The 230,686-nt window shown below is 54.5% G+C and carries 198 protein-coding genes and 2 pseudogenes (2 of these 200 only partly in view); 78 read left to right on the top strand and 122 right to left on the bottom strand.

The genetic code is table 11. The features are described from left to right. Positions 1-182: the 3' portion of a PaaI family thioesterase gene (locus tag C1J03_RS06460; protein ID WP_114884820.1), read on the top strand. It extends 238 nt beyond the left edge of the window; the window shows 182 of its 420 coding nt (coding positions 239-420); its start codon lies off the left edge, out of view; it ends in the stop codon at positions 180-182. 3 nt (positions 183-185) lie between these two features. On the opposite strand, the gene folD is transcribed toward C1J03_RS06460, so the two are convergent. From folD to ruvC, 18 genes are all read right to left on the bottom strand, one after another. Further along, positions 186-1,088 carry a bifunctional methylenetetrahydrofolate dehydrogenase/methenyltetrahydrofolate cyclohydrolase FolD gene (gene folD, locus C1J03_RS06455; RefSeq protein WP_114884818.1) on the bottom strand — a complete coding sequence of 301 codons (903 nt, stop codon included), beginning with the start codon at positions 1,086-1,088 and terminating at the stop codon, positions 186-188. 13 nt (positions 1,089-1,101) lie between these two features. After that, a complete protein-coding gene (locus tag C1J03_RS06450) occupies positions 1,102-1,575 on the bottom strand; it encodes a hypothetical protein (protein ID WP_114884816.1) in 474 nt (157 codons plus the stop codon). A gap of 89 nt (positions 1,576-1,664) precedes the next feature. Further along, on the bottom strand, positions 1,665-3,341 hold the full coding sequence (locus C1J03_RS06445) for a formate--tetrahydrofolate ligase (protein WP_114888883.1): 1,677 nt from the start codon (positions 3,339-3,341) through the stop codon (positions 1,665-1,667). A gap of 184 nt (positions 3,342-3,525) precedes the next feature. After that, positions 3,526-4,245, bottom strand: coding sequence for a hypothetical protein (locus C1J03_RS06440; protein WP_162798464.1), 720 nt, complete (start codon positions 4,243-4,245; stop codon positions 3,526-3,528). Between the two features lie 21 nt (positions 4,246-4,266). Continuing rightward, positions 4,267-4,851, bottom strand: a complete 585-nt coding sequence (locus C1J03_RS06435; protein WP_114884812.1) for an MOSC domain-containing protein — start codon at positions 4,849-4,851, stop codon at positions 4,267-4,269. A 112-nt stretch (positions 4,852-4,963) separates the two neighbouring features. Then, positions 4,964-6,883, bottom strand: a complete 1,920-nt coding sequence (gene ftsH, locus C1J03_RS06430) for an ATP-dependent zinc metalloprotease FtsH (protein ID WP_114884809.1) — start codon at positions 6,881-6,883, stop codon at positions 4,964-4,966. 81 nt (positions 6,884-6,964) lie between these two features. Then, positions 6,965-8,173 carry a tRNA lysidine(34) synthetase TilS gene (tilS, locus tag C1J03_RS06425; RefSeq protein ID WP_254694199.1) on the bottom strand — a complete coding sequence of 403 codons (1,209 nt, stop codon included), beginning with the start codon at positions 8,171-8,173 and terminating at the stop codon, positions 6,965-6,967. Positions 8,174-8,226: 53 nt separating this feature from the next. Then, on the bottom strand, positions 8,227-9,048 hold the full coding sequence (gene ybgF, locus C1J03_RS06420) for a tol-pal system protein YbgF (protein WP_114884807.1): 822 nt from the start codon (positions 9,046-9,048) through the stop codon (positions 8,227-8,229). Positions 9,049-9,075: 27 nt separating this feature from the next. Beyond that, positions 9,076-9,600, bottom strand: a complete 525-nt coding sequence (gene pal, locus C1J03_RS06415; protein WP_114884805.1) for a peptidoglycan-associated lipoprotein Pal — start codon at positions 9,598-9,600, stop codon at positions 9,076-9,078. A 96-nt stretch (positions 9,601-9,696) separates the two neighbouring features. Beyond that, the gene (gene tolB / locus C1J03_RS06410) at positions 9,697-10,953 is read right to left on the bottom strand and encodes a Tol-Pal system beta propeller repeat protein TolB (protein WP_441351133.1); all 1,257 of its coding nucleotides are present in this window, start codon (positions 10,951-10,953) and stop codon (positions 9,697-9,699) included. A 62-nt stretch (positions 10,954-11,015) separates the two neighbouring features. Beyond that, positions 11,016-12,140, bottom strand: a complete 1,125-nt coding sequence (locus C1J03_RS06405; RefSeq protein WP_114884801.1) for an energy transducer TonB — start codon at positions 12,138-12,140, stop codon at positions 11,016-11,018. Between the two features lie 3 nt (positions 12,141-12,143). After that, complete coding sequence (gene tolR / locus C1J03_RS06400) at positions 12,144-12,614, bottom strand: protein TolR (protein ID WP_114884799.1); 471 nt, start codon at positions 12,612-12,614, stop codon at positions 12,144-12,146. Positions 12,615-12,617: 3 nt separating this feature from the next. Then, positions 12,618-13,313, bottom strand: coding sequence for a protein TolQ (gene tolQ, locus C1J03_RS06395; RefSeq protein WP_114884797.1), 696 nt, complete (start codon positions 13,311-13,313; stop codon positions 12,618-12,620). A gap of 111 nt (positions 13,314-13,424) precedes the next feature. After that, on the bottom strand, positions 13,425-13,811 hold the full coding sequence (gene ybgC / locus C1J03_RS06390; RefSeq protein ID WP_114884795.1) for a tol-pal system-associated acyl-CoA thioesterase: 387 nt from the start codon (positions 13,809-13,811) through the stop codon (positions 13,425-13,427). Continuing rightward, entirely contained in the window at positions 13,808-14,431 is a 624-nt protein-coding gene (locus tag C1J03_RS06385; RefSeq protein ID WP_114884793.1) for a hypothetical protein, read from the bottom strand. Before C1J03_RS06385 ends, ybgC begins: the two co-directional genes overlap by 4 nt. Positions 14,432-14,478: 47 nt before the next feature. Then, entirely contained in the window at positions 14,479-15,513 is a 1,035-nt protein-coding gene (gene ruvB, locus C1J03_RS06380; RefSeq protein WP_114888881.1) for a Holliday junction branch migration DNA helicase RuvB, read from the bottom strand. A 42-nt stretch (positions 15,514-15,555) separates the two neighbouring features. Further along, entirely contained in the window at positions 15,556-16,221 is a 666-nt protein-coding gene (gene ruvA / locus C1J03_RS06375; RefSeq protein WP_114884791.1) for a Holliday junction branch migration protein RuvA, read from the bottom strand. Next, positions 16,218-16,721 carry a crossover junction endodeoxyribonuclease RuvC gene (gene ruvC, locus C1J03_RS06370; protein ID WP_174234496.1) on the bottom strand — a complete coding sequence of 168 codons (504 nt, stop codon included), beginning with the start codon at positions 16,719-16,721 and terminating at the stop codon, positions 16,218-16,220. Before ruvC ends, ruvA begins: the two co-directional genes overlap by 4 nt. Positions 16,722-17,062: 341 nt before the next feature. Between ruvC and C1J03_RS06365 the strand changes: the two genes are divergently transcribed. Then, positions 17,063-17,281, top strand: coding sequence for a DUF1127 domain-containing protein (locus C1J03_RS06365; RefSeq protein WP_114884789.1), 219 nt, complete (start codon positions 17,063-17,065; stop codon positions 17,279-17,281). A gap of 143 nt (positions 17,282-17,424) precedes the next feature. On the opposite strand, the gene C1J03_RS06360 is transcribed toward C1J03_RS06365, so the two are convergent. The 5 genes from C1J03_RS06360 to C1J03_RS06340 form a co-directional block, all read right to left on the bottom strand. Beyond that, complete coding sequence (locus C1J03_RS06360) at positions 17,425-17,769, bottom strand: hypothetical protein (protein WP_114884786.1); 345 nt, start codon at positions 17,767-17,769, stop codon at positions 17,425-17,427. A gap of 138 nt (positions 17,770-17,907) precedes the next feature. Further along, complete coding sequence (locus C1J03_RS06355) at positions 17,908-18,774, bottom strand: 50S ribosomal protein L11 methyltransferase (protein WP_114884784.1); 867 nt, start codon at positions 18,772-18,774, stop codon at positions 17,908-17,910. A 1-nt stretch (position 18,775) separates the two neighbouring features. Beyond that, entirely contained in the window at positions 18,776-20,134 is a 1,359-nt protein-coding gene (locus C1J03_RS06350) for an MATE family efflux transporter (RefSeq protein WP_114884782.1), read from the bottom strand. Between the two features lie 37 nt (positions 20,135-20,171). Then, complete coding sequence (locus tag C1J03_RS06345; protein ID WP_114884780.1) at positions 20,172-21,401, bottom strand: MFS transporter; 1,230 nt, start codon at positions 21,399-21,401, stop codon at positions 20,172-20,174. 94 nt (positions 21,402-21,495) lie between these two features. After that, positions 21,496-23,718, bottom strand: coding sequence for a primosomal protein N' (locus tag C1J03_RS06340; RefSeq protein ID WP_174234446.1), 2,223 nt, complete (start codon positions 23,716-23,718; stop codon positions 21,496-21,498). 90 nt (positions 23,719-23,808) lie between these two features. On the opposite strand from C1J03_RS06340, the gene fsa reads away from it, so the two are divergent. The 5 genes from fsa to C1J03_RS06315 all read left to right on the top strand — a co-directional run bounded on the left by fsa (position 23,809) and on the right by C1J03_RS06315 (position 27,959). After that, positions 23,809-24,462 (top strand): fructose-6-phosphate aldolase, encoded by a 654-nt coding sequence (fsa, locus tag C1J03_RS06335; protein WP_114884778.1) that lies wholly within the window; start codon positions 23,809-23,811, stop codon positions 24,460-24,462. 287 nt (positions 24,463-24,749) lie between these two features. Beyond that, positions 24,750-25,499 carry a DUF484 family protein gene (locus C1J03_RS06330; RefSeq protein ID WP_174234445.1) on the top strand — a complete coding sequence of 250 codons (750 nt, stop codon included), beginning with the start codon at positions 24,750-24,752 and terminating at the stop codon, positions 25,497-25,499. 20 nt (positions 25,500-25,519) lie between these two features. After that, on the top strand, positions 25,520-26,437 hold the full coding sequence (locus C1J03_RS06325) for a tyrosine recombinase XerC (RefSeq protein WP_114884776.1): 918 nt from the start codon (positions 25,520-25,522) through the stop codon (positions 26,435-26,437). Positions 26,438-26,585: 148 nt separating this feature from the next. Then, positions 26,586-27,167, top strand: coding sequence for a cytochrome P460 family protein (locus C1J03_RS06320; protein WP_114884773.1), 582 nt, complete (start codon positions 26,586-26,588; stop codon positions 27,165-27,167). Positions 27,168-27,257: 90 nt separating this feature from the next. Beyond that, entirely contained in the window at positions 27,258-27,959 is a 702-nt protein-coding gene (locus tag C1J03_RS06315) for a CDP-alcohol phosphatidyltransferase family protein (protein ID WP_114888877.1), read from the top strand. A gap of 4 nt (positions 27,960-27,963) precedes the next feature. Here C1J03_RS06315 and C1J03_RS06310 read toward each other — a convergent pair whose 3' ends face one another. From C1J03_RS06310 to C1J03_RS06285, 6 genes are all read right to left on the bottom strand, one after another. Beyond that, positions 27,964-28,419: a methylated-DNA--[protein]-cysteine S-methyltransferase gene (locus tag C1J03_RS06310; RefSeq protein ID WP_114888876.1), complete on the bottom strand. Its 456-nt coding sequence runs from the start codon at positions 28,417-28,419 to the stop codon at positions 27,964-27,966. Positions 28,420-28,471: 52 nt separating this feature from the next. Then, the gene (ileS, locus tag C1J03_RS06305; RefSeq protein WP_114884771.1) at positions 28,472-31,390 is read right to left on the bottom strand and encodes an isoleucine--tRNA ligase; all 2,919 of its coding nucleotides are present in this window, start codon (positions 31,388-31,390) and stop codon (positions 28,472-28,474) included. 194 nt (positions 31,391-31,584) lie between these two features. Next, positions 31,585-34,389, bottom strand: coding sequence for a DUF2339 domain-containing protein (locus C1J03_RS06300; RefSeq protein ID WP_254694198.1), 2,805 nt, complete (start codon positions 34,387-34,389; stop codon positions 31,585-31,587). 230 nt (positions 34,390-34,619) lie between these two features. After that, positions 34,620-35,627, bottom strand: coding sequence for a YcjF family protein (locus tag C1J03_RS06295; protein WP_114884769.1), 1,008 nt, complete (start codon positions 35,625-35,627; stop codon positions 34,620-34,622). Beyond that, positions 35,627-36,076, bottom strand: coding sequence for a GNAT family N-acetyltransferase (locus C1J03_RS06290; RefSeq protein WP_254694197.1), 450 nt, complete (start codon positions 36,074-36,076; stop codon positions 35,627-35,629). The genes C1J03_RS06295 and C1J03_RS06290 overlap by 1 nt, the downstream gene beginning before the upstream one ends. Further along, entirely contained in the window at positions 36,073-37,488 is a 1,416-nt protein-coding gene (locus C1J03_RS06285; protein ID WP_114884767.1) for a YcjX family protein, read from the bottom strand. The genes C1J03_RS06290 and C1J03_RS06285 overlap by 4 nt, the downstream gene beginning before the upstream one ends. 90 nt (positions 37,489-37,578) lie before the next feature. On the opposite strand from C1J03_RS06285, the gene truA reads away from it, so the two are divergent. Further along, positions 37,579-38,346, top strand: coding sequence for a tRNA pseudouridine(38-40) synthase TruA (gene truA / locus C1J03_RS06280; RefSeq protein ID WP_114884765.1), 768 nt, complete (start codon positions 37,579-37,581; stop codon positions 38,344-38,346). Here truA and C1J03_RS06275 read toward each other — a convergent pair. From C1J03_RS06275 to C1J03_RS06260, 4 genes are all read right to left on the bottom strand, one after another. Then, a complete protein-coding gene (locus C1J03_RS06275; RefSeq protein WP_114884763.1) occupies positions 38,343-38,825 on the bottom strand; it encodes a hypothetical protein in 483 nt (160 codons plus the stop codon). The genes truA and C1J03_RS06275 overlap by 4 nt on opposite strands. Then, on the bottom strand, positions 38,822-40,468 hold the full coding sequence (locus C1J03_RS06270) for a hypothetical protein (protein ID WP_114884761.1): 1,647 nt from the start codon (positions 40,466-40,468) through the stop codon (positions 38,822-38,824). Before C1J03_RS06270 ends, C1J03_RS06275 begins: the two co-directional genes overlap by 4 nt. Continuing rightward, positions 40,465-41,448: a membrane dipeptidase gene (locus C1J03_RS06265; RefSeq protein WP_114884759.1), complete on the bottom strand. Its 984-nt coding sequence runs from the start codon at positions 41,446-41,448 to the stop codon at positions 40,465-40,467. Before C1J03_RS06265 ends, C1J03_RS06270 begins: the two co-directional genes overlap by 4 nt. A 590-nt stretch (positions 41,449-42,038) precedes the next feature. Continuing rightward, positions 42,039-43,274: an acyl-CoA dehydrogenase family protein gene (locus C1J03_RS06260; RefSeq protein ID WP_114884757.1), complete on the bottom strand. Its 1,236-nt coding sequence runs from the start codon at positions 43,272-43,274 to the stop codon at positions 42,039-42,041. Between the two features lie 95 nt (positions 43,275-43,369). Here C1J03_RS06260 and C1J03_RS06255 point away from each other — a divergent pair, with 95 nt between their 5' ends. The 4 genes from C1J03_RS06255 to C1J03_RS06240 all read left to right on the top strand — a co-directional run bounded on the left by C1J03_RS06255 (position 43,370) and on the right by C1J03_RS06240 (position 47,355). Continuing rightward, complete coding sequence (locus tag C1J03_RS06255) at positions 43,370-44,386, top strand: phosphotransferase family protein (protein ID WP_114884755.1); 1,017 nt, start codon at positions 43,370-43,372, stop codon at positions 44,384-44,386. 143 nt (positions 44,387-44,529) lie between these two features. Next, positions 44,530-45,726: an NAD(P)/FAD-dependent oxidoreductase gene (locus C1J03_RS06250; protein ID WP_114884753.1), complete on the top strand. Its 1,197-nt coding sequence runs from the start codon at positions 44,530-44,532 to the stop codon at positions 45,724-45,726. Further along, complete coding sequence (locus tag C1J03_RS06245; RefSeq protein ID WP_114884749.1) at positions 45,723-46,496, top strand: HpcH/HpaI aldolase family protein; 774 nt, start codon at positions 45,723-45,725, stop codon at positions 46,494-46,496. Before C1J03_RS06250 ends, C1J03_RS06245 begins: the two co-directional genes overlap by 4 nt. A 22-nt stretch (positions 46,497-46,518) precedes the next feature. Continuing rightward, on the top strand, positions 46,519-47,355 hold the full coding sequence (locus tag C1J03_RS06240; protein WP_114884747.1) for an NAD-dependent epimerase/dehydratase family protein: 837 nt from the start codon (positions 46,519-46,521) through the stop codon (positions 47,353-47,355). Between the two features lie 16 nt (positions 47,356-47,371). Here C1J03_RS06240 and C1J03_RS06235 read toward each other — a convergent pair whose 3' ends face one another. The 5 genes from C1J03_RS06235 to C1J03_RS06215 form a co-directional block, all read right to left on the bottom strand. Beyond that, positions 47,372-48,190, bottom strand: a complete 819-nt coding sequence (locus C1J03_RS06235; RefSeq protein ID WP_114884745.1) for a class I SAM-dependent methyltransferase — start codon at positions 48,188-48,190, stop codon at positions 47,372-47,374. A 204-nt stretch (positions 48,191-48,394) separates the two neighbouring features. After that, on the bottom strand, positions 48,395-49,738 hold the full coding sequence (locus C1J03_RS06230) for an HlyD family type I secretion periplasmic adaptor subunit (RefSeq protein WP_114884743.1): 1,344 nt from the start codon (positions 49,736-49,738) through the stop codon (positions 48,395-48,397). A 3-nt stretch (positions 49,739-49,741) separates the two neighbouring features. After that, positions 49,742-51,796 (bottom strand): type I secretion system permease/ATPase, encoded by a 2,055-nt coding sequence (locus tag C1J03_RS06225; RefSeq protein ID WP_254694196.1) that lies wholly within the window; start codon positions 51,794-51,796, stop codon positions 49,742-49,744. A gap of 30 nt (positions 51,797-51,826) precedes the next feature. Continuing rightward, positions 51,827-53,989, bottom strand: coding sequence for a hypothetical protein (locus C1J03_RS06220; protein ID WP_114884742.1), 2,163 nt, complete (start codon positions 53,987-53,989; stop codon positions 51,827-51,829). A gap of 144 nt (positions 53,990-54,133) precedes the next feature. Continuing rightward, entirely contained in the window at positions 54,134-55,720 is a 1,587-nt protein-coding gene (locus tag C1J03_RS06215) for a hypothetical protein (RefSeq protein WP_114884740.1), read from the bottom strand. Between the two features lie 756 nt (positions 55,721-56,476). On the opposite strand from C1J03_RS06215, the gene C1J03_RS25665 reads away from it, so the two are divergent. Then, positions 56,477-57,199 (top strand): helix-turn-helix transcriptional regulator, encoded by a 723-nt coding sequence (locus C1J03_RS25665; protein ID WP_114884738.1) that lies wholly within the window; start codon positions 56,477-56,479, stop codon positions 57,197-57,199. Next, complete coding sequence (locus C1J03_RS06205) at positions 57,192-57,689, top strand: hypothetical protein (RefSeq protein ID WP_114884735.1); 498 nt, start codon at positions 57,192-57,194, stop codon at positions 57,687-57,689. The genes C1J03_RS25665 and C1J03_RS06205 overlap by 8 nt, the downstream gene beginning before the upstream one ends. 26 nt (positions 57,690-57,715) lie before the next feature. On the opposite strand, the gene C1J03_RS06200 is transcribed toward C1J03_RS06205, so the two are convergent. Beyond that, complete coding sequence (locus tag C1J03_RS06200; protein WP_114884733.1) at positions 57,716-58,816, bottom strand: Gfo/Idh/MocA family protein; 1,101 nt, start codon at positions 58,814-58,816, stop codon at positions 57,716-57,718. A 9-nt stretch (positions 58,817-58,825) separates the two neighbouring features. After that, positions 58,826-59,557 (bottom strand): GntR family transcriptional regulator, encoded by a 732-nt coding sequence (locus C1J03_RS06195; RefSeq protein WP_114888872.1) that lies wholly within the window; start codon positions 59,555-59,557, stop codon positions 58,826-58,828. Between the two features lie 87 nt (positions 59,558-59,644). Between C1J03_RS06195 and C1J03_RS06190 the strand changes: the two genes are divergently transcribed. Genes C1J03_RS06190 through C1J03_RS06165 form a run of 6 tightly spaced genes read left to right on the top strand, consistent with a single transcriptional unit; the run spans position 59,645 to position 65,210 of the window. Beyond that, positions 59,645-60,799, top strand: coding sequence for an LLM class flavin-dependent oxidoreductase (locus C1J03_RS06190; protein WP_114884731.1), 1,155 nt, complete (start codon positions 59,645-59,647; stop codon positions 60,797-60,799). Continuing rightward, a complete protein-coding gene (locus C1J03_RS06185) occupies positions 60,799-61,689 on the top strand; it encodes an aldo/keto reductase (RefSeq protein WP_114884729.1) in 891 nt (296 codons plus the stop codon). The genes C1J03_RS06190 and C1J03_RS06185 overlap by 1 nt, the downstream gene beginning before the upstream one ends. 10 nt (positions 61,690-61,699) lie before the next feature. Continuing rightward, positions 61,700-62,194 carry a flavin reductase family protein gene (locus tag C1J03_RS06180; RefSeq protein ID WP_114884727.1) on the top strand — a complete coding sequence of 165 codons (495 nt, stop codon included), beginning with the start codon at positions 61,700-61,702 and terminating at the stop codon, positions 62,192-62,194. A gap of 49 nt (positions 62,195-62,243) precedes the next feature. Beyond that, positions 62,244-62,834: a TRAP transporter small permease gene (locus tag C1J03_RS06175; RefSeq protein WP_114888871.1), complete on the top strand. Its 591-nt coding sequence runs from the start codon at positions 62,244-62,246 to the stop codon at positions 62,832-62,834. Continuing rightward, on the top strand, positions 62,834-64,123 hold the full coding sequence (locus tag C1J03_RS06170) for a TRAP transporter large permease (RefSeq protein WP_114884725.1): 1,290 nt from the start codon (positions 62,834-62,836) through the stop codon (positions 64,121-64,123). The genes C1J03_RS06175 and C1J03_RS06170 overlap by 1 nt, the downstream gene beginning before the upstream one ends. A 28-nt stretch (positions 64,124-64,151) precedes the next feature. Beyond that, positions 64,152-65,210, top strand: coding sequence for a TRAP transporter substrate-binding protein (locus tag C1J03_RS06165; protein ID WP_114884723.1), 1,059 nt, complete (start codon positions 64,152-64,154; stop codon positions 65,208-65,210). Positions 65,211-65,255: 45 nt separating this feature from the next. On the opposite strand, the gene C1J03_RS06160 is transcribed toward C1J03_RS06165, so the two are convergent. After that, the gene (locus tag C1J03_RS06160; protein WP_174234495.1) at positions 65,256-65,714 is read right to left on the bottom strand and encodes a tetratricopeptide repeat protein; all 459 of its coding nucleotides are present in this window, start codon (positions 65,712-65,714) and stop codon (positions 65,256-65,258) included. Between the two features lie 12 nt (positions 65,715-65,726). Here C1J03_RS06160 and C1J03_RS06155 point away from each other — a divergent pair, with 12 nt between their 5' ends. Next, entirely contained in the window at positions 65,727-67,016 is a 1,290-nt protein-coding gene (locus C1J03_RS06155; RefSeq protein ID WP_216825901.1) for a cytochrome-c peroxidase, read from the top strand. 146 nt (positions 67,017-67,162) lie between these two features. Here C1J03_RS06155 and C1J03_RS06150 read toward each other — a convergent pair whose 3' ends face one another. The 4 genes from C1J03_RS06150 to C1J03_RS06135 are packed head-to-tail and all read right to left on the bottom strand — an operon-like array spanning position 67,163 to position 70,809. Beyond that, the gene (locus C1J03_RS06150; protein ID WP_114884719.1) at positions 67,163-68,326 is read right to left on the bottom strand and encodes a M24 family metallopeptidase; all 1,164 of its coding nucleotides are present in this window, start codon (positions 68,324-68,326) and stop codon (positions 67,163-67,165) included. A 7-nt stretch (positions 68,327-68,333) separates the two neighbouring features. Beyond that, on the bottom strand, positions 68,334-68,756 hold the full coding sequence (locus C1J03_RS06145) for a cupin domain-containing protein (protein ID WP_114884717.1): 423 nt from the start codon (positions 68,754-68,756) through the stop codon (positions 68,334-68,336). 2 nt (positions 68,757-68,758) lie between these two features. Then, positions 68,759-69,610, bottom strand: a complete 852-nt coding sequence (locus C1J03_RS06140) for a phosphoenolpyruvate hydrolase family protein (RefSeq protein ID WP_114884715.1) — start codon at positions 69,608-69,610, stop codon at positions 68,759-68,761. 8 nt (positions 69,611-69,618) lie between these two features. Beyond that, positions 69,619-70,809 (bottom strand): Tm-1-like ATP-binding domain-containing protein, encoded by a 1,191-nt coding sequence (locus C1J03_RS06135; protein WP_254694195.1) that lies wholly within the window; start codon positions 70,807-70,809, stop codon positions 69,619-69,621. Between the two features lie 336 nt (positions 70,810-71,145). On the opposite strand from C1J03_RS06135, the gene C1J03_RS06130 reads away from it, so the two are divergent. The 6 genes from C1J03_RS06130 to C1J03_RS06105 all read left to right on the top strand — a co-directional run bounded on the left by C1J03_RS06130 (position 71,146) and on the right by C1J03_RS06105 (position 76,802). Further along, on the top strand, positions 71,146-72,456 hold the full coding sequence (locus tag C1J03_RS06130) for an ABC transporter substrate-binding protein (RefSeq protein WP_114884711.1): 1,311 nt from the start codon (positions 71,146-71,148) through the stop codon (positions 72,454-72,456). Positions 72,457-72,538: 82 nt separating this feature from the next. Beyond that, complete coding sequence (locus C1J03_RS06125) at positions 72,539-73,444, top strand: carbohydrate ABC transporter permease (protein ID WP_114884709.1); 906 nt, start codon at positions 72,539-72,541, stop codon at positions 73,442-73,444. A 1-nt stretch (position 73,445) separates the two neighbouring features. After that, a complete protein-coding gene (locus C1J03_RS06120) occupies positions 73,446-74,408 on the top strand; it encodes a carbohydrate ABC transporter permease (protein ID WP_114884706.1) in 963 nt (320 codons plus the stop codon). Next, positions 74,405-74,644, top strand: coding sequence for a hypothetical protein (locus C1J03_RS06115; protein ID WP_114884704.1), 240 nt, complete (start codon positions 74,405-74,407; stop codon positions 74,642-74,644). Before C1J03_RS06120 ends, C1J03_RS06115 begins: the two co-directional genes overlap by 4 nt. Then, the gene (locus C1J03_RS06110; protein ID WP_114884701.1) at positions 74,644-75,732 is read left to right on the top strand and encodes an ABC transporter ATP-binding protein; all 1,089 of its coding nucleotides are present in this window, start codon (positions 74,644-74,646) and stop codon (positions 75,730-75,732) included. Before C1J03_RS06115 ends, C1J03_RS06110 begins: the two co-directional genes overlap by 1 nt. Next, complete coding sequence (locus C1J03_RS06105; RefSeq protein ID WP_114884700.1) at positions 75,732-76,802, top strand: ABC transporter ATP-binding protein; 1,071 nt, start codon at positions 75,732-75,734, stop codon at positions 76,800-76,802. Before C1J03_RS06110 ends, C1J03_RS06105 begins: the two co-directional genes overlap by 1 nt. 5 nt (positions 76,803-76,807) lie before the next feature. Here C1J03_RS06105 and C1J03_RS06100 read toward each other — a convergent pair whose 3' ends face one another. The 4 genes from C1J03_RS06100 to C1J03_RS06085 are packed head-to-tail and all read right to left on the bottom strand — an operon-like array spanning position 76,808 to position 80,614. Next, positions 76,808-77,788: an NAD(P)-dependent oxidoreductase gene (locus C1J03_RS06100; RefSeq protein WP_114884698.1), complete on the bottom strand. Its 981-nt coding sequence runs from the start codon at positions 77,786-77,788 to the stop codon at positions 76,808-76,810. A gap of 9 nt (positions 77,789-77,797) precedes the next feature. Further along, on the bottom strand, positions 77,798-78,496 hold the full coding sequence (locus C1J03_RS06095) for a FadR/GntR family transcriptional regulator (protein ID WP_114884696.1): 699 nt from the start codon (positions 78,494-78,496) through the stop codon (positions 77,798-77,800). A 1-nt stretch (position 78,497) separates the two neighbouring features. After that, on the bottom strand, positions 78,498-79,667 hold the full coding sequence (locus C1J03_RS06090) for a mandelate racemase/muconate lactonizing enzyme family protein (RefSeq protein ID WP_114884694.1): 1,170 nt from the start codon (positions 79,665-79,667) through the stop codon (positions 78,498-78,500). Between the two features lie 59 nt (positions 79,668-79,726). Then, positions 79,727-80,614 carry a sugar phosphate isomerase/epimerase family protein gene (locus C1J03_RS06085; RefSeq protein ID WP_114884692.1) on the bottom strand — a complete coding sequence of 296 codons (888 nt, stop codon included), beginning with the start codon at positions 80,612-80,614 and terminating at the stop codon, positions 79,727-79,729. A gap of 308 nt (positions 80,615-80,922) precedes the next feature. Between C1J03_RS06085 and C1J03_RS06080 the strand changes: the two genes are divergently transcribed. The 5 genes from C1J03_RS06080 (at position 80,923) to C1J03_RS06060 (ending at position 85,686) form a co-directional block, all read left to right on the top strand. Continuing rightward, positions 80,923-81,789, top strand: coding sequence for a sugar phosphate isomerase/epimerase family protein (locus tag C1J03_RS06080; protein WP_254694194.1), 867 nt, complete (start codon positions 80,923-80,925; stop codon positions 81,787-81,789). A 140-nt stretch (positions 81,790-81,929) separates the two neighbouring features. Continuing rightward, positions 81,930-82,985 carry a sugar phosphate isomerase/epimerase family protein gene (locus C1J03_RS06075; protein WP_114884688.1) on the top strand — a complete coding sequence of 352 codons (1,056 nt, stop codon included), beginning with the start codon at positions 81,930-81,932 and terminating at the stop codon, positions 82,983-82,985. Beyond that, positions 82,985-84,157, top strand: a complete 1,173-nt coding sequence (locus tag C1J03_RS06070) for a Gfo/Idh/MocA family protein (RefSeq protein WP_114884685.1) — start codon at positions 82,985-82,987, stop codon at positions 84,155-84,157. Before C1J03_RS06075 ends, C1J03_RS06070 begins: the two co-directional genes overlap by 1 nt. Then, positions 84,154-84,954, top strand: a complete 801-nt coding sequence (locus tag C1J03_RS06065; protein ID WP_114884683.1) for an SDR family NAD(P)-dependent oxidoreductase — start codon at positions 84,154-84,156, stop codon at positions 84,952-84,954. The genes C1J03_RS06070 and C1J03_RS06065 overlap by 4 nt, the downstream gene beginning before the upstream one ends. 165 nt (positions 84,955-85,119) lie before the next feature. Then, positions 85,120-85,686 carry a DUF2585 family protein gene (locus C1J03_RS06060; RefSeq protein WP_114884681.1) on the top strand — a complete coding sequence of 189 codons (567 nt, stop codon included), beginning with the start codon at positions 85,120-85,122 and terminating at the stop codon, positions 85,684-85,686. Positions 85,687-85,850: 164 nt separating this feature from the next. Here C1J03_RS06060 and C1J03_RS06055 read toward each other — a convergent pair whose 3' ends face one another. After that, positions 85,851-86,723, bottom strand: coding sequence for a MurR/RpiR family transcriptional regulator (locus tag C1J03_RS06055; protein ID WP_114884679.1), 873 nt, complete (start codon positions 86,721-86,723; stop codon positions 85,851-85,853). A gap of 103 nt (positions 86,724-86,826) precedes the next feature. Here C1J03_RS06055 and C1J03_RS06050 point away from each other — a divergent pair, with 103 nt between their 5' ends. From C1J03_RS06050 to C1J03_RS06020, 7 genes are read left to right on the top strand one after another with little or no spacing between them, the layout of a single operon-like run. After that, on the top strand, positions 86,827-87,606 hold the full coding sequence (locus tag C1J03_RS06050; protein ID WP_114884677.1) for an N-formylglutamate amidohydrolase: 780 nt from the start codon (positions 86,827-86,829) through the stop codon (positions 87,604-87,606). Then, positions 87,594-88,163: a TRAP transporter small permease subunit gene (locus tag C1J03_RS06045; protein WP_114884675.1), complete on the top strand. Its 570-nt coding sequence runs from the start codon at positions 87,594-87,596 to the stop codon at positions 88,161-88,163. Before C1J03_RS06050 ends, C1J03_RS06045 begins: the two co-directional genes overlap by 13 nt. Then, positions 88,163-89,491, top strand: coding sequence for a TRAP transporter large permease (locus C1J03_RS06040; protein WP_114884673.1), 1,329 nt, complete (start codon positions 88,163-88,165; stop codon positions 89,489-89,491). Before C1J03_RS06045 ends, C1J03_RS06040 begins: the two co-directional genes overlap by 1 nt. Positions 89,492-89,534: 43 nt before the next feature. Further along, positions 89,535-90,566: a TRAP transporter substrate-binding protein gene (locus tag C1J03_RS06035; protein WP_114884670.1), complete on the top strand. Its 1,032-nt coding sequence runs from the start codon at positions 89,535-89,537 to the stop codon at positions 90,564-90,566. A gap of 57 nt (positions 90,567-90,623) precedes the next feature. After that, complete coding sequence (locus C1J03_RS06030; protein ID WP_114884668.1) at positions 90,624-91,985, top strand: glutamine synthetase family protein; 1,362 nt, start codon at positions 90,624-90,626, stop codon at positions 91,983-91,985. Between the two features lie 5 nt (positions 91,986-91,990). Further along, a complete protein-coding gene (locus C1J03_RS06025; RefSeq protein WP_114884666.1) occupies positions 91,991-93,364 on the top strand; it encodes an aldehyde dehydrogenase family protein in 1,374 nt (457 codons plus the stop codon). A gap of 5 nt (positions 93,365-93,369) precedes the next feature. Next, positions 93,370-94,515, top strand: a complete 1,146-nt coding sequence (locus C1J03_RS06020; RefSeq protein ID WP_114884664.1) for an iron-containing alcohol dehydrogenase — start codon at positions 93,370-93,372, stop codon at positions 94,513-94,515. 151 nt (positions 94,516-94,666) lie between these two features. Here C1J03_RS06020 and C1J03_RS06015 read toward each other — a convergent pair whose 3' ends face one another. Further along, the gene (locus tag C1J03_RS06015; RefSeq protein ID WP_114884662.1) at positions 94,667-96,346 is read right to left on the bottom strand and encodes a Na/Pi cotransporter family protein; all 1,680 of its coding nucleotides are present in this window, start codon (positions 96,344-96,346) and stop codon (positions 94,667-94,669) included. An 18-nt stretch (positions 96,347-96,364) separates the two neighbouring features. After that, positions 96,365-97,165: a DeoR/GlpR family DNA-binding transcription regulator gene (locus C1J03_RS06010; RefSeq protein WP_114884660.1), complete on the bottom strand. Its 801-nt coding sequence runs from the start codon at positions 97,163-97,165 to the stop codon at positions 96,365-96,367. A gap of 761 nt (positions 97,166-97,926) precedes the next feature. Here C1J03_RS06010 and C1J03_RS06000 point away from each other — a divergent pair. Beyond that, positions 97,927-98,709, top strand: coding sequence for an inositol monophosphatase family protein (locus C1J03_RS06000; protein WP_114884656.1), 783 nt, complete (start codon positions 97,927-97,929; stop codon positions 98,707-98,709). Here C1J03_RS06000 and C1J03_RS05995 read toward each other — a convergent pair. From C1J03_RS05995 to C1J03_RS05970, 6 genes are all read right to left on the bottom strand, one after another. Then, complete coding sequence (locus C1J03_RS05995) at positions 98,706-99,770, bottom strand: ABC transporter ATP-binding protein (RefSeq protein ID WP_114884654.1); 1,065 nt, start codon at positions 99,768-99,770, stop codon at positions 98,706-98,708. The genes C1J03_RS06000 and C1J03_RS05995 overlap by 4 nt on opposite strands. Before the next feature lie 12 nt (positions 99,771-99,782). Beyond that, a complete protein-coding gene (locus tag C1J03_RS05990; protein WP_114884652.1) occupies positions 99,783-101,996 on the bottom strand; it encodes an ABC transporter permease in 2,214 nt (737 codons plus the stop codon). Positions 101,997-101,998: 2 nt separating this feature from the next. Then, entirely contained in the window at positions 101,999-103,024 is a 1,026-nt protein-coding gene (locus C1J03_RS05985; RefSeq protein ID WP_114884650.1) for an ABC transporter substrate-binding protein, read from the bottom strand. A 352-nt stretch (positions 103,025-103,376) separates the two neighbouring features. Continuing rightward, positions 103,377-105,641 (bottom strand): mechanosensitive ion channel family protein, encoded by a 2,265-nt coding sequence (locus tag C1J03_RS05980; RefSeq protein WP_114884648.1) that lies wholly within the window; start codon positions 105,639-105,641, stop codon positions 103,377-103,379. Between the two features lie 300 nt (positions 105,642-105,941). Beyond that, positions 105,942-106,655 carry a response regulator gene (locus C1J03_RS05975; protein ID WP_114884646.1) on the bottom strand — a complete coding sequence of 238 codons (714 nt, stop codon included), beginning with the start codon at positions 106,653-106,655 and terminating at the stop codon, positions 105,942-105,944. Then, positions 106,648-108,879 carry an ATP-binding protein gene (locus tag C1J03_RS05970; RefSeq protein WP_254694193.1) on the bottom strand — a complete coding sequence of 744 codons (2,232 nt, stop codon included), beginning with the start codon at positions 108,877-108,879 and terminating at the stop codon, positions 106,648-106,650. The genes C1J03_RS05975 and C1J03_RS05970 overlap by 8 nt, the downstream gene beginning before the upstream one ends. 259 nt (positions 108,880-109,138) lie before the next feature. Here C1J03_RS05970 and C1J03_RS05965 point away from each other — a divergent pair, with 259 nt between their 5' ends. The 4 genes from C1J03_RS05965 to C1J03_RS05950 all read left to right on the top strand — a co-directional run bounded on the left by C1J03_RS05965 (position 109,139) and on the right by C1J03_RS05950 (position 112,425). After that, positions 109,139-109,975: an alpha/beta fold hydrolase gene (locus C1J03_RS05965; protein WP_114884641.1), complete on the top strand. Its 837-nt coding sequence runs from the start codon at positions 109,139-109,141 to the stop codon at positions 109,973-109,975. Between the two features lie 77 nt (positions 109,976-110,052). Further along, on the top strand, positions 110,053-110,883 hold the full coding sequence (locus C1J03_RS05960) for a class I SAM-dependent methyltransferase (RefSeq protein ID WP_114884640.1): 831 nt from the start codon (positions 110,053-110,055) through the stop codon (positions 110,881-110,883). Between the two features lie 156 nt (positions 110,884-111,039). Then, the gene (locus C1J03_RS05955; protein ID WP_114884638.1) at positions 111,040-111,399 is read left to right on the top strand and encodes a group I truncated hemoglobin; all 360 of its coding nucleotides are present in this window, start codon (positions 111,040-111,042) and stop codon (positions 111,397-111,399) included. A 3-nt stretch (positions 111,400-111,402) separates the two neighbouring features. Further along, entirely contained in the window at positions 111,403-112,425 is a 1,023-nt protein-coding gene (locus tag C1J03_RS05950) for an adenylate/guanylate cyclase domain-containing protein (RefSeq protein ID WP_114884636.1), read from the top strand. A gap of 103 nt (positions 112,426-112,528) precedes the next feature. On the opposite strand, the gene C1J03_RS05945 is transcribed toward C1J03_RS05950, so the two are convergent. The 4 genes and pseudogenes from C1J03_RS05945 to C1J03_RS26185 all read right to left on the bottom strand — a co-directional run. Next, positions 112,529-113,464: a pirin family protein gene (locus tag C1J03_RS05945; RefSeq protein WP_114884634.1), complete on the bottom strand. Its 936-nt coding sequence runs from the start codon at positions 113,462-113,464 to the stop codon at positions 112,529-112,531. Next, complete coding sequence (locus C1J03_RS05940; RefSeq protein ID WP_174234444.1) at positions 113,461-114,066, bottom strand: NADPH-dependent FMN reductase; 606 nt, start codon at positions 114,064-114,066, stop codon at positions 113,461-113,463. The genes C1J03_RS05945 and C1J03_RS05940 overlap by 4 nt, the downstream gene beginning before the upstream one ends. A gap of 35 nt (positions 114,067-114,101) precedes the next feature. Continuing rightward, a complete protein-coding gene (locus C1J03_RS25660) occupies positions 114,102-114,248 on the bottom strand; it encodes a hypothetical protein (RefSeq protein WP_254694192.1) in 147 nt (48 codons plus the stop codon). A gap of 30 nt (positions 114,249-114,278) precedes the next feature. After that, a pseudogene (locus tag C1J03_RS26185) lies at positions 114,279-114,368 on the bottom strand (hypothetical protein); the annotation flags it as partial. A gap of 166 nt (positions 114,369-114,534) precedes the next feature. Here C1J03_RS26185 and C1J03_RS05930 point away from each other — a divergent pair. Then, positions 114,535-115,440: a LysR family transcriptional regulator gene (locus C1J03_RS05930; protein ID WP_162798462.1), complete on the top strand. Its 906-nt coding sequence runs from the start codon at positions 114,535-114,537 to the stop codon at positions 115,438-115,440. 182 nt (positions 115,441-115,622) lie between these two features. Further along, entirely contained in the window at positions 115,623-117,608 is a 1,986-nt protein-coding gene (locus C1J03_RS05925) for a sensor histidine kinase (RefSeq protein ID WP_114884625.1), read from the top strand. A gap of 6 nt (positions 117,609-117,614) precedes the next feature. Here C1J03_RS05925 and C1J03_RS05920 read toward each other — a convergent pair whose 3' ends face one another. The 9 genes from C1J03_RS05920 to C1J03_RS05885 all read right to left on the bottom strand — a co-directional run bounded on the left by C1J03_RS05920 (position 117,615) and on the right by C1J03_RS05885 (position 126,139). Next, positions 117,615-118,952 carry a sigma-54-dependent transcriptional regulator gene (locus C1J03_RS05920; protein WP_254694191.1) on the bottom strand — a complete coding sequence of 446 codons (1,338 nt, stop codon included), beginning with the start codon at positions 118,950-118,952 and terminating at the stop codon, positions 117,615-117,617. Between the two features lie 4 nt (positions 118,953-118,956). Further along, the gene (locus tag C1J03_RS25940) at positions 118,957-119,082 is read right to left on the bottom strand and encodes a hypothetical protein (RefSeq protein ID WP_302661616.1); all 126 of its coding nucleotides are present in this window, start codon (positions 119,080-119,082) and stop codon (positions 118,957-118,959) included. Between the two features lie 85 nt (positions 119,083-119,167). Beyond that, positions 119,168-120,376, bottom strand: a complete 1,209-nt coding sequence (locus C1J03_RS05915) for a formate dehydrogenase subunit gamma (protein ID WP_114888868.1) — start codon at positions 120,374-120,376, stop codon at positions 119,168-119,170. Between the two features lie 117 nt (positions 120,377-120,493). Then, complete coding sequence (fdh3B, locus tag C1J03_RS05910) at positions 120,494-121,087, bottom strand: formate dehydrogenase FDH3 subunit beta (protein WP_114884623.1); 594 nt, start codon at positions 121,085-121,087, stop codon at positions 120,494-120,496. A gap of 12 nt (positions 121,088-121,099) precedes the next feature. After that, positions 121,100-123,994, bottom strand: a complete 2,895-nt coding sequence (locus C1J03_RS05905; protein WP_114884621.1) for a formate dehydrogenase subunit alpha — start codon at positions 123,992-123,994, stop codon at positions 121,100-121,102. Between the two features lie 163 nt (positions 123,995-124,157). Beyond that, positions 124,158-124,346, bottom strand: coding sequence for a twin-arginine translocation pathway signal protein (locus C1J03_RS05900; protein WP_114888867.1), 189 nt, complete (start codon positions 124,344-124,346; stop codon positions 124,158-124,160). Positions 124,347-124,401: 55 nt separating this feature from the next. Then, positions 124,402-125,007 (bottom strand): TorD/DmsD family molecular chaperone, encoded by a 606-nt coding sequence (locus C1J03_RS05895; RefSeq protein ID WP_114884619.1) that lies wholly within the window; start codon positions 125,005-125,007, stop codon positions 124,402-124,404. After that, positions 125,004-125,603 carry a DUF3306 domain-containing protein gene (locus C1J03_RS05890; protein ID WP_114884617.1) on the bottom strand — a complete coding sequence of 200 codons (600 nt, stop codon included), beginning with the start codon at positions 125,601-125,603 and terminating at the stop codon, positions 125,004-125,006. Before C1J03_RS05890 ends, C1J03_RS05895 begins: the two co-directional genes overlap by 4 nt. Continuing rightward, positions 125,600-126,139 carry a DUF3305 domain-containing protein gene (locus C1J03_RS05885; RefSeq protein ID WP_114888866.1) on the bottom strand — a complete coding sequence of 180 codons (540 nt, stop codon included), beginning with the start codon at positions 126,137-126,139 and terminating at the stop codon, positions 125,600-125,602. The genes C1J03_RS05890 and C1J03_RS05885 overlap by 4 nt, the downstream gene beginning before the upstream one ends. A gap of 371 nt (positions 126,140-126,510) precedes the next feature. On the opposite strand from C1J03_RS05885, the gene C1J03_RS05880 reads away from it, so the two are divergent. Next, positions 126,511-128,460, top strand: coding sequence for a 4Fe-4S binding protein (locus tag C1J03_RS05880; protein WP_114888865.1), 1,950 nt, complete (start codon positions 126,511-126,513; stop codon positions 128,458-128,460). Here the strand turns inward: C1J03_RS05880 and C1J03_RS05875 are convergent. After that, positions 128,454-129,179: a cytochrome c gene (locus C1J03_RS05875; protein WP_162798461.1), complete on the bottom strand. Its 726-nt coding sequence runs from the start codon at positions 129,177-129,179 to the stop codon at positions 128,454-128,456. The genes C1J03_RS05880 and C1J03_RS05875 overlap by 7 nt on opposite strands. A 70-nt stretch (positions 129,180-129,249) precedes the next feature. Here C1J03_RS05875 and C1J03_RS05870 point away from each other — a divergent pair, with 70 nt between their 5' ends. Genes C1J03_RS05870 through C1J03_RS05855 form a run of 4 tightly spaced genes read left to right on the top strand, consistent with a single transcriptional unit; the run spans position 129,250 to position 131,704 of the window. Then, positions 129,250-129,441: a DUF6494 family protein gene (locus C1J03_RS05870; RefSeq protein ID WP_114884613.1), complete on the top strand. Its 192-nt coding sequence runs from the start codon at positions 129,250-129,252 to the stop codon at positions 129,439-129,441. 3 nt (positions 129,442-129,444) lie between these two features. Then, positions 129,445-130,512, top strand: a complete 1,068-nt coding sequence (locus tag C1J03_RS05865; protein ID WP_114884611.1) for an Mrp/NBP35 family ATP-binding protein — start codon at positions 129,445-129,447, stop codon at positions 130,510-130,512. Continuing rightward, complete coding sequence (locus C1J03_RS05860) at positions 130,509-131,219, top strand: biotin/lipoate--protein ligase family protein (RefSeq protein ID WP_114884609.1); 711 nt, start codon at positions 130,509-130,511, stop codon at positions 131,217-131,219. Before C1J03_RS05865 ends, C1J03_RS05860 begins: the two co-directional genes overlap by 4 nt. After that, complete coding sequence (locus C1J03_RS05855) at positions 131,216-131,704, top strand: DUF6505 family protein (protein ID WP_114884607.1); 489 nt, start codon at positions 131,216-131,218, stop codon at positions 131,702-131,704. Before C1J03_RS05860 ends, C1J03_RS05855 begins: the two co-directional genes overlap by 4 nt. 20 nt (positions 131,705-131,724) lie before the next feature. Here the strand turns inward: C1J03_RS05855 and C1J03_RS05850 are convergent, their stop codons facing one another. From C1J03_RS05850 to C1J03_RS05840, 3 genes are read right to left on the bottom strand one after another with little or no spacing between them, the layout of a single operon-like run. Further along, positions 131,725-132,531, bottom strand: a complete 807-nt coding sequence (locus C1J03_RS05850) for a substrate-binding domain-containing protein (RefSeq protein WP_114884605.1) — start codon at positions 132,529-132,531, stop codon at positions 131,725-131,727. Then, positions 132,528-133,241 carry an ATP-binding cassette domain-containing protein gene (locus C1J03_RS05845; protein WP_114884603.1) on the bottom strand — a complete coding sequence of 238 codons (714 nt, stop codon included), beginning with the start codon at positions 133,239-133,241 and terminating at the stop codon, positions 132,528-132,530. The genes C1J03_RS05850 and C1J03_RS05845 overlap by 4 nt, the downstream gene beginning before the upstream one ends. Beyond that, positions 133,238-133,942, bottom strand: coding sequence for an ABC transporter permease (locus tag C1J03_RS05840; RefSeq protein ID WP_114884601.1), 705 nt, complete (start codon positions 133,940-133,942; stop codon positions 133,238-133,240). Before C1J03_RS05840 ends, C1J03_RS05845 begins: the two co-directional genes overlap by 4 nt. Positions 133,943-134,613: 671 nt before the next feature. Between C1J03_RS05840 and C1J03_RS05830 the strand changes: the two genes are divergently transcribed. After that, a complete protein-coding gene (locus C1J03_RS05830) occupies positions 134,614-146,859 on the top strand; it encodes a hypothetical protein (RefSeq protein WP_162798460.1) in 12,246 nt (4,081 codons plus the stop codon). Positions 146,860-146,861: 2 nt separating this feature from the next. Here the strand turns inward: C1J03_RS05830 and C1J03_RS05825 are convergent, their stop codons facing one another. The 3 genes from C1J03_RS05825 to C1J03_RS05815 form a co-directional block, all read right to left on the bottom strand. Continuing rightward, complete coding sequence (locus tag C1J03_RS05825; RefSeq protein WP_254694190.1) at positions 146,862-148,181, bottom strand: HlyD family type I secretion periplasmic adaptor subunit; 1,320 nt, start codon at positions 148,179-148,181, stop codon at positions 146,862-146,864. Beyond that, on the bottom strand, positions 148,178-150,364 hold the full coding sequence (locus C1J03_RS05820) for a type I secretion system permease/ATPase (protein ID WP_114884595.1): 2,187 nt from the start codon (positions 150,362-150,364) through the stop codon (positions 148,178-148,180). Before C1J03_RS05820 ends, C1J03_RS05825 begins: the two co-directional genes overlap by 4 nt. Positions 150,365-150,443: 79 nt before the next feature. Next, positions 150,444-151,856, bottom strand: a complete 1,413-nt coding sequence (locus C1J03_RS05815) for a TolC family protein (RefSeq protein ID WP_114884593.1) — start codon at positions 151,854-151,856, stop codon at positions 150,444-150,446. A gap of 164 nt (positions 151,857-152,020) precedes the next feature. On the opposite strand from C1J03_RS05815, the gene C1J03_RS05810 reads away from it, so the two are divergent. From C1J03_RS05810 to C1J03_RS05785, 6 genes are all read left to right on the top strand, one after another. After that, entirely contained in the window at positions 152,021-152,710 is a 690-nt protein-coding gene (locus C1J03_RS05810) for an OmpA family protein (protein WP_114884591.1), read from the top strand. Positions 152,711-153,264: 554 nt separating this feature from the next. Then, positions 153,265-153,462, top strand: coding sequence for a DUF4345 family protein (locus C1J03_RS26035; RefSeq protein ID WP_368073921.1), 198 nt, complete (start codon positions 153,265-153,267; stop codon positions 153,460-153,462). A gap of 17 nt (positions 153,463-153,479) precedes the next feature. Next, a complete protein-coding gene (locus C1J03_RS05800; protein ID WP_114884586.1) occupies positions 153,480-154,340 on the top strand; it encodes a DUF302 domain-containing protein in 861 nt (286 codons plus the stop codon). A 658-nt stretch (positions 154,341-154,998) separates the two neighbouring features. Further along, the gene (locus tag C1J03_RS05795; RefSeq protein WP_114884584.1) at positions 154,999-155,796 is read left to right on the top strand and encodes a hypothetical protein; all 798 of its coding nucleotides are present in this window, start codon (positions 154,999-155,001) and stop codon (positions 155,794-155,796) included. Positions 155,797-155,846: 50 nt separating this feature from the next. Then, positions 155,847-157,190: a metal-dependent hydrolase family protein gene (locus C1J03_RS05790; protein ID WP_114884583.1), complete on the top strand. Its 1,344-nt coding sequence runs from the start codon at positions 155,847-155,849 to the stop codon at positions 157,188-157,190. Between the two features lie 647 nt (positions 157,191-157,837). Further along, on the top strand, positions 157,838-158,599 hold the full coding sequence (locus tag C1J03_RS05785; protein ID WP_174234443.1) for an SDR family oxidoreductase: 762 nt from the start codon (positions 157,838-157,840) through the stop codon (positions 158,597-158,599). Between the two features lie 70 nt (positions 158,600-158,669). On the opposite strand, the gene C1J03_RS05780 is transcribed toward C1J03_RS05785, so the two are convergent. The 3 genes from C1J03_RS05780 to C1J03_RS05770 all read right to left on the bottom strand — a co-directional run bounded on the left by C1J03_RS05780 (position 158,670) and on the right by C1J03_RS05770 (position 162,551). After that, positions 158,670-159,692, bottom strand: coding sequence for a HupE/UreJ family protein (locus C1J03_RS05780; protein ID WP_254694189.1), 1,023 nt, complete (start codon positions 159,690-159,692; stop codon positions 158,670-158,672). Then, a complete protein-coding gene (locus tag C1J03_RS05775; protein ID WP_114884575.1) occupies positions 159,689-160,522 on the bottom strand; it encodes a peptidyl-prolyl cis-trans isomerase in 834 nt (277 codons plus the stop codon). The genes C1J03_RS05780 and C1J03_RS05775 overlap by 4 nt, the downstream gene beginning before the upstream one ends. 178 nt (positions 160,523-160,700) lie before the next feature. Beyond that, positions 160,701-162,551: a DUF3604 domain-containing protein gene (locus tag C1J03_RS05770; protein ID WP_114884573.1), complete on the bottom strand. Its 1,851-nt coding sequence runs from the start codon at positions 162,549-162,551 to the stop codon at positions 160,701-160,703. A 647-nt stretch (positions 162,552-163,198) separates the two neighbouring features. On the opposite strand from C1J03_RS05770, the gene C1J03_RS05765 reads away from it, so the two are divergent. Then, positions 163,199-163,975 carry a potassium channel family protein gene (locus tag C1J03_RS05765; protein ID WP_114884571.1) on the top strand — a complete coding sequence of 259 codons (777 nt, stop codon included), beginning with the start codon at positions 163,199-163,201 and terminating at the stop codon, positions 163,973-163,975. Positions 163,976-164,081: 106 nt separating this feature from the next. Continuing rightward, complete coding sequence (locus C1J03_RS05760) at positions 164,082-164,630, top strand: YaeQ family protein (protein ID WP_114884569.1); 549 nt, start codon at positions 164,082-164,084, stop codon at positions 164,628-164,630. Between the two features lie 111 nt (positions 164,631-164,741). Here the strand turns inward: C1J03_RS05760 and C1J03_RS05755 are convergent, their stop codons facing one another. The 3 genes from C1J03_RS05755 to C1J03_RS05745 all read right to left on the bottom strand — a co-directional run bounded on the left by C1J03_RS05755 (position 164,742) and on the right by C1J03_RS05745 (position 167,437). Beyond that, entirely contained in the window at positions 164,742-164,978 is a 237-nt protein-coding gene (locus C1J03_RS05755; RefSeq protein ID WP_114884567.1) for a hypothetical protein, read from the bottom strand. Between the two features lie 186 nt (positions 164,979-165,164). Beyond that, positions 165,165-165,752 carry a hypothetical protein gene (locus C1J03_RS05750; protein ID WP_254694188.1) on the bottom strand — a complete coding sequence of 196 codons (588 nt, stop codon included), beginning with the start codon at positions 165,750-165,752 and terminating at the stop codon, positions 165,165-165,167. A 542-nt stretch (positions 165,753-166,294) separates the two neighbouring features. After that, entirely contained in the window at positions 166,295-167,437 is a 1,143-nt protein-coding gene (locus C1J03_RS05745; protein WP_114884563.1) for an iron-containing alcohol dehydrogenase, read from the bottom strand. 350 nt (positions 167,438-167,787) lie between these two features. Here C1J03_RS05745 and C1J03_RS05740 point away from each other — a divergent pair, with 350 nt between their 5' ends. Then, positions 167,788-168,396, top strand: coding sequence for an HD domain-containing protein (locus C1J03_RS05740; RefSeq protein ID WP_254694187.1), 609 nt, complete (start codon positions 167,788-167,790; stop codon positions 168,394-168,396). 299 nt (positions 168,397-168,695) lie between these two features. On the opposite strand, the gene C1J03_RS05735 is transcribed toward C1J03_RS05740, so the two are convergent. Continuing rightward, a complete protein-coding gene (locus tag C1J03_RS05735) occupies positions 168,696-170,063 on the bottom strand; it encodes a DUF1254 domain-containing protein (protein ID WP_162798458.1) in 1,368 nt (455 codons plus the stop codon). 258 nt (positions 170,064-170,321) lie between these two features. After that, complete coding sequence (locus C1J03_RS05730) at positions 170,322-170,750, bottom strand: RrF2 family transcriptional regulator (protein ID WP_114884559.1); 429 nt, start codon at positions 170,748-170,750, stop codon at positions 170,322-170,324. Positions 170,751-170,831: 81 nt separating this feature from the next. Here C1J03_RS05730 and C1J03_RS25540 point away from each other — a divergent pair, with 81 nt between their 5' ends. Beyond that, complete coding sequence (locus tag C1J03_RS25540) at positions 170,832-170,987, top strand: hypothetical protein (protein ID WP_174234442.1); 156 nt, start codon at positions 170,832-170,834, stop codon at positions 170,985-170,987. Further along, entirely contained in the window at positions 170,984-171,391 is a 408-nt protein-coding gene (locus C1J03_RS05725) for a group III truncated hemoglobin (RefSeq protein ID WP_114884557.1), read from the top strand. Before C1J03_RS25540 ends, C1J03_RS05725 begins: the two co-directional genes overlap by 4 nt. A gap of 22 nt (positions 171,392-171,413) precedes the next feature. Here C1J03_RS05725 and C1J03_RS05720 read toward each other — a convergent pair whose 3' ends face one another. Genes C1J03_RS05720 through C1J03_RS05710 form a run of 3 tightly spaced genes read right to left on the bottom strand, consistent with a single transcriptional unit; the run spans position 171,414 to position 173,869 of the window. Beyond that, a complete protein-coding gene (locus C1J03_RS05720; protein ID WP_174234441.1) occupies positions 171,414-172,142 on the bottom strand; it encodes a formylglycine-generating enzyme family protein in 729 nt (242 codons plus the stop codon). A gap of 21 nt (positions 172,143-172,163) precedes the next feature. After that, positions 172,164-173,381 carry a copper-containing nitrite reductase gene (nirK, locus tag C1J03_RS05715; protein ID WP_114884555.1) on the bottom strand — a complete coding sequence of 406 codons (1,218 nt, stop codon included), beginning with the start codon at positions 173,379-173,381 and terminating at the stop codon, positions 172,164-172,166. A 56-nt stretch (positions 173,382-173,437) separates the two neighbouring features. After that, a complete protein-coding gene (locus C1J03_RS05710; RefSeq protein WP_114884553.1) occupies positions 173,438-173,869 on the bottom strand; it encodes a pseudoazurin in 432 nt (143 codons plus the stop codon). Positions 173,870-174,038: 169 nt separating this feature from the next. Between C1J03_RS05710 and C1J03_RS05705 the strand changes: the two genes are divergently transcribed. Then, the gene (locus tag C1J03_RS05705) at positions 174,039-174,728 is read left to right on the top strand and encodes a Crp/Fnr family transcriptional regulator (protein ID WP_114884551.1); all 690 of its coding nucleotides are present in this window, start codon (positions 174,039-174,041) and stop codon (positions 174,726-174,728) included. Here C1J03_RS05705 and C1J03_RS05700 read toward each other — a convergent pair whose 3' ends face one another. The 5 genes from C1J03_RS05700 to C1J03_RS05680 form a co-directional block, all read right to left on the bottom strand. Beyond that, positions 174,729-174,938, bottom strand: coding sequence for a hypothetical protein (locus C1J03_RS05700; RefSeq protein ID WP_114884549.1), 210 nt, complete (start codon positions 174,936-174,938; stop codon positions 174,729-174,731). Positions 174,939-175,212: 274 nt separating this feature from the next. Continuing rightward, a complete protein-coding gene (locus C1J03_RS05695; protein WP_114884547.1) occupies positions 175,213-176,805 on the bottom strand; it encodes a trypsin-like peptidase domain-containing protein in 1,593 nt (530 codons plus the stop codon). 102 nt (positions 176,806-176,907) lie between these two features. Then, entirely contained in the window at positions 176,908-178,140 is a 1,233-nt protein-coding gene (locus C1J03_RS05690) for an APC family permease (RefSeq protein WP_114884545.1), read from the bottom strand. A gap of 454 nt (positions 178,141-178,594) precedes the next feature. After that, positions 178,595-181,729 (bottom strand): efflux RND transporter permease subunit, encoded by a 3,135-nt coding sequence (locus C1J03_RS05685; RefSeq protein ID WP_114884544.1) that lies wholly within the window; start codon positions 181,727-181,729, stop codon positions 178,595-178,597. A gap of 3 nt (positions 181,730-181,732) precedes the next feature. Beyond that, positions 181,733-182,899: an efflux RND transporter periplasmic adaptor subunit gene (locus C1J03_RS05680; protein ID WP_114884541.1), complete on the bottom strand. Its 1,167-nt coding sequence runs from the start codon at positions 182,897-182,899 to the stop codon at positions 181,733-181,735. A gap of 723 nt (positions 182,900-183,622) precedes the next feature. Here C1J03_RS05680 and C1J03_RS05670 point away from each other — a divergent pair. Both C1J03_RS05670 and C1J03_RS05665 read left to right on the top strand, forming a co-directional pair. Then, complete coding sequence (locus tag C1J03_RS05670) at positions 183,623-184,534, top strand: AraC family transcriptional regulator (protein WP_162798457.1); 912 nt, start codon at positions 183,623-183,625, stop codon at positions 184,532-184,534. Between the two features lie 224 nt (positions 184,535-184,758). Then, positions 184,759-186,687, top strand: a complete 1,929-nt coding sequence (locus C1J03_RS05665; RefSeq protein ID WP_114884534.1) for a DUF1214 domain-containing protein — start codon at positions 184,759-184,761, stop codon at positions 186,685-186,687. 416 nt (positions 186,688-187,103) lie between these two features. Here the strand turns inward: C1J03_RS05665 and C1J03_RS05660 are convergent, their stop codons facing one another. Together C1J03_RS05660 and C1J03_RS05655 are read right to left on the bottom strand one after the other, a co-directional pair. Further along, positions 187,104-187,340 carry a hypothetical protein gene (locus tag C1J03_RS05660; protein ID WP_114884532.1) on the bottom strand — a complete coding sequence of 79 codons (237 nt, stop codon included), beginning with the start codon at positions 187,338-187,340 and terminating at the stop codon, positions 187,104-187,106. 86 nt (positions 187,341-187,426) lie between these two features. After that, positions 187,427-188,062: a hypothetical protein gene (locus C1J03_RS05655; protein WP_114884530.1), complete on the bottom strand. Its 636-nt coding sequence runs from the start codon at positions 188,060-188,062 to the stop codon at positions 187,427-187,429. A 309-nt stretch (positions 188,063-188,371) separates the two neighbouring features. On the opposite strand from C1J03_RS05655, the gene C1J03_RS05650 reads away from it, so the two are divergent. Next, positions 188,372-189,532: an IS30 family transposase gene (locus C1J03_RS05650; RefSeq protein WP_114883801.1), complete on the top strand. Its 1,161-nt coding sequence runs from the start codon at positions 188,372-188,374 to the stop codon at positions 189,530-189,532. Positions 189,533-189,953: 421 nt separating this feature from the next. Here C1J03_RS05650 and C1J03_RS05640 read toward each other — a convergent pair whose 3' ends face one another. The 3 genes from C1J03_RS05640 to C1J03_RS05625 form a co-directional block, all read right to left on the bottom strand. Further along, positions 189,954-190,394, bottom strand: coding sequence for an adenylate/guanylate cyclase domain-containing protein (locus tag C1J03_RS05640; RefSeq protein ID WP_216825900.1), 441 nt, complete (start codon positions 190,392-190,394; stop codon positions 189,954-189,956). 551 nt (positions 190,395-190,945) lie between these two features. Then, on the bottom strand, positions 190,946-191,179 hold the full coding sequence (locus C1J03_RS05630) for a hypothetical protein (RefSeq protein WP_114884522.1): 234 nt from the start codon (positions 191,177-191,179) through the stop codon (positions 190,946-190,948). Between the two features lie 391 nt (positions 191,180-191,570). Continuing rightward, positions 191,571-191,912: a RidA family protein gene (locus C1J03_RS05625; RefSeq protein WP_114884520.1), complete on the bottom strand. Its 342-nt coding sequence runs from the start codon at positions 191,910-191,912 to the stop codon at positions 191,571-191,573. 122 nt (positions 191,913-192,034) lie between these two features. Here C1J03_RS05625 and C1J03_RS05620 point away from each other — a divergent pair, with 122 nt between their 5' ends. The 8 genes from C1J03_RS05620 (at position 192,035) to C1J03_RS05585 (ending at position 202,632) form a co-directional block, all read left to right on the top strand. Continuing rightward, entirely contained in the window at positions 192,035-192,943 is a 909-nt protein-coding gene (locus C1J03_RS05620) for a LysR family transcriptional regulator (RefSeq protein ID WP_114884517.1), read from the top strand. Between the two features lie 90 nt (positions 192,944-193,033). Next, on the top strand, positions 193,034-194,485 hold the full coding sequence (locus C1J03_RS05615) for an aldehyde dehydrogenase family protein (protein ID WP_114884515.1): 1,452 nt from the start codon (positions 193,034-193,036) through the stop codon (positions 194,483-194,485). Continuing rightward, a complete protein-coding gene (locus tag C1J03_RS05610; RefSeq protein WP_174234494.1) occupies positions 194,485-195,459 on the top strand; it encodes a membrane dipeptidase in 975 nt (324 codons plus the stop codon). The genes C1J03_RS05615 and C1J03_RS05610 overlap by 1 nt, the downstream gene beginning before the upstream one ends. A gap of 14 nt (positions 195,460-195,473) precedes the next feature. Further along, on the top strand, positions 195,474-197,177 hold the full coding sequence (locus C1J03_RS05605) for a hypothetical protein (protein WP_114884511.1): 1,704 nt from the start codon (positions 195,474-195,476) through the stop codon (positions 197,175-197,177). Next, positions 197,174-197,824, top strand: coding sequence for a DUF3726 domain-containing protein (locus C1J03_RS05600; protein ID WP_114884509.1), 651 nt, complete (start codon positions 197,174-197,176; stop codon positions 197,822-197,824). The genes C1J03_RS05605 and C1J03_RS05600 overlap by 4 nt, the downstream gene beginning before the upstream one ends. Positions 197,825-197,910: 86 nt before the next feature. Further along, positions 197,911-199,725 carry a BCCT family transporter gene (locus C1J03_RS05595; RefSeq protein ID WP_114884507.1) on the top strand — a complete coding sequence of 605 codons (1,815 nt, stop codon included), beginning with the start codon at positions 197,911-197,913 and terminating at the stop codon, positions 199,723-199,725. Between the two features lie 507 nt (positions 199,726-200,232). Next, a complete protein-coding gene (locus tag C1J03_RS05590; protein WP_114884504.1) occupies positions 200,233-200,481 on the top strand; it encodes a hypothetical protein in 249 nt (82 codons plus the stop codon). Positions 200,482-200,706: 225 nt separating this feature from the next. Continuing rightward, entirely contained in the window at positions 200,707-202,632 is a 1,926-nt protein-coding gene (locus C1J03_RS05585; protein ID WP_302661621.1) for a N,N-dimethylformamidase beta subunit family domain-containing protein, read from the top strand. A gap of 193 nt (positions 202,633-202,825) precedes the next feature. Here C1J03_RS05585 and C1J03_RS05580 read toward each other — a convergent pair whose 3' ends face one another. From C1J03_RS05580 to C1J03_RS05570, 3 genes are read right to left on the bottom strand one after another with little or no spacing between them, the layout of a single operon-like run. After that, a complete protein-coding gene (locus C1J03_RS05580) occupies positions 202,826-204,421 on the bottom strand; it encodes a gamma-glutamyltransferase family protein (protein WP_114884500.1) in 1,596 nt (531 codons plus the stop codon). Between the two features lie 24 nt (positions 204,422-204,445). Further along, entirely contained in the window at positions 204,446-205,387 is a 942-nt protein-coding gene (locus C1J03_RS05575; RefSeq protein ID WP_114884498.1) for an acetamidase/formamidase family protein, read from the bottom strand. 16 nt (positions 205,388-205,403) lie between these two features. Continuing rightward, positions 205,404-206,366 (bottom strand): Gfo/Idh/MocA family protein, encoded by a 963-nt coding sequence (locus tag C1J03_RS05570; protein ID WP_114884496.1) that lies wholly within the window; start codon positions 206,364-206,366, stop codon positions 205,404-205,406. Positions 206,367-207,031: 665 nt separating this feature from the next. On the opposite strand from C1J03_RS05570, the pseudogene C1J03_RS05565 reads away from it, so the two are divergent. Then, positions 207,032-207,358: pseudogene (locus C1J03_RS05565) on the top strand (c-type cytochrome); the annotation flags it as partial. Between the two features lie 66 nt (positions 207,359-207,424). On the opposite strand, the gene C1J03_RS05560 reads toward C1J03_RS05565, so the two are convergent. The 3 genes from C1J03_RS05560 to C1J03_RS05550 form a co-directional block, all read right to left on the bottom strand. Continuing rightward, positions 207,425-208,117, bottom strand: coding sequence for an IS6 family transposase (locus C1J03_RS05560; RefSeq protein ID WP_114884494.1), 693 nt, complete (start codon positions 208,115-208,117; stop codon positions 207,425-207,427). A 313-nt stretch (positions 208,118-208,430) separates the two neighbouring features. Next, the gene (locus tag C1J03_RS05555; protein ID WP_254694185.1) at positions 208,431-208,688 is read right to left on the bottom strand and encodes a DUF1127 domain-containing protein; all 258 of its coding nucleotides are present in this window, start codon (positions 208,686-208,688) and stop codon (positions 208,431-208,433) included. Next, a complete protein-coding gene (locus C1J03_RS05550; RefSeq protein WP_114884492.1) occupies positions 208,678-208,902 on the bottom strand; it encodes a DUF1127 domain-containing protein in 225 nt (74 codons plus the stop codon). The genes C1J03_RS05555 and C1J03_RS05550 overlap by 11 nt, the downstream gene beginning before the upstream one ends. Before the next feature lie 131 nt (positions 208,903-209,033). Between C1J03_RS05550 and C1J03_RS05545 the strand changes: the two genes are divergently transcribed. Then, positions 209,034-209,948 (top strand): LysR family transcriptional regulator, encoded by a 915-nt coding sequence (locus C1J03_RS05545; protein ID WP_114884489.1) that lies wholly within the window; start codon positions 209,034-209,036, stop codon positions 209,946-209,948. Between the two features lie 94 nt (positions 209,949-210,042). Then, on the top strand, positions 210,043-210,264 hold the full coding sequence (locus C1J03_RS05540) for a hypothetical protein (RefSeq protein ID WP_254694184.1): 222 nt from the start codon (positions 210,043-210,045) through the stop codon (positions 210,262-210,264). A gap of 98 nt (positions 210,265-210,362) precedes the next feature. On the opposite strand, the gene cysG is transcribed toward C1J03_RS05540, so the two are convergent. From cysG to C1J03_RS05450, 17 genes are all read right to left on the bottom strand, one after another. Continuing rightward, positions 210,363-211,811, bottom strand: coding sequence for a siroheme synthase CysG (gene cysG / locus C1J03_RS05535; RefSeq protein ID WP_114884487.1), 1,449 nt, complete (start codon positions 211,809-211,811; stop codon positions 210,363-210,365). Continuing rightward, a complete protein-coding gene (locus tag C1J03_RS05530) occupies positions 211,808-212,743 on the bottom strand; it encodes a glycosyl transferase family 3 (RefSeq protein WP_114884484.1) in 936 nt (311 codons plus the stop codon). The genes cysG and C1J03_RS05530 overlap by 4 nt, the downstream gene beginning before the upstream one ends. After that, on the bottom strand, positions 212,740-215,316 hold the full coding sequence (locus C1J03_RS05525; protein WP_114884482.1) for a nitrate reductase: 2,577 nt from the start codon (positions 215,314-215,316) through the stop codon (positions 212,740-212,742). Before C1J03_RS05525 ends, C1J03_RS05530 begins: the two co-directional genes overlap by 4 nt. Continuing rightward, on the bottom strand, positions 215,313-215,648 hold the full coding sequence (gene nirD / locus C1J03_RS05520; protein ID WP_114884479.1) for a nitrite reductase small subunit NirD: 336 nt from the start codon (positions 215,646-215,648) through the stop codon (positions 215,313-215,315). Before nirD ends, C1J03_RS05525 begins: the two co-directional genes overlap by 4 nt. Further along, on the bottom strand, positions 215,645-218,083 hold the full coding sequence (gene nirB, locus C1J03_RS05515) for a nitrite reductase large subunit NirB (RefSeq protein WP_114884477.1): 2,439 nt from the start codon (positions 218,081-218,083) through the stop codon (positions 215,645-215,647). The genes nirD and nirB overlap by 4 nt, the downstream gene beginning before the upstream one ends. Before the next feature lie 4 nt (positions 218,084-218,087). Continuing rightward, positions 218,088-219,776, bottom strand: a complete 1,689-nt coding sequence (locus tag C1J03_RS05510) for an ABC transporter ATP-binding protein (protein WP_114884474.1) — start codon at positions 219,774-219,776, stop codon at positions 218,088-218,090. Positions 219,777-219,781: 5 nt separating this feature from the next. Continuing rightward, positions 219,782-220,870: an ABC transporter permease gene (locus C1J03_RS05505; RefSeq protein ID WP_114884472.1), complete on the bottom strand. Its 1,089-nt coding sequence runs from the start codon at positions 220,868-220,870 to the stop codon at positions 219,782-219,784. 71 nt (positions 220,871-220,941) lie between these two features. Next, positions 220,942-222,312 (bottom strand): CmpA/NrtA family ABC transporter substrate-binding protein, encoded by a 1,371-nt coding sequence (locus C1J03_RS05500; protein ID WP_114884470.1) that lies wholly within the window; start codon positions 222,310-222,312, stop codon positions 220,942-220,944. A 246-nt stretch (positions 222,313-222,558) separates the two neighbouring features. Beyond that, on the bottom strand, positions 222,559-223,707 hold the full coding sequence (locus C1J03_RS05495; RefSeq protein ID WP_114884468.1) for a CmpA/NrtA family ABC transporter substrate-binding protein: 1,149 nt from the start codon (positions 223,705-223,707) through the stop codon (positions 222,559-222,561). Then, positions 223,704-224,288 (bottom strand): ANTAR domain-containing response regulator, encoded by a 585-nt coding sequence (locus tag C1J03_RS05490; protein WP_114884466.1) that lies wholly within the window; start codon positions 224,286-224,288, stop codon positions 223,704-223,706. Before C1J03_RS05490 ends, C1J03_RS05495 begins: the two co-directional genes overlap by 4 nt. A gap of 246 nt (positions 224,289-224,534) precedes the next feature. Continuing rightward, a complete protein-coding gene (locus tag C1J03_RS05485) occupies positions 224,535-225,242 on the bottom strand; it encodes an IS6 family transposase (protein WP_114884464.1) in 708 nt (235 codons plus the stop codon). A 326-nt stretch (positions 225,243-225,568) separates the two neighbouring features. After that, positions 225,569-227,188, bottom strand: coding sequence for a dihydroxyacetone kinase subunit DhaK (locus C1J03_RS05475; RefSeq protein ID WP_114884460.1), 1,620 nt, complete (start codon positions 227,186-227,188; stop codon positions 225,569-225,571). A gap of 10 nt (positions 227,189-227,198) precedes the next feature. Next, positions 227,199-228,194 carry an ABC transporter ATP-binding protein gene (locus tag C1J03_RS05470; RefSeq protein WP_114884458.1) on the bottom strand — a complete coding sequence of 332 codons (996 nt, stop codon included), beginning with the start codon at positions 228,192-228,194 and terminating at the stop codon, positions 227,199-227,201. Further along, the gene (locus C1J03_RS05465) at positions 228,187-229,284 is read right to left on the bottom strand and encodes an ABC transporter ATP-binding protein (RefSeq protein ID WP_114884456.1); all 1,098 of its coding nucleotides are present in this window, start codon (positions 229,282-229,284) and stop codon (positions 228,187-228,189) included. Before C1J03_RS05465 ends, C1J03_RS05470 begins: the two co-directional genes overlap by 8 nt. A gap of 2 nt (positions 229,285-229,286) precedes the next feature. Then, positions 229,287-229,475, bottom strand: coding sequence for a hypothetical protein (locus C1J03_RS05460; protein ID WP_114884454.1), 189 nt, complete (start codon positions 229,473-229,475; stop codon positions 229,287-229,289). Continuing rightward, on the bottom strand, positions 229,472-230,410 hold the full coding sequence (locus C1J03_RS05455; RefSeq protein ID WP_114884452.1) for a carbohydrate ABC transporter permease: 939 nt from the start codon (positions 230,408-230,410) through the stop codon (positions 229,472-229,474). The genes C1J03_RS05460 and C1J03_RS05455 overlap by 4 nt, the downstream gene beginning before the upstream one ends. Further along, positions 230,407-230,686: the 3' portion of a carbohydrate ABC transporter permease gene (locus C1J03_RS05450; RefSeq protein WP_114884449.1), read on the bottom strand. 668 nt of this gene lie beyond the right edge of the window; the window shows 280 of its 948 coding nt (coding positions 669-948); its start codon lies off the right edge, out of view — the gene reads right to left on this strand; it ends in the stop codon at positions 230,407-230,409. Before C1J03_RS05450 ends, C1J03_RS05455 begins: the two co-directional genes overlap by 4 nt.

The raw sequence follows: 230,686 nt of genomic DNA, 5'->3' as shown, positions 1-230,686 counted from the left end.
CATCTGAAATCAAGATCAACCTGTTGGCCCCGGCACGCGGAGACCTTTTGGTCGCCACAGGCCGCGTGATCAAACCCGGCAAGCGGCTGTGTGTTGTAACGGCCGAGGTACATGCGTTCGATCAGGGCGCAAAGACCCTGATCGCTATCTTGCAAGGCACAATGGTGCCTATTTCTGCCTAAAGTTTAGGCGGTCAGCCCTTCGGGCTCTTCCAGACCATTCGCACGGCAACAGGCCGTGACCGTGTTGGCCAAGAGACACGCGATGGTCATCGGCCCAACACCACCCGGAACCGGCGTGATCGCACCCGCAACCGCAGCACAGCTTGCGAAATCCACGTCGCCAACCAGCTTGGTTTTGCCTTCGCCCTTTTCAGGGGCATCAAGACGGTTGATGCCAACATCAATCACAGTTGCGCCGGGTTTGATCCAGTCGCCAGGCACCATTTCCGGTCGCCCTACAGCCGCCACAACGATATCAGCGCGGCGCACCACGTCAGCCAAATCTTTGGTCCGGCTATGTGCAATTGTAACAGTCGCACTATCACCCAACAACAGCTGCGCCATGGGTTTTCCGACGATATTGCTTCGTCCGATTACAACCGCATTCATGCCAGAGATGCTGCCGTGATGATCACGAAGCATCATCAAACATCCCAACGGCGTACAAGGCACCATGGATTTTTGGCCAGTACCCAGCAATCCAACGTTCGAGATATGAAAGCCGTCCACATCCTTGGCCGGGTTGATCGCGTTGATCACCAGATCCTCGTCCAAGTGCTTGGGCAGCGGCAGTTGTACCAAAATACCGTGGATTTCGGGATCATTGTTGAGCTTCTCAATCAACGCCAACAACACGTCCTGTGCTGTCTCTACGTCCAGCTTGTGCTCAACTGACTTCATGCCCACCTCAAGCGTCATCTTGCCTTTGGAACGCACGTAAACTTGGCTTGCGGGGTCTTCGCCGACCAAAACCACTGCCAGCCCCGGCGTGATGTTGTGATCAGCTTTCAGTCGGGTCACATGCTGACCCACTTGCGCGCGCACGCGGCTTGCAAATTCTTTGCCGTCGATGAGTTTTGCCGTCATTCTATAGCCCTCGTTATCTTTTAAAGTTGACCCGGTGGGTCCAAGTTTCGCCATCCGTGATCAGTAGTTCTTCGAAATGCATTAACTGCAGCAGGTCATAGAACGTGACAACATCTTGCAGTTCTTCTTGTTGGTAAAACCCGTTTTGCCGCACTGAAACCGTCAATTGTGCCATGATGGCGCGGGCGCGGTATAGCGTTGAGAGCACATCGTCATCCAATGCGGTCAAAATCAGCGTCGACGCATCATTGCCTTTTGCAAAAAAGACAAAGCGCGGGCTTTCAGGAGAATCCAGCTGTGCATTCGTAATTTGATTTACGAAATCAACACGAACAGATTTGCTGCTGTTGTCTTCATCTCGGATCAAACGATCAAAGTTCTCTTCGGACGTGATCTCAGGATAATAGTAGCCAACGAGGTCATCACTGGCCGTTACCAAAGTTGATGTGGCGAAAAAAGCAGCGATGGCGAGCGTAAACCTGATCATGAGACAGTCCTTTTGTTGTTCCGCGTCAAGCTGACCGGATTTCACGCAAAGGACAAGCGAACCTGCCCTTTGCGTGTTGTTTGTAGAGCTTAGAACAACCCTTCGACTTCGCCTTCTGCATTTAGCTTGATGTTTTCAGCTGATGGAACGCGTGGCAGACCGGGCATTGTCATGATCTCACCACAGATGACGACAATAAAGCCTGCACCCGCTGACAGACGCACTTCACGCACCGGAACGCTAAAGCCTGTAGGCGCGCCGCGACGGTCTGGGTCGGTGGTAAAGCTGTATTGCGTCTTGGCCATACAAACCGGCAGATTGCCGTATCCTTGATCTTCCCAATCCTTGAGTTGGTTGCGGATCTTCTGATCGGCAAGGACTTCGTCAGCGCGGTAGATACGCTTGGCCACAGTTTCGATCTTTTGGAACAGTGGCATTTCATCAGGATAAAGTGGAGCGAAGTTCGCGCTGTCACCATCAGCGATTTCAGCTACGCGGGTCGCCAGATCGGCGGACCCTTCGGAGCCCAACTCCCAATGGCGTGACAAGATCGCCTCTGAGCCTTGGCTTTTGACGTAATCCTTGACTGCTTGCACTTCGGCATCGGTGTCCGTGACAAAGTGGTTGATTGCCACAACAACAGGCACGCCAAAGGACTTCATATTCTCGATATGACGCCCAAGGTTTGCACAGCCATTGTTGACCGCATCAACGTTCTCATTGCCCAGATCAGCTTTGGCAACGCCGCCGTTCATCTTCATCGCACGCACAGTGGCCACCACGACCACGCAGGACGGGGCAAGACCCGCCTTGCGGCATTTGATGTTCATGAACTTTTCTGCACCCAAATCAGCACCAAAGCCTGCTTCGGTCACAACATAATCCGCCAGTTTCAGGGCAGTTGTCGTTGCAATCACCGAGTTACAGCCATGCGCGATATTCGCAAACGGACCGCCATGCACAAACGCAGGGTTATTCTCGAGCGTCTGAACAAGGTTTGGCTGCATCGCGTCTTTCAACAGTACAGTCATCGCACCATCAGCTTTGATGTCGCGAGCATAGACAGGCGTGCGGTCGCGGCGATAAGCCACAATCATATTACCCAGACGGGTTTGCAAATCAGTAAGGTTATTGGCCAGGCACAAAATCGCCATGACTTCGGACGCCACAGTAATGTCGAAACCCGTTTCACGCGGGAAGCCATTCGAGACGCCGCCAAGCGAGGCCGTGATCTGGCGCAATGCGCGGTCGTTCATGTCCACAACCCGGCGCCAAACAACGCGGCGCGTGTCGATCTCAAGCTCATTGCCCCAATAGATGTGGTTATCGACCATTGCCGACAAAAGGGAGTGCGCCGAGGTGATCGCATGGAAATCGCCTGTGAAGTGCAGGTTCATTTCTTCCATTGGCACGATCTGAGCATACCCGCCGCCTGCAGCGCCGCCCTTCATCCCAAAGTTCGGGCCCAAAGATGCCTCGCGGATACACACAGCGGCATTCTTGCCAATGCGGTTCAGACCGTCGCCCAGACCAACTGTGGTTGTGGTCTTACCCTCGCCCGCAGGTGTCGGATTGATCGCCGTGACCAAGATCAGCTTGCCATTCGGTTTGTCCTGAACGGAGTTGATGAACGACTGCGATACTTTCGCCTTGTCGTGGCCGTAGGGCAGCAGATCATCCGAGGAGATACCAAGCTTTTGACCGATCTCCTGGATCGGTTTCTTGGTCGCTTCGCGTGCAATTTGGATGTCAGTCTTGAAAGCCATGGTAAAGTTCCCCGTGTTACGCTTTGTGCTGCGCCATCCATACAGCGCCGGCGGCATAATAACGCGGTGCATTTCCGACATTTCCACCCCTTGATGCGGCGAGAGAGGCTATTGGGATTTCCTTTTGGAAACGACAAAGCTGATTTTAGCCGAAAAGCAGATCATCCGGTATCGGGCCAAATGCTCAGAAATCCGCAGCTCTTGTTGCCAGAACACGCAATGCGCCCACGTCCGTGAACCCAGCTTCCTGCGCGGCTTCAAGAGCGTCATCTGCGCCGTACCCCACAAGCGGCAGCCCCGGCTCAAGTGCCGACACTGCGGCACTGGCCTGAGCAAATATGTGCTCGGACGGTATGCACGAAAACACATTTGAAACGCCCATACAGTCGCGAGACCGGTTCGCGATGCAGCCCGCATCAAACACGCCATCTGCCTTGCGGCCCAGGAAAACCACATCCGGGTCTTTCAGTAACGTCTCGTGAAACATGCGGTCCGGCGTCGGCGATCCTGACGCTTTCCACGCCTGCTCCCAAAGCTCTAAGTCGGCCACGGTGTCAATTTGTCGCCAATCGCTCGTTGGTGGTGTGCTATCCGCACCTCGCCAAAACCACGAGGCCTCAAACAATGTCTTAAATCCGTTTGCGGTCAGATCGAGTTGGCAAAAACTGTCTTTGAGGCTGACGGTACCGCCAAAATCGACTGCAAACTCCTTGATCTGTAGGATCACCTCCGCTTCATGATCCGGCGACACCACTGTCAGGTTCCCGTAGTATGGCGGTGGCTGATCTTTGCCAACAAAGGCAAAATCAAATCGCTCAAACCGCAAACCATGGGACGTAAACATCGCGGCATAAAGATCTGCATTATTGCGTGCGGCCATAACCGCGCGGGGATCAATACTCATCTATTTGACGGGGGTCTGTGATCAAAGATGCGCCCACGCAGGCTGATCGGGAACATGCAGCCGCAGACGGTCTCCGATGGCAAAGCGCCCCTCGCGCTCGACCCAAGCGGTCACACCGCGGCGATGCTTTGCGGCGGCCTTGAACCTCGCGCCATGGCCCGGAGCCTCTGCCTCGATCTCTTTGCCCGGCAAAATGCAGGGTCGGTTTTCCATATCGACAGTGATGGTAGCACCCGACGGCCCCTGAAGCCGCGCATTGGGCGGGACATGGGTGAAGTTGGGTATCCCGCTTATGACCATCGACGCGCCCAACAACGCAGGATCCAGCGTATCTACGTCAATATCGCCTGCGATCAAGGCAAGCTCTTCGGCGGATATCACAGACAGTTGGCGCACATTTCGGATTTCGGTACCACGTGGATGTTGCGCGGTGACACGAACACAAGACGGACGTGTCTGGCCTGTATGCACGACTTCCCCTTCAAACCCAGCAAAGCGCGCCTCGACCATGTCCCGCGCGACGGCCTGAATGCCGTTGGGCTGCGCAGGCACAACACCCAGCCAAGTTATCGTTGCGTAATACTCTGTAGGTTTCAATGCGGGCATCTGACACTTCCTTATTGATCCGTGTGACTTTGCAAAGCAATTTCACAAAAGAAAAGGCCCCGCGTGCTGCGGGGCCCATGATCTTTTTTGATGTGCTGATCAGTTTTCGTGATCAAGCTGTCGGCTCAGGCTCCATGCCACCAGACGGAGGTGATTTTTTACCTTTGGCTTTCGGGATTGCCGTTACGGACGGTGCATTGCCCTCATCAGGTTTGTTATCCTCATCAGGATCAGTTGGCGGTTTGCCAGAAATCACGCGTTTGATCTCATCGCCGGTCAGAGTTTCGTATTCCAGCAAGCCTTGAGCAAGCAGTTCAAACTCTTCCTGCTTCTCCAACAGAATCTTGGCGGCCAAGTCATAGCCTTCATCGATGATCCGTTTCACTTCGCTCTCAATCAGTTCCTTGGTCGCCGCAGAGACACTAAAGCCACCTGCCCCACCATTGGCCTGATATCCAGCCGCCGCTTCTTGGTAGTCGATGTTACCGACCTTGTCGGACATACCGTAGCGCATCACCATCGCACGAGCCAAAGCAGAGGCCTGCATGATGTCACCTACCGGACCAGATGACACTTCATCAGGGCCGTATTTCAGGATTTCTGCCGCTTTGCCTGCCATGGTCATGGCAATGCGCTGCTCTGCTTCGTCCTTGAACATCTGCAGCTTGTCCATCTCAGGCAGGCTCATCACCATACCCAAAGCACCACCACGCGGGATGATCGTCGCCTTGTAGACCGGATCGCATTTGGGAAGAGAGATACCAACAATCGCGTGGCCCGCTTCGTGATAGGCGGTCTTTTCCTTTTGCTCCTGTGTCAGGACCATGGAGCGGCGCTCGGCCCCCATCATGATCTTATCCTTCGCAGATTCGAAATCCATCATTGCAACAAAACGACGCCCGATACGTGCCGCCGTAAGGGCAGCTTCGTTCACGAGGTTCGCCAAATCAGCACCCGAAAATCCGGGCGTTCCGCGCGCGATAATGCGCAGATCAACGTCGGGTCCAAGTGGCGTCTTGCGTGCGTGTACACCCAAGATCTTTTCGCGGCCTTTGATGTCGGGGTTACCAACGCTGACCTGACGGTCAAAACGACCTGGGCGCAGCAATGCGGGGTCCAATACGTCCTTACGGTTTGTCGCCGCGATGATGATCACACCCTCGTTGGCTTCAAAACCGTCCATTTCGACCAGCAACTGGTTCAGCGTCTGCTCACGTTCGTCGTTACCACCGCCATAGCCAGCACCGCGCGAGCGGCCCACAGCGTCAATTTCGTCGATGAACACGATGCAAGGTGCGTTTTTCTTGGCTTGCTCGAACATGTCACGAACACGCGAAGCACCCACACCAACAAACATCTCAACAAAATCAGAGCCAGAGATGGTGAAGAAAGGGACGCCAGCCTCGCCCGCAATTGCGCGCGCCAGCAGTGTTTTACCGGTACCCGGAGGGCCCTCAAGCAACGCACCTTTGGGGATCTTACCACCCAACCGCGAGAATTTCTGCGGGTTGCGCAAGAATTCAACGATCTCTTCGAGTTCTTCTTTGGCCTCATCAATACCGGCCACGTCATCAAACGTCACCCGGCCATGCTTTTCGGTCAACATCTTGGCCTTGGACTTACCAAAGCCCATGGCACCGCCTTTGCCCCCACCCTGCATCCGGTTCATGAAGAAAATCCAGACACCGATCAGCAGAAGGATCGGAAATATCGTCATCAAGAAGGCCTGAAGCCCTGATTCTTGCTGTTTCTCAGCGCGTAATGGCACACCATTCGCGATCAAAAGGTCAGTAATCTCGGCATCTGACGGTTTGATCGTAACATAGTCACCCCCGTCAGACTGACGGAAACGTACCTGTTCACCATCGAGCGTCACATTGCTGACGTTACCGCCCTCAACCATGCCTACAAAGTCAGAATAGCTGATTTCACGGTTCTGAAGACCGCCACTATTCCCGTTAAACAGGTTAAATAGCGCCAAAATCAGTAGCAGCAAAACTGCCCAGAAGGCGAGATTGCGAAAATTACCCAAGGAAACTCTCCTACGTATGTCCTTTTGCGGTCAGCTATAGCCCGCGACCTCACCCTAAAGATAGGGGCGAGTTGTGTTTGTTCAATGAGATAATAGTGTTGCGAAAAAGGCTTCTTCGCCGCCATCCAGCTCAGCACGCCATTTATTGTCCGGATTTGCCAGCGGAGCAGCAACCAAATGATCCCCTTCCCAAACTGACGGGGTCCCCAGCAACAACGCACGTGGCAGCCCCACCGCACGCCAATCGCCGCACTGCCCAAGGCCCTCTTCGCCCAATGCACGTAGTTCCAGATTACCTTTATCCACAACAGGTTCGGCGCTGCGGAATTGCCAGCGGTTGTCCCATGTATCAACGATCGAACAGCGCATATGACGCACGGCTTGGTATTCGCGAAAAATCCAAATCTGACCGCGATGCACGGTCACTTGGCAGCCATCCAAAGTCGCTCCGGTTCCACGCTCAAGTGCGGCCATAAGCCCCAGCACAGCATCCCGCCGCGCCGGATACACATTTCCCGTAATCCAGCCGATCGCTTGAACCAGCAGTCGACGCCTAATTTCGTCAGGCAAGGCCAGCAGCTTGCGGGCACACATGGAAACACCACCGCCACCCAAATGGCACAGATCATGTGCGGCCAAAGATGTCTGCAAAATTAAAGCCTTGCGAACACGTACCATATTTTCGGCAACGGCCTGAAACGCCTCTGCATCGATACCGAGGCCTGCAAGCTCAGTCAGCGCGCGGCGGGCCTTGATCCGGTCAAAAGCGGTGTCGTCATTGCTGGGGTCGTCCACCCAGCTGATATGGTTTTCTGTCAGATAGGTCCGCAGATTAGCCCGTTTTGCCTGCAATAACGGCCGAACCCAATCAATACCGTGACGTGATTGCCGCGCAGGAATACCACACAGCCCGTCAACACCAGAGCGGCGCGCGATGCGCATCAGCATGGTTTCCGCCTGATCGTCAGCGGTATGCCCCAAAGCGACCGTCCCGATATCATGCCGCGCGGCCCAATCACCCATCAGCTCATAGCGCGCCTCGCGGGCCGCGTTTTGCAAATTTCCATGGCCATCCCACATGCCCCAACGCAACACCTCATGCGGTACACCTAGCTCCTCGCAAAGCGTTGCAACAGTCTGCGCCTCGTCAGTGGATTCAGCGCGAAGCCCATGATCAACTGTTACCGCAAAAAGAGCGCTTCCTTGGGTCGCACACATCTCTCTGGCGAGGCAAAGCAATGCAACGGAATCCCCACCGCCAGACACAGCAACGCCCAACCGGGGGGGCAATTTCCCTCCAAAGGCCAGTCTCATTTGATTTGTTAGACTGTCGTGCAAGCGCACTACTGACAACCAAGCCGCTGCTTTTCCGTCTGGGCTTGGGCTGCAAATGCCGAATCCGGGAAGCGTGCTGGAACTTCGCCCAGCGTCACGCAGCCTTCTTCAATTTGGTCCAATGCACCCAAAGCAGCGCCTAAATTATAGAGCGCTTCAGGAGCCAACGGCCCAGTCGGTGCGGCTCCAAAACTGGCCAGATAAGCCCGAGCGGCTTCACGCACATCAGATAGACCATTGAGCGCGTCGCCACGCCGCAAATCGGCTTCTGCAGCTAGCGGCCCGCCTGGGTAGGTTTGATTGAAGGTCGCAAACTGGTCTGCGGCGCCGCGAAAGTCACCCGCTGCGAGCGCCTCCTGCGCCCGCGTGAAATCGGCCTCTTCGCTGACTGCCAGTTGTCCTTGGGTAGTTGGATCCACACCCGTGGGCGCAGGGCCGGTTACCGTGGGCTGGCCTTCGCCGCCCAAAGTCGAGGTTTCACCTAAGGTAGACACATCTCCGCCCTCAAGCTCCACAAGCCGGAACTCAAGATCGCCTATCTGGCGCGTGCCGTCTGTCACAACCCGGTTGATGCGGAATTCCAACTCTTCGGTCTTTGAAGTCAGACGCTGCAATTCGCTTTCCATTGCATTCACGCGGTCCAGCACTGATCCACCCGAAGTACTCAGACCACCGCCACCGGTGGTGGACAGCTCACGGTTAAGCTTTTTCACTTCAACGCTCAGGGCGGTTAGCTGCTGACGAACATCTGCAAGCGTTTCGCCATCTTGGGCCGCCACCTGCAAAGGCAGCAACCCAAAGCCTAGCGCTATGATCAGGGCAAATCGCATGAACTCGTTACCTCATAAAGTTGGAGTTTAGCTGGTCAAACCACCCGCAAGAACCGTCACAGCGCGCCGGTTCTTTGCATAGCAGTCTTCACTCGAACAAATCTCAATCGGGCGCTCCTTGCCGTAACTGACAACCCGCAAGCGCGCCGCTGGCACCCCGCGCGCTATCAAGTATTCGCGTGCGGCATTGGCCCGGCGCGCACCAAGGGCAAGGTTGTAGTCGCGCGTACCCTGTTCGTCTGCGTGGCCCTCAATTACCGCCTGATAATCGACGTTACTCAGCAGCCATGTCGCCTGACCGTCCAAGGTTGTTTGGCCCACGGCCGTCAATGTTGATTGGTCCACCTGAAAGAGCACGCGGTCGCCCACAGCCTGCTGGAAATAGGCGGTTGAAGCTGGGTCGTTAGCACTGCCCGGGATCACGTCGGTGTTGACGCCGGCACCAGCGCCTGTGCCATTCGACCCACCATCAGAGCCAAAACGATCAGGGTTCGTACAGGCCGAAAGCGCCAGAGCGCCGATCAGCAGGGTCGCGGAAAGTGTGAATTTCATCAGTCTCAGCCTCATGGAAAAAAGATTTGTTATTGATTGCGTCAAGCTTAACACAGCCCCGCCCGTTTGGGGAAGGCCGCCGTGATGCCCGCCCCCTTAGTTCTGCAAAGGAGACCAAGACGGGTCGGACCCCCCCTCAGAGGTGCGTACAGGGCGCAACACGCGGCCCGTTACGTCCACCGAATACAAAGAAGACACGCCGCCTTCGCCTTGGGTTTCGCGGGCAAACATGATCACCCGACCGTTGGGTGCCCATGTGGGCCCCTCATCCAAGAACGACGCCGTCAGCAGCCGTTCCTCGCTGCCATCCAACCGCATCACGCCAATATGAAACCGGCCCGCGTTTTGCTTGGTAAAGGCCACCAGATCGCCGCGTGGGGACCAAACAGGTGTACCATAGCGCCCTTCTCCAAAGGAAATACGCGTGGCCTCGCCGCCTGTGTTGGCCATGACATAGAGCTGCTGCGTGCCCGAGCGGTCGCTTTCAAACACAATCCTGCTGCCATCGGGGCTAAAGCTGGGAGCGGTTTCAATTGCGGGGGTATTGGTCAAGCGCACTTGTTGACCTGAATTGATATTCATCGTGTAGATGTCCGTGTTGCCACCTTGGGTCAATGAAAACACAACCGTCTCGCCTGAGGGCGAAAACCTCGGCGCGAAACTCATCGTACCCTCGGCGCTTTCCAGCACACGGCGCTGTACTGAGCCGATATCGAGCACGTAAATACGCGGAAAACCGCTCTCGTAACTGGTATAAAGCACCCGGTCGCCAGTGGGTGAAAACCGCGGGGCCAACACAATAGAAGAGCTGTCTGTCAGGAACTGCGTGTTCGCACCGTCATAGTCCATGATCGCCAGACGCTTTTGGCGTTGGTTCTTTGGCCCTGTCTCCGAGACATACACCACGCGGCTGTCGAAAAACCCGCCCTCGCCGGTGATGCGCGAATAAACCGCGTCAGATACTTTATGCGCCATACGCCGCCAGCCATCTGTCGTGCCGGAAAACTGAAGACCTCCGCCCAGCTCATCCCCTGAAAACACATCATAGAGGCGGAATTTTACGTTCACGTTGCTGCCCGTGACGGACACAGCGCCCGTGACAAGCGCCTGAACATTGATCGCCTTCCAATCCGCGTATTGGATTTGTGCGTTAAAATCACTCACCGTAGAGATGAACGCGCTCTCCGGGGTTTCTTTGAAAATCCCCGTGCCGGTTAAATCTTCGACAACCAATCTTGCGATTTCGCGGGCAAGTTGCCCTGCTTCGCCGGTTTCGGCCTGAAAGGATGGCACCGCAATCGGCAAGGGCTCGATTACCCCCTCTTCGATGGTGATCCGCAAGGGCTCTGCCATAGCAGGGCGCGCCACAAAGACCGCGCAGATCAGCGCCACAACGATATACAAAATCCGGTTACTCATCTGATCTGCATCCTTTCAGGGTTGAAGGTCATCTCGATGTCTTTCCATTGGCCGTATTTTTCAACAGGCATATCATAGCCGCTTTTCTGACAACGCAAAATCGCACGGCGCGCGGTTTGGAACGCTGCGTCAACTGCACCGCTGTCGCCGCCACTGTTTTCAATCATTCGCAGGCTGCCATCCACGACTTGGCCCTGTTGGCTAAGCGAAAAGGCAATTGTCAAAATGATCCGCGCAGATTGGGCACCTTGGTCGATGTTCCAACATTGCTGCACGGCGCGGCGCAAACTGTCTGTCTCACCCGACGTCAGCGGCGGCCCTTGGGGCACGTCATTTTCAACCGAGCTTAATGCCGCTTCAAGCGCGGCTTGCACGGCCGCATCATCTGTCTCACCTACGCCGCTCTCGGCTGCATCGTTGACCGGCACATCGACCACTGGCTCTGGTGCCTCAGTAACTTCCGGGCGCGGGGCATCCGGGCGACGGGCGGGCGGGCGCGGCGATGATGTTGGAGCCGATCGCGAGGCCAAATCGGCCTCTGTGACGGTGCGGTCTGTGGCCTCGGGAGGGGCAGTTTGCTCTTGCGGGTCCTGCACCGTTTCGCCGGTGTCCTCGGGAACAACAGCTGGCGTCTCAACGGTGTCTTCCACAACGTCGGGCTCAGTTGGGGCGACGGCTTCTGGGGCGACACGATCGGCGGGGCGCTCAACGGGGCGGTCGGCCTCTTCGGGCACGTCAACGCTCACATCTGCTGGAGGTTCGGGAGCTTCGGTCACATCCTCAGGCACAACGGGCGTAACAGGTGTTTCATCAACCACCGGAGGCGTCTCTTCGGCAGGCGCCTCCGGCACCGGAGGAGGCGCTTCTTCTACAGGCGTCTCGGGGGCTGCGCTTACTTCGGGCGCATCAGGGGTCGCCTCGGGGGCGGCTGGCACGGCGACATCCGTGATCACCTCCGGCGGCACCTCAGTCTTTGTCATCGCGTCAAATTCAGCGCCCGAAATCACAGCGACCTCGCGCACCTCAATTGGTTCCGGCCTAGAGCTGAACACACCACCAAACAGCACCCACCCGATCAAGGCGACATGTCCCACGCCCGAGATGACATGACCGGTATCCACGTCTTAGTTCCCCGTGCCGTCCAGCGTTGGGCCACCAATATCCGTCACGAGGCCAATGTTGGAAAACCCACCCGCATTGAGCGCGCCCATGATCTCCATCACCTCTGAATAAGGTACGCGGCCATCTGCGCGCAAGAACACGCGGTCACCTTCACGTTCAGCAGCCACCGCACGCAGTTTGACAATCAGCTCTTCGCGTGGGGTTTCAGTGGTCTGGATTTGCACCGACCCTTCGGCAGTAATCGTGACTGTTAGCGGCTCTTCTTGTTCCGCTGGCAATGCGGATGCTGCCGATTTGGGCAGCTCAACCGGCACGCCCACCGTCAACAGAGGTGCCGCGACCATAAAGATAATCAGCAGCACCAGCATCACATCGACAAATGGCGTGACGTTGATCTCTGCCATGGGTTGGCTGCGGCCCCGACGCCGTCCGCGTCCACCGCCACCTTGTTTTCTGATAACCCCTGCCCCCATGGCTCAGCTGTCCAACTGGCGGCTGAGGATAGTGGCAAACTCATCGGCGAATGCCTCATAGCCACCCAAGATACGGTCACTATCTGCACTGAGCTTGTTGTAGAATACGACCGCCGGGATCGCCGCCATCAACCCCATGCCGGTGGCCAAAAGCGCTTCGGCAATGCCCGGTGCCACAACGGCAAGGTTGGTGTTTTGCTGCTCTGCGATTTCGATAAAGGCGTTCATAATCCCGAAAACCGTTCCGAACAGACCGACAAACGGCGCGGTTGAGCCGACGGTCGCTAGAACCGGCAGTCCTTTTTGCAGCGCCTCGGCCTCTTTGGCGATTGCGACATCCATACTGCGGTCGATGCGCGCCGAGGCCCCAGGGATCAACCCGCCGTCTTCACGGTGTGATCTGCGCCATTCAACCATGCCGGCCGCGAATATTTTCTCGGAGGATCCTGATGGGTCAGCACCGATGCTGTCGAACAGGCCGTCCAAAGGCTCACCTGACCAAAACGCTTGATCGAACTTTGCAGCATCTGCTCGGGCTGTACGGCATTGGCGCAGTTTGCGCACAATGATCGCCCAAGACCAGAATGACGCCATTATCAGGCCAATCATTACTAGTTTCACAAGGAACGTCGCCTCGGCAAACATCGACCAAACGGTAATGTTGCCGCCAACTTGGGCTGCTATCAGTGCTGTCTGCATATGTCCTGCTCTTTATCTACTGCCGCACGGGCCTGATTTTTCAGGCTCCATTTGACACGAAACTAGCGCAGCGCAATCAGGAAAGCGAGCATTATGGCGGCGACGTGCCCATCACGTTTTCATTAAGCGGAGTTTTGCTGGCAACCGGGCGGGTCGGCCGGCCGCCCCGATGCACACAATTGTCACCTTTGCGGCAAACAGCAGCGTCTCGCCGCGCCACACTTCTTGGTCCATCACCATCCGTGCCGGTGTGATACTGGCAAGCATGGTGCGCACAACCAGCTCATCGTCGAACCGTGCAGGGGCAACATAATCGGCCTCAACCCGGCGCACAGCAAAGACCACGCCTTGCGCCTTCATCTCAAGCTGATCAATCCCGATCTCGCGCACCCAATCGCTGCGTGCTCGTTCAATATAACGCAGATAGTTGGCGTAATAGACGATCCCCGCCATGTCAGTGTCTTCATAGTACACCCGGATCGCAAGTTGGTGTGTCATTGCAGTACTCCAACCCGCGCCGCCAAACGCAACGCATGAACGGGATCGCTCGCCGCCACTGGCAGAACTGGATCATAGGCCGCCCGCACCAACGTAGCGACATCGGGGCGCAACACGGTCGTATCACCCGCAACGGCCAGCGGCGACGCATCGCGAAACGCGACATCAGACCACAACAGCATCGATTGCACGATTTGGCTGAGCGCGAGTGTCTGCGCCGGGACTGCGGTCAATTCTTCGTCCATTCGCAAGAATACGAAACACGCCTTAATCGCCCCAGCTTTGTCAAAGCGAAAAAACCGGTACTGATTGGCTCCGGCAGTCTCAAGCCGGGTAACTAATTCGTTCAGATCAGGCACCAAGCCGTCCATGCCCGACACCTCAGGCAACTCGGCCCAGTCTCGGAAAAAGAACATCATCAGGTTGCTACCCAACTCAGCGTCCATCTCGGTCATCTCGTGACCAGCAAGCTCGCAAGTCGCCGAGATCGCGCCTTTCACCACGCCCAAGGTCGCGTCATCAACGCCAAAAACGATCGGCGCGATCGCCCGCCCCCACCTTGCAAAAGCAAAACTCCCGTCAGCCCGGGTAAACAACGCTTCAATCTGCTCGACGTCCATTCTCAACTCTCAATAAACCGCACCACCTGCACTATACCGCGGGGATGCTAAGCTCCAAACAGGTCTGTTCGCGATTTGGGGGGTGCCATTCCCAAATGCGTCCAAGCCTTGGCCGCCAACATCCGACCACGCGGCGTGCGCTGGATCAGACCTTGCTGCAGCAAGAAGGGCTCAATCACCTCTTCTAGTGCATCACGGCTTTCCGATAGCGCTGCTGACAGTGTCTCAATGCCCACGGGCCCACCTTGGTAGTTCTCTGCAATCAATGTCAGATAACGCCGGTCTGCCCCGTCCAAACCCAGATGATCGACGCCAAGCCGGGTCAGCGCCATATCGGCCAGCTCTTGGCTCACACGCCCGTCGCCTTCGACAACCGCGAAATCCACAACCCGTCGCAAAAGCCGCCCGGCGATCCGCGGCGTGCCGCGTGCACGGCGGGCAATCTCGCGTGCACCGCCCTCATCTGCGGGTGCCCCCAATTTGCGCGCGTTGCGGTCCACAATGATAAAAAGCTCATCCTCTGTATAGAACTGCAACCGGGTTGGGATGCCAAAACGGTCGCGCAGAGGCGTCGTCAGCAAGCCCATTCGCGTTGTGGCCCCAACAAGCGTAAAGGGCTGAAGCTCAATCCGAACAGTGCGTGCGGCGGGTCCTTCGCCAATCACCAAATCCAACTCAAAATCTTCAAGAGCGGGATAGAGCACTTCTTCGACGGCCGGGTTCAGCCGGTGGATTTCGTCGATAAACAGGACATCGCGCGCTTCGAGGTTTGTCAGGATCGCCGCCAAATCCCCGGCCTTGGCCAAAACCGGCCCCGAGGTCATGCGGAACCCCACGCCCAGTTCGCGCGCCATGATCTGTGCCAGCGTCGTCTTGCCCAATCCGGGTGGGCCATGAAACAGCGTGTGATCCATCGCCTCACCGCGCTGGCGGGCAGATTGGATGAACACACTCAGATTCGAGCGCGCCTCGGCTTGGCCGACGAATTCCGACAGCATCTGCGGTCTGAGTGCACGGTCAAATTCCGGCGCGGCGTCTTCGGCCAACGGCTGTGGCCGCACGGTAGGGTCAATTTGGGTCATCATCATCCACGACAAGAGGCAACAGCCCCGATTTTGCGCAACCTACGCCTTTGGAGCCAGAAGTTTCAACGCCGCGCGGATCAACGTGGGCGTATCAGCATCAGGTATTTCGCCCGCAGCCTGTGCAACGGCACCTGCGGCATCACCCGGCCCGTAACCCAAATTGGCAAGCGCTGACAGCGCCTCAGCTTGGGCCGAGGCATTCGGGGCCCGCGCGCGCGGCTTAGTCGTCGGTGCGGCAACCTCAATCACTTCGGCGTCCGCGTCGCCATTCGCCTCGGCCAAAGTACCGCCCATGGCCATTACAGACGGGGCCTTGTCCTTGAGGTCCAGTACCACACGCTGCGCAATCTTTGGGCCAACGCCTTTTGCAACCTTCACCGCATTCCAATCGCCCAGCGCAATCGCCCGGCTGACCCCATCAGGGCCCAGCGCACCTAGGATGGCCAACGACGCCTTGGCGCCGACCCCTTGAACAGATGTGAGCAACCGATGCCATTCCTTTTCGGCAAGGGTTTGAAAGCCAAAAAGCTGCAGGACGTCTTCGCGCACCAGCACATCAGTGAAAAGCGCCGTGACCTCTCCAACACCGGGCAATCCTGCCAACGTCCTTTCAGAGCAATAAACCAGATAGCCGACGCCGCGTACGTCGATCAGCACATGATCAATAGCGCGGTAGTCAATGCGCCCCGTCAGCTTGCCAATCATGCGCCAGCCCTCGCCACAGCTTGCGCGAGACTTGAAGCGCCGCCGTGATGCGCATGGCAAATCGCAACCGCCAAGGCGTCCGCCGCATCTGGTCCGGCAATATCCACGCCCGGCAATTGCATCCGCACCATATGCGCGACCTGGCCCTTGTCTGCGTGACCAACGCCTACGACCGTCTTCTTGACGGAGTTGGGCGCGTATTCTCCAACAACCAGCCCGGCCTGCGCTGGAACGAGCATCGCAATGCCGCGCGCCTGACCGAGCTTTAGCGTCCCTGCCCCATCCTTGTTTACAAATGTTTTCTCGACCGCTGCGGCCTGAGGCCGATATGTCGCCATCACACGGGTCAATTGCCCATGCAGCGATAAAAGTCGCGAGGCCAAATCCACCCCTTCTGAGACACATACGCCGTTCGCGACGTGACTCAGTTTGCTGCCCGCCACATCTATCACGCCCCAACCAAGGTTGCGCAGCCCCGGATCAATGCCAATCACCCGTATCATCAGCCGAAATACCTCAATTTGTTGCTTTTTTGATGCAATAGCACGAAACGCGAACATCCGCCAAGCGTTTCGTCATTTGGGTCAATTGCGAAGCCAATAATGTCGCTTTTCGCACCTTGCCCCACAAAAGCGTCTGAAAGCGACCTAACGCAGCCTATATCGACGGAGCGGTGTCACGATTTTAACATATTTTACGGGGTGTTAAGCATGAAATGACCCATGCACTGGATGCATGTCCACTATGCAATTGTACACGTTGTCTCAGGTTCACAATCCTCCTATCTGACCACCATGACGCTGACGAGATCAGCATAACCAAACAAAAAAGGACGACTACAATGGCTTCATTTGACACCACTCGCCCCACATACGACTCAGCACCTGTTGCAGCTCGTTTCTTTGGCATTTTCGGCCGCGCATTCGGCTCCATGATCGAATGGAACGATGCACGCGTAACCCGCAATGCTCTGTCCGCGCTGACCGACCGTGAGCTCGAAGACATCGGCTTGTACCGCTCAGACATCGACCGGATTGCCGGGTTCACTCTGATTCACTAAGTCTTTCTGGGGCGGCTTTGATCGCCGCCTCGATCGACTACAACAACTAAGCCGCGCTCCTGATACAGGAGCGCGGCTTTTTCATGTGAAGTTCACTGGAGGGATGCCCCCGGGACTTTCCCCGGATCAGGCAATCGCTATTTCTAGCGCATAATTGGACCGATGATTTTCGCCATCATTTCCGTCGCTGGATCGATCATCATAAGTTTAGCACCGATCTGCTCGACTTTGGTTCCGCTTTGCAACCCCGAGAGGCGCTCGGCGTAGGACGTCGGACCGTTGGCCGCCAGCATAAAACCTTTGAAGGCGAAAAAGCAGAATACCAACATCAGAATTCCTCTGACAGGTATCTCGATACGTTGGCGCTTCGGCTGGGCAATCAAGAGGCCGTTGCGGTCCATCTTTGTGGCATAACCGCGGGTCATCTTGGCGTGTTTGCGTCCCAGAAAATTGAGGCGCTTTTCGAAATGATCATGTGACTCAATCATAACAATCTCTCTTAATAACAATTGGTCCCCACCGTTGTTATGTAGAAATTAGTCCTGAAATGTGTCTTTTTCTGGGCAATTGCGTTCGATTCAACACAAATGAGTGCAAAATCAGGTGTTTTCTGGAAGGCCCCAACGTCACTTTCGGAGCATTAGCGTCGTCCAGTCACCAATGCTCTCTTTATGCACTAGATTGATCTCAGACTGTGCATAAACGCGAATTACCTCATCCGCCTGTTCGTTCAGAATCCCCGAGAGAATCGCATAACCACCCGGCTGCAGTGCCGTCGCCATATCTGGGGCCAACGCCACCAGCGGCCCTTTGAGAATATTGGCAAAGATCAAATCAAACGGCGCTGCCGCCGCCAGTTCAGGATGATCGAAACCTGCCGCCTCAGCGCAAGACACGCGCCCATCTAACTGGTTCGCAGTCACATTGGCCCGCGCCACATCCACCGCGACTTCATCAATGTCGCTTGCTAGGACCGTATCCGGCCAAATCCGTGCAGCTGCCATCGCCAACACGGCCGTGCCACAGCCGATATCAACAACATTTTTCCCAACAAATCCATCCTGCGCCAAACGGTCTAGCGCACGCAAGCACCCCAGCGTTGTGCCGTGGTGGCCCGTACCAAACGCCATCGCGGCCTCAATCAGCAGAGGCTCGCAATCTTGTGGCACTTTATCGGCGTCGTGGCTGCCATAGACGAAAAACCGTCCCGCTTCGACAGGGGCCAATTCACGGCGAACATGGGCAACCCAATCGGTTTCTGGCAGCTCTGAGATGGTAAAAGGCTTAGCCCCCATCGCCGCAGCCAGAAGATCCAGCACGATGGCATCAGGGGCTTCTTCGAAATACCCGCCAACTTCCCAAAGGCCCGACCCATCCTCGACCTCAAAAACACCAACGCCGGTCGGTTCAGGCGTGAGTTCTTCCATTGCCTCGCCAAGCGCATATGCGGGGTCGCGGCCAGGAAGAGTAGTGAGGGCAGTGTAGGTGGTCATATCAACGGCTCCGATGTCTATCAGGGTTCGGGTAGGGCCGTGGCGCGGCCGGGTCAAGCGCTGCTGCGTTTTGCGCACTTAGGCCGCGGACGAAATACCAGCCCCAAATCGCAGAAAGCGTACCAACAACGATCCCTGCTGCGGCCTGCCCATAGATTACGCCTGGCGCGCCATAAATACCCGCAAACGCAGCCGCCGCAGGCCAGCTGAGGACGCCATCCTTGGTCCAGTTCACCAGCGTAGACCACGCCGGCCGGCCCAGATTGTTAAACGCAGCGTTGCTGACAAAAAGTGCACCAAAAAAGATAAAACCACCTACGCCGATCAGGGCGAAGGCCTGCAAAACCTCGGCCCCTTGTCCAACGAGGCCAAAAAGGTCGATCACATAGGGCATTGCCGCCAACAACAGCCCCCAAGCCACAAGTGTATAGATAAAGCAAAACACCAATGCATCGCGGTAAGCGCTGCGCAGCCGGTCATAATTTCCAGCGCCAAAGTTCTGCCCAAAAATGCCGCCAATCGCCCCCGAGAGCGCAAATATCCCACCAAAGACCACAACGGTCAGCCGCCCCACAACGGCCCAGGCCGCGACGGCGTCATCGCCAAACGGTGCCATTTCGATGGTCAGCAAATAATTGCCTGCAGGTGTGCTGAGTTGACTGGCGATCGCCGGCAGCGCGATCATAAGGTAAGGCCGCGTCAACACTTTCACATCCGCTAGGTTAGGAAAGCTGACCAACTGGTTTTGCACGCCAGCAAAATAAATACCCAAACCCAGCAGGCAACAGCGAAAGAGCGCAACGCCAATTCCCGCCCCATCAAGGCCCAATCCCATCCAGACGATCAGGACCGGATCAAGCACCATCAACACCATCCCCGAAAACATCGTGACGTACATCGCCTTGGCCCCTAACCCCTCGGCGCGCAGGGCACCCGAGCAGACCAACCCAACAGACATCAGCACCAACGACGGCATGGTTATCGCCAAGTACCGCGCAGCCAGCCGCGCTGTTTCGCCCGTGGCCCCCGCCATCTCGACCAGCGGATGACGCAATGCGATCACAACCAATGCCACCACTGCCTGAATGCAGGCCGCCACGACAATCGCTGCCCCTGCCTGACGCCGTGACAACGCGCGATCTCCGACGCCAATACTGCGCGAAATCATCGCTGTTGCCGCAATCATCAGCCCAACACCAAACGAGACCGAGAAATACTGGATCGCAAAAGCAAACCCTATGGCCGCCACCAGACGTGGGTCGCCCAATTGTGAAATCCACAGAAGTCCCGCGGCATCGACCAAGAAAACGAAGGTAATCCCAACCGCACCAGTAGCCGTCATCCGAACCACATGACCCATTGTTGAGCCGCTGAGGAACCGTCCTTCTTGCACCGCGCTAGGCCGCGCGGGTGCGGCGCGCGCTCAGCACGGTTTCGTTTCCCGGAGACGGATGGCGCGGGATCAGCATTGCTAAGGCAAACGAAACCCCCGCCATCGCTGCTGCCAGAAAAAACACTGCCGCCGGTGAAACCAACCACAACAGGCCCAAGCCCACAGGCAAGAACACCGCTGCGATGTGATTAATCGTGAAGGCAACCGCCGCCGTGGGCGCGATATCAGCCGGGTCCGCGATCTTTTGAAAATAGGTTTTGAGTGCCAATGCGAGGGCAAAGAACATGTGATCCAGGACATAAAGAATGGCCGCGATCAAAACACCCCAACCCAGATAGTAAACGCCACCATAAGCCAGAAATACGATCACCAGCCCCAGATATTCGAACCCCAGCGCGCGTCGCTCACCGAAATAGCCCACCGCCTTGCCCATCAGCGGGGCAAAGATAATGTTGGCGACCAAATTTATCAGGTAAAGCGTTGTGATTTCATGCACTTCGTAGCCAAATCGTTCGACCATCATGAAGCCGGCAAAGACCACGAATATCTGCCGCCGCGCGCCAGACATGAACTGCAAAGCATAGTAGAGCCAATAGCGTTTGCGCAGCACCATCTTCTTGATCTGCGGGGTCGGAGCCTCGAATTGTGGATAGGCAAGCAGCCCAAATACAGCGATCAGCACCGTCGCCATGCCGCCGATCATATAGACCGCGTTATAGCTTAGGCTCAGCGTCTCCCAGAGGGCGATGATTGCCAAATACGCGACCAGCGTCGCCGCAGATCCCGCGGCCATAAGCCAGCCGATCATGCGCGGCGCATCCTCGATCTTGAGCCACTGCAATTGCAGCGACTGATTGACCGTCTCATAATAATGAAACCCGATCGAGCTGAGCATGGTGATCGTCAAGATACCCGTCATCGATGGAAACCACGCCGTCACTGCCGTCGCCACGCCCAACAGGATTAGCGATACCAACCCCAAGACCTGCTCGCGCACAAATATGATGATCGCAATAACGCCAACAGCCAAAAATCCGGGGATTTCGCGGATCGTGTGCAACAGCCCAATATCCGACCCATCAAAGCCTGCCACCTCAATGACAAAGTTGTTGAGAAGCGCCGACCAGACGTTAAACGCCACTGGCATCGCCAGCGCCATAAGAAACAAAAGCGCAATCGGCCTACGCCAGAACGGCTGATGCTTGGCATCCTCAAGTGTAACATATTGGGTCATGCCACATGACATACGCCCAGCCTTTGCCCTTTACGAGAGGCAAACCCAGCCTGAACGTATCTTTCCAGATAGGCTGCCGGCACTCTGGCCTGGTTTAATAAAAGCTCTGCGGGTCAATATCGACTGCCACCCGCATATCGCCTTTCAGGCGCAACTGTCCGATCCAGCGTGCCAGAGCCTCTTGCAACGGCACCGATTTCTCTGCCTTGACCAGCAACCGAACTCGATGCCGTCCGCGCACCCGTGCAATTGGCGCAGGTGCGGGTCCAAAAACCTGCGCACCAATCTCGCGCAACGCCCTATCATTGCGTGCCAGCATATTGCCTGCATCAAACACCTGCGCCACGTCTGGCCCACTTAGGATGATTCCCGCCATCCGCCCATAAGGCGGCACACCGGCCTGCTGGCGTTCCTGAGCTTCGGCTTTCCAAAATTGCTCCTCGTTGCCCGCAAGAATGGCGCGAATTACGGGATGTTCAGGCTGGTAGGTCTGCAGCAGCGCAGCACCCGGCTTGTCCGCGCGCCCTGCCCGACCTGCCACTTGCCGCATCAACTGAAAGGTCCGCTCAGCCGCGCGCAAATCCGAACCCATCAGCCCAAGATCCGCATCAATCACGCCCACCAGCGTCAGATTGGGGAAATTGTGTCCCTTCGCAACCAGTTGCGTGCCAATGATGATATCAGCAGTCCCCTGCGCGATCCCTGCGATTTCGGCCTTTAGCGCCCGAGCAGACCCGTACATGTCTGAGCTCAGCGTGGCCACGCGCGCATCAGGCCAAAGCGCTGTCGCTTCTTCGCCTAGCCTTTCGACGCCAGGACCAACTGCCGCGAGCCGCCCTTCGGCATCACATGACGGGCACGCCTCCGGCATTGCTTTGCTCTCACCACATTGGTGGCAAACCAGACGCTTGAGGTAGCGGTGCTCAACCATGCGCGCATCGCAATGATCACACCCAATTTGATGGCCGCAGGCCCGGCACAGCGTCACCGGCGCATAGCCACGTCGGTTAATAAACAGCATCGCCTGCTCGCCGCGCTCCAGCCGAACGTCGACTTCGGCCTTTAGCTGCGGCGATATCCAACGGTCCGACGGTAATCCTTCTGTGCGCATATCGATCGCGCCCATCTGGGGCATAACGGCCGGACCATACCGCGACGACAGCTCCAGCCGGGTGTATTTGCCCGCTTCGGCATTCGCCCAACTTTCTAGCGACGGCGTGGCAGAGGCCAATACGACATGAGCCCCACAGATCGACGCGCGCAGCACTGCCATGTCGCGCGCGTTATAAAGCACGCCGTCTTCTTGTTTGTAGGATGTGTCGTGTTCCTCATCGACCACGATCAACCCAAGGTTCTGAAACGGTAAAAACAGCGCCGACCGCGCACCAATAACCAATTGCGCGTTTCCTTGGCCCACCATCCGCCATATCCGTCGGCGCTCGGTCATGGTGACACCCGAGTGCCACTCCGCGGGTTTCGCGCCAAAGCGCGCTTCGACACGGGTCAAGAACTCAGCCGTTAACGCGATCTCTGGCAGTAAAACCAACGCTTGCCGACCCGCTGACAATGCAGCCGCGACCGCTTCCAGATATACCTCTGTCTTGCCAGATCCCGTCACGCCCCGCAGTAAGGTCGTCCCGTATACTTCTGACTTTACTGCCTTTTCCAAAAGCACCGCCCCTGCAGCCTGATCCGCAGTCAGCTCCTTGCCGGGCAACGAAGGGTCAAGCGGCGGAAACGGTAGATCCCGCGGGCTGTCATGTTCATCCACGGCACCTTGCGCCACCAGCCCTTTGACAACCGAGGCCGTCACCCCCGCCATATCGGCGAGTTCCTTAAGCGTAAACGACAGGTCACCATACGCTTCCAACACTTCTAGCACCTGTGCACGGGCATCCGTCATACGCGTCGGCTCTTTGCCCCCACGCCGGTAAACTTTGCGCATCGAGGGTGGATCCCCCAACCCCGGCGCACGGGTCGCAAGCCGCAACATCGCAGGCATCGGGGTCAATGTATAATCGGCCGCCCGGCGCAAAAACACGCGCAGTTCGTCCCGCATGGGCGGCGCATCCAACACCCGTATGACCGAGCGCACCTTGGCATAATCATAATCACCAGCCCCCGGCCCCCAAACCACACCGAGCACCTTGCGCGGACCCAACGGCACTTCAACGAACGCGCCCGGACGGCAGCCGCCCTCAGGTGCTTTGTAATCCAGCGCACGGCCCAAAGGCTGCGTACTCAGCACAGCAACAAGGTCGCCCTGGTCAAAAAATTCCGGCAGCGTCAAAATGGAGCCCCAAGCAGTGAATTGCATTAGTGGGTTTCAGCATCGCAGATCATGCGGTAAAGCCAAGGTAATCAACATATCCGTTAGCGTTAACATTTCCAACAGGAGAGACCCGACATGAAATTCTTCGTAGATACAGCCGAGATCGACGCAATTGCCGAGCTGAACGATCTGGGCATGGTAGACGGCGTGACCACGAACCCTTCGCTGATCCTGAAATCAGGCCGCGACATTATCGAAGTCACCAAGGAAATCTGTGAACTGGTCGATGGTCCTGTCAGCGCCGAGGTTGTCTCGTTGCAGGCTGACGACATGATCGCTGAAGGCCGCAAGTTGGCCAAGATCGCTGAAAACATCACCGTTAAGCTGCCCCTGACATGGGATGGGCTCAAAGCTTGTAAGGTCCTGTCGGGCGAAGGCAAGATGGTTAACGTGACACTGTGCTTTTCATCTGCTCAAGCACTTTTGGCGGCCAAAGCGGGCGCGACGTTTATCAGCCCCTTCATTGGACGCCTTGATGACATCAACATCAACGGCATGGAGTTGATCGAAGATATCCGCACCATTTATGACAACTACGGCTTTGAGACGCAGATCCTTGCCGCGTCCATCCGCACGGTCAATCACGTACAGGAATGTGCGTTGGTTGGTGCCGATGTTATGACCGCCCCACCAGAAGTGATCAAGAAACTTGCCGGCCATGTGCTCACCGACAAGGGTCTCGACCAGTTCATGAAAGACTGGGCAAAGACTGGCCAAAAGATTCTATAGCGCCCACTTCCCGTTCCGCGTGAAAATACTGATTGTCAGTGCCGACATGCGGAACGACCCCCTCAACCATGCGCGGAAAACCGCCACCGGCGATCGGGTTTCAAATTTCCAATTTTGCGATTGGGAGTTGTAGAATCCGGTCATCTCAAGGGGAAAAAATGATGTCTTCTCCCCCCCTGCCAAAAGGGGGTGTAAATTTGGCACTCTTTGGACCCAAAAATTGAAAATGGGGCAGATTGAAAAATCTGCCCGTGTTATATCGACGCGGAAATAGACGCGAGAGCAGCATGAGCACAACGAGCAGCAATCCAACGACCGAAACGCCAAACGCGAACATCAGCACCAAGATTGATGACACGCTGCGCGAAGCAATTATATCGCAACCAGAAGTGATTTTGGACGATAGCGATGTGATGGAAGCGTTGATTGCAGCCAATGAACGCTCCATGGGCGGCAATATCGTTGACCTGCGCGGCATCGCGATGGAGCGTCTGGAATCCCGACTTGATCGGCTTGAAGACACCCACCGCAGCGTGATTGCCGCAGCCTATGAAAACCTTGCCAGCACCAATCAAATCCACCGCGCGATTCTACGCATGCTTGATCCGGTCGAATTTGAAGCCTTCCTGAGTGATTTGGGCGGTGACCTCGCCGATATCTTGCGTGTCGATTCTGTGCGGTTGGTATTGGAGTCTGTTCAAAACGAAGAAGACCCCGCCGTGAAAGAACTGGGTGATGTGCTGTGTGTCGCAAAGCCTGGCTTCATTGACGGCTACCTCACGCAGGAACGTGGCGGTGCACCGCGGCAGGTGACTTTGCGTCAGATACAGGACGCCTCAGAACAGGTGTATGGGGTCAACGCGGTCTGGATCCGGTCTGAGGCATGCCTCAAGCTTGATTTTGGCGCGGGCCGGCTGCCGGGAATGTTGGTTTTTGGCGCTGAAGATCCGCATATGTTCGGACCTCAGCAAGGCACTGACCTGCTGGCGTTTTTCACCGGTGTGTTTGAGCGCAGCATGCGCCGCTGGCTGTCTTGAGCGACACCGCACATACTTTAATGATCAGCGCCGCAGCACGCGATGCCCTCCAAACTTGGCTTGACCATCAGCGCGCTCTGAACGGTGCCGCTGAGAACACAATCACCGCTTACCAAGGCGATGTGACCGAGTTTCTGGCCTTCATGACCCTGCATCATAGCGCCCATCAGGGCCTCGGTGCGCTGTCAAAAATTACCATTAGCGACATGCGGGCATGGATGGCCCAGACCCGGGCCAGCGGCGACGTTGGACCACGCTCAATGGCGCGTAAACTTTCGGCGGTCAAAGCGTTCTACCGGTGGCTGGCTGAGCGCGAAGGGTTTGAGCCAACGGCCGTGTTGTCGACCCGTTCACCCAAATTCACCAAGAAACTGCCCCGTCCTTTGGCAATTGATGCCGCCCGCGATCTGATCGACTGCGTCGAGGTTCAATCCGCCACGCCGTGGGTTGCCGCCCGTGACGTCGCGGTGCTGACTTTGCTTTGGGGCTGCGGCTTGCGTATTTCCGAGGCGTTGGGCCTTAAGGGCGCAGATGTGCCCCTGCCCAATGCCCTTCGCATCATCGGCAAAGGCGGAAAAGAACGTGTTGTCCCTGTTCTGCCCGCCGCCCGCCAAGCTGTGGATGCCTATCTGCGCGCCTGCCCGCATGGCCAAGCCCCTGACGCGCCCCTATTTCGTGCGATCCGAGGTGGTGCGTTGTCACCCCGCGCGATCCAGCAGGTGATGGCCAATGCGCGGATGCAACTGGGCCTGCCCGCAACTGCAACACCCCACGCCATGCGACACAGCTTTGCCACGCATCTGCTGGACGCGGGCGGCGACCTACGTGCGATCCAAGAACTGCTGGGCCATGCGAGCCTTTCGACCACGCAAGCCTACACGGCAGTGGACACTGTGCGTTTGATGGAAGTCTACAACCGCGCACATCCCAAAGCCTGACGCCCGTCCTGCGCCAGAGACCCTTTCAAAACAGCGCTTCGTCACGGCAACGTGACTAAAGTTTATCCGGCTTACTGACCCGCCCGTGCGAGGGTGATGTGTGGCAGGTTGTCGCACCATCAATTGAAAAGCTGAAAGGCCGCATTTCATGTCACTTCGCACCGCCACCGCTGCATTCGCGTTCGTATTCACATCTTCGTCCGCGTGGGCAGAGGATTGCCCCGTCGACGTCACAAGCATTGGGGATTTGGAAAACCCGGCAATTGCAGCACTTTATGACTGCATCAAGGATAAGATGGCGGCGGGCTATGCGAAGGCAGGCGACGAAATCGGCACCGACTATCGAAGCTGGACGGTCACCTCGACGCAGCCCGCAGTCGCCGGTCCGCATGGCACACGCGCGCTACAAACTTTCGCCAATGATATTGCAGCGCCCCAATACCTGAAATTCGCCGAAGAAGGCGTGGTTATGCCAGTCGGATCGATCCTCGCTAAGGAAAGCTTCAGCGTACACAAAAAGAAAAAGATCGGCCGCGTCGGTCCACTTTTTATCATGACCAAAGTCGAAGCTGGCAGTGTGCCTGATACCGATGATTGGGTTTATGCCGGCCTTCAGCCCAACGGCAAACCAATGAAGTTCAAACAAGCCTTCTGTCACGATTGCCACGTCAGTTGGGAAGATCAGGACAATCTGGCGTATCCGCTGGAAGAGGTCCGCTTAGGCAACTAAGCACCACATTGCACTAAAACGGTAAGGCTTGACCCATTGGTTGAGCCTTTTCCTTTTGCATCCCACCACCTGATTTGCGACACATCAGATATGACTGCAGCGTATAAAGCCCTTTCTGTTCATTTATTGACCGCCACAGGAGCCGTCTTTGCCATGTTGGCGATGCTGGAAGCCGTGGATGAACACTATGATCTGATGTTCCTATGGCTGGTGGTTGCATTCTTTGTGGACGGCATCGATGGCCCCCTTGCCCGCAAATACAATGTTAAAACCAACGCACCTGAATTCGACGGCGTGCTGCTGGATCTAATCATCGACTACCTCACCTATGTGTTTATTCCGGCATTTGCCCTCTTCAAATCCGGCCTGATGGATGGTTGGAGTGGATGGGTCATGATCATCGTGATCACCTTTACTAGCGCTTTGTACTTCGCTGATAATAGGATGAAAACAAAAGACAATTCCTTTTCAGGCTTTCCCGGATGCTGGAACATGGTCGTGCTGGTGCTTTTCGCGATTGAACCGCCGTATTGGGTCAGCCTAATTCTTGTGACCTTCCTTGCGATCGCCATGTTTGTGCCGCTGAAATTCGTACACCCAGTGCGCACCGAAAGGTGGCGCAATGTGACTTTGCCCGTGGCTTTGGCGTGGACGTTCTTTGCAGGGTGGGCTGCGTGGGTCGATTTCGAACTGCCGAGCTTGGGGCATGCAGGGTTGGTCTCCACGTCAATTTATCTGCTTTTTGCTGGGATCGTGCAGCAGTATCGCTATCAGCGCGGCGAAAAACTCTAGGCGATCAAATCAACAGACTTGCGGCCCCTTCGTGGCGCAGCAAAGCGACCTTTGTCTCAATTCCCCCAGCTCCAGAAAACCCTGTCAGTCCTTTGGCCCCCATCACGCGGTGGCATGGAATGATCACGGGAATTGGGTTCGCGCCGCACGCTTGACCTATTGCTTGTGCAGGAACGCCAAGAGCCTTGGCGATATCTCCGTAGGTCACCGTATCGCCAAAGGGGATTGCAAACATCGCGTCGCAGACATCGCGCTGAAAGGCCGAACCTTGGAGGTGAAGCGGAATATCAAAGATTTGCCGTGTCCCTGCGGCATAGGCCGCCAGCTGTGCGGCCGCCTCATCCAAAAGCGCACTGCGATGCTGTTGCGGTACCCGCACCCAGCCTAGGGCTGTGATTGCGCCATCGACCTCGGTCAGAGTGAGATCGCCGAATTGGGTGGTGACTGTTTGTTGTTTCATGCCCCCATAGTGAAGCGGGGGCATGAGATGCTCAATCCGAAAGCTGCGGAAATTACCCGAGAACTTCGGTTACGGCTTTGTCACAGCGACCGCAGACACCAGAATGGGAATGGGTGCCAACATCCGGCAGTACCTTCCAGCAGCGCTCGCATTTCTCGCCCTCAGCCTTGGCAAAGACGACTGCAATGCCATCAGTCTCAGGCATACGGAATGCTTCTGGCGCGGCCGCTTCACCTGTCACCGTGATTGAAGAAGTGATTGTAACATCTTCAAACGAAACACTTTCCAGTGCTGCGCGTTGATCGCCATCTGTCACGAACACAGTCGGCGCGGCCTCAAGCGAGGACCCAATGACCTTCTCTGTCCGCTGCACTTCGAGCGCGGCTGTCACGACGCGCCGCGCGGCACGCACCTGCGCCCATTTCGCCGCCAATTCAGGATCAAGCCAATCCTGCGGTGTCTCAGGAATGTCGATCAGATGCACTGAACTCTCATCGCCTGGGAACCGCTCAAGCCAGACTTCTTCCATGGTGAAAACCAACACCGGGGCCAGCCACGTCGTTATGCGGTGGAACAAGATATCAAGCACCGTGCGCGCAGCCCGACGGCGCAGCGTATCGCCGTCACAATAAAGCGCATCTTTACGGATATCGAAGTAGAACGCGCTCAGATCGACAGTGGCAAAAGTGAACACCGCCTGAAACACGCCTTGGAAATCGAACCGCGCATAGCCTTCGCGCACAGTCTTATCCAACTCAGCTACACGGTGCAGCACCCAGCGCTCCAGCTCAGGCATGTCCGCTGGATCAACCCGGTCGGCTTCCGAGAATTCGCTCAGCGCACCCAGCATATAGCGCATCGTGTTGCGCAAGCGGCGGTAGCTATCGGCCACCCCTTTCAGGATCTCCGGCCCAATGCGTTGATCTGCAGTGTAATCTGCCTGCGCCACCCAAAGCCGCAGAATATCTGCGCCGTATTGCTTGATGATCTCTTCGGGCACGATGGTATTGCCGACGGATTTGGACATCTTCATGCCCTTTTGATCCAGCGTAAACCCATGCGTCACAACGTTGCGGTAGGGCGCGCGGCCATAGGTGCCACAGCTTTGCAAAAGCGACGAATGGAACCAACCGCGGTGCTGATCAGTGCCTTCCATATAGACATCTGCAATACCGTCTTCGGTCCCATCGGCCCTGTCGCGCAAGGTAAACGCATGCGTCGAGCCACTATCAAACCAAACGTCCAGAATGTCTGTGACTTGATCATAAGCATCCGCATCAACGATCCCGCCAAGAAAGCGCTCTTTGGCGCCTTCTTCGTACCATGCGTCCGCACCTTCAACTTCAAACGCTTCGACAATGCGGGCGTTTACCTCAGGGTTGCGCAGCAAGAAATCCGCATCCGTCGGAAGCGTGCCCTTTTTGGTGAAACAGGTCAGCGGGACACCCCACGCGCGCTGACGTGACAGCACCCAGTCGGGCCGCACTTCCATCATCGCATGCAAACGGTTGCGCCCTGATTTTGGGGTCCAATTCACATTGTCGATCTCGGTTAAGGCACGTTCCCGGATGGTCTTGCCATGCATGTCCTGCCCGTCGCCCACAGGCCTGTCGATGGCCGCAAACCACTGTGGCGTATTGCGGTAAATCACCGGAGCCTTAGAGCGCCAAGAATGCGGATAGCTGTGGGTGATCTTGCCACGTGCAAGCAAACCGCCAACCTCAACCAGCTTGTCGATCACGGCGGCATTGGCGTTGCCCTCTTTGCCATTTGGCTTGAGGATCGCCTTACCGCCAAAGAACGGCAGATCATCGCGGTAGCGTCCATCTGGGTTCACATTGTATGTGAGCACCTGCTCCAGCATGCCCAGCTCGCGGTAGAGGTCATATTCCTCCAAGCCATGGCTTGGGGCGCAATGAACAAAGCCCGTACCTTCGGTTGCCGTCACAAAATCAGCGCTACGGAAATCGCGAAGGTCGTCCCATTCGCCATTGCCGCCTTCGGCCTCGGCCAACGGGTGCTGTAGTTTGATCTTGCGCAGGTCGTCGGCCGTCACATCAGAAACACGGCTGTACATGCTTTCATCAAGCCGCGCCGGGCCCAAAACCTCAGCGGCCAGATCATCGGCAATCATGTAGCGCTCGCCGATATTGAGCCAGCATTCTTCAGGCCGCCCGGTGATCTCATAAAGGCCGTAAGAGATACCTTCGCCCCAAACCACAGCCTTGTTGCTGGGCATTGTCCAAGGCGTCGTGGTCCAGATCACCACAAAAGCCCCATCAAGGTTTGCATCATCGGTGCCGACAACTTTGAACTTCACCCAAACGGTAAAGCTGTCCTTGTCGTGGTATTCCACTTCGGCCTCAGCCAGCGCAGTTTGTTCAACCGGCGACCACATCACAGGCTTTGAGCCTTGATAGAGCGTGCCCGTCATCAAGAACTTCATGAACTCTTCCGCGATCACACGCTCGGCGTGGAAATCCATGGTGAGGTACGGATCAGCCCAATTGCCCGTGATGCCCAGCCGCTTGAATTCCTCGCGCTGGATATCAACCCAGCCGCGGGCGAACTCCCGGCACTCGGCGCGGAATTCGTTGATTGGCACGTCGTCTTTGTCGCGGCCCTTTTTGCGGTATTGCTCTTCGATCTTCCACTCGATCGGGAGCCCATGACAATCCCAGCCCGGCACATAGCGCGCGTCAAAGCCCATCATCTGATGGCTGCGCACAATCATGTCCTTGATGGTCTTGTTCAGCGCATGGCCGATGTGCAAATGCCCGTTGGCATAGGGAGGTCCGTCATGCAGCGTAAAGGGCGCGCGTGGCTCTTTCTCGCGCAAGCGGTCATAGATGCCGATCTTTTCCCAGCGTGCCAACCATTCGGGTTCGCGTTTGGGTAATCCTGCCCGCATCGGAAAGCCGGTCTTAGGCAGGTTCAGTGTAGATTTGTAGTCAGGTGTCTCGGCGCACATTTGGAGCGTCCTTCAAAACGGAAATTCAGGGATCAATCGGTCGGTGCGAGGAACTCAAACACCTAAGTCCCGGCGTCTCAGGAAACGAGCGCCGGGGAAATAATTCGTATGAGCATATCTAAGCCAAACATATCGCGCTGCTTATAGGCCGCACCCCGTCAGGGGGCAAGTGCCGGTACCCGCTTCGTTTGGCCTCAATTTTCCGGCGCGGCATCCGGCAGTTCGGGAGGTTGTCCGCCCCTTTCATCCCTACCAGCATTAGGAACGCCATAGCGATCCTGCGCCCAGCGGTTCAGCCATGCCAAAACGGCCAACGACAATCCAAGAACCAGCAGGGAGAACACCCGCGTCAGCCCTTCGAGACCCGAAATATCCACCAAGAACACCTTGGCGACCGCCAGCCCAATCACAATCAGCCCCGCCTTGCGCATCTTGGCCGAACGCCGTGCAAGTGATTGATAGAAGAGCCCTGCGCCAATCAACAGCAAGCCAATGGTGTAGCTGTACAATTCTGGCTCGCCCACACCGTGAGATAGGTTCATAGCCTCGCCACCTTGCCACAGATGGCGCACCACAAGCAGCACCCAAAGGGCAACAAGCGCAGCCGCGACAGCGATCATGCCAAGGCGCATTCGCCGTTCAAGACCCCTCAGCCGCAGTACACCCACACCCAGCAACAATGCCGGCAGCAAATAGGCCGCCGCAAGGGTATTAAACACGGGCAATCCAATCACATTATTGGTCGCGCCATTCGCAATGAGCGGGTTCGCAACAGTCGCGCCCATCCACAGCGATCCGACCCCAATAAGACCAAAGAGGCCCGTAAGCGCCCAACGAAGCTGGCGAAGCCGCCCACCTAAGGGCAATCGCTGCACCTGCGCCAATGCGACGCCCAACCAAATGGTTGCATAAAGGCCCAACGCCCAATGGCTGTCCGTTGTGGTCGCGCCGACCTTTGCATCAATCCCGCGAAAAATAAGCAATGTCGCGAACATCCCGCCCGTCGACCAGGCCGCACTATCAAGAATCACTTGCGCCAAGGGACGTTCGCGTGCGCCCAACAGCCAAAGTGCCGCGATAAAGGCCACGAGCGTACCGCCATAGGCCAGCAACATCTCAGACAACGGACCAAAACGACCCGCATCTATCCCGGGATCAACCGTCAAGCGGTAGCCAAGCGTGACAACCCCCGCCGCGATGAACAAAGCCATCGGCGGCAAGGTCCAACGCCGATCCATCGCAGCAGCAGCCACCACCGTGACCGCCAGTGCTACGGTCAATGCCGCGGCGCTCAACACGATGACAAAGGCGAATGCCATGCAAGATAGTACCGACATCAGCACAAAGCTGGTGCGCAATCGATCCACCCCGTCGCGGCGGGCAAAGCGTTCGGCAAGGACAGCCATGAACGCTGCCAACCCAGCGGCATGCAGCGCCCAAGGATAGGCTCCGATTACCTCGGCTGGTGCCCAGCTTATCTCCACTAACATCGCAATGCCCGGCGCATAGATCGCCGCCGCTGCAGCCCACAGAGTACGCAACTTGCCATCCCTCAAAGACCGCCACGCGGCTGTGGCCGAGATTATCGTGGCCAGCACCACCAGAATGGTCACGGTCTTGGGAAAGGCGGCCTCCGGGTTTTCAGTATAAGCCTGTGCAAAATTATGGTGCAGCCCTAGTCGCAACTCTGGCTGCATCCACACCGCCGCCAAAAAGGCCAGTGCGGGAAATGCTGCCACGTCTTGCAAAGCGCGCGCTTTATGCGACCAAACGATCAACAGCACGGTTAGGCCCGCAAGCCCTGCGATGCTCAGCCATGCCTCACCGGTTCCTTCGCCGAAAAACCCAAGCAGCGAAATGCTACTCGCAGCCACCGAGCCAAATGCCAATAACGTTGGAAATTGCGGCCAGACGGCGGCTTCGTGCTCTGTGCGCAGCTTTGCCAGCAACCCAAGGCTGACCGTCGGCCCGCTATGATCAGGCCAGACGCTGCGGGCCGGCACAACGATCGCAAGCAACGCCAGCACCATGAGATAAACCTGCGCCGCCCACACCTGATAATTGCCCGATGTCGCGGCCAGCCCCCAGCCTGAAAGATAGGCCAACACCATGGTCAACGCCGATACCCACCCCCAACGGCGGATCGTATCAACCCCAAGACCAAGTGCTGCGACGATGACGAAATAGGCGAACAGACCTGTAGCGTCCGAATTGGAACTGCTCAAAACCACGGGCGCGCCAAAGGCCCCGATGACACCGACGGCCGCCAAAAGCGGTCCATAAAGCCAGCCAAGTACCAATGCGATCACGGCCACGATCACCATACCGGCCATCGCGGCGTTGCCATCAATCAGGCCGTACAGCATGCGCGCGGACAAGATAACACCAAAGAGCGTAACGATCCCGGCGCCTGAAAAAACAGACGGCAAGTAGGCGGTGGTGTTTTCTTCTGCATCACCAAACCGGCGGCGGATATATTCCCCAACCCCAATGAGCGCTGCTCCAAAGGCAAGCGCCGCCGCCACACGTGCACGCGGCGGCAAAAGACCGTTTTCCATCCCGTATTGAACCAAAAACACCCCTGCCAGCGCTAACGACAAGGCTGATACCGCGTAAAACCAGTTTTCCTGCAACCAGGGGCCAAACTTGGCCAATGCGTCGCCCACAGGTGATGGACGCTCGGGAGCGGCTGGCTTTGGTGGCTGCGCAGGTGCTGCAGGGCGCGGTGGCAATTTCGGAGGCTTGGGCGCGCGCGAAACCGGGGCCGAAATAGCTGCGGGTTGCGGAGCCGTGTTGGCCAAAGCCCCAGTAGGTGTTTTAGAGGCACCCGGTCCGGATCCCGGCTTCACATTATCCAGAGCGTTCTTAAGCTTTACTAGGTCCCGCTCAGCTTGCGCCAAGCGCGATTTCAATGCCGATTGGCCAATCATCAGGCCGATGACGCAAACGGGAATGGCCAGCACCAAAAGGCCAAGCAACACAAATAACGGCTCCAACATTCATAGCCCCTTTACGCCTCAGCCAAAGCTGCGGGATCGTAACTTCATCAAGACACACAGAGACAAGACGCCCCGACCATTTAACCGCACGGTCCAAATGACTCCGTACTGATAAAATCACATCCGACCGCGGGCATCTATCTTCAAAGGTAAAAACTTGGGGCACGATGTTTCGCCCGGACTGAACCCGCTTGCGTCAAAAGTAGGTCAGCAACGCATTGCTCTATCCTTCAGCCTTCTTTTGTGCTGCCGAACAGCCCACCCAAACTCCGTTTGATGATGCCGCGCACCTTAGGAGGCTTTGCCGAAACAAATGGCAGCGGCCGACAAACTTCGATGGCCGCGACACCAACCCGCGCCGTAAGCGCACCATTCACCAGACCCTCACCAAAACGGCGGCTAAGCTTGCCAAGAAGCGAGCCACCCAAGATCGGCTCCAGCATATCATCGCCTACGGCCACAGCTCCGGTGGCCACAAGATGCGACAACACCGCACGCGTCAGCCGCCAAGAACCGAAAAAGCCGGACCGCCCGCCATAAACCTCGGCAATGCGACGGATCATCCGCAAATTGGATGTTAGGGCAGCGGCGACATCAGCCAGCGCAATTGGCACCAGCGCCGTGACGGTCGCCACCTGCCGTGCTGCGGCCTCGACTTCGCGGCTGGCAGCGACATCCAGCGGTCCCAATAGTTCAGCCTCCGCCAATCCCAGCAGGCCTGCGGCATCCAACTGATCACCGCGCAACTCGGCCAAACGATCGCGGCCCCAGCGGGTATCTTCGCGTCCTTTATAAAGCGCGACCAGGCGATCCGTCACGCCACGCGCAGTTTTCAGATCGTCATTTGCCAGGGCCTGCCCCGCATCATGATGCAGCCCATCAAGCCGCGCCAGACGGCCAAATGCTGCCAGCTCACGCAGCGACATCAACGCCAGTACCAACAAAAATGCACCAATCAGCACGGTCATCGCCCAGCCCAATACCGGGTAGCGCGCGATCAGATCGGTCACGAAACTCCACGCCGTTATCGAGATCAACGCGCCAATCAACGTTGTTAATAATGCCCAAAAAAGCCGTGACAACATTGAGGGTTTTCGCGCCGCAAGACGCGCGGCAATCTGCATCGCTTGCCCTTGCGGAGCTGCAACAACGGCGTCCAGAACGGGCGGTGCTTCAGCGACCGACGGGCGTGGCCCTGCATCTTCGTCTAGATCAAAAAGAACTGGACCCTTGGCCATCAATCAGCCTCCCTTTGCCACTCAAACCGGATATCTGGCAAGCCCACATCATTGGTGGCCCCTGCCGACCGCGAAACTTCGACAAAGCCCGCTTTGCGGTAAAATCGGGATGCACGAGAATTCGCCTCGTAACTCCACAAACCGAGCGTATCACAGGTCCGCTGCGCCTCTGTCATTAGTGCACGCGCGATCCCGCGACCTTGCATTTGCGGCAACAAATAAAGGCCGTGCACCTCTGCGCCACAGCGGGCCAGAAAACCGACCACCGCCCCTTCGACACGCGCCACGCGAACCCACCCTGTATCGATCATATCGCCTGCAAACATGATGTCTTGGGCACCGCTAAAACTACGTGGCAACCACACAAGCCTGTCGTTGGCTTGCCCCATCACTCCACCTACGGCCCCCGCATCAAGGACCCGCGCTTCGCCTAATTCAAACTCGGTCACAATTTATCACCGATCAAGAACTCAACCGCTCGGTCTAGCCTAATATGTGGCGGGCCATCGCCCGGGCGTAGCGTCAGCGGAGCCGGAGCAAACCGCATGATCTGGTAATCACCATCGAGCCAGCGTTCCTGACCTGCCCGCGCAGGGGTCAGCAGATGCGCAGGATCACTTGGCAACTCGCCGGGATAGAACGCAGCTTCTTTGCCCGTTTCCAACAGCGTGCCGCGCACGACGTCCAAATCAGTACCGTCATGGGCCATCGTGGCCTCAGTTGTAGCGCGCAGGGATGCGATGGACATGGCGGCTGTCTCCGCCCCAGCAAACCGCGCACGATCGCGCGCCTCACGGGTCAACGCCTGCATTATGGCGGTCATCTGCGGGTGTTGCGCATGATGTAAATGGTCCGCCTTTGTCGCTGCGAACAGGATTTTCTCGACGCGTTTGCCGCGCAGAATGCTGGTTAAAAAGCCATTACGCCCCGGCCTGAACGCTCCCAAAATCTCTTCCATCGCGGCACGCATGTCTTCAACCGCACGTGGGCCTGCATTGATCGCGCCCAAGGCATCTACCAACACCACTTGCCGGTCGATCCGGGTAAAATGATCGCGAAAGAACGGTTTGACGACTTGCGATTTATACGCCTCAAACCGTCGCGCCATTTCGCGCCGCAATGATCGGCGCGCATCCCCTTCGCCGCCCGGCAAGGGCGCAAAGGTCAGAACCGGACTGCCCGCCAGATCACCGGGCAACAAGAACCGGCCCGGGGTGCAATCGGAATAGCCCGCCAAACGCGCCGTCTGAAGGTAGTCGGCGAACGTGTCGGCAAGCGCCTTGGCGATTGGTTCTTCCAGTTTGGCCTGCGGATCCGTTTGCGCGACCATCGCACGGTAAGCGGCCGCTTCTTCACGGTTTTCAATCCGCTCCAGAACCTGCGACACCCATTCATCATAGCTCAGATCCAAGAGGCCCAGATCCAGCAACCACTCCCCCGGATAGTCGACAATATCCAGATGGATCGTACGCGGCCCCTGAAACCCGGCCAGCAACCCCGACGGGCGCACCCGCAAAGACAAGCGAAGCTCTGAGATCGCCCGCGTGCTGCCCGGCCAATGCGGGGCGCGCGCCGTCAACGCGGCAAGGTGGCTCTCATATTCAAAACGCGGAACCGTGTCATCAGGTTGCGGTTGCAAGAACGCGGCCTCTATCCGGCCCTCGCTCGCGGCAAGCAGCCCTGGCATCCGCCCGCGGTCCAGCAGATTTGCCACCAGCGAGGTGATAAAAACCGTCTTGCCCGATCGCGCAAGCCCCGTCACACCCAAACGGATGACCGGTTCAAAAAACGCTTCTGATACAGTGTCCTGTACCGCTTCGACTTGCCGCCAGATGCCATCGGCGATTTTAGAGATGACCAATGCCTGCCGCGCCCCATTCTATTGCAAAGCCTAATATAGGATGCCCCCCGAGGGATTGCCAGAACCGCAGCGCCGCGCTAGAGGCAGGCCATGCCACGCTTTGCCCTAAAAATCGAATACCACGGCGCGCCTTTTGTCGGTTGGCAACGCCAGATCGACCTTCCGTCCGTTCAGGGCGCAATTGAAGCCGCGTTGGCAAAGCTGGAACCGCGTGTCCACAATATAGCCGCCGCGGGGCGAACGGATGCAGGTGTTCACGCGCTTGCTCAGGTGGCCCATTGCGATATGGAAAACGACTGGACCGCCTTTCGCCTATCTGAGGCGTTAAATTATCATCTAAAACCAACGCCTATTGGCATTGTTGGCTGCGCCGAAGTTGCCCCCGACTGGCACGCAAGATTTTCCGCGCTGGAACGACAGTACCATTTTCGTATCCTAACACGCCGCGCCCCCGCCACACATCAGGCGGGGTTGGTTTGGCAGGTCAAACACCCGCTAGATGTTGCGGCGATGCAGGCCGGCGCTGACCGGCTGGTGGGGCGTCATGACTTCACCACTTTCCGCTCGACCATCTGTCAGGCGAAGAGCCCGGTAAAAACACTGGATCGGTTGAATATTTCAGAAGTTGAAACGGCGCAGGGGACCGAAGTACATTTCGACGTACGTGCGAGGTCTTTCTTGCACAATCAAGTTCGTAGCTTTGTCGGGACGCTTGAGCGGGTCGGCGGAGGATCGCTTTCCCCTGATGGCGTAAGCACAGCACTTGAGGCCAAAGATCGCGCCGCCTGCGGCCCAGTGTGTCCGCCGCACGGGTTGTACCTCGCCGCGGTCAGCTATGAGGCCGATCCCTTCGCCTAATCGTTATCGAGCAGGCCTGCCCCCGCCCCACCAAGCCGAGATGCATCAGTCTCTGGTACCAGCGTTTTTGCTGCAAGGGCTTGCCAGTCGGCGCAAAGGTCTTCCGGCAGATCGCATCGCGCAACAGGGCTGCGCTTTGCTGGCGTGTTCAGATCGATCCAAAGCAGGTTTTTTTCGTTGAGAGTTGCCGCAAAAGGCAAGGCTGCGACGTAGCTGCGCGCAAGCGTATCCCAACCCTTTGTCTCAAATCCACCCTCAACCACCTGCGCCTCAGCTTGCTGCATTAGGGCCAATGGCAGATCAAGAATAGGACCCCCCGGCAAAGCTGCGAGCGCTCGCGTTAATGCCTGTGGATCACGTCCCGCGCATAAATGTTGCACCGCGGCCTGACCAAAACGAGTGGCCTGCGCGGCAGGTGCCCCGGCCCCGCGTGCCGCTTTGCCGGCAAGTGCCGCGACTTCATTCAGGGACCGTATCATTGTGCAAAGACCGGCAGCCACCAATCGTCGACCTCTTGGTCCAGCTCATCCGCAAGTGGTGCTCCTTGGCATAGCGTGATCCGAGTCCAGCGGTCAGACTTCGGATCAAACTTTGACGCACCAAAGAACGACAGCTTGCAGCGCAGCATGTCGATGGGCAGACAAGTGGTAGCAATCAGGTTGTCGCGAATTTCACCGTAAGGGTAGCGTTGCGCAAGCCCTGCCCGTTCAACCGCAAGCGCATGTTCAGGATGGGCAGTCAAAAACGCCGATACGGATGTTTCCGTTTCCGGTAAATCGCTGTGGGCCGCACGAGCACGCCGGGCAATATCAAGCGGACTTTCTTTGTCTGCACCCGGCTCTTCAAACCGTAGACCAAGGCGCGGTTCTTGTTTCGCTTCAGAGACATACCAGAACTGCCCACAGGCATCCGGAGCGTCATAATCATCGGACAGCGCCCAATCAAAATGTGTCTCAAACACCTTGCGCAGCGCTGTTGTGCCAACGATCGGGGGGGCAAAACCGCCAAAGGGATCGGACATACAGTCGGTCAATCCATCAACGATTTCCCCGAAGGGTTCTAGCAGGAGCGACACCATAAGCTCCTGAACATCCTCGGAAAAGTCGAGCATTTTGGTCATCACATGATCCAACGGTCGGTTCTCTTCGAGGTTTTCCAGCAGCACCAATGCGTTTTGCCAATCGGTTCGCAAGCTCTCGATCCGCGCCTGATGGGCCGCGTCAGGCACCTGCCATTGGGCCAAATGACGCGCCGAACGCGCCCCGAGTGCTGCGATCCGTAACGACTGAGCCGTCGTTAACGCCTCGATGGCGCGCACCCGTGCCAGTGCCGTTTCGCGCACGAGCATCCAGTTGTTCAAAAGCACCGGGTGATTGACCAAAAACGGTGCCATCCCCAATCCCGTGGAATTCCCGATCCCAAGGTGGCGCCGTGTTTCGCGATCCAAGGTTGCACCGCCCACATGTTCGACCAGCGCGTGCGTGAAATGTCGGATCAACCAAACTGTCAGCATTTCTGCAGCAAATGGTCCTTCAAAGCCCGGTCGATCCTTGATCAATGCCCGGTCCGCAATGCCAAATTTTCCGTTGCCATAAACCGCAGTTGTCCGCATCAGATAACCCACATCGCGGATCATATCTGGATCAGGTTTACGCCCTGCGAGTAAAGCCGCAACCACATGAGAAAACAGCCGCACTGATTTGTTTGCACGACTTAATATCAGATCTCGCTCGCAAAATCGCCCTGCTTCTTGAAGCGGTGCATTTTCCACGATACGCGCGATGTCTTTTGCATCGGGAATACCGTCAAAAAGAACATACGCGCTGTCCCACGCCGTTGCGATCACCCGGTCCGTGCGTTGATCAGCAGGCAAATCGGTCGAGACAGCGACCAAGGAATAATCATACCCGCCGAGGGTCACGCAAAAGACAGCATGCCCGAACCCGTCCACATCCATTTCCCAAGCGTGGCACCTGACGTGTACTTTTTCTGCTGCCAGTCGCCGCATTAAACTGCGCAGGAACGACAGGCGCGACGGAAACATCGACCCCATCCGGCTTAACCGCATCACCTGTGACGGCGGGCGCAGCGGAACCTGCGGTGGGTTCGTAAAATCCTTCATACCATCGGTCCAAAACTGGCCGCATAGAAGCGGTACCAATTGCCCCCCATAATCCCGTCGATCTCTTGGGATGTCAGCGATGTCGCCTCCAAGCCAGCGCGGATATTGCCAAAATCACGGTTGTCGTTGAACCAAACCGGCATAGGTGGAAAGCCTGCGTTGCTGGCAGATCCTTCACCATAATCAATCACCTTGGACCAGCGGCCCACGCGCATCCATTCGACGATACTGTCGGGCTGGTCCTGACAAAGATCAGTGCCGATACCAAGCGAAGCTGCCCCATAACGTCGCGCGGCCTCTTCAATCATCTGGAAAAAGCTTGATGCGGTGCATAAGCTTCCCTGTGCAAGGTGATGAGGATAAATGGAAAATCCAAACATGCCCCCAGACTCTGTTAGCGGCCTTAGGACCTCATCAGGTTTGTTGCGTAACGCCTCATGCCACCACGCTGGATTTGCGTGGGTGATGGCGATGGGTCGTGTTGAGTGTTCAATTGCATCACGCGTAGAGCGGTCTCCGGAGTGGGACATGTCGACAACCATGCCGACCCGGTTCATCTCGGTCACGACCTGTCGGCCCATGCGGGTCAGTCCGGCGTCGTAATCTTCATAACAGCCCGTCGCGAGCAACGATTGGTTATTATAGGTGAGCTGCATGAACCGTATGCCCAGTTGATGGCAAATCTCAACAAGGCCAATATCGTCTTCGATCGGGCTGGGGTTTTGAAATCCAAAAAAGATCGCCGTGCGCCCTGTTTCTTGAGCGAGGGTCACACAGGCCCCTGAAGTACCTTTGAAAATCAGATCAGGATGCGCTTCAAACCAGCGGTTCCATTGTTCAAGGTTCAGTACCATTTCACGAAAGCTCTCGTGATAGGCGATGGTTACATGCGCAGCGTCCACGCCGCCTGCGCGCATCTGTTCAAAGATGCGGGGCGAAAAGCGGGCGTATTGTAAATTGTCGATCAGCGGTGATTTCATTGGGGTGATGATGACGGCAAGGACGCGCTAGCTCAATCGCGAAAGCGACATTTCGATAATCTACGCGGTGCCTGGCATCACACTTGGGGTATTAACGTTTTATATCAATGAATTAAGCAGTGAAGGAAACCAAAAATGCCGAACCCGCGCCCAAAATTGACAGCAGGCTCGGCACCTACTCGTTACGATGATCACACTAATCAGAACGGGTTACTTTCAGGTGAACTTCAGCACCCAAATTGTGCGACCACCAAACTCAAATCGATTTGGAGGCGCTGACGAAGGGTTCAGCCCTTCGACACAATCACCAACAGGGCAATCTGCTGTCAGTTATGAGAAAAAACTGCGGCGGAGTTAATGCTCTTTAGCGTCAACTTCTAGGCAACAAAGTTCAAAATGTGGCCTTAAGCATCTTCAGACACTGTCAGGCTGAGCCTCTGCTCGCCTGCTCAAAAGGCCAAAGCAGGCGGCGAAACCTTTATCTAAGGTCACAATCTTTGCGACCTGAAAAGCAACTCCCGACGCAGGAAACAGCAACAATCACAGCACCCTAGGCCCACGCCAAAGCAACGCTTCTCATTGGCGAAAACTCAAACGGGCCTTTGGGTGTACTTGCGCAGTTCCGCACGTGCGACCTGCCTGCGATGAACGGCATCGGGGCCGTCTGCCAATCGCAAGGTCCGCACATGGGTCCATGCATTGGCAAGCGGCGTGTCCTGACTGATCCCCTCAGCGCCGTGCATTTGCACCGCTTCATCAATCACCTTGAGCGCTACACGTGGGGCGACCACCTTGATCTGGCTGATCCAAGGGGCAGCGGCACGTTTGTCACCTTGATCCATGAACCATGCGGCCTTGAGGCACAAAAGCCGCGCCATTTCGATCTCCATCCGGCATTCCGCGATGATGTCGAAATTCGCACCCAACTGAGCCAACGGCTTTCCAAACGCCTCGCGTTCCATGCTGCGGCGGCACATCAGCTCAAGTGCGGCTTCAGCTTGCCCAATGGCGCGCATGCAATGGTGGATACGCCCAGGCCCAAGCCGGCCCTGCGCGATTTCAAACCCGCGCCCCTCGCCCAGCAGTAGATCCTCGGCAGGCACGCGCACGTCCTTAAACCGGATATGCATATGCCCGTGTGGGGCGTCATCATGGCCGTATACCTGCATGGGGCGCAAAACCTCGATCCCTGGTGTTTTGGCATCCACCACGATCATTGATTGGCGCGCATGTTTGGTGAGGTCGTCACTACCGGTTTTGACCATCACAATGTAAACTGCGCAGCGCGGATCTCCGGCACCACTGGCCCACCATTTTTCGCCATTGAGAACATAGTCGTCCCCATCGCGAACACAGGCCATGCGCACATTCGTCGCATCCGACGATGCCACATCAGGTTCCGTCATCAGATAAGCAGACCGGATTTCGCCCTTCAGCAGTTTTGACAACCACATGTCTTTTTGCTTTTGCGTGCCGTAGCGCTCGAAAACTTCCATGTTGCCAGTGTCGGGCGCAGAGCAATTGAACACCTCAGCACCTAGAGGCGTTTTCCCCATTTCTTCTGCAAAATAGGCGTATTCCACAGTTGTCAGGCCGATACCTTTTTCACTGTCGGTTAGCCAGAAGTTCCACAGACCTGCGTCTTTGGCTTTTTGCTTTAACCCCTCCAGGATTTCCGTCTGCCGCGGCGTATAGGTCCAGCGGTCGCCTTTGCCGACTTCATCGTGATATTCCGCCTCAAGCGGGATCACATGATCGCGTATCATCGCGACGACACGGTCCAACAAATCGCGCGACTCCGGCCGCATGCCAAAACTCAAATCCATAGAAAGCTCCCCCATAACGCAACGGGGGGCTTTCCCCGCAGGGCAAGACTTGCTTAGATCACATCGAAATGTCCAGCCTCGTCAGGAAGCCAACAATGCATACCTATGATACTGCGCTGCTTGCGAAATATCTGGCAAAGCATGTCGATGGCTTTGGCATGCTGGACGGAATCGAGAAATTTTCCGATGGGCAGTCCAACCCAACCTACAAATTGACGTCCGGGAAACATCAATACGTTTTACGCGCCAAGCCACCCGGCAAGCTCTTGAAATCCGCCCATGCTGTCGACCGCGAATACCGGGTGATGCAGGCCTTGGGCGGCACGGATGTTCCTGTCCCAAAGGTGCTGCACCTTTCAGGCGACGACAGCCCCATGGGTACGCAGTTCATGGTGATGGAAATGGTGCAGGGCCGCATCTTTTGGGACCCTGCCCTGCCTGAGTTAGAGGCGCGTGCACGGGCCGAGGTGTACGACCAGATGAATGCCACACTTGCTGCATTACACTGCGTCGATCCAGCTGCGGTTAGCTTGGCCGATTACGGCAAACCCGGCAATTATTTCGAACGTCAGATCACCCGCTGGTCGGCGCAGTACCGCGATGCGCAAACAGATCCATTACCAGATGCAGATTGGCTGATCGATTGGTTGAACGGCAATATGGTGCCCGATGACGGTGCCAGCAGCATCGTGCACGGCGATTTTCGAATCGACAACATGATCTTTGCGCCAAACAACGAGACACTGATCGCCCTCCTTGATTGGGAGCTTTCGACCCTTGGCCATCCGCTCGCTGATCTTGCCTATCAATGTATGCACTGGCGGCTGCCCCATGCGGGCCATTTTCGCGGCCTTGCAGGTGTCGATAGAGCCAATGCTGGACTGCCCAGTGAAGATGCCTATGTCGACCTTTATTGCCAAAGGCGCCGGGTTTCTCGACCAGAGAATTGGAACTTCTATGTGGTTTTCTCATATTTTCGGTTGCTGGCCATTTTGCAGGGCGTGCTGAAACGCGGGCTGGATGGGAACGCATCAAACCCCAAGAATGCAGCGATGATGCGCGACGTGATCGTGCTTTTGGCCAAAGACGCCCGCGCCCTTGCCAACACCTGATCCATGCCACAGCTCTTGACCCACACGTCAATCGCAGCCCTTGTGCAAGATGCCGATATGTATGGTTTTCACAGCACGGCGCAGTTGGTGAGGTTCGCCCGGCAAAGAGCGGTCGCACGCCCCGGGAATAAAGGAGAGGTCCAATGACCACAGCACAACATTCAAGCTATGATGTCATCATTATCGGCGGCGCAATGTACGGGTCATCCGTTGCTTGGTGGCTCAGCCAGATGGATGGATTTGACGGTCGCATTTTGGTAATCGAGCGCGATCCAACCTATGAATTCGCCTCTACCAGCCACACCAACAGCTGTATCCGTCAGCAGTTCAGCAACCGGATCAATGTGCAGGTTTCGCAGTTCGGGGCTGAGTTCATCAAGAACTTTCGCGACTTTATGGGAGGTGATCCAGAGGTCCCACACCTCCCCCTACAAAGCTATGGCTACATGTATCTGGCAGACACGGAAGCGTTTGCCGACACGTTGAAAGAGGCGCAAGCCGTTCAAAATGGCCTTGGTGCCGCCACCAAATTCATGACGCGTGACGAGATTGCAACCGCTTACCCGTTCTACCAGCTAGACGACATCATTGGTGCCAATCACAACCTCATCGATGAAGGGTATTTCGACGGCGGCACCATGTTTGACTGGTTCAAGCGTATGGCGCGCAGGAACGGCGTCGAATACCTGGCCGGCGAGGTAGCATCGATCACGCATAGCAAGACGGGCGTAGAAAGCGTCACACTCAAAGCCGGCGACACCATCGCGTGTGGCACGTTGGTCAATGCCTCAGGCCCGCGTGCCGCTGTAACGGCGCGCATGGCCGGGTTGGATATCCCTGTGGTCGCGCGCAAACGCTATACCTTTATCTTTGACGCCGCTCAGCCGCTGGACCGGGACCTGCCGCTGACAATTGATCCATCAGGCGTGCACATGCGATCCGAAGGGAAATACTATCTTGCCGGTTGCCCACCAGACGTGGACTTGGACGTGGCCTTTGATGATTTTGAATTCGACCATTCGATTTGGCAGGAAAAAGTCTGGCCCATCATCGCCACCCGCGTCCCTGCGTTTGAGCAGGTAAAGGTCATCAATGAATGGGTTGGGCATTATGCCTATAATACGTTCGACCAGAATGCCCTGTTGGGCCGTAGTGAGACGTTGTCCAATTTCATCTTCGTCAACGGCTTTTCCGGCCATGGGTTGCAGCAATCACCCGCTATGGGCCGTGGCATTGCAGAACTCATCACCTATGGTGCATATCGGAGCTTGGATCTGAGCCCGTTTGATGTGAACCGCGTCGCCCGGGGCGAAAAATTTGTTGAGAAGGCCGTAATATGAAACTCAAAGAAAACAAATTCCTAACCGCCCTGCGCGCTGGTCGCCAGCAAGTTGGCATATGGGTCAGCCTTTCAAGCGCTTATGCCGCTGAAGCCGTGGCACCGGCGGGCTACGACTGGGCGCTGTTGGACATGGAGCATTCGCCAAATGAATTGGCCTCTCTTTTGGGTCAACTCCAAGCATTTGCTGACAGTGATACAACCGCCATCGTGCGTCCCGATTGGAACGATCCGGTCAAGATCAAGCGCCTGCTCGATATGGGTGTCCCAGGTCTGTTGTTGCCAATGGTCGAGAGCATTGAAGAGGCCGAGGCCGCCGTTGCAGCGACGCGTTATCCCCCAAACGGTATACGCGGTGTGGCGGGCACCATGCGCGCCAATCGCTTTGGACGCGTTAGTGATTATTTCACCGAAGTCGAAAACCAGACGGCCGTGCTGATCCAGTTGGAATCTGTGCAAGCGGTTGAGAATGCCGCGAGTTACGCCGCCGTTCAGGGTATCAGCGGTGTCTTCTTTGGCCCCGCAGATATTGGCGCGGATATGGGCATTCTGGGCGACCCGATGCACCCTGACATTTGGACGCTGATCCGCCCCGCTGCCCGCGCCCTGATGGACCGCGGTATCCCCGTCGGCACGCTCGTCTCGGACCCCGATTTTGCCACAGAGCTTTTGAACGAAGGTTTCAGCTTTGTTGCATGCGGGTCGGATGCAGGGTTGCTCGCTAAAGGTTCCGATGCGCTGCTTGCCCGTGTGCGCGGCGGACTGAAATAATACTGAACAGAGGAAACGACAGATGAAAAAACTGGTCCTGACAGGTGCCGCTGGACGGCTTGGCTCTTACTTGCGCGAACCGCTTAGCATGATGTGCGGTGAGTTGCTGAGCACCGACATCGCGGAGGATATCGGCAATCTCTATGAGGGTGAAAGCTACGTTCAGGCAGATCTTGCGCAGATGGATCAAATTGCGCCGTTGATGGAGGGGGCCGATATGGTCATTCACTTCGGTGCGATTGTGGACGAAAAACCCTTCGAAGAACTGCTTGGCCCTAATTTCATCGGCTCCTACAACATCTGGGAAGCCGGGTATAAAGCTGGGGTACGCCGCATTGTCTACGCCTCATCAATCCACGCGGTAGGTATGTATAAAAAGACCGACTTCATCGGCACCGACGCGCTCCACAGGCCCGATACATTCTACGGCCTAGCCAAGTGCTTTACCGAAGATCTTGGGTCGATGTATTGGGACAAACGCGGCATGGAGAGCGTACATCTGCGCATCCTATCAGCAGCTCAGGTCAACAACCCGCGCGCATTGGGATCATGGCTGAGCTATGATGATCTGATCCAGCTGGTGACCCGCGCCATCGATACGCCCTCGGTTGGTTTCAGCATCATCTACGGTGTGTCAAACAACGACCGCGCGCCGGTAGACAATGCCAAGGCGGCGTTCCTTGGCTACCGGCCCAAGGACAACGCCGAGCAATTCGCTGAAAAAGTGCTGGCAGAGGCAAAACCAGCAGATGTTACCGACCCCAGCGAGATGTGCCATGGCGGCCCCTTTGCATCCATCGCCTTGGGCGAAAGTGCGATGGCGAACATGAACATCATCGACGATAAGAAAGAAACCTAACGTTTCAGAGCCCGCCCTAGCCGATCATCTTGCGTAGCTTGCGATAAGCGCGTTTGTGGAACGGCGGGGGCGGAGGCTGCCAAGGGTTGTAGCGCGCAGCGCCCACGTCAAACGCGGCCTGTGCCTCTTCGCCGTATGTCTCCAACATGAACGCTGAAAAACGCGCGGCAAACGCTGGTCCCACCCCCTTTTTAGGACGCCGATCCCAACCAACGTAAAATCCGTCACAAAGCCTGCGCACCAGATCGCTTTTGTCCTCTGGCACGCGGATTGCGTAGATATTGTTGTCGATTTGGCGCGTCTTGAGCGTACCAACATCACCCGGATGAACCTTGTCGGCCAAGCGTACAAGTTCCGCTTCAGTCAACTGGTCATGCAAAATCTTTGGGCCCAGCGCATATCCACCTGCACCTTTATACATCTGCAGGTCATGCTGGACGATCACGCTGCCTGGCCTCATCAGATGTAATACTGCAAGTGTATCTATCAGCGGCCAAGGGTGCACATGTGCGGCATCAATAAAGCACATATCAACCGGCGAGCTTAAATGTTTTGGGACATCCAAACTGGTGCAACTGGGATGGATATTTACTCTGACCTGATCATGCGGCAACGCGTCTTGCAGCAGATATCCCAGTTTTTTGGTGGGATCTGCATAGAACGTTTCCATCAGGTCAAAACTATGGATCGAGGCTTGCCCATGACGGTTGAGCATCATCGCAAGCATTGACGTCGACAGGCCACTGGCGCAGCCAATTTCAACAAAGTTCTTTGGCTTCAGTTCGTCAATGAGCGCCTTCAGGAACGTGATGTCATTGCCATCTACAGCGCCCATGTTCCCCGCCCAATGCCGGTTGAACCACCCAGAAATGTCGTCCCCAAGCGCGCGTGCGCTCCTCGTGCTATTTGCCGACAATGCCTGTGCTCCCTGCTTATCAGTCTCTTAACTACGACCTATGAGGGAACGGCCATTTACACAACCCGTGAGCGGCGCAGCCCCCCTCAAGGGGCCACGCCATACCGCTGGGGGGCGGATTGGTTACTGTTCGCGGAAAGCTCGGATCATGCTGTCGCGGATCGGCTTGGTGATATAATCCACAAAGGTTCGTTCCGCCGTCTGGATCATGATCTCAGCAGGCATTCCCGGTGTCGGCGAAAAGCCGGGCACACGCAGCAGCTCTTGAGGTTGGATCGAGATGCGCGCGACATACACCTCTGCGTCCGGTCCTTCGGCAGAGCGTTCGGTGATACTGTCGGCAGAGACATAATAAACCTCACCAAACAGAACCGGTGTTGTGCGTTGGTTAAGCGCCGTCAGGCGTACCGTTGACACCAAACCAGTGTTGATCGTGTCAATTTCGGTGCGCGGAATTTGCACCTCAATAATCAATGGCTCATCACTGGGCAAGATTTCCGCAATAGCTCGACCACTCTCGATCACACCACCTGCCGTATGATAATGCAGGCGCACAATGGTTCCCGAAACGGGCGAGCGGATCTCAGAGCGCGCACGCACGGACGACGCCGTGCGCAGTTGTTCACGGATACTATCAAGTTCAGCCTGGATGGTACTCAGCTCATCGATGGCCGCTTGTTTGCTGCGCCCCAACGCGTTTTCAATCTCGGTCTCGTAGCGCTCTTTGACCTCTCTGACTTCGTTGATTTCAGCTTCAAGTCGGGCGACCTTACCATCGGTTTCGGCAATGGCGTGGCGTACGGTATTCAGCTCGGTGCGCCGGACCAGACCACTTTCAAGAAGCGTGGTCTTGGCCTCGAACTCTTCTTGCAGGATTTCTGCTTGCAGCTTCAGCGACACTAGTTGCTGCACATATCCGCCTGACCGGATCGTCAGCGCTTCGATATTTTGGCGCAGGATCGACACGTTGTTGCGCAGCGTACTTTGTGACACCAAAAAGCTTGTGACTTGGGACTCAATGATCGTTGCAACTTCGTGATCGATACGAGACGCTAGGAGCACGTCGGGAAACCGAAGCTCATCTTGGGCTGACGCCTCAGCGAGCAACCGCGCCTCGGTTGCGATCAGGCGCATCTGCCGCAAAAACAGCTCGCGCTCATTTGCCAGCGATGCGGTTTCATCCAAGAACAACAGCGTGTCGCCCGCATTTACAAAATCGCCCTCCTTGATCATGATTTGGTCAATGATCCCGCCCTCAAGGTGCTGTATAATCTTGTTGCTACCAGTGGCGACAAAGCTGCCTTGGGCGATCACCGCAGCTGCCAACGGCGCGTTGAAGGCCCAATAGCCAAACCCACCCATCGATGTGGTCATCAGCAAAAAGCCGAATATCACAAATCCCCGAACGCTGCGCGGCACATCGGCGTACCATTCACCATGCACGTTATCTGTTGCGATCACTGTCATATCTTACCCTCCGGTATTCGGTTGGGGTGGGATCGTATCAGGGGGCGATCCGCCCGGCAGGTTGGTCCCGCCCCCCTGCCCGCCTTTGCGCCGGGCAAGTTCAGCCACGACTTGCTCGCGGGTCCCAAAGAGCGCCACACTGCCATTTGCAAGCAGCATCACCTTATCAACCACCGTCAGCAGTGACGGCTTTTGCGTGATGACCACAACAGCAATTCCGCTGGCCTTGGCTTGTTGGATTGCGCGGGCCAACGCCTGATCACCTGAGGTATCAAGATTGGAGTTCGGCTCATCAAGCACCAAGAGTTTGGGACCACCGAAGAAGGCCCGGGCCAAAGCGATGCGCTGCTTTTGGCCGCCCGACAATGGCGAACCATCTGCGGCCACAACCGTTTCATAGCCCTGCGGCATGTTCGATATCATGTCATGGACATCCGCCAACACGGCGGCGTGGTGAATCTCCTGATCCGTAGCATCGCTGCGCATACGGCCAATGTTGCTTTTGATTGTTCCAGGAAACAATTGCACGTCCTGCGGCACATATCCGATGCTTTCACCAAACTGGCGTGGGTCCCAATTGCGGATATCCATAATGTCCAAGCGGACGTTTCCAGACGTTGGCATCAACGATCCCACCAGCATTTTACCCAGCGTTGTTTTGCCAGCCCCACTGCTGCCAATCACGCCCAGTGTTTCGCCGGGATCAAGCGAAAAACTGATCCCGTTCAGCACAACCTGCTTGGTTCCGCCCGGCACATACAAGAGCCGTTCAACATCCAACCGTCCCTTAGGGTCAGGCAGGCGCAGACGTTCAAATTTGTGTTGCGAGGTCGTCATCAGGTGGTGGATGCGGTCGTAGGCAGCGCGTGACAAAAGATAACCGTTCCAGCCTTCAATCGCCCCTTCAATCGGGGCCAATGCCCGACCCGCAATGATGGACGCTGCGATCACCATACCGCCGGTAATCTCGCCTTGGATCGCTAAATAGGCGCCCCAACCCAACATACCGATCTGAGTGAGCAACCGCACCGCACGCGATGCCGCAGCTGAGACAATGTTGCGATCCTGCGCACGCACCTGTTCTTTGAGCGACGCCGCGGTGTCCTTGCCCCACATCTGAACTGCTTCAGGCACCATGGCCAACGCGTTGATGATCTGGCTGTTGCGCGTCATCGAATTGAGGTGCAGGTTCGCCCGGCTTTGCGCCACATTGGCGCGGGCAAAGGGCTTGGATGTGATCTTTTGGTTGATCATGGCAATGATGGTCAACGCAATAGCTGTGCCGATCACAATCATCCCCAACTGTGGGTGAACTAGAAAGATAGCCACAACAAAGATGGGCGCAAAGGGCACATCCAGAAACGAGATAAGCGTCCCTGAAACCAGAAAGCCCCTAACCTGCTGTAGATCGCCGAGTGTTTGATATTCGCGCCCGTTGGTATGCAGCGCCGCATGTGCCGCCGCGCTTAGGATCGGGGCTCCAAGCCGCGCAGCCACCTCAACGGCGGTCCGCATCAAGATGAAGCGGCGCACCGCATCCAGAACCGCCTGCAGGAAAACTGCACCCGCAATAACAACGGTCAGCATGACAAGTGTTTCAAGCGAACGGCTGGTCAGAACGCGGTCGGAAATCTGAAACAGGTAAATCGGAATCGCAAGGATCAGAAGGTTGGTGGCACAGGTCAGCACCATCACAAAGCCAATGTTGCGCCGCACTGCTGCGACGCCTTTTTGCAAGCTCTCGGTGAATCTATCTGGTCCAACGGGCTTGTGAAAGCCTGGTGTCTTACCGCCTCCACCGCCGCCGCCACCACCGCCGTTCCCATCTGCAGGGGGCTTGCCCCCGCCCGCAGCAACGTCTTTGCCATCGATCTCTTTGCCTAATCCGCGCACGACGTCAACTTTGCCAGGGCGGAGTGAATCGATGGCGGCGTCACGTTCGTTGTGTATCTTGCCACGGCGCATGCTCTCATCAAGCATCAGCACAGGGCGACCATTTTTACCTATCCTGGAAGACCGGAATCCAATGGTTTCGCTTTTGTCTAACTCGTCTTTCAAACCGAAAACTCCCTACTCAACACCACAAGTTCAAACCAACATAGATGTCATGACATCCGGGCTTGTTCCGCCTCCATCAAGGAGACCTTCGATCACCAAACTTTCTTCTGCGGGGGCATCTTCGCCGATCAGCCCTTCGGCCAGAAACGCCACCGCTTCATTGGCCAGCACCGCCACGCCGATACCCGTAGGTGCCGCGGCCGCGTCGATCAGTTCTGCTTGATAGAGAAGCGCTTCGCTGTAGACGTCACCGCCAACGTAAACGGAACTGTCCACACCCGCATTGGTGATGGTCGCGATATTTAGCAGCGCATTTGAACCAGCCGTAACCGAAATGTCGCCACTAGCATTGCCAACAAAATCATCCAGAACCATCTGCACATGATCGCTGTCGCCAAGGATATTGCGCTGTTCAATCGAATTGACGGAAACGAAGTCACCTTCGATATGCAACACCCGCACAAACGCTTGCTCTGAAAAAGCTGAAATATCATTCAACCCGCCCGGCAAAGGGTTGTCACCTTCGCTAAGGCTTCGCGTTGCATTACTCAGGTCACCCTCAAGTGCCGCATATGAATCAATGCCTGTGTTAGAAATACGCGCGAGGTTAAATGCCAGATTATCCGATGCAGAAACGTTGTCTGGTGCCGTGCTGCCGTATGTGACTGTGTCATGATCGATCAAGACATTGACCTGATTGATGATCGAGACCTCAATCATGTGCCCTGCGATGGTGATGAGGTCATAGCCGAAACCAATCGTAGCGATTGAGGCCACGTTGACAGCATTGTTTTCGCCCAACACAAATTCACTGCGACCGCCAGAAAGCTCGACCTGCACGTTGTCATTATCAAGCACGAAATTATACTGTTCCAACCAGTTAAAGACAGTCACGTCCCCTTCGATCCGGGTCACGAACCAGTTGGGCGGTGTACCATCAGAAACATTGTCCGGTTGCTCCACTTGGGGCGAGCTGCTCTGAGTGATTTCCGCTGCATTGATCGCATTTGAAGCCTGCGTTTCCCAGGTACCGCCGACCGTGTTCACCCCGATATTATCTGCCTCGACAACCACGTTGATCTGGCTGATCGCATTTATTGAAATGACATCCTGCGCTACTGTAATGATTGGCGCGTCAAGCCAGCTGTTTACGATAATTGCCTCATTCACCAGTTGGTTGGCACCGCTGGTAATCTGGTGCCCATCGTCTAGGTTCCCGGATCCGTCATCAGATTCAACCGTGTCATCAGGCGGATCGGACAGGACAAAAGACGCCTCGTTGTCTTCATCATCATCGTCATCCGCATCGTCTTCATCGTCGCGGTCATCATCATCAGCATCATCCCTCAGGAATTCTATAAGACTACTTAGCGTGACAACCTGATCTAGGTTCTCGGGACGGGTCTCGCCATCCTCGACCTCGGAAATCGTTTCATCATCATCGGTTTCGTCAGCTTGCAAATAGGCCGGCAGGATATCCTCGAGAGTGGGCATTTCCTCGACGCTCTCACCGTTGACCAAAATAGTTTCAACCGCGTCATCAGATTTTAGCAACGTTGCTTGAATGCCTTCAATTGCGGGCACTGTTGCGTCTTCGATCTGGCTCAAGGCGGCCATTGCAAAATCTGCTCCGGTTCCTTCGGCCTCCATCGGGTCATAGGACGATATAACGGACAGGCTCTCAGCAATTGTCGTTGCTGCTTCCACCCTATCGCTGTCATCGGCAAAAATGGCAATTGGCGGCAATCCATTGACGGTGATAATATCCCCGTCATTCAAAGTATTGGTCTGGTAAGTGATTGTGACCACAGACCCAGCCGGGGCGGTTTCACCATAATAAATACCGAAGGGTTCAGTATTTGTGGTTGCGACTTGCGGGTTCACCGAAAACAGGGAGAAACCCCCTTCAGCTGCACTGCCGGAGTCCAGCATTGAGACAACAATACTGCCTGCAAGTTGGACACTGCCAATTGGCAAGAAAGTAGGCGCATAGGCCCCCTGAGGCATGAACGTGCCTAGCTTATAAGCTGCGCTAAAAGCCACACCGATGTTCAGCAAATCACCCAGCTCTGGCGCTTGGTCCTGCAGCGCACGAAAGGCCGCATAAGTTTCCTTGAGCCTAGCTTCTTCTGTTCCAATCTCAAAGATGCCAATGAAGTGCGATACGATTTCTGTTGTCTGGTCTAAAGCCATGTCGATCACCCCCGTTCGAGTGTTCGTCGTGTGATAATTAGGTCGTCTAAAAAATGTTGGTGATAGAAAAAAATGTATTTCAAATTAGCAGTCTTGGTGCGAAAGGGCCGGAAATACCGGCCCTTTCTTTGATTATGACGTCGCTTATACGTCGTTGGTGTCGTCGCCCACGAATGTGGAAGTCATCGACCCGCCGACAACGGTCATATCAACCTGGTTGCCAAGGATGTTGGCACCCATCACGATGTTCTGGTTGAACGCCGTGGTGTCGATTGCCGAGGCGGCATCTGCTGCGGAAGACCCGGTTACGATACCATCGTCCCCGTTGTTGGATCCCCAAACACCAGCTGAACCACCGGCTCCACCGTCACCATTGATGGCGTTTCCAGCTGCACCACCGACACCGCCGTAGGCGTTCGTTGGAACCGCACCAGCAACACCGCCGACACCTTGGCCACCTGCACCACCGTCACCGGATGTGCCGCCGCCCGTGCCAGACGTGCTACCATTGGTATTTCCCTGGAGGCCGCCACCGGTTGTCCCGTTGGCGTTTGAAGCACCATTGGATCCAGATCCGCCACCGGCACCACCGGTACCATTGCCAGCTTCACCATTGCCAAGCCCAAGAGCCAGCGACAGAGCATCTGCGGCTACATTTCCGATATCGCCACCGTCTGCATCAGCACCACCTAGACCCAGAAGGCCAAGACCAACACCGATTGCACCGGCATCCGCATCGCTTCCGACGAGCGAACCCGCTCCAGAATCTGATACGCCGCCACCGACGCCAGCACCAACCGAAGCACCGCCTCCGCCGTTACCGCCTGAGGAATCGCTGTCTACGCCCGAGAGCCCGACACCAAGACCAACACCGATTGCACCAGTGTCGCCACCGTCGCCACCGTCACCTGCGTCAGCATCGTTGCTTCCGCCAGATCCGCCTGCGCCGCCAAGGCCCAGCGACGCACCACCAACACCGATACCACCTAGAGCACCGCCACCTGTGGAGGTTGCTCCGCCACCACCTGAAGCACCGTCTGCTTCGGCATCGATACCATCATCAGACATGGCAAGTCCGCCAAGGCTAATGTTGGCCTGATGCAAGCTACCGCTGTTTGACACTCCTGACAGGGAGTCGTTATCGACCAGATCGTTGGTCTGCAGGTTCACAGAGCCCACATCGTTGCCAGCACCGTTCAGCGCGGAGTCAAGAATGTCGCCAATGCCAACATCGTTGCCAGGATCGTAGGTCATGTCGCCACCTGCCATCATGACATTGTTGCCGTCAGCATGATCAAGGTTAATGTCAGCAAAGTCGTCTGCTTCAGCCGTCAGGTCCAAGTTCACATTTGTATTCACGTTTGTGTTTACATTTGTGTTGTTGGTGTTGTTGGCCGAGTTGTTCGCGCTATTGTCAGCGTGGTTCGCGTTCAGACCAAGATTGGCAGCGCCGTTGATCGCACCGTTTGCGGCACCGTTCTCCGCACCGTTGCTATTGGAATTTTCATTCCCGTTGCCGTTCAAGTTGCCATTGCCATTCCCATTCAGGTTCAAAGACCCGTTTAGGTTGCCATTGTCGTTGTCAGTTGTGTTTGTCGAAGACTGGGACTGGTCTTGCCCTTGTCCTTGACCCTGAAGTTGACCTTGGATTTCAGCTTGGGCTTGGCCCTGCTCTTGATCCTGAGATTGATTTTGATTGCCGAATGGCCAAAAAAGAGGCTGTCTCTGCATGGTATTTCTCCAAAAAGAAGTGACCGTCCCGGACCGCTGCTCATATCAAAAGCGATCATTCGGATTGGTCGATTAAAAGATTTTTGTGAACGTGTGATTGCGTAAAAATCGCTCAGATCATCTAAGCGGAATACGCAAATGGTGTGTCTGCGTCGTACAAATCCCCCATGTTTGGGCGAAAGGTCTGAATGGAAGATATTCACGACACAGGTCAGTAAAATTGGCCTTGGCAGTCGTGAGTGGCAGGTGCTTCCCAAACCGTCCGCATGGTTCAAATTGGTTTCGCTGCAAATAAGGGCAGCTAAGCAATATTCCGCCTAAATAGGGGTTTGGGAGAAGCCAGACAAAAGGTTTACGCCTCGCGGCATATCTTAAATAACTGTTTTTAAACAAATTATAACCTATCAGTGTATAAGATTAAGAAGGCAAGGTAAAAGAATCATCTGAAGAAATGTCAGGAACCTAATCCTTTTGTTGGTGGGTCCTGCTCAAGAATTAATCAATTTGAATTTAGACCGCTCGGTCAAAATTGTACAACTTCCACATATATTGAGGTATTCGAAGCTTGCGCCCCAACATATAGGGAATTGCGCGGCCCAATGGCTAAACTATTCGACTAGGTAGATTTGGTCCCGTCGTTTGTGGCATAAACAATGGATTATTAATTTCGTTTAGTCTTTTCCGGGCTCCGTTGTCCTAAATTTGTTGCTGGCATCAGAGCCATATCGTTTTTTCAGGATAGAGCCGTTGAGCGCTATGACATTTTCAATTCCGGAGCCGGGTGGCGATCACTCGAACGCTTCAAAACCAACACTTATCTTTTTGGGGCATACGCTTAGTTTCTCAGATCATCTAATGAGTCTGCTTGAGGCCGCCTTTCAGGGCGTGAGCATCCTTAGGTGCGACGATTCTGCGCAATTCGATGCTCACCTCAAAAACTGCGGGGACGATGTCACGACCGTAGTGTTGGATGAAAGCCTGCGAGACCAAATGCCGATGGTGGTTGCCGCAATTGCCGCCGAAGCACCGCGCGCACATCTTGCTCTTGCTTACCGCGACCGGAATCTTCCCAGTGACATTTTTCCACTGATCCAAAGCGAACCACTACTGCGCAAGCTCAGCCTCTTGCCCATGCGCCTACAAAGCGACAGTTGGATTGCGATCATGCGATTGATTGTAAGCGGAGAGGGTTATTTGCCCACTGCGATCCTTAAGACGGATGCGCCCGGTAATTCACATCACGCCGTCGCTCACCGCGCATCGACGCCGACTGTCGACCTGACACCGCGCGAGACCGAAGTGCTTGAATTGGTGTCACACGGGTTGCAGAACAAAACGATCGCAGCTGAACTGTCGCTCTCTGAACATACGGTAAAGCTACATATGCACCACATCATCGGCAAACTTGGTGTGCGCAACCGCACCGAAGCAACAGTGTGGTTTATGGAAAACGGCAGGAAAGCTAACCAGCATGAATGACAAAAGTCCTTTTGACTTTGACGCCTTCTTGTTGTTGGCGGGCCGCCTGAACTATGCGTGGACCAACACCGAAAGCCTGTTAATCCACCTCATCGCCGGACAGGCAAAAGTTGATAAGGAAACGGCGACAATCATTTTTCTGACGCTCAACACCGCACGCGCGCGGATCGACCTGGTGGAGCGTTTGGCAAAAATGCCCGACCGCGCAACCACGGAGCGCGATGCCATCATTGCTTGCACCCAAAAAATGCTGCGTCTCAGCGCGCTGCGCAATCGCTACAATCACTGCATTTACGCATTTGATACTGACGGCGGAAATCCAAGATCGATCCTGATGCGCATTGCGGACCGCCGCGATGGCCTGAAAATGGGTCAATCCAGTGATATTGACCAAGAAGCGCTCGACAATATGAACGACGCGATCCAAAGCCTGTCAAATCTCAACACTCGAATTTGGAGCGTGGTAAAGCAATACGGCTACCCTGCTTAGCCCCACAAACAAACGCTAACAGTTCGCTAAACTTGCAAAGACACCGCCTGCCCCGTCAATGCGCTTTTCTGTGCAGCGAGCCCCATTTCGACAGCTTTCCAACCATCTTCCAAACTTACCGCAGGTCGGCTGCGCTCGCCGCGCACAAGTGCCAGAAAGCCCTCGTGTTGATAAAAGGTCGAGCCGTTATGATCGCCCGCTTCCAGCAAAGTCGGATCAACGGGAAATTCACGGGTCTGCGGGCCTCGTGGATCGCGCGGGCTGGTGATTACCAGCGGAATGGGCGCAGATCCCAGATGTGCAGGCCAGAACCGCCCTGGCCCGGGCACCAGCGCTTCGATCTTCCCATCAGGGCCTACGGCGGTAATCTCTTCTTGATAGCGCGCACCTTCTGCAAACATGCACAGTTCCAGCATCGCGCGCATTCCATTGGCGAAATCAACGATAACATAGCCGTTATCGAGGATATCAGACGGCTGGCCCTCATACGTTTCAGCCAGATGGTTCACGTCTTGGGCCGCACTTGCCATGACCCGGACCGGTTCAGATTTCGTCAAAAGCCGCATCAGGTCAAAGAAATGGCAGCATTTTTCAACAAACGTGCCGCCGGACTTCGCATTAAAGCGGTTCCAATCGCCGACCTTGCTTAGAAACGGAAAACGGTGCTCGCGGATGCTGAGCATTTTGATGCCACCCGTCGCCGCATCAACCGCTTCGCGCAACGCCGCGACCGGAGGCATGAAGCGGTATTCCATCGCGACCCACACAGGAGCTGGATAGCTCTCCTGAAAGGCCTTCAAGCGGCCGACATCTGCAGGGTTGGTAAAAAGCGGCTTTTCCACCAGCACCGGCAAGGGGCGCCGCATGGCGATCATCTCAAGTTGATCCATGTGGCAGTAATTTGGGCTGACAATCACGAGGCAATCAAGTTCCTCAACCGCAAGCAATTCGTCCAAACTGTCGCAAAGCCGCGCCTGTGGGGCCAATCCTACGGCAATGGCCGCCATGTCAGCATCCGGTTCAAAAATCGCCGCAACATTTGTACTTGGCAGCAATGCGATGTTGCGCAGATGCTCTTGGCCCATCATCCCGCATCCGATGATGCCGTATTGCGTGGTCTTCGTCATATTCATTTCCTATTTAAGCCGCTGCACATAAAGCGCGCGGTCCGTATCGAACCAGGTGCGGGAAAACTCGACCGCTTCAGGTGCATCTGTCCAACTGAAACGCTCAATATATCCTGTTGTCATACCGACGGGTTTGGTGAATTCAACGGGGGCCCAATCAGGAACGGCCCCAATGCCAACCCGGTCTTCGGCGCGGGCGATCCACAGCCCAAGTCGTTGCTGGTAAAAGTGATAGAGCGAATCTGAAATGGCACCCTCGGGCACGTCGCCTGCATCTGCATCAAGCCAGATCTCTTCGACACCAATGATGGTTTCATTCAGAAACCGCAGCCGTCGAATTCGGGTGGTGTGGGCGGAGGTGCCAAATTTCGGCAGATCATCTGGTTTTGCCATCGCTTGAATGCTCAGCACGCGGGCGCGCGGCAACCCCCCGCCTGCAAGAAGTTCCAACCGAAACATCGCATAGATGCTATCGCCAACACCTCCGTGGCGAACATAGTTTCCAGACCCCTGAACCCGCTCAAGCAGCTGTTTATCAACAAGAATAGCCAGAGCTTTGCGCAACGTCCCCACAGACGTGTTGAGCGTTTTCGCCATGTCACGTTCAGGCGGCAACCGTTCACCATCCATCAAACGCCCAGCGCTAATCTCGCGGATCAGTAATTCGCTGATCTGCACATACGCTGGCAACACGTTGGGATTTCCGGCGCTGGGTTTCACAATTGGGGTCCAAAATTTCATAGGCGAGAAGAATTGATACACCATTGATCTACATCAAACCGGATGCTACGCAAGTGGAAAATCAAACACCGATCAAAGGAATAAGCGATGACAATCGTACCAATTACATCGCCGAATCTGGACGCCGCCGAGGTTTCTTGGTTCTCCGCTCTTTGCTCTGACGATTATGAATTTCTAGGCGTCCCGGATGGCGATCTGCGTTCAAGCTGGGCGCATTGCTCTGACATCGTAAAGACCGCCGAAGCGCAAGGCTTTCGCAACATTCTATGCCCGTCTTCTTATCAGGTCGGTCAGGACACGCTGTCTTTCGTGGCGGGCTGTGCGCCGATCACCACTGACATCAATTTGCTGGCCGCCGTGCGCTGTGGCGAGATGCAACCTATCATGCTGGCACGCACCATCGCGACGCTTGATCACATGCTTGAGGGACGGCTGACAGTTAACATCATCAGCTCCGATTTCCCCGGCCAGAAAGAAGAGAGCGCCTTTCGCTACCAGCGTTCACGCGAAGTGGTTGAGATCCTGAAGCAAGCCTGGACGCAGCCCGAAATTAACTACGACGGCGAAATATATAATTTCAAAGGCCTCACAACCGATCCCGTGATCCCCTACCAAACTGGCGGACCTCTGCTGTATTTTGGTGGCTACTCCCCGATGGCGCTTGAGCTGTGCGGGCAGCATTGTGACGTGTACCTCATGTGGCCGGAAAAGCAGGAGGACCTTGCGGGTCGGATGCGTGCGGTGAATGCGGTCGCTGAAAAACACAACCGGACCCTCGATTATGGGCTGCGGGTCCACATGATTGTACGCGAAACCGAAAAAGAAGCGCAGGAATACGCGGAGCACATCACCTCAAAGCTGGATGATGAATACGGCAAGATGATCCGCGAACGCGCGTTGGACGCCACATCGCTTGGCGTTTCGCATCAGGCAGCCAACCGCGAGATCGCAGATGAATATGGCTATATCGAGCCAAACCTCTGGACTGGCGTGGGCCGTGCGCGTTCTGGCTGCGGTGCGGCTTTGGTCGGCTCAGCGGATCAAGTTCTGTCCAAAATCGAAGAATACCAAAAGATGGGCATCCGGGCCTTCATCTTTTCAGGTTATCCGCATATCGACGAGGCCGAACATTTTGGCCGCCTTGTAATGCCCCACCTCAAAACCTGTTCTATGCCACATGAATATGGGCGCATCCCCGCCCAAGCCCCCCAATCCCCCCTTGCCGCAGGAGTTCGCCGCTAATGGAAGCCATCCGCATATCCGACACCCTATCCATGAGCCGTATTGTTTATGGAATGTGGCGTTTGGCTGACGACAAAGACACTTCGACGGGCCATGTCTTGGCCAAAATCAACGCGTGCCTGGACCAAGGGATCACCACGTTTGATCAGGCTGACATCTATGGCGATTACAGCGCGGAATCCGTTCTGGGTGAGGCATTGCGCGGCAACTCTGCCCTGCGTCAGAAAATGCAGATCGTAACGAAATGCGATATTATCGCCCCTTGCGGTAAATACGCCGATGTTCCGGTTAAGCACTACGACACCTCTACCGCACACATCGCACTATCGGTCGAAGCATCGCTGAATAACATGGCAACAGATCATATCGACCTGCTGTTGATCCACCGCCCCGATCCGTTCATGGACCATCATGAAACGGGTGCTGCCCTTGATGCGCTTGTCGCTTCGGGCAAGGTTGGCAATGTTGGCGTGTCCAACTTCAAGCCTTGGGATTGGGAATTGTTGCAATCAGGTATGAAGAACCCCCTGATCACAAACCAGCTCGAAGTATCACTTGCCGCCAATGACGGGTTCACCAATGGCGATGTGGCCTTTCATCAGAAAAATGCCCAATCCATCATGGCCTGGTCACCGCTTGGCGGCGGTGCATTGATGACGGACGACAGTGAAATCGGCCGCGTACTGGACAATGTCGCGCGCGAAAATGGCGTCGACCGCGCAGCCGTTGCGGTTGCTTGGGTGCTGGCACATCCTGCAAAAATCCTGCCGGTGATGGGCACCAATAATCTTGACCGAATTGCAGCGCTTTCCGACGCATTCAAAGTCAAGATGGACCGCCAGACTTGGTTCAAACTTTATCAGGCGGCTTTGGGCCGCGAAGTGGCCTAGGAGCAGATCGATGGGTATAGAATTCAGGCCAGATCCGGAAAACACCCGCTTGTTGCGCGATGCATTCGGCCGCTTTGCAACAGGCGTCACGGTGATAACAGCAGCGTCAAAGGACGGCCCAGTTGGCATCACCGCGAACAGCTTTTCCTCCCTATCGCTCGATCCCGCCCTGGTGCTTTGGTCGCCGGCACGCGGATCGCGCCGTTTCCAGTATTTTGAGTCAGCGCCCTTTTACGCAATTCATATTCTGACCGAAGATCAGGCACATGTCTGCGAAGGGTTCGCCCGCGACAAGCATGCCTTTGATGATTTGGATATGACAATCAGCGCAAATGGTGTGCCACTGATCGACAATTGTCTTGCGAGGCTGGAATGTCAGCTTGTCGCAACCCACCCGGGAGGCGATCATGTGATCGTGGTGGGACAAGTCATCCATGCGGATATCAACAGCGGCAACCCGCTGGGATTTTTTGCTGGAAAATACGGTGTCTTTCAGGCGGCTTAACGCCTGACGGATCGGCCCGAAAATGGGCCAACAAGAGGAGGAGATGTCCGTGGGAGGACTACTAGCGGTCATTGCACCGATTAGCTTTGTGAATGAGCATGTTTTACGTGTGGGCCGTGGCATCGGTGCCATTGCCGTCGCACTGATGGTTTTCGCCATCTTGATTCAGGTCTTCTTTCGATACATTTTGAACAACGCCCTACCCTGGCCGGACGAGGCCGCGCGGTTTTGTATGTTGTGGATGGCGGGCCTTATGGCTCCGAGTGCGTTTCGGCAGGGTGGTTTTGTCGCCATCGACATGCTGATCGTGATGCTGCCCCGGGTGTTGGGCAGCCTGATCAATTTATTCCTACTGCTGATGTCACTGATCGTTCTGGTCGTAGCTGTCAAAATTGGCTGGAGCGAAGTTACTGGATTTGGCGGGCGCTTCACCACGGCGTCGCTTTACGTTCCCACATCGATCGATTTCTCGGAATGGCTGCGCGTGCCGCGCTCTTGGATGATGGCCTCGCTGCTGGTGGGCGTTATCCTACTGACCTCCGTTAACATCGAGCTGATTTTGCGTACAATCGTTAACCTATTGGGCGGCTCTGACCGTCTAAGCCCAATTGGTGCTGCCGATATGGGAGGTGCTGAATAATGCTGATCTGGTTTTTACCCGTCTTTCTGATCTTTCTAATGATCGGCCTTCCAGTGTTCTTTGGACTGCTGGCAGCCCCCGGCATCTTACTCTGGCTTAGCGGACAGCAAAGCGACATCACGCTCCTTTACCGCAACGTATACAACGGCATGGACAGCTTTCCGCTGATGGCGATCCCGTTCTTTATGCTCGCAGGCGAGTTGATGAACAAAGGCGGCATCACCATGCGCCTTGTGGAGTTTTCCCAAGCCTTCATGGGCCACCTGCGCGGCGGTCTTGCACATGTAAACGTCTTGTCCTCCATGTTGTTTGCCGGGCTTTCTGGTTCTGCAGTGGCGGACACCTCTGCCTTGGGGTCCATGCTGATCCCTGCAATGGAAAAACAGGGCTACACCCGCACATTTGCCGCAGCGATTACTGCGGCGTCATCCGTGATTGGCCCGATTATTCCGCCCTCGGGCATCATGATCATTTACGCCTATGTGATGGGCGAAAGTGTTGCGGCGCTGTTTCTTGCTGGCATCGTACCGGGTGCCATGGTCGGGATAGGCTTGATGCTGATGGTCAAACTCATGGCCAACAAATACAACTTCCCAATCGCCAGCCGCAAATATACGTGGCCCGAACGCGGTCAGGCATCTTTGCGAGCATTTTGGCCGCTGTTGACGCCTGTGATCATCCTAGGCGGCATTTTGGGGGGTATCTTTACCCCAACTGAGGCCGCAGCTGTGGCCGTGGCCTACGCCCTCTTCATCGGCTTTTTCGTCCTGCGCACCCTCACGGTTGCCGAAGTTCCCGGCATCCTGATCCGCTCAGGCATGACATCTGCTGTGGTGCTTTTGCTTGTGGGGGCAGCCTTGGCGTTCAAAACCGTCGTTAGCCTCAGCCATGCACCTGAACAACTGGCAGCCTATATTCTATCGCTTTCCAGTAACCCGCTGGTCTTGTTGTTCTTGATCAACCTGCTGCTGTTTGTGGTGGGTATGTTTCTGGATGCGGGACCTGCGATCATCATCCTTGGGCCGATCTTGGGGCCGATCTTCATCAGCCTTGGTGTCGATCCGATCCACTTTGCAATCATCATGTCGGTAAACTTGACCGTCGGCCTCGCGACACCGCCAATGGGGTTGGTGCTCTTTGTGGCCTCTGCGGTTTCTGGTGAAAGAGTCGAAGCCATCGCCAAGGCAATTCTACCCTTCCTTGCGGTAGAGATCGCCGTCATATTCCTAATTACCTACGTCCCAGCAATTTCGATGACCATTCCAAGGCTCACCGGGTTTGCTAACTAATAAAAACGAGTATCAGGGAGGAACCATAATGCTCAAGAAAACCCTCAAGACCCTCGCTCTGTCGGCACTGCTTGCTGGCACGGCGCTGTCTGCTTCGGCTCAGGATTACAAAATCCGTGCCACAGCAAACTCCAATGAAAACGACGAAGACTATGACGGTCTGGTCGTCTTTAAGAACTACGTCGAAGCGGCCTCAAATGGCGCAATCGAAGTTGAGCTGTTCATCGGCACGCAACTTTGCTCAAACGGCGCGGAATGCCTGCAGGGCGTTGCGGATGGCAGCATCGATATCTACATTTCCACTTCGGGTGGTGCCTCAGGTATCTTCCCTTATGTGCAGGTTCTTGATCTGCCTTACCTAATGTCAGACGACCGCATCGCCGAGCATGTCCTGTCCGGTGATTTTGTCCGCACAATGCGCAACATGGCGCTTGAAGATTCCGGCGACGCAATTCGCCTGATGACCGTCGGCAACACGGGTGGCTGGCGCAACTTTGCCAACACGCAGCGTCGCGTGACAGGCCCTGCCGACATGGAAGGCATGAAGATCCGCACCGTGGTCGCCGACCTGCCTCAGGAACTGGTCAAAGCGATGGGCGCTGCGCCAACGCCAATCCCATGGCCTGAGCTTTTCACGTCGCTGCAAACCGGCGTTGTTGAAGGGTCCAAGAACGGCATCACCGACATCATGGGCATGAAATTCCCTGATGCGGGTCTGCAGTACGTGACGCTGGACGGCCACGCCTACATGGGTGCCTTGTGGTGGATGTCCAACAAGACGTTCACAGACATGCCAGAAGATATGCGCCGCGTTGTCGTCGATGGCTTCTATGCTCTGCAGCAGGCGACTTTCGCCTCACCAAAGCGCAAATCCATCGCCGCTTATGAGCAGTTTGTATCCGAAGGTGGTGACCTCTATGTGCCAACGCCTGACGAAAAAGCGGCTTTCCGTACGTCCGCAACACCTGTCTATGACTGGTTCAAAGGCAACGTAACACGCGGTCCAGAAATCTTTGATGCGCTTGCCGTCGCTGTTGCGGCAGCCGAGGCCGATACGAACGCGGCCCGCGACAAAGACCTGAACTAAATAAATCCACGGGGGGCGCGATTATGTTTCGCCCCCCGTGCACCGTTACCGAAACGGATACATCCAACCTTTGTAGTCACTGACCAAAATATGTGCTTCTTTGATCTGTTCTTGCGTCATTTTCTTGACGACCTCTTCGAGGGAAATCGCGGCGTCCGGATCGCCACCCGCAGCCGACAGCGTGTACCACATGTAGGCCCGCACCAGATCAACCGCCTCAATCCCGCGCCCGACCTCATAGTACCAGCCAATCCCCGATTGCGCACCGGGATGCCCCTTGAGCGAGGCACGCAGGTACCATTCAAACGCCCGACGATCATCGCGCGGCACCCCAAGCCCCATCGCATACATCACGCCGATCAATTCTTCAGCGTCGGCATTGCCACTGCGCGCAGCAGGCAAAAACTCCGTCATTGCAGCGGTAAAATCGCCCGCCTCCATAAAGTCGCGCCCTTCTTCAACCCCGCCAAAAGCTGGGCTGCCAAGAAGGCACAGTGCAAACATAGCTTGGCGCAAGTGGCGCTCCTTTTTTGTCTTGTGGCACCGGCGTCGGCCGAACTGCCGGATCCGTTAACATCCGCTGATTTCATCCAATTTGATGCTGATCAGGCCGCATTGGGTCAGCTCCTTTTTTACGACAAAATCTTGTCGGGGAACAGAAATATCGCCTGTTCAACCTGCCATCACCCCAAGTTTGGGACAGCAGATGGCTTGTCCCTGGGCATCGGCGAAGGTGGCAGCGGTCTGGGCCCTGACCGAACACCCGGCATCGGCGAAGATCGCATCCGCAAGCGCATCCCGCGCAACGCGCCCGGCCTATGGAACCTAAGCGCGCGTGATTTGCATACGTTTTTCCATGATGGGCGCCTAATGGTGAGCGCGCGGTACGGAAACGGTTTTGACACCCCCGCCGAAGAATGGCTCCCGTCCGGGCTGAATTCGCCCTTGGCCGCACAGGCGCTGTTTCCGCTGGTCGCGCAATTCGAAATGGCTGGAAACCCCGGTGAGAATGAAATCGCGGGGGCCATGCATGACCGAATTGATGCGGCTTGGCCGATCCTTGCCAAACGGGTCCGAACCATCCCTGCCTATGGAGAGGCATTCGTCGCGGCGTTCGATCATATCGACGCAGCAAAAGACGTCACAATCGTCGAAATCGCAAACGCGCTGGCTGCGTTTATGGGCACCGAGTGGCAAAGCTTTGACAGCCCCTTCGACGCGTATCTCGCAGGTGACATATCGGCGCTAAGCGAGGCAGCATTGACCGGCCTCACCGTATTTTATGGCAAAGGTCAGTGCAGCAGCTGCCACGCCGGGCCACTTATGTCGGATCAGGAATTTCACGCGTTGGCGCTGCCGCAATTTGGCCCCGGCCGTACGCGCAGATTTGACCCCATGCCGCGCGACGTTGGCCGCATGGGCAAAACGGATGATCTGGTCGATGCCTACCGTTTCCGCACCCCAATGCTGCGCAATATTGCTCTAACAGCCCCTTACGGCCACAATGGGGCGTATCCAACCCTCACTGGCATTATCCGCCACCACATTGATGGTGCCCCACAATGGAGCACCGACATGGCCAACCTTCCAATTGCCGAATGGTTGGCGTCGGGTGATTTCGCCATTCAGGACGATCGCTTTGAGAAGCAGCGCCAGTCCAGGCATCGTGACACCCAGCCTTTGCCACTTACCAATGACGAAGTCGCAAGCCTTGAGGCATTCCTAGAGGCACTCACTGGCAAAAGCGTTGAGCAAACGCCGTTTGGCGTGCCAGAAAGAGTACCTAGCGGCCTGCCCCTTGATTGAGGGCACGCACGGCATCCGGATCGTCAAATAGGACTCCAGAACAACAAGTTGCGAGTCGTCGTAAATCCATTACATGAAGTTTCGCTGAGCCTACTCAATTGGGCGCAAGCGCTGTAAATCCGCGCATGCACCCAGGGCAAATGACGTCACCCGGTGCCACCGCGGTTCCAACCGCGACCTTCGGTTCCAAACATCTCAAAGCCAGTTTCTGTCACTGTCAGCGTGTCTTCCAGCTTGATAAACCCGCGGGTTGGGTGCTGCATCTGGGTTTCGATCGACAGAACCATACCAGCCTTTAGCGGGTTCTCAGCATCGCGCCCTTCGTAAGAAACCGGATGGTTGGTCAGCAAGAACGGCGCTTCGTGACTGACCAGCCCCATGCCGTGACCAAAAAAGTCCATGTGCTGTTTGTTCGGTTGCCGCGCCAAAACGGCTTGGCCTGCAGTAAAGGCCGCGATACCGGGCGCACCCGCTTTGACTTCAGCGAATGCAGCTTGTTGGACTTCTTCGACTTCACCGAGCAGGTCAATGAGTTCGGCATCCGGCTCCCCCAAAAAGCCCATGCGGCAAATATCGCCAATGTAGCCGCCCAAATTACCACCTGAATCTATCGATAGTATCTCGCCATCAGCCCAAGCTTGGTTCGATCCAGCGCGGTTATGACTGGCCCCAAGCGTCAGCAAACAATAGTCGAACTCTAACTCTAGTTTGGTCTCTTCTTGGCGCAGACGCTCAATGATCTCGTGTTTCGTACTGCCAACCCCAGAGGCAGCGATCGTTGCTTGCATTGCCTTAGTAATTCTCTCGGATGCCTCGCGCAAAGTCCGCAGCTCTGCAGGGCTTTTGACAGCGCGGAGGTTTTCCAGCACCGACGTGGCATTCAAGAAAGCCGCATCTGGCAGGGCGTCGCGCAAAGCGTCTTGGGCGTCAGACGGCAAAAACGGAGGTTCGACACCAATGCGCCCAGCCGTGACGCCGATCATTTCCAAATGTTTGATGGCTTGGATTGTGCTGTCTAAGCTACTCCAGCCCACGGGGTAGAAATGTGGCACCCAGAATGGTGTGTTTTCGTGTTCGCCCCTCTCCATCGTGTTGCCGATGTAGCCGGTGTGTTCTTTTTGGCCTTTGACATAGATGATGACAGGCAGATATCGGCTGTGCCCAATCGCATCCATTGCCGAAAAGAAAATGTATCGGTACCCGCCCAGCATATATTGAATGTTGTGTTTGGACGTCAGCAAAAGCGCGTCCAATCCCGCATCGTCCATCAGGCTGTCTAAGTGGTCAAAGTCGTAGTTTAGCTCGGTCATAGCGGTCTCACTTCAGATCTTTGGCGGGGATTATGTGAAAATCCGGCGCATCGCGTAGCATTTTTTCTGGCCCTGCAGGTGCATAGACCACGAAAATCTCCATCGGCTCTGTCCCGGTGTTCTGGGTAGCATGATAGCGGCTTTCTGGAATGAACACCGTGCAACCGGGACCGACAGTGCGCAGTTCGGGCGTGCCATCCTCGTCTTCGACCATCTGTTCGCCGCTGCCCTTGATGATAAAGATGATTTCTTCAGCGCCGGGATGGTTGTGGCGGCTGTGTCCTTGGCCCGGAGGCACAAAAACAACGCCCGCTGAAAACTGTTCGGCGCCATTCACCTCGGGTCCGCAGGTCAGTGCCAGCCTACCCCAATCAAAACCGAAATTATCCACGTCATTGGGATACACAAAATACTTGTCCATCGCGCTCATGCCTAACCCTCCATTTTATCCATATTAACATTCAGGCCTTTGAACCGCCTGATCTGGTCGCGGATCGCAATTTCTGTTGGCAGACGCTCTGCGCTGCTGGCCCCGTAGAACCCATCACATCGCGCACAATTTTGCAGAACAAATGCCGCATCGTCGGGCATGGCGATTGGGCCGCCATGGCAAATCACAATCACATCGTCGCGCACAGAACGGGCGGCAGATGCAATGGCATCGATCTCGGCCACGCAATCTTCAAGGCTCTTGGCCGATGTGGCCCCGATGCTGCCCCCTGTCGTCACGCCCATATGCGCCACGACAATATCCGCCCCCGCTTTTGTCATCGCCACGGCTTCATCCGCGTTAAAGACATAAGGCGTGGTCAGCAGATCAAGCGCATGCGCTTGCGCGATCATGTCGACCTCTAACCCGAAACCCATGCCAGTCTCTTCGAAACTCTGGCGCATGACCCCGTCAAACAAACCAACTGTGGGGAAGTTCTGTACCCCAGAAAACCCCATCGCTTTCAATTCAGCCAGAAACTGCGGCATCAAGATAAAGGGGTCCGTACCGTTCACACCGGCAAGAACTGGGGTGTGCTTGACCACCGGCAAAACTTCGACAGCCATTTCTTTGACGATCTCGTTTGCGTTGCCGTAAGCCAGCAATCCCGCTGATGAACCGCGGCCCGCCATGCGGTAGCGGCCTGAATTGTAGATGACGATCAGGTCAATGCCGCCCGCTTCTTCAGATTTGGCAGACAGGCCGGTACCAGCACCGCCTCCGATGATAGGTTGACCAGCATCGATGAGGGCGGCGAGGGTTTTGAGGATGGTCTTACGAGGAATTGCGGGCATGGAGCCTCCTATGAAATGTCGCGATATGCCTGCGCTGCAGCCGCAGAAAAGGCAGGGTCATTAATGTGCAAAGGCAACCGTTTGATGCGGCGCTGGTCGGTCTGGTTCAATCCACGTTCGATTGCGCTGAACAAGGCTGTGTTCGCGGGGGGATCCCAAAACGGCCCATCTTCAATATCTAGCGCCGACACCCCCTTTTCAGGAAGCATCAGGCAGACAGGCCCGGTTGACATATTAAGCTTGTCGACGATCCACGTACCGATCCGCTCGCAGTCGTTTGCCGATGTTCGCATCAAAGTGACGTTGGCGTTGTGATGGTAAAACAATCTGTCTTTGAACGCTTCAGGGACCGTACTGGGGGCCCAAAAGTTCACCATATCTAGGGCACCAACCGATCCCACATAGGGTTTGCCGCTTGCCACCACCGCATCAAGTCGGGCAGCGCCAGCTGATAGTACCCCGCCCACCACTTCATCCGCTATTTCTGTGGTTGTCATGTCGATCAACCCACTCAGCATGCCCTCACTCAGCAATTGCTCCATGCTGCGCCCGCCGGTGCCAGTTGCATGAAATACAACGCTGTCGAAATCATCCGCAAGCATCGCGGTGATCTGGGTAACGCACGGTGTCGTGACGCCAAACATACTCAGTCCGATGCTGGGCTTGGAACCCCCACCCGCAACATGAGGATGCTCTGCCATCCCCAGAATTGCTTGGGCGGCGTTGTGCAAAATATGACGGCTGATCTGATTTAGCCCGGCCAAATCTGTGACAGACGGCATCATAATGATATCGCTGGTACCGACAAAAGGAGAGACATCGCCAGACGCGAGGGTGGACACCATGACCTTGGGTACGCCGTATGGCAGCTCTCGCATGCCCGCGGTTATGATCGACGTGCCGCCCCCTCCGCCAATGCCAATAATCGCGTCGATCTGATGCTTGTGGGCCGCGCAAAACTTGGCAAATGCGCTGGTCATCGCAGCAACAGCCTGACCGCGATCCTCTGAGCCAAGCACTGCAGCCGCCCCAGACGTGTGATGTTGTGCAACCTCAGCCTGGGTTATGTCCATAACACTAAGTGCAGCGCGTATTCCAACGTCGACGGCGCAAACCTCAGCGCCTCCATTTGTGAGTAGACCCTGCAAATAGCTGATCTCTTCTGCCTTGGTGTCTGATGTGCCAACAAGATAAATCACCGGAATTGATCCTCAAAAGCTCATTTATTGAAATCTGGTCGGGCCAGATTCGACGAAATTACACTCAAAAATACTGTATGGCCGTTGCGAGAACAGGTTACACAAGAGGCAGATACAGTTATTTTCAAGTTCATAATGGAATTAATACTCCCATTTTCAGGAATACGCCATGCTTTGTGGGTCAAACAATGCCTTGACAGGTTCTTTAATCTGGTAGTACCAAAAAGAGACTGATTTTACGACTGCCGCTATCGCCTGAATTTTCGTGTTTCACTGGGCTGCTGCGGCCAAGAAGCCAAAACGGCAATTTGGAATGTAATCTGGGAGGACTGGGAAATGAAAACGAACTGGAATGGAATGCTGGCGGGGGTCGCCATTGGCGCGCTTTCGGCATCCTCAGCATGGGCAGAAGATCTGGTGATCTTCTGGGCCGAATGGGATCCGGCGAACTATCTGCAAGAGCTTGTGAACGAATACGAGGAAGAAACCGGTATTTCAGTTACGGTGGAAACCACGCCATGGTCAGATTTTCAAACCAAGGCATTTACCGAATTTAACGCACGCGGAAGCGCCTATGACATGATCGTCGGCGACAGCCAATGGCTTGGTGCTGCGTCTGAGGGCGGCCACTACGTCGACATGACTGACTTCTTCGAAAAACATAACCTTGGCGAAGTGATGGCCCCAGCGACCGTCAAATATTATGCCGAGTATCCCGGAAACTCCGGAAAATTCTGGGCCATACCTGCTGAGGGTGATGCGGTCGGATGGTCTTATCGCAAAGATTGGTTCGAAGATCCGGCTGAAATGGCCGCCTTCAAAGAAAAATACGGCTACGATCTGGCCGTGCCTGAGACTTGGGCGCAGATGACAGACATAGCTGAGTTTTTCCACCGTCCTGATGAGGACCGGTACGGCATCGCGATCTACACAGACAACAGCTATGATGCGATGGTCATGGGTGTGGAAAACGCGATCTTCTCTTATGGGGCCGATCTTGGCAACTTTGAGACCTACGAAGTCGATGGCTATGTGAACTCGCCTGAGGCCGTTGCAGCGCTTGAAAACTACAAAAAACTCTATGGTCTGACACCTCCCGGCTGGGCCAAGACGTTCTTTGTAGAGAACAATCAAGCGATCACTGAGGGCCTGGTGGCCATGTCGATGAACTACTTCGCCTTCTTCCCTGCCCTTTTGAATGAGGCAACAAACCCACACGCCGCCAACACCGGCTTCTTTGCCAATCCGGCAGGTCCGGATGGTGATCAATTCGCCGCACTTGGGGGTCAGGGTATTTCTGTTGTGAGCTATTCAGAAAACCAGGAAGAATCGATGAAGTTCCTTGAGTGGTTCATCAAAGACGAAACCCAGAAGCGTTGGGCTGAGTTGGGTGGATATACCGCAAGCGCCGCGGTGCTTGAATCGGATGAATTCCGCACAGCAACGCCTTACAATGAGGCGTTCTATCAGACGATGTTCAAGGTCAAAGACTTTTGGGCAGTGCCTGAGTTTGCGGAACTTCTAACATCTGCAAACCAGCGCCTCTATCCCTTCATCGTTGGTGGAGAAGGCACAGCAAAAGAAACGCTGGATGCTTTGGCCGCAGACTGGGAAGCAACGTTCAAGAAATACGGCCGCGGGCAGTAACAGCCCCCGACATTGACCGAGATAGGGGCACTTCGGTGCCCCTTCCTTTCCCACACATCTGAAGACCCAAGGGAGCTGTCCATTGGCCAGTGAAGTTTTGACCAGGTTGGACCCAAATTCCCGCGCTGCGGCAAAGGGGTTAAGCGATCTGACCATCAGAAATCTGTTTATCATTCCGACAATCGCATTTCTGATTATCTTCAACATCTTCCCCCTGCTGTATTCGCTGGGCTATTCGTTTACCGATTTTCGTGCCTCAACCAATGCGCCCGCTAACTTTGTGGGCCTGCAAAACTACCGAGATTTGTTGAATGATCCGTTCATCTGGAAGAACTTTTCCATCACCGCAAAATACGTCCTGATATCAGTTACAGGCCAAGTGATTGTTGGTTTTGGCCTTGCTATGTTGTTGAACCGGGCGATCCCTGCCAAGGGTTTGATAACAACTCTGTTGTTGCTTCCCATGATGCTGTCGATGGCTGTTGTTGGGCTGTTCTGGAAGCTGCTGTATGATCCCAACTTTGGCATCATCAACTACTTCTTGGGCCTTGGGAAATTCGAATGGCTTGCGGACCCCGACATGGCCCTTTGGGCGATCGCGATCGTAGATATCTGGATGTGGTCCCCCTTTGTGATGTTGTTGTCACTGGCTGGACTGTCCGCCGTGCCAAAGCATCTCTATGAGGCTGCCGAAATTGACCGCGCTGGTAATTTTTATACCTTTTTCCGCATCACGTTGCCGCTGGTTGCCCCGATCTTGATGATCGCGATCATCTTTCGCACGATGGAAGCGTTCAAAACATTCGATCTGGCTTTTGTGCTGTCCTCTCAGCCGACGACCGAACTGATTGCCATCCGCCTTTACAAAATGGCGTTCCAAGAATGGCAAACCGGCATGTCTAGTGCGTTGGCCTATATCGTTTTGATCATGGTTGTCGCGATCACCAATATCTATGTGAAATACCTCAATAAAGTGAAGGCGCGCTAAGATGGCCGGTGTACGTACCTCCCGCGAAAAATGGACGAACCGCACGGCAATTGCTGCGGTATTCGTGGCCCTGCTCATCATGCTCACGCCAATCTATTGGATTGCAGCGACGGCCTTCAAACCACGTAATTTGGCGACCACGATACCGCCAACGGTGGTTTTCACACCTGAGGTTTCCCCCTTTGTGAAGCTTTTCACCAAACGCTCCCAGTTGCGCGATCAGCCCTCACAAGAGGAATATGATGCCGCGCCATGGTGGGAGCAAATGGTGTTTGACGGCGGCGAAAAGGTCGTACGCAACCGTAAATCTGGCAAGGTCCGCTCGTCTGGCTATGGTGACCGTTTTAAAAACTCGCTGATCATCTCCATCATCTCAACGGTGCTGGCCGTGTCGATGGGCACATTGACGGCGTACGGGTTCAGCCGGTTCAAAGTGAAAGGGGAGGATGATTGGTTATTCTTCATCCTATCCACCCGAATGCTGCCCCCCGTTGTCGTCGCGATCCCGATGTTTTTGATGTACCGAGTGGTCGGCCTGAACGACACGCATATGGGCCTGATCATCCTCTATACCGCTTTCAACCTCAGCTTTGCAGTATGGATCATGAAAGGCTTCATCGACGAAATCCCCAAAGAATACGAAGAGGCGGCGCTGGTCGACGGCTACACCCGTATGCAGGCGTTCTTTAAGGTCGTGCTCCCAGAAGCGTTGACAGGCATGGCTGCCACGGCAGTGTTCTGCTTCATCACAGCGTGGAACGAATATGCCTTTGCGTTGATCATGACCAACCGCCGCGCGCAAACCGCACCGCCCTACATTCCAAGCCAGATCGGCAGCGGCTTGCCCGATTGGACCGTCATTGCGGCGGGCACCCTGTTGTTCTTGATCCCTGTTGCAATCTTCACCTTCATCCTGCGCAACCACTTACTGCGCGGCATGTCCTTCGGAGCGATCCGCAAGTGAGTTTCCGGTCAATTAATCAACGCTTCCTCGCTCCGGCAGCACAAAGCCTGATGATCTTTGGGATCATCTCGCTTTGCCAACCCTGGAGCTTGTTCTTGCATCAATACGGCGTCACCCTGACGCTGTTGGGTCTGGTCACCTTTATGATCACCTCCAAGATCGCACCTGATCCCGAACCCGAAGAGGACTTCGTTGACGAAATGGAGCCGGGCAACACGGATGGGGGCAACGCCTGATGGCACAGATCGAGATGCGTAATGTGCAAAAGTTCTTTGGTACCAATCAGGTACTTAAGGATCTTAACCTGACAATAGAAGACGGCGAATTTGTTGTGATGCTTGGCCAATCGGGCGGCGGCAAAACGACGGCCTTGCGCGCCATTGCCGGGCTGGAAACGGTCACCGATGGCAAAATCCTGATCGACGGCCAAGAGGTACAAGACCGCAAGGCCGCGGACCGAGACATTGCTTTTGTGTTCCAGTCCTTCTCGCTTTATCCGCATATGACAGTGCGCGAAAACATCGCCTTTCCTCTGCGGGCCGTGCGCATGGATGCAGCCGAGCGGGACCGCGCAATCAAGGAGGTTGCCGAGACCCTGCAGATCGCTCAGCATCTTGACCGCAAGCCATCTGCGTTGTCGGGCGGCGACATGCAGCGGGTTGCTATTGGCCGCGCGTTGGTGCGCAGACCCCAAGCCTTATTGATGGACGAACCACTTGGCGTGCTTGATGCCAAATTGCGCGACCAAATGCGCGCTGAAATCAAACGCCTGCACATCGCACGCGGCTCCACCTCTGTTTATGTAACCCATGATCAGATCGAAGCGATGAGCCTCGCGGACCGTATCGTCATTCTACATGATGGCGTTCTGCAGCAGGTCGGTGCCCCGGATGAAGTCTATCTGAACCCTATCAATCTGTTCGTCGCAAAATTCGTGGGTTCTCCCATAATGAACATCGCTGATGTCGAAATTAGTGGATCAAACGTTGTACTCAAAGGTGCGAGCGACGGTTTTGCCTTTGACGAGGGCCTGCTGGCCGGTCTGCATAAATCGGGCAGCGGCGTCTCGCTTGGAATCCGCCCCGAAGCGGTTCTTATGACCCATGAAAAAACGGCCGGATACACACAGGCTGCAACGACCAACATCGAACCGCTGGGCAGCCACGACATCGTCGATGTGCAACTCGGAGAGACCACATTGCGCGCTCGTACGCAAAGTGGCTTTGTCAAAGGCGAAGGGGCACAGGTTTGGGTTAACCTTGACCCATCGCAGGCGCATTTCTTTGACAAGAAAACAGAATTGAACCTGCGGGGAACGACCTGATGGCCGACATTGCGCTGCAAGGCATTACCAAGAAATTCGGCCCCAACACCGCATTACGTGGTGTCGATATCGACATAAAAGACGGAGAATTCTTTGTTCTGTTGGGTCAAACGGGTGCCGGGAAAACCACAACTCTGCGGGTGATCGCAGGGCTTGAGAAACCAGATTCCGGCAAAGTTATGATTGAGGGTCAGGACGCGACCCAGTGGAATGCGGCAGAACGCGATGTCGCGTTGGTGTTGCAGCAGTATTCGCTCTATCCGCGCCTGACTGTGCGCGGCAATCTGGAGTTCCCGTTAAAATCCCGGACCCATAATTTCACCGCCAGCGAGATCAAGGAGCGCGTTGACCGTGCTGCTGAAACGCTTCAGATTACGGGCCTGCTGGACCGCAAGGTTGAAAAGCTGTCGGGCGGCGAAATGCAGCGGGTGTCTATCGGGCGTGCTATTGTGCGTCAGCCTCGGGTTTTCCTGATGGACGAGCCTCTGTCTGCCCTGGATGCCAACCTGCGGGATGTGTTGCGGGTTGAGCTGAAAAAACTGCACCAAGAACTGGGCGCAACTTTTGTCTTTGTGACCCATGATCAAGTAGAAGCCATGTCCATGGGTGACAAAATCGGCGTGCTAAACCGAGGTAAGTTGGTACAGGTCGGCACCCCGGAGGAAATCTACAATGAACCACTGAACACCTTCGTGGCGCGCTCTGTTGGAACCCCCCCGATGAACCTGATTGATGGCGTGCTCAAAGGGAAGTCAGCCGTGATTAATGCGGGCGGCCATAGCCTGCCCGTTGCTGATCCTAAAGGTAGCGAGGGACAGAAAATCCAATTCGGCATTCGCCCTGAAAACGTGGTGATTGCGAAGGATGGTCCCGTCACGGGCCGTGTTTTTGATCTCGAAAATCATGGTGTTATCAAGATCTTGACCATCGATGTTGACGGAACCCATGTTCATGCAACGGTACCTGCGCAGATGCAGCACAACATCGATGATGTAGTGCAGTTTGGCTGGAGGCCCGAACAGGTGCTGTATTTTGACCCTGCAACCGGACGTAACCTTGCACTGGCCTAACAGCCCTAAGGAAAGCGGGTTCTAAACTTGTCCCAAACTTCGGGATTGCAGAAATTCTCTGGCTTATCGCCTGCCAATATTCGAGTGGTTTCTGTCACGACACCCTGCCCCATCCGGAGCATACTCTCCTCGGTTATCCCTGCCATATGCGGCGTGAGGATCACGTTAGGGAGATCAAAAAATGGGTGATCCCTTGGCAAGGGTTGATCGACAAACACATCCACAGCCGCACCGCCAAGATGTCCCGAACTGAGCGCTTTCCCAAGTGCGACTTCATCGGTCACCGGCCCACGCGACACGTTGATCAGGATAGCACCCCGTTTCATTTTCGCAATTGCACCACCGTTGATGATACCCGTCGTCTGAGCCGTCAGCGGGCACGACAATACCAGCACATCTGACTGCATTAGGAGCTCGTCCATAGAGACCGACACAACACCATCGGGCAAATTGGCGGGTGTCCGCGTATGGGCAATGACCCGGCACCCAAACCCGTGCCCGGCCATCGCTGCAACCTGGCGTCCAACGTTTCCGACGCCCAAAATCCCGAACGTACGTCCGGACAATTCACGACCATCATTGGAGTGCCGCCGCCCAGCCTCCCAGCCCACCGTACGCAAGTCGCTGTTCACCATCGGATATTTGCGCAACAACGCCAACGCCGACCAGATCGCATGTTCAGCCACGGTTTTAGCATTGGCACCCGGTACGTTTGCCACCAACACACCTTGCTGCGTCGCGATATCAACAGGGATCATATCCAACCCTGCCCCATGCCGCACACATGCCATCAAACCGCGTTCTCGGATGACGATCCCTGGCGAGATCTTTGCGCGTACGACAATGATTTCTGCGCCTTCGCTTTCAGTGTGGATAGCGTCCGGTGTGGGAGCTGAGGCGACACGGTAGTCGCCCAACGCCTGCAAATCCCGTGTCACTTCAGGATGCAGCACATGTGTAGAGAAAATGACTTTAGACTCGGACATGTGCGCCTCTTATTGCAATGGTTTTGCGTCTTTGTCTTCCAAAAGCTCGGACCAATAGCTCATCGCGCCACGCAGGTGCGAATTCATCAATGCCATCGACAGCGCGCCGTCGCGCCTGCGCAAAGCATCGTAAATCTGTTGATGCTCTTGATGAGACCGGACATTGCGATCGCCCTCTTTAAAGTAGATCGACAATCGTTTTTCACTCAGCACATAGAATGTGGTGCACAAGTTATAGAAGACTTCATTCTGAGTGGCGCGGACAATCTCAAGATGGAAATCGTGGTCAAGCTGGCTCAATCCCTCACCTGCGGCGATCCGTTTTTCAGATGCCGCCAGAATGCCCTCAAGCGTTACAAAATTCTCTTCCGTGGCGCGTTCGGCGGCCAGTTCCGCGGCTTTGATTTCGTGGATCTTGCGCACTTCCACCGCTTCGTAAATTTGGCGCGGGTCAACCGGCAATCCGGCGCGCGCAAAAAACGCTAGCTGTTCGATCCCGCGCTGGTCTTTGCGTAAATAGATACCCGATTTTGCCCGCCGCTCAATGACCTGCATCGCTTCGAGAATGGCGAGCGATTCCCGCACTTGCCCGCGGCTAACGGTGAAATGCTCGGCCAGTTCGCGTTCTGACGGAGCTTTCCCAGCGTTAGCTTCAGCCACAGCAATCAAATATGACGCCAATGTGGGAAGGAAATCCTTTTGTTGCATGTCATCCTTTGATGGCAAATTTGCTGATCGCCGCCTCATTCATATCAAGCCCTATACCCGGGGCCTCGGGAATTGCAATCATGCCCCCCTGAACCTCTACTGGATTTTTGGACAGCTCGTGGATCATCGGATTTGCCCCCAAAGAGAACTCGACCGTGAAACTTGCCGGCGATGCGGCACAAACTTGTAGCCCCGCAAAGAAGCATGGCGCGCCCGCCCAAAGATGAGGTGCTAGCCGTAGATTGAAACTTGATGCAAGCGTACCGATCCGCATCGCTTCGGTAATGCCGCCGCAACAAGCTGGATCAGGTTGCAAAATATCCGCGCAACGCCCCACAATCAGGTCGCGAAAGTCAAAGCGCGTTGCCTCGGATTCCCCGGCGGAAATTGGCACGTGGGATGCTTCCCGAACTTCGGCCATGCCGGTTTTGTCGTCGCCGGTTACTGGTTCTTCGAACCACGCCAAATCACAATCTCGAACCAAATAGGCAAATCGTTTGGCATCAGCCACGTTGAAAGTGCCATGCGCATCCACCATCAGGTCCACATCTGGGCCCAATGCCTTGCGCGCTGCAATCACCCGCTCCGCTGAGCGGTATGGCGTACCATCCATAGCACCAACACGCATCTTCACCCCATCAAACCCACCCTGATCGATGTAGCTTTGCAGTTGATTGCCGATGTTGTCTTTGTCGGCCCACCCGCCGGATGCATAGGCGCGCATCTGGTCCGATTTGCGCCCACCCAAAAGCTGCCAAACAGGCTTTCCGTCGGCTTTCCCCAAAATATCCCAAAGGGCGATATCGATGGCACTAATCGCGGCGATGGTCATGCCACGCCGTGCCAGCTCCGGCATAACATGCCCAGCAACGCGGGCTTTTTCGGCACGCACACCGTTGTATAAATCTTCCCAAATCCAGGTAATATCAGCAGGATCACGGCCAATGATTTTTGGACCAAACTCGTGATTTAGCAAATGCACCAGCGTGCCGTAGGTCCCCGCACTGCCAGCCGCATTTTTCGCTTCACCCCAACCAACCAATCCATCATCAGTCTCCAGACGAAGGATTGCGGCGTCAAAGGTCCGCAGCCGGCCAAAATCGCTGACATGCTGTTTGTCCGTTTCGATAGGTATCTGAACCCACCATGCCTGAGCAGAGGTTATTCGCATCGCAACTCCTTTGTCCGTTGGGCACAAATGCAATGCACAGGCCCAACGGAAAACACGACTTACTTGATCAGCGGTAGGATCGTATCTGCCGTGATCTGCATCTGTTCGGCATAGAATTCTTCAGTCAGCACGCTAGATCCGTGATCTTGAATGAACTTCAGCTGCTCTGGCGAGATATCGACGGGGTTTGTATCAACCATGTCGGGATAAGGAGCCGCTGGTGTGCGGTCCACCGGTGCGACAAATTCATTGGTGACCGCCCCATCATATCCAATGTCGCGCAGCGTTTGGATCACACGAGGCCAGTCAATATGGCCAAGGCCCGCCGCAAACCGGTTGTTGTCGGCCACGTGGAAATCAAACAAACGATCACCGATATCGCGGATTGTCTGGAACATATCCTCTTCTTCGATATTCAGATGGAATGCATCTAGACACACGCCCACTTCGGGACTGACGGCATCAGCCAATGCCAGAGCCTGAGCGCCTCGGTTGAAAAAGTAGGTTTCAAACCTGTTCAGCGGCTCCACAGCGATGCGCACACCAACCTTTTTGGCGTGATGAAAACACTCCTTGGTCGCGTCAACGACCCATCCCCACTCTTCTTCAGGGGTGCCGTCAGGCACCACCTTGCCCACAGTTGCAGGCACCAATGTGATGATTTCGCCTTCCAACTCGCTGACCATTGTCAGAACGCTTTTAACGTAATCCACCGACCGTTCGCGTTGACCTTGATCCCTGGCTGCAAGATTGCGTTCGCCCAATGTCAGCGTCACAGCACCCCAGCACCGCATGTCATGCTCTTTAAGAAGCGCCAGCGTTTCCTTGGTGTCATATTGATCTGGCTCACCCGAAATCTCGATGCTCTCGTAGCCCATTTTCTTGATCCGGCGCACGGTTGTTTCCAGCGGCTCCGCGCGCATCCAGTTGTGAGTGGATAGATGCATTGTTCTTCCTCTTCCCTGTCAAAGACCACTGACAATCCCGCGCAGCAGTGAATCGCGCGCACCGTGTCAGAGTATAAAATTGGTTAGACCAGTTAGCATTGGAAATAAAAGTTGGTCAAGTGGAACGTAGCAAGAAATATGGCGATGCACTTCATTTATCGTCATAATCCTATGGAAAACATGGTACGCTCGGGTCGTGCCGGAGCCTGAGCACTTCAAGATCAGGATTGACCATTCGCCCATCTCTGGTATGACCAGTTGTTGACGATCATGGAGAATGGGAGCCTGCGGTGAAAATTGGCATGTGCATGTTTTTGTGGACCACCAAGGTCGGCCCCGAACATAGATCTCTTTTGGCCGATATCCGCGAAACTGGCTTTGATGGGGTAGAGATTCCTATTTTTGAAGGCACGGTTTCTGACTATGCGGCCACCGGTCGAATGCTGGATGAATTGGGGCTTGAACGCACCGCCGTCACTGCCAACGGAGATCCTGCGCAAAACCTGATTTCTGATGATCCAGCGGAACGTGCTGCTGGAGTAGACTATATGAATTGGGCGCTGGAATGCTCTGCCGCATTGGGCGCGGACAGGATCAGTGGGCCCTTGCACTCCACACTTGGCCACTTCTCTGGGGCCGGGCCGACATCAGAAGAACTGGATCGCTCCATTGCTTGCCAGCGGCTTGTTGGTGATCACGCAGCGCAAAATGGCGTTACGGTCTGCCTAGAAGCACTCAACCGCTTTGAATGTTATCTTCTGAATACCATGGACGCCCTTGCGGAGCACATCCATGCGATAGACCACCCAAATATTCGCGCGATGTACGACACCTTTCACGCTAACATCGAAGAGGCCGACCCTATTACGGCGCTCATCCGAAACAAAGATGTCGTCCACCACATCCATATCTCCGAGAATGACCGCGGCGTCCCGGGTCGAGGCAACATCCCTTGGCCGGAAACATTCGCGGCAATCAAGCAAACGGGTTATGACGGGTGGCTCACAATCGAAGCATTTGGCCGTGGCCTCCCCGATCTTGCGGCGGCAACCAAAGTTTGGCGCGATTTTGCCGAAACCCCTGAAGCCGTTTACCGCGACGGTTTTGCCCATATCCGCAAATCTATGGCCACTGCCGGATTAAAAGGAGCGCTGTATGACAACAGCAGTCTTTGATTGCACTGACGGAATGCCACAAGGCGCGATGTATCTGACATCCACCAAACCTATCAAGAATCTTTAACCACTGTCAGCGACAAGCTGACGAGAATACTCAAAGCATCACAAACAGACATGTCTAATTGGGAGGATACAATATGAAGACCATCAAAGGACCAGGCTTGTTTCTGGCACAATTCGCAAGCGACGAGGCCCCGTTCAACTCTTGGGACGGCATTACAAAGCAGGCTGCCGATTGGGGCTATAAAGGTGTCGAAATCCCTTCTTGGGATGGGCGGCTGTTCGACATGGACAAAGCTGCTAGCAGCAAGGACTATTGCGACGATTTGGTAGGTAAGGCACGTGAAAACGGCGTTGAAATCACCGATCTTTCTACGCACTTACAAGGACAACTGGTTGCTGTTCACCCCGCTTATGACACGGCATTTGACAATTTTGCGGCCCCCTCCGTCCGCGGAAATCCAACTGCACGACAAGAATGGGCTGTAGATCAGGTCAAAAAATCCATTACCGCCTCACGCAACCTTGGCATTGACCGCACCGTATCCTTCTCAGGCGCGTTGGCCTGGCCTTACATGTACCCATGGCCTCAGCGCCCTGCCGGTCTGGTCGATGAAGCATTTGACGAATTGGCCCGCCGTTGGCGTCCGATCTTTGATCACGCAGAGGATCACGGTGTTGATGTTTGCTTTGAAATTCATCCGGGCGAGGACCTGCATGATGGCGACACCTTTGAGATGCTACTGGAGCGTGTAGATAACCATGCGCGCTGCAACATGCTCTATGATCCGTCACATCTGGTGCTGCAGTGCATGGACTATTTGGACCATCTCGACATCTACAAAGACCGCATTCGGATGTTCCACGTTAAGGATGCCGAATTCAAGCCGACCGGGCGCAAAGGTGTATACGGTGGTTATCAGTCTTGGGAAAACCGCGCCGGCCGCTTCCGTTCCCTGGGTGATGGCCAAGTCGATTTCAAGTCGATCTTCTCAAAGATGGCGACCAATAACTTTGATGGATGGGCCGTGGTTGAATGGGAATGCGCGATCAAACATCCCGAAGACGGGGCCATTGAAGGCGCGCAATTTGTCAAAGACAACATTATCAGGGTCACCGAAAAAGCCTTTGATGATTTCACCCAAGACGGCGCGGACGCTGGCGCGAACCGCAAAATGCTGGGGTTGGGCTGATGGCGAACCAAGAAACATCAAGCAGTCGTCCAAGGCGCATTCGCCTTGGCATGGTCGGCGGTGGGCGCGATGCGTTCATCGGCGGCGTGCACCGGATCGCATCGCGCATAGATGACCACTTTGAGCTGGTTGCCGGTGCCTTCAGCGCGACACCCGAAAAATCCAAAGCCAGCGCTGCTGATTTGGGCGTTTCAGAAGACCGCGCCTATGGTGATTTTGTTGAAATGGCCAAGCGCGAAGCGCGCCTGAAGAATGGGATCGAGGCCGTGGCCATCGTTACCCCCAACCACATGCACTATCCTGCGGCCCGCGAATTCCTCAAGCGCGGCATCCATGTGATCTGCGACAAACCAATGACGTCCACCCTGCCCGACGCCCGTAAACTGGCAAAGCTGGTTGAAAAATCGGATGCGCTCTTTGTTCTGACACATAACTATACGGGCTATCCCATGGTGCGGCAGGCACGCGAAATGATCGCAAGCGGGGCGCTTGGAAAAATCCGACTGGTGCAGGTTGAATACGTTCAAGATTGGCTTTCCGAAGCTCTGGAACAGACAGGTCAGAAGCAAGCGGAATGGCGGACAGACCCCGACAAATCTGGTGGTGGCGGTTGCATCGGTGACATTGGGACCCATGCCTTTAACCTTGCCAGCTTTGTGTCTGACCTCACGATAGAAAAACTTAGCGCGGAACTCACAACATTTGTTCCGGGGCGGCGGCTTGATGACAACGTCAGCGTCATGATGCGTTTTGAAGGTGGTGCGCGCGGTATGCTGTGGGCCAGTCAGGTCGCACCGGGCAATGAAAACACCCTAAAGCTACGGATCTACGGCGAGAAAGGTGGCCTTGAGTGGTCCCAAGAAGATCCAAATTACCTTTGGCATGCACCACTGGGGGAACCAAAGCGGTTGATCACTCGGAACGGCGCAGGATCAGGTGCCGCCGCAGGGCGCATCAGCCGAGTTCCAGCGGGGCACCCTGAGGGGTATCTAGAGGGTTTTGCTAACATCTATTCCGAAGCGGCCCACGCCATTCGCGCCCACGACGCAAAGCTGCCGCAACCCGCGGAAGTATTCTATCCTGATGCGTCGGATGGGTTGAAAGGTGTTGAATTCATTGATGCTTGCCTTCGGTCTTCCAAACGCGATGCGGCTTGGGTCACGATGGGATGAGTTCCGAGCGAAACATTGCCCGACAAGCAAGCACTGTCGGGCAATATGCAGACCTTGAGGGAAAATCCGTTTTCATCACCGGCGGCGGGTCGGGAATTGGTGCCGCACTAACCGAAGGCTTCATCGCTCAGGGCGCCAAGGTCGCATTTGTTCAACGCTCTGATGCCACCGACTTTTGTGATGACGTGAAAGAGCGGTACGGCGTAGCCCCCCTCTTTATACCCTGCGACATCACAGATGTGCCCGCGCTGAAAACTGCGATGCAACAAGCCGCAGAGGAAAATGGGCCTCTTCAGATCCTAGTGAACAACGCCGCCAACGACCAACGCCACCGGACAGAAGATGTGGATGAGGCCTATTGGGATCGCTCCATGGCGATCAACCTAAAGGCCTACTTCTTTGCAGCTCAGACCGCGATTTCTCAAATGAAATCCAACGGCGGTGGTGCGATCATCAACTTTTCATCCGTGGCCTACATGGCCGGGATGGCCGGATTTCCGGCCTATACGTCGTCGAACGCAGCAATCGTTTCGCTGACCCAGACCCTTGCCCGAGAATTTGGCCGCGATGGCGTTCGCGTGAATGCACTGGCCCCCGGGATGGTCATCACGCCGCGGCAGATGGATCTATGGCTGACAGATGAGGGCATTTCAAAGCAGTTGGAGAACCAGTGCCTGCCTCAAGCTTTGGTCCCCGAAGACGTCGTGGGATCCGCTCTGTTCCTAGCCTCAAGCGCAAGCAGCATGATGACGGGCCAAACCCTTGTAGTGGATGGTGGTTTTGCTGCGCGCGGTTGATTTCAGATTTACCGTACATTGGAACTTACACAATTCCTGGCGAGGTCTATGTTGATGGAATTGTTACGAGTTTATTTGCGTTCGAGTTTGATGCCATTTAGCTCGAAACCTTTTGAGAGGGCGAATTAATTGACTAGCCGAAAAAACCTAATCTTTGCTGCCGTCATGGGTGGCATCTCAATTATTGTTATTCTCTGGGTTTGGGGGCAGCCGCTGATCTGCACCTGTGGGGATATTCAGCTTTGGGTGGGTTCAATTTGGTCAAGTGGAAACTCACAACACATTGCGGACTGGTATACACTTAGCCACATAGCCCATGGGGTATTGATTGTTCTTATCGGTCGCCTGATTTTCCCGAAAATTTCATTCAACCTGCTATTTGCAGTTGCGATTGCGACCGGAACGGCGTGGGAGATTGTCGAGCACACCGATTGGGTCCTGAATCAATTTCGCGATACTACCGTTAATCAAGGTTATACTGGCGACTCGGTGCTCAATGCAGTTGCCGACTATGTATTTATGATGATCGGTTTTTTGGTCGCATGGATGCTGCCGTCACTGATAAATTTGCTGCTCATTGTCGTACTGGAGCTTACAGCAGCGCTGATTGCCCGTGACAGTTTGTTCTTGGAGGCAGTCATGTTGGTTCATCGATTTGAGGCGATCGAAACGTGGCAGCAAGAATTGAACCCAAAACGCGTAAACCTTACCGAAACTTCGGAAACCGAATAGCGATGTGGCTGGTAACTTGGGCTATTGCCATGCCTCACAAAGATGTCCGTTTTAGGCTCAGACCGGACATTTACACTAGGTCCTTTTTACCTACTAAAGCTTCATATCAACAAACACCTTGAGGGTAATCGCCCTATGCTTTGGAAATCGGGCTTAAGCGTCCGTTAAGTGAACTTCCTAAACAGCTTTGTCTGGTCGAACATATCTTCCAAGGTTTCCATTCGCTCTTTTGTCTCGTCCCAGTTCAGGTTCTGAACAGACGAAATCATCGTCTCAGCCAAGAGCATTGTGGTCGCAGCAGAATCCCACGCGGACGGCACAATGATCCGACAACTCAGACTTATATGCGCCAGATGGTGCACCGGAGAGCGCCACTGATCGGTAAACAGGATTATCTTGGCCCCCCGCGCATGCGCCATCTCAGCCAGTTTAAGCGTGTTATTTTCGTATCTGCGCACATCGAAGATTACAAAAACATCCCCCTCTTTGGCATTCAAAAGGTAGTGTGGCCAAGTGTTTGAGGTGGATTGCACATGCGTCAGGTTGGGTCGAATAACCTGCATATGCAAAAAGAAATATTCTGCGAGGGTGTGGGTAATCCTCCCCCCAACAACAAAAAGATGACGGGTCTGGTCAGCAACGAGGTCACAGGCATCGTCGAACGCGACGGGGTCAATTTGGCCTAGGGTCAGGCGTATATTGTCGATTACAGCATCGGTGAAACGGTTCAGGATATGCTCAGACGGGGCGGATTCGGCCCAGGTATCGTGTTTCGCAATCGGGTTTTTCGCCTTGGCCCGAAGCTCTTCGCGCAATTCGGCCTGAAATTCTGGATAGCCCTTATATCCAAGCTTTTGCACCATCCGCGCAACGGTCGGCACCGATACATTCGCATCCTTAGCAAGTGCTGTCAGCGGCCCAAGCCCAGACGCGGGGTAATTCTCCAAGATAGAAAGCGCCAATTGCCGCTCTGCACGCGTCAAATTATCAAGCTTTTCCTGAATGCGGTCCGATATCGTTTGCGTCGGTTGGGTCATTCAATTCTCCGTTTTGTATATTTATATATCAAATGAGTTCGCGATGTTATTTTTTTCACAAAAATGTTGACATTGGTCCTCTCAGGCGAGCACCCTAAGCGCAATGAGTCACCTTGATCCAACCTCAACAACCGATCCGGTCACGATCGTGAACCCGCATGGGCAGTCATGCGTCGTGGTTGTGTGTGAACATGCGAGCTTTCATATTCCCGAGGCACTGCACAATCTTGGGCTAACCGATGACGCGCTTACAAGCCACGCCGCATGGGACCCCGGCGCGCTTGCGGTGGCACAGGGTTTGGCTCAGCATTTTGATGCTACGTTGGTCGCGTCAAACGTCTCTCGGCTTGTCTACGACTGCAACCGGCCACCGACTGCGCCCGACGCCATGCCAGCTCAAAGCGAAACGATCAGCATTCCGGGCAACAAAAATCTATCGCCCGCACAAAAGAAGTTTCGCACCGACAGCTATTATGAGCCGTTTCGCGCCCAGCTTGCCCAGACAATCGCCGGCAAACCCGTGCCTGTTATTGTGACGATTCACAGCTTTACGCCGATCTATCACGGCACCAAACGCGCCGTGGAAATTGGTGTGTTGCACGACACTGATGCACGGCTTGCCGATGCGCTGTTGCAGATAGCCCCACGCCATCTCACGGAAAACGTGCAGCGAAACGAGCCTTATGGCCCCCAACATGGCGTGACCCATACGCTCAAAGAACATGCCCTAGAGGCGGGCCATCTGAATGTGATGTTAGAAATTCGCAATGACCTGATCGAGACGGCCATCCAACAAGCTGCTATGGCAAAAAACGTCGCCAATTGGCTTGAGGACGCGCTTGCCCAGCTAAACGTCACAGGGGGCGAGCAATGTCAGGCTTGATGCGCGGCTACATCCGAACGGTCGACGGCCTGAACTACCGCGTCGGACGCGTCATGATGTACGGCATTTTTGTCCTCATGGGCGTCTTGCTGTGGTCCTCAATCAGTAAGACTTTCTATGTCCCATCCTTGTGGACGTTGGAAATGGCCCAGTTTGTGATGGTCGCCTACTACATCCTTGGCGGCCCCTACTCGATCCAGTTGGGTTCAAATGTTCGGATGGATCTCCTTTACGGCGAATGGTCCGTCCGCAAGAAAGCGTGGTTCGATTTGATCACCGTGCTCTTCTTGATATTCTATCTCGGCGTCCTGCTTTACGGAGCTGTCAGTTCGACCGCCTATTCACTGGGATATTGGGGGACCGAGCCGTTTTCATTCCTTGGCGGGCTTGTCACTGGCACCGAAGAAGTCGGGCGCATGGAGCGGTCCTCTACAGCCTGGCGTCCCTACCTTTGGCCCATCAAATCAATCATGATCCTTGGGATGTTTTTGATGCTGCTCCAATGCATCTCTGAACTGCTCAAAGATGTCCTCCGCATCAAAGGCGAAACATTCTGATGTCGTATGAATTGATCGCCACCCTCATGTTCTCCTCGATGATGCTGATGCTGCTCACAGGTCAGCGCGTATTTGGCGCTATTGGCTTTATCGCCGTTGTTGCCGCACTTTTGTTGTGGGGCGACAAGGGTGGCTTTGATATCGGCTTCTCGGCTGCGATGAAGCTGATGAAATGGTATCCGCTTTTGACCCTGCCGATGTTCATTTTCATGGGCTACGTTTTGTCAGAAAGCAAAATTGCCGACGATCTTTACCGCATGTTTCACGTCTGGATGGGCGGGCTGCGCGGCGGCTTGGCGATTGGAACGATCGGGCTCATGGTTCTGATTTCGGCGATGAACGGGCTTAGCGTCGCGGGCATGGCAATCGGTTCAACAATCGCCCTGCCCGAGCTTTTAAAACGCGGCTACGACAAACGCATGGTCACGGGGGTTATTCAGGCGGGATCTAGTTTGGGCATCCTTGTGCCGCCTTCCGTCGTGCTGGTCCTCTACGCAATGATCGCACGCCAACCGGTCGGCCAGCTGTGGCTTGCAGGGGTGATACCCGGCCTGATGATGGCGGGATTATTCATTATTTACATCGTGGTACGCTGCCGCATTAATCCAGTACTTGGCCCAGTCCTAGACGCAAGCGAGCGCGATATTCCACGTGCAGAAAAGATGCGGTTGCTGCGTGCTGGATTGCTGCCCATCGTTATTTTCGCCACCATGATGGTGCCCTTTGTGAACGGGTGGACCTCCTTAGTCGAAAGCTCCGCCATCGGCGCCTTAGCTGCATTTGCTGCGGCTGTGTTCAAAGGGCGCATGACCCGAGAGGTGTTTGAAAACTCGGTGCGCAACACCCTTGGCATCACCTGCATGTTCATGTGGATCATTTTGGCGGCCCTCGCTTTTGGCGCGGTGTTCGACGGGCTTGGCGCGGTCAAAGCCATCGAAAGCGTCTTTACCGAACGGCTGAACCTCAGCCCTTGGATGATCCTAATTCTGATGCAGCTTAGCTTTATCCTGATGGGCACCTTCCTTGATGACACGGCCATGCTGGTCATCGTTGCACCGCTTTACGTACCACTGGTGGGAGAGCTGGGATTTGACCTGATTTGGTACGGCATTCTTTACACGATCACCACGCAGATTGCCTATATGACGCCGCCGTTCGGCTACAATCTGTTCTTGATGCGGGCCATGGCCCCACCAGAAATTTCGCTACGTGATATCTATGCATCGATTACGCCCTTTGTGTTGATTATGGTCTTTGCCCTTGTGCTGGTCATGGTCTTTCCGGGCATCGCCACGTGGTTACCTGACTATGTTTATAACAAACCATAAAGAACCACCCAAAGTGGTCGCAAACCAACCAAGGAGAGAAGATATGACTTCAAGACGTAAGTTTATCCAAGGCGCAGCTGTTGTTCCCGCTGCGGCTCTGGCGACGCCTGCACTGGCGCAAAGCACCATCAAATGGCGGATGCAAACCTATGCTGGTGCCGCATTGGCCGCCGAGGTGATCGTTCCAGCAATTGAGATGTTCAACAAAATTGCCGGCGACCGCATGCAGATCGAGCTGTTCTTTGCAGATCAACTGGTCCCTACGGGCGAGTTGTTCCAAGCCATGCAGCGCGGCACAATCGACGCGGTTCAGTCTGATGATGATTCAATGGCATCGCCAACAGAAGTGACCGTCTTTGGTGGATACTTCCCATTTGGATCTCGCTATTCACTGGATGTGCCGGTGCTGTTTAATCAGTACGGCTTGAACGAAATTTGGGATGAAGAATATTCCAAAGTTGGCGTAAAGCACATCTCTGCTGGTGCTTGGGACCCTTGCCACTTCGCAACCAAAGACCCGATCCGCAGCCTCGAGGACCTCAAGGGCAAGCGCATCTTTACCTTCCCAACCGCGGGCCGCTTCCTTACTCAGTTTGGCGTCGTGCCGGTAAACCTGCCATGGGAAGACATCGAAGTTGCCGTTCAAACCGGCGAACTTGATGGCATCGCATGGTCTGGCATCACCGAAGACTACACAGTTGGCTGGGCCGATGTGACCAATTACTTCCTGACCAACAACATCTCCGGTGCTTGGGCGGGATCGTTCTTTGCCAATATGGACCGCTGGAATGAACTGCCAGAAGACCTGCAGACCTTGTTCCGCGTTTGTTGTGATCAGTCACACTACTATCGCCAGTGGTGGTATTGGGGTGGCGAGGCCAACTTGCGCGTTAACGGGCCAAAGATGGAACTGACCTCAATTCCTGATGACGAATGGGCGACCGTCGAAGCGGCTGCGCAGGTTTTCTGGGAAGAAATCGCAGCGGAGTCTGAAACAAAACGCCGCGTGGTTGATATTTTCAAAAAATACAACGCAGATATGGTCAAAGCTGGACGTCCTTACCGTTACGGCTAAACGACTTTTGGGGGCCGCATCCTGTGGCCTCCAATCCAACATACGAATGGACATGACATGCCCGGCACCATGAGTTTCGATGATCTGAAAGCCCGCGTCGCGGACGGCGCAATTGATACCGTGCTTGTCTGCCTTGTGGACATGCAAGGGCGCCTGATGGGCAAACGCTTTCACGCACAAGCCTTTGTCGACAGTGGCCACGAGGAGACCCATTGCTGCACTTACCTTCTCGCGACTGATTTGGAGATGGCCACGCCTGATGGCTATGCCTCGACCAGTTGGGAACAGGGGTATGGCGACTACATTATGAAGCCCGACCTAAGCACTCTGCGCCCGGTTCCTTGGCTCGACGGCACCGCGATGGTGCTTTGCGATATGATGGATCACCACCATAATCCGATCCCGCATTCACCCCGTGCCATGCTGAAAAAGCAAATCGCGCGTCTGACGGAGATGGGCTTCACCGCGACTATGGCGACCGAGTTGGAATTTTTTCTGTTTGAAAAAAGCTTTGGCGAAATCGCCAAGAGCGGGTTTCGCGATCTGACCCCGATCAGTGCGTATAACGAAGATTATCACATCCTGCAGACCACCAAAGAAGAAGTGGTGATGCGCCCAGTGCGCAACCATCTTTATGCGATGGGTATCCCGGTTGAAGGATCAAAGGGCGAGGCAGAAGCCGGCCAAGAAGAGCTTAACATCAAATACGCCGAGGCTCTGGATTGCGCCGATCATCACACAATTTCAAAACATGCAGTCAAAGAGATTGCCTGGCAGCAGGGCCATGCAGCGACATTCCTGCCCAAGTGGCACCATGATCGCGTGGGATCATCCAGCCACGTGCATCAATCGCTTTGGAAGGACGGAAAGCCGGCGTTTTTTGACGCTGATCGCCCGAACGGAAAATCCGAGTTGATGGATCAATACATGGCGGGGTTGGTCGCTTATGCATCCGACTACACCTATTTCATGGCTCCTTACATCAACAGCTACAAACGCTTTGCCAAAGGGACCTTTGCGCCGACACGTATCATCTGGTCCGTAGACAACCGCACCGCCGCTTACCGTCTGTGCGGCGAAGGCAGCAAAGCAATTCGCGTTGAGTGCCGCATCCCCGGCTCTGATATGAACCCCTACCTTGCCCAAGCCGCCATGCTGGCAGCAGGCATCAAAGGTATCGAAGAAAAACTGCCCCTCCCCCCTGCTTTTGCAGGCGACGCCTATGAAGATAATTCCGCTGAACACATCCCGCGCAACCTGCGCGATGCACAAGATGCGCTGAATAAGTCTACCATGTTGCGCGAAGCGATGGGCGACGATGTAATCGATCACTACACCCGCGCCGCCGGGTGGGAACAAGAAGAATTTGACCGTGTCGTGACCGATTGGGAAATCGCACGCGGGTTTGAAAGGGCTTAAAAACAATGACGATCAGCTGCACTTCTCCCATCGATGGCTCCATCTATGCGACCCGTCCAACCTTGACGCAGACCGAAGCTCAGGCCGCCGTTGCACGGGCAAAAACGGCCCAGGCGGATTGGGCCGCCCTGCCCTTGGCTGAGCGCATCGCATGTGTTCAAGCAGGTGTAGCAGCCATCGGCGCGATGAACGACGAAATCGTACCCGAGATTGCGTGGCAGATGGGCCGCCCTGTCCGCTACGGCGGTGAATTTGGCGGGTTTAATGAACGTGCCAGCTATATGGCGGAAATCGCTCAAGAAACATTGGCCCCCATTGTAATCGAAGATAGCGACGCGTTCCGCCGTGTGATCAAACGTGTTCCACATGGGCTCGTTTTGGTCGTTGCCCCTTGGAACTACCCGTATATGACCGCCATAAATACGGTGGCTCCAGCACTTATTGCAGGCAACGCCGTGATGCTAAAACACGCATCACAAACCCCCTTGGTGGGCGAGCGCATGGCCGCCGCATTCCATTCCGCAGGGATCCCCGAAGATGTGTTCCAAAACGTGTTCCTTGATCATCAAACCACATCGGCCCTCATCGCAGAGCGCGCGTTTGGATTTGTGAATTTCACTGGCTCCGTCAGTGGTGGTCGGGCAATGGAGGCCGCAGCGAGCGGCACTTTCACCGGCGTTGGGCTGGAGCTTGGCGGCAAAGACCCCGGTTACGTCATGGAAGATGCCAACGTTGACGCCGCAGTCGATACTTTGATCGACGGTGCGATGTTCAACTCCGGCCAATGCTGTTGCGGGATCGAACGGATTTACGTCCACGAAACCCTTTTTGATGCCTTTGTCGAAAAGGCAGTTGCGATCGTAAATGGCTACAAGCTTGGAAACCCTCTGGATCCAGAAACCACGTTGGGGCCCATGGCGCATGTCCGCTTTGCCGACGAAGTGCGCGCACAAACGGCTGAAGCCATTGCTGACGGTGCGACAGCCCATATCGACCCGGTCAATTTCCCCCAAGATGGTGGCGCATACCTGATGCCGCAAATCCTGACGGGCGTGACACATGATATGCGTGTGATGCGCGAAGAAAGTTTCGGCCCAGTTGTCGGCATCATGCCTGTCAAAGATGATGTCGAAGCGATCCGTTTGATGAATGATAGCGATTTTGGCCTGACAGCCTCGCTTTGGACGCAAGACGCTGGTCGCGCCGAGGCGATCGCGGATCAGATCGAAACGGGCACTGTCTTTATGAACCGCGCCGACTACCTTGACCCAGCCCTGTGCTGGACCGGCTGCAAAGACACAGGTCGCGGCGGCGGGCTTTCAGTTATTGGTTATCACAATCTGACCCGCCCAAAATCATACCACCTTAAGAAGGCCTGAAGACGATGAGCATCACAGCAAACTGGTCCTACCCCACATCAATCCGTTTTGGCGCAGGGCGCATTTCTGAAATCGCCGATGCTTGCGCTGTCGCGGGCATCAAGAAGCCGCTTTTGATTACGGACCGTGGTTTGGCCAATATGGACATCACCACCAAGACGCTCGATCTGCTGGAAGCCGCTGGGTTTGGCAGAGCGATGTTTTCCGATGTCGACCAAAACCCTAACGAAAAGAACGCTGAAGCGGGTGTGAAGGCCTTCAAAGAAGGCGGGCATGACGGGGTTGTGGCCTTTGGCGGTGGCTCGGGGCTTGATCTTGGCAAATTGGTCGCTTTTCTCGCGGGACAGACGCGCCCGTTGTGGGATTTTGAAGACGTGGACGATTGGTGGACCCGCGCAGATGCGGACGCGATTGCGCCCATTGTCGCGGTGCCAACCACCGCAGGCACAGGGTCCGAAGTGGGACGCGCATCGGTGATCACCAATTCGGTCACCGAGGAAAAGAAGATCATTTTCCACCCAAAATTTCTGCCGGCCGTTGTGATTTGTGATCCTGAATTGACCGTTGGCATGCCGGGCTTCATCACAGCGGGCACTGGCCTTGATGCCTTTGCCCATTGCGTTGAGGCCTTTAGCTCGCCGCACTACCACCCCATGTCACAAGGCATGGCCCTTGAAGGGATGCGTTTGGTCAAAGAATATCTGCCACGCGCGTTTGCGGACGGCACAGACATCGAAGCCCGCGCGCATATGATGTCAGCGGCCATCATGGGCGCAACTGCGTTTCAAAAAGGGCTTGGTGCGATCCACGCGCTGTCCCACCCTATTGGGGCCATGTACCATACCCACCATGGCACGACGAACGCAGTCTGCATGCCGGCAGTTCTGCAATTCAATCGCCCCGCAATCACCAGCGTCATAGACCGCGCTGCTGACTATCTAGGGATAGCTGGCGGGTTTGACGGCTTCACTTCTTATGTTGATGAATTAAATGCCTCACTTGGCATTGCAAAAACCCTCACAGAACTAGGCGTCGCAGATCCGGATATTGACCGCATTGTGGCCGGTGCCCTTAATGATCCAAGCACAGGCGGCAATCCGGTCAATATGACAGCGGAAAACACCCGAGAGCTCCTGCTGAGTTTTGTCTAAGAGCCCAGCGGAACGACACCCATTTTGCGCAACGTGGCAAAGCTCGGGTTTTCTAGCGAGTTTGTCGATAAGGAAAAGCGTCGGGACAGACCATCCGCTCTAAAAGGATGGCAATGCGTAGGTCGGCCTTAAGCCACCCCTCGGCAGATCATTAATCTTCCTGCAGAGTGGGTAATTCTTCTATCAGACGTGTCTCCAAGAGTTGACCATTTGCATATAAAATCGGCGTCGCGACCGCAGCAATATCACTGTTGAAATCCCTAAAAGCGCGCAAGGTTTCCAGATGAATATCGCTGGTCGCAAAGCTCTGAACCTCGCCGGACTGCAAACGGTGAAAATGGCGCTTGCGACTGTTACGCTCTGCGCGCTTCATTTCAGTTTTCTCCATATTCAACAGGCGCGCACTTTCCAGATCATCGGATATCAAAACATTTGAAGCCAGTTTCATATTGGCCAAAATACTCTCGTGCATACTCTCCAGTTCCTGCCACCCGTCCTTAGAAAAGGTGCCGTTTTCTTTTCTCAGATCGCCGGCCAGAATGGCCAACCGTTCAGCAACCACATCGCCGGCCTTTTCCAGGCGGATGGCATATTCCAGCATGTCGCGGGCCACACGACCATCCTCTTTGGCCATGACCTCGATCGGGAGGCTGGCAACAAAATCGCGCACCCTTGTAAGGCAGGCGTTTACCTCGCGATCAAGGGATCTCACGGCGACGTGCTGGCTCTTTTCGCCGGAACGATACAGCGTCATAACCGGGCGAAACATGGCTTCTAACAACTCGTTCATGCGCAGTAGCTCGCGCTTGAGGGAGGATATTGCTTGGGTCGGGGTGCCAAAGTTTTCCGGCTCAAGCGCGCTCTCGGGTCGTAACAGGTTCAGGATATCCGAAGGGTCCGTTTGGCCAGGCCATAGTTTTTCAAAGGGCACCCGCAACATATTGCAGAACGGCAATGCCAGCACCAACATGGACGCATTGAAGGCGATGTGGGCGTTTATCAACATTTGGCTGCCAAATTCGGCCGCAAGCAGCCTATCTTGCAAAATCAGGTTGGCCGCAAAAAGACTTACGATCGCCCAAATCCCACGCAGGGCGAGGTTGGCGAAAACGATCCGTCGCGCTGGCAATGCCATGCCACGGGTCAACCAAACCGGAATGAACGCGCTCCCCAGATTTGCGCCTAAAACAAGTGATAGCCCCGCCGCAAACGGGAGCGCGCCAACCTCTACTAGGGTCACGCACATCAAGATCGCCGCAACTGAACTGTGCATCAAGAATGCGAGTGCCGCCCCAACCAGAAAAGCTGTGATATAGTCTCGTGCAAGGTATTCTGAGACTGCAGGCAAAAAGGCACTGCCCCGGATCGGGTCCATCGCCTCGCGTAGAAATTGCAGCGAAATCAGGATCAACGCGATCCCCATTATGATGCGCCCTGCTTGCCGTAGTTTCTTTTTCTCAGTCTTAACGAACAGCCAGCCGCCGATGGCCAGCAAGATCGGAACGAGCCAAGCAAGATCAAATGACAGAAGCTGGATAATCAGCGCCGATCCAAGATCACCGCCCAGCACAATGGCAAGCCCCGTCCCAAACGCCAGCAGCCCACTCGCAGCAAAGCCGGTGGTCAGGAGGGCCACGGCCGCCGAACTTTGGAGCACCACAGCCAGCGCCAAGCCAACAAAGCTTGCCTGCACGGGGTTGCTCTGCCCTGTCAGCAACCGTTGGAACGATGCGCCATAGCTGCGCTCAATCCCTGTACGAACCAACCGCACAGCGAACAAAAGCAACATCGTCGCGCCCGCGATGCTAATCAGGAAATTCAAGATCACCATTGCACGGTGCCCCGAACATCAATTTGGTGCGTCATGATCAGCTCCTACCGCCAGATGAATTTCGATATTCCAAGCCTCAATCGCCCTCGCCAAACTCTCTCCGGGTGGCTCGTCCGTTATGAGGAGATCCACTAGATTTGCATCAAGACCGCAATGCGGCGCTGTTTGATCGAATTTGTGGTGATCCAAGACAACCGCTACCTTTTCAGCAGAACTCGCAATCACAGCGGCCAAGTTGGCCTCCGCTGCGTTGAGGTACAGAAATCCAAAGCGCTCTGACAGAGCATCGGCGCTAAAGACGGCCAAGTCATACGCAAATTTCCGGCTTTGCTGTTCGGTCTCAAAGCCAAAGGTCCCGCGTTTGTCAGTCTGCATTTCGCCACCCAGAAAATGCACGCGGTTGCCATTATGATTGGCCAATACCTGCGCAACCCCGATGGAATTTGTCGCGATGGTCAAATTGGAGTACCCGCGCAGCTTTTCGGCGACAAACGCAGTTGTAAACCCGACGTCCAAAAACAAGGTCATGCCGTCTTGAAGAAGGTGGTCGACGGCCAATGCAATCCTACGTTTTTCTGTTGAATGTCTAGCGATGCGGTGGAAAAAATTGTGCGTGTCACGCGGCCCTGCCAAGTATGCGCCGCCATACATCCGCTCCAACGCGCCAGATTTTGACAACGCCTTGATGGTACGGCGTACCGTTTCTTCTGACACACCTAACGTTATTGCCAGATCAGCGCTGCGTGCAGACCCGCCTAAACGGCGCAACGTGTCGATCAGCTCTCTTTCGCGGTGAGACTGCTTGAGTTTCTTATTCATGGAGACGGTACCTAAATATGGCGCAGAACGCACAAACTCCCACAAACCTGACGGAATATACAAGGCCAATAGACAAAACTCACACAAAACCAGTCAATTTTTGAAACAATTTGCCAACATCACCATTTGAGAGTGCATGTTTTGGTCCTTAGGCTCGCCTGCAATTGAGATCCGAGATAAGCATTGTCGGAAATGGCTGTGGCTTTGGGCTAATCCGCAGACTGCAGTCTGTTGTGGGGGTGCCGGCGTATTTCACCCCACCCATGTTAAGCCCTACGCGATCATGCGCTTTGATCGAAAGACCGCAGCAACTATGTGACCTTGGTTGGCCTCCGAGCTAAATGCGTGGGCTACATTTGGCATCCTCGGATGCGCAATTACCAATGACAACAACCGCCATAGTGTTAATTCGCTCACATCAGCCTCAGCCGCCAGACTTGCGATTGATGCAACCGGAAGATTGCCGAATGCGACGAAATTTAAGTTGATCGCAAAACGCTCCACTTCGACGCCGTTGCAACACCATCGCTAAGAAGTTTTCGTAATTGGGGCTGGCTTCTCTGATCTCAGTGGTTGCGCCCGAAAAGATGATAGGCACCACTGTTTGGTAAATGCTGCATCAATGGAAAGCGAAACATTGCCCGTAGAGGGTAAGATGCGTAACTTTGAATCAAACCCAAGTTGGACTGGGATTTACGAAAAACGCGTCGGCATATCGAAGATCCTGACCGGTCTCAAAACTTGAAAATGAGGACAGTAAATTGAACAATAGATCCCAAAAAGCGACCGAGATTGCAAAGAGCGGCGGGAAAATGGCCTTGGACTATTTTCAGCGCGTCAACGATCTTGAGGTGGTCGACAAGGGGTTGCAGGACTTTGTATCCGAAGCAGATCAGAACGTCGAAATACACATTCGAAGTCTTATCGAACAAGCCTATCCGAACGATGGAATCGTCGGTGAGGAACATGCATCAAAGCCCAGTAAATCGGGCTATATCTGGGTGATTGATCCGATTGATGGTACCACGAACTTCGTTAATGCAATCCCTGTGTGGTGTGTTGTCCTGGCTGTTGTGAAGGATGATCAAACCCAAATCGGCGTCATCCATGACCCCGTCCACAATGAGACATTCCATGCAGTTAAGGGGAGCGGTGCAACTTTAAATGACCAACCTCTGACTTGCCCTGCTGACACGGCAATGAACCGCGGAAGTATTGGGACGGGGTATTGCAATCGGTCAAGCAAATCGAGCACGACCAGGCTGATCTCGCTAATTTTGAAGCAAGATGGCGTCTTTCACCGCAACGCCTCTGGCGCGCTTTCACTGGCCTACACGGCGGCCGGGCGTCTAATCGGATACGTTGAGGAACATATGAACGCGTGGGATTGCGTAGCTGCACAACTGATCATTTCTGAAGCGGGCGGGCGGATTGAGCAGCAATCTGCGGATCAGATGATTGCACAAGGTGGCCGGGTCGTCGCAGGAAGTGCTGGCATATTCGACGAATTGGTGCGTATCGCCGACGAGGTTTTTGACGACTAGTCTGCAGGCAAAAGAACCGGGCCGATAGCATCCAGACCAACAGTAACATCAGCACCCGCGGCGAGAGGATTATCAACATCTTCGCTGACGACAAAAACCCGACCAAAGCTGGCTTCCAAGGTGTATTCCATCCGGCTCCCGACATAGGTGGCTTTGGACACTTTCATCACCAGCCCTTCTGATACGCCAAGTTTAAAACGCGTCGGACGGACCGCAAGGTTGGCGCGACCTTTGAGCAAGCCACGCGCGGGTAACCGGTGAACAAGATCGTCCATACGGATGTGCGCGACGTCGCCCTTAACATCAGTAATCTCGCACGGGATGATATTTGCTTCACCAATAAAGTCTGCAACAAATCGGTCAGCCGGAGCATCATAGAGCTCCCGTGGGTGCCCTACCTGAGCAATCGAAGCATTGCGCATCACGACGATCTCATCCGAGACCGCGAGCGCTTCCTCCTGGTCATGGGTGACGTATACAACTGTCAGGCCGAGGTTTTGTTGAATGTCACGGATATCTTCGCGAACTTGCCTGCGCAGCTTCGCATCGAGGTTCGACAACGGTTCGTCGAACAACAGAACCTGAGGTTCCAAGACAAGTGCACGTGCTACCGCGACACGCTGTTGCTGGCCTCCCGACAGCTCTGAAGGGAGGCGGTCCCCAAAACCATTGAGCCCCACTAAATCAAGCCCGTGTTGAGCGCGGTCGCGAGTCTCAGACTTGTCAAAGCCTGAGAAGCCCAATCCGTAAGAGACGTTCTCCATTACGCTCATGTGGGGGAACAGTGCGTAGGACTGAAAAACCATCGATACATCGCGATCCGTCGCCGGCAGCAGCGTAACATCCTGATCGCCGATAAAAATTGAACCCTTCGTTGCAATCTCTAACCCGGCAATCATCCGTAGGGTTGTTGTCTTGCCGCACCCGGAGGGGCCCAGCAACGTAACCAGCTTGCCAGCCTCGATTTCGAGGTTGATGTCGTCGACTGCAACAACATCCTTTCCGTACACCTTGGTGACATTACGGAAACTGACCGGCGCAGCTTTTGCATTGATGCTCATGTCTTTGGTTCCCTAAACATTGGTGCGCGATTGGGACATCCGCCGCCCAACCTTTGTTCGACCCACGACCAGTTGCATCGTCAATACAACCAATAGCATGACAAAAATCAGCGTGGTGGAATAGGCGATAGCGAGGCCGTAGTCGTTATTCTCAACCCGCCCAATGATGTAACTGGTCGCCATATTATATTCGGCTGAAACTAGGAAAATCACGGCGGAAATCGCGGTCATGGCCCGCACAAAACTATAGACCAACGCCGCAAGAATGGCAGGGCGCAACAGAGGCAAGATAATCCGGCGGAAGGTCTGCCACGAGTTCGCGCCAAGCGTCAGCGAGCTTTCATCTAACGATTTATCCAGCTGCGACATGCTGGCAATACCGGCCCGCACGCCAACCGGCATGTTGCGGAAGATGAAACTCACGACAAGGATGATACCGGTGCCTGTAATCTCAATCGGCGGGACGTTGAACGCCAAGATATAGCTGACACCAATGACCGTGCCCGGAATAGCAAACGATAGCATGGTGCCAAATTCAAACGCATTCTTGCCCGCAAATGTCTGACGCGTCAGCAGGTAGGCCGTGACCAGACCGACAACTGCCGTCAAAGGTGCCGCGATCGCCGCGATTTTGAGCGTCGTCCAGAAACTATCCCATGCGGCACCGGTCCAGCGGATGCCCTCCTCGTCGAACCGCAAGGAAAATGCGGTGACATAATGTTTGAAGGTCAACGTGTTGTTGACGCCCCAAAGTTCGACAACAGAGCCATAAAAGATCATCAGATAAACGACGATAGTGAACGCCGCCCAGATCATGGCGATGAGCAAAACCGGGATAGAAAGCGCATTTGGCATATGTGGGTGTACGCCACTGTCGCCCTTGCCCGAAACCGTCGTGTAACTTTTGTTACCCAGCCAAAAACGTTGTGCATAAAAAGCGCCCAGCGTGAAGAACAGTAATACCATTGCCAACACGGCGGCTTGGCCTTGATCGTATTGAGCTCCAACAATGGCAAAGAAAATTTCCGTAGATAGCACATCAAAGTTGCCACCCAAGACAAGCGGATTGCCAAAATCGGCCATGCTTTCGATGAAACCCAGCAAAAAGGCGTTTGCCAAACCCGGACGCATCAGCGGCAGAGAGACCGTTTTAAAAACTTGCCATTTGCTAGCACGCAACGTCTGGGCGGCTTCTTCCATCGAAGGAGATACCCCCTCAACGACGCCGATCAGCACAAGGAATGCGATGGGTGTGAAAGCGAGTGTTTGTGCAATCAAGATACCCGGCAACCCATATAGCCAACGGGTTGGCTGCACCCCAAAAAGATCCGCGACCCAGACGGTAACCGTGCCTGACAAGCCAAACAGCAATATCAACGCCAAACCAATCACGAATGGCGGCGTGATGATGGGGAGGACAGTCAGCGCGCGCAGTCCACGCTTAAAGCGGAACCCGGACCTGGTCACAACCAAAGCAAAAACAAGACCAAGAACTGTTGTGATGAAGCCGACGCAAACAGCGAGGAACAGCGAATTCCATGCGACCCCGCAACGCCCACCGGTTAGACAACCGATGCCCCAAAGCCTGTCATCGAAAAACTTGGAAAAGAACACCGCCACTGAATAGCCGCCGTCCTGCGTGATGAACGCGGCCGTCAACATCTTGGCGATCGGGAAGAATACAAAGGCAGTGACAATCGCCACGACGCCGCCAATCGAGCTGACGACAAACACATCGCCGTTGATTGCGCCTCGAGCAGCGATGCCTTGCGTAAAGACGAACAGGAACGCGGAAGCGCAGATCAGCGCTCCATAGCCCATTCCATATTGCCGGTCGCCAAGGTCGCCAAACAATGCTGACGCCCACCCAAAGTTCCATCCCCGGATACCAATGGCAAAGCCCTGCAGGACCAGCCATCCAAATCCAAACGCCCCAGCAAGGATAAGGACTTTGGCATAAATTGGCTCTGTTTTACGTTTTTTCAGGATTGCGATGGGGGCAAGCAACGGCAGAACAAGGGGAGCCAACCAGAGCTTTTCGCCCTGTGCGATCAAGAACCCGCCGGGTGCGTAGTCGCTATCGAGCGGATAGCCGTCAAGAAACCACTCAAAGCGGAAAAAATCCTCGATCCCATACCAAGGGAGAACAAAAAATCCGACCAACCCGGCAATGATCCAAAAGGTCAAAACCGGGTTGGCCGCTTTATCAAATGTTGCCTGACGCATTTTTATTGCGGCAGTACTGACACCTCATCGTCCCATCTTTTTAACAGACGCTGGCGCGTGTCAGACGAACCATATGTGCGGAAATCATAGTCGATCAACTTGATCGCACTCATGTCTGGCGCACTTTCAGATGTCTCAGCATTCATATTAGACGGCACTTGAAACGCGTTAACTTCCAACGCGAGGTTCTGCGCCTCTGGACTTAATGCCCAGTCGTAGAATGCCTGTGCGCTTTCCAAATTCCGCGCACCTTCAACGATCGACATTGATCCAATTTCAAATCCTGTGCCTTCGCATGGAGCAACGACATTGATTGGGAAACCGCTAACGGCCTGCTTGACCGCATCATGCATAAACACGATGCCGACCGTATTTTCCCCACGGCCCGCCGCTTTGATCGGAGCAGAACCTGACTTGGTGTATTGGTTTATGTTGGCATGAAGCCCGGCCATGAATTCGAAGCCTTCTTCCTCACCAAAAAGCTGAACCATCGTTGCCAGCGTAGTGTAGGCCGTGCCCGAAGAATTGGGGTTCGCCATTTGGACGTGACCTTTGAATTCCGGCTTTAGCAAGTCGGCCCAGCAAGACGGCTCAGGCAGGTTGTTCGCTGCCAGGAGCTCGGTGTTATACCCGTAGCCCAATGCCCCGGAGTAAATACCGATCGTCTTGTTGCCAGCACTCTCGGCTTGGCTGATCGCCCAAGGATGCAGCTGATCGCGCATCGGGGAGACGTACTCGGCCGTCAGACCTTCTTCTGCCGCCTGCAGATGCGGGTCACCGGTTCCGCCCCACCAAATGTCACCGCGTGGGTTTGAGCTTTCAGCTTTGATTTGAGCAAAGGTCTCGCCCGATGACTTCCTGGTCATCGCGACATCAATGCCGGTCGCATCCTGAAAACCGTTTGCCATGAGTTGGCACCAATCCTCTTGCGCAGAGCAGTAGAACGTTAGTTTGTCTGCCGAAGCAGCATTTGCAGCCGCGACGAATGCTAGGACTGAAGCACCAGCTATTTTATTGATCTTTAACATGAATTTGATCCTCCCAGACTTTTTCTTTTGTCAATGCCAGCAAGCCTAGATAACGCATGTCGATCTTGCAAAGGAATTCGGGCCGTTCATTCAGAACAACATAAGCGAGGGAATGGATATGAACCACAATCCACGACAAAGTCCGGCTTGCTATCTACGGGCGTTATTCGCGCGTCAGCCCATCTGGAAAGTAATCACCCTATCATTCGACGGAGGTAAAACCCGCAGAGTATAGGCTGATGCATGGTATGGCCTGACGAGCGACAGCTTTAAGTTCTTTTTTGCTAAATTGCTGCCACACGGGGAAAGGTCACCTGAAACGGCCGGCATTCACATTCTCGTACTGCGCTTATTACCGATCATCCTTTTGCCCACCCACAGGCAGCTGATCTTGCGCTGCTTGTGTGGCAGCGGCGGCAATTGCTGATTTGTCTTCCTCCGTTAGCTTCTTGCCATCCATCGAGGGCAGAGCGACCCGAACTTCGCGGCGGGCGAATTCAATACCGTTTTCGACAAAAGCAGCGCTCACTCGGTTGAAGATTTCCTTGCGCATGGTGAATTGTGTTCCGGGTTTGGCCATGAACTTGCCTCGGAACACCATGCCGACATCATCAATCTCAAGCATCCCTTGAGACTTGAACGGCTGCAGGAAATCATCTTTGAATTCCTCCAAAAGCAGCATATCTTGACCGATCTTCTTAAAGATCTTTTTGACCATGTTCGGATCGGTATCAAACGGAACGGTAAAGCGCAGTTTCATGATCACCCAGTCACGAGAGAAGTTGGTGACTTTTGGGATTTCACCGTAAGGGATCGTATGGACGGGCCCCTTGTGGTGACGCAGTTGCATAGAGCGGATGGAGATTTTTTCGACCGTTCCCATCGTGCCTTCAACCTCAACATATTCACCGGTGCGGAAGGCGTCATCAACCAAAAAGAAAATGCCCGACACGACGTCCGTGACCAATTTTTGCGCACCAAAACCAATCGCCAAGCCAGCGATACCAGCACCCGCGAGCAGTGGCGTCGTGTCGACCCCGATGTTACCAAGCCCAAGCAGCAAGAAGACGACCACGATGGTTGTTTGTGTGACCATTAGGATCAGGGGCAAAACGGTGGAGAGCCGAGAGCCACCCGCGCCACCGCCGTCGCCGCCGACCGTTTCCTCGTCAGGCATATACCCTGCGGCGGTTTGTTCGGCTGCCAATTTGCGATTGATATAAAGCGAAACCAGTTCGTAGATCAGGTAGCCGATTGCCATAATGACCATAAATTCCAACAAGTTCGACGCGAGTTGTGGCCCAACACCTGCGGAGGCAATATTGGTCGCAGACACACCCCAAAATCCAGCAATCGCCATGATCACAATTCCAAAGACCACAACACGCCCAATGCGGATATACGAGCGCTTGGCTGATATATAAGCACGCTCGGCCACTGGCCCTTCGCCTGTCATGCTGGGGGATAGATGGCGCACCAGCCCACGAATTAGAGTGTCCATCGCCGGGGCAAAAAGCAGCAACATCATAGTTTTGTAATGCGGTGCGCTGCTGAGCAACTCGAAGTTCCCATAACTCACAACAATTTGGGTGATCCACCAGATGCCCAGGCTGACAACGATAGCGAAATAAGGAAAGGCACGCGCCATACCCTCTTCGGTTGGCGTGATGTCATCCTCAAAACCCCGCATCATTGAGGTAATGCCCGCCCGATATTTCCAGACCACGGCGGCCAGATAGAGGTGTACAGCAAGGTTGAGCCAAAATCCGATGCGCGTCTCAACATCCGTTACGCCCTGAAATTCGTTAAATTGGAGAAGAACCGCGCTGAATCCGATCAAGAACGCGAGGCCAAAATTGTTAACGACCATCGCTTTGGCAGTGCGATCATCACAATTAAGCAGGCGGAACATCGGATTTTGCGGGGCAAATAGGAAGCGTCCCACAGCAACCATGATACGGGGAAATGCAATAAGATATGGTCCGATCAGCCCGACAACACCGCCCAAGAACGGCGGAAGGATCGCGGTGCCAATCGACATTGCGACGATGATAAAGACCAGAACAGCTACGATCTCGCGGGCGAAGCGTTTGGACAGGAAGGAAATGATTTCGCGCAGCGTGATGTTGTTAATATCCGCTGGGCGCTGAATTTGCCATTTCATGACAAGTCGGCGGAAAATCATCTCTGCGATCGCAGCGCCACCAAACATAATAGCCATATAACCAAGCAATTTAAGTAACCCATCGCCGCCAATCTTGCCGTAAAATGTAGCAAACGCCTGGGGTTGTTTTTCTATAAATACCGGAAGGGAGCGCACTGACAAAGCGACCATGCTGGCGGCACCTGATGTCGTGTGAAAGAAGAAATCATTCAATGTTGCCGTATCGTCGACTTCGACCGCCTGAGTGTTGAGTTGATCTAGCAGGAGAGCCCGTACTTCGCTGTCAGAAAGCCGCGAGATCAAAGCATTTGCCGTTTCCTCGGTTAGTGGGTCAGGAAGCGTCACTTTGGTGTCGGCGCTAGAAGCCGAGGAAAACAGCGATTGCGCATCTGCAGGCGAAAGAGCAGGGAGCGCCAAGAGGAAGGTGAGTACCAGTATTTTAACGAAATGCACTGCGGTGCTCTCCCCAAGTTAATCAACATTGCAAGCTAGCCGTTAACTGACCTTGGTTCATCACCAACAGCAAGGCCAATCTATGTCCCTAAGAAAGAGGAACCTTGCGGCCTTTTCCCTTAGAATGGCCTCTAGAACAACCACAACGAATGGCGGCATTGCCTGCATGGTAAATATTGGAGCTTCGCCCAACAAACAGACATTACCTTTTGGAACTTGGCCCACTCCTTGCCCTCGTCGGTACCAACCTTCGCTGCTGAAAGTGGCCAATGATGCATGGCTCAGCTTTCTGCGGCAGCCTCAACTGGGATCGTACAGGTATCCGATGCCACGCACCGTTCTGATGATCTCCGGTTTTCCAGGAATGGCCTCAAGCTTGCGGCGCAAACGAGAGATTCTGATGTCGATGCTGCGGTCGAACGGATCCCAGGACCGGTCATGCGCCTGTTCCAAAAGTTGATCCCTGTTCAAGACACGCCCTTTGTTTTCGGAAAAAACTTTGAGCAGGCTGTATTCCATTGCCGTCAGCTGGACTTCGGAGCCATCGGCCGCAAGCAGCTTTGCTGCGTCTTTATCTAATACAAAATCCCCAAACAGAGCGCGGTTCCCGTCAGATTTTTCCGCCTGTGCTGATCCACTTATGGATTCACGTCGCAGTATCGCTTTTATCCGAGCTTCGAGCTCTCGTAAGTCCACGGGTTTGCCGAGGTAGTCATCCGCCCCCATTTCAAGACCGATGATACGGTCGACCACGTCGCCAGCAGCCGTCAGCATGATGACCGGCGTTGTATTCTCTGGGCGCAAGGATCTTAGAATGGAAAGGCCGTCCTCTTTTGGCATGTTGATGTCCATGATGATGACATCCGCTGTCGTGACAGAAAGGATGTCACGAAGCTCGTCGCCACCAGAGGCTCCAGAGACCTTGTATCCACGCTTGCCAAGATATTCTTGGAGCATCTCACGCAGGTCGATCTCATCATCGCATACCAGGATATGGGCATTCTGATTATCCATCTGGTCGTTCCTTCTGATCGGCGAGCAACTTACCTACCAGCTCTCTGAGTTCTGTAGGTGAAACTGGTTTTTCCAGATACGGAAGCCCAGACTCTCTGAGCAGTCCCAGAGAGCTTTGTCCCATCGTATCACCGGTAATATAGGCCGTCCTATTCAACATCTTTGGAAAGTGGGTCACCAAAGCGTCGTATATCTGGCGTCCATCGACGCCCGGCATATTCATATCGCTGAGAAAAATATCGTAATTAGCCGAGCGGAGACGGTTGATCGCTTCTTCCCCCGACGTGACAAAATCCACCTCAAACCCCTCTTTTCGAAGTATTTCAGCGTTCAACTCACCCACTTCGACCTCATCATCCACGACCAAAGCCTTGAGGTTTACAGATGTATTGATCGGTTTGGCGGGCGCGTCTTCCTGCGATTTCTGACTGAGGGCCGTGGGCAGCATGATGCGAAAGCACGTGCCCGAATTATCCGTCTGATCGAGCCTGATCTGTCCGCCATGAGACAGAATAATTCGGTGGCAAAATGACAGGCCGATGCCAGTCCCGTCACCGACTTCTTTGGTTGTGAAGAACGGCTCAAATATGCGCGCCCGAATGGCGGCGGGAATTCCGGGACCATTGTCGTGCACCGTCACCTCGACCATACCCGCGTCTGGTTTGGACGTGGCCGATAATTCAATAAAATTGCCGCAACCAGACGACGTTAAGGCCTGCTCGGCATTGATGATCAGATTGATGATAACCTGCGTAATCTGATCAGCATCAGCAGCAATGAGCGGCAGATCGGCTGGGACATTCTGCGTTATGCTGATGTCGCCAGACTGGCTCCCGTACCCAGCAACATCCGCGGCTGTTTCGACCACACCGGCAATATCGACTTGCTCAATCTTGCTCGGTTGTTGGCGTGCCATAGCAAGGAAGGTCTTAACAATCTTGGCGCATCGCTCTGCAGCGGTGCTGATCTTGTCAATCCTAACCATCATGTCCGGATCCTTGGTTTCTTCCTTCAGCATCAGCGAATGGCCCACAACAACAGAGAGAGGATTGTTGAGTTCATGGGCCACACCAGCAAGCAATTCACCAAGTGCGGACATCTTTTCATTCTGGAACAACAGCTCTCGTTGCTTTGAAAGCTCTTCTGAGAGCGCCAATTCGTCGGTCAAATCGCGGGTGTTGGAAACGATGACTTCTTCACCGTTGAATGTGATGAGCCGCGAGGAGTCCGCACCCCAGAATTTATTCCCGTTCGCATCAATGAACTCCATCCGCCGATCTTTGAGCCATCTGGCTTCGCGAAGGTCTTCTAAATAGCGGTGGCGATCAGCCGGGTTTGCATAATATGATTTGGAATCTTCGGACGGGCCAAAAAGCTCTTCAATTTCGGGGGTCGCAAACAGAACTTCCCCGGTTTCTGCATTCGTCATGTTGATAGCGGCCGGATAGGCTTCCAAAACCTGCCGGACCAAAGCATCGGCTTCTTTTTGAACAGTTAGGTCAATGATGCTGGTGACGATTACTTCTTCACCTTTATAATCAATCAGTTGCGACGAAATGGTCGCAGGAAAAATGTCTCGGTCGGCGTTCAGAAGATCGAGTTTGAAGTCATCAACACGTCCATCTGCCAGAAGTTGGGTGACAAAATCCGCTCGTTCTTCGGGACTGACATAATGCTCCTTTGCGGATTTGACGGGCCCAAACAACCGAAGCGCTGCGGGTGTACGGTAAAGGATCTGGCCATCGCCAATTCGCGCCATGGTCACAATGGCAGAGCTGGCGTCCAAGACCCTTCTAATGAGAAGATCTCCGTCGCGTTCTTCGACCTCAATCTGTTTTTTTGCCGTGATGTCTTCTCGCGTCACGACAAAACCACCCAATTGGGTGGGATGAACGGAGACCAAATAAGTTCGCCCGTCTGTTTCCTTTAGTTCAAAATCCTGAATGAACTCGATGCCGCCAGCCAACCTGTCAGAGACCCACTTCTCTTCATTGCCAATAGCGTCTGAATATATGCCTCTGCGCGCTGTCTCGCGCATCAAAATTTCCCAATCCAGACCTGGTTTCAGGAGATGGGAGATCCCTTTGTTCATCTCAGCATATTGTTGGTTGTACATCACAAGGCAGCGGTTTTCGTCGTATAGGGCAAACCCTTCCTTCAAAGACTCGATGGCATCACGCAGGAGGTTCTGCGCCCTTTCGATTTCTTCAAGATCGTTTGCCATGCCCATCGTCATCCTAATTTTCTAAGGTAGCATTGTTTCAATGCCATTTCAAAATTGGCATCAAGTGTTTCAATTGTTTCACAGGCCGCAGCACCAAGCCAGACTGAACAGAGAATTCTCATATTTTGAAGGCGAATGGTGGATCGTTAGGCCGAACGCGCAGTGCAACAACTGAAACACTGTCCAACCCATTTAGACATCGCAATGAAACAATGGAGGGTCAGTTATTGTTCATCACCAACGCATTTGGATTAGAACAATGACATTATCATTCAGGCCAACAGAACATAGCAATGCGCCAATTATTGCATTGCATTCCTCTGCATCAAACAGCAGCCAGTGGAGCCGCCTGGATGCGGACTTTGGGGGCCGGTTTGACGTTTATGCCTTTGACCTTCCCGGTTGCGGCCGTGCACCTTTGGCCAGTGACAATTCGCGCAAAGGCGCTGCTTGTTCCGCCGCCCCGGTCATCGAAGAAATCGAAAAGATGGGAAGCCCCGTTCACCTTGTAGGGCACTCAAATGGTGGGGGCATTGCGATCAAAGTCGCGCTGATGCGCCCTGACCTCGTAAAAAGCCTGACTGTCTATGAACCGGCAACCTTCCACTTTCTGAAAGACGGTGACAGCACGGATCAACGTCTGTTCAAGCAGATCCAGTTCATTTCAGCACTGGTGACTGTCGCAGCAGAAGAAAACGTGCCCACAGGAATGCGTCACTTCATAGATTTTTGGAATGGCGAGGGATTTTGGGATCGCCTCTCCCTGCCCGCCAGACAGAAGTTTGCTGATGCGATCTATTCAACGATGGCTGATTTTGCCCACGGGTTCGCAGAAACTTGGGAATTGGCGGATCTGTCCAAGCTGGAGATGCCTTCACTGGTACTAACGGGACTGGAGTCTCCGGAAATCACGCAGCATGTGTCAGCCGCTATTGCGAAAGCGCTCCCCAATGCGCGCATTGCTCTGCTGCCCGAGCTCGGGCATATGGCACCGGTCTTCGATCCGGAGTGGGTCAATTCACGCATTTTCGAACATGTGGCCAACGTCGAACGGCCCACCGCAACCTGCAGCTGGCCAATTATGGCGGCGGCATAACCCGACCGCATTCATCGAATGCGACATCTTAAGGAACCGCTGGTGATGGACCAGCAACACACCCAAAGGAGAAAACCATGAGCACTCACACAATGACCAACCCTTCAACGGACTTCACCGCAATCAAAGCGAAACAGAATGTCGCCTGGGGATCCGGGGACTACAGCAAAGTAGGCGTAACTCTGCAGATAACCGGTGAAGCACTTGCCGAAGCCATGGACATGCAGGCAGACGCCACAGTTCTTGACGTTGCAGCCGGCAATGGCAACGCAACCTTGGCCTTTGCACGGCGCTTCTGCAACGTGACCTCGACGGATTATGTCGCCGAACTTTTGGAGGCCAGTGGTAATCGCGCGAAAGCGGAAGGCCTGCCCGTCAACTACAAGGTGGCTGACGCGGAGAACCTGCCGTTTGAGGATCAGTCATTTGACGCGGTCGTGTCCACTTTCGGGGTCATGTTCACGCCAAACCAACAGCAATCCGCAGCGGAACTTCAGCGCGTGGTAAAATCCGGTGGCAAGATCGGCATGGCCAATTGGACACCTCAGAGTTTCATTGGTCAACTTTTCAAGACCATCGGAAAGCACGTGCCACCGCCCGCCGGCGTAAGCTCCCCTGCTTTGTGGGGCAACCGGGAGTGGGTCGATGAGACCTTTGGCACCATGGGCGAAGTAACAAAATTCCAGTGCAAGAATTTTCTGTTCCGCTATCGCTCTGCTGAGCATTTTCTGGACTACTTCCGCACCTTCTATGGCCCAATGCAAAAGGCTTTCGAAGCGCTGGATGCGGCGGGTCAGGCGGCATTGCGAAGCGATATCTTGGCGCTCATTGAGAAATTCGACATCTCAACTAACGAGTCTCTGTGCATCGCATCAGAGTATGCTGAAGTGATCGTCAAACGTCACTAAGCTATTGGGATAAAATCTCAATCTCCTCCAGCCAATAGGCTGGAGGGGGCCAATCAAACGTTAGCGATCGATAGGCTTAACTTGTTATGAGAGAATTTGTAGACTTTGGCAGAGGGGACGCACCCTTGCTCTACCTCATGTCGAAAGGAAATTAAGATGGCTGAACGCACGCTCTACGAGAAGTACGGAGGGTTTTCACAAGTCAGTAAGATTGTGCTTTCGTTCTATGACACCCTCTTGGACAACGACGAGATCGGCCCGTTTTTCGATGATGTAGACATGTCTCGTATTGTCGATCACCAGACAAAGTTTATCGCTTCGCTCCTTGGCGGCCCTGCGTCTTACACAGACAATCAGCTGCGCCAATTGCATTCTCATCTCACCATCACCGACGCGCATTTCGATGAACTCGAAGGCGTGCTCAGCGGAGCATTGTTACAGCACGGTATGGCAGACGAGGACGTTGAGGCAGTTGTTGCAGAATTCGAAAAACGCCGCCCCTTGATCGTAAGGTGACCTATGACCATTGAAGCCATAAATGAACAATTACTTCGCGCCATTGGTGTCGGTGTGGCACTGCTGGACCGCCAAACATTCCAGTTCGGTTTCAGCAACGATACGTTTGACGAATGGTTCAGCAATGAAAACCAGTCGACTCAATTGCAGCAACTGTTCCCTGATCTTGATGTCCCTGCCATGCAGGAAAGCCTGGCCACCAACGGTCGGCATACATCCGAAATCAGGTTCAAAAGAAAACGCCGAACGCTCATTATCGCGCTTGATTTTACGGCTGCGAATGAAGACGTTGTTGTGCTGGTTTGCCAGAACATCACTCGCATTAAAGAGCTGGAATCAATGATAGATTCCTACTCGATGATGGTTGAGCGCAACACACGTGAGCTCAAACGGGAGAAGGAGCAGGTCGAAAAACTGTTGCTCAATATCATGCCCCGTTCTGTTTACGAAGAGTTCAAAACTTTCGGCGTCGTGACGCCTCAAATGTATGACCCTGTGTCTGTTCTCATGCTCGACTTTGTCGGGTTTACAGACATGGTTGTTTCACAAGACCCCAGCGTAACGGTCACCGAGCTGAACGACATTTATAGCGCGTTTGACCGTATCGGCGAACAGTTCGGCTGTGAGCGGATCAAAACGATTGGTGATGCCTATATCACTGTGGCGGGCTTGCCAGATCCCACACCGGATCACGCAAAGGCCATTGCCAACACAGCCATCCGTTTTGTGCGGTACCTGACCCGCCGAAATCTAAGCCATCCACATCAGTGGCACTGCCGCATTGGCCTGTCGACCGGTTCTGTCGTCGGTTCCGTCGTGGGCATCCACAAGTATGTCTACGATATTTTCGGTCCCGCAGTTAACCTTGCGTCCCGTCTTCAAGAGTTTTCCGAGCCGATGCAAATCAGTGTTCAAGATGATGTCGCACATGTTCTAAAGGACCAGTTTGATCTTGAGAATGTTGGGGCAAAGACCATCCGTGGGTTCGGCGAACAAGACGTCTGGTTGCTTTCAGACAACAACTAAAACAATCGTTCCCTCAACCGAGGCTTTTGGTCAACCGATGGTCAACGGTTAAGTAATCTATATGGGCATCGTCGACGCAAACTCGGGGTGGTAAATTACCGATTTAGCTGGGCAAAGGTATGAATTCGCCCTTGTCTGTTGGCGGGAGTTGGAAGCGGCCGTGTTCCCAATCCCCTGCGGCCCATGCTTCCTTGGCCGCCTCGATTTTGTCTTTCGAAGACGCTACGAAATTCCACCAGATGTGCCTTGGGCCGTTCAGAGTCTCGCCACCTAGCAACATCAGCCTTGCACCCGCCAGACCAGCTTTAATGGTGATTGCATCGCCGGGGCGAAACACCATCATTTGACCCAATTGAAAGGTGTCGCCTGCAACCTCAATTGAACCGTCTGTCACATAGATACCGCGATCCTCATGGTTGTCGGGCATGGGCAACAACGCACCGGCTTCAAGGACGGCATCCGCATAAAACATCTCGGAGAATGTCTTAGTAGGGGCGCGTTCACCCCAGGCATTCCCAAGAATAAGGCGAACTTGCTTGCCTTCTTCCTCAAGGAACGGGAGGGCTTCTTGTTTGTGATGCTCGAAATCCGCATCCATGTCTTCGGCCTCTTCCGGCAAGGCCACCCAGGTCTGAATGCCGAAAAGGCTACTAGGGCCTTTGCGGGTTTGGGCACTTGTACGTTCAGAATGGGTAACGCCGTTCCCGGCGATCATCCAATTCACCTCGCCAGGGTAAATCATCTGGTTGGTACCAAGGGAATCTTGGTGCTGAAACTCTCCCTTGTAGAGATATGTCACTGTTGCCAAACCGATATGCGGATGTGGACGCACGTCGATGCCTTGTTCCGTGATAAATTCAGCCGGACCCATTTGATCGAAGAACACAAATGGGCCGACCATTTGGCGTTTCGCCGATGGGAGTGCGCGCCGTACTTCGAAACCCCCAATATCTCGCGCTCTTGGTACGATCAGTGTTTCGATCGCATCGATGTCATCCGCACCAGGGCAGCCTGGTTCAATTGATGGGTTCCAACTCATAATGTATGCCTTTCGTCCTCTTGCAGCAGTCCAGTCAAAGCCTGCGTCGTCGCTATCAATTGCTCAACCGTGGCACTCAGCATCTGAGATTGCCGCTCATCCTTCAGCGAGCCAGCGTCATCAAATGCATTAAACCCATTCGATATGGCGACCTGATTTGGCACCACCGTCACGCCAATATTTCCCAACATCATGCGCAGCGGAACAAGACCGCGCAAGCCACCCAAAGCACCAGGAGCGACTGACCCAAGGGCTGCTACCTTGCCACTATAGGCCCAAAGTGAGGGTTCATTCTCTGTGTGAGGGCGCGATATCCAGTCCAATGCGTTCTTCAACAGCGGCGAAAACGAGCTGTTATATTCCGGAGATGCAATGAAAACCCCATCATGCTCAACAAAGAGTAGCTTGAGCCGTTTGGCGTTTTCCGGTAGCCCGGCGTCGCCTTCGAGATCCCCGTCATAAATCGGCATTCCGAAGTCCTTGAGGTCTATCAACGTGACCTCGACATCAGCTTTTTGAGCCATGCTCGCAGCCAAAGCTGCGAGCTGTTTGTTGGTTGAAGCGGTTCGTGCGCTTCCGGCGAACATGAGAAGTTTGGGCATGATTTTGGCTTTCTGGTTACGACAAGTGGATTGTGTTAGGCCCGCAAAGACTGTGGGATAAAGCCGTCGAGCACAGGCAGCCTACGCAGTGCGAACGGACCACTGCCTTGAAGCGCGACTGCGGCTGCAAGAACCACCAACAGCAATGGGAATTCCCAACCACCACCTTCTGAGCTGAACACCCAACCGTTGCCTGCATGTGCCCAAAGCGCACCCAGCAGCAGAGGTATCGAGAGCAGAGACGCAAGGCGTGTATACAGACCCAGAAGGATGGCCGTGCCGCCTGCGATTTCCGCAAAGATAGTCAGATAGGCGGGTGATTAGTGCGCCGTAGTTTGGGTTGGTATGCTGTGTCATTGTCTTGCTCCAAATTTGTTTGTGTCTGTTGAAGCATAGATTGCATGCCGCAATACATTTGATAATATGGACTATGAGAAGATAACTCATTCCATTAGGTTGATAATGCAGATGGATCATGTGTCACGGGTTGGCGTCTTTATCGCCGTTGTAAGAGCCCAGAGTTTTGCAGGTGCCGCGCGGGCGTTGGGTATTACCAGTTCGGCAGTATCAAAGCAGGTCCAGAACCTTGAGCAGGATCTGCAGGTCAAACTGCTCAACCGCACAACCCGGAACGTCTCTGTCACTGAAGAAGGGGCCGTCTATTATGAACGTGCTTCCCGCGCGTTGGAGGACTTGCAAGAGGCGCGTGAGCAGATTTATGAATTGAAATCGCGTCCAAGGGGGCCGTTGAAGGCCAGCTTTCCTCAAAGCTTAGGGAACAAGTATTTTGGACCAGCGATCGCGTCTTTTGCGGCGAAATATCCCGAGGTTGAACTGGATGTCAGTTTGGGCGAACGTTTTGTCGACATCGTCAGTGAAGGATTTGATCTCGCTGTTCGGATTGGGTCACTCAAAGACACAACGCTTATTGCGAGACGCATGGCGTCTTGCCCCTTTGTGATATGTGCAAGTGCCGGCTATCTCGAAGTACACGGCACCCCACAGAAACCAGATGATCTTAGGCACCACAATGTGCTGGCCTTTACTGGAAACAATGGGCTGCATGAGTGGCGCTATCAGGACGCGGCTGGCCAACATGGCCATGTCGGCCTGAATGGGAGCTTCAAATCGGACTCCGGGGATATATTATGTCGTGCGGCGCTTGAGGGCATCGGCATCGTAATTCTTCCCATATTTTACGTTGCTGAGCACATAAAGAACCAAGAACTGGAGCCCATTCTGTCCGAGTACTCGACATCACCCAAGCGCGACATCTACGCGGTGTTCCAACCAAACCGTTTCCAGTCCACCCGGCAGAGGTTGTTTGTCGACTATCTGGTTTCAACCTGTAAGCAGCTTCCGTGGGAAAGCTGAAACACTGCGGTACGAACATCGGTGATATGTGCGCAGGTGAAACCCAACATCCATTTTGGATGGGTTGTCGTGGCTATGTTTGAGAACCGCGAAAAAATGCGAATTTCAAATCCAAATCGCTCTGCTTGAAGAACCGCTGATCCTACCTTACGCGTTGCCTCGTCTTCAATTATGCTGCCACCATGAGAACATCAGTCCGCCTTCGACTATTGTTTATGGCTCTTTTGCCTTTGATCCTGCTGATGCCCTTTCTTTTGCTTTTGGGGCTATCAAAATGGGCATCAGAATACGATAAGCTGCTGATTTATAAAGTAGAAAGCGATTTACGGATCGCTGAACAGTATCTTTCACGCATCTTGGTTTCGACTGGAACAGATCTAAGTGGGATTGCTGGCGCGGTCGAGTTTGAACAAGCACTCTCACACTCAAAGGCGGCACAAGTCGCCTATCTTGAAGGCAAACGAGCTGAGTTGGGGATGGATTTCCTGTATTTCCAACCAGCAAACGCGCAAACGGATACTGTGCGTTGGAAGGTGGTGCAATCTGCAATGGAGGGTAAGCCTTCAACTGCGATTGATGTCTTTGAGGTCAGTGATTTAGAGGAGGTTAGCCCCGAATTGGCTGCGAAGGCCCGTATCGACCTTATCAAGACCGAAGCGGCCGTGCCGACAGATCGCACAGCGGAAGTGCGCGGCATGATCGTCCATTCGGCCAGCCCCGTATCCTTGGCAGGGCAAAGCGGCGTTGTAGTGGGCGGTATATTACTCAACAGGAACTTGGATTTCATCGATACGATCAATGAGCTTGTTTACCTCAACGCGGTGATAGGTGGAATACGTCAGGGCACCGCGACCCTGTTTCTGGATGACGTACGCGTGTCGACGAATGTGCGACTGTTCGAAGATGTCCGGGCGTTGGGCACCCGCGTTTCTGCAGAAGTGAGGCAAGTCGTTCTTGGCGAGGGCCAGACATGGCTTGCGCGGGCGTTTGTGGTGAATGACTGGTACATTTCTGGATACCTCCCAATCAACGACAGCTTTGGAGCTCGGGTTGGGATGCTCTATGTTGGGTTCCTCGAAGAACCGTTTTCGACCGCCAAAAAGGATGCAATTCTGTGGATGTTTCTCGCATTCATCGCAGTACTGCTGATTTCTGTGCCGCTATTTTTATGGCTTGCTAAGGGTATCTTTTCACCGCTCGAAGCCATGACCAAAACGATGAAGCGCGTCGAAGGTGGCGACCTATCTGCCCGGAATGGTAACGTGGGTGCAATGGGTGAAATCGGTCAAGTTGCAGCACATCTCGATACCCTCCTTGAGCAGGTTCAGGATCGCGATAGCAAATTGCGCGATTGGGCCGATCTGTTGAACAGCCGTGTGGACCGCCGTACATCCGAATTGCGAGATGCCAATACCAAACTGGAAGAAACAACCCAGCAGTTGGTAATGTCAGAAAAACTGGCGGCTATCGGTGAGATTACCGCCGGCGTGGCCCATGAAATTAACAATCCAGTCGCTGTGATCCAAGGCAATGTTGATGTAATGCGCGAAACCCTCGGATCGGCAACCAAAGAAGTAGAGACCGAACTAACCCTCATTGATCGTCAAATAACGAGGATCACCACGATCGTTGGAAAACTGCTTCATTTTGCGAGCCCTAACGATTTTTCAGACAGCGCTTCATCAGTGACACTTGAGCCTGCCGTGAGCGATTGCTTGGTGTTGGTAGATCATGAACTGAGCATGAAAAATATCAAGGTTCAGACCATAATGGGCAAGTCACCAGCAGTGCATATCGATCAGGGTGAACTGCAACAGGTTGTGATCAATTTGATCATGAATGCAGTCCAAGCAATGGCGAGCGGTGGCGTATTGAAAATTTCGCTGAAGACCCGAGTGCACGAAGGCCAACCGGGTGCATACCTAACCATCGGAGACAACGGCCTCGGTATAGCAGCAGATCGATTGGACAGGGTCTTTGATCCCTTCTTCACAACAAAGCCTGGCGAGGGGACCGGCCTTGGCCTTTCAATCAGTCAGACAATCATACAACGCGCGGGTGGACTAATTTCAGCGGAAAACGGATCAGATGGTGGCGCAGAGTTTCACGTTTGGCTGCCGGCGGTGTCTGAGGCAGAAACTAATGCAGAGACGGCTTTGGTAAACTAGGTCTGCCTAAATGCCCCAAGCCGCGCATTTACGATCAACGGTCTTGCGAGATACACCTAGGCGACGGGCTGCCTCAGCACGGTTACCGTCACATTGATCAACAATATGTAGAATATGTCGCTGAGTAACCAACTCAAGGGATTCAATCGCCAAATCCCCTGTTGTGTCATTCTGCCCGGCAAACTCGGTCGGGAATGCACCCAAAATGACTGACCTTTCAATCAAATTTCGCAACTCACGGACATTCCCCGGCCAGTCATAACGACGCATCTTCAGCAAAGTTTCCGCATCGAGATCCAACGGCGGCATGCCCAATTCCTTGCTGAATTGCTGCATGAAATGAGCCGCAAGTTCTGTGATGTCCTCGCTGCGATCTGCCAGCCGCGGCATGTGGACGTTGACGACGTTCATGCGGTGGAACAAATCTGCACGAAATACTCCGGATGCAACGGCGGCGTCCAGATCGGCATTGGTGGCAAACAACAGGCGCAAGTTCAGCGGGAGCTCTCGCTCAGAGCCAACAGGGCGGACCCTTTGATCATCCAGCACGCGCAACAGCGCAGTTTGCAAGGCATAGGGCATCTGCGCCACTTCGTCCAAAAACAACGTGCCACCATCAGCTAACAACAGCAATCCAGGGCGATTGGCTTCGTCCCCCTCGTAGACACCAAACAGTTGCTGGATCATGCGATCAGGTGCGAAGGCAGCGCAATTCACCGCAACAAAGGGTTTATCTGCTCTGTCCGACAACTTGTGCAAAGTGCGCGCAGCGATCTCCTTGCCGGTCCCGCTCTCTCCAGAGAAAAGCACCGATGTCGGCAGTGGAGCGAGCCGTGCCAGCAGAGCGCGCACTTTCTCAAAGGCAGGCGATTTTCCAAGAAAGGCCCCTACCCATCCGGCGGTCAGCTCATGGCGCAATAGATGGTTATCTCGCTGCAGGTGGCTTCGATCCAACGTCCGTGTCACTGCACTAAGAATCTGATTGGCGCGGAAAGGCTTCAGGATAAAATCACTGACCCCCACCCGCAAAGCTGCAATTGCAGTTTCCAGATCAGCATATGCAGTCATCATGATAATGTCGGCATACAGACCGATTTGCCGCTGCTCTTTGACCCACTCCAAACCGGTCTTGCTGGGCATAACGTTGTCGAGGATCACCACATCAAAATGGGTGTTATCCAGATGTTTCGTTGCTTCCGCTGCTGAAGCCGCCAGCTCAACCCGTTTTACCCGATGCTCAAGTATCTTATGGAGAAAGTGGCGCATCCCTGGTTCATCATCGATGATCAGGATCGACGCGCCAGCCAATGCTGAGCCATAATCAGGGGTATCGTCAGCGCTCAATGGATCAGTCCAGGCGCACGTTGTCGCCAGCGTAGGTTTCTTTGGCTGAGAACCCCATCTCGCTCAATATGAAATAGCCACCCACGCCAATCACAACGATCGCGGCGGCCCCTGCCAACATGGCTTTCATCGGTCTGTCTCCTATGGTTGGTTAATCGCTGCGCTGTTGGGTCTGCAATAGCACGTTACCGCAAAACGGCCACATCGACGCATGACTATTCTGCCGGCGTTGATGCACTGTTCTTGGGCAGGTCCTGCTTTGCTTTCACTTCCTCCAGCCAGATTGAATGGTGCTGCTCCGCCCAGGCCTCATCGACCTCGCCGGTGCCCATGGCATCATATGCACCTTCCATGCCGACCGTTCCGATGTAAATATGAGCAAAGATGATCGCCATCATGACAAAGCCAACAATCGCATGCCACAGTTGGGCATACTGCATCTCTTCTTGCGGAGACATTTGTGTCGCCAGTGGCTCTAGGCCCATCAGTGCTGTCAGCCCCCAGTCATTAAACAGGCCAAAAGTCTTGGCAAACAAGGTGATTTCGTAAGGGAACAGCAACGACAGACCCGAAACCGAAACGGAGGCCCCAAGCACAATCACAGACCAGAAAATGATTTTCTGGCCAAAGTTGAACTTCTTCGCCGGCGGGTGCTTTGACCCAATGATGCCACCGGCCTGCGAGATCCACACCAGATCTGTCCGGCTGGGAAGGTTGTGCCAAACCCACATCACAAACACCGCGATCAATGCGACCATAAAGGCCCAAGAGACATTATTGTGGATGAACTTTGAAACCATCAACACGGTAGCATTGGCTTCCAAACCAAAGGTCGGCGCAAGGAATTTTCGTCCAATCAGGCTTAGAATTCCTGTGATACCCAACAGGATGAAAGACCCGGCCAGCGTCCAATGGGCCATACGTTCAATGAATTTGAATCGCTCGATAGTGCGGCCGCTCAGGCCCCCTTCGACACGGATTTTGCCGCGCAAAAGATAGAAGATAACAAGCGCAATAAAGGTGCCACCCAGCAACCAGAGACCATATTGGATCAAAGGCCCTTGGCGAACGCTTAGCCACCACATGCCACCGTCCTGCACGAGCACTTTGCCGCGCACGTCAGCGGTTGAAACGGTCACATCCGCAGTGCCAAAGCGCAATGCACGCCACAGTTCAGGATCAGACGCGCCTCCCAAAGTGCCAAGCTGGTCTATGGTACTTGCAGCGGAATCCGGGTCACCCGTTGCCTCACGCCTAAATTCATCGTTCACGGTCTCGCCAAGTTGGCGGGCCAGAATGTCTTCAAGTGTTTGCGCACCACCTGTGGCGCTGCGGTCGGGGGTTGTGGCAGGCTCCGCCTGTTGTGCGACGCCTGGCAAAGCCAGCGCGAACAAGAGTGCGAGTGCAGAAATTAGACGGAGCATGGCAGAACCTTCGACGTTGGTTTTTTTGATGTTTGTGAACCGGGGCCGCTGGTATCCCAACAGCCCCAGCACTTTTGTTCAAGGGCATCGCAAAAGCGGTGCCCTTGATAATCGACCTTAGCCGCCCTTTTGCTCGTATGCTGTACCCCAGCCCCAAGCACCTGAGCCGAAGCCACGAGACACGACGCGCTCGCGGTAGATGTTGGAAACGGTGTCGCCATCTCCCGCCAACAGAGCCTTGGTTGAACACATCTCCGCACAGATCGGCAATTTGCCTTCTGCAATCCGGTTACGCCCATATTTGGCGAATTCGGCAGTGGAGTGGTTTTCTTCAGGACCACCAGCGCAGAATGTACATTTGTCCATCTTGCCCCGGCTGCCAAAGTTGCCAGCCTGTGGATACTGCGGCGCGCCGAAGGGGCATGCATAGAAGCAGTAGCCGCACCCAATACAAAGATCTTTGGAGTGTAGAACAATCCCCTCTTCGTTTTGGTAGAAGCAGTCGACCGGGCATACGGCCATACAAGGTGCGTCTGAACAATGCATACAGGCGACCGAGATCGAGCGTTCGCCCGGTTGGCCATCCTGAATGGTCACCACCCGTCGCCGGTTGATGCCCCAAGGCACTTCGTGTTCGTTCTTACACGCGGTCACGCAAGCATTACATTCAATGCAGCGTTCAGCGTCGCAAAGGAACTTTGCTCTTGCCATTCTTTCGTCTCCTTACGCTGACCAGATTTTGCAGAGGGTCGACTTAGACTCCTGCATCTGAGTTACTGAATCGTAGCCATAGGTCTGCGCCGTGTTGCTGCTTTCGCCCAACACATACGGATCAGCGCCGTCTGGATACTTGCTACGTTGGTCTTCACCTTGGAAGTGGCCGCCAAAGTGGAACGGCATAAAGGCGACGCCCTCTCCGACCCGTGGGGTGACCATTGCCATGACTTTGACCTTGCCGCCTTCAGGCCCTTCGACCCAAACCTGTTTGCCATCCCGTACACCAAGGTTATTGGCATCGCGGGGGTTTATCTCGACAAACATGTCTTGCTGCAATTCGGCCAACCATGGGTTTGACCGAGACTCGTCACCGCCACCCTCATATTCGACCAAACGGCCAGACGTGAGGATCATCGGATACTCTTGGCTAAAGTCCTGCTTCTGGATCGACGCATACATGGTCGGCAGACGGTAGAACTTGCGGTCCTCGTAAGTTGGATAATCCGCAACAAGATCACGACGGTTGGAGTAGAGCGGCTCGCGGTGGACTGGTACCGGATCTGGGAAGGTCCAGACGACGGCACGGGCCTTGGCATTGCCAAATGGCGCACATTCATGTGCAATCGCAACCCGCTGGATCCCACCTGAAAGGTCGGTTTTCCAGTTGGTCTTGGGCCCAGCAATGGCGTCAATCGTCGCGCGTTCCTCAGCCGTCAGATCACCATCCCAACCAAGGTCCATCAGCATTTGCATCGTGAATTCGGGATATCCGTCTTGGATATCAGAATCCTTGCTGTAAACGCCTTCGGCCAACAGGTTGTCGCCTTCGCGTTCAACACCAAAGCGGGCGCGGAACGTTAGGCCACCCTCAGAGACACGTTTGGACATGTCATAGAGGTTGGGTGTGCCAGGGTGGTTCATCTCGGCAGTGCCCCATGATGGCCATGGCAGACCGTAGTAGTCACCATCAGCCGGTCCACCAATCGCTTGAAGCGTGGTCCGATCAAAAGTGTGCTGGTTTGCCATGTGCATCTTGATACGCTCAGGGCTTTGACCCGTGTAGCCAATGGTCCACATGCCGCGGTTGAATTCGCGGGTGATGCTTTCCACGTTCGGCACGTGCTCACCGTCCATCTCGATGTTGCGCAGCAAACGGTCGGCAAAGCCGAACTTATCCGCAAGCAGTGCAATGATCTCGTGATCAGGTTTGCTTTCGAACAATGGGTCAACGACCTTGTCACGCCACTGGAACGACCGGTTTGACGCGGTGACAGAGCCACGCGTTTCAAACTGGGTACAAGCAGGCAACAAGTAAACCCCGTCGGTCCGGTCATGCAGTACGGCGGAAACGGTTGGATAAGGATCGATCACGACAAGCATGTCGAGTTTTTCCATCGCCGTTTTCATTTCCGTCATACGGGTCTGCGAGTTGGGCGCATGGCCCCACAGAACCATCGCACGCACCTTATCTGGGTTGTCCGTATTCTCAGGATCTTCGAGAACACCATCAATCCAGCGAGATACCGGAATACCGGTCAGGTTTTGCAACGACTTCTCTTTGCCGTCTGCCCCTTTGGTCTTTGCAAACTGATTGCCAAGCCATTCAGGATCTTCTTCCCAAACGCGCGCCCAGTGTGCCCATGCACCCGCTGACAGACCATAATAGCCGGGCAGCGTGTGGCTTAGAACACCAAGGTCCGTTGCGCCTTGCACGTTGTCGTGGCCACGGAAGATGTTTGTACCGCCGCCAGAAGTACCCATGTTGCCAAGGGCCAACTGCAAGATGCAATACGCACGTGTGTTGTTGTTGCCTGTCGTGTGCTGCGTACCACCCATGCACCAAATTACGGTGCCGGGACGGTTGTTGGCCAACGTACGGGCCACGCGACGCAATTGCTCACCGGGGGCACCGGTCACGCGCTCAACTTCTTCTGGGTTCCACTTGCGGACTTCTTCTTTGATCTGGTCCATGCCCCAAACGCGGGTGCGGATAAACTCGTTATCCTGCCAGTCGTTTTCAAAGATATGCCACAAGATACCCCAGACCAACGCAACGTCCGAACCGGGACGGAAACGGACATATTCATCCGCGTGTGCCGCTGTTCGGGTAAAGCGCGGATCACACACGATCACCGGCGCGTTATTTTGCTCTTTCGCCTTCAACAAGTGTAACAGCGAAACGGGGTGCGCTTCGGCTGGATTACCACCAATGATGAAGATCGACTTGGAGTTGTGGATGTCGTTGTACGAGTTCGTCATCGCACCGTAACCCCAGGTGTTCGCAACACCCGCAACTGTGGTTGAGTGACAAATCCGCGCCTGGTGGTCCACGTTGTTTGTGCCCCAATAGGCGGCAAACTTGCGGAACAGATAGGCTTGTTCGTTGTTATGCTTGGCAGAACCCAACCAATAGACTGAATCCGGTCCGCTTTCCTCGCGGATCGTGTTCATGCCATCGCCGATCTCGTTGATCGCCGTTTCCCAGCTGATGCGAACCCATTCGCCATCAACTTTTTTCATCGGGTATTTCAGGCGGCGTTCACCATGCGCATGTTCGCGCACCGATGCACCTTTGGCGCAATGCGCTCCAAGGTTAAACGGGCTGTCCCAACCGGGCTCCTGGCCTGTCCAAACACCGTTTTGAACTTCTGCAATAACTGTGCAACCGACTGAACAGTGGGTGCATACAGATTTCACTGTCTCGACCAAACCGGGGTTAGCTGCGGCGGCGGATGCTTGCTGCACCGTACCCCCTGTTGCGGCGATTGCCGCAAGGCCCCCAATGGCCAGACCGGAACCGCGCAGGAATGCACGCCGATCTACTGAAGCGTTGGCCGCTTCTGACAGGATACTTGTCCGCTGGGAGCGTCGCGCAACCCCATTGGTCTTTTTCCTCAACATAATGTTGTCCTCCCTTGCTCGCTTGGCCCCTTCGGGACCTTGCTCGCTTGGCTTCAATTGTGGCTTTTAGCAGTCGGGCGTCACGCAACCAGTCGCTTTTTGCCGTTTATCTCGTCGACCGGTCGCCCGGGCGCCGTATTACCCCTCGAAAGGGGATGCATTGTCAGAACTTTGCGCTGTCCAAATAGGCACGCGTGTGCAGGGTATCCTGCATCTTGTCTGACGAAAGGTCGGGTTCGGCTGCTTGCGCAGTGCCCCCGCTGGCCACAACAGCTGCAACCGCAAGCGGTGCCGATGTGCCGGCCAGTTTCAGAAAATCGCGCCGGCTTGCACCGTCTTCTTTTCTGCTCATATCAATCTCCTCCATTGATTGTTCCGACGGTTGCCCGCCGCTCGATATACGGGCCTTAACCCGCGCTCATCCGAAAGGCTTCGGCTTCGATTTCCATAAACGTGCGGCCAACTGTGGCCACGGACGCGTAGAAAATTGAGTTCTTTGCCCCTTCGAGATCTGAATAAAAATGCGCCGCCCAAGGCGCAATATGTGTGTTGAAGAACGTCTTTTGCTGCTCCAACGTAGCCTCAACGCCAAAGCGCCCGACAATCATCGCGCCCATCATTTCCATCAAGCTGGCGATATTGTCTTCGGGCTCAAACACATTGTCTGCCCGCTGAAGCCCGCGCACCGCCATGTCATCACGCAGCCGTGCCAGTGGCTTCTCGTTGAGGAACCCGGTTAAGTAGTAGCTGGCATATGGAAGCAACTCGCCGCGCCCCAAACCGATGAACAGTTTGTTATATTCACTGCCGACCGTTTTGACCTTGGATAGCTTTGCCATTTTGGCCAGCGTCGTGGTCGCTTGACCCAGTGGGCTTTCATCCCCTGAAAGGCCCGCTGTCATCGTTAGTAGGGTTTCGTCCGGCGGACCGGACAGCAGCACACCAAGAAAGTTATAGAGATCTGCCCGCAGGCGGTCTTCTTCGGCGACTTTTGTTTGCAGCGCTTCGCTCATGCTGGGTGTTGATCCTCAAAGTGAAATTGCATCCGGTGGTGCGCCGGATTTGGAGCGGTCTCTGGCTCTGCGACAGTGTCGGTCAAGGCGACAACAACTTCCTCAGGTGCGTCCTCATTAACATCCGCCGCGATCAGCTCTTCTATCGTTGGCTCATCGTCTTCGTCTGTCTCGACAGGCGTATCCTGAGCCCCTTCTTCTTTCTCCAGGGCTTGGCGTGCCAGCTCTTTGACATGTGCCATCATGCCTTTGCCGACCTGATAGGTCGTCTGCATGTTCTCAATCACCATTGCAGCATCGGTGAAATCTTCGCCGTAATCAACGAGGCCATCAATATTCGCCAGCACCGGATTCAACCGCCAAAGCTTGCGCAGCGCGCGCGTCTTAAGGCGTGCGGGGACCAAATCTGACATGAAGGCGCTGAAATCATCGCCCTCTTGCATGGTATCGGGATCGGGTAATCCCAGTTCTTCCAATATTTCCGCATCAGTCTTTTCCGCAGTTGATGCTTCAAGCGCAACTTCATGTGCTTCAACCAACTCAGCATTAGTCTCGGCCTCGACGGCGGCTTTGCGTTTGCTCCAAAAGTCGCTCATTGCAAGCGCTCCTTACGGGCCGAAGTTGGCGAACGGTAAACATCCCCAAGCTGAGAAATACGGCCATCGCCGATACCGTCTTCTTTCTCGTCGATCCGCTTACGGTCCCGTTTGCGTTTCACGAAAACTTCTTCTTGGTGGTACTTCTCAACAAAGTCGCGAACCCACGCGATCAACCCTGCGGGCATCGGAACCTTTTCAACCAATTCCTCACCGCTGTCTGTGTAGTCCTGTGCTTCGTAAGGCGAAGCAGTGACCAGCAGAACTTCCAGCGGAAAATCTGAACATTCGCTTTCACGCATCACGACATAGACACACGGCACCTGCGACGACAGACCGTGAAGGTAGGCTTCAGTTTCAGCGCCGTGCAATTCAAGCACATGGGTCGCCGCATGGTATTCCACCGCGTCCCCTTCCCTGCGTAACTCTCGCCACGAGACCTCTGGAGCACCGGTCAAAATACCGCTAGCGGTCCATGCAAAGGGTGCCCAACGCGTAACACCCGGCGTGCGCCGCAGCACCACACCCACTGGTATCGTTTGGTACATGTTCGGATTGTGTATCAACCCCGTCTCCCTGTTAGGCATTAACCTGCTGCAATTTGGCAAAGTTACAAAGCGTTGAATAACCCATCACGGCAATCAAGCGTCACTTTAGACAAAATGGGATACTGGGCTTACTGGTCGGGGGGCTGATGGACGAATTGTCTATCTCGACTAAAATGATCGGGTTTCAATTGTTCCCAAGAATTCCGAATCACCCCTACCAAATGTGCTGGCCCAAACCGTTTCATAGGAAGGGGCCTTTCGAGAAAGGTGGTTGTCGCGCAGTTCGAATCAAGCCTAACCTGCGCGGCGTCCTCGCGGTTATTCCCTGCGAAAACGACGTGATTTCAGAGGGTGAGAAAATGTCTAAGCGATTGATAACATGCGACTGTGTAGGTAGTCAGGCCATTGACGCTGAGGCAATATCAAACGCGACCGGTATTGAGGTCGCAAAGCCCTGCACAATGCTCTGCACAACTGAAATTAGCGTCGCGGCTGCCGCCCTGACCCAGGGTGATGCAATTATTTGTTGCAGCCAAGAGAGCCGCCGTTTTGTGGCTTTGGCCGAGGAACTAGGTGTCGATCCAGCCCCCACCTTCGACCTGCGTGACCGGGCCGGCTGGACTTCAGATACGGGCAATAATGTGCCCAAAATGTCCGCATTGGCTGCCGAGGCGCTTTTGTCCGCCGCGCCCAGCAAGTCCCTAGATGTCATTTCCGAGGGGCTTTGCCTCATCATCGGCAAGGCGGATGTCGCGCTCCAGATGGCAGAAAACCTTAGGGAACATCTGGGGGTTACGGTACTTCTTGAAGATCCCAAAGACGTTCCAGATACCCGTGACTTTGATGTGATTGTCGGAAAGTTGCGTCGCGCTTCAGGCGCGTTGGGACAATTTGACGTTGTCATCGACGCGCTGCAGCTGATCGAGCCCGGAGGGCGCGGCACCCCCAATCTGACAGATCCCCGCCAAGGCGGTTCGTCGCAATGTGACATTCTGATAGATTTGCGCGGCGAGACGCCCCTGTTTCCTGCACATGAAAAACGCGAAGGATACCTGCGCGCTGATCCCAGCCACGCAGCCGCAGTCGCCGCTGCAACACTTGCGGCTTCGCATATGGTTGGTACGTTTGAAAAACCTCTTTATGTGACGACAAACAGCCTGCTTTGCGCCCATTCGCGCGCTGAACAAACAGGCTGCACCAGATGCCTTGACCTGTGCCCGACCGGCGCAATTGTCCCCGATGGCGACCACGTCACCGTTGATCCGATGATCTGTGCGGGCTGCGGTGCTTGCTCAGCGGTCTGCCCGTCTGGCGCAATCAGCTATGATGCACCGCCCGTCGAAATGATCTTTCGCCGGATACAGACGTTGGCCAAGACTTTCACAGATGCCGGCGGCGATGCACCCCGCTTGTTGGTCGTAAACGCGCATGGTTCTGAGATGATCTCACTGTCCGCACGGCACGGCTCCGGCCTGCCTGTTGATGTCATTCCGTTGGAAATGTCTGCGCTGAATGCGTTTGGACATGCAGAGGCGATTGCCGCTCTTGCTGCTGGCTTTGCAAGTGTCACGATCCTGCCTGGCCCTTCGACAGACATGGATGCTTTGAATGCGCAAATCTCGCTTGCGACCGCATTGGCGGGTTCCGACCAGATCAGCATCCTGAACGTAACAGACCCCGACGCGATGTCGGATGCCCTTTTTGGGGCGGATGTGCCCAGCCCTATCGAAACACCTGTTCGCCCGATGGGCACGCGCCGTCAAATTACCCGACAGTCGGCGCGCGCGTTGCACCCAAATACCGAGACGTTGGCGCTGCCAGAGGGCGCTCCATACGGTGCCGTACTGATCGACAAGGAAAGCTGTACGCTGTGCTTGTCCTGCGTTTCGCTTTGCCCATCTGGCGCTCTGCTTGATAATCCTGACCAGCCGCAACTGCGCTTTCAAGAGGACGCATGCCTACAATGCGGCATCTGCGCCAGTGTCTGCCCAGAGGACGCTATCGGGTATGAACCACGACTGAACCTTGCCGACAGTGCCCTCAGCCAAGAAGTGCTGAACGAGGAAGAGCCCTTTGCCTGTGTCGAGTGTGGTGAATTGTTCGGTGTGAAATCAACGATCGAAAAGATCACCGAAAAGCTGAGCGGTCACTCAATGTTCTCGGATCCTGGCAAGCTGCGTATGATCCAGATGTGCGACAACTGTCGGATCAACGTTCAATACCATAGCGATGGTAACCCCCTTCAAGGTGCTGATCGGCCAAAGGTGCGCACGTCAGAAGATTATTTCGCAAAGCGACGCGATCACTGATGAACCAGCGGCGCGCCCAGTTCAGCAGCCTCAAGCGTTGCGACGTAGGCCACTACGTCATCCAGTTCATCGAGCGTCATCTCGATGGGCTTGATCGCAGGCGGAGCGTTGATGGCAAAGGGTTCGGTAACCCCTTTGATTTGGGTAAACGGCCGATGAGGACGCAGAACATAAAACGACAAAATGCGGTCTTCCCAATTCTCAAAAACCCGCAGCACGAAAAAGCTAGGTGTGGATCCAATGTCATTCATGCGGCCCCCGTCATCCACCGCATGGCAACGCCCGCATTTGGTCTTGGCAGAGGTGAACCCCGCCTTCGGATCGCCGTCATATTCGATCTTAATTTCTGCCTCAGCAACTTTGGCCGGGGCCAAAAACAACGGAGTACCTTCAGGGGCAAACCCCAATATCGTCCGTTGCCCGACCTCGCCGCTCAACCAATCTGCAAACCGCGCAGTGCCAGCGTGCGGAGCATCCTGCAGCGCCATTTGCCAGATCATCTCGCCGTGTTGAAACAGCGCAACCCCGTCTGTCCCCCACGCCATATCCGCCTGATCAGGCGACGCGACCAATTCAACGCGCACTTGGGTCTTGAGCGTGAAACGGGGCAAAATATGACGCATCACTCCAGTCTCAATCAACTCAACCGGGGCGTAAAGACGCACCAACCGGTCATCCGCCCAAGCTCCAAGGGGCAAACAAACCAAAATCCAGATCATCAAAATCATGCGCATATTGGGCAGACTAACCGCCCATTTTGCGATACGTAAACCCCAAAGGGAGAAACACATGTCAGAAGATTTCAACATGTCAATGCGCAAGTTCCTCAAGCAAGTCGGTGTTACCTCACAACAAGCCATCGAGCAGGCATTGCGCGATCAAGGCACCAGTGGCAAAACCTATACAGCACGCGCAACCATCACCATCCAAGAACTTGGTCTGACCCACGAGGTCACAGGCGACATCAAAGGGCAGGACTAAGAATTGGCCGATCGTGAAGCAGTTCTGGATGTTCTGAAATCCATCTCCGATGTGGTCAGTGAAGGCGATATCGTCTCCGCAGGAGTCATGCGGGCCCTAAATGTTGAACCGGATGGTACCGTTCGGTTTGTGATGGAGATCGCGCCCAGTGCTGCCAAGGAATATGAGGCCGTAAAGGCAGAAGCAGAAACCAAACTGGCGGCTTTGGATGGTGTCGAAACGGTCTCTATCGTTTTGACCGGTCATTCCGCACAGCCTGCGCCACCTCAACTTAAGCCTCAAAAATCAGCAGAACCTACCGGTCCGCAGAAGATCCCTGGTATTGGCAGAATTCTCGCCATCGCTTCGGGGAAAGGCGGCGTTGGCAAATCGACAGTCTCTGCGAACCTTGCCTGTGCATTGGCCGCTCAAGGACGGCGCGTTGGGTTGCTGGACGCCGATATGTACGGCCCGTCCCAGCCCCGCATGATGGGCGTTTCAGGCCGCCCCGCCAGCCCGGATGGCAAGATAATCCTGCCGATGCGCAATCACGGCGTTACGATGATGTCCATCGGTTTGATGACCAATGACGATCAGGCAGTTGTCTGGCGCGGCCCGATGTTGATGGGCGCATTGCAGCAGATGATCACGCACGTGCAGTGGGGCGCGCTGGATGTTTTGATCGTTGATCTGCCGCCCGGCACGGGTGACGTTCAAATGACCCTCAGCCAAAAGGCGCATGTGGATGGGGCAATCATTGTCTCGACGCCACAGGACGTCGCGCTGATTGATGCCCGCAAAGGGATCGACATGTTCCAACAGTTGAAAGTACCCTTGGTTGGTATGATCGAGAATATGTCGACCCACATCTGTTCGTCCTGCGGTCACGAAGAACATGTCTTTGGCCATGGCGGTGTTGCGGCTGAAGCGGCGAAGCTGGATATCCCGCTGTTGGCCGAAATACCCCTGCATCTGGATATTCGTCTTGCTGCTGATGGCGGTGCTCCGATTGTGGTTAGCCAACCAGACTCGTCCCAGGCTGCAGCCTTTATTGATGTCGCTAAACACTTGATCGAAAAAGACCTCGCATGAGCACAGCTGACCTTAGCCTGCCACCCCTTCTGTGGGATGAGGTCGCAAATGGACCTGCGTTCGATCATGCCTGTTTGCGCGCAACGCAAGGCTGTGACGCAGGTCTGATTGCCCATGATCTGGGGGCCAACACACTACAGGTGGCCCTCGTTTTTGCACCCGAGGTGCCATTGGCGGATGCGGTTGCGATGCTGCCGCTCTGCGCCGTGGGATTTCAAAATGCGTTGGGTGCTTTGGCACCACCTGAAGTGGCCGTACATCTGGGTTGGGACGGTGGCGTGCGCATCAACGGCGCGTCCTGCGGACAGTTCAAGATGGCGGCCTCGGACCCTGATCCGACGGCCGTCCCTGACTGGTTGGTGGTGGGTTTCACCCTACCCCTCTGGCCTGAAAACGAAGACGCGGGCGGCGACACACCGAATGAGACCACACTTTACGCTGAAGGCTGCGTCGAGGTGCAGGCCCCTGCCCTTGTCGAGGCATTTGCGCGCCACACCCTGAACTGGATTGGCCGCTGGGAAGATCTGGGCACCAAACCATTGTATGATGAATGGCGCGGCATCGCCTACGGTATCGGCGAAGACGTGCAACGCAATGGTATCGCGGGCACTTTTGTGGGCGTTGATGAACGCTTTGGCATGTTGCTGCGCCACGGCGAAACGACCGACCTGATCCCCTTAACTACTTTGCTGGAGGCCACGCCATGAAACTCGCCCGCGCGATCCATTTTGACGAAAGTGACCAACGGGTATTTCACATTCCTGCCCGCACCGGCGAATGGTGCATTTCGGGCGGTTTCGAGTTTTCCAATTGGACCGAAGGCGATCTGATCGGCAAAGCGCGCCAAGCCTTTTCAAACGGCTGGTTTGGCCTTGAGACGGGCGGGCGCGTGACGTTTGTGGCCGTCACACAGATTGAAGCCTCCGAGGTCGGCACCTTAACAGTCATTCTGGCGCAGCATTTTGTCACCTATTATGGCGCTCCCTCAATCGAGGCGGCACGCCCGGTTGCGGCAGAAGAGCTGAACCAGATGATTGAGATGTGCGAAGATCACGACCCCAATCTGCTTCTCACAGTCGCACGTGAGCTTACATCTGCGGGGGTCAACGAAGCCTACCGCTCAATTGAGCCTCAAGATGCCGGCATCGACCAATTCGCGATCCACGGATCGGTAGATGAATACGAACTCTAGAGCCAAACTAGCCGCCGCCCTCAGTCAGGCACGGCGTTGAAAGTAAACAGAGTTTTACCGTTGATCTGATAGCCGTTAATCAAATCGGCTGCGCGCGGCGATGTCAGCCAACCTTCGAGTTTTGTTGCAAGGACTGATTTGACGTGCCAGTGCAATTCTGGATTAACCGGCAGGAATGCATATTGGTTGAACAAGACCGGATCACCCGAAAACAACAACGCCAGATCGCCCTTGTTGCCAAAGTTCAGCCAGCTTGCGCGGTCTGATAGGATGTAGGCATTCATGCCTGACGCCGTGTTCAACGCCGCCCCCATCCCTGCCCCAACAGCCCTGTACCAGCTGCCATAACCCTCGGCTTTCAGGCCCGCACCGCTCCACAGACTGAGCTCCTTTTTATGCGTCCCGCTGTCGTCCCCTCGGCTGACAAAAGGCGATTGAGCGGCTGCGATCGCTTGCAAAGCAGCGGATGCTGCTTGCGTTGAACTCACGCCAGCGGGGTCATTTTGCGGACCAATGACAACAAAGTCATTGTACATGATTTCGCGTCGGTGCGTGCCATACCCCCCGTCCACGAATGCCTCTTCTGCTGCACGCGAATGGACCAAAATCGCGTCAACATCTCCCGCCTGCCCCAGCTTAATTGCTTGGCCTGTGCCAACCACCAATAACTGAACTTCAAGATCCAAATCTTCGGCAATCTGCGGCAAAAGAACGTCGGCCAGCCCAGAGTTATAAAACGAGGTGGTGACAGCCACTTTCATCACGTCACCCGCGACAGCAGTGGTGCCCAAGACGGCCAGCCATAGAGCAACAATCAGGGTCTTCATTCTACGATATCTCCTTTTAGAAATGCACGCGCTTGGGCAGTCTTGGGTGCCTCAAAAAATTCAACTGCCGGACCTTGCTCGTGCACACGCCCGTGCAGCAAAAAGACGACCTCATCTGCAAGCCGGCGGGCCTGTCCAAAATCATGTGTCGACAAAATCAGCCGTGTACCCGCTTGTTTAGCACTTAGAAGGATTTCTTCGATCTCGCGCATGGCACGGCCGTCTAACGACGCTGATGGCTCATCCAAAAATAACACTTTGGGCTTGGTGATCAAAGCGCGAACCAAGGCCAGTTTTTGTTGCTCGCCACCGGACAAGACGTTGGCAGAGCGGTCCAACATGTGGTCCAAACCGATGCGTTCTGCCCAGTCGCTGGCCTGTTTGTGGGCCGCTTTCCTTGCGGTGCCTCTCATGCGTAACGGATAAGCAATATTGTCGATGACAGAGCGGCGCAACATCACGGGACGCTGGAACACAAACGCCTGATGGTGCCGGGCCTCTTGAGTACCGCATGCCCACTCAATTGTGCCGCCAGTTAACCGCGCAGTGCCATGCAGCAAGCGCAGCATCGTGGTTTTGCCAGACCCGTTTGGTCCGATAACCACCGTGACCCCTGCCCCGTCGAGATCAAGGTCGATCGGGCCGACCAACACTTTGCCCCGCCGCGATGTTTGAGCACCACGGATCTTAAGAGGAAATAGCGCGCTCACCAGCGTCCCTCCTGCTCGGTTCGGCTGAGCCAATGGATCATCAGGTTCACGCTGATCGCCAGGGCAATGAGGATGAAACCCAAAGCGAGCGCCAAAGCAAAGTCACCCTTACCCGTCTCAAGCGCTATCGCCGTGGTCAGAACCCGCGTGGCATGATCAATATTGCCGCCTACAATCATGATCGCGCCCACCTCTCCAATAGCGCGGCCAAATCCGGCCAAAGATGCCGTCAGAAGGGCGCGGCGCGCATCCCACAAAAGGGTTCGCATTTTTTGCACCTGCGTCACATTAATCGATATGAGCAGATCATGATATTCTGACCACAATTCACGCAACGACTGATGCGCGATACTGGCAATCAACGGCACGATAATGATGACCTGTGCGATGATCATGGCCGTAGGGGTGAACAGCAAACCCAAAATACCGAACGGGCCTGAGCGTGACAGCATCACATAGACAAGCAGCCCAACAACAACCGGCGGCAAACCCATCAAAGCGTTCAGCACGGCTATGACACCCCGCCGCCATCGAAATCGGCGAACAGCCAATAGTGCGGCGAGTGGCAGGGCGATGGATGTGCCAATCGCCAAAGCGATTAAGGTCACTTGCAAGGAACGCAATGTAATTTCTGCAAGCTCTTGGTCAAAGCTCGCCACCATCCAAAATGCCTGCAACATACCTGCCCACAGGTCATTCATGTGTCTGAGCCCCATTTTCTCACAGTCTCGGCGAGACTAAGGTTAGAACCTGCAAATTACAGCCGAAAAAACAGCATATTCAATAAAATTAGTTCGAAGCAAGGCTTATGGCAAAATGTCCAACCAAGCAGGTGTGTGGATGAACCGGATGGTCAATTTGGCTACTCGCGACAACGGAAGCCGATGTATTTTGACCTGCCGGCGCCGACCGGCGCACATAGGGCCCCGCGCGGCCTGCAACCCCATGCCGCTGACAGCGCTTGCCGGTGAAGAATATGGATCGATTAACTACAGCTGAATCGACACCTTTCCGAAACATGAAAGCGTTGCGTCAGCCCATTGAAATTTCCCCTTAATCTGCCCACCCGACATGCCCTATCGCTTCGCTCAATGTCACGTTCATGACGAGCATTCTTAACTTTGTGCAAGTTATGGAAGCTCAGCATGAGAGGCGCACCATCAAAGGGATCGCCCTATAGGTATTCCTAAAAAGCTTGAAATATTTCAGGAGCATGAGGCTTAGCGAGCACAGGAACGGCGCATTCGACATAAGCTGAATTCGGCTCATATGACCGTTTCACCTTCAATCCTGTCCAAGCTATACTGCAAACAGGCGTTCGATCGTGCGCCTGCATACTGTGAACATAGAAATCCTTAGGGAGGCCTTCGGCTTGGCACGAGACACAGAAACAACAGGTAAGGTTTTCCCCCCCGAATCGACACTGGTTGACGTAAAAACTGCGCTTTCCAATGGGGCGCAGGATTTCTCGCTTGTTATCGATACGAATGGCCTAACCGCGGTTTTGCTTCCGGAAGATATTGAAGTCGGGCGATTAATTATTGTTGGTCGCGACCTTCTGCTTGTGCAGGACGACGGAATGATCGTCCTTTTGTTGGGCGGCGCAGAAAACCAGTTCATAGTTCAATTGCCAGAACTTATTCTACCTGCATCCAAGCTTCAGGCCGCTGCGGCGAAAGATGGTGATTGGGAAACGCTCTCCGAAGTTCGTGAACTTGACTACTTTGAGATTTTGGACCCAGACAGCGTACGCCCCGGCTCAGGTGATCAAGAACCGGTCGTTTCAGGAGATCCGTTAATAGGCCTGCCCTACAGCCCGCTTCTCCCGCCGACCGAATACATCTACCCCCCAAGGATTGACGAAGAATACTTTGGCGATAAAGGCGGCACACCTCCCGGAGAGACGACGATTGCCTTGAACAACCCGATGGCAACCTTTGAAACCGATTCAGTTTCAACCTTGGTACCATCACAGTTTATCGAATTTACCCTCGAATTTGATCAATTGGGTGAAGAGATCAGCCAAGTTACGATTGAGATTGCGGGGCTGCCGCAGGGAACCACGACGAACTCCGGCCAAATAACTGTTTCGGCTGGCACGACTGGCACCCTAGAATTCACGGGCACTCTTGCAGAATTTAACGACCTGACCCTCACATTTCCGGCTGATTTTTCGACGCAGAGCCGAACTGATTTCGCCGAAGGTCCTTTCGAGGGCCAGATCAGCGTTGCCACCAATTTCCTTGGCGCTGCAAATCTAGATTTTCAGGCTTTTGTATTTCCAGAAGGCGATGCTGAGATTGAATTCGTCTCCCCCGGCACCGTGCCGGACGAAAGCGATGCGGCCACCACCATTCGTCCAGCAGATCTTTTGCTACCGCGCGTGCCTGACGGCGACGGGTCCGAAAATCTGGAAACACTTGTCCTTACAATCGAAGGCTTGCCCGGCGGTTCCACACTTGCAAGCTTGGGTATTTCACTGCCCACCGGGGCAGACGCGCAAATTTCTGATGATCCAGCGACCGGCACTGTACGCCTGATCATAACGATGGACGCCGCAAATGTTGCGGATATCCCTGCAGCCTACGACGCGCTTAGCCTAATGCTGCCTGCTGACTTTTCGACTGCCAATCGGTCTGACCTGAGTTCAGGAACCGCGCTGCCGCTATCAGTGACGTTAGATATTCAGACTGACGAAGACCAAGATCCAAACACCGATACACCCACGGATGGCACCGCGACCGCAACTCGGATCGTTGAAATCGGCTTTGAGTTGGACGTTGTTCTGACCGCACCACCGACGATCAGCGCACGAGAAGATGGCGATGGCCTTGATGGCGCTGGCGTGACTGTCGATTTAGGCATCTCGGTGATGGCCGAAGATATCGATGGCTCCGAAGACACGACATTCGTCGAGATCACGTTCACGGGCATCGCTAGCAACCCGCAGTTTTCCTCTGGAAGCTATGACAGTGCGACGTCGGTCTGGACCGGAACGATGGCGGACGCGAACGCTCTGACACTGCAGTTGCCGGGTGACTTTTCAGGCGACATCCTTGCCCAGATCGTAGCGATAAGTCCGGAAGGCCGGATTGAGGTTTCTCAAACGATAAACATCGAACCAGCCGGTGACATTGAATTTAACGTTGCAGAATTGACCGCCTCCGAAACGGATGCGCCCCTTATCATCACGCCATCTGCCGCATGGCAAATTTCGGTGAGTGATTTTGATCCGAACCTTCCGCGCGAAACGATTGATACGGTAACGCTGACACTCCAAGGCTTGCCAGCTGGTGTTATCGCGCTCGGCGTTCCTGCTGGATCGATCACTTTCAATTCGGCTTTGGGAGGATCGTTTGTCTTCAGCGGCACCGAAGCCGAATATCTTGCGCTCCAGCTCAGCTTTCCGGCCGATTTCTCCACCGAAAGCCCCAGCGCAAATGGTCTGACGCTCGATGGCACGTTGATGGCAACATCTACCGAAGATGCGACAGGTCGGACGACACCAGTTAGCCTGCGCATCGCCCCCGAAGGCGACGTCGTGATCGACGTAGTCCAACCGGGCATAATGCCGGTTGAAACCGATGCGCCTACGCAACTCACGCCATCGCAACTCCTTGCCCCGGTTGTTACAGATGCAGACGGATCAGAAAGCCTTCAGTCACTGGTACTTACCATCGAAGGGCTACCTGCCGGCTCAACCCTTGCAAGTTTGCAGATCGTCGTACCGGCCGGCGCGACAGCTGGCATTATTAGCGATCCGGCCACTGGTGCCTCTACTCTGGTGCTGTCTTTGGACGCTGCGAATGTGGGGGATGTGGCTGCTGCTTACGCCGCATTGGACCTAACACTCCCAACTGACTTCTCAACGGCGAACCGGACTGACCTTACCAACGGAAATAACACGCTGGGTCTGACATTCCGATTGGATGTCCAAACGGATGAAGACCAAGACCCCGGCAGCGATACACCTACGGACGGGACAGCAACCCTCACTCGGGTCGTTGATATCGGATTTGAGCTGGATGTTGATCTAAGCGCCCCCGCCACCATTCCTGGCGTCGAAGACGGAAACGGCGTTGGCGTAACGGTCGACTTGAGCATTTCAGTATCACCGACTGATATCGATGGTTCGGAAGACAGCACCACCGTAGAGATCGTCTATACAGGAATGCCAATTGGAGCCAGCTTCTCAGGAGGGAACTACAGCCCCGCAACTGGTATTTGGTCGGGCACACTCGTTGAAGCAAATGCATTAACCCTGTCGTTGCCTCAGGACTATTCCGGGACGATTACCAGCGTGATTACGGCGTTGTCCCCCGAAGGATCAGACAGCATACCACAAGAGATCGTCATCGCACCTTCAGGTGACATTGTGCTGGATATTCAATATCTTGAAACCCAAGAAACTGACTTGAGGGTCGTGGTTTCTCCGTCTAGCGCCTGGACTGTCCGGATTGAGGACACAGATCCCGGACCGCCTACAGAAACCGTCGATACGATTACACTGACCCTAAACGATTTACCTGCGCAGGTCTTAGTCATCGGTGTTCCTGCATCAACGATAACCTACTCCCCCTTGGGCGGAACATTTGTTTTCAGCGGTACCGAAGTTCAGTACCTTGCTTTGCAACTGAGTTTTCCTGCCGATTATTCAACCGAAAGTCCTAGCGGTAACGGCTTTACGATTGGCGGGTCATTCGAAGTCACGTCCACTGAGGACCCGGTCGGTGTCAACGCTCCGGTATCACTGCGTATTACGCCTGAAGGCGATGTTGTGATCGACGATACGTTAACTGACACTGTGCCTGACGAAACCGACACGGCCACATTAGTAACGCCCTCGTCATTGCTGTCGCCAAGCGTGACGGATCTCGATGGATCCGAAGCGTTGCAAAATTTGACGCTGACCATAACGGGCCTCCCAGGTGGCTCTAGCTTGGCGAGCTTGATGATCACATTACCGGCCGGGGCAACCGCGACGATTTCGAATGACCTGTCCAATGGCTCAGCAACACTTGTGTTGAATATGACGGCAGCAAATGTGGCAGACGTCGAGGCCGCCTACGCTGGATTTAATCTCACGCTGCCAGCAGACTTCTCCACTGCAAACAGAGCAGATCTCACCGATGGCTCCACCACTTTGCAGCTGACTTTTCGCCTAGATGTACAGACCGACGAGGACCGCGATCCAAATGACGACACTCCGACGGACGGGACCGCGACGGCAACCCGCGTTGTGGATATCGACTTTGAGTCTGACATTGAACTCGACGCCCCGCTTCGCGTTGATGCGCAAGAAGATGATGGGGATCCGGGCGACCCCGATTTAGGAACGGATGTCGATCTGGGTATCGTGATCGCCATCACGGACGACGACGGTTCAGAAACCGCTGATCCCTCCGATCCGCGTTTTGCCGCCGAGGTCGTTATCCGATTTAGCACCCTGCCCCCTCTTACAGGCGTCAACGGTGGCGTGCTTATCGGTGATGATTGGACCGGAACGGTTGCCGAAGCCGAAGCGTTGGTTTTGGCTATTCCTGGGAACTACAATGGCACAATTCTTAGTATTATCACTGTAACCACGCCTGAAGGGCAAGCATCTACTCCCCAAGCAATTGTGGTAGCTCCAACACCAGATATCATCATTAGTGGGTTTGTTGAGGTTGATGAGACCGATGCACCACTCGAAATTCTGCTTTCAGATTTCATTTCGGTTGCCGTCGACCCAGGCGAAGCAATTCAGTCACTCACGTTTACACTCAACGGATTGCCAGACGCGGTTTTGGCCGTAGACGGAGCAGGCAACAATGTCGGAACGATTACCGACAATGGTGACGGCACAGCAGACTTTAACTTTGTCTACACCGGATCTGGCGTTAGTCCCGTTGATGTCCGGCTGATCTTGCCCACTGATTATTCCACGGAAAACCCCGCTGAGACGTTTGCAGCCTCGCTGGTAGTGACAACCGGTGACGGTACTGTAAGTGGCCTGATCCCCTTCATTGTGAATGCTGAAGGAGACGTGGAAGTTAATGACGGCTTGCTTGCATTGGCCGAGACAGACGCAGTCCTGACTTTCAGACCCGCGGATACAATAACTCCGGTGGTAACTGATGTTGATGGGTCAGAAAGCGTCGATCAAATCGCAGTTGTATTTAATGGCCTGCCTGCTGGCACTCGGTTTTCCATAGATAATGGCGTTTCTTTTGCAGTAGCCACGTCGACATTGGATTTCATCGGCGATCTGGCGACCTATAACCAACTGGTCATTGAATTGCCGGCTGATTTTTCGACGGATAACCCTCTAACCCCGCTAGTTGCAGACATCGTTGCTGTCACCGACGAGCGCGGTGTTGATATGGGCACCCTGACAATAACAGTGGACCCAGAAGGCGATTTACAGGTGAGCGGCCCAGGCAGCATTGCGTTGACCGAAAATGACGCCCCCGCCGATGCCGACGAAGACACAACCACCCAGGCTCCGCTGGAATTCAGATTAACGGATGCATTGACTGCGACAACAACTGACGCCGACGGCTCAGAGAGTGTTGCCCAGGTCGATGTCACGATTGGCGGCCTGCCCAATGACACTTTTTATTCACTCGATGGGGGGAGTTCGTTCGTATCCGTGCCTTCTGGGCCAAGTTTTGTGTTGGCAGGGCTAACAAACGCCGAATATGGCGACCTAGTTTTCCGGCTTCCCAACGACTTTTCAACCACAACAGACATCACGGGAACTGTGACCTTCACAACCAATGAAGCCTTGTTGGCTGGCGAGATTGACTTGGGGCCCAACGATGGGGTGGAGACCGCTCCATTCACAATAACAGTCGCGTCCGAACAGGATGTTGAAATCACGACTTCCGACATCACGGTCATCGAAGACCTGGGCCAGCCAATCCCGCTTAACTTGGATGCAGGTGTAACGGACATCGATGGGTCCGAGGCGATAACTGCAATCACGGTCGAATTTTCAGGCCTGCCAGCCGGCAACACGGTGCTGAGCGATGGAATTGTACTGAACGGCCCGGTCGCACAGTGGACCGGAACTTTGGCACAACTCCAAGCCCTCGGCGTCGACAGTTTCCCCACTCATTTCTCTGGGATCATCGATATTGAGGTAACGGTCGAAACCAATGAAGGTGCCCCAGCCGGCACGTCCGACAGCTTTAGACTGAATGTGACTCCCGTTGCGGAACCGACCATTTCTCTATCGGTGGATGACAGCGTCGGGAACGTTGATGCGCTTGGCCCAGACAACTTTATTGTCGATGAAGACACCTCATTCCTGCTTACATTTGATGCGAGCACACCGGATCAGGACGGGTCCGAACAACTGACGCAGATCGTTGTCGAAAATGTTCCGATCGGTTGGGTTCCCTCCTCAGCCGGAAACATTGATCTGAGCCTTTTTGAGCAAGGTCAGGCCCAAGTTGCGACGGCAACGCTGTCCGGCACCACTTTGACCATAACCTTCGTTTCTGGCGTCGTCGCTTTTGATGGTGCCTTGCGGGTTACGCCATTGGCAGATGACGACCGCGATGTCCGAACGCTTGTTGGCAATGATCTGGCTGCTATCGTCACATCCGAGGACACGGCAGCTGGTCTTACGACGAACACGCAGACGGCCTTTGACCGCGTTGATGTTGACGTCGACGCAATTGCCGACGCCGCCACACTCGACGTGGCGAACACTTCTGCAAACGAAAACCGGAACAATACCCGCCGGCTGGATATCGATCTTAGCAATATTGGCCTGTCAGATGTTGACGGCTCCGAAGTGTTTTCTGGGCTCGAACTGACAATCAGTGTCGCCACGGAAAGCGATAATTTTGACCCTTCTGACACCAGCCAACTGTCGCTGCGTATCACCGATGCGGGTCTGTCTGGGTTTGTCACAATCACGCAAACCGGCTCAACCGTTGACAGCGTGTCATATATATTAACGCCTGCGACGGGCGCCACACCCGACCAATTCAGCTCCGCGTTGGAAGCCCTTGAAGTTCGTTTACCTCAGCACTTCAGCGGTATCTTGACGAGTGACGGGACCTTGTCGTGGAATGAGACTACGACGGGGGATGTGGAAAACGACACAACCGATAACTTCCAGTCCGATACATTTCAAATTACCCAAACCGTAAGGCCACGCGCCGAGGCCGACTTGACCGCATCTGTATTTGTCAGATCCGTTGGCGAAGTAGCCGTCGGTAGCCCTACAATTGTGTCCGCAACCGTTGAAGACGGATCGGTAGCAGGGGCAGAAATCTTGACGCTTCTCGAAAGTACGGGTGACGGTTCGGGCCCCGGACAAGTCGAGCTGTTTGTGGGTCTGGACGCATCCACGCCCGACACCGATGGCTCTGAACAACTAGAAACACTGGTCATAGAAAACGTACCCACTGATTGGGTAAGGGATGTACTGAACGGTACGTCGATCGACGATTCTGCTTTCTTCACCGTGGATGGTTCGGCTCCACTGTCACAGGCAGAGTTAAATAGCATCGCGACGGCCGAATTCGACGCCGGCACGGGCCAACTTACCATCACCTTTGTACCCGGCGTGACCAGTTTTCAGGCCTCACTTCAGCTGCGCCCCACCCTTTACGAAGATTATGATGTCGACCGTCAAACGGGCGATCCCTTCAGCGCTGCAGGTGATTTCTTCGGGAACGATCTGAATATTGTGTTGACCTCGGTGGACGATAATTCGGCAACGACTGACGATCAAATTTCTGATGCCGGATTTGATGTTGATATCGACCCGGTTAACAATATTTCGGTGATCTTAACTTTGCCTGTCGGGAACGAGGCGACAATCGACGCCGATGGTGGCGTTTGGCAGATACCATTCCTGCCTATTATTCAGGACAATGATGGCAGCGAAGTCGTGACAGCTGTCGTGCTGCGCGACATTCCGTCAGGCATCACGGTCTATGTACCTGATCTTGGTGATCCAACTGGGCCAAAGATCCCTGCCCTATTGACGGCCGTGAACCAGCCGCCGGGGTTCAACTCGTGGAGCCTAGAGGACGGTCAGTGGGAACTCGCCGAACTACGTGGCATTCCGTTGCACACCGCGGGTGATTTCCCCCTCACAATCGAAGTGATCACAACCGAGGACGATGGTGGTGGCACACGGGTTACAACCCTAAATGAAACATTGATCATCGATCCAGTTGCAGATGGCGGCGACCCAAGTGAACGCACCAGTACCAACGAAGACAATGCCGTACAGGTGCCAATCGACGGGAACTTAATCGATAATCCAAGTAATTCGCCCGGCTCTCCGGAAGCCGTTCTGGACACGGTTGTAATCAGCAACATCGTTCCAGATTCAAATGACCGGTTGCCGCGCTTCTTTGATGGTCCACCCGGGCCGACGCTTCCTAACTCCACCACCGCCATCAACGAGTATACGCCAACTGCACTTGGCACATTAACGCTCACGGCTGCGCAGGCTTCGAACCTTTGGGTTTTACCTGGACAAGATAGCAACGAAGATGTCGTGTTTGATGTCAGCCTTGTGTATTTTGAAACCCTCGACCCAACTCAGTTTACAACAGGCACCGGCACAATACGCATTGATGTGCTTGGCATCGCTGACGATCCCGTTGTCGAAGCGCAAGACGCTTCGGGATTCCTAACACCCAATTTGATCGACGATATTTTTCGACCCGGCGAAATCACCGACGGCATACCGAACTCTGAACGCGTTTATGGCTACGCGGGCTATGACACGGCCCCCTTTGAGCTTAACAGCAGACTACGCGATTTGGTGATAGATACGGGGCTCTTTTCAAGTGACCCTGCGCTTACTTTCACCCAAAATGATGTAGATCCGCTTTCAGGAGTGATGACCGAAATTCTGGTACCTGTTGGAAATCCATCTGCTGATTTCGACAACTCAGAAACCATCTATTATTTGATCACCGGCGTTCCGCCCGGTGCTGCTTTTGCAGGCGCCTCACCTGTCGATACCACCGGAGAAACCTACCTCGTTTCCTCCAGTCAATTGGCGGGCATCGAATTCGTGCCAGTGGATGTCAGCGAACCCACTTATTACGACCTCACATTCACAGCAATTGTGATCGAGGATGACCAAACTATCCCTGATTTGACGGGCCTGCCGACAAATCAAGTTATTGCCGCGATTGACGCTTTGCCGGGTGGTGCGACGGAAACAATTGATTTCACAATTGTTGTCGTTCCTGATCCTGATGGTGGCAGTGGGATGCCCTGCACCCCTGACCAGGAATTGCCATTGCCTCAGCTATCGCTGGTTGGAAGTGGCGACGAAGACACCGAAATCGCTTTCAAGCTAAAGATAACGCCAAACGCGTTTTATGACAGTATCGACGACTTGGTGAACTTACCAAACGGCGTGCTTGGGAGTTTCGGCCTCGGGATCGAGCTTCCGCCAGGTGCTACTCTTTCAAGCTCCCCGCCGGGCGCTGTTTTGTATGACCCTGTCACGGGCCTCTATGTGATCGACGTGTCTGTTTTGATGGTGGATCCAACGGACCCAACTCAAACGGAAGGGTTCCTGCTCTTTACGCCGCCTGAGAATGAATCGAGCCCGGCAAACCCATTTAACCCGAACGACACCTACGGATCAGGTGATCCTTATGACAGCCTTGATCAGATCGATTACCGAATGCTGCTCAATAACTTCACCTGCGGGACAACGTCGACCGGCAACCAGAGCTTTGCGATCACAATCAACCCGGTTGTAGATGGCCCCGAAGTTGTTCTGGGCGGGGGAAATTCCTTTGACGAAGACACCGTCTATAACCTCAACCTCGAAATAAACGGCATCGATTTGGGTGAACGCCCTTCTGGAGATGTCATCATTGAGATTGACGGCACAAACGGTGGCCAACTTCTGGATTCCGCAGGCGACCCGATTTCGGGAACCGATATTGGTGGTGGCATCATTCGCTACACCGTGCCGCAAAACCAGGTGAATGGTCTAGGTTTGACCGCCCGCGAGCATTATAGCGGACCGCTTGAGATCTCGATTACCGCAGGAAGCCAAGATATTGATGGCTCGGTTGGAACGACGACGTTGGTTCGCACTTTGACCGTGACCCCCGTGGCTGACACGCCGACCTTTGTTTTTGATGCAACCGACATTGATCCCGAAACCGGTCAGCCGTTTGTCGATTTGGGAGGTGCCACGCCTGTCATAACAGCTATCGAGGACATCCCGTTCCTGCTTGGCTCAGTTCTCGATCCAAGTTCACCCGATCAGGACGGTTCCGAAACCGTGACGATCGTTTTGGCCGGTGTGCCTGACTACCTCGAAGTTACGGGCCCGTCGGGTTCAGGGTTCATTGACAACGGTGATGGCACCTACACAATTTCGATAGCGGCTTGGCCACAGGTGTCGGTCAGGCTGACTGATGATCATGCACGACTGCCAGATGGGTTAGACCCATCTTTGCCTACCCAGATACCGCTCAGCATCGGGGTCAATACGCTCGAATTAGCTAATTCTGACGAAGCCTCTGGGATTCAAAACATCATTCTGATGGTACGCCCTGACGCAGACACCCCAACGGTTGACGTTCAGATCACCCCAGCATCAGGCGTCGAAGACGACGGTACACTCTATGACCTAACCATTTCGGGCATCACTCCGGACCCCCACGAGACCATGGTATTTGAAATCACGGTGCCAGCCGGCGGGAAGATATTCTTGGACGGTGTCGAACAGCCCGTTGTGGCAGGCACTGTCACCTTGTCTGGTGGCACCGGGTTTGCCGTATTGGGCGGGGCTGGTGGGCTCGGGTTTGCACCCTCCGGAGCCGTCACATTCGAAGCGCCCCCTGATTTTGCGGGCGACGTAACCCTACAAATCGTGTCTGTCACAACCGATCAAAGCGTCAACGGCAGTTTTACGGACGAACAACGGTCAGCACCGGCAGAACTAACAGCGACCATTACGGCGACGCCGGATCTGATACTAACTGTAACTGACCCTGATGTTGTTTTGACTGAAACCGATGTTGTGGTTTCTCATATGCCCGCGGGTGATTTCAATATTCAGGTAACAGATATTGATGGCTCCGAAGTTGTCGACAACGTCACCTATGAAATCGTCGGCGTGCCTGATGGTACAAGTTATCAAATTGGCAGCAACACACCTATCGCAGCCAGCGGGACCCTAAGTTTCAGCGGCAGTCTCGCTGATTTCACCCAGCTTCAAATCAACTTTCCCGCAGATTTCGCAACCAACGGCGCGCTGCTGTCCGGTACCCTCGTCGTAACAACGAACGAAGGCGGCAATGAGACTGGCAACTTTACGATTGAAATAGACGGCGAATTGGATCTGAGCGTCGTAGTCACGCCGCCCTTGGATGATCTGCCCCAAACCGGTAGCCCAACCCTTATCGCATTCGGCATTGATGCGCAGATCACCGACACCCAGTTGGTGCCCTCAGAAACACTTGAACAAGTCGTGGTCCAATTCTCGGCACCGCCGCCAGCAGGAACGACGGCCTCGTCTGGCGTGCTGTCGGGCGACAGGCTCACGCTTGTGCGCGGCTCAACAAGCCCCGCAGACTTCGCTTTGCTGGTTGCCAGCCTTTCCATTACGGTTCCCGGTGATTTCGCCGATGTGATCGACGGTGATGTGACAGTGACAACCAATCACGGCGTTGCGAATGCTGAGGCATTTAGCATTTCGATTAACGATCAACCCGAGGTGTCTGGCCCGATCAGTGTAAGCTCGACAGATACGGTGTTCTTCATCGACTTTAATACGCTTCTGGCCAATGCAACCGACGCTGATCAACCCTTGAGCGTTGAAAATATTATGGCCAACGATCCCGATGTTGGCATCGCAGTACAGGCAACTGGGATCGAAATTACAGTCCCTAACGCCTACGTTGGAACGCCGTTGCTGACCTATGACGTCGTCGACAGCGCCACGGCACCCGCTCGAACGCAGGCCACTGCAAACCTTGATATCGATACGCTTCAGATGGTGGCAACAGGTTCAACAACCACCGATCCTGACGGCAACGTCAAAGATCTGTTGGGCGACGTTAGCGGCGGTGTTGGTATTTCAGACATTGCCACGGGCACCGCAGGTAACGACGGTGTAATCTTGTCTGCGGCAGCACCCTACACTGACATCGAAGGGTTTGAATTGATGGGCGGTTCGGACTTTATTGATCTGAGCACCTCCGCAGTAGGCTACCAAATCGACCTCGGTGATGGGGATGATTGGGCCATAGGCTCAGACGGGGATGACGACATTTCAGGCGGGATCGGCAACGATATTTTGCAAGGCGGCGGGGGTAACAATTCTTTGTCTGGTGGTGCTGGGCAAGATATCTTCGTGCTGACCAACCTCACCGCGTCTAACGTCATTTCAGACTTTGACGAGCCTGTGGGTGTTGGTGTGGACCAAATTGATCTGACAGCTTTGGTAACGCTCAATCCGAGCGAAGTGCTGGCCGATCAGGTTGACTACGATAACCTATCTGGTGATCTCAGCGTCAATGGCACAACCGTCGCAAATGTGAACTCGGCAGCAGGCGGTTTGGCTCAGGAAGTCGAGGTGATCTTTAACGACGCCAATAACATGCAAACAACTGCAATTATCTAGTCTTAGCGTTCCCGCATGGCCTCTAATCGGGCCTTGCGGAACGGCTTAAGCAGGTAATCCAACACCGTGCGTTCGCCAGTGAGAATATCCACCGAGGCCACCATTCCTGGTCGGATATTCAAAACCGTGCTGCCGCGTTGGAGGCTGTTTTCCTCGGTCTCGACGATGATCGGGTAATAGATCTCTCCCGTTGCTTCGTCTTGTTCCGCATCAACACCAATACGTGCGACATGACCTTTCAGCGCGCCATAGATGGTAAAATCGAACGACGTCAGCTTAACACTTGCGGGTAAATCGGGTCGTATGAAGGCTATGTCCTCGGGTCGCACCCGTGCCTCGACCTGGAGCAGATCACCAATGGGTACGATGCGGAGCACCTCTTCACCCGGTGAGATCACCGCCCCGATTGTATTGACGTTTAGTGCGGAAACAACGCCATCTACCGGTGCTCTCAAGGCTGCACGCGAAACCACGTAGGAGGCGCTCTTAAGGCTCTCTTGGATCACGCTTAGTTGGTTAAGCGTGTCAGAGCGCTCAATGTTGATTTCCGCCCGCCTTTGCAGTTCGGCTTCAGCCAAACGCGCGCGGGCTTCGGTGAGTGCAGTCAGGGCCTGATCCCGGCGGCTACGCAATCCGTCGCGTTCTTGCCTACGAGAAGATCGTTCCCGCTCAATCGGTAGAATTTGAACGCGCGGCACGACACCACTATCGGTTTTGATCTGAATCTCTTCGTCAAGCAGCGCAATGTTCTCTTCCACCCGCTCCATTGCCGCCTCGACCTCGGAAATCTCCTGAGCACGCTGCTGGGATTGTGCCTCAAGAACAACACGTTGCCCGAGGTAGGAAGCCGTTCGGCTCTCAAAAAGAGCGATCTCGCGCAACGCCAATGGGCTATCGAGGTCGATGTTAGTTTCAGAAAAATCCGGGATGTCCGGGCCAACAAGTTCAGCCCCCAATCTCAGGCTGCGTGCGCTTAGCGCTTTTTGCTGGGCACGAAACTCACCCAAATTCGCCGCCGATCCAGTATCATCCAACCGTGCCAATACCTGCCCGGCCGTGACAAGATCCCCTTCAGCAACAAGTATCTCTCTAACTATTCCGCCCTCTAGGCTTTCGACAGTGCGCGCACGACCAGATGGAACGACCCGCCCCTGGGCGCGGGCGACCTCTTCTATTCTAGCGAAAGCGGCCCAAACAATTCCTGCGGTGACCATCAGAACGATGATAAGCAAAAACATGGCGAGCCACCCTGAAGAACGGCGCAACTTCGATGCGTCGCGCCCATCAGCAAAGTCGATAATCTCCCAGTCCCGCTTGCTCAAACCTTATCTCTTTCGTCTTTACGGCTTAGCTGCTCAATGACCTGCGCTTTGGGACCATCCATCACCAACCCGCCCTGATCCAGAAGGATCAACCGGTCCACCAGTTCCAGCAATCCCATGCGATGCGTTGAGACAATGAGTGACATAGGCCATTCGTCCAGCACCCGCGTCAGGCTTTGGATGAACAGTTTTTCGCTTTGCGTGTCCATTGATGACGTCGGTTCATCCAGAATCAACACCCGTGGACGTGGCAGCAACGCACGCGCAAGAGCAACCATTTGCCGTTGCCCACCAGACAGATTGCGCCCACGCTCGCCAATGGGCATGGCAAACCCTTGAGGATGAGCCGCTGCGATACGGTCAACTCCCGCCAAACGCGCGACACGCAGCAAATCTTCGCTGGTGGCCTGCGGCACTCCGAATGCAATATTTTCAGCAAGCGTCCCGGAAAAGAGCACAGCCTCTTGAGGGACCAGCTGAACATCTCGTCGCAAACGGGCCGACCCAAGTTGAGAAATGTTCAACCCGTCCAACAAGACCATGCCATTGGTGGGCGCGTAGAGGCCTGAAATGACGCGCACAAGACTGGTCTTGCCCGCCCCCACAGGACCAACAAGCCCGATCCGTTCCCGCGGTCCAGTCTTGAACGAAATATCTTGAATAGCCGGCACCTTGGCCCCTTCGTATTGAAGCGACACTTGGCGAAGTTCAAAGGCTCCGTCCTCGGTAGTGGCGTTCATTGTGACACCCGGTGCGCTCTTGTCTGAGGGACGCGACATAAGTTCGTTCAGACTGCGCAGCGTTGATACTGCAAACCCGGCACGGACAAAAAGCCCCGCCAAGGCAGCCGTCGGTGCCATGGCACGACCCGAAAGGATCATCGCTGCGATCACCGCACCCATTGTCAGGCTACCGTCCAACGCGAGGTAAACTCCAAGGATCACAATACCGATGGATGAAACCTGTTGGCCAAGTGCCGTCAACGTTGTCGCGAAGGTTGCCAGCCGCTTGCTGCGTTCTTGCGCGCGGGCACTTTCTGCAACTTGCTTTTCCCAGCGCGCCTGCATGCGATTTTGACCAGAAATGGCCTTTAGTGTTTCAAGATCCGTGATGGCCTCTACCGCAACCGCGTTCTTTACACCGCTGGTCTGTCTTGCGGCATTGGACGCAGTGCGTAACGGGACAAGTATGACAAGGCCCATAATAATAACGACGGTCAGCGCGATAGCAGGAGGCCACGCCAAAGGCCCCCCGATATAGGCAATCACAGCAATAAACAGGAATGCGAAGGCCAAATCGGTCAATGAAGCCAGCGTTTGGGACGAAAAGAAATCACGAACTTGCTCGTAATCCTTGAGGTTATTGATCAAGGAACCCGCAGATTGCGTTTCAGCATCAAGCCTCAGATCGGCAATATGCCTAAATATTTCTGATGACACCGCTAGATCAACGCGGCGAGAAACTTTATCCACGACCAGCGCTCTTATCCATTTCAGTATCGCATCGAACGTTAGGGCAAGCCCAACACCCAAAACCAATGACCATAACGTGATGAGAGCGGCGTTTGGAAAGACGCGATCGTAAACGTTCATCGTGAAGATCGGAACAGCAAGCGCCAATAGGTTGATGAGCGCAGAAGCTAGGATCACCTGCATGAAGTCGGGCCAGAACTGGGAAACAACGCTCCAATACCAGTGACGCACGGCAGGAGACGCCGAAGGATCGGGGCTGCTCTCGGCATTGACCTGCAGCAACAGAGCGTGACCTGCGTAAGCCGCCTCAAGATCTGCCACTGGGAGTTCCAGGGCATCATCCGACCGTGTTGGCCAAATCACCCGCGCTGTTTTTTCGTCCCTCTGGACCAATACGCAGGCATCCCGGTCGGTTGTGAAAAGAACTGCAGGCAAAACTGAATCCGGCAGATCGGTTATATCGCGACGGGTAATATGTGCTCGATGCCCGTGCGCCTCAACCGCCCTCAAACCCGTTTTAGGGGTTAGTTGACCATCATCGTCGAGTGCCAAGCCGAGGAGCAAAGCATCCTCGCCAATATCATGGCCGCGCAATCGCAAACAGGTTGAAATCGCTGCTGCCAAAGGATCACGGGGATCCTGTTTAAAGGACCACTTCTTTCTTGGCTCAACCCGGTTATCACGTGCGACGACCTTCGGCGAAACCTTCACTCGGCTGAGCTTCTTTGGATCTGGCGAGGTGTCCTGAACGATGGGGTTTCTCCGGTGGCGAAGTTAGACCGATTAGCCGTCACTCAAGCGACTTGCGCCATTCTTTGAAAGACTTGGCATCCAAGCGTTGCCGGTCTCCATTTTTGTCCAGAGCAGGCACGCCTTGCCGTTCTCTCGCATACACCTTGGCATCTTCAGGCACGGGTACATCCAGTGTTGGCAGTAGAATGCCAATAGAAGCCAATATCCGGTATCTCACGTAGTTTTCGAGCGACCGGGCATTGACCAAGTTGGCCTGAGCCTGAAACAGTGCGTTTTGGGTATTCAAAACATCCAACAAGGAACGCTGGCCTACGTCAAATTCGGCCTCGTAAGTCTGGCGCAGCTTCAGTGCAATGTCAGCCTGAGCTTGAATGGTCTTGGTCCGTCGCTGCGCTGACTGAAGGGTCGACCAGCTTTGGCGCACTTCGCGTTCAACAAGCCGTGTCTGAGAGAGAAGCCGTGAGCGGCTTTCACCAACGCGACGTATCTGTTCTTGGCGCGCAGAACGTTTGGACGTTCCTTGGAATTCATACCGCAGCACCAAACCGACCTTTGCATCAGCGACATTGCCTTCGTAGCCGCCAACATCATTGCCGAACCGTCCATCCGCCTCGAGAAAGAGTTTTGGAGCAGCGTTCGCGTCCACCCGGCGAGACTGAGCTTCTGCTGCGCCTATGTCGGATTGCAAAAACAAAATGCTGGGGTTTTGGGTGCGTCCAATTTGTAGTGCAGCCTCCAGATTGGAGGGGACAGAACCAGCAATATTAGGAACTGTGCCTAAGCCTTTGGGTTCGACCCCGACAACAGCAAGAAAGAGAGATTCGATATCATCTTTGTCCAGATCAAACGCAAGAATGGTGTCCTCAGCCAAAAGAAACCGTTCCTCAGCTTGTTGAAGGTCACCTATCGAAACAACGCCCTGATCATAGGCGCGGCGCACGCGGTCCAGCGCAGTTGAATGATAATCACGGTTTTTCTTAGCAAACGCCGTCAGCGACCTAATGCGAAGTACATCCGAATAAAGCCGGACTGCCTCAAGAGAAAGCACCTCAGATCTTTCAAGAACGCGGTAGGCTGCCGCGTCGATGCGGTAAGCTTGCCGGTCAATCTCGGATCGCGTTTCAAACCCGTCAAACAGTAGCTGCGAAACGCGCCCGCTGATTTCATAGCCATTCACCCAGCTATCTGCCGACGACAGATCGGGCGTGGTCGAGCCATCATTCAAGCTTGATCCGGCAAAGGCTTCCAATTCAAAGCGAGGCGCACGCAAACTGCGTGCCTGGTCCAATTCAAACTCAATCGCTTGTTTGTTCGACTCGGCTGTTTTGATATCGGGGTTGGTTTCAAGGACGTAAAGGATCACATCTTTGAGAGACAGTGCAAGCGAGGCACTGGGCAACAACAGACACGAAATGCTAAGTAACGCAGAAATACAAAGTCTAGATTTCACTGACGTCCCCCTTCAAACAAACTAGTTAACTAAACACTGACAAACCGTTTGAACTACCTCCACGTTCGGGAGGGGGTTGGTCAACCTGAAAATCTACATTTGTACTTACATCGGCTGGGAACCGCATGTTATCCAGTGAATCTAGAAACTTTGGAGGCTCAAAAATGAGTTCGCTTACGATTAGAGGATTTTGGGCCGTCTTATTGGTCCTGTTGCTTCCTATCGCGGGCCAAGCCTCCGAAATTGGGACTGTGAATTTCAAATTCGATTCGGACCAGCTGGATGCCCAAGGGCAGGCTCAGGTCGCCGAAATCGCCCAGCGGCTGAAAAGCGTGAGCAGTTATAAGCCTACGGTTGTTGTTGGTTACACGGACGCTGTCGGGTCCTCGTCTTACAATCAATCTCTGGGTCAACGCCGTGCAGACACCGTGGCCAAAGAACTTTCGTCAGCCGGTGTGCCAATCGACAGGATTGGGACTGTCAAAAGCCGAGGCAAAAGCGATCTGTTGATCAAAGTAGCATCAGCTGAGCGTCAAAATCGCCGCGTCACGGTCGAACTTTCAGATATCCTTGCCGCCTGTCAGAGTTTCCGTGCTGTTCCTTTGGCACAATCCGCCATCGGAGACGAGTTGCAACAGGATCTGCTTAACCGCCTGTCTGAGGCTGTTATCTCCTATGATCGGTTCAACGGGAACGGAGCGAATGGTTCTGCATTTCAGATGGCAGGCGCCGCAAGACAAGATTGCGGCCAAGCTGTCGGGTATGGCGCGGACTCTGTCCGCAAGTTGGAATATGCAAAGAAGTGTTTTTGCAATTCAGCTCGATTGCAAACGGCACTCGGAAACACGCCGTAATTCAATTGGCACGCTGTGAAATCGAACTGACAGCAGCTCAATTGGTGCCTTCGTTAAAGTAGGCTGAGTAGGCGAGATTTGAACAAGATAGTTTTGGGTTGTGTTTCTTGTTACCTTGGCCTTCTCATTTTTTTGGCCATGACTTCCTGCATCTTACGCAGAGCGTCGTCTGGTAAGTGAGCACACAGTGCTACCAGACGAATTCGAGCCAACCGTAGTACAGACCCAACGTGGCTCCGCCTGGACAGTTTGCAGAATTCTATTCATGGCGTTTTAAAAATTGACCAGACCCTCTCAAATAGCCCCATTTCCCCAAATATACAGCTTGCGTAATACGGCTGCTGGCGGCCCTACGCCGTAATCGACGAAGGGTACAAAATGTCTGATCGCTTGGTCCTCATACTCGCTTCTGTCGGTCTTGTTCCAATCGCATTCTCTTATGGATTGATCCCCTAGAAATCGGTAACTGAACTATTGGGATTTCCAGTTTAGGGGACAGATCAAACCCATGTCTTTCGCGCGATCATGGGCCTCTATCTGGCGAATGTCTGCTTTTGGCTTGCGGGCCGTTGCGTGCTCCGTTCACGCGCCCAGCCCTATGGAGCCTATTCATCTTTATGAGCGGGCTTGCTGCTAGCCGGATTGTCAGCATCCTTGTTGATGGCATGCCGAATTTTGTCCTATTGTTCTATTTGTTTGCCGAAATTACATTCGCTGTGCTGGCGCTTACGGCAATCAAGAGGAACCCGTAGTTCAGGTGGGAAGTTATATGACGCAATCATGGTTTTCGTTTCTTGTCGCGGCGTTTGTTGCATGCGCCGGCATCACCGCAAGCGCCGATGAGACAAAACAAGCAGCCGTCGATCAGTCCTTTGAGGCTGTGCAGGCCGCAGTTTCGGCGGCGGGTTTGGTAGAGATCATTCAAATTGACCACGCAAGGTTGGCTGCAGCGGTGGGTGTAGAAATGCCATCCGCCCGCGTCCAGCTTTTTTCTGATCCAAATCTCAATGCCCTAGTTTTAAAAGAGAATATTCGGGCAGGTCTGGATTTACCGTTCCGGGCTCTGTCTTATGATGAAGGGGGAGTTCCAGCTCTTTCCTACACCTCATCGGCCTTCCTAGCGCAACGACATGGCTTGACCGCTACGCTCGCTGATTTTGATGCCCGGTTGAGTGATGTCTTCTCACAAGTGGAAGAACTGTCGCCACAGCAGGTCGCGACGCAAGATATCACACCTGATTTTGCGATCCTTGAGATCGAATCAAAATATGGGGTCAAGGAAACTGTTGCACGGCTAAGAGATGTTGTTACGGCCCAATCAGATACGATCTGGTTTGGCGATATCGACTTTCAGGCAGAAGCAGCTGACTACAATGTGTCATTGGTGCCTGCGCAGCTTCTTTTGTTTGGTGGCCCGGCACCGGGCGGCGTTGCGATGGCGGAGTTTCCGGCCATTGGGTTAGATGCATTTTGCCAAAAATTGCTGGTTTATGAGGGCAGTGATGGCAAGGCAATTGTGATATTCAATGACATCGCAGCCCTGGCACGCCTCCACTACGGTCGCTCCACTGAACCTCATAACCTATTAAACCAAAGACTAACTGCGACCTTTAGCGGGGCTGTCGAATGACGCGCGGTTCAACTGCATTTCGTTAGTAACGGAATATATTTTGAGTTACTTTCTTAACCGAAATGCGCAGGTTTCTACTACTTTCTCGCTTTTGGCTAAGGTCCTTTTTGCCATAAAAATCTTCTGCGGAGATTGCAGCGATGGTTCGCAGAAGCAAACAAACACGGGTTCCTGCAAACCTGCGGTTTTTACGAAGTTGCCTAAAACATCCCATAAGCTGACACCAAAGACGGCGAGAAGGTTCCAGAAACTGAGGTCGCCCCACAAGCCCGATTTTCGCTGCAACACACATTACCCACTTCAGCCCGGAACATAGCGGCCTTGCCGCTCAAGCCTGCGTGTCTTGCAATAATCCAGCCCAATCGGGATGTTGGCGAGACGGATTACATTAGGGTCGAGTTTCACGGTCCTATCACGAGTGCATCCGCACTACGGACTTTCGCTGCGGTTCGAACGAACCCCTACTGCATGGACAAAACCGCCAACTTTGGTCTCACCTTCCGGCCACCCTTCGCTCCCCGCCCCCGGAAACCACCGCGCTGATTGACCGGTCGCAAACTACGCGTTAGCTTTCAAGTTGACCACTAACCTGCGGGTTTCCACGAACTGCTTTGAATTTAGCAATGCCAAGAAATTTTCAGGTTTTGAAGGAGACAAAATGCCTGGCTATACCTACAAGGGACTGGGATGGCTGACCCTTGCGTTGTTCGCAACTCAGGTGTCTGCGCAAGACGGATCGCAGATCGCGCAGAATCGGGCCCGCGGTGAAGAAATAAACAATGGCACCAATCCGACCCTGCTGACTTCAACTGCAGGCATCCAGTATCAATACAATCAGATCAACCCCGATTTGAATGCAGGTTTGTTTGAGATGTTTTATCGCATTCCATTCGGGCCAACCAAGAACATGGCCTTTGAGTTTACTTTGCCCTACGCAGATGGCGCATTCGATGACAGTTACGATTTAGGTGACGTCAGTTTTAAGTTCATGCATGTGGTGGATGTGAACGAACGCCGTGGGATCGCCTATACTGCAGAGTACTTTTTTGACACCGCAGGCCGGCCCGAATTGGGATATGGCGAAGATGTACTGGAACTGAGCGCGTTCTATGCTTTTTTTCAGGAAGGTGGAAATATTTTTGCACCTGCAATTGTACAAACCATTGGTCTCGAAGGCAAAGATCAGCTTGGCAATGAGATAAACAGGACCACGATTGATTTTTACTATGTTCCAAAACTTGCCAATCCGAAATTTTTTGTCACCTTTGACCCGGCTCTCAGTTATGACTGGGACACCGATGAAGGTTTTGGCAGCCTTCAGGTGACTTTCGGGATGCTTACAGGCAGGGCTCTAGGGGGCGATGGCCAGGTTTTCATAAAACCGGGGATATACGCAGGCGGCAACCGCCCCGTCGATTTCTCGGTCCAAATCGGGTATAAAATCCTCAACTTCTAATTAGCACAATTTTTTATTGCAGCTTTTCGCCGCAAGAATAGGATATCAAAATGACAGAACGGACCCGGTTTAATCGCGTGTCAGCGGCAGCGGCGATGGTGTTTTGTGCAGTATCCGCACCGGCATGGGCGCAAGATGTTACACTGATTACCAATGTGAATATTTTTGACGGTGTTAACGAAGCGCTGATTGAGAATGCCAATGTGGTGATCACGGACAACCTGATCACAACGATTTCCTCCGAGCCTCTCGCAGTCGCCAATGGCGTTATCATCGACGGCGGCGGGCGCACGTTGATGCCCGGCCTGATAGACGCGCATTGGCATACGCTTTATTGCTGCAACCCCCAAAGTGTCATTGCGACCGGCGACATTCTTGAGGTTGCGGTTCGCGGTGCCATCGGGTCCGAAGGTACGTTGTTACGTGGCTTCACATCCGTGCGCGATGTCGGCGGCAATTCCTTTGCTATCAAACGGATGATCGACGCAGGCGAAATCAAAGGGCCCCGTATCCTGCCCTCAGGCCCGCCCGTTACCCAGACTGGTGGTCACTTTGATTATCGCCCCTATCAAGCGGTGCCCACCAACCCGTCAGATTCACAATGGTATTGGTATAGCGTCGGGTTGATGGCGCAGGCCGATGGTGTGCCAGAAGTGATCAAGCGAGCTCGCGAGATCATGCGCATGGGCGCAACCCAGCTTAAGATTTCCACTGGTGGCGGGGTTTCATCAACGTATGATCCGCTGGATGTGCGCCAATACACCAAAGCCGAGATCGAAGCGTTCGTGGAAGTGGCCGATACCTACAACACCTATGTCGCATCTCATGTTTTTACCGACGATGCCGTCGAAATAGCCGTCGCAGCGGGAGTGAAGTCCATCGAGCATGGTTTCCTCATGAGCCGCGAGACGATGGAACTCATGCGCGACAATGACGTCTGGCTGTCGGTGCAGCCCCTGCTGGATGATGAAGACGGTTTCTCTTTCGATGATCCCGTCAGTCAGCAGAAATGGATCGACGTCACGAACGGCACAGATTTCACCTATAAGACGGCGAAAGATGTTGGCGTGAAGGTCGCTTTTGGCACTGACATCCTGTTCGACCCTGCGCTGGCTGAACGTCAGGGCGCGTTTCTTGCCAAGTTGCAGCGCTGGTATACCCCCTATGAGGTGCTCAAGATGGCGACCTCGACCAATGCCGAGCTACTTGAACTATCCGGTCCACGCCACCCCTATCAACAAGGCGATTTGGGTGTGATTGCAGAAGGCGCTTACGCCGACTTGATCCTTGTTGACGGCAATCCACTAGAAGATATCGACTTGATCGTAGACCCTCATGAAAATTTCGACCTGATCATGAAAGACGGCAAGATTTACAAAAACACACTGGATTGATTTTGAGGCAGCAGCTTTTTCAATGGCTGATTTCTTTCGGCTGCTCTGGGCTTAGCCTGTTGAAAATCCGAGTTTAGGCATGAATATCTGGGCAGCTGAATACTGCCCTAAAACCTAGCCTCACAGCAAACGGCAGTTGCGAAACATCTGCACTGTAAAACGGTGCGCCGAATATTGTTTGGCAATTCTGCGGCGATGCGAATGTCGGTTTTGGAAACGCCCCGCGACCGTTCCAGCGGCCTCACCTAGTGAACGACATCGTTTTCTTCAATGGAGCATACACATCCCACCGATATCTGCCGCCAAGCGGGTTGGAACTACATTTTTCGTCAATCTCTGGTCTCCACTGAGAGGATACTTACCAAAGGACGTAGGGGATTGATTTAACTCGAGGAAACGAAATGTTTCTATGGGGTATTGAATTTTTCGATTTTCCAATGTGGCCGTTGTTATCGAGATATCACCGAGAGAGCGGCTGATAGTATGACGTCCCAACCACTTCCGGTTTTTGCCTGAGATCGTTTCAATACAGTGTGGTCCTGATGACACGCAGCTTCCTGTTGTCTTGCTGTCAATCCGGAGTGCGTTCGGGTTAAAACCATCTAGCATACCCCACAATCGGCTGGTTGCAGATAGAAGGAGTTGAGATGGAAAAGCGGGTTTTGATCACAGCAGGTGCGTCAGGCATCGGGCGCGCGATGGGCGAGGTTTTTGCCGCTAAGGGCGCGCAAATTTGGGTGACCGACATTAATGACGAAGCCCTCGCACAGGTTCCCAAAGATTGGCGGCGTAGTCCGGTAAATGCGGCAGACGAAGCGCAGATGGCAGCATTGTTTGGCCAAGTCGCGCGTGACTGGGGCGGGGTCGATGTGCTTTGTGCGAATGCCGGAGTAGCAGGCCCGACAGCCTTAGTTGAAGACATTGCGCTAGAGGATTGGAAAAGCTGTGTTTCTGTTAATCTTGAAGGCGCTTTCCTAGCTGCGAAATACACTGCACCCATGATGAAGGCGCAAAAATCAGGAGCGATTATTTTGACCTCATCGACAGCAGGAATCTATGGGTATCCCAATAGAGCACCCTACTCAGCGGCAAAATGGGCGGTCATTGGCCTTATGAAAACATTGGCCATGGAATTAGGCCCATTTGGCGTGCGGGCCAATGCGATTTGCCCCGGCGCGGTGGAAGGGCCGCGTATGGAAGGCGTGCTAGAGCGGGAGGCGGTGGCAAAGGGGATGACACGTGACCAAGTCTATGAAGGTTATGCGGTCGGAACCTCGATGCGTTCTTTTGTGACGGCGCAGGATGTCGCCAATATGGCTGAATTTCTAGGAAGTGATGCTGCACGGCTTGTCTCAGGGCAAACGATCGCGGTGGACGGGCATACAGAAAACCCGGACCCTAAGGTGTAACATCGAGCGGACTGAAAATTACGAAAGCCCGCAGATTGCGAAAGGCACTCGCACGCTTAGGCAGTTACGGTCAGGTGAAAAAGGCGGCGGTACGCTCAATGGTCCAAAAAGCAGCGACACTGCCAATCATGTATCCCGCCAGTGAAGTTCCAAACCCCACCAATCTTGGATTGGGAGACGCCCATGCTGCTATTGCCCTTCGGAACACCATCGCGATGACAAGCAAGCAGGCGACAAACACCAACTGTCCGGCTTCTATCCCAAAGTTGAAAGCCACAAGCGCGATCGGAATTTCGGATTGAGGCAATCCAATTTCCTGCAATGCGCCCGCAAACCCCAATCCGTGTAACAGACCAAAAGCAAATGCGACCAACCAAGGTGATCGCTGCATCATGGTCTGGCGGTCTTTGTGTTTGTTCACGATTTCGACCGCTAGAAACGCGATTGAGAGGGCGATCACAGCTTCGACGGGAGGCGCTGGCAGCGAAACCCATCCTGTAGTGGCTGCTGCCAAGGTAATACTATGAGAAACGGTGAACGCTGTGATCGTCCAAATCAAATTGCGGCGGTCGGGTACAAGGAGAAGCAAAGCAAAGACAAAAAGAAGATGATCAATACCACCCAGAATATGGTCAAAACCAAGCGTAAAATAACTTGATATTACCGATAGGGTAGTCAGCGCTTCGGGCAATGTGGCTGATGGTGCATCAGGCGTTAATCGCAATGTTGTCGCTGATGCGCCCGGCTCTGGCACAAAGCGAACGAGCACATCAGTCGCAGTGCTCTCAAGCCCATCTATAAAGACTTCCCCTTCCCAGATAGGGTTCTCACAGGTCGCGATCCAACCGCTTACATATGCACGACCATCGAAACGGGGCATGGACCCTCGCCGCGGTTCACACCCCTCGGGGAGCTCTGCCTCAATTTCCATCGGACGTCCGCTAACGTCCGGCACACGCCAAGTTACCTGCCATTGGTTATCTGCAGCAGGCCCAATCTCAAGATACCCGGGTTCAAGAGCATGGCCGTGAGACGGCGTGGCCAGCACAAGCCCGATCAAGCAAGCAAACATCGCGCAGAGGGCTTGCTTCATTGTGAGAGCACCTGAGACACGTCGGGCATCACAATGTCATATTGATCTCGAAGCAGCTCGAACCGCTCGCTGCGCAACTCTTCGGCTTTGTTGTGACGCCAGTCTAATTCAACACGCGCGCGTATCTGTTCAAAGGGTGGCAAAACACCGGGCTCACGTTGATCAAGACGCACAAGATGTTGACCGTATCCGGATGTAATCGGCCCGCTCCAAACACCAGGCTCTAACTTTTCAATTTGCTCAAACATACCCTGCCCAAATGCACCATCTACTGCCGCAGCGGGTATCGGGGACACCAGCGCAGGTAACAAAGATCTGGCACCAAGTTGGGTAAAGTCTTCACCTGCCGCAAGATCTGCGAGCACAGCGGACATGGATGCTTCGACTGGTTCGGCAAGCAAGATTTGCGAGAACGCGATGCGTGCCGCGCTATGGTAGGCCTCGGCATTCTGGGTGAAGTACGATTTCAAAACGGCGTCATCCGTAAGAGAAGCCTCTGCACCGGCTTCGGTCAGGAATTCCATTTTCTGGCTCAGACGTTTGCGTACGATTGTATCGCCTTGATCCAAACCCAGCTTCAGGGCTTCTCGGACGTAGATTTCCTCGCGCACAAAAGAAGCGACAATGGCATCGAGTTCCTTTTCGGATGGAAGCCGCTTCCACGTTGCCTTGAATTGGGAGGCAAGCCATTGGGCATCTTGTGTGGACACGACGATGCTTGGGCGGTCAGGTTTTGGCGGCGTATCGTCTACCAATGAGTATAGCGAAAACAGCACGGCACCGATGACAAAGAAATGAAACAAGGGTTGCCGCAAGAAAGAGAGAAACATTGTAGTGGTTATCCAGTAATCAGGTCCCAATCGGAGCCCTATTTCAGCGCCCAAAATACCTTAGAAAGGAAATACGTCCCAAAGGAAACGACGAACTGAACTTATGTTGTTTTCAAGGTCATATTATAGTCGAATTGGACCGGGGAAACGATTGCCGCCCCCCCGGCCCGGCAATTAATTAGGACGGCGAGTACCAAATAGGTGACGTGTATGCACGTTCTTGATGGATTAGCTCAATGCCTTCTGGAAGTTCAGCACCGAGGCGCAATTGGTCATACAGCACCCACCGAGGTGTCGGAATTTCAAGAACCCGAACGTAATAGAATGCGCTCTCAGCAGCATCAAAATCGGGGTCCGTCCATACTGAAATCAACTCGGATGCACCAATCGTGTTGGTCCAATTTGCGGCTTCAATGTCGACCGTGTTGCCCACGGGTGGCAGTTTGCCGTCGGCATCAGGTTCCCGATCTCCAGACCAAACGACATCGTGCACTTTTTCCTGCAGGTTGCCATCGGCGTCCATCCACCCTTCGACAATTTGAACGCGATCAAGGTTTGCGCCGATAGGATCGCGCAAAGCGTAAGTCAGGAATGTCGGTGCTTTCCCATCTGGTGCTTTTGTCAGGTCTCCCCCCATTGGCACGCCTTTTTCGTAACCAACAAATGCAAGTTGACGGCTGCGCAGGTCAACTTCATCAAATTCCCAACCACCAAAGAAACGTACTGCCATTCGCGATCCAGTGGTCGCGTAGGTTTCCTTGCGCTCCATTGCATCAAAAAGCGCGGCCCGCGTATTTTCGGTTGCCCATATACCCTGATAGCCCGAAGCAAGCAGCGTATCGCCTTCAATGGCACCAAGCGCTGATTTGACAAATGGGTGCGATACACGACTTTTCGAAGGTTCAACACTCGTGGATTTGCCGAAAAAGTTCTCCTCTTCAGCCGTTGGCAAGGATGTATGCGAGTCGGTGGCACCTATCATCCCGAACTTGTAGGGGTTGGTGCCCAGCTTCTTTTCGAGCATCAAACCATTTTTCAATGCTTCGCGTGCATATTCACGCGGCAGCATTTCTGGAGTTTTAAGTTCAGTAATATCGAGATTCGCGACATCCCAAGTCCCGTAATCGGCGAATTCATCGTCAGGAGACACTGTTGGATGGGTCTCGCCGTCACCCTTTATCTGTGTGACTTCGTAGAGCGGTTCCCACTTTGCTCTTAGTTCTACATAGTTTTCATCAACCACACCGCCGGCATAGGTTCCTTCAACTGGGAACATCCACCCATTCGACAAGTTGCCGTTATGTGCAATGGCCAGTGCTTGGCCACCAGTATTCGCCTCGTAGTCTTCGAGCCATTGATACAGGTCCAGCGGGTCTGTCGTCCCCAGCGGTGCTTGGGTGGTCAGTGGAATAACTTGCCTTGCCCGTGGTCCGCCGTCGCGCAGGACAACGTTGCGGTGCAGGTTGAAGCCTTTTGGAACTGACGTCCATTCGTACCCAATGAACGCCGTGAACCGATGTGGCTCGTTAAAGCGTTCGGCAGCGTCGATAATTTTTTCCCAGACACCATCGTAAATGGGCGATCCGGGGCTGTACGCCTCTACCAAATCTTCTGGAACTGTCCCCTGAGAGAAGTTACCAATCAGATCAAAGGCAGCTTTGGCCGCATCTTCTCCACCTTTCGCAAAGCCCTCTGCCCACTCTTTGCCCTTCGGGTCCGCGAGGATATTTGGCGCACCATTCTGGATGTCAGTCGCGATCCCCATCAAGTCGGAGTGGTCGGCAACAACCAAGAAATCTAGCGGGCGGCTGAGCTTCAAAGGTTGACCGGTTGATGTTGTAATCTCTTCACCACGGGCAAGGCGATACGCCGTATCTGGTCCTGTCGTATTGCCGAACAAACCTGCATCAAGAGACAAGCCCGTGTGTAGATGGGTCTCACCCCAATAAAGGTTGCTAGGAAAGGACCGCTTGGCATACGGCGAATAGGCCTTTCCAGGATAAATGCTCCCAAGGTGCTGCAACGACACTAACTACACCCATCTTTTGGAAAGAATGGGTCAAAAAGAAACGTCAATGCTGAGCTCACAATTCTGATGCGAGTGTATTCAGCTTGGCCGCTTGCATGGGTCGGTTCAACACGCGAGCGCCGGGACAATCGAGATTCTTTCATATGCATTTAGGTTACTGGCGTTGTGCTCGACACTCAATCCTTTTGGTAACCGTACTTCCCTCCCGCCCATTTCAGATTGATCTATGTCAGCCACGGAACAGCTCGGTTCTGGCGGAATAGATTTGAGTCGATGACCCTGGTGCATGAAGCCCGTTGAGACCGATAAACGGGCCCATTCTGGTGATATATTCTAGGCTTGGTCGAAGACAACGGAAGCTCCCGCGTATTTTTGTGCAAGATTCGCGTTCAGAAGGCATCCATTGCGAAAGCAGTATTCTGGAGAATGATGTGCTCAATATACGCAACAATTTCCGGTGGCTAAGACGTTCAGCAGAATGGACTAAGAGCCTAGGGCAGATGATCTCGCCTAGTCGTACATCTCCTTGGATGCGACTTAATGCAGGTCACGCTGAACAGCGGATGCTTGGCATCAGTTTTCCAAACGTTCATTTGTCACAAGGATTTTGGCTTGCATTGAACTACAAATTTTGAACTTGTCGGTTCATGAGCGAGACTTGGAAAGAGATGCTGACCCGGCTTTACACAGGGTCCAGCCTACAAGCGCGGCGATTTCGCCTTGCGCTGATCAGCTTCGACGCGCTCACCATTATTCTGTTCATCGTCACCGCTCCGCTTCCAAAAACGCCCGCGTTGAATGCCCTTATTCTTCTGGTCGGGGCGGTAATTTTGGTAGATTTCTGCGCGCGTTTATGGATTTCGGAGGATCGTGGTAAAACGCTGCGCCAACTCTATACGATCGCTGACATGATCGTTATCGCGTCACTCTTAGTGTCGCCCTTCATCGATGAAAGTATCGCGTTTTTACGCATCTTGCGCGGTCTAAGATTGATCCATTCTTACCATCTGTTGCACGATCTGCGCCGAATGAGCCCTTTCTTCACTAAGCATGAATATGCAGTGGTCGCGGCCGTGAACCTTTTTGTTTTCGTGTTCTTCACAACCTCCGTCGTGTTTGCCTTTTTTGTCGATAAAGCAGCTGGGTTCGAAGGGTACATAGACGCCCTTTATTTTACAGTGACGACGCTAACGACGACCGGCTACGGAGACATTACGCCTGAAACCATCGGTGGAAAGTTGTTTTCGGTGCTGATCATGATCGTTGGCGTGGCTCTGTTTGTGCAGTTAGCAAGGGCAATAATCCAGCCAGCAAAGGTCAGCCACAGATGTAAGAGTTGCGGGCTTTTGAAGCATGATCCGGACGCGGTTCATTGTAAGCACTGCGGCGAAGTCGTGCAGATTGAAACGGAAGGTTTAAACTAACGCGCGACCGCCCACGATGCGTCAGAGCTACAGCGGCCATTTTATCTGCTTTCACAAAGTCCTCAGACGCACTAGGCGTTCCTATCTTCGCATTCTGGGGCAAATCATGGCGCAAAAAGCTACCATTTATAAAGTTGAGCTTTCCGTAACTGACATGGATCGTCACTATTATGAGACCCATAAACTGACCGTTGCCAAGCATCCCTCAGAAACGGATGAACGGTTAATGGTGCGTATTCTCGCTTTTGCACTGAATGCCCATGAACACTTGGAAATGACTAAGGGTCTTTCGGCGGATGACGAGCCAGACATTTGGCGAAAAAGCCTGAGTGGTGAGCTTGAGTTGTGGATCGCGTTGGGACTTCCGGGCGAGAAGGTCGTTCGTCAATCCTCTGGCAAAGCCAACGATGTGATAGTCTATTGTTACGGCGGCAGGACGGCTGAAATGTGGTGGGAGAAGATCAAAAATAGCACCACTCGGTTTGACAACCTTCAGGTGGTAAACCTATCCGAGAACGAAACCAGCGAACTAGCGAAACTGGCAAGCCGTTCGATGAAGTTGCAGGTTACTATTCAGGACGGCGATGTGATGGTCAGTGTTGATGATAGCATCGTTTACGTAACCCCGGTCAAATGGAAAACTGCCGGTCATTGATCGTCGATCGGCTCACAAGGCGCCTATGAATTTCGTATGTAGAACGCTGCTCAGTTGACCGATGGCCCTCTGTGTTGGCACGCTTGAACCGCTCTGTGACGCCCAACTTGGTCAGTTATGGCTGGCTACATGTCCAACAAGGTTGCCGTCAAGAGTATAGCTTTGACCAGCGGTCCAACCATTTGCACTCAAAGCATCCCGCACTTGATCGCTGCTTACGTGTTTGTCACGAGACTGCTTGTTGCAAGTAACGATCATGACTTCCTGCTCTAGCTTGGAGTTCTTAGCGAGCCAGTTCTTGAGCTCTTGCACCGAAGAGATCTTTATCCGCCTCAGTTTTGGTATCATCGTTGCCTGCAATCCAGTGAGAGTCGTTGTTCTTAATAGGCTGAAGCGGCCATTGGCGCAAACCTCGAACAAGGTCGGCTTTGTTCCGCAATGCAGACCCTAATGCATGACGCTCTCGAAAGCCCGCTTCGAGCCGCTAGTGTGCCACCCTGTGCGGTTCTTGATCAGACATAATGCTTGCGGATGTCAGTCGAAAAAGCACCCCGGATAGCCATAGCCCCAACGCCAAGGCAGGCCAGAGCAAGGGCTACCGCCAAAGCGAACGGAGAGAAACATCGCCTTTGCAATTGCATCGTAAGCAAAGTCCACGTCTTCCGGCGACATTCCATAGAGCAGGTATAGAGCGTTCTCGCGTTCTGCTTGACTGTTCCGCACACACATCATCAATTTATTGTCCGCCAGCAGTCGCGCCTCGAAGCTTGCTTCGGCACCCAGGTCGCCACCAGCCGAGTGATAGGATTGGTCGTGTGTCACACAGCAATCTTCCCAAGGCGGGTTTTCCATGTGGGCTTCAGCAAAACTGGGAAAGCGGATGGATGCGATACTCCAGCCTCCAGATATTCCACCGCTACATCCGTCCGTCGTGAACGGGCCCAGCTCTGTTTCAGGATCACGCTGGACCTTCTCCAGCGCCCGTTGTGACGGCATCTCGACTGCGCGCCGAAATGCAGTGGTTTCGGTGTCTTGAGCTGTGGCCTGCGCGGCGCTAATCCCAGCAAGCAGACCAATTGCAATGAACTTACGGAGACGCATCGCTGTAACTAGACCAATCAAAGTTCCGCCTCTGTCAAGGCTATGAGACGCGCATTTCGTGTCGATAAAGGATGAAGCTGAATTCCACCTGTGACGGGGCCTGTAAACGTCGCTATATGCTTCATAGCTCTGTGACAACTGTTTTTGGACGCGACACTGTCACGATGCCAGTCCGACCAAATCAGACCGCTAAGCATTTAAGATTAAATATAATTTTTAATTTATTGCTGCCCAGTAAGAGATAATACGTCACCCCTAGGCTGTCTTGCCAATGTGCTGGGCCGCTAGACACATCAATGTCGCGGTACTTTTCGCTAGGTGTTTAAGGGCATTGTGTGGAGCCCATTTTTTTGAATTGGATGAAATATTGCAAATATTGATTAAGATCGCCTCGGAACCAACCGTTCCAGCGCGTGAGATGCTGCCCAAGGGATATCGGTTTGTTCCGATGCGCCTCTTTGCTTATTAGGCTGGGCTGGCCGTAATGCCGACACGGATGAGAACCAAAGTCTTTGGGATACACAAATTTCCGGGGTAGATAATCATCTTCGCCGCACGCTCGCCTAACTTGCGGCCTCCAATATTTGAACCATTTCCCCATGTGTGAGCGGGAACGGATTGCCTTTCATCGAGGACGCATTGGCGGCGGCTATAGCGACGCTAGAATGGTCTTCTGAAGAAAGCCCTAAATCATCTAGACCGCGCAGGCCCAACCCTTTTGACCACCGTCTGAGCTCAACTATCCCGCAGCCCTCCCGACCGTTGGCAAAGTGAGTGTCGACCAACCCCAGCACCCAACTTATCCGTTCATGAATGTTGGTGTTCTTTTCCGCTTTTCGCATATGGCTGTCCAAAACGGCGGGCAGCAAAGTTCCACAAATTTCGCCATGTGGCGTGTTGGTCATGCCTCCGATCACACCAGCAAATCCATGAACGGCACCAAGCCCCGCATTTGCCAAAGCCATACCACCGCAGGTGCTGACCCAAGCCATCGCATCCCAACTGTCGGGGTGATCATTTTCGACCACCTCGCGCAGAACTTCTAGGCCGACCGGTATCGCCGCACGGCAAATAGCATCAGTCATCGGGTTGGATTTGACACTTAAGAATGGCTCAATCACCTGCGTTACAGCGTCCAAACCGGCTGCAAGGGTCACATCTTGGGGCGCGCCCTGCATCAGTCCTGCGTCAACGATTGCAATCTTTGGGATCATCCTTTGATCGCGCAGGCTGATCTTTAGGCCATGTTCCGGCACTGAAATGACAGCGTTTTTGGTTACCTCCGCACCTGTTCCCGCCGTCGTAGGAAGTGCGATCATGGGGATTGGTGGATGCTCTAGTGCGCGGCCATCCCCCACGACTTCCAGATAGTTGGCCGCAGGTCCACTGCAGGGGATTAGGGCTGCCAGTGCCTTAGCAAAATCGATGACTGACCCGCCTCCCAGAGCAATTACAACTGCGGGTCGAAAGCCGTCAAACGCGACCAAAGCGGCTTGGATATCTGGCAAGGACGGCTCGTTTTGGCAACTGATTGTCTTGATTGATAGCCCAGCTTCTTTGCATGAGGTCACCAGCCATTCAGCTCGATTGGCATTCGCCCCATGAACCAAAAGGGCGGAGTTGCCAAAGCTCTTGGCTAAGGTCGAGGTTTGCTTGCTTTGGCCGCGCCCAAAATGGATGGTTTGGGGACTGGAAAATGAAAACATCTATCTTTTGCCTTTTGATGTGAGGGCCGTGATCCGAAATATTTTGCCCATATCAGCGCCCTTGCCTAAGTGGAGGAGCTTGACCACCCAGTCTAGCCATTGGGCTTCGGAGAACGTCTGCTAATCCAGTAGCAACAATATTACTTTTTGTGGCACCGCGCACAGCATGTTTTTGCTGCTTTTTTTGCATAGGTTGGTCCGCCATACTTCGTATGGTGATCTATATAGTGAGACGCGCGCGGTCCGGCACGTAGTAGACTTGCGTTACGGCCTGCTTTGGTCAAGTCTTGCCAAAGATAGAGGTCAAAGCAATCCGTTCTTAGAGCGCCGTTCAATTAGGAGTGCATGAAATGACAGATAAAAACACGGTTAGTTTCACTCAAATGAAGGACGGCACAGCAGAAGACTATGCAATGCTTGAAAAGCTCGAAAAACCCTACTTGGCTTTGACGGCTGACCGCGTGTTGGATGAGTTGCGCCGCCAAGGTGACGTATCGCTCGAGGGTTACCACATCAGCCGGCTGGAACATGGGCTGCAATCGGCCACGCGGGCAGAACGCAGCGGGGCGGATCTTGACTGGGTCGTCGGCACATTGCTGCATGATATCGGCGACGGACTGGCCCCGCAGAACCATGACCGTTTTTCTGCAGAAGTGATCCGACCTTTCGTTCGATGGGACGTTGCATGGGTTGTCGAACATCATGGAATTTTCCAGATGCTTTATTACGGGCATCATTACGGATGGGACAGAAACGCGCGGGATCAATTCAAGGATCACCCTTGCTTCTCAAGCTGCTCAGAGTTCTGCGAACGTTGGGATCAGTCCAGTTTTGACCCCGATTACCGCTATGAAAAGCTCGAACACTTCGAACCGATGGTGCGGCAAGTCTTTGCGCGCAAGGCCTATGATCCAGAGGTGATCCGCGAAGGGTTCGTCTCCCCCCTCGTAGCTGCCTAACGAGCGCTGGCAGGTAAATGCGAACTGGTTTCTGCAACGACAATCAGGCTGTCCTTTAGAGGCCGCTTCAATTGCCATGGTCGTGGTTTGAAAAACACTTCACTCTGGGTGGTATTTTCAGGGTAAGCGCGTAGCGCAGGTGCGCGAGGGTCATTCCAGCGGTATTTTGGCACCCAAGAATATGCTAAGATATTTCGTGTTAGTTTTACCAAATTGTGCCCCCAACACTGAGTTGAAGGGTGTAACTCACCGAACAGCTTAACCTCACCCGACCTATAGCAATCACGTGTCGAAAGCCGTCACTCTATGATGCGAACGGGGGGCAGATCATATGTCCGGTCCAAAATACTCTCTCCGGGGCCATAGTTGCGCAATACCATCCAAAAGGGGCCGTCAGGGGCAGGCAACCAGTTCGATCGTGCTTCGGGTTTGGGCGGCTCTGCGCTGATGTAGAGGGTCAGAGATCCGTCGTCCGCCGTGACAACACCTGGAGTAGCGCTGCCAATGGAAAACCTATCAATCGCGTTGGCAACTAAAAGCCGTTCGGGCAGGCGATACATCGTCATGGACCAAAAGAAATCCACCGGTGGCAGTTCGCCTTTCGCAAATGTCATTTCATAGGAGGCTTTGGATCCGTCCAACGGGTGGCCCTGATCGTCCACGACCCGGTTGAGGTACACGGATACGTCCTTAGTATTGCCGAATATCCCGACATAAACACCCAAGGCGCGGTCTAGATACCGCTGCCCGACTGCACTTCGAGGGCCAAAGAGTTTTGTGCCATCTGTCAGCTGCCCTGCTTGCGCCGCCAAAAGGGCGCGCGCATCGTCGATCCCAGCCTGCAGCGTCGCTTTTTGTGTGTCGTCTAGCCCCTCAATATCAAAAGGTTGCCCACTTTCAATTCCAAGCATAGCCAAAGCCGAATACGCCTCAGTATCCACATCAAGTCGTTCGACAAGCGGTAGCAGCCGAGCGGCATGGGTCCAGTAACCCAGTTCGAACTCCGCACCTTCTTCCCAGCCTAACCAATCGATAGTTTCAGCCTGTTGAGGGGCCGGTTGCCCCAGAAATGCACTCAGGGGCTCCAGCACATATCTCTGCTGGATGCGATCCAGATCACTCGGTTGATCAGAGCCCAGGACCTGAGTGCGAGTCAACGTCCCTAGAAAGGACGTTTCACCTTGAATGACCCGGTCGATCCCCTCTGGCAGATCGCCCTCCCAACCAGGCACGACAAGCATGACGGAAACGCCATCATTGCCGTCGTTTACAGAGCCAGCATTATCCAGCACATAGCCCCACAGATCATCCCACTGAGACGTATAGAACCTGTCAGCGCCGATCTCAGGCATCGTCAGCACCCAAGGCTCAGCGCGCAAATCCACCCAAGCGTAGGAATAGGGCGTGTCATTGTTGGGGGTGACGATATCGTTGTCTTCTGGAGACGCGACACCAAGATGCAGCCATTCGCCCATTCCGCCTGCGTAGGACGGCGACCCCTCTTCGATCGCTTGCAGGTACATCGTGCGGTACATCATCACCAAAGGATAAGTGAAGATATAACTATCGCGTGCTGCAATGCGCAGGTCAGTGCTCTGGGCTTGAGCCCCTGCGCCCATCGTTGCGGCAAACAATGTGACTGACAGTGATTTCAGTACTTTTGACAAAATCCGGTTTCTCCTTGGAGGCATTGTCAGAGCAAAGCTTTGAGGCCGCCTGCCCTGCTCTAATTCTCTAACAGGCTGAACAAAAATCCATATTTGGCCGACCTCTCGAAGTATCAGCGAAGGAAACCAGCCTGAGATCCGCGCAAAAAGTATAGCAAGTGATCTTAATCTGACAATGCTAGGTCTTGCCGTTCACCGTCACAAACATCTTTTCAGGGTGCCGGTGTCCCCGCGATCATCCATCCCCTAAAAGTGCGCTCACACCTCAAGAAGCGTCGCGAGCGCGCTGCGCGGCTGCGCAACATCTTCCAATGTATAACTATCAAGCGTGGCAAAGAATGCCTCCTGCGCTTGGGCAAGCGGCCCCCTCAACCCGCAAGCGTTCAGGATCAGGCAGGACTTGTTGGTTCCGAAACACTCCACCACTGGATCATTGCGCTTCATCGCCCGAACGACATCGCCAATGCTAATCAGGTCGGCACTTCGCCCAAGGGTCAGCCCGCCATTGCGTCCACGTTCGGAAATAGCAAAGCCTTCGGCAACAAGCTGTGTCGCGACCTTGGACAGGTGATGTTCGGACAAATTGTAAAGCAAAGCGATCTGGGATGTGGGGATGCGCGCGGGCGTCCTCACGGCCAGTGTGATCAGGATCCGCAAAGCGTAGTCGGTAAATTTGTCCAATTGCATGGTACTATATTTAGCATTTGAAGTGCGCAATTAAAAGCGCTAGATAATACGTATCTAGAATACCGATTAATGGAGATTCTCATGACACTTTCCGAAGCCTTCCTGTGGCCTGGCACCAAAGTTTGCGAAAAAATGGGCGTCGATCCTGAGGGTGAGGCAGGGTTGCTGCGCTGGATGGTCAACACGCTTGTCTATCTTGTGGTCAGCTTGGCTTTCGTCTGGATCTTCGTGGTTTGAGCATTCCGCCGCGCATTCCGGTCACTGTGGACCAAATTCAAAAAGTCGTGGCACAATTTTACGCCCAAGTACGTGTTGACCCAGTGCTTGGGCCCGTCTTTGCAGCGCATGTGACAGACTGGCCGCCACACGAGGCAAAGATCGAACTTGTCTGGCGAAATGCGCTTCTGCTAGAGCGGTGTTACAACGGTAATCCGATGCAAGTTCATGCCGCTGCGGGCAACGTCAAAAGCGATCACTTTGCGGTTTGGCTTTCGCTGTTCGATGCGGTCCTTGAAAAAGAACTACCACCGCCCCTCGCCCAAGCATGGTCAGCGCTGGCCCATAGGATTGGGCGCGGCCTGAGCTACCGCCTCCCTTCGTCATGCGCTAAACATAAAATACCTGATCTAAGCTCGATTTAGATCAGCTTAAACATATGGCGCACTACCCTTCGTCCGATACCATTCGCATCCCCAAATGCGCAGGTGTCGCACCGACGGCGCAACCTCCTCTGGCGGGATCACGGACAAGATACGACATGACAGCCTCATGCTCTCCTCCCATGATATAAGCGGGGCAACGCGCGGGATCGGTCTTGGTGCCCTGCCCGCTGGCACCGGCATAGCAATCTTGGGTCCATTCCCAAACGTTACCGTCCAGATCCTCAATGCCGGCCGACGTCGCGCTAAACGCTCCACTCGGACGCAGCGCGCGCCCGGTTGCATTGGCCTCCATTAAATAAGCCGAGGCCCACGTCAGGGACGGATCCGTAAAGATCGGATCGGCCTGTTGAGGCATCACCTCCTGTGCAAGCTCGGTCCATTCATCAGCAGTGGGCAGGCGCCACGCCGTATCACTGTTCGCATTTATCCAGTACAAGTATTCCATTGTATCGGGGTAGCTTAGGCCCGTTGCAGGGTAATCCACGTCCTTGTCATGGGCCTTAAGCTCCAGAGTGCATTGACCTGCGCCATGGCATGCCTGCCACTGTGCCACAGTCACTTCGCGGGTTTGCACGTGCAAGCGTTGTCCGTTGCCCATGGCTACTGTTTTCGTGTGAATATCAGGTCCAAATGCACGATCGGGGCGGTGCATTATCTGCACCGCCCCGATTGCCAAAGCGACGCCCACAAGCAAGATCATCAGGCTCTTTTTGGACATCGCATTGGTCATTCATTTATCCTCCGAGAAGTTTCAGGTCGCGAATTCCCGCGGCTCTGAGACCTGCTCCATCAGAGAATTGTCCCACTCTCCATCGACCACGAAATGCGCGGTTGCACCAAGTAACGCCGCCTCGATCAAGTTGTGGTTCACATAGGCATAGACGCCTGGTTGTTCGAATGTGTACATCGCCGCCATTGCAGTGCCGCCCCGTACAAACCATGTCTCAAGACCGGTTAAGGGAGCCTCGCTGAACGACGTTTCCCAGACAAAGTTACCGTGTCCACCGATCAGGTGCGGACGGCTGTCGCGGTTGGCCTGATTGTGGATCATCAGCACAGTCTCACCGACATTGAAGCTCATCGCGTTTTCGCCGGTAATCGCCCCAACCGCCCCGTTAAAGACACAGTGGGTCGGGGTAAGCGTGCGCATCGCATCAAGGCTGTCAGCATAGTCATCGCCCGCCGCCTCGTAGGCGATATACTCGCCGTCCGCATCTTTGGGCAGATAGTAATCCTGCTCGCCGATATACGCGATTTTGTCATAGGTCAGCTGATTGCCGTCACCGTCCTTAAGCCCGTCACGGGGCAACACCATCACCGCACCGTTCATGCCGTGCGTGACGTGATACGGGATCATCGCGCCACCTGGGGCACAGTGATAAGTAAAGCAACCTGGCTTGGTCGCTTTCCAGCGCAGCACAGTTTCTTCGCCAGGGAAAACGTGGGTCAAACCACCACCGCCCAGCGCGCCAGTTGAGGCGTGAAAGTCGATGTTATGCTCCATCATGCTATCCACAGGGTTGCGCAATGTCAGTTCAACCATGTCGCCCTCGTGGACGATAATGAGCGGTCCGGGCACAGAGCCGTTGTAGGTCAACGCCCAGACAGAGGCACCTGTATCTTCGTCCACCACCATCAGACGTTCAGTGGTTTCCAAGGTGATTTCGACAATCTTTGGTCCACCGGTCGCGACTTGTTCATGGACAGGGGCATAGGGCGGCGCGACCATCTCTTGTACGACCCGGGTATAGGCCGACAGGTCCGCTGGTTTTGCAGTGCTGTCTGCGGTTTGCTGCGCTGCGGCCTTGTAGAGCTTTGCTGAGGTAGCATTGGCAATATCAAGTTTTGGCGTGCGGGTGCGGGCCATTGCGCCAGTCCCTGCCAGCGCCGCAGCACCAGCAAGGACGGAACCGCGCAGAACGTTACGGCGGTTGGTTTTCATAAGGCCAGGGTTAATGAGCTTTGACATAATATGGTTTCCTTCGATGAGGGTGGCGGGACCAGAATGGCCCCACACTTGGGCTTTCAAAGACCGGCTAGGGCCTCTTCAAAGTTCTTTTTGGCTTTCTTGGGCAAACGCCCCTCCAGAAAGCTGTCTGGTGCGGTGGTTTCGTCACCAACAGCGATGACCATCACCATGCCCATCGCAAAATGCGGCTTGCATTTGACACCGAAAAACCCAGGCTCGGTCAGGGTGACTTCGATCTCTTCGTTGATCTTGCCAGAAAATTCGGTGGCACCCTCGGGCATCATGCCGTCAATGCTTTCGGCGTTGTGGCCCTTGTCGGAAGCCAGAAACTTGACCGTGTCACCAACAGCGATACGCAGAGCGGCAGGTTCAAATATCATGCGCCCCCCTTCACCCTTGTTCAGCATCTTGACCTCAAAGGTTTCGGCTGAGGCGATGCCACCAAGGGCAAAGATTACTGCGGCGGATGTCAGTAGTGTGCGAAACATTTCATTTCCTTTCGAATGGTTCGGTGTTGCCAATAGGGTTAACGGCCACGCAGGGCGCGAACGTTGCGCAAGAGCAAACTTCAGATCGGAGTGGGGGAAATCGCTTGAATACTGGCAATTTGCGTCGGTTGCCCTTAGACACAAAGCACCGCGGTATCGGGACATCACTGTGAATAAATTAGACGAAAGCCTGCTATCGCCTTTGCCACCGTTCTCCAAGTTGGATCGGCCACAAATAAAATCAATTCTGGACCGCGCAACCAGCCGTCGCTTTGACGCGGGCACTGCTGTTTTCGACGAAGGTGCGCCGTCCAACAGTTTCTATCTGCTGTTGGACGGGACGATCCGCGTGGTCAAAACGACACCGGACGGGGAACAAGTCACTGCCCTACACGTCCCCGCAGGACAGCTGTTTGGAATAGCACCAGCTCTCAGGCGCGATACCTACCCTGCAACCGCCATCGCCGCATCAGAGCTGTTGACCCTATGCTGGCCGGCGTCGCTATGGGAACAATTTGTAGCGGATTACCCAGGATTTGGCGCTGACACCTACAAGACGATCGGAGACCGCGTTGCCGAAATGAACAACCGCATCATCGAGATGTCGACACAGCACGTCGAGCAACGCGTCGCGCGCGCATTGTTGCGGCTTGTAAACCAATCAGGCAGGCAAACCGCCGAAGGCATCGAGATCAGCTTTCCCATCACGCGGCAGGATGTGTCTGAGATGACAGGCACCACCCTTCATACGGTGAGCCGCCTCTTAAGTGCTTGGGAGAAAGACGGGTTGGTCAGCAGCAAACGCAAAAAGATCATCGTTTGCGACGCTCACCGTTTAGTGGTTCTGGGTGGTGCGTAACTAACGACCAGCCGCTGCGTGCAATTCTGCTCGAAATGCTGCTTCGTCCAGATCATAGGCAACGCAGGCGTCAATAACTGTGTGAAACGAACTGACAAAACAACCGATGCACAGCATCTTGTGGTTTAAGAAAACAGCGATGGTCTGCGGCCAAAGCGACATCAACATATCCAGCGACAAATCAGGATCGTCTAAGCTTTGCTGTTTCATAGCGCTTACTCTCCTGTCTTACCCTTTGACTAACCGCTTCAAGCCAATCAAACGTTGTCCCTGCGCAAACTTCGGGCGCAGCCGGGCCGATCAATATGTGATTGGAGAACCAAGGGATGACCGAAATCCTAAAGAAAACGGAATAAATCTGGGCAGTGCATTGAATTGGGTCCGTTACTGATCGTGGTCGCTGTGATCACCTTGGCGGGACCGCTCTTGGTCTAATTTGTCGCGCAATCCTCGCGCTCTCGAACTTCGGAGCAATTCATACCCGTCATTCCACAGCAAATTCTTCCAGAAGGCGGTGCACTTCACGCACCGGAACACCGATGTTCGCGCCCCCAAATTCAGGCAGTATCGCGGCATTTACAGCAACCACATGACCGTTGCGATCCAACGCCGGCCCGCCACTGCCGCCACCGGTTGTTTCCGCATCATAGATAACCGCCTTGTTGGTGATCTGTGCTATGATGCCCCGACTGGCGAGAGGCGCAATTCTGTTTTGCTCCGACAAACGCGTTGCGACCATCCAAAAATCTGTTTCGCCCTTCTCTTGTAATGTGGTGAGAAAATCAGATCCTGCCTGCGCCAAGAGGGCACGCAGGCCAGTAGCAAAGCCCATAACGATGACCTCATCTCCGATTTCCGGCACGCCTTGTGCTAGAGTTAGCCCTCGGTCTTTTGTTGCGGAGGCTGCGATTGATAGCAAAGCTAGATCAGCGCTTTTGCTGGACGCCAGAAATTCTGTTTCAAACGGCATTGGTAAACCAGGCAGGAAGGCCAAGAGCTTCAGCATCTCTGGTTCAAGCCCGCTTCGTTCGAAGGCCAGCAGCTGATCACTGTTTGTCCAAGGCAAGGCGACATGCCGGTTGGTCACAAGCTTACCACTTTCCTTGAGCAAAAAACCCGTGCCGGTGAACTGGAATTCAATGGGCTCTCCCTTGCCATCAATGTCCACCACCGGCTTACCAAAAGGCGTCTGCATAGGTGTCCCGTCCGAACTCAGAACATGGCGCAGCAGTTTGCCGCTTTCTGCTTGCCTCAACCCATACGCGCCCTGCAGGAACGCCACTGACGCGGTCGATGCGCTTATGACACGGGCAGAAGAACCTTGGCGCTGTTCGAGCGAATCAAGCCGCTCAGCATTGGTATTCAGTTGCAGGTCAAGCTGCTCTCGCAACTCCGCAAGCTCGCCTGCGCCCAGCGCCTCTTGGCGCGTTTCGGCAAGGGCGATTGTGATGGCTTCAAGGCGCATGGCCTCTTTCTGGATCCTCTGCTCCAATCGAATGTCACTGCGATACTGCCATAGGACAAAGGTGGTCAGAACCATCAGTGCCAAAATAACCGATAGTCGAAAAACGATTGTCGTTTCCAACAATATCCGCCTCAAACTATCGAACAGCGCATTCGACAGACGCGGTCCAATGGGCCGACGGCTCGTGCGTGCGTAGGCAACCGCATCACTCAGGATTTCTTCAACCGGCCAACTGGTGGGAAAGCTATTGCCGCACAATCGAAACCGCGACATCGGCCCATCTGTTCCAAACTCGATCATGTCACCATGCAAGAGATGCGCTGTCTCGATTTTGCGCCCGTTCACCCAAATGTCTGAACCAGACAAGGCTTCAATCTGGTATTCTTCGCCAGACCACGACAATTGGGCGCACGCAGTAGAGCTTGGCTTTGAGGAAACATCCCTATCAGCCTGCAACATTCGGTCCGCCCCAATCGACACCCGCGAGGTACCGGACGAAAGCCATGTGATCCGACCACGCGACGGGCCAGTCAGGTTCTCCAGAAACGCGCACACATCGTCATGTCCTGAATGAGGAACGTCGCCTGACTCTGTTTTTACATCATTTTCCAAACGGTATCCTCTTTCAGAGTTTTCCGGACTGGCGCTGACCGTTATACCGCATCAAGCAACATCGGTCCAATATGTGGCCGGCTATGCCGATTGTGGACGGCCTCAAACAAGCGACGCGCCTAGCAAGAGCGCGACACAAAACACAGCACCTGCAGTCGGAAATACAATGTGTACCGTAAACGCGTCAGCAGGCGCAGGAACGCCTTTGAGCTTAAACCACACAAGTGCGAGATTGATCATCACAAAGACGCCAAGAAGCACTTCGGAAGAGGTCTCTGCCAACGTGCCTAAAGGCGTAAAGATCGCCAGTACCAAAACGGCTGCTGCAACAAGGACCGTTGCCCTAAGCGGCGTTTTCGTGCGCGGTGAAACAACACCGATCCAAGCGGGCAGCCGCCCTTCTTTTGCCATTCCGTAGGCAACACGGGCGGCCATGATCAGGATAATAACGACACCATTCATCGTGGCCGTGATCGCAACAAGGGTGATCATTAGCGGGGGCAGCCCAGTCAGGCGTTCAAACAATAGGCTGATCGGTGCCGAAGTGCCGGTCAGGTCTTGGACAGAGACATTTTGCGCCGCTACAAATGAGACCAGCACATAGAGCAAAGTCACAATCATCAACGTGATCCCAATAGCCCAAGGCATAATTTTCTTTGGGTTGTTAGCCTCCTCCACAAGGTTGACGACATCGTCAAAACCTATGAAGGCGAAGAATGTGATCATGCTGGCCGCCAGAACGCCAGACAATGCAGACACGTCCGTCAACGGCGGCATCAGCGCTGCTGGTAACGCGCTGAGGCTGTCAGGCTCAGCGGTCAGCCCGAAATAGACGATGACAAGAAGGCCCAAGATTTCCACCAGCGTCATAGCCCCCGCGATGGCCACGGATTCGCGAATACCCCACGAAGCAATCGTCGCCATCGCAACGACAATACATGTAACCAGCACCTCTTCTGGCAGGTTTACCAGTTCTCCGAGGTAGCCCGCAGCCCCCACAGCGATTGCTGCCGCTGCGATCATCGCCTCAACCAGAACGGCAAGGCCAACAATGATTGTCAGCCAAGGGAGGCCAAATGATTTTTCAACATACACCGCTTCGCCCGCAGCCTGCGGCACCCGCCCGGACAATTCGGCGAAAGATGCGGCCGTAAACCCCATCACTATGGCAGAAAGTAGAAATGCGGCAGGCGCATAAGGGCCCGCGCGCACGATCGTTTCACCAACAAGAACATAGATCCCGGCACCAATGGTGACGCCAAGACCATATAAAACAAGACCGACCAGGCCGATCGAACGCTTGAGATGCACAGGCTGTGCAATTGACTGTTTCATGTTCTACCCCGCTTCGTCCTACAGCCTATCGTTGCGTTGCGCGATCTATCTTGATTTCGCTCAAGCCACCGGCGATCCGAACAATGGGTTGGTAAGGTCTAAAAAGGGGTAAGGTTTCCGAAATCTGTGTCCGGCTACTCAGTCGGCCGATAGAACCTGCGTAACCCATTGCGATTAATGAAGGCTATAAAAAGTGAACTGCGTCGATCAACAACACGTGGCTCAACTCTACCTTTTGGAGAAATAGTCGAGGCCGCACCATCTGATGGTCTTTCAGCCAGTAAAGATTGCTCTTCATACCTCCAAACATTTGGAAGATTGAATCGCGCAGCTATGCAAGCCTGAGCACATTCAATGGGTCCAGACCCTAGATGCCCCAAAAGACGGCGTAGGGAACGGCGCTCCAATTAGCTTGCGCAGTGGGTGGCATACAAGGAGCCACCCACTGTGGTGTTTATTCTGCGGGTGTACTGACCGTCTGCCCCAGGGCGCCTTTGATCCGCTCTCGAATGGTCTGCAGCAGAACATAGAGTATTGGCACGATGACGATGCCGATCACGGTCGCGCAGAGCATTCCGCCGAAAACGGCAATGCCGATCGCCTTTTGACTTGCTGCACCAGCGCCTGACGCCACAACCAAAGGCACAACCCCCAGAAGGAAAGACAGCGCTGTCATCATCACAGCGCGAAATCTCTGTCGCGCCGCTTCTAAGGCCGCTTCGCGTATTGAGGCACCGCCTGCGCGTTGCTCCATGGCAAATTCGACAATCAGGATCGCGTTTTTCGAAGCGAGGCCAATGAGCATGATCATCCCAATCTGGGTATAGAGGTTCACATCCCCCGCTGTGATCAGAACGGCCGCCAATGCGCCAAACAAAGCTACAGTTACCGAGAGCAGAATACCAAATGGCATGGTCCAGCTTTCATACTGAGCAACAAGGAAAAGGTAGGCAAAAATGATCGCCGCCGCCAGGATTAGAACCACGGTGTTACCAGCGCTGAGTTGCTGCTGAGCGGTCCCCGTCCATTCATACCCATAACCAGGAGGAAGCGCGGTAACTGCTTCTTCCTGGAGAACCTGAATTGCATCGCCTGTAGAAAATCCAGGTGCCGGTACGGCTGTAACCGTGGCCGAACGAAACAGATTGTATCGGTTGAGAAGCACCGGACCGAGGATTTTTTCGACGCTCATCAACGTCGACAATGGAACCATTTGCCCGTCCGAGGTACGCACGTGCAAGCGGCCGATGTCATCGACATTGTCACGGTAGTTACCCTCCGCCTGGATCATGACCCGGTAAACCTTGCCGTAGAGGTTGAGGTCGTTCACATAAATGGAGCCCAGATGAGCCTGTAGTATCTGAAAGACTTCGCTCACCGAGACGTCGAGGGTCTGCGTTTTTTCCCGGTCAAGGTCGACAAAAAGCTTCGGGACATTGGCGCTGAACGTCGTATACGCGCGGGCGATCTCAGGCCTTTGGTTTGCGGCATATACGAGGGATCCTATGGCGGCTGATAGATCTGTAGCCGTACCGCCACCGGTCTGTTGAACCTTCATTTCAACGCCTGCGCTCACACCTAGCCCACTAATTGGGGGCGGGTTGAAGGCGATTACATTGGCTGAAATTTCCTGGCTGGCGATTCCAAAGATCTGTGCAAGGACCCCGTTCGCGCTCAACTCCTGTGTCGGGCGCTCCTCCCAGGGGGTCAGGTTCACGATGATCATGGCACCGTTCGAACCTGCGCCATTCAGAAGGCTGGTCCCGTTCACCTGAACAGTACTAGATACTCCGGGAATTGCGCGAATTTGTGCATTCACGCGATCCGACACAACCTCGGTTCGTTGCAGCGATGCCGCGTTTGGAAGCTGAATGTCGACGAAAACATAGCCGTTGTCCTCTGATGGCAAGAACCCCTTGGGCAACCCTCCCATCATCCAACTCGAACCGACACCGAGCACGATCAGGATCACAAACCCCAGTATGGGAAGTCGGACCATGCGGCGAACAACGCCCACATATGTGTTCCTCGAGCTGTCAACGACCTTTTCAAATGCTGCAAGCAACCCCTTGGGTGGGCCCGAACGCGGCTTAAGCACAATTGCACAAAGGGCTGGCGACAACGTCAAAGCATTGACGGATGAGATCACAACGGCGACCGATATGGTCACGGCAAATTGTGAAAACAGCTGCCCTGATATGCCTGGCATAAAGGTAACCGGCACAAAAACGGCCAACAAGACAAGCGTGGTAGCAATGACCGGCGTGGTGATTTGGGACATCGCCTTTGCGGTTGCTTCAGGAGGACTTAGGCCTTCATCCGCTATGATACGTTCTACGTTTTCGACCACGATGATCGCGTCATCCACAACAATCCCAATTGCGAGAACCAGCGCGAAAAGAGATATCGTGTTCAGTGTCATCCCCAACACGAGCAGAAACGCAAAGGTGCCAATAAGCGAAACTGGGATAGCGATCGCTGGGATCAGCGTAGCGCGGAAGTTGCCAAGAAAGACGAATACTACCGAAATAACCAGAATGAATGTCAAAATGAGCGTCGAAACCACGTCGTTCAGAGATTGCTGAACGAAATCGGTGCTGTCGAAAGGTACCTCATAGGCCACATCCTCTGGGAAGGCGCGAGAGAGCCGCTCAAGTTCAGCGTAAACACCCTCGGCAACCGCCAAAGCGTTTTCGCCCGGGGCCTGATAGACCGCCATCACAGTCGCAGGATTACCTTCATAGCGTCCGGTAACCCCGTAGGAGCTTGAGGCAAGTTCGATCCGTGCAACATCGCGCAGACGCAACACGCTGCCTGAATCACCGGTTCGAATGATAATACTCTCAAACTCTTCGACAGTTGAAAGCCGGCCTTGAGCCGTTACCGTATATTGAAACTGCTGCCCGTCGGGAATTGGTGGTGCGCCAATCTGCCCAGCAGATACCGTTAGGTTTTGTTCACTGATCGCGGTGATTACATCCGAGGGCGCGACCCCCAGTCCCGTCATCTTGTCAGGGTCCATCCAAATGCGCATGGCATAAGCAAAGTCTGTTAGCACTTCAGCCTTGCCAACACCGGGAACCCGCGCAAGTGCGTCCTTGAGGTTGATTGACGCATAGTTTGACAAGAAAACTTCGTCATAGGTGTTATTTGGTGAGAAAAGCGTGGCAACGAGCAGCATGCTGGTCGAAGATTTCTCTGTAACAACACCTGTCGAAGTGACTTCTATGGGCAGCCCGGACGTTGCCTGCGTAACGCGGTTCTGCACATTCACCGTCGCAATCGTAGGGTCCGTACCAACGTCAAATGTAACCGACAAACTGTAGGTGCCTGAATCTGAACTGTCCGAGGACATATAGATCATATCTTCGACACCGTTCACCTCGGCCTCAATGGGCGCAGCCACCGTGTTCTCAACCGTTTCTGCATCTGCCCCGATGTACGTTGCCGTGACATTGACGACAGGCGGCGTGATGTTTGGAAACTGTTCAACCGGGATGACAGAATAGGCAACGAGACCCATTAGCGTCAGAACTGTCGAAATGACGATGGCCATTTTAGGCCTTTTAATGAAGACGGTCGACAGCATTGGTCAGTTCCCTTCGGTGGTGCCGCTAAGGACAGCATTTACTTCAGCACCAGGGCGAACCCTTTGAAGTCCCTCAACGATAACACTCTCACCGGCGCGCAGTCCGTCAGACACAATCATCGCGGACTCAACTTGCGGTCCAAGGACAATGTAGCGTTGTTCCACGAGTTGCTGATCTGTAACCACCAACACGAAGTCGCCGCGCTGATCGCGCTGAACAGCGTTTTGCGGAATGAGTACGCTCAGCGTCGGCTCCAACGCTTCGATGATGACCGAGACAAAGCTGCCGTCTAGGATCATCTGACGCTTGTTTTCAAACTCAGCGCGTATTGAAATCGTCCCCGTAGATGGATTGATTCCGTTGTCGATAAAAACAATCTCGCCAGGCTCGTCCAAGATTGTCCCATCCGACAAGCTGACAAGTACATTTGGCGAAACATCATTTGCCAGTAGAGCTTCCATCCCAGTATCAAGCTGTTCGACCACCCGCAGCAGCTGTGGTTCAGACAGCGAAAAGGTAACGTACATTGGAGATTGCTGTACCAAAGTTGATAGTGCGCCGCTGGTAGGTCCGACCAGCGCACCAAGACTAACCGATGATTTGCCGATACGCCCATCAAATGGCGCTTTGATTTCAGTGCGTTCAAGGTCTAGTTCGGCTTTTTGAAGTGCTGCTTGGGTGGCAGCGACGTCAGCTTCAGCAACAGATTCATTTGCCTCTGCTACGTCCAGTTCAGATTCCGAAATAACGTCCCGGCTTAGCAGTTCCTGCTTTCGTTTCAGCTCGATTTGGGCGAGCAAAAGGTTGGCTTTTGCGCGTTTTATCGTTGCACTTTCAGCTGCAACTGCGGCTTCGTAGCTGGCCGGATCAATGGTATAGATCAGATCGCCTGCTTTTACGGCCGTGCCGTCTTCCACAACGATTTGTGTCACGGTTCCTGTGACTTGGGGGATCAAGTCAACCTTTGCAGAGGCTTCACCCCGCCCGACAAAAGTTGTTTCGCGCCTGATTTCCTCACTGTAAGCCGCTGCAATCACGACCTTAGGCTTTTCAGCTCCGCTTTGCTGCGCTTGCGCCGGTAGCCCTAGCAGGCAGGTTGCGGCAAGCAGCGCGGCACCTAGTTTCATCTGCCACATTCTATGTGCTGGAAGCTTTCTCTTTTCGGTCATGAACTTCGCCCGCTGTTGTTTGAGTTGAACTAGCTTTGAACTATTTGGGTTGCAGACACAATGTTCAGACTGTCTGGGTTTTGTTGCACAAACCGGCCTGAGGTTGGATTTTTCCCTTACCCCAGATGGCTGCGTCCTACGGTAACAGCCTACAGTGTACCTAGCGGTGTAAAGCCGTTGAGGATGACGGCGCGGATTTGGAGCTCTGACCTAATGGTCGAAGTCGCGCGCGGACACGCGTTGGCCAAGTAATCCAACACACTGCACCTTCGCCTCAACGCAGCTTAGGTGTTGGTATTCAGCTAACCCCGCCACTATGCGCACGCCACTATGTTGAGCATCCAACCGTTTCGTTTTTGGCCCTCGCCCACTGAGTGCCAGCTTCCAGAACTTGGCGTTCTTGTGCAGTGGCCTCCCGACCCGCAATTCATCTTGGCATGTTCGCGGGTCGTAGGCACCATCACCTGTGACGCTACTGATGTCTTGGTCTGGCGTGATCTGTTTGAGTTGGGCTGGCAACATCGTTGCGTTTCCGACAATGTCAGCTCCGCTGAGTGAAGCCATTTCAAGTCTAAGCTGACAAAATGCGTTTTTCTGATAGGCTTCTAATTTGAAAGGTTCCGATCACAAAATATGCCAAAACCATTCATCTCTACGCGAACCATGGTTGGCCTCCAACAAGGGTTGGATTCTTCCGTCGGTCGTCGAGCTACAGACACGGCAATGATGGACGAAGATATACCTATTGCAGCGTTCGAGACACGCCGCGCCTTTATCCCCCAACTTAGTCAGCTTCGATTTTTTGAGCGTGTCGCCCGAAAGAGTGGTGTTGAAAACCTCGTCTTTTCACTTGGCCATGACGCAACAATCGACAGTTACGGGGTTTTCGGGCAGTACGTGGCTTCCTCCGACAGCTTCATTGATGCCTTACAAATTACTCGGGACTTGATGCCTTATCATTCTTCGCATGATCGGCTGTCGATTGACCAAGACAAGAATGTGCTTCGGCTCAATTATCACGCGGCCGTCCGGAACGCCGAAGGATACCGCCATTACGCAACCCTCGCTGCAACAGTGATGCTGAGCATTGCAAAGCCATTCTTTGGGAATGGATTTCGCCGAGCTATCGAATTCAATTTTGCGAAACCGCGAAAAATCACTCCATACGAGGACCACTTTGGCTGTGATGTCTTTTTTGACCGGCCGGAACTTTCGGTCGTTTTCGACTTGGAGGCCGCTGCGCAAAAACGAACGAACGGCATCGAAAAGTCGGTAACGCTGGGGGATGTCGCGCGGGACGCTATATGTCCAGCTCCAAGAGATTTGGTAAGTGCCACAGAGGCGATTGTGCGCGCAAGCATATCAAGTGCGGTCAGCATCGATCAGGTTGCTTTTAGGCTGGATTATTCAGAACGCACCTTACGTCGCCGGCTGGAAGAATGCGGCACGAATTTCAGAGATATCGCGCAGAAGGTACGAATTGAGACCGCCCAAGAACTGATCTTTGAAGGCAATTTGACGATCGCAGAGATTTCCAAACGCGTGGGTTATTCCACACCTTCGCACTTCATACGCGCTTTTCGTCAACTGAATGGGCTGTCGCCATTACAGGCGCGTGCCATCACAGGTTCGTGACTTTTTTTGGCCGCAAATGGTTAGCAAACCTCTGCGGTCCCTAGCCATTTACGCCAATGATCTAGATCGTAGGGGCGGTCGGCACAGCGGTCCCTTGCTTACGACCTCTGGCGGCCACAGCAACGTCGGCCGCGCCTACTTCATCCTTGGCGCTATGAGTTGTTACAAGAAGTACGTGCGGCAGGGGCGTGTTGAAAACCCATGCCGCAGAACAGGAGAACTGCATGTTTCGAAAATTGAGAAGAACGGGGGCGGCCCTTGTTATCACGATGTCAGCTGGATTGGCATGGGCGCAAGAAGTCCCGCCGATGGCAATGACGACTGAAATTCCAGAGGGGGTGACCACCCCGGACAACATTCAAACACGTGTTGGAGAACTGAACTTCTTTGACGGCGTCCCCGATGTCGAGTCGGCTCAAAAAGTCTACAACCTGCTCGACTTCACGCATGCCTATCAATCGTTCCTGGACGGCACCAAGATCGCCTCGATGAGCGCGATCCGCAAAGGTATCCTCGAATTCGGCCCTGCGAACACGACGGCAGTTCTGTTCGAAGAGCTGATGGACTCCAAGTCCCTCTTCCTGACCGCCAACACCACAAGCGTTTATATGTTCTCTTGGTTGGAGATGGGCGATGAGCCGATGGTCATCGAAACGCCACCCAACGTGCTTGGCTTTATCAACGATCACTGGTTCCGCTATGTCGGTGACTTCGGAAACCTTGGACCTGATGAAGGCAAGGGCGGTAAATTCCTAGTTCTTCCACCGGGATACGAGGGTGACGTTCCTGAAGGCTATAATGTCGTATCAACCAACACCTATGGCAACTGGGTGATCTGGCGCGGCTTCCAGAAGGACGGAACAACAACCGAGGCGGTGAACAACACCAAGGAGAAGTTTCGGATCTATCCGCTCTCTCAAGCGGATAGCCCACCGGAGATGACCTTCGTCAACGCGTCCGGTAAGCTTTTCAACACGATCCACCGTATGGATGTGAATATCTTCGACGAAATCAACGACGTCGTACAGGCCGAGCCGCTCATGGGTGAGAGACCTGAACTTCTCGGGCACCTCGCAGCCATTGGTATTGTCAAAGGACAGGCCTTCGAACCGGACGACCGGATGCAATCGATCCTCAAAGCCGCCGCAAGCGCAGGCGCTGTTACGGTCAAGACCGTCATCTCGAAGCCGCGTGATGAAAGATTTTATTGGTATCCCGGTGAAAGCAACTGGCTCACAGCCTTCCCAGGTAAGGCATACACTTGGGAGATAGACGGCGTCACGGTACACGATATTCGTGCCGCATTTCACTTCTACGCAACAGGTATAACGCCAGCTATGGCTGTAAAAGCCATCGGTAAAGGCTCACAATATGCGTTCACCTATCTCGACTCCAACGGCAACCCACTTGATGGCTCCAAAACCTATAAAGTGAACGTACCAAAGGACGTTCCTGCCAAGGATTTCTGGTCGTTTACACTTTATGACAATCAGACACGGTCGATGTTGCAGACCGACGCACAGTTCCCTGCAATCGGGAGCAATGATTCCAGCGTCGTGAAAAACGAAGATGGCTCTTACGATGTTTACTTTGCTCCTGAAGCTCCGGCAGGCAAAGAAAACAATTGGGTCCAGACTATTCCTGGCAAGGGGTGGAATACGATCTTCAGATTGTATGGCCCACTTGAAGCTTGGTTTGATCAAACATGGCGTCCGGGTGAGATCGAGTTGGTCAACTACGCGCAATCAGATGCAGACCAAGCTTCTACAGGGGAGACCGCCAAAGAGATTTCTCTGCGGATCACCGTTGATGGTCGGGTGTCGCTTTATGGCGTGCAGTTTGCGACAGGCTCGACAGACATTTTGCCGGGTTCCGAGATCACACTGGAAGCGATTGCAGGGATGATGGCGGACTTGCCTGACCTCAAAATCGCCGTTGTGGGCCACACCGACCATGTAGGTGGCTACGAACTTAACCTAGACCTGTCCAAACGTCGGGCCGATGCCGTTGTTGCCGAACTGGTCAGCAAACACGGCATCGAAGCCGGTAGATTGTTCGCAGCCGGGGCAAGCTTTCTCGCCCCCATAGCGAGCAATGAAACTGAAGAAGGACGGACACTTAATCGCCGAGTTGAGTTGGTTCGCGCGCCGTAATATCAACCACAGGCGGGGCACTCCTACGCCCCGCCTGTACACGCGTTTCACGTTAAATGTTGATGTCGAGACCGTTGAAAGCAGACGTTAAAATAGTGCCCGTTCAATGTCGGCAATTGGCGGGAAGCAGGCTTACCCGCATAGCAGATGTTTAGCTGTCCCATAACGATCGCCCGATTTGCGGCATTTACCGCTTTAGAATTTAGTGGTCCAGAACCTTGGGGTTAACGCAAGCGATACTCTTTAAGAGAGCGGTCCGTCACGCTCACGCGATAGTCTTGAAGGATTTTCCCACATTCATTTATCTTATGCTCGGCATATTCTGATTTGTTGTTTGGTAGTGCGAGTTCGAGAGTAAAGTGGCCTCCATAGATGGTGACCATCTAACTCGCGCGTCCTAACTCAGCAGGCTTACTTCAGGCAGGACATTCACCCACTCTTCCAGCTAATTCGTGATCCCACCCATCGGTTTGGCCCGTGTTCAACAGCTCCAACGTGGCATCTGTGGCGTCCATCAAATGGTCTGCCTCGAGTATCAATTTATTGGCAAACAGTTCATTGCCAGCGTCATGAGCTGCGCATGCACTCATCAGTATGCGCTGGCCTTGCACGCCGCTTTCAAGAGCAGCTGCGATCAGTTCACGCTTTGTCATCTAGTTAACTCCAATTTTCAGCCCCCAAGTGCCCGCACAGTTTAGCAAAGGCCCGCGTTTGGGTCCGGGACGTTTCGGATAATTGTTTATGCGGCAGCAGTACGCAACTGGCGTCCGGGACGCGGCGTACGAAAGTTAACCTTTAGGACGGGCCTGACAGGTCGCACTGTGCCTGGGTCACGTAGCGCTCCGCAAAACTCGCTGTGTGCAGCTTCGATATCATCCACTCCCCCACGAAGAAGCGTGACTGGGTCGGCTTTACCCTTGATCCGTGCAAGGAGTGCAGCATCTTTAAAAGGGGCATTCGGTCGTAAAATAAAAACGCTACGAACATCCGCCTTTGGGAAGTACGTGACGATCCGCGCACGGCCTTTGGTATTCAATTTGCACATCCAGATTTGGTTCTTGATCTTATCAAAACCGACCTGCGGTTTGGAACCTCGGGTCGCAAATGCATAGAGGACCAGTGCGACACCAACCATCGCAACCGGTAAGCTGACGCCGCGGTAAGCACTAAGCAAGTGGATCTCAGGCAAGATAAACAGAAGATAAGACCCAAGAAGCAGAACACCGACGATAACGCAAAGAGCCGTCTCCGCAAAATAGCGCGCCGCGTCATGTTTCTTGCGCTCTTCGAGAATGAGTTTGTTGTCGGTGACCCGAACATCGAGCGTGGTCCAGGTGTGCTGTTGCGGCTTTTGAAACTTCTTTGGTAAGGTCATGTTAGCTCTCCAAGAAACTACTTCCAGTTAAGAATGGACGCATAACTTGGCGTAGTATTGGCGCTCAAAAGTTCAACCAGAGGCTAAATTGTGGCCTGTTCGACATAAATGCGGAATGTTGGCCGTGCCTTAAAAATCCAAAAGGCGTTCGTGTGAAAGCAACAGCGTGCTTGGGTAATCAGGACTAAAGCGCCGAATTTTCCTGCATAGTCGGTCCAGACGCATAGCGCGGCGAAAGTCCGTTTTGGATGGTGGCCTCAACTGGTCGACGCAACACTTTAATCTTTAGAAAGAGATGGAGTGTTTTGAATGAAGTATCGTCGCAGGATTTACTATTCAGCTGAGCAGCGTGCCGAGATCTGGGATCGATGGCAACGTGGGGAGTCGATGAGTTCGATTGGGCGGGTCTTTGATCGCCAATCGTCGTCGGTATTTTCGGTCATCTCACCTACGGGCGGGATACGGCCGCCGGATCGCAGGCGTGGCAGTTCTGCATTGAGCCTCTCTGAGCGCGAAGAGATATCCCGCGGGCTGAGTACCAAGCAATCCTTGCGTGCGATTGCACGCCAGTTGCGACGTGCGCCCTCAACGATCAGCCGGGAGGTGCGGCGCAATGGCGGATCAGTCGGCTATCGTGCGTCTAGTTCAGATCAGGCTGCTTGGAACCGGGCTCTGCGTCCAAAGATATGCAAGCTGGCTTGTCACCCGACATTGGCCCGCGCAGTATCAGCAAAGCTACGGCGCAAGTGGTCTCCCGAGCAGGTTGCGGGTTGGCTCAAACGGGCGTTCCCGGAGGAGGCGCACAAACAGGTGTCACACGAGACTATCTATCGAAGCCTTTATATACAGGCACGTGGCGTTCTCAAAAAGGAGCTGCTGGCGCACTTGCGCGCAAAACGCACAGTCAGGCGTTCCCAGCATGCCAGCCTAAAGCGCAACGGTAATGGCCAGATTAAAGATGCTGTGTCCATCAGCGAAAGGCCTGCATCCGTCGAGGATCGCGCTGTTCCGGGTCACTGGGAAGGCGACCTGATTGGCGGATCGAAGAACAGCTATATCGCGACCCTGGTCGAGCGGCATTCACGATACGTGATGTTGGTGAAAGTCGCGAACAAGGACACTGAAAGCGTCGTCACTGCGCTGATCAAGTCGGCTCAGAAGCTGCCGCGAGAACTTTACAAATCCTTGACGTGGGATCGTGGCAAAGAGCTAGCAGATCATCCGCGCTTCACACTGGCCACGGATGTCGATGTCTACTTCTGCGACCCGCAGTCACCTTGGCAACGTGGATCAAACGAGAACACCAACCGGCTTTTGAGGCAGTATTTGCCAAGAGGAACCGACTTATCCGTTCATTCTCAGGCAAAGCTCAGCGCAATTGCAAGGCAACTTAACGAACGTCCTCGCAAGACCTTGCAATATCAAACCCCAGCAGAGAAGTTCGCTGAGTGTGTTGCATCGACCGGTTGAGGTCGCCATCCATTTCCTCTTTTTGACGCGGCATGCACATTTTGGCGATACCGGCGGAAGGCAATTTTCGCTAGAAGTACGATATCCCCAACTGTCATTGGCCAGGAGACCCTCACGGCTTTCGACTTCATTATTGTTGGCCTTTTTGACGTTTGCCCGAGACCTTTGGCAAGCGTTTCTGAGTGGGATGCATAGCGGTGTGTTGGCCGCCCCATTGCCGGAATACCCTTCGCACTTCTCTACATTCTCAATAAAGATGCCCCCACAAAAGGCGGCAATGCAGGTGGAGAAATGCGCCACCTTCATCTTCGCCATACTGGATTTTTAGGCCTCTAGCTTCCCCTGGATATCAGTGGGCAGATCAAAGCCCGTGCGAAGGTCGGCGTGGTAATTTGCAGCATTCTCAGAGGGTCAATACCGGTTACCCTAGATCAAGCTTACCTTTGACGTTGTTATACACCGGCTTCGAGATGTGAATTTCGCCAGGTTCAGCCAGTGCCTCAAGACGGGCCGCAAAGTTGACACCGTCACCAAAAATATCATCGCCAACATTGATGCCCATGCGATAGACAAGCCTTTGATCGATCGGCAGATCTTGCTCGCGAGCAGCCATTTCTCGTTGAACGTTTACGGCGCAAGAAACAGCATCGACTGCACTGTGGAATTCGACAAGATATCCGTCCCCAGTGGTTTTAACCAAACGGCCATCAAACTCTTTGATTGCCGGGTTTACCAGTTCTTTAAGACAGGCACTCTGACGCGCAACCGTTCCAGCTTCGTCACGTTGCATATGTCGAGAAAAGCCAACCATGTCAGCGGCCAAAATCGCGGAAAGCCGCCTATTTACTCTGTCTTGTGCCAATCAAAGCCTCTTGATTCGGGCCCAGTGCGTTGCAAATAAAGTTACTATAACCGCTTCAGGTGACCTTGGGAGAGAACCCCTCGCTTAGGTCAAATCCACGCTATGTTCGCCGCAGCACAGCGAGGCAAGGCGGGCACTGAGCACGCTGAAAGTCAGAACTTTCGTTGTGCACCTTGCAAGCTCGCGCCAGCAGCACGCGACGGGAATTTGGCTTTTTCGCCCCAAATTTCGCGGTCATTCTCAAAACTTCAGGCGGTACCTAAAAGAGGTTTTGACCGCATCCTGATCACCTCCCGATTTTACGCCAATGTTGGCTCACGGTCGAAACCGCTGTTGACGCCGGAACGTTTTCATAAGTCCAAAGCCTAGGCTTTGGACCACTCAAGCCGAACTGTAATGCTGGCCGTAGGGTAAACCCCTCACCTTGTTGAAGGGGTGTATATTATTAACATCCGCATCGGGCTGTGGCACGTCAATTGATCGCGAAGTGTCGCATCAAGAGGTGGCCGGGTCTCAAGATCGACCGAGCCAGGACTAGGAGAGCAATCGTTTCAGCACCCGTACCCTCCGGCGATCGGGCGGCGGCACTCTGCCGCTGGAATTGCAGCGACTTCGTGTGGAAAAAGTGGGTTCGCCGCTACGGGCGGCGGGTTAGACGTGCTTTTGGCCAATTCCGCATCACGATTGTAGCCCGATGCAAAAAACCGGCTGTCGTCCTTGGCAACAGGCTGACATGCGGAAAGGGCTGCGATGGCAGTAATGCTCAGAATAATGCGGGGTATCATAACAATCACAAATGCCTATTTTGTTTCATTTCCGAAATTTTACCACCATTTGCCTGCCTTGGCTACAAACGCGGAAATAGGTTCTGAACAAGCCCGCTCCGGTTCCAGCGCTTCCGGTAATAGACGGGAGCTTTGTTGAGGGGGCTAGGTCCTGAACCTATCAAGGTACAATCTGACAGTAGGCAGCGCGCCGGAACCGCTGATCTGAGCCCAGAGTTAAGGATATTGCGGCAAGCATCGGCGGCCGCATGTAGAAATGTATTTATTTGATATTCAATTCTGCCCCAACTCACTTCTGTGAGATGATAGGGTTCCATTTATGACGCGCAGTTGAATTTTGCGGACGCCACGATCCCAAGCTCTTGGCCGCAGGGCTATCTCTGCGCGCCAATCACGAATATGCTGCATCCACGATGAACTCTACCTTAAGCTCGGGACGGGCTAATTTGGCCTCACCGCAGGCACGCGCAGGCGCATGTCCAGTGGGCACCCAAGCGTTCCAGACTTCATTCAGGCCAGCGAAGTCTTGCATATCTGCCAGCCAGATGGTGACACGCAACATGTCTTCGCGTGACGATCCGGCCTTTTTCAAAAGGGTATCAATGTTGTCCAAGCAGATTTGCACCTGTTCCTGAATCGTTTCACCTTCGGCGACTTGGCCAGTCAGATAGGCAACACCATTGTGTTTCACGATTTTCGATGAACGTGCTCCAGTATCGATGCGTTCGATCATAAATTTTCCCTGCAATTGCGTGTGTTTCCAACCCCAAGCGAGATGGGTTGATTGCCATATGGTCACGGGATTGAAATTAAGGCAAACTCGATTCCATTGAATCTAATTCAGGAACTCTTAAATTGGCGATCAAGATCGATATGCTCAGATGTTTCACGACGGTTGCCACCCATGGCAGCCTGTCAGAGGCCGCCGATGCGCTTGGGCGAACGCCTTCTGCGATCTCTATGATGCTGAAGCAGTTCGAAGATCACGTGGGTTCCGCCCTATTCGAAACGGCGCGAAAATCCCGTCTTACCCCAATCGGAGAGCTCATTCTGACCGAGGCCCGCCGCGAGGTCGCCCATTTCGAAAACACGGTTTCGGTGATCGAAGGGTTATCTCGTTCCGAACTTGGCTACCTAAGATTGGCCGTGACGCCATCGGTGGCGACGACAGTAATGCCCACTGTGATCTTCAAATTCGCTGAGAAATACCCGAAAGTTCAGATTGATCTGCGCGACATGGACTCGGCCACGATCGCACGTGAACTGGACCGGGAGCGGGCCGATATTGGGATTGGCTCTTTTCCCGAAGTCGAAGGGATGCGCCGCACTGAGCTGTTCAGTGACGCGTTTGGGTTGGTGTGCCGCAAGGACCATCCGCTTGCCGAAAACTGGGAACAGCTGGCGTGGCGCACGATGGGGGACCAGACGATCATCGCCAATGGCCTGTGCGAGCAAATCACGGATCCGGATTTTGCGCCGGTTCTTGCCCGCTCGCGACTGATGGTCCACAACATGGCGTCTCTGTTAGGGCTGGTGCGGAAACGGGTCGGGATAACCGTGCTGCCTCGGCTGGCCGTTGCCAATTCGCTTGATGAGTTGGCGTTTTTGCCGCTCGTTGATGTAACGGCGCGACGGACCGTGCATCTGATGTCTCGTCCCAACAATCTGCTGATGCCAGCCGCGCGGGAATTTTTAAAACTGATCGCCGAGATGAAGCGGGATGGCAGTTTAATGCCAGATTCAAAATTCAGAAAAGCTGAATAAAACAACAGACAATTCTAAATGCTTGAATCGTTACGACGGGGTATCCTTGTCTTGCGCGCGTCTGCGGCGCCAGATTGAAAAGGATACATCATGCTCGACACTAATCTGAACCATATCGCCGGAGAATGGGTGGCGGGTGCATCTGAAATCGAAAACCGCAATCCATCAGACCTGAGTGATCTGATCGGTATGTTCGCACAAGCAAGCCCGGACCAACTGGATGCAACGCTGTCACATGCGCAGCGCGCACAGGTTGAATGGGCGGCTTACGGGATCGAACGAAAATACAACGTGCTGATGGCCATCGGCACCGAGATGATGCAGCGCGCAGAGGAACTGGGCACATTGCTGGCGCGCGAAGAGGGCAAGCCGCAAGCGGAGGGCAAAGGCGAAGTTTACCGCGCCGGTCAGTTCTTTACTTATTACGCCGCTGAAACACTGCGCCAGATGGGCGACACCGCGGATTCCGTACGCGACGGAATCGAGATCGACGTACGCCGCGAGCCTGTAGGTGTTGTGGCGGTGATTTCTCCGTGGAATTTTCCAACCGCAACCGCCTCTTGGAAGATCGCGCCTGCGCTTTGCTATGGCAATGCCGTGGTTTGGAAGCCTGCGAATGTGACACCCGCCTCTGCTGTGGCACTGGTCGAAATTATCACGCGGCAGGATATCCCCAAAGGTCTCGTTTCACTGGTGATGGGTGCAGGCAGCGCGATTGGTCAACGGCTGGTCGAAAGCCCCAAAGTCAATGCGATCAGCTTTACGGGTTCGGTACCGGTGGGCAAAGGCATCGCGGCCAGCGCCATTCAAAACCTGACGCGGGTGCAGATGGAGATGGGATCAAAGAACGCGCTTGCCGTGATGGATGACGCGGATCTGGAGCTGGCCGTATCGCTGGCGTTGGGTGGCGCATTTGGCGGGTCAGGTCAGAAATGTACAGCGTCGTCACGTTTAGTCGTCCACCAATCGATACATGATCAGTTCGTTGAAAAACTGGTCGCGGGTGCCAAGGCAATGAAGGTGGGCCATGCCTTGGAAGCGGGCACTCAGATCGGGCCCGTTGTGTCCGAGCAGCAGTTGAAAGAGAACCTCGCTTATGTTGATCTTGCGGCGGCGGAAGGTGCGGAACTGCTCTGCGGCGGTCAGCGGTTGGAAATGGCCACCGAAGGCTACTACATGTCCCCCGGTGTTTTTGTCGGCACCAACAATGACATGCGGATCAACCGTGAAGAGATGTTTGCCCCACTTGCATGTGTCATCCCCGTTGCCAGCTATGACGAGGCGCTGCATGTGGTCAATGATACGAATTTCGGACTGACGGCAGGTATCGTCACCACCAATTTGGCCCGCGCCACCCATTTCCGCCGCAACGCGAAATCGGGTTGCGTGATGGTCAATCTGCCCACGGCCGGCACCGACTATCACGTGCCATTCGGTGGGCGCGGTGACAGCTCTTACGGACCCCGCGAACAGGGACGTACTGCGGCGGAATTCTATACTATCGTGAAGACGGCTTATATCGCATCAGGTTCCCCAACATGATGCGGATCGACAATCTGCAATACGCCAACTGGTCGGAGAAGATATTCCGTCAGATGCGCGAGGGCGGCGTTGATGCGGTGCATGTCACGATCTCGTATCACGAGAATTTCCGTGAAACGGTGTTGAATTTCGAGCAATGGAACCGCTGGTTTGAACTCTATCCTGACCTGATCATAAAGGGCCAATGGGCCAGCGACGTAGATCGCGCCAAAGCCGAAGGCAAGACTGCGATCTTCTTTGGTTTCCAAAACCCAAGCCCCATTGAAGATGACATTGGGTTGGTAGAAATTGTGCACACCCTTGGCGCGCGCTTCATGCAACTGACCTATAACAACCAATCCCTACTGGCGACGGGGTGTTATGAGGCTGAGGATACCGGCATCACTCGTATGGGGCGTCAGGTTATCAAGGAGATGAACCGCGTCGGGCTGGTGGTAGACATGAGCCATTCGGCAGATCGCTCAACCATCGAAGCGGCAGAGATGTCCGAGCGTCCCATCGCGATCACCCACGCCAACACTCATGAATGGTCGCCCGCGCTGCGCAACAAGAAAGACGACGTGATCCGGGCCGTAACCGAAAATGGTGGGATGATGGGTTTTTCAGTCTATCCGCATCACTTGAAGGGCAAATCCGACTGCACGCTGGAGAGCTTTTGCGAGATGATTGCGCGCACCGCCGAGAAATTCGGCGCACAAAACCTCGGGATTGGAACGGATCTTTGTCAAGATCACCCCGACAGCGTGGTGGAGTGGATGCGCGTAGGCCGCTGGAGCAAAGAGATTGACTATGGCGAAGGCTCGGCCACGGCACCGGGCTTCCCACCAATGCCAAGCTGGTTCAACGACAATCGTGATTTCGGAAATATCGAAGCTGGATTGCGCACAACAGGCCTGAGCAACGAAGAAGTCGCAGGCATCATGGGCGACAATTGGCACAGGTTTTACGCGGATAACTTTACACCAATGATCTAGGGGGAGGACAGGCCATGCAGTTTCAGAAAGAGACATCCCAGACCATTGCCAAACGTGACCCAGCGCTGGTCATGCGGCTGTCGCGCCTGGGGTCATTTCATCAATCGCGCCTGTCCTTCATGCGGATCCTGACCCGCCGGATGACCCGTGAAAATTGGCAGTTCTCGCGCCCGGTCTTTGAATTTGACGCAAAGGGCGTTGGCCACGCCGTCTATTGCGTACACACACCTGAGCGCATCTATTCCCTGATCGCTTTTGGTCATGATTTGCCGCCTGAGGATCGCTCAGACCGGGTAATTGCTGAGGCGTGGGACAGCACCTTCACCCTGTTTGACGGCGTGCCGGACGCCGCTGATATTGCACGTCTGCGTCGAAACATCCCCCTTCAAGAAGCAGGCCGCGTGAGCGAAAAAGAGCTGTCCGTGTCACGCGCCAACCGGTCTGTCCGTCTGTGGGCGCATGTGGTTTCGCGCTTGGCTGCTGGTACGCAACCCGACCGCAGTGAAGTCGACAAAGTCGGATATCTGATGCGCACTACCGCCGTTTACGGATCGGGTAAACTGGGTGCGGCGGATCGTGAAATGATCGCGGATCGCGCCGAATGCAACGCGCCGTTTCAGATCGAAATGTTGTCAGTTTTTCTGACCCGTACTTATGTGCGCGATTTGGTCCAACATATGGCAAACCTAAAAGGCGGCGCGACGGCTGCCACCCTAGACGCGGATATCGCGCGCAGCTTGGGGATTGGAAATTCCACAGGGCTCGGCATGGCACCGTTCCTGATCAACCACCCGATGTTGTTCAACAACTGGGTCGCCGCGCGTGAACAGGCGATAGCCATTGTCCGCAACCTGCCCGCCGCCAACGAAGCGGAGGCCCAGAAGTTTTGTGGGCTACTGGAACGGTCAATTGTCTCTGCTGATATCTGGTATTCCGCTCACCCGATCCAGATCGAGAAGCTCAAGCAATTGCGTCACGACTTATGTGCACTGGCACACCATGTTGCACAAGCTGATTTGCTCAATGCCCATCCATGGGACCGGCTGTTTACATGGGCCGAGGTCACGTTGGCAGAGGATGCGCAGGAATGTTTGGCCTCACTGATGCTTGAGCCCTACGGTGCGCTTGTCGATCATCTAGCAGATCAGATGTCGGACCAAAACGCCGAAGCGTTTCGCATTGATGGCTCCATGCGTGTGGCTGAACTGCGTTCAATTATGGAAAACGCCTATGGCTGGGCATTGGACACTGATTGGTCGCAACCACAAAAATGCGCCCGTGCATGGTACGTCTCTGCCGAGAAATTGGAGCCGCGTCTGGGGGAGCGTTTCGAAGAACCGATTGCGCCATACGAGCAACCTTTAGCTCCCGGCAGAGATGCAGCGGCACTTTATGATGCACTGAAGGCGGCGGACAAAGATGCCCCCTTGGCCGCTTTCCTACTGACCCATCCCCAGCACCGCCACAGCGTCAGGCGCGCCCAGATCGTGGCGCGGGCACCCTATGCAGAAATTCGTGACAACACGATTGGGTCTGACCTGATGCCCATTGATATGTTGCGCTGCAAACTGTCGTTTTTTGGAGCCACGCATTTCGACCCAAGATCAGACCGATGGGTGCGGATATGCATGTTTGGCAATGCGCCCTACCCCGAAGAACTGGCGTCTGTTCAAGGGGATGACTGGTCCTATCCCCCTGCACAGCGGGGCGGCGCATGAGCCATTCTCTCAACGAAATAGCAGCCCATGCCAAACGCGCTGCACGCGGGACTGGCCTGTCCTGGGGCATGGCCGAGGAAGCAGCTCGAGCCACACGGTGGCTTGCCTCTCAAGATCTGGCGGGTCCTGCGCTGTTGTCTGATGTCTTAGCGAAAAACGATGGACTGCCCCATGCGCAGGTTGCGCCTGTTTCATTGAACGGTGAATGGCGCGCGCCTGAGGGAGATCTTTGCCCGCTCGCTGTCGGCACCACGTTAAGCGATTGCGCGGACCAGCTTGAGCCGGGGCGGCCTGTGAAAATGGCCAATGTGTCATACCCTTTGCTGGTATTACCATTTGCGGCGTGGGCCGCGATCCATCTCAAACAGCCTGTGCGGGTGACCTATCAAAACGTGCAGATCGACACGGATGGCGATGGGATTTGGATCGATGATCCGCACCGCGAAATCAACACAAGCAAAGCCAAAGCGCTGACCTGCCAGATTGCAACCAAACGCACAGATGGTGCCAAACTCCCGGGTCTGCGCGGCACTGTGACACCTGAGATCTGGGCCCGACTGGACGCGTTTGCGCAACGCACATTTGCACCCGCAACCGATGCCTCGCGCCTGTTGGGGGCCGGTGCCGGCGTGTCTGATAATGACTAGGACCAAACAAACAATCCCGCAGTTAAAGCGCCAACCGGCTGCGAGAAATCGAAATACGGCGCAACCAAAGAAACAGGGGACCAAAAATGTCTATTAAACCACCCTTTACCGAGTTGGAGATCGTAAAGGCTCCCTCCGGTTTTTACGAAGGCTACAGCCTTCCCATCGCATTGGTCAGTAAGGCGATCATGGTCGCGCTGGTCGTCTGGGCGCTCGTCTGGCCCGGAAATGCCAGCAGCGTTCTATCTGCCGTAAACGGTAGCTTGCTGAACGGCTTCAACAGCTTCTACATCGTATCCGTCGGTCTGTTTGCGTTCTTCCTGTTTGTCTTGGCCCTGTTGCCAGCAACCGGCAGCAAGCTGTTGGGAACGCCAGGAACTGTACCGGAATTCTCAAACTTCTCATGGTTTTCGATGATGTTCGGCGCCGGCCTGGGTGTGGGTCTGATGGTCTTTGCGACCGCCGAACCGCTCGGCCTGTGGGGCTCAAACCCTGTTGTGATTTCTGGCGACGTGGCTCCAAACTCTGCTGAGGCGGTGCAATCGGCTTATCGCTACACTTTCCTGCACTACGGTTTCCACGCTTGGGCGATTTATGTGCTGACTGGCCTGTCGCTGGCCTATTACGCCTATACGCGTGAAATGCCGCTGACGATCCGCTCGGCACTGACGCCGCTGTTAGGGAAAGCCGCAAACGGTTTTGTGGGCCATTTGGTTGACGTATTGGGCGTTGTCGCAACGATCCTTGGTGTATCAGTAACCATCGGTTTTGGTGTCAGCCAGTTTGTTGACGGTGTTTATGCAGTTTCCGGCGCTGAATGGCTGATGAATGGCGATGCAGATGCTCCTAAACCAAGCACCGTCGGTCTGATTGCAGCCCTGCTGGTGATCATGAGCTTGTCCATTTTGTCCGCCGTCTCAGGTGTGGGCCGGGGGATCAAATACCTGTCGAACCTCAACCTGGTTCTGTCAGTGATCTTGCTTTTGACCTTCGTTTTCTTCGGCTCGTTCCTCTTTGCGATGACAAAGTTCGCTGCCGGTCTGGCCGACTATATCCTGCACTTCGTTCAGATGTCCTTTGGAGCCTATGGACCGCAGTCAGCCGACGCGTTTGCAGCGGCCATTCCTGAGGCGGCTAAGGCGTTGCCCGCGGAAGATGTCGCGGCGATCTACGGCTCTGCCACATCGCCTTGGGGTTCGCTGCCCGGGTTCACCGAAGGGTTGCCAGCCTCTGCTGCCAACTTGGACGCCGAGGCCATCTATGCCGCCGGTGAACAAGGCCGTCAGTTTGGCTGGCAAGCGGGTTGGACCACGTTCTACTGGGCTTGGTGGATCGCGTTCTCGCCTTTTGTTGGCTTGTTCCTTGCGCGTATCTCCAAGGGCCGCACCGTGCGTGAGTTCATCTTTGGTTGCGTCATTGCGCCTGCCATTGTGTGCTTCTTGTGGATGACAATTCTGGGTGGAACAGCGATTGATCTGGAACTGAACGGCGATGCCGCAGGGTCGTTGATCGGAGCGACCAACACGGCCAAATTGTTTGCAACGCTTGAGCAAATGATCTCTGGCGGATTCCTGTCGGCCATTACGGTCATGTGTGTTGTTTTGATTATGACGTTTCTCGTGACTTCGGCTGACTCCGGTATTCTGGTGATGAACACGATCATGTCCGGTGGAGAGCAAGAAACCGGCATCAAGCACCGCATCATCTGGGGTCTAATCCTCACGGCGGTGATTGGTGCCTTGATCATCGCAGGCAATAGCGGTGCCGAGGCGAACCCCTTCGGAGCACTGCAAAATGCGATGATTATCGGAGCCTTACCGTTCACGATTGTCATGGTGTTCATGATGATTTCCCTCGTCAAAGCGCTGTATCGCGACAGCATCAGGGCAAAACACAACTAGAAAGCCAAAAGCATAGGCCGCGAGAGTTTCGCGGCCTATTGCATTTTCAAAGGGTGGCCAGACGCCAGGCTAACCATCGATCATTCCTCGACGGCCATTTGAGTGGCCGTGTGGAACAGACAGCTCGCAACTTTCCTAAGCGTATCCCTGAGCCAACAATTCCATTGATCAATTCAGAAAGCAGAGCTAGCCGCGTTTGACGTAGAGGTTCGGTTTGCCCCTCAGAGCAGTCATTGGAGGCCGTCGCAGCGAATGGCGGCTTAGAGCCCAGAGGAGCCGTTTGGTTCAAGCCCAACATTAGGTTTTTTGAGCGGGAAACTGATTTTCGCTTCAAACTGTCAAATTGCCTGCTAGGCTGGATAAACCCGTAATACGTTACAGCTAAAGTTTCTAATTGCCGCAACTGTGGATCAATATTCTGCCATCCTGCACCGATGAAAATTTTATCTGTGATCGTTTCAGAGCACGCGAAAACGCTAAACACAAAGCAAAGCTAGGAGAGAAAACATGGCGATAGAAAGCTTTAACCGTTGCAAAATGCCTTTGGTGAAGGCTTTCAGTTTTGGGTTATTACTTTTTGCGTCCGTTTCTGCCTCGAAAGCACAGGACCCTGCACGCACGATTGTTGGCTACTCAAGCGAACTTAGCGTTCGGCCTGGAGATACGGTCGAGTTCATGGTCAATTCTGTCGATAGCGGGTCCTACAAGGCTGACCTTGTGCGCGTAATCAACGGCGAATCTCAATCTCTCTATTGAGACCAGTTCTTAGTTGAACACGCTCCCTCGTCTTTCGAAGGCGAGTATGAAGGAACGCCGCAGGCGCTGAACCTTGGCTCCTACATTCACATCCAAGATACCGCGGTCTTGGACAAGCTCGACAGCTTTACCGTCAGTGGTTGGATCTATCCAGTCTTTGACACGGTTGGCTATGAACCTCCCGATCTCGAAAATCCTGATCCGTTTCACCCACCAACATTAACGATGGCACCAGAGATCGTCGATAACCCCCAAACCGTGGTATCCCGCTTTGATGCCATAACTCAGACGGGCTGGGCGCTTCGCTTGAACCCCAAGATGCAGCTTGAATTCGTGGTTGGCCAAGGAACCGGTACTGTCCAAACGTTTACAATTGATGAGCCTGTGCAGGGTTGGGGATGGGCTTATGTCGCCGCATCTTACGATGCGCAGGCTGGCGTGGTCAGCGTTCATCTGAAGGAGAAACCTTACTCGCCAGGAGACCAGCAGACAGCGCGAACTCTGGCGGCACAAGGTGACGTATCGACCGTTCCACAGGCTGGACCGATGCGCATTGCAGCAGTACGAAATGGGCCGGGCGCGGCCAATGCGATTTTTGAAAAGCCGGGACATAACTTCAACGGTCGAATTCAGGATGTCAGAGTCACAAACAAGGCACTGAGCGTCGAAGAAATCGATGCGATGGCAGATCCTGTTGTGCCAGATGAGCTGAAGCCGTTCGTCATCGCGGATTATGATTTCTCACAAAAAATCAGTTCTGCTAGCGTAGTGGACATTTCACCGACCGGGGCCAATGGAGTTGTGGTTAATCTTCCAAACCGCGGCGTCCGTGGACGGTTCTGGGCAGGCGAGTCAATCAACTGGAATGAACGGCCGGATCTCTACGACGCAATAACCTTCTATGCCGATGACTTGTACAGCGCGGAGTGGAGTTCAGATTTTTCGTATACCGTTCCCAAAGACCTCAAGAGCGGCATTTACTCGGCTCGACTCACCCAAGGCGATTTTGTTGAATACATTGCCTTCTTTGTTGCAGCTCCAAAGGGAAAACCGTCGGAAAGGCTCGCCGTCTGGGTCTCGGACTACAACTACATGGCTTACGCGGGAATTTCTCTCGGCGTGACAGCGAAACAGAACTACCCGAGCCACAACTGGAATGAAGCGGATCTACAATTCATGGCCGACAACCCAGAATATGGCAGCGGAGGCGTGTACAACACCCATGTCGATGGACGCAATTTTGCATACGGAACTCGCCTGCGGCCTGATCTCGGAATGAAACCCGGAGCCTTAACTTATAATTTCACACAAGACACACATGTCACGGCCTTCCTTGAGAATTTCGGCTTTGGCTATGATGTAATCACGGATGAGCTAGTCGACGAAGAAGGCTTGGACCTACTGAACCAGTACGATGTGGTTATCTCCTCTACGCATCCTGAATACGTGACGATTGGAATGGTGAACGCAATCGGTTCTTTCACGGCAGAGGGGGGGCGGTTCATGTATGTTGGAGCGAACGGTTACTTCTGGTCTGTTGGGCAACACGCCGAGTTACCGGGTGTGATGGAAAGCCGCAACTTCTTCGATATTGCTGATCGCTATCTCAGCAATGGCACACGCGGAGGCCTCATGATCGAAACAGGCATGCAGCCAGGAGCGATTGTTGGCCTTGAGACATCAGCGATGATTTTTAATGGTTCAAGTGCCTATCGACGCCTTCCTGATTCCGAAAACCCTAGAGGCGCGTGGATCTTTGATGGAACATCGGAAGGTGACGTGTTTGGAGATTATGGCATCGACCGTGTTCACGGCGCGGCCGCAGGCTTTGAAATTGATAAGTTTAACCCAAGCAACGGTGCTCCGCGCCATGTGCTTAACCTTGCAACCTCTGAACCGCTAAAAGAAACAATCGAAGAAATCAAATTATCCACCTCGCCAATTGCAGTTTATTACACACCTGCCTCGCCTCCAGATCATGGCCAGGCAGATATTGTGTTCTTCGAAACTGCGAATGATGGCGCTGTTTTCTCAACAGGGTCCATCACTTGGATGAGCTCCACACCAGAGAAAAACTACGAAAACGACGTTGCTAAAATCACAAGGAATGTCGTGGAACGGTTCCTAGACGCCCGCGCAGTGTTTTCTTAATCAAAACGTCTACGCTACTAACAGCCAAATCTCGACCTACAGAAAGCCAGCGGCTGCTGGTAAAGGGAAATCCAGTACGGGCGGTCTCTGGAGACTCGCTTCGAGTCTGTTGCATCTTCGCCTGTAGTCAAAGACGCGCGCCCGGAAAAACGCTTTTTCTAAATAGAGTTTCAAAAGAGTGCGTTTTTGTTGATCAAAAACCCATTGCAGCCCCGTCTTTGCGGGGATCTGATCCCGCCGCATACCCATCGTCTTTGAGACGACAGACAAGTTGTGCGCCGCCAAAACCAAATGCATTGTCAGGCGCTTCAAGCGACAAGATATGGCCAAGTGATCCCAACGCTTCCAAAGTCGCTGTTTCCATTGTGTCTTCGCAAGCGACCTCTAAACCTTCGACAAACCGCCAACGTGGGGCGTCAGCGGCCATTTGCGGATCTTGCCCCCAGACTTGGGTCCGCAGGACCATTTGGACGTGGCCTTGCGCCTGCATCGGCCCTCCCATGACACCGAAACTCAATAGGGGACCGTCTGGGCCCATTAAAAAGCCAGGAATGATGGTGTGAAAGGGGCGCTTGTTTGGTCCAACTCGGTTGGCACTTTCGGGATCAAGAGAAAACCCAGCCCCTCGGTTTTGCAGCGCAATGCCCGTGTTTGGCACGACGACACCGGACCCGAAGCCCGCGTAGTTTGACTGAATGAACGATACCATCATACCGGATGCATCTGCCGCAGACAAATAGACCGTACCGCCGTTTTTGGGTGCCCCTACGTTGCAGTCTTGCGCGCGTTTCTCGTCGATCAAGGCCGCGCGACTTGCCAAATATGCATCGTCCAAAAGAGCCGACGATGTGACGCCTGTCATGTAATCTTCGTCCGCGACGTAGGCTTCTGCATCCACAAGTGCCAATTTCATGGCTTCGATTTGGAGATGAAACGCTAACGGGTCGTCCGCCTCAAGGTCGCGGATCGTGGTATGGGAAAGGATGCCCAAAGCCATCAGGGCAGCGATGCCTTGGCCATTGGGCGGAATTTCGTGCAGTTCTAAGTCATCAAATTTCTTAGATATGGTACCGCACCAATCCACGGTGTGTGCGGCCATATCATCTTGGGTTAGTGCCGCGCCGTGTTCAGCGGCAAAGTCACTAATTGCCTTGGCCAATGCGCCTTTGTAAAACGCCTCTCCTTTGGTTTCAGCAATCAACCGAAAGGTCTTGGCAAGGGGCGCATTGATAAAACGTGTGCCAGCTTTCGGCGCTTTGCCGTCAGGTAAGAATGCATCTGCGAAACCGGGGTAGCCGCCCAGCGCCTCGGCTGCATTTTGCCAGAGTTGGGCAACAACGGGCGTTACTATGAACCCGTTCTCTGCATAGCCGATTGCTGGCTCAAACAGATCAGCAAACGGCAGTTTTCCGAAACGATCCGACAAAGCGACCCAAGCCGATACGGCACCGGGCACAGTGACGCTTTCCCAACCGCGAAAAGGCATAACTTCGTGATCGGCAAATCGTTCAGGGGTCCAGCCAGCTGGGGATCGCCCAGACGCATTCAGGCCGTGAAGTTCTTTTCCGTCCCAGACAATCGCAAAAGCATCCGATCCCACACCATTGCCGGTGGGCTCCACCAAAGTCAGGGTAATTGCAGTTGCGATTGCGGCGTCGACTGCATTGCCGCCCCGCATGATCATGGACAACCCTGCCTGCGATGCCAAAGGATGTGACGTGGCCACAATGTTTTCGGCCAAGACCGCAGAGCGGCGCGAAGGATAAGTATGGTTGGCGCGAATATCCATGGAGGTGTCCTTATTTTCAGTACTTTAATGTGTGTCTATGAGGTTTTTCGCCATCATCATATGCACGCCTTTTTCGCGATTTACTGTTTGTGTGATCCGCAAATCCCCTGCAAGGCTACACAACATATAGGCATCTTCGCGACTTATTCCCGCCCGCTGTGATACAAGTGTGATCATGTCGCGCAACGCCATTTCTGCGCAGCGATCAAGATCAGGGTCCATGCCCATCGTGATATAGTGGGTTGGGGTTTCGGCTTGCGGATAAGACAGATCCCGGTTCTTCAAAACGGTCAACCGAAAGCGCCCCTTCAAGGCCGTTTCAATCGCCGTGACGCAAACCTCGCCATCCCCCTGTGCCCCGTGCCCATCTCCACAAGAAAACAACGCCCCTTCGGCAAAAATCGGCAAAAATAACGTGGTGCCAGCAACAAGTTCTTTGTTGTCGATATTGCCTCCATGTACCCGCGGTTCGATCGTGGAAATGCGGCCCCACGTTGGCGGAGGAGCCACCCCCATCACGCCAAAGAACGGAGCGAGTTTAAGCTCTAACCCCCATGGCAGGGTTGCGACCCCTCGCTCTGCATCAAGTGGGATGATTGTGTGGTGATGGTTTGGGAAGTCATTCGGCAGCGTACCTTTCAAGGGTCCCAAAAAGTTGAACCCCCAGTCTTGCCGCAATGAGACGTCCAGAATGTCGACTTGCAGCACATCACCCGGCATCGCACCTGACACGGCCACAGGACCGGTTAGGATATGTCCCGGAACGGAAGGGGCACCCGCGGCGTGCATGTCCAATAGTTCGGAGGGGACATGATATCCATCCCCCGGGAGGTTCTTGGGGCCACCTGATATGGAGTCGATTATGATCTCTTCACCGCTGGAAATTGTCACGGCGGCTGGCAAAGCGGCGTCGAAAAAGCCCCAGTGGCAGGTTTTTGTCGATGCCTTCAAGGTCGCATGGGTCATGGGTGTTCCCTCAGTTTTAAGCGTGTGTCTTCAGGATGCGTTCGATCAGGATTTGTACCCGCAGCGCTTCGTCAATTGTCGCCAATCGGTTCGGCTTATTTTGGACGCACAAAACTAGGTCATCTAACTGTGCCTTTAGACCCGTTGCTCGCGTATCTGCTGGTTTGTTTCCAATGGGTACAAAATCCCCACCCGAAGACATCGCATCATCCGCAAAATTCGAAATACGTCGACTTACCTTGGACCCCTTCACGGTCACTTCTTGCCTGTCAGGCTGTGCCCCGCCAACGCTGCCCATGATCGTCACGGGCAGGCCATCTGCATTGACCAGCCGCGCCGCGACATGGGTCTCACACAGATCGCCCTGTGCCGGGTAGTCAGGCTGCGCCCAAACAAGTTCAAGGGGCCCAAGGATACGTTCGCTAAAGAACAAGAAATGCGAGATCACCTCGCGTGTCATGCCGCCCTCATTGCGAAACCGCAGCCAATCCGCTGCCTTTTGCCATGCCCGGGGCCAATCTGCATAGGTGACAACAATATCGACCCCCATAAGGTTGCCCATATCCCCCGCCTTTGCGGCCATCGAGACATCGGTCAAGGCGGCCCCAGCGGCCTGCGTGAAGTTCACAGCGGTGGGGACATTGGACAGCGTCAGGTTTTTGACCAGATCGCGGCTTTCGTCCACATCAACACCAAGTGGTTTTTCGAGAAATACCGCTTTACCTAAGGCAGCTGTGGCCTGCGCGTACGCTTTTCTCGGCGCAGGGGGGCAGGCAAGGTAAACCAAATCGGCCGTGGCAATCGCATCTTCTGCGGACGCAGCCAGTACTGCAGCGGGAGCCAATTCTTGGGCCACCCGACACGCTTTAGCATCAGGGTCCCAAATTGCAGAAACCGTGTATGCAGGGTGCAGCGTCATGTGTTCAAGCATGCGCTGGCCCATGATCCCCAAGCCGATGATTGCTGTTCTAATGGTCATGTCGGTCTTTCAGTTATGTGAAATTCATCGTCGGACAACACAACGCATTCGCCGTGTGCCGTGGTGCTGTACGCCTGCTCTCAGGCGGGCTGGCGTTTTGAGGGCGCATCTGGGGACAACCCCCCTCAGGGCCTAGACAGCCCTTCAAAGGCCTTCACTCGAAGAGCTGGTTTCAAAGTTCAACATGAAATTTCTCTAATATAAAACGGTTAGCCGGCCAAACTACACACAAAGAAACCCCGCAGCCAGTGGACCAGAGATGATCCGATATCTGGAGGTTTGTGCTTAACCGCTTTCATCTGTCAATTTTGCACGGCGTCAGAACCAAGACAAGAAGCCACCATGCAAATTCAGATTGGCGGACAAATTTGGGGACGTTAGAAGCGCAGCACGACCCAAATTCCTACTTACATCAAAAAAACTTGGTGCGGGGTGCAAAAGAAATCCGCCACGTCCTTACCTTATATTATTGATAAATAACAATATAAGGCCATTACACCACATAAAATACCCCTTTGTATTTTAAGTGGCGGAAGTTTCAGCACCACTCTTACTCGGCCTGAAGGCGCTGACGCCAGATACTTCAAACGTTGTGCTACCCCAAACTTCGCGGCATTCGATCCTGATATTGCTGTCTCCATATCATTTTTAATGGAGGTTGAGGGATGGCCGAAATCCTGACGAAATCACGGGCACGCAATATCTTCTATGCAGGATCTCTTTTCTTCGTTGTGATATTCATCGTGCTCACTGCGCAATCGCATCGGTATGTCGTCAACGTATCGACCGCAGGCATGCCGCTGACCGAGGAGGTCGTCCTTGGCAAGCATGTCTGGGAACGCAATTCCTGCATCAACTGTCACACATTACACGGCGAAGGGGCATATTTTGCGCCCGAGGTTGGTAACGTGATGACCCGTTGGGGTGTCTTGGACGACCCAGAAGGCGCGTTCGAGATATTACAGGGCTGGATGGAATCGCAACCCAGCGGGTGCTGTCAGACGAATGCGAACCAGTCTCTGTAAGGACAATGAAGCTGCCCTTTATGCCGCACAGAGTTAACGCCACTCGGTGAGAGCGGCGGTTCGGTTCAGCTTGAAATTGGCGCGTGAGTAAAGGTGGCGTTCTTGGTTGAAATGATTGTGGACCGAAGAGTGGACGGAGACGAATTTCTGCAATGTTCGCGTTCGTCTGGAGCGCAGCATCCCCCGCTCTCTTCGTCGAAAAGGCTGATGTGAATTCTCGGCCCTGTTGTTCAGGCAGCGGCCGGTTTCCTGTTTGTCCACATTGCCGATAACCTTCATCGCGGCACCGTATGACCGCAGTAGATCGGTTACGATGACATGTGGCGGACCAAAGCGCTTCATTGTTTTTCTGAGGAATTTCAAGGCTGCTTTGCGGTCGCCGCGCTTGGTAGCATAGCTCTCCGGCACCTCGCCTTCGTGATCCAAGGCCCCCCAGAGATAGTGGGTTTCTCCGTTGATTTTTACGAACACTTCGTCCAAGTGCCATTGCCAATTCGAGTGAGCACGAAGTTGCCGAATCCGTTTCTTTTGGATCTCAGCGGCAAACAATGGGCCGAAACGGTTCCACCAAAGCCGGACCGATTCATGGCAAAAATAAATACCGAGTTCGTGCAGCAGATCTTCCACATTTCGAAGCGAAAGTGGATAACGCACATACATCATAACCGCCAAGCGGATGATTTCGGGAGACGTCTTGAAGTAGCGGAAAGGGGACCTTTTTATCATCCGGCGACGCTAGTCGTCCACCCTGCCCGCCTTAACCAGTTTTCTTCTGTCAGTGCCCGGAAATGTTGTCTTGATTGGTCGCATAAAGACGACCGACCAGAATATTCTGAGGATGTCTGTTGAGACGCATTAATTTACACTCCCGTTTGCCCAAAAAGTTTGAGCCAGCATCTTCGGGAGGAGGTGAAGATGCTGGCCCTGTGCATTGGCGCTCCCTGTTGGTTTTGTTGCCGCCGCCGCTCGTGCTGGCTTACTCTGGGAGGAGCGAGAACCAACACTTTTCGTGTATTTCTCAGACCGATCGGCCTGTCCTTTATTCCTCAGCCATCAACGTCTCTGCATACTTGGGTATGTCGGAGCGCCGGATACCGATCTGGGCAAGCTGATGGTCGCTCATGTTCGCGAGGGTGGACAGCATTCTGGCCATTTGAAGGGATTTCACTATGGAATGCGCTTTGACCCCTATCCGCGCCAGCATCGAAACAAAGCCATGGGCCATCTTTGACAAAGAGATTGAAGCGGTGGCCGCGTGACCGGTGTCAGGTCCGCCCGTATGTGAGTTAACAGTCATAAGCGGCCTCCTTCGCTATTCTCTTGATGTTGCTGCGCGGGATGCCCAGGTCTTTGAGTTCGCGGTCCGTGAGCCCCGCAAGCTCAAAAAACGTGGCGCGGTAGACCTTGCGTTTGGCCAGCGCCTGTCGGATCTGATCAAGCGTTTGATGAAAAATTGAGCGGCCAGCATCCAAAACGACATCTAGCCCAGAATTTGATCGTGTAACTGCCATGTGATTACCTCGTCTATTGCTGCGATGCAGTATTGATGCTGCACTGCAGAGATACGAGTGTTTGGTAGCGCTCACAATTGGGCGATTTGGCAAAGGACCTGTTCCGGATTGGCACAGGGAAGTGATGTAAAATGGATATTTCTGCGCAGATGTTGACCTTTGCGACTGTTGTCGAACGCGGCAGCATTTCGGCTGCGGCACGCAACATCGGACAGACGCCCTCTGCGGTCAGCAAACAAATTGGCCTGCTTGAGGATCAGATTCACTACCGTTTGCTTAATCGGACCAGAACGGGCGTGACACCGACACAGGAAGGTCAGGAATTTTACGAAAAGTGCAAAGCCATGGCGGAAAAGTACAAAGAGGCCGAGGCGCTGATCCTGAACTTGGACGGTATCCCGCGTGGGATACTCAGAATCGCGTCCAGCGTTGCATTTGGTAAGGCTCAGTTGATCCCTGTTTTACCTGCATTTCTAGAGGAAAACCCCGAAGTTCAAGTCTCATTGGAACTTACGGATCGCGTTGTAGACCTGCAGAGCGAAGGCTTTGACGCTGGCATAGGCTTTGCCGAGCAACGCAAAATTCCTGACGTCATGGTCCGGCGCATCATGCAAAGCCGTCGGGCCTTATGTGCGTCACCTGCCTATCTGGAACGGTGCGGAACCCCAAAAAGTCTTGACGATTTGAGGCAGCACAATTGTCTCAGGATTGCTGGAAACGGCAAGCGGAACGCGTGGGACAACCCCGATCCATTCACTGGTCAAGGCTTTGAGGCACAGGGGCGTTTTGAGGGTAACAGCACTGACGTAATCTTTCACGCCGCGCTTGCCGGCATCGGTATTGCACGGCTCCCGAGCTATATGGCGGACCAAAAGTTCCAGTCGGGCGCGTTGGTGCATGTTTTGCCGGATTACGCGCCGCCAAGTACCGAACTGGCGATAATGTTTGCCGACAAACGCAACCTTGCGCCAAAAACACGTGCGTTCATTGATTTCCTTGTGCACCAATTCCGGGATGTTCCAGAATATAAAATGACGGGGTCTTAATCGCTGGAACATGGAAACTCTTAAAAACAGGAAACGCCATGACAAAAATACAACACAAACAGGCAGAGACCTTTCCGAACGTTTGAACCCGGGCATGGAAGACTCGCTGAATGCGCGCGATGGCCACCTACTGCCCGGTAGGGCCGAGGGGGTCGTCGACTTTGCATATGGTCGCCAGTACGCTCGGACTGGGTTACCCTTGCGTGACCGGTATCTGGCAACCATCGCCGCTTTGACTGCACTGGGTGGTCAGACAAGACCACAACTGATGGTCAATATTGCGGGCGGGCGCAAAGCTGATTGTCAGAAAATGTGAGAATATCAAGATGAGATTTGCCGTACTTGCCGATATTCGCAGGTACGCGCTTGCCTTGGAGGCAGTCCTTTAAGAAGACAGCGCACTTCGACCAATCTTTAAGCAGAGATACGCGCGTCAAGTAGAGAAGGTGACGAAGCAGAGGCTTCATACGGCTTCGAAATATCTGGCTTTGAAACCTGCTGGTTATGCCCGTCTTTCCTGCGCCATTTTAGAATGATCGTGGCCGTGTTTTTGATCCCGTGGTGCGCAAGAGTTGCCGACAAAGATTGGATATCGCATGTCGCAATTACCTGCGCTTCAGATTGTGCATTTGCGACAATCGTGACGCAGATATCCGCTGCTCCGGGTTTCGCAGACAATTGCGCGCTTACACCATCTGCCGCACCCACTGCCATGTAGAGCGCGATACAGCTGCCCGGGGACAGATTTTTAACAGCATCAGTCACGCCATATCCACTGGCAAGATGGCCCGTCGTCAAGATCAGAGTGTCGATTGCATCGCGTTCCGTCAATGTCTGTGAAGCCGCCGCCGCAGCACCGCAGGCTGCTGTGACACCCGGCACTACTTCGAAGGGGATATCGGCGTCACGCAACGCCTCCATTTCCTCAAAGCTGCGGGCAAAAATTGCAGGATCCCCGCATTTCAACCGGACGACACGCGCACCACTTTTTGCGGCCGTAACCATCGTCTGAGTAATCTTTTCCTGCGGCCAACTGTGGCATCCGGGTCGTTTTCCAACATAGATACGTTCGGCATCCCTGCGGGCAAGTTCCAGAATTCCAGGATCGACCAAGCGGTCATAATAGATGACATCTGCTTCCTGAAGGCGTTGCACACCGCGCAGGGTGATCAGGTCTTTCGCGCCGGGGCCAGCACCGACCAAAGCGACACTTCCCCCCGTATCGTGACCAAAATTGCCGGTTTCAATCGCCTGTTTGATCATCTGTGCAGCTTCGCGCGAAGCACCGCGTGCATGGCTGCGGCGCGGCGTATTCCCAAACACCCAACGCCACAAATCACGCCGCAATCGCGGGCCAAGGCGTGCCGCCGCACTGGCGCGCAGACGTCCCGCAAGGGCTGCCAGATCACCCAAGTTTGGTTCCAGCAATTGTTCCACTTGGGTCTTGATCTGGCGGGCCAGAACAGGAGCGGTTCCTTCGGTCCCGATGGCCACAACCACTGGGTCACGGTCCACGATCGAGGGCGTAATAACATCGCACAGACTTGGTTGATCGACCACATTTACCGTGGCACCAGCGGCTTTGGCCAGAGCATAAACTGCGCTGTCTGCACCGGGACATCCTGTTGCAATGAAGATCAGCACTGTGTTGGCAAAATCGCGTTCCTGTACCGGACCACTTTGATGCGCGATGCGGCCCGAGGCGGCCAATGCAGCGAGCTCGTCGTCAAGTACATCACTGATCACAACGATATGCGCGTCAGTTTTGAGCATCAGGCGGGTTTTCTGCGCGGCTTGCTCACCTCCACCGACGATAACGACCTTACGACCGGCCATCTGAAAGAACATGGGAAATGTCTTCATGCGGTGAGCCGTTCGTATGCGTCGCGATTGGCCCATAAGTCTAATGCAGTGGCCTGGGCCCGCGCGATTGTCGTCGTTGGGTCGTCGGTCCAGAGGGCGAGTGCTGCCGTCCCAGTCACTGTCGCTTCTGCGAATACGTCACGCGTTTTACCCTCCCAAAGTGCCAGAGCGTCAACGGCTGCTTCTACTTCATGCAGGCGGCGGGTCTCAGACAGCATCGCTGGCGCTGTCTGTTGGATGTGTGTACCTGCACGCAGCCCGAAACAGACTGTGTCTTTGGACGGATGCCGCTCAAACTCGCCGCCGCCACCTTTGATAATGCTCAGGGTTTTCTGCCCCAATATTTCCGCAGCTTGGGCCTGCAAACTGCGGTAGGACGGATGGAAAACGCCTTGAACTGTGGCGGCTGCGCGGGACGGGTTCCACATGCGCAAAACCGTGTTAATGCAGGAGCGCAGGCCAAGATCGGCGCGCAGATCGAGCAATTGGAACGCCTCGGGACATAGTGCTGAAAGCGGGTCATACCGGACCAGCGGCCCCAATAGCGCACGGATGTCTTGGGGCCCGAGCGTTGCGTTTTGATACGCGTTATGCCCGTGCATCGAGATACGGACCCCGGCCTGCGCCACCAGCCGCGCCGCCAACAAATAAAGCGGCGCACCCCGACTGCGCCCCGCCGCGTAGCTTGGCCAATCCAGATCAGCAGCGGGGAGCGCGCCTGACACATGTTCCCGCAAAGCAGCCGTAAAACCTGCAATCTCTTGCGCCTCTTCGCCGCGCAACCGGAGTACCATCAGCAGCCCACCCACGGCCTCGGGTGCGGCGCGATCTTCCAGTATTTCGGTCATTGCCTCTTGGGCCTCGGCAAATGTGAGGGCGCGGGCGCGGCCCTTGCCTTGGGCTACAATCCGGACGAAGGGTGCCAAGGTCATTCTGCGGCCAACGCAAGCGAGTTTTGCGCAACAAGTCGCGCCAACTCTGGCTTGCACGAGCCGCAGTTCGTTCCTGCACAAGTCACTTCGCCCAAGGATTGAACAGTCTGCGCGCCGTCGCCAATCGCGATGAGCAAGGTGTTTTGCCCTACATTGAAGCAAGCGCAGACCACTGCACCCGGATCGGGCTGGTCTTTGCCCATCCGCCCTGCAAGCGCGTGAAGCGAGGCAGTGGTGGTGCCAACAGATGAGACCGCAGCCGCACGCGACAGGATCACTGGTTCGCGTCCCGCAAAGAAGACCGCCTGCACCAGTTCACCCTCATGAAGGACAACCCGAACGCTGCCATTTGCGCGGTCCTCGTAAATCGAGGCCTCCGCGTTTGGCACTCTCGCAAAACGCTTGGCTTCAAGCATCCAATCATCAGGCGTCTGCGTACTGGCCAATTCCATCTGCCAGCCTGTCTGAGTTCGCGCTATCGCTGCGTAGGATGTATCAGCTGCGGGTTGGTTCGTGCAGGCCAAAAAACCGTACCATTTGGCCGCGTACAGACTTATGGAAACGCTGCCACTTTTCAACGCCGGCTGGCCAGAATAGGGATCCGTCAGCGGGGCAATCACGCTGTTGATTGTAGCATTCCGCGAAGTTTGACGGGTCCAGTGCATGGGTGCAAAAAGCTGGCCCTTCGTGACACGGTCTGTGACGATCGCGCGCAATATCGTTGTGCCAAGCACATTCTCCACCTCAATCAGATCGCCATGAGAGGCGGTTATGTCTGCAGCATCATCAGGGTGTATTTCCAGGTAAGGCTCCGCCAGATGTGCGCCCAGTTTCGGTGACTTTCCCGTCCGCGTCATCGTATGCCATTGGTCGCGGTTGCGGCCCGTGTTCAAGGTCAATCCGGCGCGGCGCGGTATCGGGGCCTTTACTGGTAGCATCCGCGCTTTTCCATCAGCGTGGTAGAACTGCCCGTCCGCAAAGAACCGCATGTCATTGCGCGGCCATTGTGTTGGAAGCAGATTGGCATAATCCGCATCGGCAAATATGCTCAGGTCGAGATCACGTCCAAAGGTTCGTGCGGATGCGTCCAATGCGATATATTCTGCAAATATTTCCGAAGGTGATGTATAGACAAAAGCACCCCCAAATCCCATCCGCGTAGCCACGTCGCTGACAATACGCCAATCAGGGCGGGCTCCGGCAGGTGCGGGCAAAAATGCACGCTGGCGCGAGATCCGCCGCTCGGAGTTGGTCACCGTGCCGTCCTTTTCGCCCCATCCTGTCGCGGGCAGCAGCACATCGGCCAAATCGCCGGTGTCTGTCCTGGCCATGATGTCCGAGATGGCGACAAAGGGCACGTTGGCGATAGCACGTGCAACGCCGTCGGCATCGGGCATCGAGACCGCAGGATTGGTAGACATGACCCACAACGCTTTGATCTTGCCAGTCGCACAGGCATCGAACAGATCAACTGCCTTGAGGCCTGCTGACGTGCAAATGGTTGGGCTGTTCCAGAAGGTCTGCACCTTTTCGCGGTGGTCCGCGTTCTCGATATCCAGATGATTGGCGAGCATATTGGCAAGGCCGCCCACCTCGCGGCCGCCCATGGCGTTTGGCTGTCCAGTGACCGAAAATGGGCCAGCGCCTACCTTACCGATGCGGCCCGTGGCCAGATGACAATTCAAGATCGCGCCGACTTTGTCAGTGCCGCATGCCGATTGGTTTACGCCTTGGGAATAGACGGTGACGACCTTTGTCGTCTGCGCCCAAATCTGGTAGAACCGCGCAAGCTCTTTTGGGTCTATTCCGGACTCCAGAGGATCGGTAGCGCGCGCGGCGTCCAAAGCCGCCCGACAACCGCCCACATGGGCAGTGACATAATCCATATCGAGATGATCGTGGTCTGCGAGATACGCAAGAAGACCGTTGAACAAAGCGACATCACCATCAGGGGCGACCCTCAGATGCATATCCGCCAGATCGCAGGTGGCCGTACGGCGCGGATCAATGTTGACGACCCGCATCGAAGGGCGCGCTTCCTTGGCTGCCGCGATGCGCTGGTACAGCACAGGATGACACCACGCAAGGTTGGAGCCGACCAGCACGATCAGGTCTGCTTCATCAAGATCGGCGTAGGTGCCGGGGACGGTATCGGTTCCAAACGCGCGTTTGTGTCCCGCCACCGAGGACGCCATGCAGAGCCGTGAATTGGTGTCGATATTGGCCGACCCGATGAAGCCCTTCATCAGTTTGTTGGCGACGTAGTAGTCTTCTGTCAGAAGTTGCCCCGAAACATAAAACGCCACGCTATCAGGGCCATGCTCGCGGATCGCTTCGCTGAATTTGCTTGCGACCAGATCAAGTGCGCTGTCCCATGTGGCCTGCTTGCCTGCGATTTGCGGATGCAAAAGCCGCCCCTCCAGGTCAATCGTCTCATTCAGCGCCGAGCCTTTGGAGCACAGCCGCCCAAAGTTGGCTGGATGATCTGGATCGCCCTTGATGGTGCCATCAGCCCCCGCCAAGACACCACAACCAACGCCGCAATAGGGACATGTTGTGCGCGTGAGGCTCATGCGACGATACGCTGGTTTAAAGTGGCCTTATCCAACAAAATACGCCCGTTCTCGACTTTTGCGGGGTAGGTAGCCACCTTGCCGTCATCCGCCCCTTGCGCATGTCCCGTTTCAAGTGAGAAAACCCAGTTGTGCAGCGGGCAGGTCACGGAGGCACCATGCACGATGCCTTCTGACAGTGGGCCACCCTTATGCGGGCAACTGTTGTTGAGCGCGAAAACCTCATCCGCACTTGTGCGGAACACCGCGACACAGCCGCTATGCGTTTTCACTATCCGAGCCCCGCGTTGCGGCACGTCGTCCAAGGCGGCAATGTCTATCCAATCGCTCATTCTGCAGCCTCCAACGCAAAGTTTCCCAAGGGTTGATAGCTTTGCAATTTGTCGCGCACGTGATCTGCCCATGGGTCACGGCGATAGATAGTCTGGCTCAACTCGAACCGATCGACGAGGGCCGCGCGCTCCTCCAAATCCTCGACCACACGCTCCTTGATCCAGTCCATTCCCACCTTGCCCATCCATTTATAGATGCGGTCCAGATAACGTGCGTTTTCGCGGTAGGCCTGCGTGATCGCTTTGATCACATCGATGGTTTCTTGTTCCGTGACCACCTGCACCAACAGTTCGGTTTCACGCACATCCATGCCCGCAGCGCCGCCAATGGAGATTTGATACCCACTGTCGACACAAACAATACCGATATCTTTACAGGTCGCCTCCGCACAATTGCGCGGGCAACCTGATACGCCAAGTTTCAGCTTATGGGGCGTCCACGATCCCCACAGCGTCTTTTCCAGCTTGATACCCAACCCAGTGCTGTCTTGGGTGCCAAAGCGGCAATGATCGGTTCCCACACAGGTCTTAACCGTGCGCAAACCTTTGGAATAGGCATGTCCCGAGACCATTCCGGCCGCGTTCAAATCGGCCCAGATGGCGGGGAGGTCCTCACCTTTCACCCCCAGCAGATCAATGCGCTGCCCGCCGGTTACCTTGACCGTGGGCACCGCGTATTTATCCGCCGCATCGGCAATCGCACGCAGCTCGTCCGGCGTGGTGATCCCGCCCCACATGCGCGGCACGACGCTGAATGTGCCGTCCTTCTGGATATTCGCGTGTTTGCGTTCATTGATGAACCGGCTTTGCGGATCATCTTGATACTCAAGCGGCCAATCAGCCAGCAAGTAGAAGTTGAGCGCAGGCCGGCAGACATGACACCCGCAAGATGTCTTCCACCCACACTCCTGCCAGACGGCGGGCATGGAAGTGAGGCGTTGCGACTTGATCATACGGCGCACGTCTTCATGGGTCATGTCGGTGCAGGCACAAATCGATGCGGCAGCAGGCAACACGAAATCATCACCCAAGGTAACGGCCAAGACCTGTTCGACCAATCCGGTACATGTCCCGCAAGACGCCGAAGCCTTGGTGGTGGCTTTTATCGCTGCGAGATCACCAGCGCCTGCTACAATCGCGTCTTCAATCTGGCCTTTGCAAATGCCGTTGCAGCCACAAATTTCCGCATCACGCGATAAGGCTGCAACGGCTGTGAGCGGGTCCAGCGGGGTCCCTCCTTGATAGGCGGGACCAAAGATCAACGTATCGCGCATTTCGGCAATATCAGTACGCTCTCGGATCAATCCAAAGAACCAATTGCTGTCAGCGGTGTCGCCATACATAACCGCACCGATGACCACGTCATTTTCGATCACCAGACGGCGGTAGACACCACGCGCCGGATCGCGGAACACTATGTCTTCGCGACCATCCCCGTCGGCGAAGTCACCAGCACTGAACAGATCGCATCCGGTCACTTTCAGCTTGGTCGAAAGCTCCTTTTGAACAAAGATGGCATGCTCGCCCAACAAGGTCTTGGCCGCCACCCGCGCCTGATCGTACAAAGGTGCGACAAGGCCAAAAATCGCGCCGTCATGTTCGACACATTCACCAACTGCTAGAATGTCGGCATCAGACGTAACCATCTGATCATCCACATGAATGCCGCACCCAACAGCCAGTCCCGCCTCAGACGCCAATGCCACGTTGGGGCGGATGCCAACGGCCATGACCAGCAGATCGCAAGGTAACTCGGTGCCATCATCCAGTAATAATGCGCGGACATGTCCGTCTTTACCCAGTATCTCTTTTGAGTTGGCGGAACATTTAATTGTAATGCCTTTGTCCACCAGTGCGCGGCGCAAAAGATACCCCGCCGCTTCGTCCAACTGGCGCTCCATCAGGTGGCCCATGATATGGACAACCGTGACATCGACGCCGCGCGCGGCCATTCCAGCGGCGGCCTCAAGCCCCAACAAACCGCCACCAATGACGACGCATTTGCTGACAGGTCCAAGCCCCATCATCCGTTCGGTGTCTTCCAGATCGCGGTAGGCGATGACGCCTTCCAGATCATGGCCAGGCAGGGGGATGATGAAAGGATTGGAGCCGGTTCCAAACATCAGCTTGTCATAGGCCAGCACATCGCCATTCTGCGCCGTCACCGTCTTGGCCACGCGATTGATGCTGGCAAGCTTCTCGCCAAAGCGGCAGGTCACACACTTCTCGGCGTACCACAGCGCATCGTGCGTCTCAATCTCGGCATAGGTTTTGTCACCAGCCAGCACTGGCGACAGCATAATTCGGTTATAGTTACCGCGCGGCTCGGCGTTGAACAGGGTCACGTCATAGGCGTCCGGTGCCGCGTCCAGCAGGGTTTCCAAGGCACGACCTGTCGCCATGCCCGCCCCAATGATGATCAGTTTTTGTTTCATCTCTTCACTCCGCTGCGATTGGTTTTTTGGGGGCGGCTGAGGCGGTCTTGGATGTGTTGCCATGCTCATATTCCTCAAGGAAATCGAGCACCTCTTGGCGGTAGGCATAATAATCCGGATGCTCCAGCAGCGCTTTGCGGGTGCGAGGGCGCGGCAGCTTCACATCGGTGATCTTGCCTATGGTCGCTTGCGGCCCGTTGGTCATCATCACCACGCGGTCGGCCAGCAAGATTGCCTCGTCCACATCGTGCGTGACACAAACGGCGGTGACTTTGGTACGCGACCACACCTCCATCAGGACCTCTTGAAGCTCCCAACGGGTAAGGCTGTCGAGCATGCCGAAAGGCTCATCAAGCAGCAATAGCTTGGGCGAGAGCGCAAAAGCCCGCGCAATGCCGACACGTTGCTTCATTCCGTTGGAGAGCGACGCTGCATTCTTGTCCATACTGTCGGCCAGACCAACGCGCTCCAGATAATATTCGATCACATCCTGCCGCTCTGCCTGAGAGGCGCGGGGGTAAACCTTGTCCACCCCAATCGCGACGTTCTCTTTGGCGGTGAGCCACGGAAAGAGGTTGGGCGATTGGAACACCACAGCGCGTTCGGGGTCTGCGCCCTCGACGTTCCAGCCATCCAGCCGGATCGCCCCTTTGGAAATCGGGTTCAGCCCCGCCGCCATGGTCAGCACTGTGGATTTGCCACAACCTGAATGCCCGATCAGCGAAATAAACTCGCCCTTGTTGATTTTGAGGTCAAAATCCTCAACCACCGTCAGCGGTCCCTTGGGCGTAGGATAAATTTTATGCAGCTGCGAGAAATTGAGGTAGCGTTCCTCGATGGGGCTTTTCTGCGCTTCGGCCACGACACGTGGCACCGCGTGGATGGGGGTGACATTCGGCAGGGTCTTGGTTTCTTCAACCTTTGCCTCGATACCGACATCCATCAGGTATTTTGTCACATTGGCCCGCAATGCCTTGAACATATCGTCGTTGTTCATAGCCATCCGATCACGCGGGCGCGGGATGTTGACCTCAACTGGATCAGCCAGCGTGCCGTCCGGGTTCAACGGCACAATGCGGTCGGCCAATAAAATCGCCTCATCTACGTCATTGGTGATCAAGATGCAGGTCTTTTTATCCCGCTCCCAAATCTCGAGAATTTCGTCCGCGAGATTGGCCCGTGTCAGCGCATCCAGCGCCGAGAGAGGTTCATCCAGCAACAACATTTCGGGGTTCATCGCCAGCGCGCGCGCGACTGCTACCCGCTGGCGCATACCGCCTGACAACTCGGATGGACGGCGGCTGGTGGCGTGGGACAGGCCAACCATTGACACGTAGTGGTCGATCTTTTCATGCCGCGCGGCCTTGGATAGCTTGGGGAAGACTGCATCAACGGCCAGACCGACATTTCCGCCGACTGTCAGCCACGGCATCAAGGAATAGCTTTGGAAAATCAGTCCGCGTTCCGGCCCCGGCTCGGTGATTGGCGCGCCTTTGAACGTCAGGCTGCCACTGTCGGGCGTCTCCAGACCCGCAATCAGGTTCATCAGAGTAGATTTTCCAGTGCCGGAAAAGCCAAGAATGGCGAGGAACTCACCCTCCTTAACCTCTAGGTTGATGTCTTTGAGGATCTCGGCACGGTGCGTGCCTACGCCGAAACCCTTGTTGACGTTCTTGATGGATAAAATGCTCATGAAGGTTACCGGTTTGCCGAGAAGGTGAACATGGACTGCAGCGCGTACATCACGCGGTCCAGCAAGAAGCCGATGATCCCGATGGTGAAGACTGCCACCATGATCTTGGCCAGCGATTGCGACGATCCGTTCTGGAACTCGTCCCAAACGAATTTACCCAAACCGGGGTTTTGCGCCAGCATTTCAGCGGCAATCAGCACCATCCAGCCGACACCAAGGCTTAGCCGCAGTCCGGTGAAGATCAGCGGCAGCGCCGAGGGCAGCACCAGCTTTGTGATTTTGGTCCACGTGTTCATTTTAAGAACGCGGCTGACGCTCACGAGGTCTTTGTCGATACTGGACACCCCAAGTGCTGTGTTGATCAGCGTGGGCCAAAGCGAACAGAGCGTCACGGTGATGGCGGAGATCAGGAAAGATTTGGAGAACATCCCGTCATTGCTGGCGTAAACCGCAGAGACGATCATCGTTACGATCGGCAGCCACGCCAGCGGAGAGACGGGTTTAAAAATCTGGATGAGGGGGTTGAGGGCCGCATTTGCCGTCTTTGACAGACCCGCCGCGATGCCCAGCGGGATGGCGATGATGGAGGCAATCAGAAAGCCAAAGAATACCGTTACGATAGAGGTCCAGATTTGCGCGTAATAGGTGGGTCTACCTGTATAGACACGCTCTTTGACGTCCTCTGCCTTGCCGTCCGCAACCAGCTTTGCATTGCGCGTATCTTGGCGCTCGTAGAAGGCTGCCGCTTTTTCACGCTCCCGTATGGCATCGGCGTTCAGGCTGACTGCCTGTTCCCAAACTTGTGCGGGACCGGGGACCGCACCCAGCGATGTCTGCACTTTGGGGGCCAGCGCGCCCCATGCCAGCAGGAAGATCGCGATTGCCAATAAGGGCACCCCCAGCAAACGCCAGACTTCGCCAGCCTGTGCCTTTGGGTTATCCCCCGCCGCCGCTTTCAGGATCGGCGTAAGCCATGCCAGACCAAGAACCTGAAACCAGTTGTCAGCTTTGTTGATACGGGTGAACAGGCGGGCACGCTTGGCCTCTTTGTCCAAGGTGACAGTGGTGAATGTATCGGGTTCTGTTGCAGACATGTGGGGTATCCTTTGATCTTGGCAAAGATGTTGAATGCGCCTCGCAGCTGGTACCGCGAGGCGTTCAGGGCTTAGCCCTTGATCTCACTGTCAACGATCATCTGCTCACCCTTCAGGCCAATCGGCAGGCTTTCGAGGTAGGCGTTGGGCGTGCGCCCGTCATAGGCGATGCCGTCGATGATATCCGCGGCAGGCGTTGGCGCTTTGAAACCATCGCTGTCGAAGGGAAAGTCGACCTCGTTCGCCATACCGTCATCGACCAGCAGCTTGGCCGCCTGAAGATAGATATCGGGGCGGTAGACGTCCTTGGCCGTCTCCATGAACCACTCATCGGACTTCGGTTCAGCGATCTGGCCCCAGCGGCGCATCTGCGTCAGATACCAGACGGCATCCGAATAGAACGGATAAGTCGCGTTGTAGCGAAAGAACACGTTGAAATCGGGTGCAGGGCGGCGGTCGCCCTTCTCGAACTCGAAGAAGCCGGTCATTGAGTTGGCGATCACTTCGGCGTCCGCGCCCACATACTCGGAGCGTGCCAGAATTTCGACCGCCTCTTCGCGGTTGGCGTTGTCATTCTCGTCCAGCCAGATTGCTGCACGGATCAGTGCTTTGGTCAGGGCGATGGTGGTGTTGGGGTTCTCGTCCGCGAATTCCTTGTTGATGCCAAAGACCTTCTCGGGGTTGTTCTTCCACATGTCGTAGTCAGTGATGACGGGCACACCGATGCCTTTGAAAACAGCTTGTTGGTTCCACGGTTCGCCCACCGCGTAGCCATAGATTGTACCGGCCTCCATCGTGGCGGGCATTTGCGGCGGCGGTGTAACAGAGAGGAAAACATCCGCCCCAATTGTGCCTGTTACATCGTCAGGAGAGTAATAGCCCGGCTGCAACCCACCAGCTGCGAGCCAATAGCGGATCTCGTAATTGTGGGTGGAGACAGGGAAAACCATACCCATGTTAAAAGGCAGGCCTTCGTCCTTATACTTCTCCACAACAGGTTCAAGGGCAGCGGCGCTGATCGGATGCTGCGGGCGGCCATCCTCCATCTTGGGCACATTGGGTTTCATCTGCTCCCAAATCTCGTTGGAAACCGTGATAGCATTGCCGTTCAGGTCCATCGAAAAGGGTGTGATGATATGCGCCTTGGTGCCGTACCCGATGGTGGCGGCAAGCGGCTGACCCGCCAGCATGTGCGCGCCGTCAAGTTGGCCATCGATGACACCGTCCAGTAGAACTTTCCAGTTGGCCTGCGCTTCCAACGTAACGAACAGGCCCTCGTCCTCGAAATAACCATTTTCATACGCGACGGCCAAAGGTGCCATATCGGTCAGTTTGATAAAGCCGAAGGTCAGCTCGTCCTTCTCAAGGTCCAGCATTTCGGCGTAAGCGGCAGTTGCCAGAAGGCTGGATGCCGCGATTGCATATGGAAGTTTTCTAAACATCTGTGATGTCCTTTGTGTGAAAGGGCAAAGCCCGAAAAACTGAAAAAGCCGCACGTAAGCACCACGGAAAATTCCATGCTTCTTACGAGCGACTTTGCTCTTGGGAGGGTTCCACCGGCATTGGCAGAATAAAGTCAGGCAGCAGTGTCTGACGTGTTGATACAAGGATTGAACAGTTTACCGGCAGCTTCAACAATTTTCTGCACTGCGGCATAAAAACGGCGATGGCAACGGATGAATGCCTATTTATTCAGCAGCAGTTGCCGCAAAATCGAACGTTCTGCCGTCAAAAAACGCATCCGGCGCAAGAATCATCTGACCGCGAGACGATGCGACGGCAGTCTCCTCGCGGATCGTTCCTTCAATTTTTTCCGACGCGCCGGGCAAGTCCGCACCGATGGGGCCAAGGTTCTCGCGGTACAAATCCGTGCGAAAACACTGTTTGGCGCGGCCGATACCTGTCGCATCCGCGCCCAGTTGCCCGGCAATCCACGCGGCCTGACTTCGCCATGGAAAAGACGCGGCATGGTTATGAAACATCAAGAACCGATCAACTTTGGTTGGTGTGCCGCCCTGCGTCAGCGTTAAAAAACCAGTAACCGCAGGTTCGATCACCTCATGAGCGAGATTAAGATGTTCGCTGCGCCCCAGAATTTCGATGGCAAGTGGTTTGTTCTTTTCTAGATCCAGCCAACGGGCGGATTGGTAAACAGCACGCATCAATTGCCGCGTTGTATCAGGGTTATCAGCGATCCAGTCATGGCGGGCCGCCAGTACTTTTTCCGGCGCAAAGCCCCAGACATGCCGCCCCGCCATCAAGATGCTGCCGACACCACGCCCGACGATCGCACTGCCCCAAGGTTCACCGACCCAAAATGCATCCACGTGACCTTCCGCGACAGCATCCGCCATGCGCGGAGGCGGAACGGTCACAATCTCGACCTTTAGATCAGGAGCCGTGCCAATCCAATAGGACAGAAGCAAGCGATGCATGGAGAAGGGAAACGGCACACCTACTCGCAAGGGCTGGGGATCACGCGTTATTAAGGCGGAAAGCAACAGATTTGGATCGCCAAAGGGCAACATTCCCAAAGCATCTGCCAGCCTTGTAGATACACCAAACACAGTGCCATTAGCCGACAGCCCCATCAGACTGTCGATTTTTGCCGGCAATCCCCCAAGCCCGAGCGACATGGCAACGGGCATCGGCGACAACATCTGTGCGGCATCCAGATGTCCTAAAGCAAGCATGTCACGTAGGGCCGACCATGACGGTTGCTGAATGAGATTAAGATCCAAACCTTCTTCGGCAGCAAAACCAAGTTCGCGTGCTATAATCAGTGGCGCAGAGTCGACCAACGGAACATACCCGCAGTTCAAAACGGTGTTGCTCATGACAGCAGATCCGATGCCGTCACCAATGCTTGTGCGACATCAATAACCTTGCGCCCCTGATCCATCGCGGCTTTGCGTATCAGTTTATAGGCTTCGTCCTCGGGTATAGAGCGCTTGCGCATCAAGATGCCCTTGGCACGATCAACGGTTTTACGATCCTCTAGCGCCTGTTTGGCAGCATCCAGCTCCGACTGCATCTGCCGCATCATCTGGAACCGTGCAATCGCGGTTTCGATCACCGATTTGATGCGATTCATCTGCAACCCGTCAACAACATAGGCGCTGACACCGGCGGCAAGGGCGGCTTGGGTCAGATGCTGGTCGGTCTGATCAACAAACATCGCAACAGCCCGCGATTTGGCATCAGAGACCGCACCTATGTGTTCCAGCGTGTCACGGTCCGGGTTGGCTATATCGATCAGCACAATGTCAGGGGCATGTTTTGCAACAGACTGCTCAAGCCCAGAAACCTGAGCAATTGCATGCACATAGTTCCACCCTGCCTCCAGCAGAGCGTCGATAATGTTTTTTGCTTTGACGCTATCAGCTTCGACAACAAGGATGCTCAGGTCTTTTCTCATCCTTTTCGGGTAGCTCTATACTGCGTGAGAGGACATCTTCGTGAACGCAGCAATGTGGAATATCTGTTGGTATGTTTATGTTTTTGTGCAGCTTGAGAGCATAACGATTGAAAAATAGGCACTTGAAGGTTTGGGACTAATGAGAATTCGGTCGGTTGTAGAAGCTGAACTGTAGTTAAAGAAGGCCACTTTAGGTGCTGTCAGACCAATGCAAACCAGTCTCTGCAAGTACAATGAAACTGCCCTTTATGCCATGCCCAACTGACGCCACTCGGTGAGAGCGGCGGTTCGGTTCAGCTTGAAGTATTCCCGGCTGTAGAGGTGACGTTCCTGGTTGAAATGATTGTGGACCGAAGAGTGGACGGAGACGAATTTCTGCAATGTTCGCGTTCCTCTGAAGCGCAGCATCCCCCGCTCTCTTCGTCGAAAAGGCTGATGTGAATTCTCGGCCCGGTTATTCAGCCAGCGGCCGGTTTCCTGTTTGCCCACATTGCCGATAACCTTCATCGCGGCGCCGTAAGACCGCAGTAGATCGGTCACGATGACATATGGTGGACCATATCGTTTCATTGTTTTTCTGAGGAATTTCAATGCTGCTTTTCGATCTCGGCGCTTCGTAACGTGGCTTTCCAACACTTCGCCTTCGTGATCCACAGCCCGCCAGAGATAGTGGGTTTCTCCGTTGATTTTTACGAACACTTCGTCCAAGTGCCATTGCCAATTCGAATGAGCGCGAAGGTGCTGAACCCGTTTTCTTCGGATCTCCGCGGCAAACAACGGGCCGAAACGGTTCCACCAAAATCGAACCGTCTCGTGGCTGATCTCGATGCCGCGTTCGTGCAGCAGATCCTCCACATTTCGTAGTGAAAGTGGATAACGCATATACATCATAACCGCCAGGCGGATGATTTCGGGGGACGTCTTAAAGTAGCGAAAAGGGGAGCGCTTTGTCATCCGGCGACGCTAGGCGTCCCCCCTGCCCGCCTCAACCAGTTTTCTTCTGACAGTGCCCTTCCACCTCTTCAGAGATCAGCGCAGAAAGGCTGTCATTGGCGCTGCTACATCGCACAAATACCTCGTCCGCGAGGATATCGAGAGGCTTTTGCTCTTCTCCTTGTGGATTAATCTCGTTAGTGGACCCTTGATGACCGTCCAGCGCACTTGCGTTGACGAGGTCGGATATGGATTAGCAAGCGCTCGCGATGCGTTCGATCAGGTCAGCAAGAGCTACCTCGCTCGCGTTGCGGGCAAGGTATTCACTTAAGGCTCTAGGCTGCATGTCAGCTGGCCAAATGCTCGAACAACCGCGCAACAGCTTCAGCGCCCGGGTCGATATGACCGTCAAGCTGTTCTGCGTTGATGTAGCTTGCGCGCCCTGCCTTTGCGGAGGTCAGCGAGGCTGTATATTGCGCGCCTTTGCGGGCAGCTGTAGCAGCGGATGGCAAACCGTCATTCAAAGCGTCCAAAGCCGGCAACAACGCGTCAACCATAGTCCGGTCACCTGGATTAGCACCGCCAATTTGACGCATCCGGTCAAGACCAGAAATCAAAGCGTCGCGCATCGTCTGACCCGATGATGATGCGTCGCCTGCTGCCGCAAAGAAGATGGCAAGCAACACCCCTGATGACCCGCCCATGGTTTGGCTTAGTTCCAACCCAATGGCACGGTAAAGCTGCGTGTGATCTGCAAGCGGCAATGTATCCATCGCCCCAATCAGCGCGCGCGATGCACCAGCCAAGGTTGACCCAGTGTCACCATCGCCAGATTTAGCATCTAGCAGGTTCAGATCACCCTCAGAAGCAATCAATACTTCACAGCAATTCGTCAAAAATGCCTTTGTTGGCGCATGTGCAGACGCTGGTGCCCGGATCGGTGTCAAACCATCGGGCAGCGGCAAGACCACAGGCTTATCAACGGACCGACAACCGGGCCATGCAAGCACCTGAGCGGCTTCTTTCAGAAACTTTTCATCTCCATCCGCAAGCTCGCAAACCGAAACCGAGAAACCGTGCATATCAAGAGCGGTCATCATCGTGCTCGGGCCGACAACAAGGCTGATATTCTGCCCAAAGTCGGAGGACAAAAGGCTGTCCGTCAAAATTGCCATTTCAAGGCAGGATGCCCCGCCAAGGTTGTTGATCAAAACAACATGCGGCGTTTTCGGCATATCGACGCTTAGCTTTTCTGTCACCTTCGCGATTGCATCCACTGCCCCCGCAGAGGCAACTTGTTCAACGCCAGCTTCACCGTGAATGCCAAGGCCAAGCTCTGCCATGCCAGGCGGAATACGATCTTCTTTCAAAGAGCCGGGGACGGAACAGGTATCAAGCGACAGCCCGATGCTGCGAGTTGATGCAATCACCCGCTTTGCTGCAATTGTGCACGCATCAAGATTGGCACCGCTCGCCGCCATAGCACCTGCGATTTTGTGGACGAAGAGTGTACCGGCAAGACCACGCGCTTGGGGCAAGTCCGGAAGTGCAATGTCGTCGTCCACAATGACGACTGTGACTTTATGACCAAACGCCCGCGCACGTTCCGCAGCCAAGCCAAAGTTCAAGCGATCGCCCGTGTAGTTTTTCACGATCAGCAAACAGCCCGCCGGACCTGTCACGGCCAAGATAGCAGCCAAGACAGCGTCAACTGACGGTGATGCGAAAACATCGCCGCAGACGGCTGCTGTCAACATGCCTTCACCGACGAACCCAGCGTGTGCCGGCTCGTGGCCGGACCCGCCGCCAGACACCAAAGCCACCTTTGATTTGTCCCAATCCGACCGCACGACCACGCGGATATGAGGATAACCGTCAAGCCGTGTAAGTGTTCCGCCCGACGCAGCAATGGTGCCGTCAATCGCTTCGGTCACCATGTCCTGTTTGGCATTGATAAACTGTTTCATGGTGTCTCTCCTACGAAATGCGCGCACCAGCGGCGTCAAAAAAGAATGGGTTTTCGGGACGGATCTGGATGATATCGCCTTCTTTCAGATCGGTGTGCGCATCCGTCACCGTAATAAGGTCGTGCGACTTGAACGACAGGTGCAAGCGCGTTTGATCGCCCAAATGTTCAACGCGTTGCACAAAGCTGTCTTCGCCTTCGCCTTGTATGATTTGCTCTGGCCGCAGGCCAATATGTGTCGCCTTGTCAGGCGCGCCGCCAAAAACGTCAGATGGTAAGACATTGATACGTGGCTGCCCCAAACGACTGGCGGCATAAATGCTGATAGGGTCTTCATAGATTTCGCGCGGGCTGCCGAATTGAACCAACTTACCATCGTCCAGCACACCAACATGTGTCGCCATGGTCATCGCTTCGGTTTGATCGTGCGTGACGTAAAGCATCGTCGCACCTGAATCCGCTTGAATGCTTTTCAACTCAATACGCAGGTCCGATCGCAGCTTCGCATCCAGAGAGCTAAGCGGTTCGTCCATCAAATAAACCGACGGCTCGCGTACCAAAGCACGTCCAATTGACACACGCTGCATTTCGCCGCCCGACAAAGCAGTCGCTTTGTTGTCGAGCTTGTGGCTGATCTGCAAAACCTCTGCGACTGCATTTACCTTGCGATTTATCTCCGCCTGAGGTGTCCGCAAGATTGGCGATTTCAACGGGAATTCAAGGTTCTGTCGTACGGTCAGGTGCGGATAAAGCGAGTACTGCTGGAACACCATCGCGACATCACGTTGTGCGGGTGTGAACGACGCGACATCGCGCCCACCAATCGTAACGCTGCCAGTATCAGGCTTGTCTAGCCCTGACACCATGCGCAACGTCGTCGTCTTTCCAGCCCCAGTCGGGCCCAGCAGAACAACAAACGCACCATCAGGAATGGTCATCGTTACATTATCAAGCGCGACCTCTGCGCCGTAGGATTTAGATATCCCGTTTAGAGTCACTTCAGCCATGGACTAGCACTCCTCCGTTGGCTTGGCTGCGCAATGCCGCACCGGTTTCTGCGTCAAACAAAGTGATTGTCCGAGGGTCGAACGTAAGGCCGGTTTGATCACCGACTTTCACGTTTTCCGAGCTTGCAACGCGGGCCTTGATTTCGCCGTTGGCCGTTTCAAGCGTCACGATCTGCGTTGTACCCAAATACTCGGTCGCCTTGATCCGCCCGCGATACGCGGCCGCATCGTCCAGTTTTACGTGTTCAGGTCGCACACCGAATGAGATCGCACCATTCGCGCCATCGATACTTTTTGGCACGCTTAAAGAGATATCATTGAGGCGTACTTCGTTTCCGCCCTTGCCAATCATCCCCTGAAAATCGAGGAAATTCATGCACGGCGAGCCAATAAATTGAGCCACAAATTTTGTCGCCGGCCAATCGTAAATGTCCTGCGGTACGCCGAATTGTTCGACTGATCCGTGGTTCATCACGACGATCTTGTCCCCCATCTGCATCGCCTCAAGCTGGTCATGGGTCACATAAACCGTTGTTGCGTTCATGCGATCATGCAAGGCGCGCAGTTCTTCAGACATGTGCTCGCGGAATTCCGCGTCCAATGCACCAAGCGGTTCGTCCATGAAGAACGCCTTGGGGTCACGCACAATCGCACGGCCAAGGGCCACACGTTGACGGTCACCACCTGACAGGCCACCGACAGGTTTTTTCAAGATATCGGTGATGCCAAGGATCTCGGCGATCTCGCCGACTTTCTTTTTCACCTGCGCCTTGGGCATGCCCTGACACCGCAACGGATAGCTGATGTTTTTGCCCACATTCAAATGCGGATACAGGGCGAACATCTGGAACACGAAAGCAATATCACGCTGGGATGCCGGTTTCATGCCGACCTCTTCACCATCGATATAAATCTCGCCCGATGTTGGCAGCTCAAGCCCCGCCATCATTCGCAATGTCGTGGTCTTGCCGCAGCCCGAAGGCCCCAGCAGCATGAAGAACTCGCCGTCTTCAATTGTGAACGTCGATGACTTCACCGCGTTGAACGAGCCAAAGTCCTTGCGCACGTTTTCAATACGTATCTGTGCCATGATTACTCCGGAAAATGGCTGACGATGATGAACATCACCGTGCCGACAAGGGTGACAATGAAGGAATAGCTGTAGAGCCCGATGGCGAAGGGTTGCATCAACATGACGACCCCCACAGCAATCAGAATTGTCGCCAGCATTTCCCATGGGCCACGGCGGAACCGCAGCAAACCGTTGAGTATGTTCATCATTTGCGGACTGCCCCGAATGTGATCCCGCGCAGCAAATGCTTGCGCAACAGGATGGTGAAGACCATGACCGGCACCAGGAAGATCGTGGCACCCGCAGCCACCGCAGGCCAATCTTTGCCGCTGGTGCCGATGATTGTCGGGATAAAGGGCGGTGCCGTTTGCGCCGTGCCAGACGTCAACAGAACAGCAAACGCATATTCGTTCCACGCAAAGATCAGACAAAAGATTGCTGTGGATGCGATGCCAGTGGCTGCTTGTGGCAAGACCACTTTGTAAAAGGCTTGGAACCGAGTGTAGCCGTCGATCAATGCCGCTTCTTCGTACTCGATCGGGATCTCATCGATGAAGCCTTTCAGCAACCAGACCGACAGCGACAGATTCACAGCTGTGTACAGCAGGATCATGCCAAGATGGGTGTCGTTCAGCCCCAGATTACGGAACATCAGGAAGATCGGGATAGCAACCGCGATGGGTGGCATCATCCGTGTCGACAGGATGAAGAACAGCAAGTCATCTTTGAGCGGCACTTTGAACCGACTGAAAGCGTAGGCTGCCATTGTGCCCAAGACCATACACAGGGCCGTCGACCCAAACCCGATAATGACCGAGTTCAAGAACCGCTCGCCATAGCGTGATGGGCCAGAGATAACTGTGCCACGTTCGCGCGTGATCTTGTCGTACCATGTTTCCGCAGGACCAGCGGCCTCTAGCATGTCAGGCGTTGCACGGGTCCGGTCAGTGAACAGGTTCACATAACCTTCCAGCGTCGGCTCGAACACCACCACGGGCGGGTAGGCGATAGAATCTGTTGGGGATTTGAACCCTGTCGCGATGATCCAAAGCAAAGGGACAAGCGTGATGCAGGCATAGCCAATCACCAAAATTCCGGCGAACCACTTGGTGCCCTTGGTGGGCTCTGTGACTGAAAAACTCATCTTTCTTTTACCTTGTTCAGGGCTTTGACGTAGATCGAGGCAAGGCCAAAGACGGTCACGAAGAGGATCACAGCGTAGGCAGAGGAATATCCCGTGCGCCACTTCTCAAAAGCCTCTCGTTTCAAATCAATCGAGGTCAGCGTCGTGGTGTTACCCGGACCGCCACCTGTGAGCTGCACAACCAGATCGAACATCTTAAAGTTCTCGATCCCGCGGAACAGCACAGCCAGCATCAAGAACGGCAGCGCCATCGGAATAGTCAGCGTCCAGAACTGG

Origin of the sequence: Sulfitobacter sp. SK012, from assembly GCF_003352085.1 — a bacterium.
GTDB lineage: Bacteria > Pseudomonadota > Alphaproteobacteria > Rhodobacterales > Rhodobacteraceae > Sulfitobacter.
This window is presented reverse-complemented; position numbering and strand designations above follow the sequence as displayed.

Bases quoted from the DNA above. Each gene is read 5' to 3' on its own strand.
- C1J03_RS06190 (WP_114884731.1), top strand. From the start codon at position 59,645: ATGACAATCGTACCAATTACATCGCCGAATCTGGACGCCGCCGAGGTT.
- C1J03_RS05680 (WP_114884541.1), bottom strand. From the start codon at position 182,899: ATGACCGAAAAGAGAAAGCTTCCAGCACATAGAATGTGGCAGATGAAA.
- C1J03_RS06320 (WP_114884773.1), top strand. From the start codon at position 26,586: ATGTCACTTCGCACCGCCACCGCTGCATTCGCGTTCGTATTCACATCT.
- C1J03_RS05465 (WP_114884456.1), bottom strand. From the start codon at position 229,284: ATGGCACAGATACGTATTGAAAACGTGCGCAAGGACTTTGGCTCGTTC.
- C1J03_RS06015 (WP_114884662.1), bottom strand. From the start codon at position 96,346: ATGGTGATCTTGAATTTCCTGATTAGCATCGCGGGCGCGACGATGTTG.
- C1J03_RS06050 (WP_114884677.1), top strand. From the start codon at position 86,827: ATGAGTCACCTTGATCCAACCTCAACAACCGATCCGGTCACGATCGTG.
- C1J03_RS05495 (WP_114884468.1), bottom strand. From the start codon at position 223,707: ATGAGCAACACCGTTTTGAACTGCGGGTATGTTCCGTTGGTCGACTCT.
- C1J03_RS05900 (WP_114888867.1), bottom strand. From the start codon at position 124,346: ATGAGCAGAAAAGAAGACGGTGCAAGCCGGCGCGATTTTCTGAAACTG.
- C1J03_RS05965 (WP_114884641.1), top strand. From the start codon at position 109,139: ATGACATTATCATTCAGGCCAACAGAACATAGCAATGCGCCAATTATT.
- C1J03_RS06275 (WP_114884763.1), bottom strand. From the start codon at position 38,825: ATGATACGGTCCCTGAATGAAGTCGCGGCACTTGCCGGCAAAGCGGCA.
- C1J03_RS05960 (WP_114884640.1), top strand. From the start codon at position 110,053: ATGAGCACTCACACAATGACCAACCCTTCAACGGACTTCACCGCAATC.
- C1J03_RS06100 (WP_114884698.1), bottom strand. From the start codon at position 77,788: ATGTCCGAGTCTAAAGTCATTTTCTCTACACATGTGCTGCATCCTGAA.
- C1J03_RS05870 (WP_114884613.1), top strand. From the start codon at position 129,250: ATGTCAGAAGATTTCAACATGTCAATGCGCAAGTTCCTCAAGCAAGTC.
- C1J03_RS06185 (WP_114884729.1), top strand. From the start codon at position 60,799: ATGGAAGCCATCCGCATATCCGACACCCTATCCATGAGCCGTATTGTT.
- C1J03_RS25540 (WP_174234442.1), top strand. From the start codon at position 170,832: ATGACACTTTCCGAAGCCTTCCTGTGGCCTGGCACCAAAGTTTGCGAA.
- C1J03_RS05710 (WP_114884553.1), bottom strand. From the start codon at position 173,869: ATGTTTCGCACACTACTGACATCCGCCGCAGTAATCTTTGCCCTTGGT.
- C1J03_RS06205 (WP_114884735.1), top strand. From the start codon at position 57,192: ATGAATGACAAAAGTCCTTTTGACTTTGACGCCTTCTTGTTGTTGGCG.
- C1J03_RS06230 (WP_114884743.1), bottom strand. From the start codon at position 49,738: ATGACAGTGATCGCAACAGATAACGTGCATGGTGAATGGTACGCCGAT.
- C1J03_RS05790 (WP_114884583.1), top strand. From the start codon at position 155,847: ATGACAGAACGGACCCGGTTTAATCGCGTGTCAGCGGCAGCGGCGATG.
- cysG (WP_114884487.1), bottom strand. From the start codon at position 211,811: ATGAAGACATTTCCCATGTTCTTTCAGATGGCCGGTCGTAAGGTCGTT.
- C1J03_RS05875 (WP_162798461.1), bottom strand. From the start codon at position 129,179: ATGATCTGGATTTTGGTTTGTTTGCCCCTTGGAGCTTGGGCGGATGAC.
- C1J03_RS05880 (WP_114888865.1), top strand. From the start codon at position 126,511: ATGTCTAAGCGATTGATAACATGCGACTGTGTAGGTAGTCAGGCCATT.
- fdh3B (WP_114884623.1), bottom strand. From the start codon at position 121,087: ATGGCAAGAGCAAAGTTCCTTTGCGACGCTGAACGCTGCATTGAATGT.
- C1J03_RS06110 (WP_114884701.1), top strand. From the start codon at position 74,644: ATGGCACAGATCGAGATGCGTAATGTGCAAAAGTTCTTTGGTACCAAT.
- C1J03_RS06145 (WP_114884717.1), bottom strand. From the start codon at position 68,756: ATGAGCGCGATGGACAAGTATTTTGTGTATCCCAATGACGTGGATAAT.
- C1J03_RS05860 (WP_114884609.1), top strand. From the start codon at position 130,509: ATGAGCACAGCTGACCTTAGCCTGCCACCCCTTCTGTGGGATGAGGTC.
- C1J03_RS06365 (WP_114884789.1), top strand. From the start codon at position 17,063: ATGGCTTCATTTGACACCACTCGCCCCACATACGACTCAGCACCTGTT.
- tolQ (WP_114884797.1), bottom strand. From the start codon at position 13,313: ATGCAGACAGCACTGATAGCAGCCCAAGTTGGCGGCAACATTACCGTT.
- C1J03_RS05800 (WP_114884586.1), top strand. From the start codon at position 153,480: ATGACGCAATCATGGTTTTCGTTTCTTGTCGCGGCGTTTGTTGCATGC.
- C1J03_RS05760 (WP_114884569.1), top strand. From the start codon at position 164,082: ATGGCGCAAAAAGCTACCATTTATAAAGTTGAGCTTTCCGTAACTGAC.
- C1J03_RS06270 (WP_114884761.1), bottom strand. From the start codon at position 40,468: ATGAAGGATTTTACGAACCCACCGCAGGTTCCGCTGCGCCCGCCGTCA.
- C1J03_RS05570 (WP_114884496.1), bottom strand. From the start codon at position 206,366: ATGACCATTAGAACAGCAATCATCGGCTTGGGGATCATGGGCCAGCGC.
- C1J03_RS06235 (WP_114884745.1), bottom strand. From the start codon at position 48,190: ATGGGCGCTGTAGATGGCAATGACATCACGTTCCTGAAGGCGCTCATT.
- C1J03_RS05670 (WP_162798457.1), top strand. From the start codon at position 183,623: ATGATGGACGAAGATATACCTATTGCAGCGTTCGAGACACGCCGCGCC.
- C1J03_RS25665 (WP_114884738.1), top strand. From the start codon at position 56,477: ATGACATTTTCAATTCCGGAGCCGGGTGGCGATCACTCGAACGCTTCA.
- C1J03_RS05485 (WP_114884464.1), bottom strand. From the start codon at position 225,242: ATGACAAAGCGCTCCCCTTTTCGCTACTTTAAGACGTCCCCCGAAATC.
- C1J03_RS06130 (WP_114884711.1), top strand. From the start codon at position 71,146: ATGAAAACGAACTGGAATGGAATGCTGGCGGGGGTCGCCATTGGCGCG.
- C1J03_RS05995 (WP_114884654.1), bottom strand. From the start codon at position 99,770: ATGAGCATCAATGCAAAAGCTGCGCCGGTCAGTTTCCGTAATGTCACC.
- C1J03_RS05730 (WP_114884559.1), bottom strand. From the start codon at position 170,750: ATGCAATTGGACAAATTTACCGACTACGCTTTGCGGATCCTGATCACA.
- C1J03_RS06060 (WP_114884681.1), top strand. From the start codon at position 85,120: ATGGGTGGCATCTCAATTATTGTTATTCTCTGGGTTTGGGGGCAGCCG.
- C1J03_RS06045 (WP_114884675.1), top strand. From the start codon at position 87,594: ATGTCAGGCTTGATGCGCGGCTACATCCGAACGGTCGACGGCCTGAAC.
- C1J03_RS05890 (WP_114884617.1), bottom strand. From the start codon at position 125,603: ATGAGCGACTTTTGGAGCAAACGCAAAGCCGCCGTCGAGGCCGAGACT.
- C1J03_RS06355 (WP_114884784.1), bottom strand. From the start codon at position 18,774: ATGACCACCTACACTGCCCTCACTACTCTTCCTGGCCGCGACCCCGCA.
- C1J03_RS05525 (WP_114884482.1), bottom strand. From the start codon at position 215,316: ATGAGCCTCACGCGCACAACATGTCCCTATTGCGGCGTTGGTTGTGGT.
- C1J03_RS06300 (WP_254694198.1), bottom strand. From the start codon at position 34,389: ATGTTGGAGCCGTTATTTGTGTTGCTTGGCCTTTTGGTGCTGGCCATT.
- C1J03_RS05510 (WP_114884474.1), bottom strand. From the start codon at position 219,776: ATGAGCATTTTATCCATCAAGAACGTCAACAAGGGTTTCGGCGTAGGC.
- C1J03_RS05590 (WP_114884504.1), top strand. From the start codon at position 200,233: ATGGCGATAGAAAGCTTTAACCGTTGCAAAATGCCTTTGGTGAAGGCT.
- ybgC (WP_114884795.1), bottom strand. From the start codon at position 13,811: ATGACACACCAACTTGCGATCCGGGTGTACTATGAAGACACTGACATG.
- C1J03_RS05690 (WP_114884545.1), bottom strand. From the start codon at position 178,140: ATGAAACAGTCAATTGCACAGCCTGTGCATCTCAAGCGTTCGATCGGC.
- ybgF (WP_114884807.1), bottom strand. From the start codon at position 9,048: ATGCGATTTGCCCTGATCATAGCGCTAGGCTTTGGGTTGCTGCCTTTG.
- C1J03_RS05600 (WP_114884509.1), top strand. From the start codon at position 197,174: ATGAGCCATTCTCTCAACGAAATAGCAGCCCATGCCAAACGCGCTGCA.
- nirD (WP_114884479.1), bottom strand. From the start codon at position 215,648: ATGAGCGATTGGATAGACATTGCCGCCTTGGACGACGTGCCGCAACGC.
- C1J03_RS06350 (WP_114884782.1), bottom strand. From the start codon at position 20,134: ATGGGTCATGTGGTTCGGATGACGGCTACTGGTGCGGTTGGGATTACC.
- C1J03_RS05500 (WP_114884470.1), bottom strand. From the start codon at position 222,312: ATGTTTAGAAAACTTCCATATGCAATCGCGGCATCCAGCCTTCTGGCA.
- C1J03_RS05625 (WP_114884520.1), bottom strand. From the start codon at position 191,912: ATGATCGAACGCATCGATACTGGAGCACGTTCATCGAAAATCGTGAAA.
- C1J03_RS05945 (WP_114884634.1), bottom strand. From the start codon at position 113,464: ATGAGTTGGAACCCATCAATTGAACCAGGCTGCCCTGGTGCGGATGAC.
- ruvA (WP_114884791.1), bottom strand. From the start codon at position 16,221: ATGATTGGCAAGCTGACGGGGCGCATTGACTACCGCGCTATTGATCAT.
- C1J03_RS05475 (WP_114884460.1), bottom strand. From the start codon at position 227,188: ATGAAACAGTTTATCAATGCCAAACAGGACATGGTGACCGAAGCGATT.
- tolB (WP_441351133.1), bottom strand. From the start codon at position 10,953: ATGGCAGAGCCCTTGCGGATCACCATCGAAGAGGGGGTAATCGAGCCC.
- C1J03_RS05585 (WP_302661621.1), top strand. From the start codon at position 200,707: ATGGCACCAGAGATCGTCGATAACCCCCAAACCGTGGTATCCCGCTTT.
- C1J03_RS06360 (WP_114884786.1), bottom strand. From the start codon at position 17,769: ATGATTGAGTCACATGATCATTTCGAAAAGCGCCTCAATTTTCTGGGA.
- C1J03_RS05575 (WP_114884498.1), bottom strand. From the start codon at position 205,387: ATGACCCATGCGACCTTGAAGGCATCGACAAAAACCTGCCACTGGGGC.
- C1J03_RS05780 (WP_254694189.1), bottom strand. From the start codon at position 159,692: ATGAAGCAAGCCCTCTGCGCGATGTTTGCTTGCTTGATCGGGCTTGTG.
- C1J03_RS06265 (WP_114884759.1), bottom strand. From the start codon at position 41,448: ATGAAATCACCGCTGATCGACAATTTACAATACGCCCGCTTTTCGCCC.
- C1J03_RS05530 (WP_114884484.1), bottom strand. From the start codon at position 212,743: ATGACCTTGGCACCCTTCGTCCGGATTGTAGCCCAAGGCAAGGGCCGC.
- C1J03_RS05490 (WP_114884466.1), bottom strand. From the start codon at position 224,288: ATGAGAAAAGACCTGAGCATCCTTGTTGTCGAAGCTGATAGCGTCAAA.
- C1J03_RS05720 (WP_174234441.1), bottom strand. From the start codon at position 172,142: ATGACCAATGCGATGTCCAAAAAGAGCCTGATGATCTTGCTTGTGGGC.
- C1J03_RS06020 (WP_114884664.1), top strand. From the start codon at position 93,370: ATGAGCATCACAGCAAACTGGTCCTACCCCACATCAATCCGTTTTGGC.
- C1J03_RS05745 (WP_114884563.1), bottom strand. From the start codon at position 167,437: ATGTTTTCATTTTCCAGTCCCCAAACCATCCATTTTGGGCGCGGCCAA.
- C1J03_RS06385 (WP_114884793.1), bottom strand. From the start codon at position 14,431: ATGGACGTCGAGCAGATTGAAGCGTTGTTTACCCGGGCTGACGGGAGT.
- C1J03_RS05840 (WP_114884601.1), bottom strand. From the start codon at position 133,942: ATGAATGACCTGTGGGCAGGTATGTTGCAGGCATTTTGGATGGTGGCG.
- C1J03_RS05660 (WP_114884532.1), bottom strand. From the start codon at position 187,340: ATGACAAAGCGTGAACTGATCGCAGCTGCTCTTGAAAGCGGCGTGCAA.
- C1J03_RS06435 (WP_114884812.1), bottom strand. From the start codon at position 4,851: ATGCCCGCATTGAAACCTACAGAGTATTACGCAACGATAACTTGGCTG.
- C1J03_RS05895 (WP_114884619.1), bottom strand. From the start codon at position 125,007: ATGAGCGAAGCGCTGCAAACAAAAGTCGCCGAAGAAGACCGCCTGCGG.
- C1J03_RS06310 (WP_114888876.1), bottom strand. From the start codon at position 28,419: ATGAAACAACAAACAGTCACCACCCAATTCGGCGATCTCACTCTGACC.
- C1J03_RS06035 (WP_114884670.1), top strand. From the start codon at position 89,535: ATGACTTCAAGACGTAAGTTTATCCAAGGCGCAGCTGTTGTTCCCGCT.
- C1J03_RS06325 (WP_114884776.1), top strand. From the start codon at position 25,520: ATGATCAGCGCCGCAGCACGCGATGCCCTCCAAACTTGGCTTGACCAT.
- C1J03_RS06075 (WP_114884688.1), top strand. From the start codon at position 81,930: ATGAAGACCATCAAAGGACCAGGCTTGTTTCTGGCACAATTCGCAAGC.
- C1J03_RS06450 (WP_114884816.1), bottom strand. From the start codon at position 1,575: ATGATCAGGTTTACGCTCGCCATCGCTGCTTTTTTCGCCACATCAACT.
- fsa (WP_114884778.1), top strand. From the start codon at position 23,809: ATGAAATTCTTCGTAGATACAGCCGAGATCGACGCAATTGCCGAGCTG.
- C1J03_RS05540 (WP_254694184.1), top strand. From the start codon at position 210,043: ATGGAAGACTCGCTGAATGCGCGCGATGGCCACCTACTGCCCGGTAGG.
- C1J03_RS06055 (WP_114884679.1), bottom strand. From the start codon at position 86,723: ATGACCCAACCGACGCAAACGATATCGGACCGCATTCAGGAAAAGCTT.
- C1J03_RS06160 (WP_174234495.1), bottom strand. From the start codon at position 65,714: ATGTTTGCACTGTGCCTTCTTGGCAGCCCAGCTTTTGGCGGGGTTGAA.
- C1J03_RS05550 (WP_114884492.1), bottom strand. From the start codon at position 208,902: ATGGCAGTTACACGATCAAATTCTGGGCTAGATGTCGTTTTGGATGCT.
- C1J03_RS05505 (WP_114884472.1), bottom strand. From the start codon at position 220,870: ATGTCTGCAACAGAACCCGATACATTCACCACTGTCACCTTGGACAAA.
- C1J03_RS05470 (WP_114884458.1), bottom strand. From the start codon at position 228,194: ATGGCTGAAGTGACTCTAAACGGGATATCTAAATCCTACGGCGCAGAG.
- C1J03_RS06260 (WP_114884757.1), bottom strand. From the start codon at position 43,274: ATGGATTTGAGTTTTGGCATGCGGCCGGAGTCGCGCGATTTGTTGGAC.
- truA (WP_114884765.1), top strand. From the start codon at position 37,579: ATGCCACGCTTTGCCCTAAAAATCGAATACCACGGCGCGCCTTTTGTC.
- C1J03_RS05455 (WP_114884452.1), bottom strand. From the start codon at position 230,410: ATGAGTTTTTCAGTCACAGAGCCCACCAAGGGCACCAAGTGGTTCGCC.
- C1J03_RS06025 (WP_114884666.1), top strand. From the start codon at position 91,991: ATGACGATCAGCTGCACTTCTCCCATCGATGGCTCCATCTATGCGACC.
- C1J03_RS05630 (WP_114884522.1), bottom strand. From the start codon at position 191,179: ATGATACCCCGCATTATTCTGAGCATTACTGCCATCGCAGCCCTTTCC.
- C1J03_RS05850 (WP_114884605.1), bottom strand. From the start codon at position 132,531: ATGAAGACCCTGATTGTTGCTCTATGGCTGGCCGTCTTGGGCACCACT.
- folD (WP_114884818.1), bottom strand. From the start codon at position 1,088: ATGACGGCAAAACTCATCGACGGCAAAGAATTTGCAAGCCGCGTGCGC.
- C1J03_RS05545 (WP_114884489.1), top strand. From the start codon at position 209,034: ATGGATATTTCTGCGCAGATGTTGACCTTTGCGACTGTTGTCGAACGC.
- C1J03_RS25940 (WP_302661616.1), bottom strand. From the start codon at position 119,082: ATGAAAGCCATGTTGGCAGGGGCCGCCGCGATCGTTGTGATTGGCGTG.
- C1J03_RS06065 (WP_114884683.1), top strand. From the start codon at position 84,154: ATGAGTTCCGAGCGAAACATTGCCCGACAAGCAAGCACTGTCGGGCAA.
- C1J03_RS06345 (WP_114884780.1), bottom strand. From the start codon at position 21,401: ATGACCCAATATGTTACACTTGAGGATGCCAAGCATCAGCCGTTCTGG.
- C1J03_RS06315 (WP_114888877.1), top strand. From the start codon at position 27,258: ATGACTGCAGCGTATAAAGCCCTTTCTGTTCATTTATTGACCGCCACA.
- C1J03_RS05560 (WP_114884494.1), bottom strand. From the start codon at position 208,117: ATGATAAAAAGGTCCCCTTTCCGCTACTTCAAGACGTCTCCCGAAATC.
- C1J03_RS06240 (WP_114884747.1), top strand. From the start codon at position 46,519: ATGAAAAAACTGGTCCTGACAGGTGCCGCTGGACGGCTTGGCTCTTAC.
- C1J03_RS05970 (WP_254694193.1), bottom strand. From the start codon at position 108,879: ATGGCAAACGATCTTGAAGAAATCGAAAGGGCGCAGAACCTCCTGCGT.
- ileS (WP_114884771.1), bottom strand. From the start codon at position 31,390: ATGTGCGCCGAGACACCTGACTACAAATCTACACTGAACCTGCCTAAG.
- C1J03_RS05740 (WP_254694187.1), top strand. From the start codon at position 167,788: ATGACAGATAAAAACACGGTTAGTTTCACTCAAATGAAGGACGGCACA.
- C1J03_RS05655 (WP_114884530.1), bottom strand. From the start codon at position 188,062: ATGACCTTACCAAAGAAGTTTCAAAAGCCGCAACAGCACACCTGGACC.
- tolR (WP_114884799.1), bottom strand. From the start codon at position 12,614: ATGGGGGCAGGGGTTATCAGAAAACAAGGTGGCGGTGGACGCGGACGG.
- C1J03_RS05460 (WP_114884454.1), bottom strand. From the start codon at position 229,475: ATGATGAACATACTCAACGGTTTGCTGCGGTTCCGCCGTGGCCCATGG.
- C1J03_RS06070 (WP_114884685.1), top strand. From the start codon at position 82,985: ATGGCGAACCAAGAAACATCAAGCAGTCGTCCAAGGCGCATTCGCCTT.
- C1J03_RS05975 (WP_114884646.1), bottom strand. From the start codon at position 106,655: ATGGATAATCAGAATGCCCATATCCTGGTATGCGATGATGAGATCGAC.
- C1J03_RS06090 (WP_114884694.1), bottom strand. From the start codon at position 79,667: ATGCGAATAACCTCTGCTCAGGCATGGTGGGTTCAGATACCTATCGAA.
- C1J03_RS05795 (WP_114884584.1), top strand. From the start codon at position 154,999: ATGCCTGGCTATACCTACAAGGGACTGGGATGGCTGACCCTTGCGTTG.
- C1J03_RS05810 (WP_114884591.1), top strand. From the start codon at position 152,021: ATGAGTTCGCTTACGATTAGAGGATTTTGGGCCGTCTTATTGGTCCTG.
- ruvB (WP_114888881.1), bottom strand. From the start codon at position 15,513: ATGACCCAAATTGACCCTACCGTGCGGCCACAGCCGTTGGCCGAAGAC.
- C1J03_RS06180 (WP_114884727.1), top strand. From the start codon at position 61,700: ATGGGTATAGAATTCAGGCCAGATCCGGAAAACACCCGCTTGTTGCGC.
- C1J03_RS06040 (WP_114884673.1), top strand. From the start codon at position 88,163: ATGTCGTATGAATTGATCGCCACCCTCATGTTCTCCTCGATGATGCTG.
- C1J03_RS05650 (WP_114883801.1), top strand. From the start codon at position 188,372: ATGAAGTATCGTCGCAGGATTTACTATTCAGCTGAGCAGCGTGCCGAG.
- C1J03_RS06140 (WP_114884715.1), bottom strand. From the start codon at position 69,610: ATGCCCGCAATTCCTCGTAAGACCATCCTCAAAACCCTCGCCGCCCTC.
- nirK (WP_114884555.1), bottom strand. From the start codon at position 173,381: ATGTCAAAGCTCATTAACCCTGGCCTTATGAAAACCAACCGCCGTAAC.
- C1J03_RS06095 (WP_114884696.1), bottom strand. From the start codon at position 78,496: ATGCAACAAAAGGATTTCCTTCCCACATTGGCGTCATATTTGATTGCT.
- C1J03_RS06200 (WP_114884733.1), bottom strand. From the start codon at position 58,816: ATGACGAAGACCACGCAATACGGCATCATCGGATGCGGGATGATGGGC.
- C1J03_RS05940 (WP_174234444.1), bottom strand. From the start codon at position 114,066: ATGCCCAAACTTCTCATGTTCGCCGGAAGCGCACGAACCGCTTCAACC.
- C1J03_RS06220 (WP_114884742.1), bottom strand. From the start codon at position 53,989: ATGGCTTTAGACCAGACAACAGAAATCGTATCGCACTTCATTGGCATC.
- C1J03_RS06255 (WP_114884755.1), top strand. From the start codon at position 43,370: ATGCATACCTATGATACTGCGCTGCTTGCGAAATATCTGGCAAAGCAT.
- C1J03_RS06245 (WP_114884749.1), top strand. From the start codon at position 45,723: ATGAAACTCAAAGAAAACAAATTCCTAACCGCCCTGCGCGCTGGTCGC.
- C1J03_RS05905 (WP_114884621.1), bottom strand. From the start codon at position 123,994: ATGTTGAGGAAAAAGACCAATGGGGTTGCGCGACGCTCCCAGCGGACA.
- C1J03_RS06440 (WP_162798464.1), bottom strand. From the start codon at position 4,245: ATGAGTATTGATCCCCGCGCGGTTATGGCCGCACGCAATAATGCAGAT.
- C1J03_RS05700 (WP_114884549.1), bottom strand. From the start codon at position 174,938: ATGAAACAGCAAAGCTTAGACGATCCTGATTTGTCGCTGGATATGTTG.
- C1J03_RS06085 (WP_114884692.1), bottom strand. From the start codon at position 80,614: ATGCATCTATCCACTCACAACTGGATGCGCGCGGAGCCGCTGGAAACA.
- C1J03_RS05925 (WP_114884625.1), top strand. From the start codon at position 115,623: ATGAGAACATCAGTCCGCCTTCGACTATTGTTTATGGCTCTTTTGCCT.
- C1J03_RS05580 (WP_114884500.1), bottom strand. From the start codon at position 204,421: ATGGATATTCGCGCCAACCATACTTATCCTTCGCGCCGCTCTGCGGTC.
- C1J03_RS05595 (WP_114884507.1), top strand. From the start codon at position 197,911: ATGTCTATTAAACCACCCTTTACCGAGTTGGAGATCGTAAAGGCTCCC.
- C1J03_RS06120 (WP_114884706.1), top strand. From the start codon at position 73,446: ATGGCCGGTGTACGTACCTCCCGCGAAAAATGGACGAACCGCACGGCA.
- C1J03_RS05775 (WP_114884575.1), bottom strand. From the start codon at position 160,522: ATGTTTCTCTCTTTCTTGCGGCAACCCTTGTTTCATTTCTTTGTCATC.
- C1J03_RS06080 (WP_254694194.1), top strand. From the start codon at position 80,923: ATGTTTTTGTGGACCACCAAGGTCGGCCCCGAACATAGATCTCTTTTG.
- C1J03_RS05785 (WP_174234443.1), top strand. From the start codon at position 157,838: ATGGAAAAGCGGGTTTTGATCACAGCAGGTGCGTCAGGCATCGGGCGC.
- C1J03_RS06165 (WP_114884723.1), top strand. From the start codon at position 64,152: ATGCTCAAGAAAACCCTCAAGACCCTCGCTCTGTCGGCACTGCTTGCT.
- C1J03_RS05855 (WP_114884607.1), top strand. From the start codon at position 131,216: ATGAAACTCGCCCGCGCGATCCATTTTGACGAAAGTGACCAACGGGTA.
- nirB (WP_114884477.1), bottom strand. From the start codon at position 218,083: ATGAAACAAAAACTGATCATCATTGGGGCGGGCATGGCGACAGGTCGT.
- C1J03_RS06340 (WP_174234446.1), bottom strand. From the start codon at position 23,718: ATGCAATTCACTGCTTGGGGCTCCATTTTGACGCTGCCGGAATTTTTT.
- C1J03_RS06195 (WP_114888872.1), bottom strand. From the start codon at position 59,557: ATGAAATTTTGGACCCCAATTGTGAAACCCAGCGCCGGAAATCCCAAC.
- C1J03_RS05605 (WP_114884511.1), top strand. From the start codon at position 195,474: ATGCAGTTTCAGAAAGAGACATCCCAGACCATTGCCAAACGTGACCCA.
- C1J03_RS05615 (WP_114884515.1), top strand. From the start codon at position 193,034: ATGCTCGACACTAATCTGAACCATATCGCCGGAGAATGGGTGGCGGGT.
- C1J03_RS05915 (WP_114888868.1), bottom strand. From the start codon at position 120,376: ATGCTCCGTCTAATTTCTGCACTCGCACTCTTGTTCGCGCTGGCTTTG.
- C1J03_RS05665 (WP_114884534.1), top strand. From the start codon at position 184,759: ATGTTTCGAAAATTGAGAAGAACGGGGGCGGCCCTTGTTATCACGATG.
- C1J03_RS06150 (WP_114884719.1), bottom strand. From the start codon at position 68,326: ATGACCGAGCTAAACTACGACTTTGACCACTTAGACAGCCTGATGGAC.
- C1J03_RS06030 (WP_114884668.1), top strand. From the start codon at position 90,624: ATGCCCGGCACCATGAGTTTCGATGATCTGAAAGCCCGCGTCGCGGAC.
- C1J03_RS05950 (WP_114884636.1), top strand. From the start codon at position 111,403: ATGACCATTGAAGCCATAAATGAACAATTACTTCGCGCCATTGGTGTC.
- C1J03_RS05955 (WP_114884638.1), top strand. From the start codon at position 111,040: ATGGCTGAACGCACGCTCTACGAGAAGTACGGAGGGTTTTCACAAGTC.
- C1J03_RS06215 (WP_114884740.1), bottom strand. From the start codon at position 55,720: ATGCAGAGACAGCCTCTTTTTTGGCCATTCGGCAATCAAAATCAATCT.
- C1J03_RS05985 (WP_114884650.1), bottom strand. From the start codon at position 103,024: ATGTTAAAGATCAATAAAATAGCTGGTGCTTCAGTCCTAGCATTCGTC.
- C1J03_RS06010 (WP_114884660.1), bottom strand. From the start codon at position 97,165: ATGAATAAGAAACTCAAGCAGTCTCACCGCGAAAGAGAGCTGATCGAC.
- C1J03_RS06250 (WP_114884753.1), top strand. From the start codon at position 44,530: ATGACCACAGCACAACATTCAAGCTATGATGTCATCATTATCGGCGGC.
- C1J03_RS05990 (WP_114884652.1), bottom strand. From the start codon at position 101,996: ATGCGTCAGGCAACATTTGATAAAGCGGCCAACCCGGTTTTGACCTTT.
- C1J03_RS05610 (WP_174234494.1), top strand. From the start codon at position 194,485: ATGCGGATCGACAATCTGCAATACGCCAACTGGTCGGAGAAGATATTC.
- C1J03_RS05765 (WP_114884571.1), top strand. From the start codon at position 163,199: ATGAGCGAGACTTGGAAAGAGATGCTGACCCGGCTTTACACAGGGTCC.
- C1J03_RS06170 (WP_114884725.1), top strand. From the start codon at position 62,834: ATGCTGATCTGGTTTTTACCCGTCTTTCTGATCTTTCTAATGATCGGC.
- C1J03_RS06330 (WP_174234445.1), top strand. From the start codon at position 24,750: ATGAGCACAACGAGCAGCAATCCAACGACCGAAACGCCAAACGCGAAC.
- C1J03_RS05755 (WP_114884567.1), bottom strand. From the start codon at position 164,978: ATGATACCAAAACTGAGGCGGATAAAGATCTCTTCGGTGCAAGAGCTC.
- C1J03_RS05685 (WP_114884544.1), bottom strand. From the start codon at position 181,729: ATGCTGTCGACCGTCTTCATTAAAAGGCCTAAAATGGCCATCGTCATT.
- C1J03_RS06445 (WP_114888883.1), bottom strand. From the start codon at position 3,341: ATGGCTTTCAAGACTGACATCCAAATTGCACGCGAAGCGACCAAGAAA.
- C1J03_RS05555 (WP_254694185.1), bottom strand. From the start codon at position 208,688: ATGACTGTTAACTCACATACGGGCGGACCTGACACCGGTCACGCGGCC.
- C1J03_RS06105 (WP_114884700.1), top strand. From the start codon at position 75,732: ATGGCCGACATTGCGCTGCAAGGCATTACCAAGAAATTCGGCCCCAAC.
- pal (WP_114884805.1), bottom strand. From the start codon at position 9,600: ATGAAATTCACACTTTCCGCGACCCTGCTGATCGGCGCTCTGGCGCTT.
- C1J03_RS05930 (WP_162798462.1), top strand. From the start codon at position 114,535: ATGGATCATGTGTCACGGGTTGGCGTCTTTATCGCCGTTGTAAGAGCC.
- C1J03_RS06295 (WP_114884769.1), bottom strand. From the start codon at position 35,627: ATGGCCAAGGGTCCAGTTCTTTTTGATCTAGACGAAGATGCAGGGCCA.